The following is a 223,931-nucleotide window of genomic DNA, read 5'->3' on the forward strand; positions in this document are numbered from 1 at the left end:
ACCAATGCTGGGCATCGACAAGAAAGGCGGGTTCCAGTACATCCAGGAATACACCGGCTTTGTCTCGCCGGGCATCCTGGCCATGTTCCTGCTTGGTTTCTTCTGGAAGAAAGCGACCAACGCCGCCGCCATGTTCGCCACCGTGGGCGGGCTGGTGTTCTCCATCATCCTCAAGTTCCTGCCAACGATGATGGACCTGTCCTTCCTCGCGCCGATCGGCTTCGCCGCCGACAACGGCAGCGGCGTCTTCGAAATCCCGTTCATCGACCGCATGTTCCTGGTGTTCTGGGCAGTGGTGGCCGGCATGGTTCTGATCAGCCTGATGGGAAGGCGTGATGGCGAAGCCAAAGCCATGGTGGTCGACCGCCAGTTGTTCCGTGTAGACCGCGGCTTTGCCATCGGTTCGGCCGTGGTGTGCGTGCTGCTGGCCGTGATCTACGGGGCGCTCTGGTAATACAACAAATCACAAAAAAGACTACGGAGAAAACAAAAGCATCATGAAGCAAAAGAAAATCAGTCTGCTGGTGAAGTCGCTGTTCCTGATCCCTGCCATTCCAGCCGCCTTTGCGCAGCAGGCAGAAGAACCGTCAGTCCAGAAGGTCACCGTTTCCGGTATCCGCGCCTCGGTGCGCAGCGCCCTGAGCGTCAAGGAAAACTCCAACAGCATGGTGGAAGTCGTCGCTTCCGAAGACATCGGCAAGCTGCCGGACACCACCATCGCCGAGTCGCTGGCCCGCCTGCCTGGCCTGGCCGCAGGCCTGGATCGCGGCAACGCCAGCCAGATCGTGGCGCGCGGCATGGGCGAGCGCTTCATCGGCGCTACCCTGAACGGCCGCGAACTGGCTTCGTCCGAGCCGAATCGCGCTGTGCGCTTCGAGCAGTTCCCGTCCGAATCGCTGTCCGGCGCCATCGTCTACAAGACCCAGAATGCGGACCTGGTGGAAGGCGGCGTCGCCTCCAGCATCGACCTGCAGACCGTTTCGCCGCTCAAATACAGCGGCCGCCAGGCGTCCCTGAAGGCCGACGCGCTGTACTACTCGGAAGCACGCGACCTCGACACCAAATCGGTTCGCCCGCGCCTGGGCGGCATCTTCATCGACCAGTACGCGGACAAGAACGTTGGCGTGGCGCTGGCCTTCAGCTACCAGAAGCAGCCTTCGGTGGAGAAGCGCAAGAACCACTGGGGCTTCAACGAAGACCATTCCGCCGACATCAATGGCGACGGCAAGGTAGACAAGACGCCGTGGGGTTTTGAGACGGAACTCAAGCGCGGCACCAATGAGCGCGGCAGCGTGCTGGGTAAGGTGGAGTGGAAGGCCAGCCCGGATGCGATGATCACCGCCGACGTCTACTACGCCAAGAACAAGATCCGCGAACCGGCCATGTCGCACTGGACCGGCGACCTTGGCAACTGGGATGGCTGGCAGAGCGCCAACTACTCGAACCTCGACATCCGCAACGGCTACGTTGTCGGGGCCACCGTCAACAACGTGGGCCTGACCACCAATAGCACGCTGTGGACGCAGGATATGGACAACCTGGCCGCGGGCCTGAACGGCAAGTTCAATGTCGGCGACTGGAAAGTGGATGCCGACATCGCCACTTCCTCGGCCGGCCGCGACAGCGCCTGGCGCGACGTGCGCCAGTTCGCCCTGAACAACGGCACCATCAAGTGGTCCTTCACCGGCGACGAAATCCAGGACTTCAGCTTCAGCCACGATTCGGGCAACCCGGCCGCCTTCGGCAACCCGACCCTGTACGTGGACACCGACGGCCACGTCGACGACCGCCTGAACTCGGCGCAACTGAGCGCATGGCGTCCGCTGGATGCCGGCATGGTGAGCCGCATCAAGTTCGGTGCACGCTTCGCCGACCGCGAAAAGAAATACCACCAGACCACCTGGAACCTGGCTTGGAACAGCGCCATCCCGGCCTCGGCCTACGAAACGGTGAATGTTTCCGGCTTCGCGCCATTCATCGTGCTGAAAGACTTCAAGGGCTCCGCCACCAGCCTGTGGGGCGCAGATGCCTTCAGCCCGGACGGCCGCACCCCGACCGCGAACGACCTGCTGGCCGGCTGGAAGGTCAAGGAAAAGAACAGCAGCGTCTACGCCCAGGCCGACCTGGAAGGCGAATTGTTCGGCAAGACCTTCCGCGGCAATGCCGGCGTGCGCGTGGTGCACACCAAGCAGACCGGTACCGGCATGGAGTCGATCAACGGCGCCGCGCCGACCCCGGCTGAAGGTGGCGCTTCGTACACCCGCGTGCTCCCTAGCATGAACCTGATCTTCAACCTGGACCAGGCGCAGAAGCAGCAGATCCGCTTCAGCGTGGCGCGCGCCATGTCGCGTGCCCCGATGGATGAAATGCGCGCCTCGCGCCAGCTGGCAATCGACACCAATCCGGGTTCGCAGCAGCCGATTACCGGCAGCGCGGGCAACCCGGGCCTGCTGCCGATGATGTCGAACCAGGTGGACCTGTCGTGGCAGTACTACTTCGACAAAGGGTCGCTGGTGTCGGCCGGCGTGTTCTACAAGAAGGTGTCGGACTACATCGGCATCACCACCGACCACACCACCGTCAACGGCCGCGCTGCGACCCTGACCCGTTCCGTGAACGGCGAGGGCGGCAATGTGCGGGGCCTGGAACTGGTGGCGCAGCATGCCTTCACCAATCTGCCGGCGCCGTTCGACGGCCTGGGCGTTGCTGCGAACTTCTCGTACAACGACAGCGACATCAAGGAATACACCAACGACTACCCGATGGTGGGCCTGATGAAGCGCAACGGTGGCCTGACCCTGTGGTACGAGAAGGCGGGCTACGAAGCTCGTGTATCGGCCAACTACCACAGCGCCTTCGTGCGCATGCCGCGCTGGACCGCCGGCTACATGATCGAGAACCCGGCCGAGACCTACGTCTCCGCCAATTTCTCGAAGTGGCTGACCCCGCAGTTGCAGCTTCGCTTGGGCCTGGACAACATCACCAACCAGAAAGTGGTGGAGACCCAGTCCAACAATCCATACATGCAGAACGTGATGGAATATGGCCGCCGCTACAACCTGGGCCTGAGCTACAAGTTCTGATTGAGGCATGACGATGATCCGTAACACACTTTGCCTGGCCGCGATGGCGTTGGTTCACGCTGCCCAGGCCGCGCAGGGCCCTCAAGTGCTGGCAGTCGATGCCAGCACGCCCGCACCGGCGCCTTTGTCCGGCCATATCCAGATGGGCACTGCCGTCGCACCCGGCGGCCATGTCCTTGGCATCAACAGCCAGTACCTGACACGCGACGGCCAGCCCTGGCTGCCGGTGATGGGTGAGTTTCATTACTCGCGCAGCCCGGCGGATAGCTGGGAGGCGGAGCTGGCCAAGATGAAGTCGGCCGGCATCAACGTGGTGGCCAGCTACATCATCTGGAACCACCACGAAGAAAAGGAAGGAAAGTTCGACTGGAGCGGCAACCGCGACCTGCGGCGTTTCATTCAGCTGGCCAACAAGGCCGGGCTGGAGGTGTGGATACGCGTCGGCCCCTGGTCGCACGCGGAAGTGCGTTACGGCGGCATTCCAGACTGGGTGGTGGATGCCATGCCGACCCGCCAGGACGATCCGCAATACCTGAAATACGTGGACCGCTTCTACCGCGAGATCGCGAAACAGGTTGATGGCTTGCTGTGGAAGCAGGACGGCCCCGTGATCGGCGCCCAGATCGAGAACGAATACAACCTGGCAGGTCCGGGCCGCGGCGCCCAGCACATCGCCACGCTGAAAAGCATGGCCGTGAAGGCCGGCATCGACGTGCCGTTCTACACGGTGACCGGCTGGGACCAGACCTTGTATCCATCCGGCGAGGTGGTGCCGGTGTTCGGCGGCTACCAGGACGAGCCGTGGGCAACCAGCAAGACCGAGCTGCCGCCGAAGGAAACCTACGCCTTCCGTTTCGACACGCGCGTCAGCGGCGACCTCGGTGCCCAGACCCGCGCCACCCAGCAGGGAACGGCGGAAACCGACATGGACCGCACGCCATTCCTGGGCGCGGAGTACGGCGCCGGGCTGCCGGCCATGTACCGCCGCCGCACGCTGGTATCGCCTGACGATATCGCCTCGACCCTGCCAGTGCAGATGGGCTCCGGCGTGAACCTGATGGGCTATTACATGTTCCATGGCGGCCGCAATCCGGTCGGCATGACCACCATGGAAGAGAGCACGCGCACCGGCGGCTACAACGACACGCCTGCCATCAACTACGATTTCAATGCGCCGCTGGGCCCTGACGGCCAGCAGCGCGATGTGCTGGCTTACCTGCGCCCGTTCCACTACTTCATGAACGACTTCGGCGCGCGCCTGGCGCCGATGACGGTGCATAAGCCGTCGCTTGTGCCGGCCGACCCGGCCGACTTTTTGGCGCCGCGCTGGTCGGTGCGCAGCAAGGGCGAACAGGCCTTCCTGTTCTATAACGGTCATGTCCGGCAATATGCGCTGCCGGCGCAGAAGCAGGTGCAGTTTGCGGTGAAGCTGGACGGGCAGGCCGTTACGCTGCCGCGCCAGCCGGTCGATATCGCGGCCGGCAGCTACTTCTTCTGGCCGATCAATTTCGACATGGACGGCTACCGCCTGCAATACGCCACCGTACAGCCGGTAGCCCGGCTGGAGCGCGGCAAGGCGGGCAGCGTGTACGTGTTCGCGGCGCAGGACGGCATTGCGCCTGAATTCGCGCTGGACGCGGCGGCCGGCGCCTGCCTCAAGACGCAGGGCAAGGCAGCCAATGCGGACGGCGGCGTGCTGGTGCAAGGCATCCAGCCCGGCCTCGATGCTGCGCTGACGCTGGACTGCGCCGGCAAGCGGCCGGTGACGGTGCTGGTCCTGTCGCAGCAGCAGGCGCGCCAGATGGCAATCGGCCAACTGCAGGGCGAACGCCGCCTGGTGGTCAGCGACAGCCAGGCACACTTTGCCAATGGACGGCTGGTGCTGCGCTCCTCGGGCAAGCCAGCCTTCCGTGCGGCAGTATTCCCGGTTTTGCCGCTGCCGCTGAAGGGCAGCACGGCGCTGCAGGCGAGCGGTAGGGATGGCCTGTTCCAGGTTGTCGAGGCAACGCTGCCAAGCCAGGAGCTGGCTGTCACTGCGCGCAAGTTGCGCGCCGCACAGCCAGTCCCTCCGATTAAAATTGGCGGCAACGCCAAGGCGGCAATCCAGCCCGATGCGGAAGTCTTTGGCAATTCCGCAGCATGGGAACTGTCGCTGGGTACGACCCGTCCGAAAGGAGTCGACGGCGCCTTGCTGGAAATTGATTTTGTCGGCGACGTGGCCCGGCTGTTCGACGGCACGCGCATGGTGGACGATTGGTATTACAACGGCCAGCTTTGGCAGTACGGCTTGAGCAACCTGCCGGCGCGCGAACGTGCTGCGCTGACGCTGACCGTACTGCCGTTGCGCGCCGACGCACCGATCTACCTGCCGAAAGAACACCGTCCCGCGTTCAACGGGCAGGCGCAGGTAGCGGAACTGCGCGGCGTCAAGGTCACGCCAGTGTATCGTGTAGAAATTGGCCGCTGAACGGAGTTTGAATATGGCATTGAAAATTGGTCTCGTTGGCTTGGGCAAGATTGCAGTCGACCAGCATATCCCCGCGATTCGCGGCAACATGGGCCTCGAGCTGGTGGCGGGCTGTTCGCCTGCCAGTGCGCCGGAAGGCGTGCTGCGTTACCCGGACATGGGCAGCATGCTGGCCGCCCATCCTGAAATCGAAGCGGTGGCGATATGCACGCCGCCCCAGGTGCGGCACAAGCTCGCCTGCGAGGCAATTGCGGCAGGCAAGCACGTATTCCTGGAAAAGCCGCCAGCGGCAACGCTGGGCGAGGCCGCGTCCATTGCCGCCATGGCGGCGCAGCACGGCGTCACCGCGCTGGCAGGCTGGCATTCGCGCTTCGCACCCGGTGTGGAAAGTGCACGCAACTGGATGCTGGCGCGGCCTATCAAGTCCATCCAGATCCGCTGGAAGGAAAATGTGCGGCAATGGCACCCGGGCCAGAAATGGATCTTCGAAGCAGGCGGCATGGGTGTCTTCGATCCCGGCATTAACGCCTTGTCGATCCTGACGCACCTGCTGGGCGGCTATGCGCTGGTGCGCAAGGCGGCCCTGCACGTGCCGTCGAATTGCAGCGCGCCGATCCAGGCTGAGTTGGAGATGGCGAGTGAACGCGGCGTTCCGATCGATGCGGAGTTCGACTTCCTGCAGACGGGCCGGCAGACCTGGAGCATCTTCGTGGAGTCGGCGGCTGGCGATACCATGGCACTGCACCTGGGCGGCCGCATCATGGAGGTAAATGGCAAGGTTGTGCTGGACGAGCCGGAGCGCGAATACCATTCGATGTACGAGCATTTCCGGCGCCTGGTAGCCAGCAAGAGTTCCGACGTCGACTTCACGCCGCTGCAGGCGGTAGCGGATGCCTTCCTGGTCGGCAAACTCACGAACGCCGAACCGTATATTGAGTAGCCGAACCAGGTCAATACAGGCCGAAGATCCTGCCGGAGAGTCCCAGGATCATCGAGGTGTTGACCAGGGTTAGCCCGACCATCCAGCGCATGTTTGCGCTGGCTTCCTTGCGTTGCGCGTCAAGGCTGACCCGCAGTTCGGCGAGGCCGTTGTCGGTATGTAGCCTGAGCTCGGCGAGCCCTTTGTCCGTGTGTTGCCGAAGCTCGGACAGGCTAGTGTCAATGTGCTGCTTCAGGCGCTCCACCGCGTCGTAGAGCCGGTCAATGTCTTTCTTGATGGTATCCACAAGTGCCTCAACTTTGGCAATTCGTTCGTCATAGTCCATGGCCGCCTCCGCGATGATTAAGCTCGACTTTGCGGCCTGCCGCGTGGACTGGTATTGAGATTTGACAGGAGACTGCGAGAAAAGTTCCTAGGCTTTGTCCTACAAAACTGCTTGCTCCGCGCCGATAGTTGCGGTGCGGGCAGCGGCGCACCATGTGCCCATGATACGTTCGAAGGAGAGAACGATGAGCACGAGTAAGGAGAAAATGAACCCGATCGCGCCCGACAGCCTGAAGGCGCGTGCGCCTGGCGTCAAACCGGGCAACGAGCAGCGCGGCGAGGCGCTGCAGCGGGATACGGCCGGGGTAGGTGAGCGGGGCGGCGTGGCCAGCCAGCAGACCGGCTGGGCGGCGCGCCAGTCGGCGGAGCGGATGCGCCAGCGCAGCGGCACCGCCAATGCGGGAAGCGCCGGCGGCGGCAGCCTGCAGCAGGACCAGCATGCCGGCTCGCAGGAGTCGGCCACCGGTCCTGCCGGCAAGCGTCAGACCGACGAAGCGCGGCCCAAGCTTTCACGGGCGCGTGAGTTGGACAAGTAGATATTGTCCTTCGACAGCGCGCGGTTGGCGCTGACGGCGTCGGCCCAATCGCGCGTGGTCGTCACGGCGGCGAAGTTGGAATGGAATACCACGCTGAATATGCGATGGATCTCTTCCGCCGTGGCTCGGCCGGCTGCGTTCTCATACGGCAGCGAACCGGTGGCGTCGGACAGGTATTCCACGGCCAGCCCCCTATGCGCAGCCTCGATGATGGTTGAGGCATTGCAGTTGTGCGTCATGTAGCCCGCAATCGCCAGGGTGTCGATCTTGTTATCGGCCAGCCATTGCGCGAGGCCGGTGCCGGTGAAGCTGCTGGCCAGCTTTTTATTGACGACATAATCGGCGCCCAGCGCTGCCACTTCCGGATGCAGTTGCCAGCCGTCGGAGCCGACGGCAAACACTGGTGCGCCGGCTGGCGTGTCGTGCTGCACCACCACCACAGGTACGCCGCTTTCGCGCGCCACCTTCATGGCCTGGACAATATTCGGCAGCGATTGCTCGACCGGCGGGTATTCGATCGGCAGCTTGCCGGTGAAGTATTCGTTTTGTACGTCGATCACGATCAGGGCGCGGCGTGGCATGGTATTTCCTCCGTTTGGGTTGTTGATGGGATCCATTGTGCGGTCCGCACCGATTTCGCGACAGTGGCCCAAGAGACAACATGCGATATAATCGGGCCATGCGTAAAAAAGTGGCCATTATTGCCTTCGACGGCATCACTCCGTTCCACCTGTCCGTGCCTTGCCTGGTATTCGGCGGCCCGCATGCCGAGCATTTGTACGAGGTGACGGTATGCGCAGCAGAAAAAGGTCCGATGCGCACCACCGCTGGCTTTGAAATCTCGACCAGCAAGAGCCTGCGCGCCCTGGACAAAGCGGATATCGTCATCATGCCGACCTGGCACGACGACTGCCGGCCCTCGCCGCCAGCGCTATTGCAGGCTCTGAAGAAGGCCCACGCGCGCGGTTCAACCATCGTTGGCTTGTGCCTTGGCGCCTTTCCAGTGGCGGAAGCGGGCCTGCTTGATGGCCGCACCGTCACCACGCACTGGGCCTTTGCCGGCAAGTTGGCGGAACGCTGCCCGCTGGTGAAGGTCGATGACGAAGTGTTATATGTGGACGAGGGCGACGTGCTGACGTCGGCCGGCGCGGCGGCCAGCCTGGATTGCTCGCTCTACCTGCTGCGCAAGCTGCAGGGCGCGGACTACGCGAACATGGTGGCGCGCCGCCTGCTGGTGGCGCCGCACCGCGAAGGAGGGCAAGCGCAGTTCATCAACCGCCCGCTGCCGGTTACCGCCAGCGACAGCCGCCTGGCGCAGGTGCTGGACTGGGTGCAGCATCGCCTGGCCGAAGAACACAGCCTGGATGCGCTGGCGGAACGGGCGGCCATGAGCCGCCGCAATTTCACGCGCCATTTCCGGCAAGCCACCGGAACCTCGTTCAAGCAATGGCTGCTGACCCAGCGCCTGGCCCACGCCCAGCGCATGCTGGAAACCAGCGACGCTTCGATCGAAGCGGTGGCGCAGGCGGCAGGTTTTGGCAGCGCGCTATCGTTAAGGCAGCACTTCCGCGCTGCCTTCCATAGCTCGCCGTCGGCCTACCGCAAGCTATTTGACGCCTGACATGTCCGGCAGGGTATGCGCGATGCCCTTGTGGCAGTCGATGCAGGTCTTCTCGCCGCTGGCCAGCTGGGTCGAGTGGGCGTCCACCGCGCGCTTGCTCTGGCGGGTGAAGTCCATCGAATCGAACTGGTGGCAGTTGCGGCATTCGAGCGAGTTGTTGGCCTTCATCCGCCGCCACTCGTTGCCGGCAAGCTGGATGCGGTGCGCTTCGAATTTTTCGCGGGTGTCGATGGTGCCGAACACCTTGCCCCACACCTCCTTGGATGCCTGCATCTTGCGGGCGATCTTGCTGGTCCACTCGTGAGGCACGTGGCAGTCGGAGCATTTGGCGCGTACCCCGGTGCGGTTGGAGAAGTGAATGGTGCGCTGCAGCTCCGGATAGACGTTGTCGCGCATCTCATGGCAACCGGTACAGAATTTCTCCGTATTGGTGGCTTCCATGGCGGTGTTGAAGCCGCCCCAGAACACCACGCCAGCCACGAAGGAACCGATCACCAGGAAACCCAGGCTAAGGTGCATGCTTGGGCGGCGCAGGACGTTCCAGTAGTTTCTAATCAGCCTGAACATGGCGGCACCCTTTATTTGTGCTTGGCCGGCGTTGCCGGGGTGGCTGGGTTCAGCATCGTGTCGACGTCCTTGAACTGGTTGGGCACCAGCGGCTCAAGGTTCGCTTGCGGCACGTGGCATTGCAGGCAGAAATAGCGCCGCGGCGAAAGCTCGGCGAGGAAGTTGCCATCGCGGTTCTGGAAGTGCGTCACGCTGATCATCGGCGCCTGGCTTTCCTGGGTGCGGGTGCGGGCGTGGCACATCATGCAGCGGTTGGCGCTTTTATCGGTCTGGTAGCCCTCGATCTTGTGCGGAATGACCGGTGGCTGCATGGAGTAGTTGCGCACGCGCCGGATATCGCTGTTGTCGGGATTGACCATCGGCGCCGGCTTGGTGGTCTCGGCCAGCGGCGTCGGGCCGCGCATATTGTCGAGGGCGCGCGGCGCCGGCACCTGGGCCAGGACGGACAGCGGCAGAAGAAGAGCGAGAAGGAATGCAAATTTTTTCATGGCCATGGCTCCTAGACCTTGCGGATGCTGACTGCGCACTTCTTGTAGTCAGTCTGCAAAGAGATTGGGCAGGTAGCGTCCAGCGTCACCTTGTTCACAAGCTGGCTGGCGTCGAAGAATGGGATGAATACCAGTCCGCGCGGCGGGCGGTTGCGGCCGCGCGTCTCCACGCGGGTCTGGATCATGCCGCGCCGCGACTTGACCTCGATTAGGTCGCCGCGCCGCGCACCGAGCGCCTTGGCGTCGTCAGGATGCATGAAGCAGACTGCATTCGGCACGGCGCGATAGAGCTCCGGCACGCGGCGCGTCATGGTGCCGGTGTGCCAGTGCTCCAGCATGCGTCCGGTGGACAGCCAGAACGGGTATTCCTTGTCCGGCGATTCGGCCGGTTTCTCGTAAGGCAGCGCAAAGATCACAGCCTTGCCGTCCGGGTGGCCATAGAAGCGAACGTCTTCGCCCTTCTTGACGTAAGGGTCCAGGCCTTCGCGGTAGCGCCAGCGGGTCTCCTTGCCGTCGACCACAGGCCAGCGCAGGCCGCGTGCCTGGTGGTACATGTCGAACGGCGCCAGGTCGTGCCCGTGGCCGCGGCCGAAGCTCGCATATTCCTCGAACAGGCCTTTCTGCGGATAGAAGCCAAAGGCCTTGGCTTCATCGTTCTGGTAGCCGGCTTCGATTTGCGAGGCAGGATATTTGTCGACCTGGCCGTTGCGGTACAGGACATCGAACAGGGTCTTGCCCTTGTAGGCCGGCATGGCGGCCAGCAGCGGCGCCGGCCATACCTCTTCCATCTTGAACCGCTTGGAGAATTCCATCAGCTGCCACAGGTCGGAACGTGCTTCGCCCGGCGCGCTCACCAGCTGGTGCCAGAACTGGGTGCGGCGTTCCGCGTTGCCGTAGGCGCCTTCCTTCTCCACCCACATGGCGGTCGGCAGGATCACGTCGGCCGCGGTGGTGCTGGCGGTCGGGTAGGGGTCGGAAACGACGACAAAGGCGTCCGGATTGCGCCAGCCCGGCAGGATTTCGCCCATGATGTTCGGGCCGGCCTGCATATTGTTGTTGCACATGACCCAGTAGGCATTCAGCTTGCCGTCCTTGAGCATGCGGCTTTGCAGGACCGCGTGGAAGCCTGGCTTTTCGGGGATGGTCCCCGGCGGCAGCTTCCAGATCTTTTCTGCGATCTCGCGGTGCTTGGGATTGGCCACCAGCATGTCGGCTGGCAGGCGATGCGAGAAGGTGCCGACTTCGCGTGCCGTGCCGCAGGCGGAAGGCTGTCCGGTCAGCGAGAACGGGCTGTTGCCTGGCGAGGAGATTTTACCGGTCAGCAGGTGGATGTTGTACAGCAGGTTGCTGCACCAGGTGCCGCGCGTGTGCTGGTTGAAGCCCATGGTGAAGAAGGAGGTCACCTTGGTCTTTGGATCGGCATACAGTTCGGCCAGGCGTTCCAGGCGGTCGCGCGGCACGCCGCTCAGCTTGGAGACGGATTCAACGTCATAGGCGCTGACGAACTTGGCGTATTCTTCGAACGTGCTTGGCTTGCCGCCGCCGACATCGCCGGCGTTGGTGGCGGCCTTCTGTAGCGGGTTGTCGGGGCGCAGGCCGTAGCCGATGTCCTTGTTGCCCATCACGAAGCGCGTATGCTTGTTGACGAAGTCCTTGTTGACGCGATTATTCTTGATGATGTAGTTCGCGATGTAGTTCAGGATCGCCAGGTCGGTCTGCGGCGTGAAGACGATAGGCTGGTCGGCCAGCTCAAAGCTGCGGTGCTCGTAGGTCGACAGCACCGCCACTTTCACGTGCGGGTTCGACAGGCGGCGGTCGGTAATGCGGGTCCACAATATGGGGTGCATTTCCGCCATGTTGGAGCCCCACAGCACGAAGGCGTCGGCGGCTTCGATGTCGTCGTAGCAGCCCATCGGCTCGTCCATGCCGAAGGTGCGCATGAAGCCCGCCACGGCGGACGCCATGCAGTGGCGCGCGTTGGGGTCCAGGTTGTTGGTGCGGAAGCCGGCCTTCATCAGCTTGGAGGCCGCGTAGCCTTCCCAGATGGTCCATTGGCCGGAACCGAACATGCCTACGGCGGTCGGTCCTTTCTCGTTCAGCACTTTCTTGAACTGTTTTGCCATTTCATCGAAGGCGGCATTCCACGACACTGGCTGGAACTCGCCGTCCTTGGCGTACTTGCCGTTCTTCATGCGCATCAGGGGCTGGGTCAGGCGGTCGGCGCCGTACATGATCTTCGACAGGAAGTAGCCCTTGACGCAGTTGACGCCGCGATTGACTTCGGCGTTGATGTCGCCATGTGTCGCTACCACGCGTCCGTCCTTGACGCCGACGTTGACGCCGCAGCCCACGCCGCAGAAGCGGCAGGGCGCCTTGCTCCATTTGAGCTGCGTCTTGGCGGCGTCGGTGACGACGTTGGAGGCGGCGGCAGGCAGCTGGATGCCGGCGGTGGCGGCTGCCGTCATCGCGGCAGTCTGTGTGATGAAATCACGGCGAGTCTGTTTCATTGTAATTCCTCGTCCATTGAGTTGGCGGGTTCGGCATGCTGGTAAACCAGGGCGACGTTGAGGACGCCGGGCAGGGCCCGGATGGCATCCATTACGTCGAGTGTTCGGGGTGCGCTTTCCGCTTCCAGCGTGACGATCAGTCGACCGTCCGCTTCAGCGGCGTGCACGATGCAGCGGGGCAGGATGGCTAGCTGGGCACGCACTTCCGCCACTTGTGCGGGCGTGACGTGGACGATGACGCCGGCGATGTGGATTTCGGCGGCCATGGTCATGCACCTGGCAGGCGGCCGGTGAGCATTTGGTACATCCACACGATGAATCCATAGCCGCCTACCGTTGCTACCGCGAGGATCGGGGCCAGGACCACCGTCATGAACAGGAAGACCTTCAATTCTTGCGCCTTGCTGGCGACGGGTTCTTTGTTTTCCATTTGCTCACCATTTTACGGAGAAAGGTGCTTCATAAAATTAGCGCAGGTTAAGCGCTTTGCCTGATGTAAAACTATTTCGCTGGCGGGCGGACGGCGAGTTCAATTGCCAATCCGCTGGCGCCAGGCCTGACCGGACCGGTTTGGCCTTCAAGGTCGCCTGCCTGCGGCGTAGCGCTGCCGCTGGCGGAGATTCTTGCCCCCACGATCAACGGCCCCGCCTCGGCCAGGCGCGTCCCTGCTGCCAGCGCGTTGCTGTCGTCCAGCACAAACTGCAGCGGAAAATCTCCGGCAGGCCGCTTGATTGCCGCCAGCGGCATCGGCGATCCATTGGCGGAGCGGGCAAAGATGAACAGCACCTGGCCCGGGGCCGGCGCAGTGCTTCCGGGCGCAAGGCGAACCGTTCCGGAGAGGCGCGCCGGTAACCCTGGTGTTGGCGCGTCGATTGCGGCGGCAGGGATACCCTGGCGCGCACGCGCCTCGGCGATGCCGGCATGCGTCGAGCGGGCGAATTCGGAATCCTCTGGCACCAGGGGCAGGACGGCCTGCCATTGTTTTTCTGCGCGAGCGAAGTCGCCGCGGGCGAAGGCTGCACTGCCGGAGAGGGCAAGCGCTTTAGGTTGCTGCGGGTCGATGGCGAGCGAGCGCTCGATCAGCCGTTCAGGCTCGCCGGCCAATGCGCCGCCCTGCGCAGTAGCCAGGGCATCAGCGTAGTCGGCCAGCAGGCCTGCATCCTGCGGCAGTAGCGTGGCAAGGTGGCCATAGGCCTTGGCTGCATCCGCATAGCGGTTCATGGCGCTGTAGGAGCGCGCCAGCATGTGCCAGCCGTCGATGTCCTGTGGTTGCGTGCGAAGTCGCTCGGCAAGGCGCTCAACCATGGCCGGAATGTCTTCCTCCGACGGCCCGTGGTCGGTTGGCGTGGCGGCAGCGGCCAGCAGCTCGGGCGGCATGGTGAGCGCGTCGGGACGGCCAACCTGCATGTAAATGGCGACTGCCGCTGCCGGCAGCAGCACCGTGAGCGCCAGCGCCATGCGCGTTTGCGGTTGCTGGCCGCCCGGTGAGCCGGGAGCGTGCGCTTCGCCGGCGCTGCGGCGCATCAGCGGCGGCACGACACAGGCCAGTGCGATGGCGGACATGATGCCGACGATGGCGATGAACATGCTCATTGCTTTGCCTTCCAGAATCCACGCAGCGCCAGGAAACCGGCTGCGAGCAGCAGTAAGGGGCCGAACCAGAGCAGGGCGGTGCTTGCGTTCAGCGGCGGCTCGTACAAAACGAAGTCGCCATAGCGCTGTACCATGAAGTCCACCACCTGCTGCTCGCTGCGGCCTTGGGCCAGTTGCTGGTGGATCTGCTGGCGCAAGTCCAGCGCCAGCGGGGCGTGGGAATCGGCCAGGCTCTGGTTCTGACAAACCAGGCATCGCAGTTCGCCCGCGAGCGCCATGGTGCGCGCGTCAAGCGTGGCGGCGTTGACATCAGCCATTTGCCAGCTCCTTCACCTTGCGGGCGACGCGTTCTCGGGCTTCCGGCAACGACAGCGGACCGATATGCTTCATGCGGATGATCCCGTGGCGGTCGATCACGAAAGTCTCCGGCACGCCGTACACGCCGAAGTCGATGCCGATGCGGCCATCGTGGTCGAAGGCGATATGGCGATATGGGTTGCCGTTGTTCTGCAGCCAGCGCAGGGCGTCGTCGCGCTGGTCCTTGTAGTTCAAGCCGATCACCGGCGCGTCAACGGCGCGCGACAGGTCCAGCAGGTCCTTGTGTTCGATGCGGCAGCCTTCGCACCAGGAAGCCCAGACGTTCAGCACCCACACGCGCCCCTGCATCTTGGCGGGAGACACCGTGTCGGCAGGGTTGTCCAGCAACTGCGCCGAGAACTGCGGCACCGGCTTGCCGATCAGGGGCGACGGCAGCTCGCGTGGATTGCGCTGCAGGCCGATGCCGAGGAAGGCAAGCAGCACAGCGAACAGGCCAATGGGAAGAATGAAGCGTTTCATTGGGGCTCCGGCAGCAAGGAGGAGGCGGCCAGCGCAGGCGCGGCTGCGGTATCGGGCATGGCATCCTGCGACTGGCGCGCGCTGCGGTAGTGGCGGTCCGACGCGGCCAGCAGGCCGCCGATGGCGAACAGCACGCAGCCGCCCCAGATCCAGCCGACAAAAGGCTTGAGCTGGATGCGCAGCAGCCAGCGGCCTTCACCGGCCGAGTCGCCAAGCGATACGTACAAATCGCGCAGCAGGCCGCGGTCGATGGCGGCTTCGGTCATGGTGTCCTGCGCCACGGCATAGCGGCGCTGCTCCGGTTGAAGCAGGGCTACCGCCTGGCCCTGGTGCGCGACCGTTACGCTGGCGCGCAAGGCAGTGTAGTTCGGCCCGCGTGTGTCTTCCAGCTTTTGCAGGGTGAAGCTGTATTCGCCGAGCGATGCCTGCTGGCCCGGCGCCAGCACCACGTCCTGCACCAGTTCGTGGCCCTTGACCATGGTGACGCCGATCACGAACACGCCCAGTCCGGCATGAGCGGCCAGCATCCCCCACCATGAGCGCGGCTGGCGCGCCAGCTTGCGCCGTTGCTGGATCACTTGCCAGGCGGTGCCAAGCAAGACCCAGGCTGCCAGCAACAAGCCGAGCGAAGACATGAGCGATCCCCGTACCAGCAATGCCGCGCCGAGGCCAATGCCAAGCGCCATGGCGGCCGGCCAGCGCAGGCGGCGCGCCAACTGGGCCACCGTACCGTTGCGCCAGCCGGCGAACGGGCCAGCCGCGACAAGCAGCAGCACCGGCAACATCATCGGCACGAAGACTTTTTCAAAGTACGGCGGCCCGACGGAGATTTTGCCTGCGCCGAGGGCATCCAGCACCAGCGGGTACAGAGTGCCAAGCAACACGGTGCCGGTTGCAGCCAGCATGACGACGTTCTGCAACAGCAGCAGCGACTCGCGCGACATCGGAGAGAAAACGGTACGCTGGCGCAGGCGTGGCGCGCGCCATGCATACAGCAGCAGCGAGCCGCCGACCACTACGGCCAGGTAGGCCAGGATGAAGGCGCCGCGGCGCGGATCGGTGGCAAAGGCGTGCACCGACGTCAGCACGCCAGAGCGCACCAGGAAAGTGCCCAACAGCGACAGGGAGAAAGCCAGGATCGCCAGCAGCGCGGTCCAACTGCGGAAGGTGCCGCGCTTTTCCGTCACGATCAGCGAGTGCAGCAGCGCCGTGCCGACCAGCCATGGCATGAAGGAGGCGTTTTCCACCGCGTCCCAGAACCACCAGCCGCCCCAGCCCAATTCGTAATAGGCCCAGAAGCTGCCCATTGCGATGCCGAGAGTCAGGAAGCTCCACGCGGCCAGCGCCCACGGCCGCGACCAGCGCGCCCACGACGCATCGAGCCGGCCGCCCAGCAGAGCGGCGATGGCGAACGCGAAGGTCACCGAGAAGCCGACGTAACCCATATACAGCAAGGGCGGGTGCGCGATCATGCCTGCATCCTGCAGCAGCGGATTCAGGTCGTTGCCATCCGGCGCGGCAGGCAGCATCCGCAGGAAGGGATTGGACGTCAGGATCAGGAACAGCAGGAAGCCCACGGCCACCAGGCCAAGCACGCCCACCAGGCGCGCCTGCACCTCGCGCGGCAGCTGCCGCGACAGGCTGGCGGCGGCAAAGGTCCACGCGGAAAGCAGCCAGGTCCACAGCAGCAGCGAACCTTCGTGGCCGCCCCAGGCCGCGCTCAGGCGGTATTGCCAGGGCAGCAGGGTATTGGAATGCTGGGCCACGTAGCGCAGCGAGAAGTCGTTGGCGTACAGGGCGTAGAACAGGCAGCCGAAAGCCAGCGTGCTGAAAATGAACTGCCCCGCGGCGGCCGGACGCGCCAATGCCATCCAGCGCACATCACCGCGCCGGGCTCCGGCCAGCGGCAGGATGCCCTGAACGGCGGCCAGCAGCAAGGCAAGGACCAATGCGAAGTTGCCTGCCTCCGCGATCATGGCATGCCTTTCAGGGAAGCGGGCGCGCGGCCCTGTTCCAGCGCGTGCGCGGCTTCCTTCGGCATGTAGTTTTCATCGTGCTTGGCCAGTACTTCCTGCGCCAGGAACAGCGCGCCCTGGCCAAGGCGGCCCTGCGCCACGGCGCCTTTGCCTTCCTTGAACAGGTCGGGCAGGGTTCCCTTGTAATGCACCGGCACCTTCTGCACATTGTCGGTGATGACGAAACTGACGGTCAGGCCGTCATCCAGCCGCCGCACGCTGCCTTGTTCCACCAGGCCGCCGATGCGGAAGATGCCGTTGCGCGGCGCGGCCCCGGCTACCACCTGCGAGGGCGTGAAGAAGAACACCAGGTTGTCGCGGAAGGCGGACAGCACCAGCGTTGCCGCGATGCCGCAGGCCGCCAGGCTGGCGCCGATCAGGGCGAGGCGTTGGTGGCGCGGCTTCATGCTGCACCTTCGTCATCGTGATTGGTGACGGAGGCCCGGGCCTCGCGTTCGCGTCGGCCGAGCGCCCATATCTCCAGCATCATCAGGCCGAAAACCACGCTGAAAGAACCCCACACATAGCGGCCATAGCCGCCCATGGCGAGGAAGTCCTGCAAGCTGTTCCAGTTCATTTCGTCCTCCGGCGCAGCCAGGCAGCGCTGCCGTGCCGTTCCAGCACGATGCAGCGTGCGCGGCGCAGCGCGACTGCAATCCCGTAGCACCAGAACGCCGCCACCATCAGCAGCATGGCCGCCAGCATGGCCGGCGCCATGCTTGGTGCCTTGCCAAGGGTGACGGATGGTCCCTGGTGCAGGGTGTTCCACCAGTAAACCGAGAAATAGATGATCGGGATGTTCACTGCACCCACCAGGGCCAGCACCGCCGCAGCGCGGTCGGCGCGGCGCGGATCGGCGATCGAAGCGTGCAAGCCCATGTAGCCCAAGTAGAGAAACAGCAGGATCAGCTCCGAGGTCAGGCGCGCATCCCAAACCCACCAGGCGCCCCAGGTCGGCTTGCCCCACAGGGCGCCGGTCCATAAGGCGAGAAAAGTGAACAGGGCGCCGGTCGGCGCCAGCGCGCTGGCCATGATCGACGAGACGCCGGTGCGGTAGGCCAGGCCGAAACCGGCCCATCCCGCCATCGCCATATAAACCAGCATCGACATCCATGCCGCCGGTACGTGGACGAAGATGATGCGGTAGGCGTCGCCTTGCTGGAAGTCGGTCGGCGCAACTAGCAATCCAATAGCCAAGCCGGCCAGTGCGGTCAGCACTCCGAGTGCCGTGAACCAGGGGATGAGCCGTCCGGCCAGATCGTAGAAGTTGCGCGGGGACGCGAAAGTGAATACAGTGAGGCGACGCCGGGCGCCGTTTGCGGTGGAATAATACGGTTGATTCATATGATGAACTCCGTCCTACTCGTGTGCAATCCGCAGCGCTGCGGCAGTGGCCCAGGGAGCGGCTGCCAGCGACCCCGCCAGCAGGGCCCCCAACAACATCAGGTGGGGCGCACTGCCGGTACCGTCGCTGGCGGCTACAACCGAGGAGCTACCAAGAATTAGTAAGGGAATATACAGGGGCATCAATATCAGTGCAACCAGTACGCTGCCGCCGCGCGCGCCAAGCGCCAGGCCTGCGCCGATGCTGCCAAGGAGGCTCAGCACCGGCGTGCCAAGCAGAAGGCCGAGCCACAGCACTGCCATTGGTTCGGCGTCGAGGCCGTATTGCAGGGCGACCAGCGGCGCCAGTACCAGTAAGGGCAGGCCCGACGTCAGCCAGTGCGCCAGCACCTTCGCCAGCACCAGGATTTCAAGTGGCTGCGGCGACAGCAGCAACTGCTCCAGCGAGCCGTCCGCATGGTCGTCGGCGAACAGCCGCTGCAGGCCAAGCAGGGAGGCCAGCAAGGCCGCCACCCACACAATGCCGGGGGCGACGCTGTGCAGCAGTTTGCTGTCCGGTCCGATCGCCAGCGGGAACAGCGTGGTCGTGACAAGGAAGAAGGCCAGCGGCATCAAGGCGTCGCTACGCCGGCGCATGGCCAGCAGCAGGTCGCGTTGCATCAGCTGGCGAGCAGCTTTCAGCATGGTGCGCCCAGCTGCAATTGGCGTGCGCCCGGCAGGTCCGGGTCCTGGTGCGTGGTCAGGACCAGCATGCCGCCGCGCGCGCAATGCGCCTGCAGGACCTGCCCGACTTGTGCCGCGGAGTCCTGGTCCAGCGCCGCTAGCGGTTCATCGAGGATCCACAAGGGGCGAGCAGGCGACAGCAGCAGCCGGGCGAGGGCAACGCGCTTGCGCTGGCCTTGCGAGAGCAGGCGCACTGCGCGCTGGGCCTCGGCCCGCAGCCCGATTTCATCCAGGGCCCGCATGGCGTCTTCACGGCTGCACCGCTCGCCCGGCAGGCCGCCCAGCGCCAGGTTTTCCCACGCCAGCAGGTCAGGCTTCAAGCCGTCTGCATGCCCGATGTGGAGCAACTGGGAGTGGTATTGGGCACGCGCGGCGAGAATAGGCTTGCCCTGCCAATGCACGGCGCCGCGGTCGGGCAGGGCGAGCCCGCACAGGGAGCGCAGGAGAGTAGTCTTGCCGCTGCCATTACGGCCCTGCACCCATAGCGCTTCGCCGGCTTGCAGCGAAAAGCTGACGCCAGCGAACAGGGTGCTGCGGCCGCGACGGCATGTTAGCTGTTGACAGGTCAATCCCATGAATCCCCTCATCGAAGTGGCCATCATCCTATCACCCGTATGTTCGCTTGCCAGGGCCAAATTGGCAAATCTATAATCTAGATCATGTATGCCCGAAATTTTCTGCGCTTCCTGGTTTTTTCCCAGTTTGCTGTATCCATCCCATTGTTTGCCGCCGAAAGCGAGGAGCCCAAGCGCCGCAGCATCGCCGCGCATGTGGCGCCGCAAGCGCTTGCGCTGCAGCTTGACGGCCGCCTTGACGATGCGGCCTGGGAACTGGCGCCGGTCAATACGCGCTTCTACCAGTTCCAGCCGGAAGATGGCCGAGACGCGCCGGAACACGTGCGCACCACGGTGCGTGTACTGGTCGACCGGGATGCGCTGGTCTTCGGCATCCGCGCCTGGAATGGCGACCCGAAAACCCTGAACGGCACGCTGGCGCGGCGCGACAAGGTTGACCGCGACCAGGACTTCATCGGCATCTGGATCGACCCGAGTGGCCATGGCCGCTCGGCGCAATTCGTTCGCGTCAACGTGGCTGGCGTCATGAGCGACGGCATTTACCGCGCCGACGAAGACGAAGAAGACCTGGGCCCCGACTACCCGGTCGAAAGCGCAGTCCACCTGCTGCCCGACGGCTATACCATGGAAGTACGCTGGCCGCTATCTAGCCTGCGCTTCCCGTATGGCGAAGGCAAGCCGTGGCGCCTGATGGTGGAGCGCAGCGTGCCGCACGAAGACAATATGCTGCTGCTAAGCGCGCCGCTGAAGAAAGAGTCGCTGCATTTCATCGCCGAGATGGAGGAAATCGAAGGCATGGCTCAAGTACTGCCGACGGTGCAGGACCGGGCTTTTTGGGAGTTCCGCCCCGAACTCACGCAGCGCTTCAATCGCGGCTACGGCCAACGCAGCAGCGAGACCAGCCTGGGCATGGATATCAGCGCCCGTCCACGCGCGGACTGGGTCTTTAACGCCACCCTGAATCCCGACTTCTCGCAGGTCGAGATCGACGCGCCCACCAGCAACGGCACCAACCGCATTGCCCTGAGCCTGCCGGAGAAGCGCGGCTTCTTCCTCGAAAGCGCGGACGTGCTGGGCATGCGGCTGCCGGCGTTCTACTCGCGCACCGTGGCCGATCCCCGCTGGGGCCTGCGTGCAACCTGGCGCGGCGCCGACGCCGACGCCACAGCCCTGGCGCTGGATGACCGTGCCGGCGGCGTCGTGATGCGCGGCAGCCCTTACGAAACGCAGGAGCACGTCAGCGCCGGCGACAGCAAGGCGATGCTGCTGCGCGCACGCGGCCATGGCGGGCAGGCCGTGGCTGGCGCCTTCCTGTCCGACCGCGACTACGGTGCCGGTGCACGCAACACCGTGCTGGGTACCGACGGCCAATGGCGGGCACCGGCAAACGGCGACGGCCACATCCAGCTTGCGTGGACCGCCATGGCCTCGCGCACTACCGCGCGATTCGATAGCGAAGGCCGTGCGCTTGCCAGCGAAGCGCGCAACAGCGGCTATGGCTACGGCAGGCTGAATTACAGTTCCGACGACTGGCTGAATGTCGCACAGCTGGAAGTTATCGGCACAAACTTCGCCAACGATAACGGTTTCGTGCCGCAGGCGGGGATCATCAAAGGCGACGTTGAGATCAACCGTCGTACCGGCGCGCGCGACCTGGCGCTGTTCGAGGCTTACGAAACGGAGCTGCACCTCGGCCTGCACGAAATCCGGACGCTGTCGCATGAAACGGTGCAGCGCTGGGTGCGCCCCGGCATCTGGTTCTACGCTGGTCGCCAGACCCGCTACTGGGCCGACCTGGGCTTCGACCGCCAGCGCGGGCGCGGCGGTGCAAAGTTGCACAAGACGCCCGCGGCGCATATGGGCATCGAAAGCACGCCTTCTTCATGGTTCGTCAAGCTGAAGGGTGAACTGACGCTGGGCCGCCAGCTCGACGTGGAAGCGGACCAGGTAGGCAAGGGCGGCAGCCTGGAACTGGAAGCGAACCTGCGCTTTCCGCTGCCCGGCAACTGGAGCCTGGAGTCCGACCATCGCTGGAACCGTTCCTGGGTCAAGCACCGCAGCCTGCAGGATTTCAGCGACAACGGTTGGCGCTGGGTCGGCACCCTGCACGCCACGCCGCGCGATGCCCTGCGCATGATCGTGCAGAACACTTCGTCAGGGCGGCAGGACGTGGCGCCGCAGCTGCTGGAGCCATGGAGCGAACGATACCGCCATCGTTCGCTGCTGTACAAGCGCACCACGCGTCACGACCGCATCGTCTCCGTTGGCGCCACGACGGACGCCAATGGCGCCTTGCCGGGTTCCAGCAAGGGCCTGACGCTCAAGGTCCAGTGGGGAATTTGAGGCTTAGAAGCTGCGGGTCAGGCTGACCGACAGGGTGCGGCCGCGACCGGCGAAGTACGAGGAAGAGTCCTTGTAGCTGACCGCAGTTTGCGCGGTGTAGTTGACGTTGACCGACTGCGGGTAGTAGCCGACGTACTGGCGATCGGTCAGGTTCTCAATGCCTACGCCCAGCTTGCCCCATGGAGAATCGTAGCTGCCTGCCAGGTCCAGCAAGGTGTAGCCGTTGAAGTGCTCTTCCAGGGTGGTGGTGCCCATCTTGCGGTCGATATTGATGTCACGGTCGAACAGGGTGGTTGCCTGCAGGCGCAGGTTCGCCTTCGGCATGAATTGCCAGTTCGTGCCGGCCACCAGCTTGCCAGGGCCCTGCGAGCGCGCGCCCAGTTCCACGTCCATCGGTGCGCCGGCGGTAGTTGCGGTCTTGCCCATGGTGCGGGCGAAGGAGCCGAAAGCCGACAGTGTCTTCGATGCACGCAGTTCACCTGAGATTTCCCACCCGCGCACGGTGGTCGGCACGCGGTCCAGTTGGCCGATGCCGGCGGCGTTCACGCGCAATGCGGTGCCGAGCTTGGAACGCGAGTCATAGAACGAGGCGCCCAGGCTGCCCATGGCGCCGCGCCAGTTCACGCCGATTTCGTTGTTGCGCGTGACGACAGGCTGCATGTCGAACAACTGGTCCACCGACTGTCCCGGCTTGTTCACGGCGCGCAGCACCAGGCCCACGTCCGGCAGGCCAAAGCCTTCGGCGCTGGAGACGAAGGCGGACCAGTTCTGGTTGAAACGCCACACTGCGCCGATGTTCTTGACGTTCTTGGTGAAGGAGCGCTGGCCGCCTTGTACCAGGCGGCTGCCGTAGGCGGCCAGGGTAGTGTAGGTGTCCACGTTCAACTTCGCATCCTCATGGCGAACGCCGCCGCGCACCGTCAACGGGCCGATTTCATACTCAAGCTGGGTGAATGGGGCCAACGAGGTGAAGTCGAGCGTCGGCACCCAGGTGCGGCCGGTGCCGGCCAGCCATTGCTTGGTACGATCGCGCAGGTAATCCAGGCCGGCGGTAAATTCCATGCCTTCGACCAGGGTGTTCGGGCGCACGAAGGTCATCTTGGCGCCATATTTGTCGGCCACCACTTCGGACTGGTCGTACAGGGTGCCTTTCGGAGCAATCGCAGCGTCCTGGAAGGTGGTGGTGTTGGTGGCGCCGTACAGCGAGGCAAAGTCCTGCTTGAACAGCTGCGCGTTGAAGCTTCCCCCCAGCAGGTCGTTGTGGCGGTATTCCAGGCTGCTGGTCTTTACATCGTTGCGTGGAGGCGCCCCCGGTGGCGTGCCCGGGGTCGAGCTGGTTGGCGTGCCGGTGGCGAAGTTGGCGTTGACTGGCATGTAGTCGCCATCGCCTTCCATGCGGAAGCGGTTGACAGTCAGCTGCAAGCGCTGGTCGCCGAAGTTCTTGCCGATCTTGAAGAACAGGTCGGTGCCTTGGGAATCCATGGTATCGCCTTGCACCGCTTCGATGCCCAGCGGACGGCCCTTGCCGTCGTAGCCCAGGCCGCGCTGCTGGATGCTGCCGAAGGCAAGCAGGTCGAAATCGCCCGATTTGTGCTGCAGGGTGTAGCCGGTCTTCCAATCCAGGCTGTCGTGGCGCAGCTGGGAAGCCATGCGCACATTGATCGACTGCGTGGTGCCGTCCGCTTTCGGCGACTTGGTGATGTAGTTGATGATGCCGCCGGTAGCGCCCATGCCCTGCATGGCGGAGGCGCCGTTGATCACCTCCACGCGCTCGATGATGGCGGTATCGGCCACATAGCCTTCGCGCATGCCGCCGCGCAGCGGGTTGGTTTGCGGTACGCCGTCCAGCAGGATCAGGGCGTTGCGGCCACGCAGCGATTCGCCGGTGGAGCTCATCTTCTGGCGGCTCGGGGCGTAGCCGGGGATGTAGGTGGCCAGCGCGGCGGAGGGATCGTCGGCCAGCAGGTATTGCGTTTCCAGCTCGCGCGGCGAAATCACGGTGACCGCGCCGGGGATCTTGTCCACGCTCTTGCTGTTGCGGGTTGCCGTAACGACCACTTCCTTCATCGGCTCCCCGGCACTTTGTGCCAATGCTGCGCTCCCGGAGAGGGCGAGGCAGGCCAGTGCTACGGCACGGGTGAGGGGATTCAGCGCGGTCATACAGTGACTCCTAAACAGAAAGATACAAAAGAAAGCAGCAATGATAATCATTCTCATTTATAATTTCAAACACTTTATTGCTGACATAAAAAATGCTGACCGGTTTGCTGCGTGCGCGGCTGCGCGATATCCATCTGTATGTGTCCCTGGTTTTCGGGGCGATCTTCGTCATTGCCGGCCTGACCGGGGTGGTGATCGCCTGGACACATGAACTGGATGGGGCGCTGAATCCGGGCCTGCTGCACTCGCGCGGCGCCGAGGGCAAGGCCGATGCCGCGCCATCGCCGGCCCAGGCGCAGGCCGCGGTCGACCGCCTGGCCGAGGCGCCTGGATATGGCAAGCCGACCATGCTGATGCTGCCGTATGAGGCCGACGACGTGTACGTGGCCTGGTACCGCAAACCGAACAAGGACAAGGGCAGCTTCGATACCGATGTTTCGCGCCAGGTCATGCTGGACCGCTACACGCTGGACATTCTCGGGGAGCGCAATTACGGCGAATTCGGCCTGTCGCGCGAGCTGCTGATGCCGACCCTGTTCCTCCTGCATCGCTATATGTTTGCCGGCGACGTCGGCAAGACGGTGATCGGCATCGCCGGCTTGCTGCTGACGATTACCTCGCTGCTGGGCTTTGCTCTCTGGTGGCCGAAGCACACGCTGGCCAGCCTGCGCAAGGCGCTGGCTGTGCGCGGCGCCGTCACCTCGCGCCAGTTCAATTACAGCTTCCACCGTTCGGCAGGCTTTTTCATGACCCCGGTGCTGGCCGTGCTGGGCTTTACCGGCCTGGCGATGAATTTGCCGGACTGGGTGCGCCCGGTGGTCGGCGCAGTGGCTGCGCTGGAGCACAACGGCAAGGTGGCCAATGGCCCGGACCAGGGCCGCAAGCCGATCAATGTCGCGGCTGCGATGGAGGTTGCCCAGCAGCGCGTGCCGAAGGGCCGCCTGTCGCGCGTGTCGCTCGGTTCGGCCAAGGCGCCTTATGAAATCCGCCTGCGCCAGCCCGGCGAGATCCGCGAGGGCGACGGCAGTACCCGGGTCAGCGTGGATGCCTTCAGCGGCGCGGTGCTGCGCGTGCGCGACCCGCTGAATGCGGCATCGGGCGATACCTTCATGAACTGGCAATTCCCCCTGCATACCGGCGAGGCCTTCGGCATGGCGGGCCGGGTGCTGGTGTCCTTCAGCGGCCTGGCACCGCTAGCCTTCATGGTCACCGGCCTGGTGTTATGGCTGGGCCGCCGCGCGATGCATCGCAAAGCGCGTGCCGTCGCTGCAAAAGCTAGCATAAAAGAAGCTAAAAAAGTTGCCAAACGGTCACAAATGCATCACACTGAAAGCTGTGAAAATGTGTGAGATTTTGTGGTCGTGGCACGATGGATGCGCTGAACCTTAATCCAGCGGTATTGCTGGAGATCATCAACTTACAAACCGATATTGCACGCCGGGGCCTGGACCTTGGGGGCGTGATGCACCTGGTCTGCCAGCGTGCCGGCGCCCTGTGCGGCGCGACAGCCGCCGTGGTGGAACTGGCCGAGGGCAACGACATGGTGTACCGCGCCGCCGCCGGCGTCGCCGAAGGTGCGCTCGGCTTGCGGCTGAAACGCGAAGGCAGCCTGTCCGGCCTGTGCGTGGCGCAGGACCGGATCCTGCAATGCGACGATTCCGAAACCGACCCCCGCGTCGACCGCGCCGCCTGCCGCAAGGTCGGCCTGCGTTCGATGCTGGTGGTGCCCTTGCGCCACGAAGGCGAGAGCGTCGGCGTGCTCAAGGTCGGCGCGCCGCACGTCAATGCCTTCGATGCTTACCAGGCGCAGATCCTCGGCCTGCTGTCGGAACTGATCGGCGCCGCCATCTACCATGCCGTGCAATACGAGTCGAGCGACCTGTATTACCGCGCTACGCACGACGCGCTGACCAGCCTTGCGAACCGCGCCCTGTTTTACGACCGCCTGCGCCAGCAACTCGCCCAAGCCGGGCGCGCTGCCAGCAGCGTGGCGGTGGTCAACATCGACATGGATGGCCTGAAGGCGATCAACGACAACCTGGGCCATCGTGCCGGCGATGCCGCCATTCGCCAGGTGGCCGAACGCATTTCGCGCGAGCTGCGGCAGGAAGACCTGGCGGCGCGCCTGGGCGGCGACGAATTCGGCATCATCCTGTGCGGCGTGCGCGACCGCGATGGCGTCGGCAACAAGTGCAACAGCATCACCACCGCGATCGGCGCGCCGTTTGAATTTGAAGGCCGCGCCTTGCGCCTGGGCGCCAGCATCGGCTACGCCATCAGCCCGGAAGACGGGCAGGATATGGACCGGCTGATGGAGCTGGCCGACCAGGCCATGTACCGCGTCAAGCACGCACGCAAGGCTGTTGCAGCGTAGTATCGTTTGGAGCTACTCCGCATAGCCTGATAGTATTGTTTGCATCTCCCCAAACAATAAGAAAGCGAGGGTGTGATGAAACGCTGCTTCTGGTTGGCGGCCTTGCTGCCGCACGCGGTCATGGCGCAGGAAGCACCAGCGCCAGCGCCTACACTTACCACTACCGTTACTTTTGCCAGCCAATATGTCTCACGCGGCATCCGGCAAACGTGGGACAAGCCGGCGTTGCAAATTGGCGTCGATTATGTCCATCCCAGCGGCTTGGTCGCCGGCACCTGGGCCTCGAATGTCAGCGACAAGTTTATTGAAAATGCAAAGATCGAATGGGATCTGTACGCCGGCTATTCGGTTACCAGGGGCGATATCGGCTACAGCCTGATCCTGTATGAGTACCTGTATCCGGGCGCCAAGGTCAGCGCCACCGATACCACCTTCAACTACACCGAGTTGTCGCTGGGCCTGACGTATAAGTCTGCCTACGTCAAATACAACTACACGGTCAGCCCGCATTTCTTCGGCATCACGCACGGGCGCGGCACGCGCTACCTCGATATCGGCCTGAATCAGGACCTCGGCAACGGCTATACGCTCAACCTGCATGCGGGCGATGCGCGCGTCGGCGGAGCCGGCAACGACATCTGGGACTGGCGCGATGCCAAGGCCGGGGTGACCAAGGCGCTGGAAGGGGGCTGGTCGGTTGCTGCCGCCGTCACGCGCGGCTGGGGCGCCACCAATGTATACCGGGAATACACCAGCGGCGTGCCCGATGCCAATGGCCACCTGGCCTTTTCGAACACGGAGAAAGCCACCTTTGTCCTGACTGTCGCCAAGACCTTCTGAGGAGCGTCGCATGTTGTCGAACCTCTCACTGAATGCCAAGATCAATATCACGGCTACGGCGCTGGTGGTGCTCAGCCTGGCCATTACCGCCGCAGTGACCGGGTACGAGGCCAGCCGCACGGCCGAACGCGATGCGATGAACCTGGCGCGCACCCAGGCCGCAGCGGCTGCGTCGGCCCTGCAGTCGCGCATCGTCCGCAACCTGGCGACCGTCATCCAGCTTGGCGCTACCCAGCGTGCCACGCGCGGCGCAAACCTGCCGCTGTCGCGTGAACAAACCGGTGAGATTACCAAGACCGTGGTGCTCGGTTCGGAAGACTTGATTGGCGCCGCCGTCACCTGGGAACCGAATGCGCTGGACAGCAAGGATGCCGAATACGCCGACAAGAAGCCTGAATTCGACGCCAGCGGGCGCTACATGCCTTACTACACCAAGGCGGCGGGCGGCGGCACCAATGTGGAGCCGATCGTGTTCGATCCCAAGCCGGGGGCCAACGACTGGTACGACATACCGAAGCGTACCGGCAAGGTGTTCTTCACCGAACCGTATTCCTATCCGGTGAACGGCAAGGATGTGCTGATGGCGTCATTGGTGGCCCCGATCATGATCGGCGGCGAATTCCGCGGCACAGCCAGCGCCGACTTCATGCTGACGCGATTGGGTGAAATCCTCAAAGGCCTGAAGTCGATCGAAGGCGGGCGCCTGGCGCTGGTGTCGAACGGCGGCCTGTATGCCAGCAGTCCCAGCGAAGCCTTGATCGGCAAGGCCGCCTCCGACATCCCGAAGGAAGGCCTGGAAGCGATCCGTACCGGCCAGCCTTATGAGTACACCGACAAGGGTGACATGGTGCACCTGATTCAACCGTTGACGCTGCACCCCGATATCGCGCCGTGGGCGGTGAAGATGAGCTTCCCGCATGCGGTGGCAACTGCGCCGGCGCGCGAACTGCTGAAATACACGTTGCTGGTTTCCCTGGTCTGCGCAGTGGCAATGGGGCTTATCCTGGTGACCGTGCTGTTCCGGCTGATGCGGCCTGTGCGGGAGCTGGCCGACGCGATGACTGGCCTTGCCAGCGGCAATGCCGACCTGCGTGCGCGGCTGGAGGTGCGCGGCAACGATGAGCTGGCCGTCATTGGCACCGGCTTCAATACTTTCGTGGCCAAGATCCATTCGGTGCTGGCGCGGGTGCGAGAATCGTCGGAGAGCGTGGCCACGGCCAGCACTGAAATCCGGCAGGGCAATACCGACCTGTCCTCACGCACTGAGCAGCAAGCCAGTGCGCTGGAGGAGACTGCCGCCACGATGGAACAGTTGACCAGCACCGTGCGCCAGAACGCGGACAATGCGCACCAGGCCAACCAGCTCGCTGCGCAGGCATCCGAGGTGGCTATGCGGGGCGGCCAGGTGGTGTCGCAGGTGGTCGACACCATGGCCTCGATCAACAACTCCTCGCGCAAGGTGGTGGACATCATTTCCGTGATCGACGGCATCGCGTTCCAGACCAATATCCTGGCCCTCAACGCGGCGGTGGAGGCGGCGCGCGCCGGCGAGCAGGGGCGCGGCTTTGCAGTGGTGGCCAGCGAGGTGCGCAACCTGGCCCAGCGCAGCGCTGCCGCGGCGAAGGAGATCAAGGAACTGATCGGCAGCTCGGTGGGCGAAGTGGAGGCGGGCAGTGCGCTGGTAGCGCAAGCCGGCACCACGATGGACGAAGTGGTGGCCAGCGTGCGGCGCGTCAGCGAAATTGTGCACGAGATCAGCGCGGCCAGCGGTGAGCAGAGCACCGGCATCGGCCAGGTCAACCAGGCCATCAGCCAGATGGATGGGGTGACGCAGCAAAACGCCGCCCTGGTCGAGCAGGCTGCCGCCGCGGCGGAAAGCTTGCAGCAGCAGGCGGCAACGCTGGTGGCCCTGGTCGGCGAGTTCCGCATGGAGCAAGCTGTGCGCGCCCCAAGCCCCGTGAGTGCTAGTCTGGCCCTTTCCGAAAGGAGGCCATCATGACCCAGCAACAGTACCAGAGCTGCATCGAAGCCTGCAATGATTGCGCCGCTGCCTGCGACCACTGCGCCGCCAGCTGCCTGCAGGAGCAGGACGTGGCCAGCCTGGCCCATTGCATTGCCACCGATATCGATTGCGCACAGGTGTGCCGCGTATGCGTCGGCCTGATGCAGCGCGGCAGCAAGCTGGCGTCAAGCCTGTGCGAAGCCTGTGCCGATATATGCGACGCCTGTGCCGACGAGTGCGAACAGCACACGCACGAGCATTGCAAGGATTGCGCAATCGCCTGCCGCCGCTGCGCCAGCGAGTGCCGCAGCATGTCCGGCATGGCGCAATCGCAGGTGCGGCCGGCGTCGATCCCGTCGCCGCATTGATCAGAAGCGGCTGGACGGCCAGCTCTTCTTCTCGCCCTTGTCGGCCTTGGCAGGCGCTGCAAAATCGCGCACCGACAGGATGCGCTCGGCGCCGACAGTATTGACGGCAAAGCCGTTGCGGCCGGCGGCCTTGACGCAATACAGGGCCTGGTCGGCGGCCAGCATCACCTTGTCGACGTCGGCCGGCAGCTCGGTGGTGAGGGCGATGCCGATGCTGGCGGTGACGTTCAGCGGCCGGCCGTTGACCACGAACGGTGCCTGCATGGCCGCTACGATTTTCTGCCCCAGCAGGTTGACGTCGTGGCCGGCCTCCAGATGTTCGAACACGATCACGAATTCATCGCCGGCGATGCGCGCCACGGTATCGGTGCTGCGCACGGCATTGCGCAGGCGATCGGCAAACTGCACCAGCACGGCGTCGCCGGCCTGGTGGCCGAAGTTATCGTTGATGCCCTTGAAATAGTCGATGTCGAGCACGGCCAGGCCGATCTGCTGGCCGGCGCGAATGGCGCGCTTCAGCGCCTGCGGGAAGAATTCATCGAACATGCGGCGGTTGTGCGCGCCCGTCAGCGGATCGGTAGTGGCCAGGCGCTGCAGGTTACGCTCGGCCATCTGCTGCTGGCGCGCAACCTGGTAAAAGGCGCGGCTCAGGTGGCCGAATTCATCGGGCTTGCCGGAGTTGAATTGTTCGATATCGATGGTGCCGCGGCCGAAGGCACGCACCTGGCCATACAGCTTGTACAGGGGCGACAGCAGGGCGCGCATCAGCAGCCATGCCGCCAGACCAGCCACCAGGGCCACCACCGAGGCGGCCAGCAGGGCGCGCCAGCGCAGGCTGGCCATGGAGGCGAACGCATCGCGGACAGGAAAGGAGACGGCAATCGTCCAGTCAGCCTTCTTCAGGCGCTTGTGCGCCAGCAGCACCGGCCTGCCGTCATCGACGGCGTCCTCCCGCCAGCCATCCGCATCGGCCAGCACGACCTGGCCAAGCGTGCCCGGCCCGGCCGCCTGGGTCAGCACGCGGCTCTGGTCGGGATGGTAGAGCATTGTGCCGTCCGCGGTCAGGATGAACAGATAGCCTTCGGCCTTGCCGCGCAGGGCGTTCAACTGGCCGGCAAAGGCAGGGCGCTGCAGGTCGATGGTCCCCACCAGAACGTAGTCGATATTGCCATCGCGGCGGAACACCGGTTGCGTGATTGCCAGCACCGGCCGGCCGGACAGCACGCTGCGGAACGGCGCCGAGACGATGCCTTCCTGGGCCGCGATGGTGTCGCGGAAGTACTGGCGGTTTTTGCTATTGAGTTTGCCAATCATGCGGCGGTCCTGCAGGTTGGCCACCAGCTTGCCGTCGGGATCGTAGGCTGTGACGTTGAAGAACTCGTCGCGCAGCGCCCCGCGCAACTCGAGCTGCGCCTGAACCTTGGCCGGCGCGATTGGCTCGGCCTGCAAGCTCTCGGCCAGCACCCGCAAAACTTGCTGTTTGGAAGTTATGTCGCGGTCGAGGTAGGCAGCGGCACTCGACAGCATGGACATCTCCTGCGCGGCGATCACCTTGCGCATCTCATGCTCCGCCACCAGCAAGGAAACGCCGGCAACCAGGGCAGTGGCGACCATGACCATCAGCACCAGCAGGGCTGAAATCTTGAACTTGAACGTCTGGATTCTGGGAATTTGGCGCACAACCATCTCCTGATAGGAGAACATGCCAGGCGAGGGTTTGGCCAGTAGGAAACGTTGCGCGAGTGTAAGGCGCAGGCGAAGTATAAATCAAATACGACCGTCCCAGCTACCGCACCGCAGGCCCCGTTGTCACAAGGCAACTCAACAGTAGCAAGCCAAAAGTCGGGGTCAGGTCTGGCAATCCGCCATTCTCTGAACGCTCGTGCGCCTTTTTGTCCGATTGCCAGACCTGACCCCGACTTTCATATGTTAACATCGCGGGCTTGACAGAATGGCCGGAGATTCTTGTGCAGCATCCGATTCGCTTCTACGACAAACCCGCTGGCGGCCTTGGTTCGCTGCATGGCACCGCCAAGGCATTGCGCAGCAATAGCCCGCTGCCGGCGTTGAAAGTACTGCCGCAATTGAACCAGCCGGGCGGGGTGGATTGCCCGGGTTGCGCCTATCCGGATTCGCCCAAGGACAAGGCAGTCGATTTCTGCGAACAGGGCGCGTGGGCGATTGCGCATGAATCAACGGCACGCCGCGCCACCCCGGAATTCTTTGCGGCCAATCCTGTGGCGGCGCTGCGTACCCGCGCCGAGTGGGAGCTGGAGGGTTTTGGCCGCCTGACCGCGCCCATGCTGTACGACCGTGCCAGCGATACCTACCGCGAAATCGAATGGGATGAGGCGTTCAAGCTCGCTGCGGGCGCGCTGCGTGCACTCGATGCGCCGGGCCGCGCCGTGTTCTATGCGTCTGGCCGCAGCAGCAACGAGGCTGCGTTCCCCTATCAATTGTTCGCGCGCGCGTTCGGCACCAATAACATGCCCGACTCGTCCAACTACTGCCACGAGTCGTCCGGCATGGCGCTGGGCACGACACTGGGCGTGGGCAAGTCCACCGTCACGCGCGAGGACTTCGAGCATGCGGAGGCGATCTTCGTATTCGGCCAGAACCCTGCCACCAACCATCCGCGCATGCTGGGCGACTTGCGCGAAGCTTCGCTGCGCGGATGCCGCATTGCTGCCTTCAACCCGATGCTGGAGCCGGGCTTGCGCGGTTTCGCCGATCCGCAATCGCCGCTCGAGACCCTGACCGGCCGCGGCACCCGCATCGCCAGCGAGTATTTCCAGGTGCGCGTGGGCGGCGACCTGGCGGCCATTACCGGCATGTGCAAGGCCGTGTTGGAGGCGGAGGATGCGGGCGGCAAGGTGCTGGACCGCGATTTCATCGCGCGCCACACCAGCGGTTTCGGTGAATTCGCCGCCGCCGTGCGTGCGCAGTCGTGGCAGCAGGTGGAGCAGGATAGCGGCCTGCCGCGCGAGCAGATTGAAAAGGCGGCGGCAATCTATATCGCCTCCAGGGCCACCATCGCCACCTGGTGCATGGGCCTGACCCAGCACGAGCATGCGATCGAGACGATCCAGATGCTGGTCAACCTGATGCTCCTGCGCGGCAATGTGGGCAAGCCGGGCGCCGGCCTGATGCCGGTGCGCGGCCACTCGAACGTGCAGGGCGACCGCACTGTCGGCGTGACCAACCGGCCAAAGAAGGAATGGCTGGAGGGCCTGCAACGTGTGTTCGGCTTTACGCCGCCGGCCGAGCATGGCCTCGACGCGGTAGCGGCCATCAAGGGCATCATGGACGGCTCGGTGCATGCCTTCCTTGGCCTGGGCGGCAATTTTGCCGTGGCCGGGCCGGATACGCCGCGCGTGCTGCAGGCGATGGAGCGGTTGCAGTTGACGGTGCATATCGCGACCAAGCTGAACCGCACCCACCTGCATCCGGGACAGGTCGGCTTGCTGCTGCCTTGCCTGAGCCGTACCGAGCGCGACGAGCAGCAGGGCGGCCGCCAGTTCGTCAGCGTGGAAGACACGGCCAGCATGGTGCACGCCTCGGCTGGGCGCAGCGACCCGGCCAGCGCCAAGCTGCGTTCGGAGCCGCATATCGTCACCGAGCTGGCGCGCCATACGCTGGCGGCAGGCGCGCCGACGCCCGGCATCGACTGGCAGGCCATGGGCAGCGATTACCGCGTGACGCGGTCGCTGATCGAACAGGTCGCCAGCACCGCCGTGGCGGGCTTTGAGCAATACAACGACCGCATCGCGCAGCCGCGCGGCTTCCACCTGCCGAACAGCGCGCGCAACCGCGACTGGAAGACTGCCAGCGGCAAGGCGCAATTCACCGCTATCGCGCTGCCGCAGGACACCATCATGGGCCGTGCCCGCGCATCCTTTGGCGACGAGGTACTGTGCCTGGCCACTGTGCGCGCGCACCGGCAGTACAACACCACCGTCTATCGCGACACCACGGGCGAGGTGGACCGCTATCGCGGCGTGCACCACACGCGCAAGGTGCTGTTCATTTCCGCTGCGACGATGGCGCGCCTCGGCCTGCGCGACGGCCAACTGGTGGACGTGCACGCAGCATCCCCGGACGGCATCGCGCGCACATGCAGCGGCTACCAGCTGGTGCAGTATGACGTGCCCGATGGCGACGTGTTCGGCTATTTCCCCGAACTGACGCCGCTGATTTCCCCGGAGCTGGTGGCGCGCGGTTCGGCCACGCCGGCCTTCAAGGAAGTGCCGGTCCTGCTCAGGCCCGCGGAATAATCGGTTCTTCGTGGTGCATCGGCGCATCCAGCGGGATCGTGATGCGGAAGGTAGTGCCCACGCCGGGCATGCTGTCGACGTGGATCTTGCCGCCCAGGATGGTGGTGACGATATTGTGCACGATGTTCAGGCCCAGCCCTGAACTGCCTTCGCTCATGCGGGTGGTGAAGAAGGGATCGAAGATGCGATTGAGGTGGCCGGACGCGATGCCGGCGCCGTCGTCGCTGATGACGATCTCGGCCTGCTCGCCGGAAGGCACCGGCACGGTGATCGACAAGCGGCCGTGATCGCGATTGTAAAAGCCGTGCATGATGGCGTTGTTCACCAGGGCTGCCAGTACCTGGCCCAGCGGGCCGGGGTAGCTGTCCATCGCCACCAGGGCAGCAACGTCCACCGTGATCTGGTAGGGCGTCTTGCGCAGCACCGGCGACAAGGTGTTCATGTTCTCCTGGATGACCGCGCCAAGGTCGAACTTGCGGCGCTGGGAACTGGTGCGGTCCACAGCCACCTGCTTGAAGCTCGATACCAGGCTGGCCGCGCGCTCGATGTTGCGCGTCAGGAGCAGGCCGATGCCGTCGGCTTCGTCGAGGAACTGCTGCATGTCCGAGCGCCGCAGGCCGCCCTCGAAACGCCGGCCCAGTGCATCGATCTTGTCGTGCAGGGTGCTGGCGGCAACCAGGCTGTTGCCGATCGGCGTGTTGAGTTCATGCGCAATGCCGGCCACCATCGAACCCAGGGCCGCCAGCCGCTCGCTGCGCGCCAGTTCGTCCTGCGCATGCCGCGCCGCTTCGGTGCGTTCGGCCACGCGCCGTTCCAGCGATTCGTTGAGGACGGCCAGTTCTTCGTACAGCACGGCCCTCTCCGACAGCCCGGTCAGGATGTTCTCGCGCATTTCGTTGATCTTGTTGGCCAGCAGGTCCAGTTCCGTGTTGCCTCCATGTTGCAGCTGCAGCGGCGTGCTGCCAAGATTGTCGATGTTCAGGTGGCCGACATAGTCGCTCAGTTGCTGCAGCGGCTTGCCCAGCCAGTGCCGCACCACCAGCACGAAGATGAACCACAGCGCCAGGGTCTTGATCACTGAATTCACCAGGATCAGGAAGAAGCCGTATTCGACCTGGCCCAGGATGATGCGCCGGTTGGAATAGACTGTCCACTTGCCGATTTCCTGCGGCGTGCCGTTTTCAAGCTTGTACGAAATCGGGAATTCGCGGCTGAAGATCTGGCCGAACAGGCCGTCGTTGCCCGACGGCGGCGCCAGGCGACCGTCGGGTTGGGCCTGCATATGCCTGCCTTGGTCGTCGAGCACGGTGCCGACAGCGCGAACCAGCTTGCCCTGGTCGTCGACGACCTTGATCCCCACCACGATCGGCAGCTCTTTCATGCCGGCCAGGATGCCGCGCATGATGTCATCGTTAAAGCGCCACATGGCGTCGGCGATGCCGGGGCCGAAGGTGTGCTGCATGGCTTCGATTTCGCTCTCGACGCGGGTACGGGTATGCCTGTACTCCGCGGTGAGCTGGATAACGGTCACCACCACCGTCACGATGAAGTAGCAGCCGAAGATGATGCGCAACAGGCGAGCGGCGATCGAGCGGGTCATTTGAACCACCGGTTTTCGATCTGCTTGTAGCGCGGCGAATTGAGCAGCCTGTCGTAGCCCTGGTTGAATCGCTCCAGCATCTCGCTGCTGCCCGGCGCGGTCTTGCTGAAAGCGATGAACAGGTCGGGGGTAGCGACTGTCCCCACCAGCGTGAAACGCCCGGCGAATTCACCTGGCTTGCTGCGGAACAGGGCGTTGGCAATACGCTCTTCGGCCGCCATGTACTCGATGCGATTGGCCATCAGCATGCGGAATCCATATTCGTTCTTGTCCACCACGCGGCGGCGGATCCGCGTGTTGACGTCGAATTCCTCACCGTACTCATAGTCCCGCTGTACGCCGACGGTGTGTCCCTCCAGGTCTTTGGCGCGCAGGCCACGCTGGATCGAGCCCGAGCGCGCGTAGATATTCATACGGGTCGAAAACAGCGGCATCCGCGGCCACAGGTAATGCGGCCTGATCAGGCTATTCGGCACCGCGTCAAAGCATGCTGTCAGTTGGCCGGTACGCGTTTCAGCCATGCAGCGCGAATAGGGCAGGGCTCTGAACTCGACCTGGACTCCTACCAGGGCAAAGGCTTCGCGCACCACGTCCACTGCGAATCCCTGCGCGTGCTGCCGGGGCGCCGACGAATAGGGGGCCCAATCATCCTCGGCCCCGATGACGACTGTGGAGGTGGCGTACACCAGCCGTGCATAAATGGCAAGTGAGGCGCCGAAACAGGTGGCCAGGAAATTACGGTTCATGACGATTCACGCCGTAGGGAGACGGACTACATCCCGGCAAGTATAAACTTTGCAATCACTTGCGTTTCACTATTTGAAACCGTTGTTGTAGCAAAACCATATCGGTTTATGTCAAAAATGTAATCCAGCTTAAGGAAATTTCATCGTACAATGTGAAGTTTTTTCAATATTAGAAAGCAATCAGGATTGCCGTGTCGACAGTTGTAAGCTACTTCCAGGCCCGCCTCGGGGCCGCATTCTCCATCGCCGCTACCCCGCTGACGCTGACCCTGCCGGAAGTCGCGCCGCCGGCCAATCCGGCCGGCTGGCCGCGATGGCAGCCGTGTGCAATACCACGCCACATTTAACAATTAACCCACCAGGAGTTCTTATGGCAGAGCCATACCTGAGCGAGATCAGGCTCGTCTCATTTAACTATGCGCCCAAAGGCTGGGCGAAGTGCGATGGGCAATTATTGCCAATTAATCAAAACCAGGCCCTGTTCTCCCTGCTGGGGACCACCTATGGCGGCGACGGCCGGGTCAATTTCGCGCTGCCGGACCTGCGCGGCCGGATGCCGGTGCACGACGGCGACACCATGATGCGCGGCCAGGCGGGAGGCGAGTTTGCGCACACGCTGACCCAGGCCGAGCTGCCCGCCCACAGCCATCGCTTGAACGCCAGTACGGCCCTGGCCAGCAGCAGCGACCCGAATGGCGCGCTGTTGGCGCGCAAGGGCCGCCTGAGTGCCGATGTCTTCAACGGCAGCCCCAATGTCGGCCTGGTACCGACCCAGGTGTCGAGCATCGGCGGCTCGCAGGCGCACGAGAACACGCAACCCTATCTGGCGCTGAATTTCATCATTGCGCTGCAGGGCGTATTTCCTTCATCTACTTAATCGGAGGCGATCATGTCGGATCCCTATGTCGGCGAAATTCGCCTGTTTGCCGGTAATTTCGCGCCGGCCGGCTGGGCCTTCTGCGACGGCCAGCTGATGGCTATTTCTGAAAACGAGACGCTGTTCCAGCTGATCGGCACCACGTATGGCGGCGACGGCCAGAGTACTTTTGCCTTGCCGGACATGCAGGGGCGGGTGCCGGTGCACAACGGCACGCTGTCGGGCCGCAGCATCCAGATCGGCGAGAAGGGCGGCGCCGAGTCGGTGACCCTGACCGTGCAGCAGATCCCGAACCATACGCACACCATCGTCGGCAGCAGCGAGCGCGGAAGCGGGGCCTTCACCAACTTTACCGGCTTCCCCGCCGCGACCGTGACGAGCGCCTCGGCCATCTACGGCCGTTCCGACAACAATGTGCAGCCCATGGCCGCCAACGCCATCACCCCGGCCGGCGCTTCGCAGCCGCACGACAACATGGCGCCGTACCTGGGCCTTCATTTCATCATTTCGTTGTACGGGGTCTTCCCGAACCCTAACTGAGGAGCGTCCGATGACGTCAGCATTTGTAGCAGAAATCCGCATGTTCCCCGGCAGTGTCGTGCCGCAGGGCTGGGCCAGGTGCGACGGCCAGATCATGTCCATCGCGCAGAACACGGCGCTGTTTTCCCTGCTGGGCACCACTTACGGCGGCGACGGCAAGAGCACCTTCGCCTTGCCCGACCTGAACGGGCGCACGCCGCTGCATCCGGGCCAGGGCGCTGGCCTGTCGCCGCGCTACCTTGGCGAAAGCGGCGGCAGTGCATACGTCACCCTGCAGGAAACGGAAGTGCCGGCGCATAGCCACAATCTGCAGGCGACGACGGTGGCGGCCGACCAGATGGCTCCTGGCCCTTCCAGCGGCTTTGCCAAATCGGCGGTGTCGAACCAGGTGTACAGCAAGACCACCAGCGGCATGCAGCCGATGCGCCCGGATGTCCTGGCCATGGCCGGCGGCAGCCAGCCGCATAACAATTGCCAGCCTTACCTGGGCATGGCGTTCTGTATCGCGTTGCAGGGCGTGTTCCCGCCGCGTTCCTGATGGACGTGACGTTGCGCCCCGAGTCGGGCGGGGACCACGAGTTCCTGCGCGGGCTGTTCGGCGCAGTGCGGCTGCACGAGTTGCCCGGCCTGGCGCAGCCGATGCTGCAGTCCTTGCTCGACATGCAGTTCGTCGCGCAGCGGCACTCATACCTGCAAGACTTTCCGGACGCCCGCTTCGACATCGTTGAATGCGAAGGCGCCGCAGTCGGCCGGATGGTGCTGGCGCAGTCGGGCGGGGCGCTTTGGCTGGTCGACATTGCACTGTTGCCGGCATGGTGCGGACGCGGCATCGGCAGCGTGCTGCTGCACGGCCTGCAGCGCGAAGCCTGCGGCGCGGGACTGCCGCTGCGCCTGCACGTAGCACTGAATAATCGGGCCGGGACGCTGTATAGGCGCCTCGGCTTCAAGGAAACTGGAATGTCCGGCATGCACCGGACCATGGAATGGGAGAACAATGATGACTGATCGAGTGACTTCCCGGCGCACCCTGTTGAAGGCGGGCGGCGGATCCTTGCTGGCGGCGGGCCTTGGCCTGGGCGCCCCGGCCGTGCGCGCGCAAGAGGGCGGCAGCGGCTTTGCCTGGAGCCGCGGCGCCGCGGAAAGCCTGGTGGGCCGGCAGTTCTGGCTGAACCATCCGGAGTACCGCGCGTTGCCCATCATGGTGGAGGCGGTTGTGAGTTCCAGGCTCGCACCGGAAGGCGCGGAAGCCAGGCAATTTACGGTGGTGTTCTCTGCCGCCGCCCAGCCGGCCGTCAAGGCAGGCAGCTATGAAATCGAAAATGAAGCGACAGGCCGCCAGCTGGTGTACCTGCAGCCGGCGGCGCGCCAGGGCGCCCGCGTGACGCTGCGCGCCGACTTCAACCTGCACGTTTAAGGAAACACCATGCACAAACACGCCTCCGCCAACCGTTTTTACCGCCTCGTCTGGAGCACGCTGCACCGCTGCTGGGTCGCCGTTGCCGAAGGCTCGCGCAGCCATGGCAAGGGCGGCGTTCGCCGCCGTGCCGTCGCCGTGCTGGCGGGCAGCCTCGCGATGGCGGGAGCGGCCAATGCCGGGGCGCCGCCGGCCAACGCACTGCCGAGCGGCATGCAGCTGGTGGCCGGCCAGGCGGGCGTGATTGTGCAGGGCAACAGCATGACTGTCAGCCAGGCCACGCAACAGGCGATCATGAACTGGCAGGGTTTCAACATCGGGGCCGAGGCACTGGTGCGTTTCAACCAGCCCAACGCATCGGCCGTGGCATTGAACCGCGTGGTGGGCGGCGAGGCAAGCGCGATCTTCGGCAGGCTGTCGTCCAACGGCAAGGTGTTCCTGGTGAATCCGCAGGGCGTGCTGTTCGGCGCTGGCGCCCAGGTCAACGTGGGCGGCCTGGTTGCCACCAGCCTTGGCATTTCGGACCAGTCCTTCCTGTCGGGCAGCTACAACTTCAGCGGCAGCGGCATGGCCGCCGTGCGCAATGCGGGCAGCATCAATGCCGACGGCGGGATTGTCGCGCTGCTGGCGCCGGCAGTCTCCAATACCGGCGCCATCAAGGCGCAGGGCGGCAGCGTTGCGCTGGCGGCGGGCAATGCGATCGGCCTGGACTTCCGCGGCGATGGCTTGATTGCCGTGCGCGTGGAAAAGGGCGCGCTTGATGCGCTGGCTGAAAACAAGGGCCTACTGCAAGCCAACGGCGGCCAGGTGGTGCTGACAGCCAAAGCTGCCGATGCGCTGGCGCGCTCCACCGTCAATAACGCCGGCCTGGTACAGGCGCGAGGCTTGCTTGCCGACGGCGGAACGATCCGCCTGGTCGGCGACGGCCAGGTGCACGCAGGCCAGCTTGATGCTTCGGCCAGCCGGGGGCAAGGGGGCAGGATCCAGGTCGAAGGCGGTTTCGTCGCGCTCGATGGCGCCGTTCGCAGCGACGGCGCGCGTGGCGGCGCCATTGAAGTGAAGGCGGAGCGCGACCTGTCTGCGGCGTCGGCCTTGTCCGCTGCGGGCAGGAACGGGCTGGGCGGCAATATCAGCCTGTCCTCCGGCGCCAGCCTGGTGGAGAGCAATGCGGCGTCGGCCGACGCCAGCGGCGCAACGGACGGCGGCACCGTGTCGCTGCGCGCGGGCGGCAGCCTGTTGTCTTCCGGCCGCCAGGCGGCACGCGGCATCGCAGGCAAAGGCGGCCGCGTCGACATCAGCGGCGCCGACGTGCGCCTGATGGGCGCCACAGTCGATGCTTCGGGCGCCACCCAGGGCGGCCTGGTACGCGTAGGCGGCGCATTCCAGGGCGGCGCCAGGCGCGACGATGCGCCGGATGCGGATCGCTTTACCGCCCGCTGGGGGAGCACGGCCGGCATTGGCAATGCCGACGCCACCTTCCTCAACGACAGCACCGTGCTGGACGTCTCGGCGCGCGGCTGGGCAGGCCAGGGCGGCACCGCGATTGTCTGGTCGGACCGGCAGACCACCATGCTGGGCGCCGTCAAGGCCGGCGGCCAGTCGCGCGGCGGCGCGGTGGAGATCTCTTCGCATGAGGACCTGCGCCATGTGGGCCTGGAGCGGCTCGAGATCGGCAAAGGCGGCAGCCTGCTGCTGGACCCGAAGAATATCGTGATCGGCAGTTTCGCCAACCAGTGGACCTTCGAGGCGGCAATGGGCAAGGGCTTCAGCGGCGGCAAGAACCAGGATGTGGCCGGCCTGAACACAGGCGACACCTTCGGCTCCAGCGTGGCGCTCACTTCCGACGGCAGGGGGCTGGCCGTTGGCGCACCATTCGACGCCGGCAACGGCGGCGCTGCCGGGGTGACCTATGGCGCGGTGCGCCTGTTCACCTTCAGCGACGACAAGTTCAGCGGCGGCACGCTGGCGGGAACCATCGGCTACGGCTACACCGGGGGTAACAACTACAATATGTCGGCCAAGCTGACCGGCAACGATTCCTTCGGTACCGCGGTCGCGCTGAACGGCGCCGGCACGGTCATGGCTGTGGGCGCGTTGGGCGAAGACCTGGCGGGCAAGGTCTATACCTTCGCCTTCGGCGGCGGCTTCACGGCGCCCGCATTGAAGCAGACCATCACGGCTGTCGACCAGGGCGGCAATGCCTTCGGCGTGTCGGTCGCCCTGAACGGGGCCGGCGACAAGCTGGCAGTCGGCGCCTTGTACAACAACAAGGTTGAACTGTACAAGTCCACGGCAGGCAACTTTGCGTATGCGCAAACCCTGAGCGGCGGTACGGCGCCCGACGTTCAGTACGGTACGGCCGTGGCGCTGAACGATGCCGGCACCCAGCTGGCAGTCGGAGCCCCTGGCGAGAATAATGCCCGCGGAACGGTTTACCTGTACACCACGCCGTTCGATACACCGGTGTTGGCCGGCACGATCGGCCAGGGCGGCAGCAAGCTCGATATCGCCCTGGTCGAAGGCGAAAGTTTTGGCGCTTCCCTGGCCATGAACGATGCCGGTACGCGACTGGCAGTCGGTTCGCCGAGCAATGGCGGACTTGGCAGCGCGACCACCGGTCCGGGCGCGGTGCGCATCATCGATTACAGCGGCAACTTCGTATCCCCTGCCGTGACCGCGGTCATCGGGCGCGAATACCTGCAGGGCGCAAATGCCAGCCTGGATATCGACGAATTCGGCAACTTCGGCTTTGCCGTCGCCATGAACGGGGCCGGCGACGCCATGGCGATCGCGCAGCCGCGTGCCAGTGCGGCCGACGGCAACGATCCGTGGACCGGCGCGGTCAGCCTGTTCCGCCTGCTGCCGGCCCCGGCCGGCGGGTCCCTGGCATTCAATCAAGGCTATCCCAAGGCGGGCGTCAACGCCGCAGTGGACGCACAAAAGCTTGCAGCGGCGCTGGCCGACGGCACGGACATCACGCTGCAGGCGAACAACGACATCACCTGGGATGCGGGCAACGCGATCAATGCCGCAGGCAATGGCCGGCTGACCCTGCAGGCTGGCCGCAGCATCGACCTGAAGTCCGACATCACGATGGGCGGCGCGCTTGACGTCGTGGCCAATGCCGGTACCGCCGCCGGCGTAGTCAACGGCTACCGCAGCGCAGGCAAGGCGGCGATCACGGTGGCGGACGGCACAGCCATCAGCGCCGGCGACGTCAACATGACCATCCATACGGGCGCCGGCCAGGCCAACCATGACAGCGGCGACATCACCGTTGGCGGCGCAGTGAGCGGCCGGCGCGTTACGGTGATCAACCGCGGGACGAGCGCAGGCAGCGATATCGTGATCAACGCGGGCGGCAGCCTGGTTGGTTCTGCTGGCAGCGGCGTGACTGTCACCGTGGCTGCCCATGGTTCCTCGGGCGGCAGCTTCATCAACAACGCGGGCAGCAGCGCGCTGCAGGGCGGCGTCAACGGCTACTACCACGTGTATTCCGATACAACCCAGAATACGCTGGAGGGCATGAGCGGCTACAGCAAGCACTACAACCAGGCGTACGACACCGTCGCGCCGGCTTATACGGCCGGTGGCGGCAACTGGTTCATGTACAAGGAATCGCCAACCCTCGTCGTTACTCCGCAATCGGCATCCAGGGTGTACGACGGCACAGGTGCCTTGCCGGCGTTTGCCAATAACGTCAAGGGCTATATCGATGGCGACTCGTACGACCTTACGGGTTCTGCCGGCGCTACCGGATTTACCAGGAACGCCGGCACCTATGCCCTGAACCAGGGCGACCTGGCGAGCAAACTGGGTTATAACATCACGTTCAATGGCGGCGGCCAGCTGACAGTGACCCCGAGGCAGCTGAGCGTGACGGCGACAGGCATCAACAAGGTCTACGACGGCCTGGATTCCGCATCCGTGACGCTGGCCGATAACCGGATTGCCGGGGACCAGTTGAGTGCAAGTTACACGTCCAGCAAGTTCTTCAACAAGAACGCGGGCTACGGCAAGGGCGTGACGGTCGCTGGCCTGTCGCTGTCCGGCCCCGACGCCGGCAACTATTCGCTTGGCGCGACCACCGCAACCACCAGCGCCGACATCACGCCGCGCATGCTGCACGTGAACGCCGCAGCCGCCGACAAGGTGTACGACAGCTCGGCCAATGCCAATGCCTCGTTCAGCGACGATCGCCTGGGCAGCGACGCGCTTGCCGTGAACTACGCCGGTGCTGAATTCACGGACAAGAACGTCGGTGCCGGCAAGGGCGTGCAGGTGAGCGGCCTTTCGCTGTCCGGCGCCGATGCGGCCAATTATGTGCTGGGATCGACCTCCGCTTCGGCCACGGCCAGTATCACGGCGCGCCAGCTGGTGGTTGGCGTCAGCGCCTCCGATAAAGTGTACGACGGCGGCGTGTCGGCAACTGCAACCTTTGCCGACGACCGGCTTGGCAGCGACGTGCTGACGGTTTCGGGCAATGCCGTATTCGCCGACAAGAACGCAGGCGCCGGCAAAACCGTTACGGCCAGCGGCCTGGTACTGACCGGTGCCGACGCGGGCAACTATTCGCTGGCCGCGCCGACTGCCAGCACCACGGCCGCGATCACGGCACGCACGCTGCATGTGACGGCGACCGGCCACAACAAGGTGTACGACGGCACGCAGGCTGCTACGGTGGCATTCGGCGACGACCGCGTGGCCGGCGATGTGATATCGATCGGCGGCAATGCCGCATTCGCCGACAAGAATGCGGGCAACGCCAGGGATGTCAGCGTGACCGGCATTTCCCTGTCGGGGGGCGATGCGGGCAATTATGTGCTCTCGTCCAGCCTGGCCGCAACCAAGGCGGATATCGTGCGCCGCACGCTGAATGTCAGCATGACCGGCGGCGGCAAGACCTATGACGGGACGAGCGATGCGGCAGTCGGTCTGGCAAGCGACGCCTTGAACGGCGACATCGTGTCGCTGGGCAGCGCAGGCGCCAGTTTCGCCAACAAGGATGCCGGCACCGGCAAGACCGTCAACGTGAGCGGCATTTCCATCACGGGCGGCGCCGATGCGGGCAACTATGTGCTGGCGTCCGGCACTGTCACTGGTATCGCGGATATCGCGGCACGCACGCTGGTGGTGACGGCCACCGGCGTGAACCGCGTGTACGACGGCAGCCGCGCTGCGGCAGTGGTTTTTGGCGACGACCGCGTCGGCGGCGACGTGCTGTCGGTGAGCGGCAACGCGACATTTGCCGACAAGAACGTGGGCATCGCGAAGGATGTCGGCGTGAGCGGCATTACGCTGTCCGGCACCGATGCCGGCAACTACGTGCTGGCATCGGGCTCGCTTGCCACCAGGGCCGACATCGGCGCACGCACCCTGAACGCAACGGCCACCGGTGTCAACAAGGTGTATGACCAGGGCATGGCCGCTGCCGTGACGCTGGGCGACGACCGTGTGGCCGGCGATGCGATCTCGCTTGGCTATGGCAGCGCAAGCTTCGCCGACAAGAATGCCGGCACTGGCAAAGCGATCAGCGTCAGCGGCATTTCCATCGGCGGCGCCGATGCCGGCAACTATGTGCTGGCATCTTCCAATGCCGCTGCCACCGGTGATATCACTGCACGTTCGCTGACGGTGGGCACGCTGGTTTCGAACAAGGTGTATGACGGCAACTTGTCCGCCAGCGCAAGCTTTACCGACAACCGCCTGGCTGGCGACCAGCTGTCGGTGGGCGGCAATGCCGCTTTCGCAGGCAAGAACGCGGGCAGCGGCAAGACTGTCGTTGTCAGCGGCCTGGTGCTGTCCGGCGCCGATGCCGGGAACTATGCGCTGGCTTCGAATAGCGTCAGCGCCACGGCAGATATCACGCCCCGCACGCTCAACGTCAGCGCGCAGGGAAGCAAGGTTTACGATGGCGGCACCGCGATAGCGGCCAGCTTCGGGGACGACCGCGTGGCGGGAGACGTGCTGGCAATCGGCGGCAGCGGCAGTTTCGCCGACAAGAATGCCGGTATCGCAAAGGCGTTGACAGTGACCGGGCTAGCCTTGTCCGGCAGCGATGCCGGCAATTATCAGCTGGCTTCCACCACATTGGCCGGTACTGGCGCCATTACGCCGCGCGTCCTGACTGCCAACGTCGCAGCAACCGACAAGGTCTACGACGGCAGCACCGCCACCTCGGTGACCCTGCTGGGGGATGACCGTGTGGCAGGCGACCAGCTGGTACTGACTGGAGGCATAGGCAGCTTTGCCGACAAAAACGCCGGCAGCAGCAAGGCAGTGGTCCTGTCCGGCCTCAGCCTCGGTGGCGCAGATGCCGGCAATTACGCCGTATCCTTCGTTGCCAATTCAACGGCAAGCATTGCTCCGCGCGCATTGGTGGTCAGCGCGGCCGGCCTGGACAAGGTGTACGACGGTTCGCTGGCTGCAAGCGTGACCTTTGCCGACGACCGTCTTGCAGGCGACCGGCTGCAGGTGGGCGGCAATGCCGGTTTCGCAGACAAGAACGCGGGCAACGGCAAGGCGATTTCCGTTTCCGGCATCGCGCTGGCCGGCGCGGATGCCGGCAATTATGTAGTCAGCAACAATAGCGCAACTACCGTGGCGTCGATTACGCCGAAGGCATTGGCTGCCGTGGTCAACGGCGTTGCGGGCAAGGCGTACGACGGCGGCACCTCAGCCCTGGTGGCGGCGGGCCAGGTCGGCCTGGCTGGCTTTGCAGCCGGCGAGGGGGCCTCGGTCGGTGCGCTGCAGGGGCAATACAACAGCGCCAACGTGGCAGGCGCCAGCAGCGTCAAGGCAAATCTGGCCCCCGGAGCGGTGAACGCCAACGCCGGCACCGCCCTGTCGAACTACGTGCTGCCGGCGGATGTGACGCTGGCGGGCCGCATCGATCCACGCCAGGTGTCGATCAGTGGCGTGAGCGTGGCGAACAAGGCCTATGATGGCAGCAGTAATGCCGTCCTGTCGAACGTCGGGACCTTGTCCGGCCTGGTCGACGGCGAAAGCCTGTCGCTGCACGGGCCGGCGAGCGTGCAATTCGATAACCGCAACGCCGGCACCGGCAAGCAGGTGATTGCCAGCGGTTACCGCCTTGCCGATGGCAGCGGGCTGGCATCGAACTATGTGCTGGCAGACAGCTCGGTAATTGCCCGCGGCACGATCACCCAGGCGCAACTGATCGTGAAGGCGGACGACCAGGTGCGCGCCTATGGCGAGAGCAACCCGTCCCTGACGTGGCAGGCCAGCGGCTTCGTTGGCGGCGATACGGCCGCGTTGCTGGGTGATGTGCGCACCAGCACCGCTGCGGCCCGCGAGTCGGCTCCTGGCGGCTATGCGATCGTCATTGAGGGCAACAGCCTGGCCAACTATGCGGTCAATTACGTCAACGGCGTGATGACCGTGAAACGCGTGCCGCAACAGATCGGGAACCTCATCGGCAATACGGCAAGGCAGTCCTTGCCAGGGCAGCAAGGCTCGCTGGGGCAGGGGGCGCACGTGTGGACGCAACTGGCCAGCGACAGCGATCCCCTGGTCGAGGCGCCGGTCGCAGCCGTCAACAGCGGTGGCGGCACGGCGACCCTGGACAAGTGGGGCTGGCTGTCGGACTTGCTGCAGCGCGCGAAAGTGCGGGCCGCGAACAATGCAGCCGCCGCCACGCCGCAAAACACGGGCGAAACGCGTGAGTACACCATCGGCGGCGGCAGCCGCGTAACGGTACGCGGCGGCGGCGTGAACGGCGCCGGCGCACCTAACTGATAAGAAGCAGGGAACAAGAAGTGCAGAAACATACCAAGAACAGCCTGGCGCTCGCCATCCTCGGCGCCCCGGCCCTCGCATTGGCACAGTCGCAAGCCTTGCCGGACGCTGGCCGCATCCTCGAACAGAACCGCCCGCCGGCCCTGGTGCGCCAGCCGTCGGCGACCGGAAAAGTGGTGCCGGATGCGGCCCCCGTGCCGGGCCTTGCCCTGGAAGGTGCGCAGAAAGTGATGGTGCGGCGCTTTGCGCTGCAAGGTGCAAGTGCTTTCGATCCGTCCGAGTTGCAGCGCGTCCTTGCGCCGTTTACCGGGCGTGAACTGAGCTTCGCCGAATTGCAGCAGGCGTGCAACGCGGTGACGAGCCATTACCGCACGCACGGCTATTTCGTCGCCAGCGCAGTCCTGCCTGCGCAGGAAATCGGCGGTGGCGAGGTGACCATCCAGGTGCTGGAAGGTAGGATTTCCCAGCTGCGGCTGGTGCCGGACGGCGCTGTACGCCTGCGGCCGGAGATCGCGCGGCGCTACCTCGATGCATTGGTGCCGCCGGGCCAGCCGGTGCAGGAGCAGCGCCTCGAGCGCGCCCTGCTGCTGACGCAGGATTTGCCGGGCATGGGCGCGCGTGCCGAGTTGAGCCAGGGAGAAGGCCTTGGCGAGTCGGACCTGGCCGTGCAATTGAGCGAAGGACCGCTGGCCAGCGGCGCCCTGAGCCTGGACAATTCCAGCAATCGCTATACCGGCGCCACGCGCCTGACCGGCAACGCTGCATTGAACGACCTGGGCGGCCATGGCGGCCAGTTGTCGCTGCTCGCCTCTACCGCCGGCGACGGCTTCCGCTACGGCCGCGCAGGCTATGTGGCGCCGATGGGCTTCAAAGGCCTGAAAGCCGGCGCCGCCTTCTCGCGCATGCGCTACAAGCTGGGCGAGGACTTCAAGGCGCTGGACGCGCACGGCACGGCGTCGGTGGCGCAACTGATCGCCACCTATCCGCTGCTGCGCAGCCGCAGCACCAATGTCCAGCTGCGCACCGGCTTTGACGACAAGCGTTACGAGAACTTTGCCAATGGCGTGCAGAGCAGCGACAAGCATGTGAAAGTACTGCCGATGGCAGTGACTTTCAGCCGCCAGGAGCAGGACGCCATGACCCAGGCCAGCCTGGAACTCAGCCTGGGCCACCTGGATCTCGGCGGCAACGCCGCGTCGGCCGCCGCCGATGCCGTCGGCGCTCGCACGGAGGGCCGTTTTTCCCACCTGGCTTATTCGCTCGGCCGTTTCCAGCGCCTGGCCGGCAACTTCGGCTTGCTGCTGAACGCCAGCGGGCAGTTCGCGTCGCGCAACCTGGAATCGGGCGAGAAAATTTCGCTGGGTGGCCCGGGACGCGTGCGCGCTTACCCGGCAGGCGAGGCCAGCGGCGACGAAGGACACGTGTTGGCCACGGAGCTGCACTACGAGTTGCAGCAGCTGCGCACCGACCTGTCGGCCTTCGTGGACGTTGGCCATGTGCGCCTGAACAAGGGCCTGTATGCTGGTGCGCTGGCCGAAAACGGGCCGGGCAACAGCTACACCCTCAAAGGCGCGGGCCTGGGGGCGAACTGGCGCGGCGTGAACGGTACCGTGCTGCAGTTGCAGGTGGCGCGCAAGATCGGCCGTAACCCGGCGCCGGGGGCGAAGGGGGAAGATGCCGATGGCAAGTCATCCAACGTGCGCGCCTGGTTCACCGCTACCGTACCATTTTGAGTCCACTCTCCTAGCCATTTGATAGCTCGCCGTCCTTGCCGTTAAGGGCTTTCCTGCCAATGTTGCCTATTTTCCGGGCGACCCGGATACTGGAATGCTCCATAAACAGGCAGGGATGGCCATGAGCAAATTTCATCATATTACGCACTACGGTGAGCTCGTCATGCCGGGCACCACGGCGCGCGGCGAACTGCCGGACGACTTCACCATGAATTCCCCGGTCGGCATCGCGCGCGACCACTACGACCATGTCTGGGTGTGCGATACCGGCAACAGCCGCGTGCTGGTGTTCACCGCCGACCTGAACACGCTGCTGCACGTGATCGACACGCCGGGCGAGGGCAGCGAGCAGGCGCGCCGCCTGTTGATGCCTTTCCATCTTTGCCCGCATCCGGAACAGGACCTGATGTATTGCACCGACATGGGCAATGGCCGCATCGTGGTATTCGAATACGACGAGCACTCGGTCGACTTCCAGTTCGCTTTCGGCGACGCGGCCGATGTCATCAACGGCAAGGGCTTTGTGCCACTGAGCGATCCGAACGGCATCGCCTTCGTGAAGGAGGCCGGCGGCGAACATTTTGTCTACGTGTGCGATGAGTTCTTCCACACCGAAGGCGATGACCGCAGCCGCTGCGTCAAGTTCACGCCAGAGGGCAAATTCGTGCTGCAGTTCCGCACTATCGACGATGCCAACAGCGTGCACGACCTGCTGTGGCCACAGGGCCTGGCGTCGGACTCGCGCGGCAACCTGTACCTGGCCAACACCGGTCACTACGAAGTGCTGAAGATCGATACCGCCTGGCCGATCAAGGACGAGCGCGTGCAATGCCCCGGCGAGACGTCGCTGCTGCACAGTTTCGGCAACCCGGCCGGCATCGGCAAGTTCAACGTCATGCGCTCGGTGTGCGTGATCAATGACCGCATCTTCGTGCCGGGGCAGGTGGAGGATTCGATCACGGTCTACGATACCGACGGCAAGCTGCTGACGGTGGTCGAGGGCATGCTGCCGCTGTGGAACCACAAGCCGCAAGTGGCGCATTCGATTTCCGACCTGGTGTACGGTTCGCTGGAAGATGCCGTCTTCGTCGGGCCATACCAGATCTGCGCCGCGGCCGACGCCAACGTCTACTACGTGACCGAGCCGTTTGCATCCACGGTGCTGAAGATGCGCATCGCGCCCGATCGCGATGGCGGCGACCAGGATGCGATCCTGCTCGATGCGGTCGGCCACCGGCGCGACAACCAGGCGGCAAAGGCGGTCACCTCCCAATTCAACTGCATGACGGCGGTGATCGGGGTCGACCCCAAGCGCGAAGGCAGCGGCACCTTGCCGCAATCGAACTGGATCGACAGCTGGGCCAGCGCCACCGCCAACATCTACAAGTACTGGTACGACCAGTTGAAGCACCATGCGCGCCTCGATCCGCTGGCGGGGGCCGCCACGTCGTCCTACAACATCGATTCCGGCAACTGGTGCATGAAGACCTTCAACACCTCGGCCGACCCGATCGCGCAACTGCAGGACATGATGCGCGGCTTCTTCATGCCGGGCGGGCTGGCGATGGCGGTGTATTACCCTTCGCAGCCGCTGCTCGGGCAAATCTGTCCAGGCACGCCGCTGGTCTTTGTCACCAACTTCAACGCCTGCACGGTATCGATGTTCCAGTTCGGGCCGGGCGGGCACCTGCTGAACTACGGCCTGCCGTTCGGGCGCGAGGGCCTGGGCGGCAACGGCACGCTGAAGGCGCCGCAGGGACTGGAAGTGAACAGCCATGGCGAAATCTACATCGCCGACTCGCTGAACAACCGCATCTCGATGTGGCAGTTGCAGCCTTCCGGCCTGGTTTCCTTCGTCAGGAATTTCCAGTGGATGGAAGACGGCGAGCCGCTGGCCAGCTTCGCTCCTTGCGACGTGGCGATCGACGCCCAGGACCGCGTCTTCGTATGCGACCAGTTCAACAACTGCATCCGTGTCTTCGACCGGCAGGGCAACAGCCTGTGGAGCTATGGCCGCGCGGGCTATTGCGACGACCTGGAAAAGGATGCCGACAAGTTCTACCTGCCGGCCAGCCTGTGCGTGGACCAGGAGGGACACCTGATTGTCAACGATTTGGTAAACCGTGCGCTGAAGATCTTCCGCATTGGCGAGGACACGCTAGAATACGTAACGGGAGAGCTTGTATTTAAGAAGTATCCCGAAGTAGGCGGCGTCTGGATGCCGTTCTTCATCTACGCGCGCGACCGGCGCGTGTACGTGCCCGACACCACGTTTAACGTCGTCAACATCTACGCCTACCAGCTTGAATGACGGGGGTGCGCCATGTGGAGAGGGTTGTTGGCCGGGTTGCTGCTGGCAGGCGCCGCACAGGCGGCCGACAAGAAGATCTTTTCCGTAGGCGTTGAGGATTACAAGAACTGGCTGCCGTATTCGGAAGTGAAGAACGGCGTGTACGGCGGCTTGGGCAAGGACATCCTCGATGCCTTCGCCCGGCACATGGGCTACACCTTTACCTACGAATCCTATCCCCTGAAGCGGCGCGACCGTCTGTTCGTCGACGGCCAGGTCGACCTGTCGTTTCCGGACAACCCGAACTGGGTGGTGGAGATGAAGAAGGAACTGAAAATCAGCTACGCGCCGGTACTGGAATTTACCGACGGCGTGCTGGTCCGGCCTGAAAACCTGGGCAAGGGCGTGGGCCGCCTGAAAACCCTCGGCATTCCGCTGGGCTTCACGCCTTACCCTTACCAGCAGCTGATGTCGGCCGGTTCCCTGCGCATCGAGGAGACGGCCGATTACGATGCCCTGTACGAAAAGCTGATCATGCGGCGCGTCGACGGCGCCTACATGAACACGCGCATCGCCCGTCATTACTGGACCAAGATTCGCAAGCTGCCGCAAGTGCCGGTGCTGTACGACCCGGACTTGCCGCATGCTTCCGGCCAGTGGTACCTGTCGTCGCACAAATATCCGAAGGTGGTGGAGGAATTCCGCCGCTTCATGCAAACCAACAAGGCGGAAGTGGAGGAGTTGAAGAAGAAGTACAACTTCGTCTCCTCCGACGACCAGTAGTTACGCCGCTTTCAGGCCGAGCACCTCGATCGGCTCGATGCTGGGCGGGGTGGCGAACAACTCCGGCGCTTGCGCCATCAGGGCTTGTGCGATCGGGCCGTTCAGGTGGCCCTGGCGCGCTTCCTCGGTCTCGAATGCATCGAACACGCCGAATACGCGCTCCGACAGGCGCAGGGCGAACCAGTACCTGGTGCCTGCTTCCTGCTTGGCCAGCGCCAGGCCGGTGTGCAGGAAGTCGGCAACGGCGGATTCCTTGCCTGGCTTGGCCTCAAAACGGGCGAACAGTGCGTACTTGATCATGTCTATCTCCTTGTTGAAATCATCGCGAAACTGCGAAGGAGGTACTTTACTGGCGCTGCGCATGCGGTTAAATTGGCGCGATTGACATCTTTGGTATCAATCGCGCCATGAATATCACCGTGCTCGCGCTAGACAGCGTGTTCGACACAGGGCTTGCCGCTGTATTGGACGCCTTCACCACGGCCAATGAGCTTGCGCCCATGCTGGAGGCGCCGCAGCCGGTCTTCAATGTGACGCTGGCCGGCATCCGCCCCGCAGTGCGCAGCGCCCAGGGCATGCAATTGCCGGTGCAGCCTTTGGCATCGGCGCCTGTGCCGGACCTGCTGATCCTGCCCGCCATCGGGCACAAGATGCCTGTGCCGCTGGAGGCTGCCCTGTCGTCGGCGGAAGTGGCTGATGCCGGCGACGCGCTGCGTGAACTGGCCGGGCAGGGCGTGCGCATTGCAGCCGCCTGCATCGGCACCTTCGTTCTGGCCGAAAGCGGCCTGCTGGATGGCGAGGAAGCGACGACGACCTGGTGGCTGACGCCCATGTTCCGCCAGCGTTATCCGCTGGTGCGGCTGGATGCACAGCGCATGGTGGTGGCATCGGGACGGTTCGTCACGGCGGGGGCGGCGCTCAGCCACCTGGACATGTCGCTGGCCCTGATCCGCCAAGCGAGTCCGGAACTGGCGGCTATGGTGGCGCGTTACCTGGTGGTGGATGCACGGCCGGCGCAGTCGGCCTATGTGATTTCCGACCACCTGGCCAATGCCGATCCGCTGGTCGCGGGTTTCGACCGTTGGGTGAGGCAACACCTGGCGGAGGGATTCAAGCTGGAGGCGGCAGCAGCGGCGCTGGCAACCAGCAAGCGCACGCTGGCGCGGCGCCTGCAGGAGGTGTTGGGCAAGACGCCCGTGAATTATGTGCAGGATTTGCGCATCGAACGCGCAGTCCACCTGCTCAAGACCAGCGGCGAGAACGTCGATCGCATCGCCGAGCAGGTGGGTTATCGCGACGGCGTCACATTGCGCACGCTGTTGCGGCGCAAGCTTGGCAAGGGCTTGCGCGAGATCCGCAACTGAGCAGGATTACTGCACGTTCAGCGTGACGTCATCCACGATGAAGGAAGTGGCGACGGTGGAGCCTTCCACGCCTTCGAAGTAGACGCGCACGGTCTGGCCCTTGTACGCGCTCATGTCGAAGGTGCGCTGCACGTAGCTCGAACCCTTGTTCAGGTTGGAGTAGGTTGCCAGCGTTGCCAGCACGGTACCGCTGCTGTTGCGCACCTGAACCTTCAGCGTGTCGTAGGCCTGGGTCGTGGTGGTTTCGTCGGACGTGATCTTCAGCCAGAAGCCCAGGGTGGCGCTGGTGGCGGTCGACGGGATGCTCACTTGCTGGTACAGCGTGTCCGTGTGGGCGCTGCCGTAGCCGTTCATCCAGGCTTTCCAGGTGCCGGCGTGGGCCGAGACGGACGAATCGTTGGTAATCACGCCGCTGCTCGCGCTCCAGCTGGTGCTGCCCGATTCAAAGCCGCTGTTCAGCACCAGTTGTTGCGTGGTGGTAGTGTTGTTCACGCTGAAGTTGACCGCCGAAGACGTCGCATTGTTGCCGGCGGCGTCGAAGGCCTTGGCGGTCAGCACGTGGGTGCCGTTGCTCACGCCGGTGGAGTTGAAGGCATACGACCATGGCGAAGCGGTGTCGCTGCCTTTCAGCGCGCCGTCCACGTAGAACTCGACCTTGGTCACGCCCACGTTGTCGGTGGCCGTGGCGTTGAAGGTGATGGTGCCGCTGCTGCCGCTGCTCGACGCGCTGACGGCAGGCGCCACGGTGTCGCCGCCGGTGGAACCCTGCTGCGTCACCCAGACCGGCGCCGACCACAGGATGTTGCCGTCGTCCTGGGTGACTTTGGCGTAGTAGAAGTGGGCGCCGTCGGTCGGGGTGATGGTGGTGTTGGCGCTGGAGGCGAGCAGGGTGACGGTGCCATTGCGGCCCGGGACGCCTTCGTAGAATTCCGAGGTCGATACGGTCTTGCCGGAGCTGCTGGTGAAGTTGGCCACCAGGTTCAGCGGGCCGCTGTTGGTAAAGCGCTCGCCCATGACATGGCCGTTGGCGGTCAGCACCAGTTGCGAAGTCTTGTCCATCGTCGCAAAGACGCGGCGGGCGCGGATCGCGTCCATGAAGCTGGCCGTGCTCAGCGCGGTGCCGTTCGGGATCAGCACGCCAGTGCGGTTGGTGTAGGAAGCGCCCCAGTTGGCGCAATGGTTGTCCTGGTCGGTGCTGAAGGCGACGTGGAAGCCGGCTTCCAGCGCCTTCTTGCAGGCGCCCTCGTAATTGCTGCGGCTTGTTTCGGTTTCGGTGGTGTTGGTGGAGAAAGCGGAAGTATTCATCACTTCGCACAACGCCATCGCTTCGTCGCCGTCAGCAGTGTAGCCAAGCGGCACGCTGTTGACCAGGAACTGGCCGCTGGACGACGGGTGGTTGAACTGGCCCAGCCAGCCGCGCTGGCGCATCAGGGTGTACAGGCTGGCGTAGTCGTTCTTGGCGGTGTAGGTGTCGGCGATCAGTTGGCCGGAGCTGTTGCTCTCCCATCCCAGCAGCTCGTTCGAGTTCAGGATGTTCATGTGGCCGCCGTTGTTGATGACGCCCCATTCCATGCCGTAGATCGCCAGGAAGTTCGGGTTGGCGCTGTTGAAGCTGGCCGCTTCCGACAGGCCGGCCTGGTACAGGGCCCTGGCCTTGGCCGGGTCGGCGGAAGTATTGGTGGAGTCCGAACCGTCGTACATGTGGTTATGTTCGGAGGCCATCAGGAAGTCCAGGCCCTTGTTCTTCGCGTAGTTGAAGGCGTCGGTCGGGCCGTAGGCAGCCGATTGCGGGTTTTGTGCGCCGGTGCAGGCGGACAGGTCGCCGCCGCCGTCGCTGTGATTGGTCTGGCTGTGCATATTGCCGAAGTAGACCGTGTACGGCAGGGACGACGGTGCCGCGGCGATGGACATCAGGCTCGGCGCAGTGGAAGCCTTGGCCTGCGGCTGCTGGCCGATGGCGATTTCCCATTCCTGGTCGTGGATTTCGCCGTCATGGCCGGCGATGCGGCGCAGTACTGCGTCGGCGCCCGAGGCCAGGCCGCGCTGCGCGTCTTCGGAGATGGCGCGCAGGCGCGCCTTGTAGATGCCGTTCGGCAGGGCATTACGGCGGTTGCGGCCGGCCCATTCGACGTTGACGCTGACAGGCTTGTCCTGCAGGCGTTCGACGCCGGTCCAGCGTTCCACCACGCTGCCGTTCGGCGCGACGACTTCCAGCACCCAGCTCACGGACTGGGCGCCCTTGACGTAAGGGTAGCTGAAATCGAGCTTGAAGCTGCGCGCTTCATTGGCGCCGGCGACAGCGCGGTAAGGCGCGTGCAGCGTGGCTTCGAACTCGTGGTGGTCGGCGGTGGAGGCCTGGGCGGTGCCGATGGCTGCCAGTGCGGCGGCCATCGCAAGCTTGCAAAATGCGAAAGTCATGGTTTTCCCCGTGCTGTGATAATGCGCGAGAATATGCGGCAGCACGGGAGCGGCGACAAATACGGAAAAGCTTTGCGATTAAGACGCAGGCCTTATATACCGGTTTGAATTGTCCCACTTTGAACAATTCTGGTGATTTGTCCGGATTTGAAAGCCTTATGTGACGGGGGCGTCATAAATCTCTTGGCAACTTGTGGCGTTTTTGCCTCAGTTTACTGGGGCCGGAACACCAGAACCGGCACCGGTGTGTTAAGCAGCACGCGGTGCGTCTCGCTCCCCAGCAGCATGCCTTTCACGCCTTTGTAGCCGTGGGTCGCCATCGCGATCATGTCGCAGCCGTAGTCGATGGCGGTGGCGACAATGGTTTCGTAGGGCTGGTCGGAGCGGCGCTGCACCACGTCGCATGGCACGTTGTAGTCCCTGGCGACCTTCGATACTTCGTCCAGCACGGCGCTTGAGTGGACTTCGCTGTCCTTCAGGTAGACGCCGCGCGTGTCTTCCAGCATGTCGGGGTGGTAGGTGAAGATGTGGAATTCCGGGATCACGTGCAGCGCCGTCACGCGCGCGCCGGCTTCCTGTGCAAACTTGATGGCCGAATGCAGGGCGGCGCCGGAGGCCGGCGAACCGTCGGTAGGGAACAGAATGTGCTTGAACATGGCTTGCTCCAGTGGTGGGATTGTTGCATCCAGTCTGCACATTGGTACCGATTCCAACCATGACCTGGGTCAAGTTTCTGGCCAGTGCTAGAATGATCGAATGTCAACCTTGATTGAACATGAACACTTCTTGCGCCGCCGCCAGTTGCTGGGCGGCGCCTTGGCGCTTCCGGCGCTGGGGCTGGGCGGCGCCATGCTGCCTTCGCTGGCGCAGGCCGCGGACCTGCTGGTGGTGGGCGGCTTGCCGGTCACCTGCAACCTGACCTTGCCGATCGCCTGCAGCGCGCGCGGCGGAGCCTTCGAATTCAGCAAGTACAGCGGCTGGCCGGAGATCAAGGAGTCGCTGATGACGGGCCGGATCCAGGCTGCCTACATGCTGGCGCCGCTGGTGATGGACCTGGCCGACAGGAAGATCCCGCTGAAAGTGGTCTCGCTCGGCCATCGCTCCGGCGCCGTGATCATGGTGCGCACCGACTCGGCGCACAAGCGCTTCGCCGACCTGCGCGGCAAGCGCATCGCGATCCCCAGCCGTTTTGCGGTGGATTACCTGTTCCTGCGCAAGATGCTCGCGCGCGAGAACATGACGCCGAAAGATGTGCAGATCATCGAAATGGCGCCGCCCGACATGCCGGCGGCGCTGTACGCCAACGCGGTGGATGCCTACTGCACCGGCGAGCCATTTGGCGCGGCTGCGCAGAAGGCCGGCTATGCCCGTCCGCTGTCGATGACGCGCGATGAGTGGCGCAACTATATCTGCTGCGTGCTGACCGTGCGCGAGGAGCTGATCAAGTCCAACCGCCCGCTGGTGCAGGACCTGGTGAACCACGTGCAGGCAGCCGGCAACTGGCTCGATGCCACGCCCGTCAACCGTGCCAAGGCAGCCAGGATTGCCTCCGCCCGCAAGTTCTTCAACCAGGACCCGAAAGTGATCCAGTTCGTGATGGACAACCCGGCCGACCGCGTGACCTACGGCGACCTGCGCATGATCCGCGCCGAATTCGATGAGCTGATGAAGCTGTCCATCGAAGCCGGCACGCTGAAACGCCCGGTGGCCTTCGAGACCTATGTGGACGAGAGCTTCGTCAAGTCCATCAAGCCGGTGAGCATCGCCCTATGATCCGGCCATTCCTGTTAGCGCTGTCATTGACGGCTGCCGGTGTCGCGCACGCTGCCGGCCAGCTCAAGTCGGGGACCTTCGATCCTCCCCGCTTGGCGCCGCAGATCGCGCAGAAAGCTGCGGACGGCAAGGCCTTCGCGCTCGACAAGTATCGCGGCAAGGTGGTGGTGCTGGAATTCGGCTATACGAGCTGCGCCGACGTTTGCCCCGTTTCGCTGGCCCTGCTGAAACAGGCCCGCGAGCGCCTCGGCCCCTTGGGCGACAGGCTGCAAGTGGTGTTCGTCACCGTGGACCCTCAGCGCGACACTGCAGCGAAGCTCAAAGCCTACCTCGAGCAGTTCGACAAGAGCTTCATCGGCCTGACCGGCAGCGAGGAGCAGATGGCCGCCATCCGCAAGGCCTACGGCATCTCGGCGACGAAGAAGATGGTCGAAGGCAGCAAGTCTGAATACACGATGGGGCATTCCTCCTACCTGTATTTCATCGACCCGCAAGGCAGGCTGCGCGCGCTGATGCCGTTCGGCCGCCCGGCCGACGACATCGTGCATGACGTGACCCAGCTTGCCAGGGAGCAATGAAGCGCCGGCTGCCTGTCATTGCGCTGTTGCTGGCGGCCGCTGTTGCCGGCGCGCTTGCCTGGTCCGCGTATGCACCGATCCACCCGGCTTCGCGCGACGCCCTGTTCGACATCCCCAAAGGCACCTGGGCGCGCCGCATGGCGGGGGAGAAGGCTGAGATCCTGCCCGACACCATCACGCTGGTACTGGGCGTAAACGACGTGCTCCTGCTGCGCAACAGCGATACCGTGCCCCAGATTTTCGGTCCCGTGCTGATCATGCCGGGCCAGGATTTCCGCCTGCCGTTCGAGCAGGCAGGGGAGCATCCCTTCGCCTGCACCGCCCATGCCAGCGGCCAGATGACGGTCGTGGTCAAGCCCACGCCGCCGGCCGGTTGGCAGCGGCTGCAATGGCGCCTTCAAACCTTGTTAGCCAAAGCCCCATGGAGAGACTGAACAAGATATGGCCGCCGCTGGCGGTGCTGGTGGCGATTGTCGCCATCTGGTGGTACGTGGTTATCGCCACCGAGAGCCTGATTTTCCCGACGCCTGCGCAGGTGGTCACCGGCACCATGGAGCTGGTGGAAGACGGCAGCCTGTGGGAACACATCGGCGCCTCGCTGATGCGGGTAGGCATGGGATTCTCGCTGGCGATCCTGGTTGCGGTGCCGACGGGCTTGTGGATGGGACGCGTCGATGGCGCCTTCCGCACGCTGAATCCGGTGTTCCAGATCCTGCGGCCGATCTCGCCGATTGCCTGGATTCCGGTCGCGATCCTGTGGTTTGGCGTGGGCAATGCCTCGCCGGTCTTCCTGATCTTCATCGCCGCCGTGTTTCCGATGATCGTGCAGACGGCGGCTGGCGTGCATACGATCGAGAAGCGCTACCTGCGCGCGGCGGAAAACTTTGGCGTATCGCGCTCCAAATTGTTCAGGCAGGTGATTGTGCCAGCCGTGCTGCCGGAAATTATCGTCGGCATGCGCATTTCGCTCGGCGTGGCCTGGCTGGTGGTGGTGGCGGCGGAGATGATCGCGTTGCGTTCCGGGCTTGGCTACCTGATCATCGATTCGCGCAATGCGGGCAACCGCTATGACCTGGTCATCGCAGGCATGATCATCATCGGACTGATTGGACTGGCGCTGGATGGCATCATGCGCCTGCTGGAAAAACTCAAGGTCGTAAGGTGGCGCTATGGACGCTAAGATTTCCGTCAACAGGATCAGGAAGAAGTTCAATGCGCTGCCGGTGGTCGATGGCGTCGATTTTTCAGTTGCCGACGGCGAGTTCGTGGCGATTGTCGGGCCTTCCGGCTGCGGCAAGTCGACGCTGATGAAGATCGTGGCCGGTTTCGAGCATCCGGATGAAGGTTCGGTGGCCATCGACGGCAAGCCGATGACCAAACCCAGCCCCAAGGGAATCGTGATTTCGCAGCATGGTTCCGTTTTCCCGTGGCTGACGGTGCAGCAGAACCTGATGTTCGGCCTGAATGGCGACCACCATGGCGACAAGGCGGCCCTGGCAGATCACTATGCCGAGATGGTCGGGCTGAAAGGCTTCGAGAACGCTTATCCGCACGAGCTGTCGGGCGGCATGCTGAAGCGCGCCGAGATCGCCCGCGCACTGGTGGTGAAGCCGGAAATCCTGTACATGGACGAGCCATTCTCCGCACTGGACGCGCTGATGAACCTCAAGATGCGCAACGAGCTGCTGCGCGTGCTGTCCGAGGAGCGCCATACCGTGCTGCTGATCACGCACGACGTGGAAGAAGCCATCTACCTCGCTGACCGCATCCTCGTGCTGTCGCCGCGCCCGACCCGTATCCAGGCCAGCTTCAAGGTCGAGCAGCCGCACCCGCGCAAGCTGTCGACGCCGGAATTGCAGCAACTGAAGGAAGAAATACTTTCCCAACTGGGGTTATGACATGCTGAAGCTGATTGGAAAACCGACAAGTATCAATGTGCGCAAGGTCTTGTGGACGCTGGCGGAAATCGGCGTCGCATACGAGCGGATCGAATGGCAACCGGAACATGTCGCGCTGAATCCGAATGGCCTGGTGCCGGTGCTGGTGGATGGCGACTTTGTGCTGTGGGAGTCGAACAGTATTTGCCGCTACCTGTGCGGCAAGGCTGGCCGCCACGACTTGCTACCTGCTGATCCGCCCGCGCGCGCCCGCGTCGAGCAATGGATGGACTGGCAGGCCACCGACCTGAACGCCTCCTGGCGCTACGCCTTCATGGCCCTGGTGCGCCAAAGCCCGGCGTTTGCCGATCCGGCGCAAGTCGCGGCCAGCGCTGCCGCCTGGAACCGCAACATCGGCATCCTGGACCGCCATTTGGCCGCAGGCGGGCCTTTTGCCGCCGGCGAGCAATTTACGCTGGCCGATATTGTACTCGGCCTGTCCCTGAACCGCTGGCTGATGACGCCCATCGAGCGTCCGGATTACCCGGCAGTCGCCGCCTATGTCGAACGGCTGCTTGGCCGTCCGGCCTACCGTGAATTTGGCCGGAACGGCGTGGCCTAGTTGCGGCGGAGGATGCTGAACCGTGTTTGAGATCAGCCAGCTGCGCTGCTTTATTGCGGTCGCCGAGGAACTGCATTTCAGCCGCGCTGCCGAACGGCTGAACATGACGCAGCCGCCGTTAAGCCGGCAGGTCCAGCTCCTCGAACATAGCGTCGGCGTGCAATTGCTGGACCGCAGCAGCCGCGTCGTACGGTTGACGGCGGCCGGCAAGGCTTTCCTGCCGGAGGCGGTGCGCATCATCCGGCTGGCGGAAGAAGCTGGGCTGATGGCGCGCCGCGTGGCGAAGGGGGAGCAGGGCAGCCTTGCGATCGGCTTTACCTCGGCATCGGGATATGCGCTGCTGCCGGAGGTGGTGCGCCGCTTGCGCGAAAGGACGCCTGAACTGGCGCTCACGCTGAAGGAGCTGGTCAGCACAGCGCAGGTGGAAGCGCTGGACGCCGGCCAGCTGGATCTTGCCCTGATGCGCCCCCTGGCCCTGCATGGCGAGCTGGTAAGCCTGCCGATCGCGCAGGAAGGGCTGTTGCTGGCGCTTCCGGCCAACGAGGCCGGCCGCTGGCCGCAGGAGCCAACCCTGGCCTGCCTGCACCAGCGGCCATTCATCATGTACTCGCCGCACGAAGCACGTCCCTTCTACCAGATGCTGACCAGCCGCTTCGAACGTGAAGGCGTGGTGCCGGACGTGGTCGAGCATATCGGGCAGGTGCATACCATGCTGGCACTGGTCAGCGCCGGCATCGGGGCGGCCCTGGTATCGGAAGCCTGCGCGCGCCTGCATTTCGATGGCGTGGTGCTGCGCAGGATGAAAACCGAACCGGTAAGTACCGTCTGCACTTACCGGCGCGATAACGAGAATCCTATCCTGCAGCTGTTCATCAAGGAAATCCTGCCCGGCTTTCCGGGCGCCTGCTGAGGCGCGCCGGGCTTAGCGCAGCAGGCAAGGCCGCTTGTTGTCGAACTTCCAGCCTGGCACCAGGAACTGCATGGCGACGGCGTCGTCGCGCGCTCCCAGTCCCATGTTCCTGTAAGCCTGGTGCGCCTTTTCCAGCTCCGCTTCGTCCAGTTCGATGCCCAGGCCGGGGCGCGTCGGCAACTGCACCTTGCCGCACTGGATCTTCAGCGGTTCCCTGGTGATGCGCTGCCCATCCTGCCAGATCCAGTGGGTGTCGATGGCCGTCACCTTGCCTGGCGCAGCGGCGCCCACGTGGGTGAACATTGCCAGCGAAATGTCGAAATGGTTGTTCGAATGCGAACCCCAGGTCAGGTCGAACATCTGGCACAACTGGGCCACGCGCACCGATCCCTGCATGGTCCAGAAGTGCGGATCGGCCAAAGGGATGTCAACCGACTGCAATTGCAGCGAATGGGCCATCTGGCGGAAATCGGTGGCGACCATGTTGGTGGCGGTCGGCAAGCCGGTGGCGCGGCGGAATTCAGCCATGACTTCGCGTCCCGAGAAGCCGTCCTCGGCGCCGCATGGGTCCTCGGCATAGGCCAGGATGCCATGCTTGTCGCGGCAGACGCGTACAGCTTCCTTCAGCGACCAGGCGCCGTTCGGGTCGAGCGTGATGCGAGCATCGGGAAAACGTTCGTGCATGGCGACGATGGCCTCCATCTCTTCGTCGGCCGATAGCACGCCGCCTTTCAGCTTGAAGTCGTTGAAGCCATAACGCTCGCGCGCGGCCTCGCACAGGCGAACCACGGCCGCGGGTGTCAGGGCTTCCTCATTGCGCAAGCGGAACCAGGCGTCGCCGGCATCGGGCTCGCTGCGATAGGCCAGGTTCGTTTTGCCGCGGTCGCCGACGTAGAACAGGTAGCCCAGCATCTCGACGGACTGGCGCTGGATGCCGTCGCCCAGCAGCGCCGCGACGGGGACGTTGAGGAACTGGCCGAGCAGGTCAAACAAGGCCGATTCGACGGCGGTCACGGCATGGATGGTTGTGCGCAGGTCGAAGGTCTGGTTGCCGCGCCCGCCGCTATCGCGGTCGGCGAAGGCCCGGCGCATCGCATTGAGGACGTTGTTGAATTCCCCCAGCGTTTTCCCGACGACCAGCGGGCGCGCGTCCTCGATCGTCTGGCGGATTTTTTCGCCGCCGGGAACTTCGCCCAGTCCGGTATTGCCGGCGTTGTCGGTCAGGATGACGATATTGCGGGTGAACCAGGGGCCATGGGCGCCGCTCAGGTTCAGCAGCATGCTGTCCTGGCCGGCGACAGGCACGACGCGCAGGCTGGTGACAATCGGGGCGTTGGTGACGGTGTTGTTCATGATGTCTGGGTGCGGTTTGAATGGAACGGGTGGATCATTGGTTCAGCGAGGACACCAGCTTGACGCGCTTGATGTCACCCACGACGAACAGGTAGCAGGCAATGGCCAGCGCCGCGTTGGCGCCGACGAAGACCAGGGCGCCGGCAAAGGAGCCCGTGGCTTCGACGATGTAGCCGATGACGATGGGCGTCGTGATGCCGGCGGTATTGCCAAACGTGTTGAACAGGGCGCCGCTCAGGCCACCAGCCTCCTTCGGCGAGGTGTCCGATACCACCGCCCAGCCCAGGGCGCCGACGCCTTTGCCGAAGAAGGCCAGCGACATCACGGCAACGACCAGGGTGTCGGCCTGGAGGTAGTTGCAGGCGATCATGCTCATCGACATCAGCATGCCCAACACGATCGGTACCTTGCGCGACACCGACAGCGAATAGCCGGCCTTGGCAAGGCGGTCCGACAGCCAGCCGCCGAAGATGCCGCCGAGGAAGCCGGCAATCGCGGGCAGCGAGGCGACAAAGCCTGCCTTCAAGATGGTCATATGGCGTTCCTGCACCAGGTAGACAGGGAACCAGGTGAGGAAGAAGTAGGTAAGCGTGGTGATGCAGTACTGGCCGATGTAGACGCCCAGCAGCATGCGGTTCGACAGCAGTTCCCTGATGCAGGCGACAGTGTTCACGGCTGCTGCCTGCTTGCCGCGGTTTCCGCTTTCCAGGTCGACCAGCGCGCCGCCTTCCTGGATGTAGCGCAGTTCGTCCGCGTTGATGCCGGGATGGTCTTTCGGGCCGTGAATGGTCTTCAGCCAGACGAAGGCCATTACGATGCCCAGGCCGCCCATCACGTAGAACACGCTGTGCCAGCCGTAGCTGTGCACCAGCCAGCCCATGATCGGGGCAAACAGCACGGTTGCGAAATATTGCGCCGAGTTGAAGACCGCCGCCGCCAGTCCCCGTTCGTGCGTCGGGAACCAGGCCGACGCGATGCGGCTGTTGCCGGGGAAGGAGGGCGCCTCCGCCGCGCCGACCAGCATGCGCAGCGTGAACAGGACGGCGACCGCTGCGCCGCCGGCGAAGAAGCCGGCGGCGCCAGTGAACAGCGTAAAGGCCGACCACAGGAAGATGCTGAAGAAGTAAGTGATCTTCGAGCCGAAGCGGTCGAGCAGCCAGCCCCCGGGCAGCTGCGCCACCACGTAGGACCAGGCAAAGGCCGAGAAAATGAAGCCCATCTGGACTGCCGACAGCCCCAGTTCCTTCTTGATTTCCGGGCCGGCGATGGAGATGGTGGCGCGGTCGGCGTAGTTGATGGTCGTGATGGCGAACAGCATGGCGAGGATCGTCCAGCGCGTGCGGGTCTGGACGCGGGCGGCGCCGGCCGCCAGGGGGATGGCTGCATCATTCTTCATACGGTCTCCATGTGTGATGTGTTATGGAGTCGATCATAGGTGGGGATCAATACCGCATCAAACCAAAGAGTGTATGCATCAATTCAGGAATTGAATTGATTGCGCCTCGCATGGAAGGTCAGCTGTCGTTCCGCAGCAGCAGCCGGTATTCGCTTGGCGTCACGCCGACCGTGGCGCGGAACTGGCGCGTGAAGGCGCTGTGGTCGGCGTAGCCGCAGGCCTGGGCGATGTCGGACACGCTGGAGTTCCCCGCCAGCATGCGTGATGCGGCTTCGAGGCGGGTCTTGATGATCATCTGGCGTGGGGTCAGGTGGAAAATGCGTTCGAAGTAGCGCTCGATCTGCGCGACCGACATGTTGGCGGTGCGCGCCAACTGGGGCAGGGTCAGGGTCTCGCCATACTTGTCGTGGATCAGCCGGACCGCATCGGCAACCTTGTGGTACGCAGGGTTCTTGTGGTCGGCCATGGCCAGGTCGCGCGACACCCCGGCCAGTCCGATAATCGCCCCGTGGGCATCGCGCAGGGGACGCTTTTGTGTCAGGCACCAGCCAGGATCACGGTTGGGATAGAGGTGCAGTTCCAGCTGGTCCTCGATCTGCATCCCTTCATCCAGCACGGACTGGTCCTGGGCCTGGAAACGTTGGCCGAGCGGGGCGGCAAACACCTCGTTTGCTGTCTTGCCCAGCAGCCCGGCCTTGTCCTTCATCCCGCAGCGGCGGGCCAGGGTCTGGTTCACCACCACGTAGCGCCCGGCGCGGTCCTTGACGAAGAACACCACGTCCGGCAAGGCATCGAACAGGGGCTCGGCGAAGAAGACGTCGCCGATCCTGGCGCCGAGGTCGTTGCGCGCGGCGCTTTGCAAAATATGTACTGTCATGGTGCCCTCCTGCTGGTTTTGTCCATTTTTACACGATTGTGCGGATTTCGTCATCATCGGCGGCCGAGCAATGCAAGACGGGAGTGCAGGGAAGGCATAAGATGGCAAGCATGAAAACCATAGCCATTATCGATTCCCACACCGGCGGCGAACCGACCCGCCTGGTGATTGACGGCGGCCCTGACCTGGGCACCGGTCCCCTCAATGAACGCCTGGCCCGCTTCCGCGAAGAGCATGACGGCTTCCGTTCCGGCGTGGTGTGCGAACCACGCGGTTCGGATGTGCTGGTGGGTGCGCTGCTGTGCCAGCCGCATGCGCCGGATTGTGCAGCAGGCGTCATCTTCTTCAACAACGTCGGCTACCTTGGCATGTGCGGCCATGGCACCATCGGACTGGTGGCGTCGCTCGCCTACATGGGCCGCCTGAGCCCGGGCGTGCACCGCATCGATACGCCGGTGGGCGTGGTGGAAGCGCAGCTGCATGAAGACGGCAGCGTGACCGTGAACAATGTGCCGGCATGGCGCAAGGCGGCCGGCGTGCCGGTCGACGTGCCGGGCTACGGCGTGGTGCGTGGCGATATCGCCTGGGGCGGCAACTGGTTCTTCCTGGTGTCCGGCCATGGAAGGCGCCTGGAGCTGGGCAATGTGCGCGAATTGTCGGCCTACACCACGGCGATCAAGGATGCGCTGGAAGCGCAGGGCATCACGGGCGACAACGGCGCGCTGATCGACCACGTCGAACTGTTTGCCGATTCCCGCAGCGGCTTGGGCGACAGCCAGAACTTCGTGCTTTGCCCAGGCAATGCCTACGACCGCTCGCCCTGCGGTACCGGCACCAGCGCCAAGCTGGCTTGCCTGGCGGCGGACGGCAAGCTGGGGGAAGGCGAAGTCTGGCGCCAGGAAAGCATCGTTGGCAGCGTGTTTGAAGCGTCCTATCGCCGCGATGGCGAGCGCGTGCTGCCCAGCATTCGCGGCAAGGCCTGGGTGAACGCCACCTCGACCCTGGTGCTGGACCCGAGCGATCCATTTGTCTGGGGCATTCGTTGAGCATGACACCGGACGTCCTGATCGTCGGCGCGGGGATCATCGGCGCCGCTTGCGCCGATGCCTTGTCAGCGCGCGGCTTGCGCGTGACCGTGGTCGAACGCGATGCGGTCGGCAGCGGCGCCACGGCAGCCGGCATGGGACACCTGGTGGCGATGGACGACAACGCGGCGGAACTGGCCCTGAGCGCCCATTCGCTGGAACTCTGGAAGGAACTGGTGGAAGGCCAGCCGCAGCGTCACGAATACAGCCGCTGCGGCACCATCTGGGTCGCAGCCGACGACGAAGAGCTCGACGCAGCGCGCGCCAAGGCCGTCACCATGCGGGCCCACGGGCTGGAATGCGACGTGATCGGCGCCCAGGACTTGTACCGCATCGAGCCGAACCTGCGGCCTCACCTGGCCGGGGGCTTGCTGGTGCCGGGCGACGGGCTGGTGTATCCGCCCAAGAGCGCACGCATCCTGCTGGCCCGGGCGGTCGCGCGAGGCGCAACCCTTGTTATGGGCGAGGCGGTCGCGCTGGAAGACGACGGCGTCTTGCTGGCGAACGGCTCGCGATTGTCTGCGGGGCGGGTGGTGCTGGCGGCCGGCACGCGCTGCCTGGCGCTGGCGCCGGACCTGCCGCTGCGGCCCAAGAAGGGCCACGTCATGATTACCGACCGCTATCCGGGATTTGTACGCCACCAGCTGGTGGAGCTTGGCTATATCAAGAGCGCGCATGCGTCGGAAGGCGAATCGGTGGCGTTCAACCTGCAGCCGCGTCCTACCGGGCAGGTGCTGATCGGCTCCTCGCGGCAGTTCGATACCACCGACCTGGCGGCCGAACCGGCAATGATGGCGCGCATGCTGGCCAGGGCAGTCGAATACACGCCGGCGCTGGCAGGCTTGAACATCCTGCGCTGCTGGACCGGCTTGCGTGCAGCGACGCCGGATGGCTTGCCGCTGATCGGCCCCGACCTGTCGCGCCGCAATGTATGGCTGGCCACCGGCCACGAGGGGCTTGGCATCACGACTTCGCTGGCGACGGCGGAATTGCTGGTCGCGCAAATGACGGGCGGGCAGGCTGGGATCGATGCGCGTCCTTACATGCCGAGCCGTTTCAATCCGCAGGGGAGGGCCTATGGCTGATTCCATCAGTCTGACGATCGACGGCCATGGCGCAACCGTTGCCGCCGGCACCACCGTCGCCGCCGCCATTGCAGGCGTGACGCGGCGCTCGGTCAGCGGGCAATTGCGCGCACCCCTGTGCGGCATGGGCGTTTGCCAGGAATGCCGCGTGACGATCAACGGCCGTGCGCATGTGCTGTCCTGCCAGACGCTCTGCCGCTCGGGCATGGACGTGCAGACGGGAGCCTCGGCATGACGCAACTCTTTGACATCCTGATCGTAGGCGCCGGCCCGGCCGGCCTGGCCGCAGCCCACGCGGCGGCCAGCGCGCAAGGTGCACGCCGCATCGCCATCGTCGACGACAACCCGCTGGCGGGCGGCCAGATCTGGCGCGGCGGCCCGGCCAGGCAGCAGGACCAGCGCGCGCGCCGGCTCTGGCAGGCCCTGGAGTCCGCAAGCAAGGTGAGCTTCCTGCCCGGCACCCGCGTGCTGATGCTGACCCGCCCCGGCGAGCTGCTGTTGCAGGATGCCGAGCGTGCCGGCACGATCCGCTACAACCAGCTGATCCTCGCTACGGGGGCCCGCGAATTGCTGCTGCCGTTCCCGGGCTGGACGCTGCCCGGCGTCACCGGCGCCGGCGGCCTGCAAGCGCTGGCAAAAGGCGGCTACCCTGTGCAAGGCAAACGCGTGGTCGTTGCCGGCACCGGCCCGCTGCTGCTGGCCGTCGCTGCGACCTTGAAGGAGCGCGGGGCGCTCGTCGCCGCCATTGTTGAACAAGCGAGCTTCCCGGCCCTGGCGCGCTTTGCCGCAGGCCTGGCGCTGACGCCGTCAAAGGCGCTGCAAGCCGTCAGGCTTGGCGCGGCCCTGCGCGGCATTCCTTACTACGCCAACAGCTACGTGACGAGCGCAAGGGGCGACGTGCAAGTGACATCCGTACAAGTCCAGCGCAAGGGGGCAAGGCTCGATATCGATTGCGACTATCTCGCCTGTGGTTATGGCCTGCTGCCGAACACCGAGCTGGCGCGCGCACTCGGTTGCGCCATCGAACAAGGCGCAGTGAAGACCGACCCCTGGCAACGCACCTCCGTGCCGAATGTGCTGTGCGCGGGCGAGGGCACCGGTGTCGGCGGCGTGGACCTGGCGCTGGTCGAAGGCCGCATTGCTGGCCTGGCAGCCTGCGGCGAGGGCGTGACGCCAGAGCTCTTCACCGAGCGCACCCAATGGCAGGGCTTTGCAGCCCGGCTGGCGCGCACCTTCGCCCCGCGTGAAGAACTGCGCACGCTGGCGCAACCCGACACCATTGTCTGCCGCTGCGAAGACGTCTGCCACGACGAACTGCGCGGGCAGCCGAACTGGCGCAGCGCCAAGCTGCAAACCCGCTGCGGCATGGGCCCTTGCCAGGGCCGCATCTGCGGCAACGCAACCGATTTCCTGTATGGATGGCGTCCGGACGCCGTGCGTACACCGATCTCGCCGGCACGTGCCGGCAGCATTATCACCCTCGAACCTCACAAGGAGACTTGAAATGGCAGCAATCAAATGGGAAGGCGTATTCCCTGCAGTAACCACCAAATTCCACGCGAATGAGGAGCTGGACCACGCAGAAATGGAGAAGCACTTCTCCTTCATGATCGACAGCGGCTGCCACGGCCTGGTCACCTGCGGTTCGCTGGGCGAAGCCAGCACCCTGTCTTTCGAAGAGAAGCTGGCGGTCGCCAAGACCGCCGTCAAGGTCGCCAACGGCCGCGTGCCGGTGCTGGCCAACGTCAGCGAAACCCGCACCGCCAACGCCGAACGCTATGTGCAGGAAGCGCGCGACCTGGGCGTGGACGGCTTCATGGTGATGCCTTCCGTGCTGTACGCGGCGGACGCGTATGAAGCCAAGGCCAACCTGCGCACCATTGCCAAGGCCGCCAAGCTGCCGATCATGGTGTACAACAACCCTGTCACCTACAAGGTCGACCTGACCCCGGCCGACTTCAAGGAGCTGTCCGACTGCGAGGAACTGGAAGCGATCAAGGAATCGACCGACAATATCCGCCGCGTGACCGACCTGCGCAACGCCGTCGGCGACCGCTACGCCATCTTCATGGGCGTGGACGACCTGTCCTTCGAAGGCCTGGCAGTTGGCGCCGACGGCTTGCTGGCCGGCCTGGTGGTGGCTTTCCCGAAAGAGACCGTGGCCCTGTACAAGCTGGTCAAAGCCGGCCGCCTGGCCGAAGCCCTGAAGCTGTACCAGTGGTTCATGCCGCTGCTGCACCTCGACGTTTCGACCAAGCTGGTGCAAAATCTGAAACTGGTGGAAGCACTGGTCGGTGTCGGCAACGAAAACGTTCGCCGCCCACGCCAGCCACTGCGCGGCGCTGACCGCGAGTTCGTGGTGCAGGTGGTGCAGCAGGCACTGGCAACCCGTCCCGACGTCAGCGCTTACCTGTAAGAGGTTCGATCTTATGCCGAGGACGAATGCCGATCAATTATGTAAGAAGCCTGACCGGACGGCAGCGCGCCGCCGCTGCTAATCGCCACCTCGGCATCGCCCTGGCCTTCGTGGCCGGGGCGGCCAACGCGGGCGGCTTCCTGGCCGTCAAGCAGTACACCTCCCACATGACCGGCATCCTGTCGTCCGCCGCCGACGACCTGGCGCTGGGCGCCATCGACGCGGCTCTCGACTGCGCCGGCGCCTTGCTGGCTTTCCTGGCCGGCGCGGCCTGTTGCGCCGTCATGGTCAATTTTGCACGCCGCCGGCATCTTCACAGCGAGTTTGCCTTGCCGCTGCTGGTGGAGGCAATCCTCCTGCTGGCATTTGGCGTCATGGGAACGCGCCTGCAGGCGATCGACGTGATCGTGCTGCCGGCAACGGTGATGCTCCTGTGCTTCATGATGGGGCTGCAGAATGCCGTCATTACCAAGCTCTCGAACGCCGAAATCCGCACCACCCATATGACCGGCATCGTGACCGACCTTGGCATCGAGGCCGGCAAGGCGCTTTACTGGAACCGCGACGACCAGGCGGTGCCGCGCGTGGCCGCGGACTGGAAGCGCGTGCGTATCCTCGCTGCGCTGGTGTCGTCGTTCTTTGTCGGCGCCGTGGCCGGGGCCTTCGGCTTCAAGGCCGTTGGCTTTGGTGCCGTGCTGCCGCTGGCGTGCGTGCTGCTGGCCATGGCGGCGGTGCCGATCTACGACGACCTGGTTGCCGTGCGCCGTTAGCCCTCGCGGAACACCAGCACCGGAATCTTGCTGTGCGTGAGCACTTTCTGCGTCTGGCTGCCCAGCATCAGGCTGGCCAGCCCGCTGCGCCCGCGCGAGGCCATCGCAATCAGGTCGCAGTTGCGCTGCAAGGCGGTGGAAACGATGGCCGAATGCGGCTGGTCGGCGTGCACTTCCAGCGTGGTGCAGTCCACGTTCAAGGTGCTGGCCTGGCGCGCGATATCGGCCAGGATCGAGTTCTCGGCTGGCGCGGCGGCCACGCTGGCCAGCGCCGGTTCTTCCGGAAGCACGTGAACCGCCGTGACGCGGGCGCCGCTTTCGCGGGCCATGCGCAGGGCGGCGTTCACTGCCAGTTGCGATGCGGCGGAGCCGTCGCTTGGAATCAGAATGTGGCGAAACATCTTTTCAAGTCTCCTTCAGGTGCCGCAGTCTAAAGCGTCCCGCCACAGTCCTGCAAGCAGTCAGGCGGTGCGCAGCGCATTCGTGGTGCGGCGGGCATCGAGGCTCAGGCTGCCGGCGCCGAACGCAGCAATCTGCAGCAGGCCGCCGGCCATCGCCAGGTTCTTCATCAGGTGGATCATCTGGTTCTGGTCCGCGATCGCGCTGTGGAAGACCAGGCCGGTCACGACCGAGAACGCGGCCAGCGCCAATGCCACAGGGCGGGTGTACAGGCCGGCCACCAGCAGCAGGCCGCCGAGCACTTCGATGCCGATGGCGCCCGCCAGCGCCAGTTCAGGGAATGGCAGGCCCATGGCGTTGATGTAGCCGAGGGTGCCGGCCGGATTGGCGATCTTGCCGATCCCGCTCATGACGAAGATGGCGGCCATCAGGATGCGGCCGGCAAGTGGCAGGAAAGCGTTGTTGGTCTGTGTGTTCATGCGATGACTCCTTCAAGGAATGTGTTGTTGACGAAGTCATCTTATGCCGCAGAGACATATTCCGGAAGCCAATATATTTGGATGCAATGTATCGTTAAATCAGATGGATTGCTCTTGCAGCAAGAGCGCCAGCTGCTGCCGCAGCTTGGCGCTGGGGGGCTGGGTATGCGGGTGCCCTGCGTTCTCCACGGCGACCGCCAGCGGCAAGTCCATCGCGCTCAGGTGGCTAAGGAACCAGCGCGGCAGGCGCTCCAGCAGGGTGCGCGCTCCGGCCGGATCGGCCTGCGCAACGGGCAGGGCGTGCTGCAGTGCGGCCAAGGCCCGCCGGTGGGCGGCCCGGTGTTCGTGCTCGGTGGGATAGTAGAGCTGGTCCATCAGCGCCTCTTCCTCGGCGAAATCGAGGGCCAGGGCGCTGAGCAGTCCGGCGATACGGCTGGGCAGGGAACCATCGTCGGCGTCGATGGTTGCGTGAATGGCTTGCAATAAGGCGCGGTGGGAGGCATCCATCTCGGCCACGCCGGTTTCCAGCAGCGGACTCCATTCGAGGCGTTGCATTGCGGTCTCCTTGTCTATCCCTCAAGTCTGGCCGGACAGCCGTTCAGAATCCATGACCCAAATCAAATAGAATATGGCTATGAAAAAAATAGTGATCGTAACGGGCGCCAGCCGCGGCATTGGCGCTGCCATTGCGCGCCGGGCGGCGCAGGATGGCTGGGTGGTGGCCGTGAATTACCAGCGCGATGCCGAAGCGGCGGCGCGCGTAGTGGCGGACATCGAAGCGGCCGGCGGCCGGGCGCTGGCGGTGCAGGCGGATGTGGCGCGCGATGAAGATATCGAACGCATGTTCGCCACCGTCGAACGAGAGCTGGGGCCGGTGTCGGGGCTGGTGAACAATGCCGGCATTACCGGCGGGCTGGGGGCCTTTGGGGATACCGCGCCGGCGACCGTGGAGCAGGTGTTCCGCACCAATGTGCTGGGCCTGATGCAGGCCAGCCGCCTTGCGCTGGCGGCCTTCCGCTCACACGGCAAGGGCGGGGTGATCGTCAATATCAGCTCCACCGCGGCGACGGCGGGCAGCCCGAACGAATACGTGGCTTACGCGGCCAGCAAGGCGGCCGTCGACACCTTTACCATGGGCCTCGGCAAGGAAGTGGCGCCGGAGGGCATCCGCGTGTGCGGCGTGGCGCCTGGCACCACCCAGACCGATATCCATGCCACGTCCGGCGATGCGGGAAGGCCGGCGCGCGTGGCGGCCCGCATCCCCATGGGACGGGTGGGCGAGCCGGATGAAATCGCGGAAGCGGCGGTGTGGCTGCTGTCGCCCGCGGCGCGCTACCTTACCGGCACGACGATCCGCGTTTCCGGCGGCGCGTGATCACCACGCTATTGAAAGCAGCCGCGACGCCATGCGCGGCCAGCACAGGGAACTCAGTTCATCGCGCGCAGCCCAGCGGAAGCCGTCTGCCTCGGGCGTCGGTTCGCCGGTGCGCTGGTGCGGGAAAAAGCTGGTGCAGCGCAGGTGGTCGAGGTTGCACAACTGGTCGCCGACTTCCACCTTGAACAGGTGCAGGCGCTTGTCCGGGCGATAGCTGAATTCCCCGAGGTCTTCGAACAGGCCGGCCTCGAAATCCAGGCCGGCTTCTTCAAACAGCTCGCGCCGTGCCGATTGCAGGGGCGTTTCGCCCGCATCCTGCAAGCCCTTGGGAATGTCCCAGCTTGCCGTACCCGTGACATGGCATAGCAGCACCTGGCGAGCGCTATTCACCACCAGGGTGCCGCATGAAACCTGCTGCATTGCTTCGTTCCTTTGCTTTTATTCACAGTTAAATATTTCCCAAGAGATAGTAAAGGTACTCTAGGGAAATTTCTCGACAGTTACAGGTCGCTGTTATAAAGTGTGAGAATTCAAAAAGCGCCTTTCCCGCGCTGAGTCTTACCAGTCCAATCCCACACCTGACGCGAACGCATGCCGGTACGGCAAGCGGCGCTGTTTTATTGCCGACGTTTCTTGCCAAGAGTGCCATTATGCCAAAGCTGCACCAGACGCCTGTCCTGTTCGCCATTGCCGGAACGCTGCTCCTGCAGCCGGCTGCGCACGCCGGGCACACGGCGGCGCAAGACGGCAGCTGGACTTTTGGCGGTTTCGGCACCCTGAGCGCCGTCCATTCAAGCGAGAAGCAGGCAGATTATGCGGCCAATCCCCTGAATCCGGGCGAGGCCGGCGCCACGCGCGACTGGAGCTACGCGGTGGACAGCCGCCTCGGCGCCCAGCTTGCCTACAACTCCGGCGGCCACTGGTCGGCCGTGCTGCAGGTCGTGGCGGAACGTCATCTGACCCATTCGTGGACGCCAAAAGTCGAATGGGCCAATGTGCAATACCAGGTATCGCCGGAATTGAGCCTGCGCGTTGGCAGGATTGCATTGCCGCTGTTCCTGTCCGGCGACTACCGCAAGGCCAGCTATGCGCTGACGTCGGTGCGCACGCCGGTCGAACTGTATGCCGCGCTCCCGATCAGCAACAGCGACGGCATCGACGCCAGCTACCGCTGGACCTTCGGCGATGTGAAGAACACCACGCAGGTGCTGTACGGCGGCACCAGCGTGCCCTTGTCCGACACCACCCGCGTCAGGGCGCACAAGCTGGCGGGCATTTCCAGCACCAGCACCGCCGGCGCGCTGACGGTGCGCGCTACCGCCATCCAGGGCGAGCTGGAAACCCCGCTGCTGCAAGACCTGTTTTCCGCCATTCGCCAGTTTGGCCCGCAGGGCGAAGTGCTGGCGCGCCGCTACGAGCCTGACCGCAAGCGTGCCACGGTGCTTAGCATCGGCGCTTCCTACGACCCCGGCAACTGGTTCGTGATGGGCGAGATAGGGCGCGTCAACGCCCGTTCCATGCTGGGCGACAAGACCGCGGGCTATGTCAGCGGCGGTTATCGCCTGGGCAGCTTCACGCCGTATGGCACCTTCAGCAAGGTGGTGGCGAACACGCCGAACCGGGTCGCAGGCCTGGACCTGTCGACGTTGCCGCCGCCGTACCTGCCGGCTGCCCGGCGCCTGAACACGGAGCTGAACGGCTTGCTCAGCATGATCGCGGAACAGGACAGCAACAGCCTTGGCCTGCGCTGGGATGCCAGCGGCAATGCCGCCGTCAAGCTGCAATTCGACCATGTGCGGCCGCGCAACGGTACCAGCGGCACGCTGTCGAACATCCAGCCCGGCTATCGTTATGGCCGCAGCTTCCGCGTGTTCAGCGCGTCGGTGGACTTCGTGTTCTGAAGGGCAGGCCATGATCAGGAAATTCCTTTGCTGCCTGCTGCTGGTGACGCTTGCCGGCGCCACTGCCGCCGCCGAACTGGTCGTGGTGGTGTCGGCGCGCAGCCCCATCACGACGCTGCGCGCCGAGCAGGTGGCCGATATCTTCCTTTCCGAAGCGGCGCGCTTCCCCGATGGCGGCGAAGTGGTAGCGCTCGACTTGCCGATCGGCTCCCCGCTGCGCGACGACTTTTACCTGAAGGTGGCCAACCGCAGCCCGGCGCTGATGAAGGCCTACTGGACCAAGAAGATTTTCACCGGCCGCGGCCAGCCGCCGCGCGAACTGCCCAACAGCCAGGCAGTGCGCAAGCTGGTGGCGGATAATCCAACCCTGATCGGCTATATCGATCGCAGCGCGCTCGATGCCAGCGTGCGTCCGGTCCTGGTGGTGCATTGAACATGAAACGCTGGTTGCGCATGTGCCTTGAGACGCATGTCTCGCTGCCCCTGTTCACGCTCGTCCTTTTGGCCGTGGTGTGGGGCACCACGCTGCATTTCATCGACAGCGAAGCCGCCGCCTCGCGGGAACTGGCTGCCGAATCGGCCAGCGAATTGATCGCGACTTATGAAGCTCAGGTGGCGCGCAGCATCAACGGCATCGAGCAAACCTTGCAGGTATTGAAGTACAGCGCCGAGAGCCAGGGCGCACGCGGCGCCTTGCCCGAACTGCAGGAGCATGGCCTGCTGCCGTCCGGCCTGGTTTTCGTGGTCAGCATCGTCGACGCCCAGGGCAATACGGTCGCCAGCAACCCCGCTGCCCGCCCGATCAACGTCGCGCAGCAGGAGTATTTCAGCTTCCATCGGCAGCACCGCAGCAATTACACCTTCATCTCGCAGGCGATGCGCGACGAGGCAAACCCGGACTGGCACCTGCATTTCACGCGCCGGCTGGACGACAAGCACGGCGAATTTGCCGGCGTGGTCATCGTGGAAGTCGATCCGGCCTATTTCACCAGCGGCTATGAACGCAGCCGCCTGGGCGAGCAAGGCATGCTCGGCCTGGTCGGCGACGACGGCGTGGTGCGTGCGCGGCGCGTCGGCGACAAGCAATCGTTCGGCCAAAAGCTGGACCTGGCGGCGCTGCAGGGGCGCCGTGGCGTAGCGGTCGCCAGCAGGATCGACGGCGTCAAGCGCTATACGGCGGTGCGCCAGCTGGCCGGCCTGCGCCTGAGCGCCATGGTCGGCCTGTCGGAGCAGGAACAGATGGCCGGCTTCGCGGCCCAGCGCCGCCAGCTGCTGTGGGAGGCAGGCGTCGCCAGCGCGGTACTGATCCTGCTCGCTGCCCTGGTCTGGGCCTGCGTCTGGCAGGGCGCCAAGGCGCGCCGCCGCATCCGCCGCGCGCAGGAAACCTATGCGGCCGCGTCTGAATCGAACATGGATGCCTTTTTCGTGCTGCGCGCCATCCGGGACAAGGATGGGCTGGTGGTCGACTTCAAGTTCGCGGCGGTCAATTCGCGCGCCGAACAACTGACTGGCCGCAGCCGCAACGAGCTGCGCGCGCAAACGCTGTGCGGGTGGATGCCGGCGGCACGCCACAACGGCATGTTCGAGCGGCTGGCGCAGGTGACCCGGAATGGCGGCGTGCACCAGGAGGAAGGCCCCAACATGGTGCCGCAACTGCAGGCCGAATGGCTGCACTGGCAGGTGGTGGGCGTGGAAGGCGGCGTGGTCGCGATCGTGCGCGATATCACGGAGCGCAAGCGCGCCGAGGAGCGCATCTACCACATGGCCCACCATGATGCCCTGACCGGCCTGCCCAACCGCAGCCTGATTTGCGACCGCCTCGGGCAATCGATCGCGCACGCTGAGCGCAACAACGAATCGGTGCTGGTGGCCTTCATCGACCTCGACAGCTTCAAGCTGGTCAACGACTCGCTGGGCCACAACGCCGGCGACGAACTGTTGAAGGAAGTGGCCGGCCGCATGGTGGGCTGCGTGCGGCGCGAGGATACCGTGGGCCGTTTCGGCGGCGATGAATTCGTGCTGGTGCTGCCGCACGTGAACGACAACCCGCAGGTGCTGGTACCGCTGCTGAACAAGATTCTGGAATCGGTGGTGCAGCCGATCATGCTGGAAGGGCAGAAGATGCAGGTGAGCTGCTCGATCGGCGTCGCCGTCTACCCGCGCGACGGACGCGATGCCGACACGCTGATGATGCATGCCGACGCGGCCATGTACCGCGCCAAGGACAGCGGCAAGAACAACTGCCAGTTCTACACCCGCGAGATGAACGCCGGCCTGGAGGAAAAGCTGGCATTGACGGAAGGCTTGCGCAAGGCGCTGGAAGAGCAGCAGCTGTCGCTGGCATACCAGCCAAAGGTGAACCTGGAATCGGGGCGCATGTTCGGCGTTGAAGCCTTGCTGCGCTGGCAGCATCCGCAGCGCGGTGCAGTGTCGCCGGCCCAGTTCATCCCCCTGGCGGAAGAGCATGGCCTGATCATCGCGATCGGCGAATGGGCCTTGCGCGAAGCCTGCCGCCAGGCCTGTGCCTGGCAGGACGCGGGACTGCCGCCGCTGGTGGTATCGGTCAACGTATCGGCGCGCCAGTTCGACGATCCGCGCCTGGTCGAACGCGTGGCGGCGGCCCTGGCGTGGAGCGGCCTCGATCCGCAATGGCTGGAGCTGGAAGTCACGGAAAGCATGATCATGCGCGACACCGCGCAGTCGGTGGCCAAGATGCGCCAGCTGGAAGCGATGGGCATCGCGCTGGCGATCGATGATTTCGGCACCGGCTATTCCAGCCTGGCGGCGCTCAAGTCCTTTCCGATCAGCCGCCTGAAGATCGACCAGAGCTTCGTGCGCGACCTGGTGGCCAACCCGGATGACCAGGCCATTACCTGCGCCATCATTTCCCTGTCGCACCAGCTCGACATGCGTGTGATTGCGGAAGGGGTGGAGACCGAGCAGCAGCGCAGCTTCCTGCAGCAGCATGGCTGCGACGAAGTGCAGGGCTATCTGTTCAGCCGTCCGGTGCCGCCGCAGGAGATCACCGCCATGCTGCTCGGCGAAGATTCGGGTGCCGAGGTTACAATGCTTGCTCCCTGATTAATGAGCAAGCATGCAATGAGCGAATACAGCAACGACATTTACACCGAACCTTCCAATATCGACATGGACACGCTGGCCAACCTTGGCCCGCTGGCCGCCATGGCCGGCATCTGGGAAGGGCAGCGCGGCCTCGACATCAAGCCCAAGGCGGACGGCCCGCGCAAGCAGGCCTATGTCGAGCGCATCGAATTGCAGCCGATCGACCCGGTCACCAACGGGCCGCAACTGTTCTACGGCCTGCGCTACGTCCTGATCGTCAACAAGCCCGACAACGTCAAGACGTACCACGAGCAGGTCGGCTACTGGCTGTGGGAACCGGCCACCAATACCGTGATCCAGACCCTGGCCATTCCGCGCGGCCAGATCGCCATGGCATCGGGCATTGCGGCGCCGGATGCGAAGACCTTCGAACTGGTGGCGCAGCGCGAGCAGGATACTTATGGAATCTGCTCCAATCCCTTCCTGGAGTTCGGCTTCAAGACCACCGAGTACCGCATCAAGGTCACCATCAACGACGACGGCACCTGGGGTTACGAGGAAGATACCGTCATGCTCTTGCGCGGCAAGGAGTCGGAGCCGTTCCACCACGTTGACCGCAATGTGCTGCACAAGGTGGCCGAGCCAACCCCGAATCCGCTGGCACGCAAGTAACTAGGCCCGTTCCCTTGCCTGGTTTGCAATGGCCGGCAGTTGCCACACGCACCAGGCAGCAGCGATGCCGATCGACGCCACGACCAGTCCGACGCCGGTAACCACCTGGTCGTCCAGGCTGTAGGCATTGCACAGGCGTTGCGCCATATCCTGGTACAGCATGCCGGCGATGGCCATCATGGCGCAGAAATTGCCAAGGAAGAAGAGCTGGATGACCACCGCCGCGCGCGCAAGTGCACCCGGCAGCAGGAAGCCGAGCAGGAACAGGCTGGCGAATTTGCCCGCTTCAGACAGCGGCATCGTCAGCGACTGCTCGAGCGCCCGTGGCACCATCCAGTAGGCGCTGGCCAGCAGCAGCCAGGCCAGGCCTGCCAGCCCGTGCGCGTCCCAACGCGCCAGCGCGCCCGCCAGGCGTGCCGCATGGCGCTCGGCGGCGAGGCCGGCCAGGGCGCCGCCCACCGCGATCATTGGCAGCTGGAGCACCATATGCAGGGCCATTGACGACTCCAGCGGTGCGCGCAGCAGCAAGGCCGCCGCCAGCAACGCGGCGGACGCCAAGGCCAGGCGGCCCGCGCCGCGCGTCGCCGCGTTCATCGGGCAAGCTCCAGCGCCGCCGCCAATGCCGCTTCCGGCTGCTCGTAGTCGACCACCTGCGCCAGCCGGCCATCCGGCGTCACGATATGGAAGGCGGCGTTGTGCTGGAATTCTCCCATCTCGGCCGGCAGCACGATAATCCCGACCTGCTCCAGCAAGGCCTGGCGCTGCGCCGCATCGGGCACGGCCGCGAATTGCCAGGCTTGCGCATCGGCCCGCATGCGCGATGCATAGTGGGCCAGGTCGTCCAGCGAATCGCGTGGATCGAAGGAAATCGTCAACAGGCGCAGCTTGTCCTGCCAGCCCCGGGCAAGGATTTCACGCTGCATCTGCTGCAGTTCGGTGCCCTGGACGGAGCAAACCGCATTGCAGCGCGCATAAAAGAAGGTGACGATGGCCGGCCGCTTGTCGGCCGCCAGCAGTGCCGGCAAGTCGATGCGCCGTGTCGAAGCCATGGCGCCCGGCAGCGCAAGGTCGACACGGGGCAGTGCCAGCGGGGCCTCGGCGATGGCAAGCCGCCGTCCTGCTTCGGTGGAAACGACGCGAAATCCCATGGTGGCCTGCCACAGCGCCGCTCCCGCGACAGCAACCATCCCGGCAAGCAGCGCCAGGGTGCGCGGCAAATCCCCTTTAATTGGCTGGCCTGGCGAGTTTGGCGAGATCGTCGTCTCCATTGAACGGGTCCTTGCGCGCAGCCGTCGCGTCACGCGCCGCCTTGACTGCCTCCGGCGCCACCCTGGCTGCGCTATTGCCGAAATTGCTGCGGATATGGCTCAACACTGCAGCGATTTCCGCGTCGCTCAATTTGTCCTTGAACGATGGCATCTGTCCGTTATATGCCGAACCTTTCACGCTCAGCTTGCCCGTCACCCCGTGCAGCAGGATCGCGGCGGCAACGTTCTCCGCACCGGTCACCCATTCCGAACCGGCCAGCGGTGGAAACACGCCCGTCAAGCCGGCGCCCGTGGCCTGGTGGCAGGCCACGCACTGAGCCGCATACACCTGGGCACCATCGACTGCGCCGCCGGCGCCGGCCGCGGTGCCGGCCTTGGCCTGCAGCGTCGACATGGTGCGCCGGTCGCCCAGGGCCGGGTCGTCGTCGCGCACCGTGAGGATGTAGCTGACCGCCCACGCCAGCGCTACCCCGACGCCAAGCAAGACATACCTTGGAATCGGCCGGTCCTTCTCCGTCGGGTCGGGATGCTCGCGCTGCTGCGCGCCAAAGTCTTTTTGCGGCATTGGGCGCTCCTTCCTTCCTGGCCTGCGGCGCCGGCAACACGGGATAGGTATGGTCAAGCGACTGCAGGTACGCCACCAGGTCCAGGACTTCCGGCTACTGCACCAGCCAGTCCGGCTCATGGAGCTTGATGGAGCTGGTCAGGCCTGCCGCCGTGGCCACCAGCAGCCACACCACGGAGCAAGACAGGAAAACAAAAGTGACAAAGGCGCTCGAGCGGTCCGCCTCCACGCGCTCCGCCAGTTCCTGCTGCATGGCGGCCCGCTCGGCGTCGCTGGGCGCGCGCCGGTCCTGCCCGGCCACCGGCAGCGCCAGCCCGGCGCGCTGCTGCGGACTTGCCGCCGGTTCCTCTCCGTGGCCGATCTCGCCCGGCGAGAAGATCACATTGGCCGCGGCCGCGGTGGCGTTGAACAGTCGGTGCCGCAGCGACCAGATGAACACCAGCAGGCCGCTGACTGAAAGTATGAAGGAAGACAGGAGCAGGGTCACGGTGTCCACATTTAACCTTCCCGCCCGTCAATGCGGGCCTGGCTTAAGTAAGGCGCATATACGAACAGGTAGAGCAGGAAGGCGACCGACCAGGCCAGTGCCGAGCCCAGTAACAGGAAGTCACGCATTCCGGCAGGAAGAATATTGGCACACAAACGGCCCAGGGCGCCAGCTTGCAGTAAAAGATACATTGCGCTTTCGGCACGGCCGGCGCGCAGCATGCGGCCAGTGTGACCCAACGCGGTACGGGTGATCATGCCGAGGATCAGGCCCGACATGCCGCCCACGGCCAAGGCGTGGAAGGCGCTGCTGGCGGAGCTGATGCCCAGCGCCGCAAAGCCCAGCAAAAGAAGGCCGGCCACGATCCAGGCATAGGCCAGGTGCAGGATCCACAGCAAGGGAACGCGCACGGTCGCAAAGGGCGCCCACCCGAGCAGGCGGATGGAATTGATGGCTGCCGCCGCAAAAGCCACCGGCGCCACCACGAAGCCTGGCAAGCCCGTCACCCATGCCAGCGCCGTCGCCAGCAACAGGGCAATGCTGGCCTTTTCGCGCCACGCCACGGTCACTGGCTGGCTGCCCGGCGCGCCGTTGCGGGTGAACATCGGGATCACGCGGCCCCCGATCACTGCTTCCAGCACCGTGATCATCAGGATCGCGCCATGCACGGGAGTCAGCGCCGACAGCGGAATCCAGCCGTTGGCCGCCGCATGGAACAGCAGGTTGGCGATCGACAGCAAGGCCAGGATGCGGCAGATCGGGTAATTGCGCTTGCTTTGCGCCTGGTAAAGCACGCGGCCGAACGCGATGGCGCACAGCGGCAGGAACAGGCCGTCGACCAGCAGCGCCGGCACGCCGGGCGCCAGCAGCATGGCCAAGCGGCCGGCGATCCACAGCACGGCCAGCCCTGCGAGCTGGCCGCCGGCCGGCGTTTGCAGGTTGGTCCAGTTGCGGCCCGCTGTAAACAGGAAGCCGACGATCACAGCGCCGCCGAAGCCGAACACCATTTCATGCATATGCCACAGCATGTTGGCGGCGGGCAGGGCGGACAGCATGCCCTTGTAGGCCAGCAGCCACATTGGTATCGACAGCATCGCCAGCGCCGCAGCCAGCAGGTAGAAAGGGCGGAAGCCCAGGCGCAGCAAGGGATGCGGTTGCCCGGCTGGCGTTGGCTCGGTGGGAATATGGATGCTGCGCATGGCTGGCCTCATGTTCTTAAGATGTATAATGAATGCTACATTAGGCCTGTGGCTAAAGCAATATTTCGAATGCATCTTTATATGACGTAGATCATGAGACTGACATCCTTTACCGACTACACCCTGCGTTCGCTGATGTACCTCGGCATGAACCGCGACAAGCTGGTCACGATCCAGGAGATCGCGGACCTGCATGACATCTCGAAGAACCATCTGACCAAGGTGATCCACCAGTTGGGCGCCAGCGGCCTGGTGGAAACCGTGCGCGGCCGGCACGGCGGCCTGCGTTTGAACCGCGAACCGGAAGACATCAATATCGGCGAAGTGGTGCGCGACAGCGAATCGGATTTCTACATCGCCGAATGCTTCGAAGCCGAGCCTGGGCACTGCGCCTTCCTGCGCGATTGCGCCCTGAAGCGCAAGCTTGGCGAAGCGACGGAAGCCTTCCTGCACGTACTGGATGGCATGACGCTGGCCGACATCCTGCCGGGCCCGAAGGGCAAGGGCGGTGCGCAGCCGGTGATCCTTCAGAAAATGCGCATTTGATCTGCATCTTTATTGACGCAGTTTAAGGTAAACATGTATTATGGGCGCATGTTTATCCGAGAAGGAGCCATACTCATGCTGTCCGCAGAACACCGTGCCATCGTCACCGCCACCGTCCCAATCCTGGAGCAAGGCGGCGAAGCCCTGACCCGCCACTTCTACCAGACCCTGTTCACCGACTTCCCGCAGGTGAAACCGTTCTTCAACCAGGCCCACCAGCACAGCGGCGACCAGCAGCGCGCCCTGGCCAACGGCATCCTGATGTACGCCAGGCATATCGAGCGCCTGGAAGCACTGGGTCCGCTGGTCAATACCATCGTCACCAAGCACGTTGCGCTGCAGATCCAGCCGGAACACTACCCGATGGTGGGCGCCAGCCTGCTGAAAGCCATCCGCGAAGTGCTCGGCGCCGAAACCGCTACCGACGCGGTACTCGAGGCCTGGGGCGCGGCATACGGCCAACTGGCTGAAATCCTGATCGGCGCCGAAGGCAAGACCTATGAGGCCGCGGCGGCAGCGCCGGGCGGATGGATGGGGGCGCGCCAGTTCGTGGTGGCGGCCAAGCGTGTCGAGAGCGACGAGATCACCAGCTTTGTCTTCCGTCCTGTCGACGGCAAGCCGGTGCTCGGTTTCACGCCGGGCCAGTACATCGGCATCCGCGTGGTGGTGGATGGGGAAGAGCAGCGCCGCCAGTATTCGCTGTCGGCGGCGCCGAACGGCCAGACTTACCAGATCAGCGTCAAGCGCGAGGAAGCCGGCAAGGTTTCGGGCTTCCTGCATGGGCAATTGAATGAAGGCGATACCGTGGACCTGTTCCCGCCGACCGGCGCCTTCACGCTGGCCGAAGGCAGCCGCCCGATCGTGCTGATCTCCGGCGGCGTCGGCATTACCCCGACTTTGGCCATGCTGGACCAGGCGCTGGAAACCGGCCGCGAAATCCGCTTCATTCATGCAGCCCGCCACGGCGGTGTGCACGCTTTCCGCGACCACGTCGACGGCCTGGCCGAACGCCACCCGCAGCTGAAGCGCCACTATATCTACGCGGAAGACCGCGACGGCCAACCGCAAGCCGATGCCGTCGGCCTGCTGGGCAACAAGGAGCTGGGTGAATGGCTGCCGCAATCGCGCGACGTCGACGCCTACTTCCTCGGCCCGGTGCCGTTCATGCAGGCGGTAAAGCGCAGCCTGCGCGAACTGGGCGTGCCGGAAGCGCAGACCTACTATGAGTTCTTCGGCCCGGCCAAAGCGCTTGATTAAACCAGCAGCGCAGCGTTCATGGCGGAAGCATCGGCTTCCGCTTCTTCCAGCATCTGCTCGCGCTTTTCGGCGTCGATGAACAGGTCCATTACGGAATCCTCATGCGGCGGCTGTTGCTGCTCCGGGGCCAGCGGCGAGGTAACCGGCGCGAAGTGGTTGGCCAGCAGCAGGGTGTCGAGCAGGGTCTCGGGCGGGATCTGCAGCATGCCGCTGCGCAGGTTTTCAATGGCTTCCGCCACCTCGGCCGGGATGCCCAGCTTCTTCAGCACTTCACGCGTGATGATCTCTTCGCTCGCAGTCTGCCAGTTCTCCGGATCGGGCTCCAGCAGGCCGGGGAATTCGTCGGCGCGCGACAGCAGGTAGAAGCTGCCCACTTCATGCACGATGGCCGCAAACAGGGCGGTGTCCGGATTCACGCCGGTGACTTCACGCGCGATGATGCGCGCCAGGCAGGCGACGTGGATGGTGTGCTGCCACAGCTGCTCGGCCTTGGCGCGCAGTCCGGGATCGGTGATCTTGCTGCCGAAGGCGCGCACCACCATGGCCGCAGCCAGCGCGTACAGGTTGTGGTAACCCACGCGCATGATGGCATTGCGGACGTTGGTGATATCCGGCCCGCCGGTGCGGTTGAACATGGCGGAGTTGGACAGCGAGACGGTGCGCGCGGCCAGTTGCGGCTCGGCCAGCACCAGCTTGATGGCATCTTCCATCGGGCAGTCCGGATCGTCCAGGGCGAGCTGCACTCGCAGGGCGGCATTAACGCTGGTAGGAAACACGAGGTCTCCGCGGATCGCCAGCGCGGCGACGTGTCCGAAGGCTTCCAGTTTATTCATGCCGAAAATTATACGGCCCCAGCTGCGATACTGCCAAATGAAAGTCGGGGTCAGGTCTGGCAATCCGCCATCTTTTTCGCCATGCGAAAAAGATGGCGGATTGCCAGACCTGACCCCGACTTTTAATTTGTTAGGCGCCGGCCAGTTGCGGCTGGCGGGCTGGGCGTTCCTGGCTGTAACGTGCTACCGACAGGTCGTCGGCGAAGATGGCGGGGCGCTTGGCGGACATGATGTCGGCCAGCAGTTGCGCCGAGCCGCAGCTCATGGTCCAGCCCAGCGTGCCGTGGCCGGTGTTGGTGAACAGGTTGCGGATGGCGGTACGGCCTACCACGGGCGTGCCGTCCGGGGTCATCGGGCGCAGGCCGGTCCAGAAGGTGGCTTCGGCGGTGTTGCCGGCGCCCGGGAACAGGTCGTTCACCACCATTTCCAGGGTCTCGCGGCGACGCGGGTTGAGCCTGGTGTTGTAGCCGGCGATTTCCGCCATGCCGCCAACGCGGATGCGGTCGTCGAAGCGGGTCACGGCAATCTTGTACGTTTCGTCCAGGATGGTCGAGGTCGGGGCTTTGTCGCCGTCGACGATCGGCACGGTGATCGAGTAGCCTTTCAGCGGATACACCGGAATCTCGAACAGCTCTTTCAGGAACGGGGTCGAGTAGGCGCCCAGCGCCACCACGAAGGAGTCGCCTTCCACCAGCTCGGCGCCGCACTGCACGCCTTTGACCTTGTCGCCGTCGGTCACCAGCTTGTCGATCGATACGCCGTAGCGGAACTTGACGCCCAGTTCCTTCGCCATCGCTTCCAGGCGGGTGGTGAACATCTGGCAGTCGCCGGTTTCATCGTTCGGCAGGCGCAGGCCGCCGACCAGCTTGTGCTGCGATGCGGCCAGGCCTGGCTCGGCTTTCATCAGGTCGGCGCCGGTCAGCAGTTCGTAGGGCACGCCGGTTTCCTTCAGGACTTCGATGTCCTTGGCGGCGCCGTCCAGCTGGGCCTGGGTGCGGAACAGCTGGGTGGTGCCTTGCTGGCGGCCTTCGTATGCGATGCCGGTGGCGGCGCGCAGCACTTTGAAGCAGTCGCGGCTGTACTCTGCCAGGCGCACCATGCGTTCCTTGTTGATGGCGTAGGATTCGGCATTGCAGTTGCGCAGCATCTGCCACATCCACTTCAGCTGGAAGGTGGTGCCGTCGGGCGTGATGGACAGCGGCGCATGGCGCTGCAGCATCCATTTCATGGCTTTCAGCGGAATGCCCGGGGCCGCCCATGGCGAGGCGTAGCCCGGCGAAATCTGGCCGGCATTGGCGAAGCTGGTTTCCAGGGCAGGGCCCGGCTGGCGATCCAGTACGGTGACATCGTGGCCGGCCTGGGCCAGGTAATAGGCACTGGTGACGCCGATAACGCCGCTGCCAAGGATAACTACGCGCATGAATTGCCTCCGGAATATTTGTTGCGGATTATTTTGCTAGGATAACTAAGTTTTCCTAGTATTTGTTACTATATGAAGAGGCTAAAACAGTAAAAAATCATGCGAATTCAGAAAGAATCGGCCCGGGGGCTGGACAAGATTGACCGCAAAATACTGCGCATCCTGCAGGAGGATGCGCGTATTGCCATGAAGGACTTGAGCGAGCAGGTCGGGCTGTCGATCACGCCGACCATCGAGCGGGTTAAGCGCATGGAGCGCGACGGGGTGATTGCCGGCTATCACGCGCGGCTCAATCCGCGTGCGCTGGGCGCCAGCTTGCTGGTGTTTGTGGAGATCACGCTGAACCAGAAATCGGCCAGCCATTTCGAGCAGTTCCGCCGCGAGGTGCTGCGGATTCCGGAAGTGCAGGAGTGCCACCTGGTGTCGGGCGATTTCGATTACCTGATCAAGGCGCGCATCCATGAGATGGCAGAGTACCGCAAGCTGCTCGGCGACATGCTGTTGAACCTTCCGGGCGCGGCGCAATCGAAGTCCTATGTCGTCATGGAAGAAATCAAGGAAACCTTGATTTTGCCCACGGAGCCCGCTCCATAGCCGCGGGACAATGACGCTTTCTGACCAAGGAGCGTAACATGTCCTCAAACAAACCCGATCCGGTGGCGCATATGTCCGATCTGGTGGAACTGAAGCAGGAACTGCTGCTGGCGATGGAGCGGCAGAAGTCCGAAATCCTGCATTGGATGGTGATACAGACTGCAGCTAATGCGGCGCTGACTGCTGCAATCGTGAAACTGTTTGGGTGATGAGCTCACTTGGTCTAGAATGCCATTAGCCTGGACTGAGCGAACGGAGTATTTGTGCAAAGCACTTATGGAGCCGCGAGCGTCACCACACCAGCCGCCCCCGCGCCGGCTGCACCCGAGCACGCTGTGCTGTTGCGTGGCCTCGACGAACATCTTTCTTCCGACCAGAGCTTCACTTCCAACCTGGCCCGCACCGTCGGCGCCATCGCCGGCACCGAAGGCGCGCTGACCCTGGCTCAATTTGCCGCCGTGACCGACCTGGCCGGCGATGGCCGCGCTTCCGCCGTCTTCACCGCCATCATGCTGAACGCGATCGAATGCGGCATTGGCGTGGACTGGGCTTTGCAGGCCCTGGCCCGTTCCAGCCCGACCGTCGCGGAACAGGCGCGCCACAAGGCCTTTAACCTGATGAAGCCGTTGTTGGCGCTGCAAGGCACCGCCGCCCGGCCGCTGGCGCAAAAGGTCGCCAAGGCCCTGCACATCAAGCTGGCGCCGGAACAGTTGTTTGGCCTGCCGCCGGAAGAAGAGCGCCGCTTGCTCAGCAACCTGGGCAACCAGGCGCGCAAGCTCGTCAAGGGCCGCGGCCTGGCCGATGCCGTGGCCGACTTCGGCCGTGCGATGGGGCACGCCGAATTGCTGAACCATGCCCGCGGCTACAACGGGGGCTTGATGAGCCAGGAAGAGCTGCATACCGCCGTCGAGCGTGCGGTGACCACCATCTGCCAGGGGATCGAGAGTTACCGTGAGCACGAGAGTTCCCCGCTGGCCTGCGAGGCCAGTGCGGCCGGCTTGCTGGCCACCGCACAGCAATTGCGCCAGCAGGTGCAGCAGCGGCTGGCCCTGGTCGATGCGCGCATCGCCTACGAGCGCCGCATGCTGAACCAGGATATCGACGACGTCGTGCATGACGCCGGCAACGCGATCGAACTGGCGCTGGCCTGCCATCCGGAAGCCAATGAACGCGCCAGCGGCGAGCAATTCGGCAAGGAAATGGAATCGCGCCTCGACCGCGTGGTGCGGCGCAAGGAAGAAGTGCTGGACTTGCTGCAGCACGACCTGTCGCTGTTCCAGTCCGACATCCGCCTGACCCAGAGCACCGTCTTTGAGCGCCAGCACCACGCCACCCTGGCGCGGCTGATGCCGCGCATGCGCGTCGGCACCCGCCTGGCGCAGTCGGTCGACACGGCAGCCAATTTCACCCTGATGGGCAGCGCCGTGGCGGCCGCCGGTACCGGTACCGCGGCTTACCTGTTCGGCGTGGCCGTGGTGCTGCCGGTAGTGGCGCCGGCAGCGCCTTTCGTTGGCGGCGCCGTGCTGCTGGCCGGCGCCTTCAAGTGGTTCGCCGATGCCGGCCGCCGCAAGCGCTCCGAAATCCAGGATCGCCGCCGCGCCTTCGAGGAAGAGCTGCGCAAGCGCTTGCAGGAAGTACAGGCCGCTTTCGGCCGCCAGCTGGACCGGATCGCTTCCAGCTTCCACGAATCGGCCACCCAGCTGCTGACGCCGCTGATGCTCGAGGCCGAAGCTGCCGGCCGCGTGCAGGCAGTCCGCAAACGTATTGCCGATAAGGTCATTTCACAGGCCCAGGGCGCAATCTCGCGCTTGCGCTCCGCCATGGCGGCCCACGCCTGAAGTGTTGCGCGAAGGCAATGTATGTGCGTTACCGTACGAAAGTCACTGTCTTGCTTTGGTACAATAACCTGCGGACAACGCACTTTTTCAACTACTTATATAATCACGACCATGAAGACCCAGCTCTTAGCCGCCGCCATGCTGGCGCTCAGCACTTCTGCTTTCGCCACCGATGTTGGCGTTTCTGTCACCGTCGGCCAGCCAGGCTTCTACGGCCGCATCGACCTTGGCAATATGGCGCCGCCACCGGTGCTGTACCCGCAGCCAGTGATCATCCAGCGCCCGGCACGCGTCATCGCCGAGCCGCTCTACCTGCGCGTCCCGCCAGGCCATGCGAAAGATTGGGCAAAACATTGCGGCAAATACAATGCTTGCGGCCGCAATGTCTACTTCGTACGCGACGAGTGGTACACCAACGAATATGCACCGCGCTATCGCGATGACCACCGTGGCGGCGGCCGCGACTATGACCGCGATGATCGCGGCGATCGCGACGACGATCGCGGCCATGGGCACGGTCACGGCAATGGCCATGGCCATGGCAAAGGCCACGGCAAGCATTAATCCGGTAGCGTAACCGGGCCTGGCCCGCTCGCTACCGACATTTGGGAGAACTGTTTGCAGAGCAAATATGTGATCGTAGGTGGAGGGGCGGGCGGCCTGGAGCTGGCCTGCAAACTGGGCCGCAAGCTGGGCCCGCAACAGGTGATGCTGGTCGATAGCCGGCTTTACCACATCTGGAAGCCTTCGCTGCACGAGGTGGCGGCCGGTACCCTGGATATCCACCAGGAAGGCCTGTCCTACCAGATGCTGGCGCACGACAACGGCTTCACCTATGTCTATGGCGCCATGACGGCGCTGGACAGCAAGAGCAGGCACATCACCGTGGCGGCCATTACCAGCGAGGGCGGCGAGTCTGTCCTGCCGGAGCGCAGCATCGGCTACGAGTCGCTGACGATAGCCGTCGGCAGTACCTCCAACTATTTCGGCGTGCCTGGCGCGGCCGAAAACACCATTTCCCTTAACGCGACCGAAGATGCGGAACGCTTCCGCCTGACCCTGCTCAAGCTGCTGACGCGCGCCGCGCTGCAGAAAGGTGCGCAGCAGGGCGCTTCCGGCGTCGACGTCGTGATCATCGGCGGTGGTGCGACCGGCGTCGAGCTGGCGGCCGAATTGCGCGAAGCCAGCGGCGTCTACACCTCGTATGGCTTTGGCCACCTCGACCCGGTTCGCGACGTGCGCATCACCTTGCTGGAAGGCGCGCCGCGCATCCTGGCGCCCCTGCCTGAACGCGTGTCGAACGCTGCGCTGAAGCTGCTCAACGAACGCGGCATCAAGGTCGTCACCGATTGCCGCGTGACCGCGATTGCCGAAGACCATGTGTCGGTCGGCGAGCAGAGCTATCCATCGGATATCGTGGTGTGGGCGGCCGGCATCAAGGCGCCGGCCTTCCTGGCCTCGCTTGGCTTGCCGACTGCCAAGGGCGGCCAGATCGAAGTGACCGGCGAGCTGCAGGTCAAGGGCGTGCCCGGCGTGTATGCATTGGGCGATTGCGCGCAGTGCATCGGCGCCGATGGCAAGCCCGTGCCGCCGCGGGCCCAGGCTGCGCACCAGCAGGCGGACTACCTGCTGCAGACCTTCCTGCGCCAGGCAAAAGGCAAGGCGCCGCAAGGCAAGCCTTACGCCTACCGTGACTATGGTTCGCTGGTGTCGTTCGGCCAGTCGACCTCGGTCGGCAGCCTGATGGGATCGCTGCGCGGCTTCAGCTGGTTCGTCGAGGGCTTCTTCGCGCGCATGATGTACGTCAGCCTGCACCTCTTGCATCACCAGGCCGTGCTCGGGACCATCCGTACCGGCGTGCTGGCCGTGGCGCGTTTCCTCGTCAAACGGGCCACGCCGCTGGTCAAGCTGCATTGAGGGCGCTGCTCGCTGGCGCTGCCGCTGCGGCGTTGCTGGGCGGATGCTACAACCGCGCTAGCGAACTTGCCGAACTGACGCGCCACCATGCGACGGTGGCGGGCCGCGTGGCTGTCCTTGAATGCCATAACGATGGCCGGTGGTGGTATGACTTCGCGCTGGAAGGCAAGCGCCGCCGTGGCGCGGTGCACGAGCCGGGCGGCTGCAGCCAGCGCAAGCTGGGCGACACCATCACCGTGTACTACAACCCTGCGGCGCCGGACGTGCACCGCGCCGTCGCACCTGCGACGGCGTATCGGCAGGAACACGGCTTCCATGTGCCGGTCTGGCTCTGGTTTGGAATCGGCGCCCTGGCGCTGCCGCTCTCGGCCTGGATGGCGCTCAAGCGCGGCAGCAAGCGCTGATGCTCAGCTGGTGGGCGGCTTGGGCAGGGTGACGGTCAGCATGGCGCCCTGGTTGCCGTTGGCGGCCAGCAACAGCGAGCCGCCCAGGAAGATGGCGCGCTCGCGTATCATGCGCAAGCCGTGGTGTTCCTGCCAGTCGCCGTCCGCGACCGTGGGCGGCCGCAGGCCGATGCCGTCGTCCTTCACCACCAGGGCAATGCTGTCCTCCATATCGTCGACAATCACGTCGACCTTGCTGGCGCGTGCGTGGGTGGCCACGTTGCGCAAGCCTTCTTCCGCAGCGCGCAGCAGCACCACGCGGTGAGCGCGCGGACAGGCCGGTTCGTCGTCCGGCAGGCTGCAGTGGGCCTTCACCAGGTGTTCGGCGCCGAACTGGGCGACCAGCTCGCCCAGCGCCACCCGCAAGCCGAGAAATTCCAGCTTGTCGTTCCACAACTTGTGCTGCATGCCGCGGTTGGCTTCGATGATGTTGTGCAGCAGGTTCTTCATCTGGGCAGCGCGGTCGAGCAGGGCTGGCTCTTGCGGCAGCTTGGCCGTCAACAGGCCGAGATGCATGGTCAGGGCCGTCAGCGAAGAACCGAGGCTGTCGTGCATCTGGCGCGACAGGGCGCGCCGCTCTTCGTCCCAGCAATTGTTGACGTAACCCAGCAGCTCCCGCAGTTCGGCGGCGTCCGTGTTAGCAGACATATGTTTGGTGGTTCATGTTTATTGCCTTGATCATACATGAGGATGGTCGTGGGGTGGCGCACATACAGCTAGCAGTGCGCCTGTCAATCTGGCAGCTCACCAGAGGAGATGAAAAATGAAAGACGCCATTGCTTTGTTGAAACAGGACCATGCCAACGTCAAAGCCATGTTCAAGGAGTTCGAGGGGCTGGGCGAACGTGCCTTCACCAGCAAAAAAAAGCTGGCCGACAAGATCTGCCTGGAACTGACCAGGCACGCCACGGCGGAAGAGGAGCTCTTTTATCCGGCTGTACGCGCGGCCTCGAAGGAGGCCGAGGACCTGGTCGACGAGGCGACAGTCGAACATTCCAGCGCCAAGGACCTGATCGCGCAGATCGGCGAAATGGACCCGCATGACGAGCTGTTCGACGCCAAGGTCAAGGTGCTGGGCGAATACATCAACCACCACGTCAAGGAAGAAGAGGGTGAGATGTTCCCGCTGGCGAAGAAGGCCGGCCTTGACCTGCAAGCCCTGGCGCGCGAGATCGAAGCGCGCAAGGAGGAAATCGAGTTCGTGCCGCCGCGCATGCCGCCAGCGCGCGGCAGCCAGGCCGGACGCGTGCGTGCCTGATCAGGAGCGCATGGTGGCCGGTGCACGTGCCAGGCATTGGTCGATGGCGCGCAAGAGCTGCTCGACGTCGACCGGCTTTACCAGGTGCATGTCGAAGCCGGCATCCATCACGCGGCGCTGGTCGTCCGCCAGGCCGTAGCCGGTCAGGGCGATCAGCCGGATGTGGTGGGTTTCCGGGTTGGCGCGCATGCGGCGCGCCACTTCATAGCCATCGATGCCGGGCAGGCCGATGTCGACCAGGGCGATGTCGGGCCGATCCGCCGCTGCCTTGGCCAGGCCCTGGAAGCCGTCGGCCGCATGCTGCACCGGATAGCCGTAGCAGCCCAGCATCATGGCCATCATTTCGCGGCCGTCGTCGTTATCCTCGACCAGCAGCACGGCTGGTTTCGGCTGTTCGCTTGTGTCCATGGGGATTGCCTTTGGTTCAGTCACATGCTCGATGCAGGGCAAGTGCAGGGTGAAGGTGCTGCCTTCGCCCGGGCCGTCGCTTTCAGCATACACATTGCCGCCATGTAGTTCCACCAGCCGCCGCACCAGCGACAGCCCGATGCCGAGGCCGCCTTGCGCACGGTCCAGCGTGCTGGCCCCTTGCACGAAGACGTCAAACACCTGGGGCAGCAGTTCGGCCGAAATCCCGACGCCGCTGTCGTGCACGCTGATCGTCACCTCGCCATCGTCCACGTCGCTAAGCAGTTCAATGCGCCCGCCGGGCGGCGTGTATTTCAGCGCGTTGTCCAGCAGGTTGCTGATGACTTGTTCAAGGCGCGTCGCGTCGCCATTGACCCAGCAGGGCGCGATGTCGACGGCCACGTGATAGTCATCAAGCCGGCCGGTGGCGCGAAAGGTTTCCAGCGTGGTCCTGAGCAGGGCCGACAGATCGAGCGGCAGGCGATTGAGCAGGATCTTGCCCGACATGGCACGACTGAGGTCAAGCAAGTCGTCCACGATACGGCCCAGGTGCCGGCTCTGGCGCTGGATGATTTTTTTCGCGTGGCTCACGCTGTCCGCGTTCACGCCCGGCAAGCCGATCAGCGAAGCGGCGCTGCTGATGGCCGACAGGGGGTTGCGCAACTCATGGCCCAGCATGGCGAGGAATTCGTCCTTGGCGTGGCTGGCGCGCTCGGCGGTCTTGCGTTCCTCGATCTCGCGCAGCAGGCGCTGGTTGCTGGCGATCAGGTCGGTGGTGCGCTGGCTTAGCTGGCGCGCCTGGCGCCGCAGCTCTTCGTTCTTGGTGGCGAGCGAGACGAACACGCTGATCTTGGCATACAGGACTTGCGGGATCACCGGCGTGAACAGGAAATCGACCGCGCCTTTCTGGTAGGCCTTCAGGCGGTCCAGTTCATCGGCCACGAAGGCAGTGATGAAGATGATGGGAATGTCCGATGAACGCGGGCGCTGGTGGATCGCTTCCGCCGTTTCAAAGCCGTCCATGCCCGGCATGTTCACATCAAGCAGGATCACCGCGAAGTCGTGCGTGAGCACTTCGCGCAAGGCTTCCTCGCCAGAGCGTGCGGCGACGACTTCGTAGCTCTCTTGCGCTGCCCACTGCTCAAGCAGGTTTGTCAGCGCGAAGAGACTGTTGGCGTCGTCATTGACGACGAGGATCTTGGGCTTGTCCACCAGTCTGATCATAGCCGTGCCCCTTTACTGTGTCAAAAGAACACATGCCAATCGAACACGTCCTGTGTACGCACGCGCACAGTCAGGCGGCAGCCCTGCTGCCATAGTGAAAACTCGTCCAATGGAGGAGTGACCATGAATATCGACACCATCGTTGACAAAGAGTATGTGGACAAGAGTTTCCGTGAATTGGCCGATGCTCCCGTGAGCGCCTTGCGCGGCCTGAGCCCGAAAGATGCCAAGGCACTGCATGCCGCGTTCGGCGTGAGCACCGTACGCGAATTTGCGCAGCTCAATTTCGTGCGCTGGGCATGTGCCATTTCAATCCTGGCCGACGAAGAACAACTGGCGCCTGCCGAAAAGGCCAAGGAAGAATTGCTGGACGATGCAGTCGAAATGACTTTCCCGGCCAGCGATCCGATCTCGGTCGATGCCGGCATCACGCGCATTGAAGTGGCGCCGGAGAAAGTCGACGCACAGCAAGACCACCAGCACGCCGGCAAGGTTGAGGAGTCGACAGAGATTGGCCGCGAGGCGGAAACCACGTCGTGACGGCCTGGCGGCCTGGCCTTGCAGGCCGCCCGCATCGGCTGCCGGCATCACGCAGCCGTGACCTGCGCCTGCGCCTGCGCCTGCGGCGAAAGCGCCGCGTCGGTGTGCGCGGCCGCGCAATAGCGGTTCTTGCCGGTGCGCTTGGCTTCGTACAGCGCGGCATCGGCCACATGCATCAGGTTGTCGACCGTGCTGGCATCGTCAGGGTAGAGCGCGATGCCGAGGCTGGTCGATAGCTGCAGCGTCAGGCCATTCACCATATAAGGCTGGGCCACCACCTCGATCAGCTTGCTGGCCGGCTCTTGCGCATCGGCCAGGGTGCCGACATCGCCCAGCACGATCACGAATTCATCACCGCCGATGCGCGCCACCGTATCTTCCTTGCGCGCGGAGTTGACCAGGCGCTGCGCTACCTGTTTGAGGATTTCATCGCCATAGGCGTGGCCATGGGTATCGTTGACGGCCTTGAAGCCGTCGAGGTCGAGGTACATGACCGCGGCGCGGCGTTGCTGGCGCGCGGCGTGTTGCAGGGCGGTAGCAATGCGGTCTTCCAGCAAGCGGCGATTGGGCAGGCCGGTCAGCGGGTCGTGCAGCGCCAGTTCCTGCTGTTGCTTGCTGTAGGAGGCGAGCTCCTTGTACAGCAGGCGCACTTCCAGCATGTTGTGGATGCGCTTGTGCACTTCGAGCAGGTCAAAGGGCTTGCTGATGAAGTCGCGGGCGCCGGCCTCCAGCGCCGCGATCTTGAAGCTGGGCTGGGCCGTCAGGGCCAGCACCGGGAGGTAGCCCTCCTGCTCGATTTCCTTCAGGCCTTTCATGACCTGGAAACCATTCAGTTCCGGCATTTGCAGGTCAAGCAAGATCAGATCGTAACGATGCTGGCGGTGCAGGGGGCAAACCTGCTCCGGCAACATGGTGGCCGTCACATTGGTGTAACCGGCATCGCGCAGGATCTCCAACATCAGGTCGATGTTGTCGGCGCAATCGTCAACTACCAAGATCTTGGCATTCAGGATCTCATCAGGGCTTGGCATGGCGGTCTCGGGAACTGGACTCTCAGTGTATCTTGCGACAGTTTGCCGCGGCGCACGTGTCATTAACCAGTCTAGCAAAGATTTCGCCAGTTTCTTGTAGGACATTTTCCCGTGCTCGGGTAGTCCTCAACCACTCTTGCTGGCATGGCAGACGCGCTCAATAGTGGCTACCAGTTCAGAAGGTTCTATGGGTTTGGGCACATGGTCGAGGAAGCCTGATTCGAGCGCAGTGAGGCGGTCTTCCGGCCGGGCGAAGGCGGTGAGGGCGATGGCGGGCAGGGCGCCGCCGCGGGCGGGGCCGAGCGCGCGAATGCGTGACAACAATTCAAATCCGTCCACATCGGGCATGCCGATGTCGCTGACCAGCAAGTCATAGCGGCTGGCGCGGGCCAGGGCAACGGCTTCGGCGGCATTGGCCGCTGGCTGCACTTCGCAGTTGCAATCGCGCAATATTCGGCTGATCAACTCGCGCGCATCGGCTTCGTCGTCAACCAGCAACACTTTCAGGCCGCCCAGGTCGCGCAAGCCCAGGTCGGGCAAGGGCACGCTCTCGCTGCGCGCCGGGCTGTGCATGCGCGCGGCGCGGATCTCGCCGCTGGCCAGCGGCAGCCGCACGCTGAAGCTGGAGCCCATGCCTTCGCCTTCGCTGGCTGCCGAGACCGTGCCGCCGTGCTGTTCCACCAGGTGCTTGACGATGGACAGGCCCAGCCCGAGCCCGCCGTGCCGCCGCGTGGTCGAGGCGTCGGCCTGGCGGAAACGCTCGAAGACATAGGGCAGGAATTCGTGGCGGATGCCCAGGCCGTTGTCGGTGACCGTGATGTCGACGTGGCCTTCATGCGCCCAGATCGAAGCACGCACCGTGCCGCCGCGCGGCGTGAACTTGAGCGCGTTGGTGAGCAGGTTCCATACCACCTGCTGCAGGCGGTTGGCGTCGCCCGCCACATGGCCGGTCGGGGAGAAGTCGCGTTCCAGGCGGATGCCCTTGGCTTCGGCGGCCGGGCGCACCGCTTCCAGCGCGGCATCGACCACCACGGAAGGCAGCAGCAGCTTCATGTCCAGCAGGACTTTGCCGGAAGTGATGCGGCCCATGTCCAGCAAGTCCTCGATCAGCTGCGCCTGGGCGCGTGCGTTGCGCTCGATGGTTTCCAGGCCGCGCAACTGTTCTTCGGGCGTGCGGTTGCCGCGCCGCAGAACCTGCGCCCAGCCGAGGATGGCGGTCAGCGGCGTGCGCAGTTCGTGCGACAGCGTGGCCAGGAATTCGTCCTTCATCTGGCTGCTGCGCTCGGCTTCGGCGCGCGCGTTGCGTTCGCGGTCCAGCAGCACCTTGCGTTCTTCGGCGGCGCGCTGGGCGGCGTCGACCATGCGCGCATTGTCGATCGCGATGCCGGCCTGCGCGGCCACGCCGCTGACGATGCGCTCGGTGCGCTCGTTGAACATATTCGGTTCGGGATGGCCGAAAAACAGCGTGCCGACCACTTCGCCGGCGCGGGCCAGCACCGGCACGGCCAGGCCGCTGCGCACTTGCGGATGCGGCAGTCCCTGGAAGTCGTCCGGCGGAGCGCCCGACAGCGTGTGCATGGCCTGCTTGGCGTCGTCGCCATCGGCGCCATGGTAGAAGAAGGCGCCAAAGCGCGCGCCGGAAATGCTGGTGGCGGCATCGGTGACATCCTGCAGCAGCGAATGCAGGTCGCGGTTCTGCACCAGGGCGGTGCCGGTGCTGTTCAGCAGCTCCAGGATATTGGTTTCATCGCGCAGCTGCTCCTGCACCCGCTTGACCTGGTCGACGTCGGTGCTGGTGCCGAACCAGCGCAGGATGCGGCCGCTGGCGTCGCGCATGGGGTTGGCGCGCGTCAGGAACCAGCGGTACTGGCCATCGCGCGCGCGGATCGGGAATTCCATTTCGAAAGGGCGGCCGGTTTCCACCGAGAGGCGCCAGTGCGCCAGCATGGCGGGGATGGCTTCCGGCGCATACACCTGGCGCCAGCCATCGCCCAGCATGTGCTGGTCGTCCGTGCCGGTGTATTCCTGCCAGCGCTCGTTGTACCACATCATGGCGCCATCGCTGCTGGCGATCCAGGCCAGTTGCGGAATGCTGTTGGCCAGCGCTCGCAATTCCTCTTCGCTGTTGCGCAGGGCGTCTTCGGTGGACTTGCGCGCCGTGATGTCCTGCATCATGCCGATCACGCCGCGCAGCTGGCCATCTTCGCTGAAATCGCCATGGCCGATCACGGACAGCCAGCAGGTCGCGCCATCGCGGTGGCGGATGCGGCATTCGACATTGAAATCGCGCCGCGCCTGGACGGCATCGGTGAAGGCCTGTTCGACCACCTCGAAATCCTGCGCTGCAATGCGGTCGCGCAGCACCGGCCAGGTAATCGGGATCTCGGCTGGCAGCTCGAAGATTTCCGCCGCGCGGCGGCCCAGGCGCACCAGGTTGGTGGCGGCATTCCATTCCCAGTCGCCGAGGCGGCCGGCGGCCAGCGCCACTTGCAGGCGGTTGGTGCTTTCGCGCAGGCCGCGTTCGTGCAGCTTGCGCTGGTGGATGTCGAGCAGCAGGCAGGTCATGCCCAGCGGCGATGGCCAGGCGCGTACTTCCAGCCAGCGCTGGCTGGGCTGGTAAAGCAGTTCGCAGGTGGCGGGCAAGCCCTGTTCGAGGGTGCGGCGCAGCGGCGCCTCCAGCGCGCCGCCAGCCAGGGCAGGAAAGGCGCGCCACAAAAGCTGGCCGCGCGGATCGTGCAGCACGGGAACCTGCGGCTGCAGCATGTCGGCCGCTTTCGGGTTCAGGTATTGGACGGTCCAGTCCCTGGCAATGACGGCAAAGCCGTCACCCATGCTATCCAGTACGTTGTGCGTGCGGGGATCGGGACTCATAACGTTCGATTGTAGCCTTGACAAGCAACTTGCCGACGCACTATTGCTTAGTGCAAACCTTGCAATACCTGCTGGAGCTGCTCGATGTCATACGGCTTTTGCATCGATACGGCGGGGAAGTCAAGGTGGCTGGTCAAAGACTGGCTGTAGCCGGACGCAAAGATGATGCGCAGGCGTGGCTGGCGCTTGAGGGCGGTGCGGCCCAGTTCGACGCCGCTCATGCCGGGCAGGCTGACGTCGCTGAACAGTACGTCATACTCCCGCTCGGCCAGCAGTTCGAGCGCGGCTTCGCCGTTGGCTGCTGCGCTGACCTCATGGCCGAAGGCGCGCAGCATTTCGCACACGAGGTATTGGGCGTCCTGGTTATCTTCCACCACCAGGATGCGCAAGTGGCCGTCATTGGCAGCGGCGGCGGGCAAGGGCGCAGCGCTGGCCGGGGCCAGCGTGCACAAAATGCCGACAACCGCGCCATCGGCTTCGCGCACGGGGGTGTAATGCAGGTCGAAGCTTGCTTCGGCCATGCGGCCGTCGCGCCACAGCTTGAGCGGCTGGCGCGGAAAGACCAGGCTTTGCCCGGCCCAGGCTTGTTCGATCGCCGGCGGGTTCCAGCTCCAGGCCGAAGGTGGCACGGCAGGGACGGTGCCGCCGGGCGGCACTGCGCTGGCGGTGCCGACATTGCTGGCGTAGGCCTGGTTGTAGAGCATGACTTGCCGGCGGCTCCACATCAGCAGCATCGGCAGCGGCGTATTGAGCATGATGTCCAGCACCAGGCGCAAGGCCTGGGGCCAGGTCTCCTGCGGGCCGAGGTCGGCGCGCGACCAGTCCTGGGTTGCCATGCTTTCACCTGCGATTTGCGCCATGTTGTATCAGTGCCGGGATGTCAATATGGGCAATGCTACACCAAGGACGACAAAAAAAAAGGCCCGCTATCTGCGGGCCCGAATTCTATTTTCTTGGAGGAGAATAGAGGAGACAGGTGAATGATGCTGCATCGCGGAATAAAGATCCAATTTCGATTCATGATGAGAGAAATAAGTTTCATGAATGAAGTAATAATGTCTGGAAGGCAATAAAAGAAAATGTTTCGCGAGACTGGACAAGCTCGAAACACCCACATATAATGCTGCCTCCTTGCACAGGATACTGCGCAGGAAAGAGCCGGAAACGCTGGTTTCGCCTTGGAAAGTTGAGTAGAACGTAAGCTTTCCAAAACGAAATTCATGCGATATAATCCTGCTTCTTAAGCGGCTGTAGCTCAGCTGGATAGAGTACTTGGCTACGAACCAAGGGGTCGTGGGTTCGATTCCTGCCAGCCGCGCCAGAATTTGTTGTAGAAGTTTGTGCCCTTTGCTGTCGAGCGAAGGGAGTAGCAGGAAGTTGGTAGTATGCATAACTGACTGTTATAATTTAGTTTTTGCGGCTGTAGCTCAGCTGGATAGAGTACTTGGCTACGAACCAAGGGGTCGTGGGTTCGATTCCTGCCAGCCGCGCCAGATTTTGTAAGTGTTGTACCCGCCGCTGTCGAGTGGCGAGGAAAAAGCAGTTTTTGCGGCTGTAGCTCAGCTGGATAGAGTACTTGGCTACGAACCAAGGGGTCGTGGGTTCGATTCCTGCCAGCCGCGCCAAATTGAAAGGGTCCATACCGGGAGGTGTGGACCCTTTTTCCTTTTTGCCGTTTGCGGCATATACTTCAGGCATGAACCAGCTCACCCATGCCACCGGCGCCGCCGTCCTGCTGCTCGCTTCGGCCAGCGCCTTTGCCGCCGCCACCGTCAGTTTTGTCGATATCGGCAAGATGACCGACGTGCCGCACGACTTCCAGAAGCGCGAAGACATGCAGTTCCTGTTCCGCGAACACCTCGCGCAGCTGTCGGAAAAACTGCCGGCAGGGCAGGTGCTGAAAGTCGATTTTCTCGACATCGACCTGGCCGGCGATGAATTTCCCCGCGTCGCCGTGCGCGACATCCGGGTACTGAAAGGCCAGGCCGACTGGCCGCGCATGCACCTGCGCTACAGCATCGAGCAGGATGGCAAGGTCATCAGCAGTGGCGAAAGCAAGCTGTCCGACCCCGGCTACCTGATGGGCACAAACAGCTACGACCGCGACCTGTACGGCCACGAAAAGCAAATGCTCGACGATTGGTTCCGCAAGGAAGTCCTCAAGCAGCGCTGACCCGCGTCATGTCCGTGCCCTGAAAACCAGGCCGGCCAGCAGCTTGCACAGTTCATCAAAAAGGTTGGGTTCCTTGTTGTTCATTTGCGTTTCCTTTCTACTAAAGGTCTAAGTAAGCGCATTGTGAACTGTTTCATTGTTGGGATAAATGCTTATAATTGAATTGAGTATCCCAAAAATGGAGCAATGAATGGATAGGCTGCACCATATGCGCCTTTTTGTCGAGGTCGCCAAGCGCAAGAGTTTCCGCGCCGCGGCCGAGGCGCTGGACATGTCGAATTCCACCCTGTCGCGCAATATCGCGGAACTGGAAAAGTCCATCGGGCTGCGCCTGCTGCACCGCTCGACGCGCAAGGTGGAACTGACCGAGGCCGGCGAAGCCTATTTCAAGCGCTGCCAGGGCATCGTGGAAGAAGCCATGAGCGCCCACGAGGCGCTGCTGGACTGGTCGGAAAAGCCCGCCGGCATCCTGCGCGTGACCATGACTTCCAGTTTCGGCGTCGGCTACCTGGCGCCGGTGCTGACGGAATTCGCCGACATGTACCCCGACATCAAGATGGAGTTCGATATCTCGTCGCGCACCGTGGACCTGCAGTCGGAACCTTTTGACGTGGCGATCCGCATGGGCCAGCCGCCGACCGCGCCTTCGACGCTGGTGGTGCGGCGCATTGCGATGATGCCGCGCTACCTGTACGCTTCACCGGTCTACCTGGCCAGGATGCCGCCGCTGGAACACGCCTGCGACCTGGTGCAGCACACCATGTGCGGCCGCTCCTTCTCCAGCCGGCTGCCCGATATCTGGCGCAAGCTGTATCGCGGCGAGGAAGTGGTGGAGGTGATGGCACACTCGCGCTACGCCACCAATAGCGCGGCGCTCAGCATGTCGTTTGCGGCCAATGGCCTGTGCATTTCGGCGCTGGACCCGCTGCTGGCGAAGCAGGAAGTGCAGGCCGGCCGCCTGCAGCGCGTGCTGCCGGACTGGCATATGGAGCCGATCATGGTGCATGCGTTGACAGAAACGCGCCACCTGCCGGCGCGCACGCGGCTGTTCATCGACTTCCTGCGCCAGCGCCTGGGGGCGGGTTAGCATTCAGCCGCCGCCGATCCCTTCGATAATGCGTCCGCTGCCGCCGCAGTTGGGGCATTGCTTGCCGTCCGGCGTCTTGCCGGAGCCGCTGCAGACGGGGCAGATGCCTTCACCGCTGCCGGGTGTTCCCGGCGCCGCTTCGTCGCCGGGATTGAGGGGCTGCTGGGTGGCTGCTTGGTTCATGGCTGCGATCCTCCTCGCTGCAGACTGCCATGTGCAACAGATTTCGTCTGTTGCTTGGCTAACGGAGCGCAATCGGCATTACAATGCCTGCATCACCCGACTGGAGAATGCGCCATGGCCACGCTGATCCGACACCGAAAGACCCGCATCATCACGCTTGATGCCGGCGATGACTTGCACGAGCATTGCAAACCAAAGGACATTGCCCTGGTTCCCGACCCGGCGGGATGGTGGACCTACTTCATCGGCGAGGACGGCTCGGTCGAACGCTACGACATCCCCTTCGCTACCTACAACGAGGCGCTGTGGTCGGCCAAGGCTGCCGCAGAATTCGACGCGCAATAAGCCCGAGAACCTATGCCCGACACCTCCATCCTGGTAATCGAAGACGACGAACATATCGGCCAAATCCTGACCTTCATCCTGCAGCGGCAAGGCTACCAGACCACTCTTGCCGCCGATGGCCTGGCGGCGCGCAAGGCCATCGTCTCAAGCCCGACGCCACCTTCGCTGGTGCTGCTGGACGTAATGCTTCCCTATATCGACGGTTTCGAACTGGTGCACATCATTCGCCAGCGCGAAGGCTGGACCGAAGTGCCGATCGTGATGCTGACCGCCAAGCATACCGAAAAAGACATTGTGCGTGCGCTCGACGCGGGGGCCAACGATTATGTCGTCAAGCCCTTCCAGCCGAATGAATTGCTGGCGCGCGTGCGGCGCCACCTGAAGGATCAGCAATGAAGTTCGCCATCCTCCCTGCACTGGCTTGCGCTGCCTTGCCGGCTGCCGCCCAGACCACCATCGGAATCAGCCACGGGATTGACAACCTGAGCGGGCCGGCATCGAACTGGCATGAGACTTCGCTGGCCGTGCGCCACCAGCTTGCGCCTCGGCTGGGCTTTGGCGCAGGCGTCACCCGCATCGAGCGCTTCGGCATCAGCGAAACCCAGTTCGGCGCCGGCACCGACATGCCGCTGTCCGACAGCCTGACCGCCTCGGTTGACGGCAACGCCAGCAGCGAGCACCATATCCTGGCGCGCCACGCCCTGGGCGCGACCTTGCAGTACGAGTTTGCCAAAGGCTGGCTGGTGCATGGCGGAGGGCGCAGCAGCAGCTACAACGATGTGCACGTCAACCAGAGCCTGCTGATGCTGGAACGCTATGTCGGCAATTACAGCTTTTCCGGCGCATGGCGCGCGGCGCGCGCCTTCGGTACGACAGCGCACAGCGGCGAGCTGCGCGGCAGCTATTACTACAGCGACCGCAGCACGGTCGGATTGTCTTTTGCAGTGGGCAAGGAAGCAGCAAATATCGCCGGTACCACGCGCCTGACCAGCGTGCAGTCGGCCGCCCTGGTGGGGCGGCACTGGTTTGACCAGCGTTGGGCCGTTACTTATGCCCTGGCATCTACGCGCCAGGGCGACTTCTACGTGCGCAACGGGGTCAATCTTGGATTACAGGCTGCCTTCTGATGTCTACCTCCAGGTCGCATTCTGGACCGGTGCCGGCGCGCTGGCGTTGACCGTACTGGTCGGGCTGCAGATCATCTGGCTGCGCCTGTCGATGCGCCGCATGCAGCGCCGCGAGCAGGAGCTCACCCTGAAATGGCGCCCTTTGCTGAATGCCGCCATTGCGGGCGAACCGGTGGGCAACCTGCCCGAACTGCCCCAGCGCGACGGCCTGCTGTTCATGAAGCTGTGGCTGCATTTGCAGCAGGCGGTGCGCGGCGAAGCAAGCGAAGGCCTGAACGGCATTGCGCGCCGCCTGGGTTGCGACGAACAGGCGAGAGGGTTGCTGGCGGGCGGCAACCGAGCCGAGAGGCTGCTGGCGATCCTGGCGCTCGGGCATATGCGCGACAAGGAATCCTGGGCGGCGCTGGCCCGTACCGCGCACAGCGCCGACAGTGCTTCCTCTGTTCACGCACTGTGGGCCATGGTGCAAACCGATGCCGCGCGGGCGGCGCATGAAATGGCGCCATTGCTGTTGCGGCGCGACGACTGGCCGCTGTCCCAGTTGGCCAACATCCTGCAAAATGCGCGCGCCGAATGGCAGCCGGTGCTGGCGGAGGCCCTGGCGCGCGTGACGCCGACCGAGCTGCCGCAAGCGCTGCGCCTGGTGGCAGCCTTGCGCATGCACCTGCCGCAGGCCCAGTTGCGCGGCTACCTCGCCAGCAAAGAACAGGAAGTCGTGCTGGCCGCGTTGCGCATGGCGCATGTGCCCGGCGTGGTGGACGAAGTGCGCCGGCACCTGGCCAGCGAAGATTGGCGCGTGCGCCTGCAGGCAGTCCGTGCGCTGGGTGAAATGGGGGACCGCAGCGACGTGGCGCGTTTCCGGTCCTTGCTGTCGGATCCGCAGTGGTGGGTACGCTATCGCGCGGCGCAGGCCCTGCTGGCATTACCCTTCCTGACAAGGGAGGAGCTGGCCGAATTGCGCAATGCCGGCGACCGCTACGCAGCCGACATGATTGCGCAGGTGACGGCGGAACAGGAGGCCGCATGACGCCCAATCCGCTTTTCATCCAGATTATCTCGATCAGCGTGCTGGTGTACTTCGTGCTGCTGAACGTCGGCTACCTGATGCTGAATTTCCTGGCGATGTATGCGCTGCGCCGGCGTTCGCAGGAAGCGATCCTGGACGACCTGCCGCAGGTATATTCGGCGCTGGAGCCGCCGATCAGTATGATCGTGCCGGCCTATAACGAGGAAGCAACCATCGTCACCTCGATCCGCTCGATGCTGCAGCTTTCCTATTCGGAAATGGAAGTCGTTGTGATCAATGACGGCTCCACCGACCGCACCCTGCAGGTCATGATCGACGAATTCGGCCTGGTGCCTTTCCCGGAGGCTTATCGCATCCAGCTTGAGACCAGGCCGGTGCTTGGCATCTACCGTTCCACGCGCTTCCCGAACCTGCGCGTGGTGGACAAGGTCAATGGCGGCAAGGCCGATTCGACCAATGCCGGCATCAATGCGGCGCGCTATCCGCTGTTCTGCTGCGTCGACGCAGATTCGATCCTGCAGCGCGACAGCCTGCAGCGGCTGGTGCGCCCGTTCCTCGGCGACCCGCTCATGGTGGCGACCGGCGGCACGGTGCGCATTGCCAACGGCTGCGAAGTGCGCGGCGGCTTCCTGACCCGCGTCGGCATGCCGAAAAATCCGTGGGCGCTGTTCCAGGTGGTCGAGTATCTGCGCGCCTTCATGTTCGGCCGCATGGGCTGGTCGGTGATCAACGGCATGCTGATCATCTCCGGCGCTTTCGGCCTGTTCCGCAAGGACACGGTGGTGGCCGTCGGCGGCTACAACCCGAAGGCGATTGGCGAAGACATGGAACTGGTGGTGCGCATGCACCGCAAGCTGCGCGCCCGCGGCGTGCCGTACAAGATCGAATTCGTGCCCGACCCGGTGTGCTGGACGGAAGCGCCGGAAGACCGCAAGCAGCTGCGCAACCAGCGCATCCGCTGGTCGCGCGGCCTGTCGGAGAGCCTTACCACCAACTGGGGCCTGATGTTCAGCCGCCATGGCGGCGTGGCGGGCTGGCTGGCTTTCCCGTTCTTCGTGCTGTTCGAGTGGCTGGGGCCCTTCGTCGAGCTGTTCGGCTATATCTTCATGGCGGTCGCCTCGTGGCAGGGCTGGGTGTCCTGGGAATCGTTCGGGATCTTCCTGTTCCTCGCGATCGGGCTGGGGATCCTCGTGTCGGCCTTCGGCCTGCTGCTGGAGGAAATTTCCTTCCACCTTTATCCGCGCCCCAGCCATCTGCTGATCCTGGCGGCAGTCGTCGTCGCCGAGAACTTCGGCTACCGGCAGATCAACAGCTGGTGGCGGCTGGTCGGCTTGTACAAATGGGCGATCCGCGAGGAGGCCAGGTGGGGCGTGATGACCCGCAAGGCCGACTGGCAGCGCGACATCAGTTAAAGGGCGGGCAGGGTCACATGGAAGGTCGTGCCGCGGCCTTCTTCCGTGTCGAAGCCTATGGTGCCGCCATGCTGTTCTGCGATGGCACGGCAGATCGCCAGCCCCAGGCCGGTGCCGCCTTTCAGGCGCGAGTCGGAACTGTCGGCCTGGGCGAATTTTGCGAAGACGCGCGCCTGGAATGCTTCCGGAATCCCCGGGCCGTTGTCGCTGACCGCTAGCCTGATACCTGCCGGCACTTGACTGCAGGCCAGGGTCACGGAATTGTATTGGGGCGAATACTTGATGGCGTTGGACAGCAGGTTGACCAGCAACTGCACCAGGCGGTCATGGTCGCCGCGCACGCGCAAGCCGCGACCGCTGCCCGCACGTTCCAGCGCTACCGGGCGCTGGGCCGCGCTGCCGCGCACCGCGTCGATGGCTTCGTCCAGCAGTGTTGCGATCTCCAGTTCGTCGCTGCGAAATGCCATCTTGCCGGCTTCGATTTTCTCGATATCGAGGATGTCGTTCACCAGGCGCACCAGGCGTTCGCTGCTCTGGTAAGCGATATTGACCAGGTGCTGCACGTCCGGCGGCAGTTCGCCGGCGCCGCCGTCGACCAACATGGACAGCGAGGCGCGGATCGACGTCATCGGCGTGCGCAGCTCGTGCGAAACGGTGGCGATGAACTCGTTCTTCATCTCTTCCACCTGGCGGCGTTCCGAGATATCGTGCAGGAAGACGCAGAACAGGCCGTTGGCCGGGCGGCTGATGCTGGCCTCCACGGTCAGCTCATCGCCGTTGCGCCGGATCAGGGTGCGTTGCACATGGCGGCCGAAAGCGGGCGCCTCACTGCCGCCGGCGGCCGCCAGCGCGGCCTCCTGTTGCGCACGGAAACGCTGCGGCACCATCAGGTCGATATAGCTCTTGCCTACAGCTTCCTCGCGCGACCAGCCGAACATGTGCTGGGCGGCGGGGTTCCAGTCGGTGATATGGCCGTCCGGACCGACAGCGATGAAGGCATCCTGGGCGGTTTCGATAATGGCGGCGATGCGCTGCATGGCATCGCGCAACTGGCTGGTGCGGGCGCTGACGCGGCCTTCCAGGTTGGAGACCAGGGAATTGAGGGTGCGCGACAGCGCCTGCACCTCGGCGTAGGGGGCGAGCAGCGGCAATTCGGCGGCCGCGCCGCGGCGGATATGGTCGGCTGCGTCGGCCAGTTCGCTCAATGGACGCGCAATGCGGCGGGCAAGAGGGAAGGCGAGCAGCGGGAACAGGGCTGCCATCGCCACGCCCAGCCACAGGGCGCGTTTCTGCAAGGCCCGTACCGGCGCCCAGGCAGTGTTGACAGTCTGGCGCACCAGCACCGTCCAGCCCAGGCCCGGATAGGCAGCGTGGCCGCGCGTGCGCGCATAGCCGACCAGATATTCGACGCCATCGGACCAGCGTTCCACCAGGTAGCCGTTACCCTGGCTTGGCGGCGGCAGGCTCCTGCCCAGCAAGTCCGGTGGCCCCAGCAAGACCGTGCCCCGCCGGTCGACGATGAGGGCCTGCACTTGGCGGTGTGCGCTTGCCGGTTCAATCACCGAGCGTTCAAGTTCGCGCGCCCATTGCCATGACAGGTGGGCGCCCAGGATGCCGCTGCCGTCGGCCAGCGGGAAGGCCAGGTCGACGAAGCGCTGTGTTTGCGAATCGGGTGCCGGCAACAGCTTGGCCAGCATGACGGCATCGTGCACGTCGCCGACGAAGGTCCCGGCCTGGGCGTTGCGGTACCAGGGGCGTTCACTGACGTCGATATTTTCCAGCAGGGAGCCGGTGGCGGCCAGCACGCGGCCGCTGCGGCCGGTGACGCCGATCCAGGCATAGTGGGGGTAGCTGTGCTGGTGCTGCTCCAGGGTGGCGCGGCGCGCCGCTGGCGCCGCGGCGGCGCCCATGTCGGGACGCTGCGCCAGCAACTGCACCTCGCGGTAGCGCTCGAACATATTGCGATCCAGCTTGTCGGCGGCTTGCTGCGCCAGGTCGGACAGGGCGCTGCCAATATCGGCCTTGACCTGGTTGCCGGCCGTGCGTGCGATGACGGCGGCCAATATCGCTCCCATGGCGATTGCCAGCGCGCAGAAAGCGACGGCAAGGTAGGTGCCGATTCCCGCCTTGGCGCGCGCGCGTTTCATGCGACGCGATTGGCCGGGCGGCCCGCAATGAAGGCTTCTATATTGTCGATCAGCTGGTCGGCCAGGCCCTGCATGGCCTGGCCGCTGGCCCAGGCGGAATGGGGCGTGAGCAGGAAATTCGGCAGGCGCAGGCGCAGCAGCGGATTGTCGGGCACCGGCGGCTCTTTCGTCAGCACGTCAAACCCGGCGCCGGCGATCACGCCACGCTGCAGGGCATCGGCCAGCGCTGCTTCGTCCACCAGGCCGCCGCGCGCGGTATTGACCAGGATGGCGCTGGGCTTCATCCGTTCCAGTTCGGCCGCGCCGATGATATTGCGGGTGGCATCGGTCAGCGGCGCGTGCAGGCTCAATACGTCGGATGTCTCCAGCAGTACGTCCCAGCTCACGTTGCGCACGTTCGGGTCGTCGGCCGGGGTGCGGGTATGCACGACCACTTCCATGCCGAAGGCGCGGCCAAGGTGCGCGACTTGCTTGCCCAGGTCACCGTAGCCCAGCAAGCCCAGGCGGCTGCCGTGCAGGTCGCGGATGGGATGATGGAACAGGCAGAAGCGCGGCGATTTCTCCCACAGGCCCGCTTCGACGTCGGCGCGGTAGGCCAGCAACTGGCGGCGCAGCGCCAGGATCAGGGCGAAGGCATGTTCCGGCACCGAGGCATGGGCGTAGCCCTGAATATTCGACACCACGATGCCGCGCTCGCGCGCCGCCGCCAGGTCGATGATGTCGGTGCCGGTGGCCGCCACCGCGATCATTTTGAGGCCGGGCAGGGCGGCCAGCGCTTCGGCTCGTAGCGGCACCTTGTTGGTGATGGCGATGGTGGCGCCACGCAGGCGTTCGATCGCCTCTGCGGCCGTGGAAGCGGGATGTTCGGCCCATTCGTGGGCAAACGATGGACGCCGGATGTCGGCAATGATGCTGTCGCGGTCCAGGAAAACGAGTCGTTCGGTCATACAGTCAGCTCCACAGGGAGGGAAGCGGCCAAAGGACGCAGCCGCATTTGGGGATGGCTGGCCATCAGGTCCGCCACCCATTCAACGAACACCCGCACCTTGGCCGACAGGTGACGGTTTTGCGGGTACACCACGTGGATCGGCAGGGGATCGGTGACCCAGTCCTCCAGCACGCGCACCAGGCGGCCGTCCCTGCCGTGGCTCCCCAGTTGTACATCCGTCATCATGATGATGCCCAGGCCCGCCAGCCCGGCTTGCAGGTAGGCGTTCGAATCGTTCAGTGCCACCACGCCCGGCAGCATCATTTCAATGCGCTCGCCGTCGCGCGTGTAGTCCCAGTTGTATATTTTGCCAGTCTTGGACGAGAAATAGTTCACGCAACGGTGCCGTTCCAGGTCGCGCGGGTGGGTGGGCGTGCCGAAGCGCTCCAGGTAGGAGGGCGCCGCGCAGGTCACAAAATTGAGCAGGCCGACGCGTCGCGCAATCAGGGTGGAATCGGCCAACTGGCCACCCCGCACTGCACAATCGACGCCTTCCTCGATCAAATCGACCGGACGGTCGCTGCAACCGAGTTCCAGCTGGATATCGGGGTATTGTTCAAAGAAGGAGGGCAGGGATGGCACCAGGATTTCGTTCGCGAGCCCGGTCGGCGCGTCGACCCGCAGCCGGCCGCTCGGGCTCAGTCGGGTGCGCGACAGCGACTCCTCGGCATCCTTCACGTCGGCCAGGATGCGCAGGCATCTTTCGTAGTAGGCAGCACCGTCGGCGGTGACGGAAACGTGGCGCGTGGTCCGGTGCAGCAGCTTGACCGACAGCGCCGATTCGAGGCTGGCCACCAGGGTGGAAACGGTCGCCTTGGGCAGCTGCAGGGTTTCCGAGGCGCGCGTGAAGCCTCCGGCGTCGACCACCTGTACGAACACTTCCATTGCTTGGAGCTTATTCATGAGTCCACCTTCATTGTTCGAGATTCTGAACAATCAATTCAACATTAATGTATTTTTCTTATTCTAGTGGAAGTTTATTATTACCGTATTGCAGCATGAAAAAGCCCTTGACCCTCCCGCGGTGGGAAAGTTTAAAGTGGCTTTCGGTAACACAGGAAAGGAGCAGTCATGAGTAACCGGGATGGATTCTTTGCAATGGTATCGCTGGCGCTGGGCGCGATCGCCCTGGCAGGCGTCCTGTATACCGACGAATACTCGTACGGCGCGCAAGTCGGCTTTGGCGCGGCGCCGGCGCGCACCTTGCTGGCTTCGGCCAGCTCGGAGGCGAAAGAATGACGGCGCAGGCGCCGGCGGACCTGAAGATCCGCGAACTCGAAGTGCGCGGGGCCCAGGGGCCGCTCGCCGCACGCCTGTACCTGGCCGGGAATTCGTCCGCCAAGCGCGATGCGCTGATCGTTTTCTTCCACGGTGGCGGCTTTGTAGCCGGCGACCTGGAGGAGGCGGACGAATTCCTGCGCCACCTGGTCGCGTGCAATCCTGGCCACGTGATCCTGGCCACTAATTACACCCTGGCCACCGTCAGCCCGTTTCCGGCAGCGGTGGAAGATGCCCACGCCGTGCTGGCCTGGGCCAAGAAGAACAAGGCCAAGCTGGCCTGGAGCGGGAAGCAGCTGCTGACCGCCGGCATCGAGGCAGGCGCCAACCTGGCAGCCGTGTCGGCGCTGATGGCGCGCGACCGCGGCGGCCCGGCCCTGGCAGGGCAGATCCTGATCATGCCGATGCTCGATCCCGGCCTGTCCACCTGTTCGATGCGCGAGCTGCCGAACTGTCCGGACCAGATGAAGGTAGCAAATAACTGCGCCGCCGCCTATCGCGGCTACCTGCCGAATGCCGCCGACCGCGCCCACCCTTACGCGTCGCCGCTGCAATCGAGCCGATTGAAGAATTTGCCGCCGGCCCTGATCCTGTCGGCCGAGGACGACCCCTTACGGGATGAAGCAGAACAATACGGGGCGAAACTGATCGCCTGCGGAGTAAAGACAACAGTCAGACGCATGCCACCGGCGCCATTGCAGGAGCCGGGAGCCAGGAATGAATGCGCGTGCAGGGGCTTTGCACTGAGAGAGATGGCCAGTTTTATCGGCGCCATCGACGGGCCGGAAACACCCGCAGTGTAAGGCTGTATCAATAAAACAGAAGTTCAGAAAAAAGTGCCTGCGAGGCACATGGGCCCCTTTTTGCTCAAATTTCCCACTAATTTTCACCCCCAAGAGGTTAACAATGAAAAAGATGAATCAAATGTCCACTCTTGTGCGGCCGCTGGTTGCCGCATTGGCGATGGGCGGGCTGGCGGCGGCCATCCTGTCCGGTTGCAGCGCCAATAGCAAGCCGGCCGAAAGCCAGGGCCCTGCAGCGGGCGGTCCGCCGGTTTCGGCAGCCGTCGTGGTGCAGAAGTCCGTCGCCGAAACCCAGGAATTCTCCGGCCGCCTGGAAGCCATCGACCACGTGGAGATCCGTCCACGCGTCAGCGGCTTCATCACCGCGGTGAACTTCAAGCCTGGCAGCGAGGTGAAAAAAGGGGACGTGCTGTTCGTGATCGATCCGCGTCCATTCCAGGCTGAAGCCAGCCGCGCCGACGCCGCAGCCAATTCGGCCAAGGCCAAGGCCGACCTGGCCAAGCTGGAGCTGGCCCGTGCCGAAAAGCTGCTGGCCGATAAAGCGATCGCCCAGCGCGAATTCGACGAACGCGCTTCGGCATTGAAGGAGCTGGACGCAACCGCCCGCGCCGCCGCTTCGGCCGCCGAAGCAGCGCGCCTGAACCTGTCCTACACCCAGGTGACGTCGCCGATCAACGGCCGCGTGTCGAAGGCGGAGATCACCCTCGGCAACCTGGTAGACCAGAGCGCCGTGCTGACCAGCGTGGTTTCGCTGGACAAGATCTACGCCAGCTTCGACGGCGACGAAGACACGTTCCTGCGCGTCGGCGGCCAGGCCTACAAGGGCCAGCCGGTGACCGTGAAGGTCGGCCTGGCCAACGAAGCTGGCTTCCCGCATGAGGGCAAGCTGGAATTCGTCGACAACCAGCTCGATACCCGCACCGGCTCCGTGCGCATGCGCGCCACCTTCGACAACAAGGACCGCGCGCTGGTGCCCGGCCTGTTCGCCCGCGTCCAGCTGGACGGCGGCACCGCCACCCAGCAAACGGTGCTGATCAACGATCGCGCCGTCAGCACCGACCAGGATCGCAAGTTCGTCTACGTGGTCGGCGCCGGAAACAAGGCGGAATACCGCCCTGTGGTGCTGGGTCCGAACGTCGACGGCCTGCGCGTGGTACGCAACGGCCTGAAAGCAGGCGAAAAGATCGTCGTCAACGGCCTGCAGCGCGTGCGCCCTGGTGCGCCGATCACGCCGCAAATGGTCGACATGACCTTTGACCCGATGGCAGCAGAAAAAGTGGCCGCCGCCGATGCCAAGAAAACCAAGGAATAATCCATGAATTTTTCACGCTTCTTTGTCGATAAACCGATCTTCGCGGCGGTTCTATCGATCATTGTCTTCGTAGCGGGCTTGATCTCGATCTTCAAGCTGCCCGTCTCCGAATACCCGGAAGTGGTGCCGCCATCCGTCGTGGTGCGCGCCGTCTACCCGGGCGCGAACCCGAAAGTGATTGCGGAAACCGTCGCCGCTCCGCTCGAAGAGCAGATCAACGGTGTCGAGAACATGCTGTACATGTCCTCGCAAAACACCTCCGATGGCGCGCTGATGCTGACCGTGACCTTCAAGATCGGCACCGACGTCGACAAGGCTGAAACCGCGGTGCAGAATCGCGTGCAGCGCGCCTTGCCGCGCCTGCCGGAAGAGGTGCGCCAGATCGGCGTGACCACGGTGAAGTCTTCGCCGAACCTGACGATGGTGGTCCACCTGCTGTCGCCGAACGGCCGCTACGACGACCTGTACCTGCGCAACTACGGCGTGCTGAACGTAAAAGACCAGCTGGCCCGTATTCCAGGCATGGGCGACGTGCAGATCTTCGGCGCCGGCGACTACGCCATGCGCGTCTGGCTCGACCCGCAGAAGGTCGCTGGCCGCAACATGACCGCGTCCGACGTGGTCGATGCGATCCGCGAGCAGAACGTGCAGGTGGCTGCCGGTGTGGTGGGCGCTGCGCCTTCCAAGTCGGCCGACTTCCAGCTGACCGTCAACACCCAGGGCCGTTTGAGCTCCGTCGAGGAATTTGGCGACATCATCGTCAAGACCAATGAAGACGGCGCGCTGACCCGCCTGAAGGACGTGGCCCGTATTGAAATGGGCTCGAACAGCTACTCGCTGCGTTCGCTGCTGAACAACCATTCCGCAGTGGGCCTGGGTATCTTCGAAGCACCTAACAGCAATGCGCTGGAGTTGTCCGCCAACGTGCGCGCCAAGATGGAGGAACTGAAGAAGGACTTCCCTGAAGGCGTGGCCTACGACATCGTGTACGACCCGACCCAGTTCGTGCGCGAGTCGATCAAGTCCGTGATCCACACCCTGCTGGAAGCAGTGGCACTGGTGGTGATCGTGGTGATCATCTTCCTGCAGACCTGGCGCGCATCGATCATTCCGCTGCTGGCGGTGCCTGTATCGATCGTCGGCACCTTCGCGGTGATGATTGGCTTCGGCTTCTCGATCAATACGCTGTCGCTGTTCGGCCTTGTGCTGGCCATCGGTATCGTGGTCGACGATGCGATCGTGGTGGTGGAGAACGTCGAGCGGAATATCGCCAACGGCCTGTCGGCCCGCGATGCGACCATCCAGGCCATGAAGGAAGTGTCGGGCCCGATTATCGCTATCGCCCTGGTGCTGTGCGCCGTGTTCGTGCCGATCGCCTTCGTGTCCGGCCTGACCGGCCAGTTCTACCGCCAGTTCGCACTGACCATCGCCATTTCGACCGTCATTTCGGCACTGTGCTCGCTGACCCTGGCGCCGGCCCTGTCGGCATCGCTGCTGCGTCCTCACGATGCACCGAAAGACGCGCTGACCCGCGTGATGGACAAGATCTTCGGCCGCTTCTTCGCCTGGTTCAACCGCTTCTTCAACCGCGCTTCGCACAGCTATGAAACCGGCGTGCAAGGCGTGCTGAAGCGCAAGTCCGCATCCATCGTGGTGTATCTGGTGCTGGCTGCCGCCGCAGGCATCATGTTCAAGGTCGTGCCGAGCGGCTTCGTGCCGGGCCAGGACAAGCAATACCTGGTGGGCTTCGCCCAATTGCCTGACGCCGCATCGCTGGAACGCACCGAGCAGGTGATCCGCAAGATGTCCGACATCGCCAAGGAAATTCCTGGCGTGGACGCTTCGGTTGCCTTCCCGGGCCTGTCGATCAACGGCTTCACCAATGCGCCGAACGCCGGTATCGTGTTCACCACGCTGAAGCCATTCCACGAGCGTACCGACCCGTCCCAATCGGGTGCGGCCATCGCAGCGGAGATCAACAAGCGCATGGGCGCCGTGCAGGATGCGTTCGTGATGGTGTTCCCGCCGCCGCCAGTCAACGGCCTGGGTACCACCGGCGGCTTCAAGATGATGATCGAAGACCGCAACAACGCAGGCTACGACGCGCTTTACAAAACCGTGCAGGAAATCCAGATGAAGGCGTGGGGCGACAAGCGCCTGGCCGGTGTGTTCTCCAGCTTCCAGATCAATGTTCCGCAGCTGTTCGCGGACATCGACCGCGCCAAGGCCAAGCAACTTGGCGTGCCGCTGCAGACCATCTACCAGACCTTGCAGATCAACCTCGGTTCGCTGTACGTGAACGACTTCAACCAGTTTGGCCGTACCTACCAGGTGCGCGTGCAGGCTGATGCCCCGTTCCGTTCGCAGGCCGAGCAGATCGCGCAGCTGAAAGTCCGCAACAGCAAAGGCGAGATGATCCCTCTGTCGTCGCTGATGCGCGTGAAAGACAGCTACGGCCCTGACCGCGTGGAACGCTACAACGCCTACGTCTCGGCCGAGATCAACGGCGCTCCGGCTCCAGGCTTCTCGTCCGGCCAGGCCCAGGCTGCGCTGGAAGAAATCACCAAGGCGACCCTGCCGAAAGGCATGGGCTATGAATGGACCGAGCTGACCTACCAGGAAATCCTGGCCGGTAACACCATGATCTACGTGTTCCCGCTGTGCGTGCTGCTGGTGTTCCTGGTGCTGGCTGCCCAGTACGAAAGCTGGACCCTGCCGCTGGCCGTGATCCTGATCGTGCCGATGTCGATCCTGTGCGCCCTGATCGGCGTCAAGTTGACCGGCGGCGACAACAACGTGTTCACGCAGATTGCCTTGTTCGTGCTGGTCGGGTTGGCGTCGAAGAACGCGATCCTGATCGTGGAATTTGCGCGGGAGCTGGAAGACCACGGCCGCACCATCCTTGAAGCGGCGCTGGAAGCCTGCCGCCTGCGTCTGCGCCCGATCCTGATGACGTCGATCGCCTTCATCATGGGTGTGGTACCGCTGGTGTTCTCGGTTGGTGCAGGTGCTGAAATGCGTCATGCAATGGGTGTGGCGGTGTTCGCCGGCATGCTGGGCGTGACCTTCTTCGGCCTGTTCCTGACGCCGGTGTTCTACGTCCTGCTGCGCACCCTGGCCAAGCGCCTTGAGAAGAAATCCCCGGCAGCCGACGCTGCCCCGCAACTGGAAGGGACCCACTAATATGAAAAGTATGATTGCCAAGGGCGTCGCCCCGCTGCTGGCAGCGCTGCTGCTGACGGCATGCGCCGCGCCTGAATTCAAGCAACCGCAAGTCGACACCCCGGCCGCCTTCAAGGAGCCGCAGGTGATGACTGCCGAAGACGGCACCAGCTGGAAGCCTGCCCAGAACGCCGAGCGCCAGCCGCGCGGCGAGTGGTGGCTGGCTTTCAGCGACCCGGCCCTGAATGAGCTGATCGCCGAAGCGACCCGCAACAACGCCAACCTGGCCGTGGCGGCCGCCCGCGTCAAGCAGGCACGCGCCATCGCCGGCATCGCCGAAGCGGACCGCATTCCGCAAATCGGCGTGGGCGTTGGCGCCCAGCGTGCCCGCAATTCGGCGCTGTCGCTCGGCGTGCCGGCCAGTACCGACATTGCGCCGCAGACCACTTACAACGCGAACCTGACGGCGAGCTATGAAGTGGACCTGTTCGGCCGCGTATCGAGCAATGTGGCCGCGGCCCGTGGCGACGCCGCGCAGGTGGAAGCGAATTACCGCTCCGTCCTGCTGTCGCTGCAAGCCGACGTGGCACAGACCTATTTCCGCCTGCGCGCCACGGACGCCGAATTGGCGACTGTGGAGCAGACGGTCCGTTTGCGTGAAGAGAGTGTAAAGGTCAACCAGCGTCGTTTCGACCTGGGCGACATCGGTGAATTCGACCTCTCCCGCGCCAAGACTGAGTTGTCGACCACCCGCTCCGAAGCGATCGGCCTGCAACGCCGCCGCGCCACCACCGAGCATGCGCTGGCGGTCCTGCTGGGCAAGCCGGCGGCAGCCTACACGGCGGGCAACAGCCCGCTGCTGGATTCGACGCTGCTGCCTGCGATCCCGACCGGCGTGCCATCTGCGCTGCTGGAACGCCGTCCTGACATCGCTGCCGCACAGAAGGCGATGGAAGCGTCGAACGCCCGTATCGGCGTAGCCCGTTCCGCCATGTTCCCGGCGCTGAACATCACCGCCAATGGCGGCGGCGCTGCCGGCCATTTCAGCGACGTGTTCAAGTGGAGCAGCCGCTCGTGGGTGCTGGGCGCCTTGCTGTCGATGCCCTTGATCGACGGCGGCCGCAACAGCAACAACGTCAAGCGCAGCGAAGCAGCCCTGGAAGAATCGGTTGCGGGCTACCGGCAGACCGTGTTGGGCGCCTTCGCCGAGGTGGAAGACAACCTGGCAGGCCTGCGCATCCTGGGCGGCCAGACCGCGCAGATCGACGAAGCCCTGGTATCGGCACGCCGCTCTGCCGACCTGGCGCAGAAGCTGTATGACGCCGGCCGTTCCAGCTACCTGGACCTGCTGGATGCCCAGCGCAACCTGGCAGCCGTCGAACGCAGCGCAGTCCAGCTGCGCGGCGACCGCGCGGTGACCACCGTCGCCCTGATCCGTTCCCTGGGCGGCGACTGGAACTAAACAATATCGATCAGCCCTTAACGGCGCTCCGCATACGCGGGCGCCGTTTTTTTTATCAAAGTGGAAGGCAGGCGAGGGCGATCAGAGGTTCTTCTTAGTTCTTAATCTGAATGGTATTGATTGACTTCTGGTTCCCGAAACCACAATTTCCATTACCTTGTTGGTCATGCCAGATCAGCACAGTTTTGCCTTGGGCTTGGGCCGCCAGAAAGCCAGCGAGCAGTTCCTTGTAAAGGGGGGACTCTTTGATGATGACGAATTGAGTGCCCGACCAGTCAGCGGTGCATCCGGCAGGCGCTGGCGTGACCTCTATGTGAGCGCCATAGCCCCCGACGATGACCGATTTAATAGTGAACGGACCTTCCGTGGTGGATGCCGATGCGACTGGGGCGATAGCGGTTGCGCAGAGTGCAGAAAGAATGGCGGTGCGGCCGACGGCTTTGAATCGAGTGATATGCATTTTCGAGTCGTGTGAGGTTGACAATCAGTGCTTTTGAATAAGAAGTCTTGTTGCGCTGACAACGTGGAAGGCAAGAGGATACAGGCTTTTCTGGGCAAATTCCACCCATTGACCGAAAATCGGAAGACCTTGTCGTGTCAGCGCAAATTCCGGGTAAGGCGTCATTGGTGAGCAGCAATGCGTCGGTCTTTGCGGCCGGCGCCGGCAAAGTATAATTTGCTGCTTTGGCCTGCTATCCGTTCAAATGCCGTTACTGCATAAAGCGACAATCACGTTGTTCACCATTTTTGTCGTCATCTGGTCCTACCTCGCCTTTTTCCCCGAGCCAGCATTGAATAAACCCGCGCTTGGTCACGATGCAAAAGCCTTCGTGACGCGGTCGCTGGAGAATTTCTGTGCCGGCCTTTACACCGATGGCATCTGTCCAAAAGTCTCAATTGCCGGCAAACAGCGATGGGTGGCAAGTACGTATCTTGGCGGCTCGGATATCCCGACGCAACAGACGGATACCATCCTGCTTGGGCAAGGGTGGCAGAAGGTACCGGCCGACTACGAACGGACAGCCGTGTTCTGCAAACAGGGTTACTCGGCCCGCTATACCTATATGGAGGGCTATGTGGGCACCTTGTACTTCGCGGCCGGCAGCCACAACTGCGAAAAACTGACCCGAACTAACTAGCGCGGCGCACTGTTGAATGGCACGCTTGCAAATCGGCCCGGATCAACCTATGATTGCGACAAATGTCACACAAAGGCTAATATGGTCGCAAGTAGTCTGTTAAGCAGTATTCCTGGCATCCGGCACGGTTTCGGCAGTGCCTCCGTACTCGTTCCGCTTGAACTGCTACCCGTATGGGATTCAAGGCCGACCAAGCGCCAGGTACACGGCACCCGCATCGCAGCGATTCACGAGCCGCTGCAACAGGCCGGTGAAGCCGATGGCTTCCATACGGCGGCGCTCAGCCTCCCTGTCAGCATCATCACCGCCGATTGCATCCCGTTGCTACTGGCGCGCCGTGATGGATCGCAGATCGCGGCAGTCCATGCCGGTTGGCGAGGCCTGTACGACGGCATCATTCCCGCAGCACTCGCCGCGATAGGGGACGGCGCTCCTGTCGTAGCTGCTGTCGGTCCGACGATTTGCGCATCCTGCTACGAGATAAGTGAAGAACTGGCAGAGGATTTCGCGCAGCGCTTTGCCGCATTGCCGCGCGACGTCGTGTTGCCAGCGTACCGCCACCTTGATCTACGCGCCATCGCAGAACACCAGTTGCGCACCTCCGGCGTTGAAGAAATCGAACATGTCGGCGGGTGCACCTGCTGCGCCCGCGATGCCGCCGGCGAACACATTTACCGCAGCTACCGGCGTGGCGACCGTGGGTCGCAAATGCACTCCGGCCTGTACATCACCACCAAAGGAGAAAAATGAAGGTTATCGCATCCCTCATCCTGGCCGCTTTCGCGACCGTCGCCAATGCACAAGACCGTGACTGGAGTGCGCCGCAGAAGCCGTTCACCATCTACGGCAACACTCACTACGTTGGCACCGCTGGCATCAGCGCCATCCTGGTGACGTCGCCGCAAGGACATATCCTTGTCGATGGCACCACCGCCCAAGGCGCCGAAGTCGTCGCAGCCAATATCCGTACGCTGGGCTACAAGCTGGAGGACGTAAAGTACATCCTCAGTTCTCATTCGCATGAGGATCACGCAGGCGGCATCTCCGCGCTACAAAAGATGACTGGTGCCGCCGTGCTGGCTGGTAGCGCCAACGTCGACGCCATACGCACCGGCGTCTCGCCGAAAATTGACCCGCAGTTCGGCAGCCTGTCGAACTTCGCCGGCTCCGCAAAAGTGCGCGGCGTCGCCGATGGCGATGTAGTCAAGCTTGGCCCACTTGCCGTCACCGCCCACAGCACTCCCGGCCACACGGCAGGCGGAACCAGCTGGAGTTGGCAGTCCTGCGAAGCAGGGCAGTGCAAGAACGTGGTGTTTGCCGACAGCGTAACTGCCGTCTCGGCCGACAACTACCGCTTCACCGATCACCCTGAAGTCGTCGCCCAACTGCGCGGCAGTTTCACCACCATCGAAGGCCTGGCATGCGACATCGCTATCGCCGCGCATCCCGAAGTAAACGACTTGTGGGGGCGCCAACAGCGCGCAGCGAAAGAAGGCAACGGCGCCTACGTTGACGCAAAAGGCTGCCGCATCATCGTTGAAACGGCCCGCAAGCGCTTGGAGAATCGCCTGGCGAGCGAAATGAACTGATTGAGTCGCGGCGCGCTCGCGGTAAGGAGTGCCGCGCGTCGAGGTCATCGCCCCTAGTCGCCAACATTTAACCGTGAATGTTTAGACTCGGTCATCGTGGCGTGGGAGGTGCAATCGAAGAATTCGCGAGCTGTACGCGTTGATATAACGGCTAGAGCGCACGGGCTCAAATTTGCGTCTGTGCACGATTTCATATTAAGATTGCCACAGTTTTTGTTAACAATCAGTCCTGAGAAGGCTCATGAAGAATCTAAGAATCGCTCTAAGTGCCGTTTTCTGCATTTGTCTGTCACTTACCAGCAACAGTGCTAACGCAAGCGAATATGTTGCTGGACGTAAAGTCGTGGGTGTGGGGTGCCATAACACGGACGGCATTTGCTTTGTAACGTTGGACGGCAGCGCATTTGGGGCGACGCTTGGTTGTGCAAATGGGGCTTCGAACGAGTTTCGCTTTGATAATGGTGACACGTCAATCGGCAAGCGAGCATATGCGTCGTTTCTCGCTGCGGCCCTTGCTGGAAAGACTATTTCCGTTTCCGTGGAGGGGTGTACTGTTCAAGGCTATTCGAAGCTCGCCTACTTCTTCGTTTCGAACTAGCCTCCTGGTACCAGTCCCGCCTAACTGAACAAACGGGTAGCAAGTACTTTACACCTTTGCTGCCCGGTTCAGGTCGCCATCTTTTGTTCCGTCGAAATAAGTCTGACGCGGCAGTTCCTTCGTGCCACATGTGGATCAGGCGCTTTAGCTGTGCGTACTTTCGTGCGCCTATTTCTGAATATGAAGCCCGATGATCCGCGGGCGCCCTGCGGTGCACTCCGTGTCGCTGACGATGACGGTCAGGTTTTTTCCTGTCGAAAAGGCTAGTAGCGCGGCCGCATAGTGTGTTTTATAGCCCGGCTCTGAATTGCCGCCATATACGCGTCCGGCGCGGAGCAGTGGGCCGGGTTGACGACTGCCTGTCCAGTCTCAATGGCGAACGTATCGGAGCCCCAGCCAGTGCGAATCATGGTGATGGAGACAGCCCCTGAGTTCGACTGGGCATGGGCGTTTTCGGAAAGCGAGATCCCAGCCAGTAGCGCATAAGTCCAAAGGTGTCTAAATTTCATTTTTATCATCAACGGGAGGCTTTGAATCCTCAAAAAATAGTTGCAATTCGATCACAGTTGTTGCTTGTGTGTGGGTTGTCTTTATGGCGCGAGCTCCGCAGATCGGCGTTGATAAATATTGCTTTGACGGTCATAATGTGAGGTTTTTGAAAACGCAGATTGCACCCAGGATACTGGCGGCGGATGCGCAATGCCGGGGAAGACAGCGGGCCGGATCGACAATATGCAACCAGGTGACAGAGGGACGACTTGTTTGTTGAGTTGCTCGAGCTTGGTGGGTGAACTGTCCTGGGAAAGCTGTCAGTATTTTGGAGAAATAAATTATGGAGTTGCGGAAATTGTCGTTCCGTATTCGCCGGAAATCTGTCGCAATTGTCGGTCTCTCGGCGGTGCTTGCGTTTCCTTTGAATTCGTTTGCCTACAGTTGCAATGGCACCGTCGCACATCTAGGGATTGATGCGGAGGGCCGGATCTACGTTTCGCTCACCAATTCAACCGCGGTCCACTCGATTTGCAGCGTGGTGACCCAGGGAAGTTTTGCAATGCCAGTGCCCGTATGCAAAGCGGCGTATGCATCGTTGGTGAGCGCTCGAGTCGCGGGAAAAAGTATGATCCTTTACTACAACGACAGCGCTTTCACTTGCAGCTCTATTCCCAATTGGGGGCAAATGCCTTCGGCCTATTACGTTGAAGGACCTTATTAAGCCTTCTTCGACTTCGAGCAGATCGGCGAAGGCCGACTTGCCGCAACAGCGGCAAATTGCCAGCGACGTTCTTCGAGTTATATATGCTTCTCCCATTTCTTCGTTTTCATGGTGCGCGACTGTTCCGCGCCCAGCCGATCGTTATGCCGCTTCTTGCTGTGTCTGGCACTGCATTGGTTGCAGCGGTGCTTGCATTTGCAGACCAACGGCGCGAAGCAAGGCAGGCGTTTGTTGAATTGCAGCGATTGCAGGAATCAATAGACGGCATGAAGGCACGCGCCCCAGAAATAAAGTCGGAAAGCCCGGCGGCGGTGGAGCTCCCTGCATTCGATAACGCCAGCTTGGTCCAGTCTTTGAATGCATTTGCGGCCGAGACGCAGTTGCCTCTCGACGAAGTCGCTTATGCGCTGGATGAAAACAGCAGCGAACCCTTCATTCGGTATCGCATTACGATGAGGGTCAACGGCAGTTATCGAGCCATTCGTGGCTTCAGTGCCCGCTTCACCACCGATTTGCACAATGTGTCGCTGGATTCGATTAGCTGTGCGCGGAAGGATGTCGCTGTTGCGCCACTGAGCTGCGACTTGGCTTTTTCAGCCTTCTACCGCCGGAGCCTGCATGGATAAGGCCACCGTTGTGCGGAAAGTGATTTTGTTCTCGGCCCTGGCCGCGACCGTCTATGTTTCAATTGGAACGAGCGACGAAGCGCCCGTGCAAGTCAAAATTCCCACTTCGGAAACAATTCAAAGGCCTGCGGTCTCTGTGCCTGGAACGATGCAGGTCGCAGAAGAACTTGGCGCGGAATCCGATGGCAGCGATCCATTTGAACCGAGGAACTGGGTACCAGCACCGCCGCCTCCGGAGCCGGTAAAGGAAGTGGTAGCTCCCCCTCCGATAGCGCCGTTGACCATTCCCGAGGGACCGCCTGCGCTGCCGTTCCAGTTCATGGGGCGCTTGAAGGATGGCGCCGATGAAATTGTGTACTTGGGACGCGGCGATCAGCCGGTGGTGGCGCGGGCAGGGGAGGTCCTGGAAAGTACTTACAAGGTGATTTCGATCACCCCGACCCAGATTGAATTCGAACATTTACCGACCAAGCAGCGGCAAGTCCTGTCGATGCAGAGCAACTGAACAATGCGTATCAAACCGATGATTCTTCGATTGCGGCCGATGGCCGCGATGACTGCGGCAGCAATGTCCCTCCTATTGGCGGGATGTGACGCTACTCTCCATCACCGACGGGGGATGGTTGCGCTGGACAAGGGCGAGTACGCCAACGCCGTGCAGGAACTGGGCATGGCCGCGGAGCAGTCGCCAGGCGATGTGGAGTATCGCCGCGACTGGCTGCGTACACGCGAAACTGTCACGGCAAAATTGCTGGCAAGCGCCGCATCGGCATACGCGGACGGGAAAATGACAGAAGCAGAGAAATCCTATCGCTCTGTCCTGCAATATGACGCTACGAATGCCCGGGCCCTGGAAGGATTGGAACTGTTGTCTGCAACGGCAGTCGCGAGCACAGATGCCGTGAATGCGAGGGATTCGTTCAAGCGTGGCAATACTCAGGAAGCATCGGAACTGGTGGCTCGGGTGTTGAAAGTTGCGCCAAATCACGCAGATGCGCGCGCCTTGAAGCGGGAGATCGAGACGCTGCAGGCGCAGGAAACAATGACATCCCCTAGCCTGGGCGCCATGTACCGCAAGCCGATCAATCTGGAATTCCGGGATGCGAGCCTCAAATTCGTATTTGACGCGTTGTCGCGCACTACCGGCATCAATTTCATTTTCGACCGTGACGTAAGGTCGGATCAGCGCACGACCCTGTTCCTGAAGAACACCACGCTCGACGATGCAATTGACGTAATTCTGTCGACGGGACAGCTCGAAAAGAAGGTTCTGAACCCCAGCAGCGTGTTGATCTACCCGAATACGTCCGGCAAAAATCGAGAGTACCAGGACCTGATGGTCAAGGCGTTCTATATGTCCAACGTTGAGGCCAAGCAGGCTGCAAGCATGTTGAAAACAGTCCTCAAATTGAAGGACGTTTTTGTGGACGACAAGTACAACATGCTGATCCTGCGTGAGAATCCGGAAACGATCGCGCTGGCCACCAAGCTGCTGGCCTTGCACGACCTGGAAGAACCCGAAGTCATGCTGGAAGTGGAAGTGCTGGAAATTAACCGTTCGCGGTTGCTGAACCTCGGCGTGCAGTGGAGCAGCCAGTTCACCGTGGCTCCATTGGCCAATGGTGGTTCGGGTGGGAGTAGCACGACTGCAGCCACAATGAAATTGAGCGACCTGAAAGCGCTGACATCTGCCGGCATTGGTATCACGGTACCGTCGGCGACGATTAACCTGACGAAGTCGGATGGCGACGCCAATTTGTTGGCGAACCCTCGAATCCGCGTGCGCGACCGGGAAAAGGCGAAAATCCTGATCGGAGACAAGGTGCCAGTGGTAACGACGACCACCTCTGGCAATTTTGTCACAGAGAATATTCAATACCTCGATGTTGGTCTGAAACTCGATGTGGAGCCTGATATCCACCAACGCGACGAAATCGGTCTCAAACTGGGACTGGAAGTCAGCTCGCTCGTGTCCTCGGTCAAGACCAATAATGGCTCGCAGGCATACCAGATTGGCACCCGCAACTTTAGCAGTGCGCTACGATTGAAGGATGGCGAGACCCAAATCCTGGCGGGGTTGATCAATGACGAAGATCGCTCGGCGGCCGCTAAACTGCCACTGATTGGCGACTTGCCGCTAGTAGGCCGCTTGTTTGGCAGCCAGAGCGATAATCGCCACAAGACTGAGATCGTGCTGTCGATTACTCCGCACCTTATCCGGAACATGCAGCGCAAGGATGCCAGCGCGGAAGCATTCTGGTCGGGCACCGAAGCCACGTTGAGCAGCAAGCCGCTTCGCTTGCGTAATTTTGAGCAGGCGAATGGCGCATCGGCGCCAGGTGCTGCTCCTGGCGCAGTGCCTGCCGCGCAATCGGCGCCGCAACCGATGCAGCCACCTGCTTCGCCGCCAGATGCGCCGAAGTTCCAATGGCAAGGGCCGCCGTCTGCGAAAGTTGGTGAGGTGTTTACGCTGCAGTTGACGATGGATAGTCCGGAAGCATTGCGGGCTGCGTCGCTGCAGCTGGCGTTCAACCCTGCCGAGTTCGAGATCGTCTCCGTCAGCGATGGCGGATACTTCGGCCCGGAAGGGAAGGGAGCGTTCAGCCATACGATCGACAATGCTGGTGGGCGCGCGTCGCTGGGAGCCAGCATTCCTGGTGCTGCTGGTGTCAAGGGGCCTGGCAAGCTGATGTCCGTACAGGTCAAAGCAAAGAGTATCGCACCTGGCGCTCAAATTAGCGTCATCAGCATGACAGCAATTGGCGCGCAGCGTGCGGTATCGCGACCCGGCTTGCCATATTCGCACCAGATAACGGTTTCGCCATGATGCTTGTCTTGCGTGTGCGACGCAGTGGTGGATTTAGCCTGATCGAATTGCTGGCGGCGTCAGTGATCGTTGGAATACTGGCGTCTGTCGCGGTTCCGTTTATGGAAACAGCCTTAAAGCGCCAAAAAGAACAGGCCCTGCGCGTGGCACTGCGCGACATCCGCAATGCGATCGATGCGTACAAGCAGGCCACGTTGGATGGCCGTATCAAAATAGAAGACGGCAAAACGGGATACCCGGCGAGCCTGCTGGAGCTGACGGATGGAATTGGCGATGCCAAAGATCCGAAGAAGCCGAGGCTTGTTTTTTTGCGTCGAATTCCGCGTGATCCATTTTATGGAGACAGCAGAATCGCGGCTGCCAGTACCTGGGGACTACGCAGTTACGCTTCTTCAAGCGAGCAACCGCAGGTGGGCGACGATGTGTTTGACGTGTACTCCATGTCGGACAGGACAGGCCTGAACGGCGTGCCTTACAAGGAGTGGTAATGCGCGCGAAAAACGGATTCACCTTGATTGAACTGCTCGTCGCTTTGGCCATTGTCGGAATGATCGTAGCCATCGCTGCGCCACGCTATTTCAGCAATATCGACCGGACCAAGGAAGATGTGTTGCGCGAAGACTTGTACTTGTTGCGCGATGCGATCGACAAGTATTTCGCGGATCACAACGCGTACCCGAACGAACTGGAAGACCTGGTCAAGGATAAGTATTTGCGCGCGATCCCGAAGGATCCATTTACCAACAGCAGCAGCACCTGGATCGTAATGCCGCCGGAAACCGCGGCGCATGGTGCCGTTGCAAATGTTCGCAGCGGCGCAACTGGTACTGGTCGCGACAATACCCAGCTTGGAGACTGGTGAGGTATGGAGCGGCAGCGTGGTTACAGCTATGTGGTAGTGATGTTTCTGGTCGCGGTGATGTCACTGATATCTGTGCGTGCGTTGCGCAATACGCTGACTGAGGAGCGCCGTTCGAAGGAAGCTGAACTGCTGGCAACTGGAATCGCGTACAGGAATGCCATAAAAGCGTATTACGAAAATGCGCCGGGCACGGGAAAGATCTATCCGGAGACGCTGGATGCCCTGCTCGAAGACAGGCGAGGAACCAAGATTCGAAAGCATTTGCGCAAGCGCTTCCGCGATCCAATGAACGGTAGCAAAGAGTGGGGTCTGGTGTACCTCGATGAGGAACATAAGCAGCTTATTGGCGTGTATTCCTTGTCTGAGCAGAGACCAATCAAGCGTGACGGCTTTTCGGACGACCTGAAGACATTTGTCAACGCGGCGAGCTATCGCGACTGGAAGTTCGTATTTGCACCAGGTTAGGAAAAGTCATGAATCAAAGGGCGCGAGGCTTCACTCTGCTTGAATTACTGGTCGTGATCGTCATAGTCGGCATGCTGGCGGCATTCGTCGGCCCGAAGTACTTCTCCCAGATTGGGAAGTCGAAGGTGCAAATCGCCAAGGTGCAGATCGAGGCCTTCGATAAAGCTTTGCAGCAGTACCGCATTGACACCGGTCATTACCCACCGGCTGCGGCGGGCCTGGCCGCACTGTACGTGCAGCCGCCCAACGAACCAATGTGGCACGGCGCCTATGTGAAAAAAGGCATTCCTCTCGACCCATGGGGGAGCCCATACCAGTACAAGATTCCAGGCGTCGATGGCCGTGATTTTGAGCTGATGTCGTTTGGCAGCGATGGAAAGCAGGGCGGTGAAGGCGAGAATGCCGACATCCCGAATTACTAATTTTTTTGTATTTTGTTGATTGATGCAGTTCAAGGCAAAGGTACTGAGTGCCACACATGGCGTTCAGCAAGTTGAAGTCAGCGCGGCCAGTGAGTCCGAGGCGCACCGCGTGCTTGCATCGTCAGGCGTGCGCGTGCTTGATTTGCGTGCGGTGGGTTCGGGCCTGGCATTCGGGCATAAGCGGTCATCTTTCAATTTGACGGTATTTAACCAGCAGCTGTCTTCACTTCTTGAGGCCGGCCAAACCGTGGTGGATGCCATTGAGATACTGGGCAAGAGCGACCGCCGCGAACAGCATCGCACCGTCTACAACGCGATCCTGCAAAGCCTGCAGCAAGGTAACCAGCTATCCGAAGCAATGGCCGGCTTGCCTTCCGTTTTTCCGCCGCTCTACGTGGCGATGGTGCAGGCAAGCGAAACCACCGGCACCGTGCGCGCTGCGGTGGAACGCTATATGCGCTACCAGAAGCAGGTGGACGATATTCGAGGCAAGTTGCGTGCGGCGGCCACCTACCCGGCAGTGTTGATGAGCGTTGGTTTGCTGGTGATTGGCTTCTTGATGTTGTACGTGCTGCCGCGCTTCAGCGAGATATACGATGACGGCGCCGCAGGGCAGGCTCGTGGGGGCTTTGTGCAGATCTGGGGTAGCTTTGTCCGTGAAAACACTTTGATGGCCTGGTCCATCGCCGCCGCAGTGTTTGCGACGGTGGCTGCAATGGTTCTACATCCAGGCCTGCATGCGCTCGCCTATCGCAGGCTCATGGCCACACCGTGGATTGGCGAGCGTGTCTGGATTCTTCAGTTGGCACGCCTGTATCGCACCTTGGGCATGCTGCTGCGCAGCGGTGTAAGCGTGCTGGCCGCCATGCGCATGACGCAAGCATCGCTCCCTGAATCTATGCAAGACGACCTGGCTGCTGCTCTGCAGCACGTCAGTGAAGGCAAAGCAATGTCCCGTGCGATGACGGAGTCGCGCCTTAGTACAGAGGTGGCAGAGCGCCTGCTTGTGGCCGGTGAATCCTCCGGCAACCTTGATGAAATGATGGAGCGCATTGCAGACTTCTATGACCAGGAATCAGCCACCTGGATCGACACCGCGGGCAGGTTGATTGAACCGGCGTTGATGCTGGGTATTGGCCTTGTCGTTGGTGCCATCGTACTCATGCTATACAGCCCCATTTTCGATCTGGCGAATATCACTTGATACCTATGCTGACACCTAAGATACTCGATGAGGCGCGTCAGGCCGCGCATCCTCCTCAGCGCTGGCTGGAACTGCTGGCCGAAAAACTGGGGTTACTGCCAGCCGAAGCATTAAAGCAGGCGGCGGAAGCTCTTGGCTATGCCGCTATTGATGCGAGCGAAGTCGGACGCTTGGTACCGGCGTTTGATCGCGCACCCTACAAAGATATGCTGGAGCGCATCGTAATCATTTCCGAGCAAGACGATGGTGGCCTGGTTGCCGTTCTCGGCCTGCCGTTCGATGCAGCCGCAGGCGCGTGGCTCGCGACTCTGCCGCTGGCCGACATTTACCTTGGCGACCCGGCTGCCATACGCGAGCGCCTTGAGTCGTATGAAGGTACGTTTAGCGCCGTGGCAGATGCGGTGGGCATCGAAGAGGCTAGTGAGATCGAGCGCGACTCAAGCGCCGACTTGACCCTGACTGGCATTCAGGGCGAGGCCAGCCCCGCCGTCCGCCTGATCAACTCCACGGTGTTCGACGCCTTGCGAATGGAGGCCAGCGACATCCACTTGGAAACTTTGCCGCAAGGCTTGGTGATCAAGTTCCGTATCGACGGTGTACTGAATCACATCGCTTCGGTTAACAACCCGGCCCTTGCGGACCAGGCAATTGCACGTGTGAAGGTTTTGGCGGACCTGGACATCGGCGAAAAGCGCATACCGCAAGACGGCCGTTTCCGTGTTGCGAGCAGGGGGCGTGATATCGACATCCGCGTATCGATCATGCCAAGCATTCACGGCGAGGATGCCGTGCTGCGCGTGCTTGACAAGAAGGCGCTGATTGACAGCGTTCAGCGCTTGACGCTGGACTCGCTCAGTTTCGATAAACAGACAATCCGCTTGCTGCGCCGCCTTGCAGCAGAACCTTACGGCATGATGCTGGTGACCGGGCCGACCGGCAGCGGCAAGACCACGACGCTGTATGCCGCATTGACTGAAATTAACCGCGGCGAAGACAAAGTCATCACCATTGAGGACCCCGTCGAATATCAGTTGCCGGGCGTGCTGCAGATCCCCGTCAATGAGAAGAAAGGCCTGACCTTTGCAGTCGGCCTTCGGTCAATCCTGCGTCATGACCCCGACAAAATCCTCGTGGGCGAGATCCGCGACGCCGAGACCGCGCAGATTGCAGTGCAATCCGCGCTGACTGGCCACATGGTGTTTACTTCCGTTCACGCCAACAATACGTTCGACGTGATTGGTCGTTTCATGCACATGGGGGTTGACCCCTATAACTTCGTATCGTCGTTGACGGGTGTGGTCGCCCAGCGACTCTTGAGACAGAACTGCCCGCATTGCAGTGAGCCAGTGGCAATTGATGCGTCGTTGCTGGAGGAGTCCGGCATTCGCGATCCGGAGAATTATCTATTTCACGCGGGGCGCGGCTGCGTCCAGTGCCGAAATACCGGCTTTAAAGGGCGTCGAGCAATTGCGGAAGTACTGCGGCTAACGGATGAAATCCGCGAGATGATCGTCGCGCGGGCATCGATTCGCGCTCTGAAGGAACAGGCACGACGCGAAGGAATGCGCTTCCTGCGCGACGTTGCGCTGGACCTGGTGAAGGAAGGCCATACCACACTGCAGGAGGTGAATCGTGTCACTTTTGTGGCCTGAGCGCCTTACTATCGGCCTGTTTCCAGGCCAATCCTGGATAGTGCGCGATGCTGTCGTCACTCAGCATGGGGCGGAGGATTTGCTGGTTGCGCTCGAAGGCATGCTGAGCGCCCAAGCGAAGCCGCTACGCAGGGGCACTCGTGTACAACTAATGATCTCGGACAGCGTTGCATTTGTCATGCCATTGGCTTGGCAGGAGTTGCTGACTTCTCCGGACGAATTGCGCACCTACGCGCGTGCGGCCTTTGAGCAGCGAGGGGCACCAGTTGATGAGGGGTGGATCGTGCAGACAGGTTTCCGTCACTTCCGTTCACTGGGAATTGCTTATGCGGTACGCAGGCAGTGGATAGAGCAGGTACTTGAACTCCTGGCGGCGAAAGGCCTTAAGCTGTCATCGGTCCTGCCCGTGTCGGCTGCAGCGTACTGGCGCTTGGCGGGGGCGGCGCAAGCCAAGCAGATTGTGCTGCTGCGCGAGCCTGCCCGCTTGACGGCAATTGCTGGGCAGGGCGCGCGATTCCTCGATCTTGACGTGCAGCCTGTTGCCGGCTCGTTCGAGCAGGCTGCCACACGGCTCTTGAAGCGGGTGGCGGTTGCGCAGGGAGACGTTCAACAGGTCTCTATCTGGCACGCCGAGCCGGAAAGTTCCGTGTCGCTGGATTCCATCATCTCGGCATGTCTACCGGATGCTGCGACCGCGCGGCTGCCTTTGTGTGCATGGAGGTGAACATGGAACGAATGATGAACTACCTGAAGCCAGAGCCGCGCCACACCTCTAGATTGGTGCTGATTTGCGTCGCCCTGACCGTCGTATCGATCTGGCTGGGACTGATCGCGAGATCAGAGCATGGAAAGGCCGCCACATGGAACGCTCAGGAAAAAGCGCTGCGCACCGCAAACAGGCCGAAACCTGCGCCGCCCTTATCTAAAACACAGGTGGAAGATTTAAAGCGCTGGAACGCATTGAAGGCTGAGCGCGGTTTTAACTGGGAACCGATCTTTGTAGCAGTTGAGCGAGCCGGTAACGCCGACATAGAGCTGCTGGCATTTCAGCCCGACAAACCCGCGCGCCAGCTGGTGCTGCGAGGGGAGGCGAAAGATGGTTTGGCTGTTGTTGAATTCATCGAGCGCCTAGGGAGGCAGAGAATCCTGATGAACGTTCATCTTACGCGCCAGAAGAACATGCAGCGCGTCCGGATGTCGACGATTTCCTTTGAGATCAAGGCGACATTGACGCAATGAACGCAATGATTTTGGCCATTAATATTCTTGAGATGGCACTGTAATTTTGTATGCCCAAAACGGTTGGGGCAGCGCGGCAAATAATTCTTGCTCATCCGGCGCAGGTGTACTTGCCTTCCAAGCCACCACTGCAGGTGGGAAGGCAATGGCAAGCACCGCCTTGCGGCGCACCTCGCTCAAAAAGCCGTTATCGTCTACACGAACGATAATCATTCGGATACCCCAAAAGGAATTGTCCAATGGTCATGTGACCGCACTCAGTTTGCTCGCCGTGGCACAAGTTTAACGCTGGGTAGTCCGCAGTTGACTTACGGCGCATACCTACGAATGGTGTTTAGAGTGCAACTACTTGGCGAGCGGTCTTGGTGACAGCTGGGTGAGCCGGCACGCTTGCGGTTTTAAGGCTACTTTGGTCCGGCAAGGACGATGATTTTCGTTCACGGCCATTGCTAAGAATTAACATCTCTTGTTACAATTAACATTTTCCCATGCGCCACGCCTTGTGGTGCCAACTAGTCCAGCGATATTACGAAGAGATACAAGATGGGCAAGACGTTGCTGTCGTTAGTGCTCGCCGTGTTTGCGAGCTTATTTGGTGCATCCGCGCTTGCAGAGCCAACCGGGGCTCCCGTGAAGATTCTGAGCCTTCGCCCGTACAACACGCCCGCCGGGGGAAATATCTATGTCGAAGTAAGTCAATCTAACCAGCCGTGCGAAACGCAGGGCTACGTGATCGACCTCTCATGGATTGGCGCCAAAGAGGCGTACGCTGCTGCGTTAACCGCGTTGGTAACGGATAAATCTGTCCGCATTGAGGCGGTAAATAGTGGCTGCACCGGATGGGGCACCAAGATCCAGTCCATTATCCTGATCAAATAGCACCGTCTGCACATTTGCCTGGTCCGGCACGCCCAGAATTCGGGCTTCATTCAAACCTCGTTATACCGATTCGCCGATGTTTAAATCTAAAATTTTGTTGCTAGTTGCTGTAGCACTCAGTCTTGCGTCTGCTGGCGCATTTGCGGAGCCAACAGGCGCCGCTGTAAAAATTCGAAGCGTGCGCCCCTACATCTACGATGCTGGTCCGGTCGCTTATATCTATGTAAGCCAATCGTCTGCCCCTTGCGAAACAGACACCTACAAACTCGAACTATCGTCACCTGGTGCAAAACAAGTATACGCCGCCGCTCTTGGCGCTCTTTTGGCTGGCAAATACGTGAGAATTGAAGTCGACGGTTGCACCGGTTGGGCATCAAAAGTCCGCTCGATTTTTATCGATGAGTAAGGCGACGTCTGAAATTCACTGAAATTAAATAGAAACATTCAGCGGCGAGCTCTGCGTCGCTTCTCTTCGCTTCAAATCCTCCTTAGAAACAATGTTGAAGAAGACTTTTATTGCGTTCATGTGCGCAACGTTGATGCTGCCCGCGATCGCGGCAGACACTACGGCTCCGAACCCTGATCCAAACGCCGTGAAAGCGGCGATGAATGCGATCTTCAGCTTATTGCTGGACGATGACTCAGGAACTTCAACTACGCCACCAAGCGGTGGAACGGGTGGAAGCGGCAGTGGCGGAACGAGTACGCCGGGTCAGGTTACGCTGGCCAATTTTACGACACCGCACTTGAATGACCCGGATGCCGGCACTTTGCCGGGAGAGCTTGGTGTTTCTAACTCTGGCACTGCGACCTATAGCATTCCTCTAGTTGTGCCACCTGGCACTGCGAGTCTACAACCAAGTCTGTCGTTGAACTATAACGGTTCGACTCAGAACGGCCTGCTGGGTGTTGGTTGGACGTTGGGCGGATTGTCAAGTATTCACCGCTGTGGGAAGACCATCGCCCAGGATGGCGTTAACGAGCGCATTGGCTTTACCACTGCGGACCGGCTGTGCCTGGATGGTCAGCGCTTGATCCTGGCGAACAGGGCGCTCACAGATGAGAATTATTGGGCAGAAGGTGCCGAATACCGAACCGAATTAGAGTCGTTCAGCCGAATTACTGCACTTGGCGGCATCGCCGCACGTACCTTTAAGCTCGAATCCAAAGATGGCAGGATTATGACTTATGGCGGCGGCACAGCTACAGTCGCGGTCGTTGTTCAGCCCGTTCAAAGCGGGGCAGATGGCAAACAGCCTGACGCCGCGAGTAAGTTGGGTGCTCAATCGTGGGCGATAGGGCGGGTCCAAGACCGCGTCGGCAATTACATTCGATTCGAATACACCCAGGATATGACACGTGGTGAGCATCGTCCATCCGTGATTCGGTATGGCGGCATGGGGGCATCGGGCGTAAACGCCCCTCACGCAGCCGTACATTTTAGCTACGACAACTCGCGCATAGATAAATGGAAGCGCTATCTGGACGAGACTCGAATCGACCTGGTCAGCCGGCTGAATGGAATAATCACCTACGTCGGCGACAACCTTGATGGTGCAGTATCCAACAACTTGGTTCCATCGGGTTGGCGCGAAGTTCGCCGCTATAACCTCGCTTACGAAGCCAGCCAGAGCAGCGGTCGCAGTCTGCTGAAATCGGTCGAGGCATGCGCGCGTGGAAAGTGTCTGCCGAAGACTGAATTTGCATGGGGCCAGCCGGATCCTTCAAAAGCTGCAGGGTTCACCTACATAGGTAACTGGGCTGGCGCGCCGGTGCTGACAACCTTTAATCCAACTGCGGATAAATGGTCGACCCACCATGCCGATTATTTCGCGTTCAGCGACTTCGAAAGCGACGGCTTTACTGATGTTCTTGAGAAGCGCAAAGCATCACCGCAGGATACCGACGACGTGTCCAATTATGGTAACCCAATTCCTCCCGGGACTCTGTATAGCTCGTACGCTTATTATCATAATACCGGTCAGGCGAACTCTGGCTTTGTCAAATACAGTTATGGCCTCAACACCGGCGAGCGCTTTGTTGTGCTCGAAGTGGGCGATTTCGATGGTGATGGCGCTTTGGATCTTCTGGCACGAACTTCCAGCGAGACGAAGATTTGTTTGTCGCCTTTAGCAAATCCTGCTGCGCTACGGGCAGGGTCTTTTATTACGTTCAATTGCAATAGTGGATTGGCGGCGAAGGGAGAGAATACTTCTAACGGATCGCCGTACGTGGTTGATGTCGCAGGTGATGGTCGTTCGGCACACTACACGCAGATGGATAACTCAGGAAAAGCCTATCTGTGCTCGGGCAATTCCTGCATTCAAGATGCTGATCCGCCGTACCGTGTTCTGAGCAACTGGCAAGCGGACCGAAATTTGTGGGGTTACGCGACGCGCAATTACATGGACTTTGCTCAGATGGTTGACTATTCCGGTGTGGGCAAACCATATGACACGCGTTGGAGTAGTCCGTATTTCGTCCAGCCATATGATCCTGAGTTCGGAGCCATGGACCCTTATTGGGTAAACTCGCAACCTTGGATTGGCATTGACGGGTTCCGTAAGCCTGGTGAACGCATGACAACGGTAGCGGATTACAAATACCCGGAGATCCCGTGCACGATCACTATCACCGCCTGTACTTGGTATACGTTTGAGGGGCCGTTCCAAAGCGCCGGCTCGGCCGCTGATTTCAACGGTTCCGGTTACAACGGTCTAATCTTCGGCTATCTCGAGCACAGCCAAGCCCCAGGTCCACGTTTCAGAAAACTGGAAACTACAGTATGTCTTTCGACAGGACGCGCCCTCGACTGTGACGTGCGTAGAAAATTCAGCGGCGCGCGCTCTGATGCGGCTGGAGATACAGGCTACTCGCGGATCCAGGCAGTAGGCAACTTTATAGGAGACGGAGCGCCGTCGATCTTGGTCGAAAAGTATTCGTATGCGACATCGGTGCCTGCACTGACCGGGCAGCTTCAAATGTGCCGGATTATCGGAGACGCGACCTCGGCCGATAAATCCGATGCAGCTATGACCTGCTTGGACTGGGCGGGGCCAGCATTAAGAAGTCTGAGTTACGGATTGAGCGCTGGCGACGAGTTCTACTTTATGGACTTGCTTGGGACTGGGCGCACGCAACTGGTGAAGTATCGCTCAGGGAAATTTGTTAATGGTACTTGGGCGGAGGATGGCCGTTGGGAGGTCTACGCGCCAGTTGACGTTGCCGTATCGGGGCAAGCACTGGACCGTATACATCGCGTTACAAATGGCTTCGGGGCAGTGTCGACCGTGGAATATACGGAACAGGGGGCGGCGAGCCAATCAAACCGTGTCTATGGCTATCCACTGCAGCGTACTCCAACGGTTGGAAAAATCGTCAATCGTCTTGTTCATAGCAACGGAGCGGGGATTTCGCGTACTGCAACCTATGCTTATCAAGATGCCGCAACAAACATGCATGGCCGTGGCTCCGCTGGCTTTGGAAAAATTATATCCACGGACGTAGAAAACGACATCGTAACTACGAGGGAATATAGTCAAGTTTGGCCTTTCGTCGGCCAGTTGACCTCTGAACGTGTGGAGAATAAAGGCTGCGCTCTGAGCAATAAAACTAACTCGATTCGTGCTCAGTCAATCGTTCAAGCTAACGGTGTGTCAACCCTGTTCCCTTATTTGCTGCAGGAAGTGACCCAGCTTCGTGATTGGAACTGCGCTGACCTTGGCACGCGCACGACGACTAATACCTTTGAGGACGCACCAAGTGCGATCTATGGCAATTTGAAGCGCCAAGAGACAGTGAGGGAAGGGGCCGGCAATAGGTTCGTTACCCTGGTTGACACTGTTTTCCAAGACAACGCAACTAACTGGATGATTGGTCTACCAGTATCGGTGACCAAAACACAATACGACACCCAGTCGAGTTTGACCCGAAAGGTGGCCTTTGCCTATGACGCCAACGGACAGGTCAGCAAGGAGATCGTCGAACCCGATGCTACAGGCGAGGAACGTGACCTTTATCGCGTGGAAACGGACTACATCCGTGCTGGAAACACGTTCGGCCTGGTTAAGGAGAAGAGGCAAACCTGGAAGGACAAAGATTCGGGCCAGATGCTGACGCGTACAGTCAGCGATACGACCTACGATAGCCGTGGGCGATTCCCTTCGACTGTAAAGAACGCGCTGGGTCACCAGGAAAGCTATAGCTACGACGAAGGTACCGGGGTAAAGATCGGCCTGAATGGTCCGAATGGCGTCGCCACTACGTGGGGCGTTGATGGATTCGGCCGTGTTGAATCGGCAATTCAAGAAGTCGATGGCGTGCGGATGCAGACTTTGAATTACTTCAAACGCTGTATCGGCGACTGCCCTGGTGGGGCGAGAGTCGTACAAGTTACAGAAGTCTACAGCGGAACCTCCAGGACCGAAGTACCCGTGTTGGTATATTCGGATTCGCAAGGCCGCGTATTGACGACTGAGACGTGGGGATTTGACGCTACTCGTATTCGAGCCGATAAAGAATATGACAGCCAAGGTCGTCTGCGAGAAAGCTTCAAACCGGCATACCTGGGCCAGCCGCGCTATTCGGACGTGCTGTTTGCATACGATGGGCTTGGCCGTGTCACCTCGGTCATTTCCGGAGGCGAATCGGAAACTAAAACTGAGTACAGCGGGTACAGGACCGTAGAAACCAATGCCAAGGGTTACCAGCGGATCATTGAAAAGGATGCGGTGGGGCAGGTGCGATTCGTCATCGATGCAAATGGTAAGGCAACAACCTACAGCTACGACCCGTTCGGCAACTTGACCAGAACTACCGATCCAAATGGAAACGTGACGACAGTTTCCTACGACCGTATGGGTCGTAAGACAGACTTGCGTGATCCGGACCTGGGTTGGACCCATTTTGACAATGATCCGCTCGGTCGCGTGTGGAAGCAGGTCTCCCCGAACCAACGTGCGGCAGGTCAGTTCACTCGCAGTGAATACGATCCTTTGGGGCGCATGACTGCAAGGTATGAACCGGATTTGGAAAGCCATTGGATCTACGACACTGCGGCGAACGGGACAGGTCTGTTGGCTGAGGCCTACACTGGTACGCCGCTGAAAAAAGATTACAGCCGCGTGCACGAGTACTACAGTCTCGGCCGTCCAAAGCAAGTAACGCAGAAATTAACCGACGGCGTTTATAAGCAAACGAATGAATATGATGCTTGGAACCGTCTAAGTGCACAGGTATATCGACGCAATGATGAGGCCGCAAAACGCTTCGATCTGCGCTTCAACGCTATGGGCTACCTTGAGCGAATCGAACGAGGCAATCTCGTATTGTGGAAGGCAACCAAACAAGATGCTTCGAATCGCGTGACAGCCGCATTGCTTGGGAATGGCTTGTTGCAGACCAAAGTCTATAACGCCGGCAATGACACGCTGACCTCGATTCAAGCTAGTTCCGCAGGAGTACGCCGGGTCGAAGTCGGGTACGAGTACGACAAGCTGCGCAACGTGACTAAGCGCACCCAGTATTGGGAAACCGCTGGCTTTAGCGAGGATTTTGGTTACGACCGCCTGAATCGCGTGTCGAGCAGCAAAGTGCTCTCAGTGGAACAGGTATATGGCTATAACGATGACGGCGGCATTTCGAGTAGGACGGGTGTCGGTTCATATACATATCCAACTCCAGGATCCGGTGTGGTGCGTCCTCACGCAGTGAGGAACATCACTGGCATTGGCGATTTCAATTACGACGACAACGGTAACCTGGTGAATGGGGCTGGGCGGACTGCTGTGTGGACAAGCTTCGATATGCCAAAGAGCATTAGCAATGCTAGTGGCACGAGCGAGTTTGTTTACGGACCAGAACATCAGCGGGTGAGGCAGGATCGCGGTGATGGAACGCAGATTGTCTATGCGGGGCCACAGGAAGTCGTGACTCTGGGCAGCACAGTTTCGGTGAAGACGTATTGGCCGAATGGTATTGGTTTGGAGATTGATCGATCCGGCGGGCCAACAGAATTGCGCTGGTCTCACGTGGATCATTTGGGCAGTGTCGTCGCGCTTACTGACGAAGTTGGCAACGTGAAAGAACGTATGTCTTACGATGTCTGGGGCAAGTGGCGTCGCTTGAACGCGAGCGGACTCCCAATCGCATTGGATGGAATTCCGGACAATAGCGGTTACACCGGCCATGAAATGCTGGAGCAGTTGGATCTCGTTCACATGAACGGACGCATTTATGATCCGGTCGTGGGGCGGTTCCTTTCGGCGGACCCGTTTGTTGAAGATCCTTTGAATGGGCAGTCCTTTAACCGTTATAGCTATGTGATGAATAATCCGACCAATCGGATCGATCCGACGGGTTTCACTGGCTGCGGAGACCAGGCTAACGGCAATTCGTGTGATCCAATGCCAACGGTACACGTTCCGGCCCCGGGGAGTGAAACGACGATTTATGGACAGCCAATGGGGGCTTTCACTGACCATCTCTCGATGGGAACTGGTGAAGGAGGCATGAACGTATTCCACCATGTTGGCACTTTCGGCCCGGCAGCAAAGCGGCAGGCAAATGCAAAGCTGGGAGGTGTGAGTCTTAATGGTGTTTCAGCAGGCGGAGGCACGGAAAGCAAAGAATCGTCTTCTTATGATCGTTTCAGCAAATGGGCGCATATCGGTCTTAGCGGCGCGGGAGCAATTCCGCTCTTCGGTGTCGGAGCCGACCTAATTGACTTGGGGCTGACCGCGATTGAGTATCCGTTTGGAAAATCAGATGGTTGGGATCTTGGACTCGGTGCGGTAAGTATCCTTGCAACGTTGACGCCAGGACCGGGTGACGGAGCTGCCGCCGCCGCAAAAATGGCGCGCCGTGCTGCTAAGGTTTGCAACTGCTGCTTCGCAGCTGGTACGCCTATTATGACTGTAGATGGCGAAGTCCCTATCGAGACTGTTAAAGTTGGGCAGTTAGTATTTGCACGAAATGCAGAGAACGGTGAAACTGAGCTGAAGCCTGTGACCGAGCTGATAGTTACCGAGCAAAAACTGTTGTATGAACTGGTAACCCTTTCGAAATCTGGTGTGGAAGAACGTCTTGAGGTAACTGACAATCACCCCTTCTGGGTGGGGGGGAAGGGCTGGGTAGACGCAGCAAAGCTTGAGGCTGGCATGGAGTTGGTTGATCTAAAAGGGGAACCGCTCACTGTGCAATCGCTTCGAAGCCTAGATCGCCTCGACAAAACCTATAACTTCACGGTTGCCGATTTCCATACTTACTTTGCGGGCAAGCAACGGGCCTTCGTACATAATTGCACGTGTACGAAAGCGGTCGCATACTCTGTCGCCTTCGAGGCTCAAATTGCAATGAAAGGAGCTGGCACTCGCGGATCTCATTTCACCGATGCTAACAAGACCTTGAAAGCGGAGATGGCGAAGGATGCAAAGTTTGCCGAAATGATGGAAAAATTAGGGGTCGCGCTTCCATCACGCCTGGATCAAAGTCCGGCCGGATGGTCTTGGCATCATGTTCCCGATCAACCGGGGTTGATGCAGCTTGTGCCAAGGCCGCAGCATCAGGGGAGCTCTTGGCAGTGGTTACTTCACCCCGGACAACAAGGTGGATTCAAGCTTTGGGGTGACCTATATTAGGAGAATGAAATGAACTTGGGAGAAATCCTGGAGAATTTTGAAGAGCTCGGTGATGACGAGGTCATCTTTGCCGAAAAGCCTTGGAATCATTCAGCCCGAGCTGAGATTGGTCATTTGGATTCGGAATGTAGGGTTCCCGAATCAATTCGGTCGATCGGATTGAGTTACTTTCTAGAGGTCATTACAGCCAAGGAGGCTCTGGAAGTCTTTGGCGATAAACCGCCAACAGTAGAAGAGCGGTCTGCGCTGCTTTTGTTTTATGCAGAGAATGACGCGTTTCCTGACTGGGTATTTGAACGCTAGGGCCTGCTACTGATCTGCTTTGGTAAAGTTAGACGCTTTTGAACGCGAGTTTTTTGGTCAATAATTCCTTAGCGATGGAGGATGAGCATGAAGCGAAAACATTCTCCTGCGGAACAAATAGCCGTTCTGGGCAAGCCGACTTGGGTATGTCGGTCGGCGATATCGTCCGGAACTCGGCATTTCTGAACAGACCTTCTATCGAGGGTAGAAGCAATATGCGGTTAGACTGCTTGAACGTCCATTGGTTCAGTTCCCTGGCCGAGGTTCAAGCGGTCGTGGAGACCTGGCGCGTGGACTACAATGAGATCCGGCCTCACATGACTCTCAAGGCCGAAACTTCAAAAGACTTCGCTCGGAGACCGGTCGCTGAAGAGTTGGGAAAAGGCCGTTAGCCGACCAAATTCGCGGCCGCAAAAAGTCCATGAAATCCAAGCGGAACAGTGCCGCGTGTGCTTTGATGTCTAGCCAATTATCGACGGTAAGTTCGATTGGTTCGATGGGGACATCAGCCGAGTGTGGGTAAGCGTCCAACCAGCGTTGATTGCCGGCGGCATGGCAGCGCCGGGCCTTTTGGCGTGGGTGGCGATCAGCAAATTCGCCGATCACTTGCCGCGTAAGCGTCTTGCCAGCACCGTCTGGACGCATTAACCACGCCCGGCCATGATCCAATTTTGGCACAGCATTTGTGCCCACAAATTTGATCATGGACACAAATTTTCAACCAGTCGCTCAGCGCGGGCCACGCGGCAAATATCGCCAGCATTCCTTGGAGTTCAAGCGCGCGCTCGTCGAAATGACCTTGCAACCCGGCGTCTCGGTGGCGCGACTGGCGCGTGAGCATGGCGTCAATGCGAACCAGGTGTTCACTTGGCGGAAGCTGTACGAAGCAGGACAGCTTGTAGCAGCTGCGCCTGCGCAGTCCAGCGATTTGCTGCCGGTGGTCGTAGCGACGCAGGAACAGGTGCCGGAATCAGAAGCGGCGACTGGAACAATCACTCTTGAAATTGGACGTGTGCGGTTGCGCATCGAAGGCCAAGCCAACGCCGCCACGCTTGCTCAAGTATTGGAGCGTGTGCTGCGATGATCGGCCTGCCAGCGGGTACGAAGGTCTGGCTCGCAGCCGGCGTCACCGACATGCGCAGCGGTTTCAACGGCTTGGCGGCGAAAGTGCAGACGGCCCTGGAAGAAGACCCGTTCAGTGGCCACGTGTTTGTATTCCGTGGCCGGCGTGGCGACTTGATCAAGCTGCTTTGGTGGACCGGCGACGGCTTATGCTTACTGGCGAAGCGCCTGGAGCGCGGTCGCTTCATCTGGCCGCAAGCCAGCAGCGGCAGTGTCGCGCTGACTCAAGCCCAGTTGTCGATGCTGTTGGAAGGGATTGACTGGCGCCGGCCGGAACGTACCTGGCGGCCGCAATCGGCCTTGTAAACATGACACGATCTGCGTAAACTAGGTCGCATGCTCAACGCCGCCGAACTGCCCAACGATATCGAAGCGCTCAAAGCCATGCTGCTCGCACGCGACGCTGCGTTGCTGGCGAGCGAAGCGAAGGTGGCTCACCTGAGCGCGGAACTATCTACGCGCACCGCCGAGATTGAGCATTTGAAGTTTGTACTGGCGAAACTGAAACGCATGCAGTTCGGTCGCCGTTCGGAAAAGCTGGACGCGCAGATCGAGCAACTGGAACTGCAACTGGAAGACCTGGAAGCCGAGGCCGCCGTGGCGGAAGCACAGGCACCGGTGGAAGTGGCGCCGCGCAAGAAGGCTGAGCGTAAGCCATTACCAGCCCACTTGCCACGCGAGGAACGTGTGCAAATGCCCGCCAGCGAGGCGTGCCCAGACTGCGGCGGCAAGTTGAAGCAGTTGGGCGAAAGCGTGTCGGAGCAGCTGGAATATGTTCCTGCCAGTTTCCGCGTGATCCGTCATGTGCGCCCCAAGCTGGCATGCACCTGCTGCGACACCATTGTGCAGGCGCCGGCTGCCAGTCGTCCGATTGAGCGCGGCTTAGCCGGCCCTGGCTTGCTGGCACATGTATTGGTCGCCAAGTTTGCGGACCACATTCCGCTGTATCGCCAAAGCACTATCTACGCACGTGAAGGCCTTGATCTGGAGCGCGCCTTGTTGGCAAGCTGGGTCGGCGCCGCTGGAGCCCTGCTGCGGCCGCTGGTCGATGCGCTGCGCAGCCACGTGTTTGCCGCCACCAAGCTGCACGCCGACGACACGCCGCTGCCGGTGCTGGCGCCCGGCAACGGCAAGACTCGCACGGCGCGTCTTTGGACCTATGTGCGCGATGATCGCGCAAGCGGTGACAGTACGCCTCCGGCCGTGTGGTTTGCTTACACGCCGGACCGCAAAGGCGAGCATCCGCAGACGCACCTGGCCAACTTCTGCGGCATCCTGCAGGCGGACGCCTACGCAGGGTTTAATGCCGTGTACGAGAACGGCCAGGTACTCGAAGCAGCATGCTGGGCTCATGCCCGCCGCAAGTTCTACGATCTGCACGCAGCGCGGCCATCGCCCTTAACCACCGAAGCGCTTCGCCGGATCGGCGAACTGTATGCCATCGAAGAAAGCATACGGGGCAAACCACCTGACGAGCGGTGCAGCGCTCGTCAGCAGCATGCCAGGCCACTGCTCGACGATCTTGAGCGCTGGCTGCACGCTACGCTCGCAACACTATCGCGCAAGTCCGATACGGCGGCCGCCATCCTTTACTCACTCAAACTATGGCCGGCGCTGACGCGCTACTGCGACGATGGCCGTATCGATATCGACAACTCCGCCGCCGAGCGGGCCCTGCGCGGCGTGGCCCTGGGCCGTCGCACCTTCCTGTTTGCAGGTGCAGACAGTGGCGGCGAACGCGCTGCCACCATGTATGGGCTGATCGGAACGGCCAAGCTGAACGGTGTCGACCCCGAAGCCTGGCTGCGCTACGTGCTGGCCCATATCGCCGACCATCCCGTGAATCGGGTTGACGACTTCCTGCCCTGGAACTGCGCCGACCAACTCACCGGCGTTTAACTCCGCTTCCCAGCGGTGTTGGGAACATCATCGGTTAAAGTGGCGCGGTCCTCAAGACGGCAATGCGTTGACGCTTACCTTGCCGCTGAACCGGATGGAATAGATCGCGGCTCGCCAAGGCGTGACGTTGGCGCGCTCTGCGCTGGCTGAATGGCTTGGCAAAGTCGGCGTGGCTCTGCGGCCGCTGTGCGACCGGCTGGCGCAGTTGGTGCGGCATCGCCCGTGCCGTCATGCCGATGAAACGCCAGTGGTGCGCTAACTCGAACCCGGCCAAGGGAACACACGGCAAGCCTGCTTGTGGGCTTATCGCTTCAACTGCCTCGATGAGGGGCCGCCCATCCGCACGTGCGGAGGAAATCTTTCGACCTGCACGCTGCCAATGGGCAGCCCAGTGGCGGCCGATGCGCTGCAGCGGATCGATGCCCTGTACGCCATCGAACGACAGGCTGTCAGCTTGATGCCCGAGGAATGGCTGCAGCTTGGCCGGTTGCAGGCCCTGCCTGCACTGGCAGACCTGCATGCCTGGCTCCTGGCGATGCAACCGGCGGTAGCGCTTGGCAGTGGCACTCACAAAGCCATTGAGCATGTACTCAAGCGCTGGCCGGCACTGGTGTGCTACGTGGACTTGGGCACCTTCCCGATCGACAGTAACGCCGTCGAAAGCGCGATCCGCCCGATCGCCATTGGAAAGAAGAACTGGCTCTTCGCTGGCTCGTAGCGCGCCGGCCGGCGCGCTACGTCTCCCGACGTGCCCAAACAGCCAGTTCGATTCGTTGCTGCCATTCCCGAACTCTACGCAGTCTTAGTGATACTGCCTAGAGTGGTCGGGCTGGCCGCTTACCGTGCTTTGACGTCGAGCCAGTAGACGACGGTAGTTCGATTGGTTCGATGGGAGGCATCAGCCGTGTGTGATCCCAAAGCTTTCCGCCATCGGCCATACCGCGGTTATGAGCTGTCCGGATCAGCCAGTTCGCAGGCTCGCCTGACTGCTGCGCCCTGTGCAGTCCCGGCATCTGGTCCCGCTTTTACGGTAGGCCAGACACAACAGGCGTATAGCTCTAACCCTGCAGAATTCCTGGCGAGCACCGCTTCTGAAAGAAGATCCGTTCTGTAAGACGATGCCATTAGAAATCACGGCCACTGTGGCCCAGTTGCGATGTGTCTGCGCTAATGCTTGTTGCCCAAAATGAATATATTTTGTTACAATTAGCCATTTGTCCACATTCGTTGCTTGAAGAGCTAAAAAGCCCAGCGATCTTACAAAGAGATACAAGATGGAGAGGAAACTGTTGTCGTTAGCGCTCATGGGATTTGCGAGCATGTTTGGTGCATCCGCGCTTGCAGAGCCAACCGGGGATCCCGTGAAGATTGTGAGCCTTCGCCCGTATAACACGCCCGCCGGCGGAAATATCTATGTTGAAGTAAGCCAAGCTAACCAGCCGTGCGAAACGCAGGGCTACGTGATCGACCTCTCATGGATTGGCGCCAAAGAGGCGTACGCAGCTGCGTTAACCGCGTTGGTAACGGATAAATCTGTCCGCATTGAGGCGGTAAATAGTGGCTGCACCGGATGGGGCACCAAGATCCAGTCCATTATTTTGATCAAATAGAACAGTCTGCTCATTGCCTAGCCCAGCACGCCCAGAATTCGGGCTTCATTCAAACCTCGTTATACCGATTCGCCGATGTTTAAATCTAAAAGTTCGTTGCTAGTTGCTGTAGCACTCAGTCTTGCGTCTGCTGGTGCATTTGCGGAGCCAACAGGCGCCGCTGTGAAAATTCGAAGCCTGCGTCCTTACATCTACGATGCTGGTCCGGTCGTATACATCTATGTGAGCCAATTGTCTGCCCCTTGCGAAACAGACACCTACAAGCTCGAACTCTCGTCACCTGGCGGAAAGGAAGTGTACGCCGCTGCTCTTGGCGCTCTTTTGGCTGGCAAATACGTGAGGATTGAAGCCGATGGTTGCACCGGTTGGGGTTCGAGAGTTCGTTCGCTATTTGTCGACGAATGACAGTCGACTTGAACAATACTGAGCCATAACTTGCCACTACGGTTATAACTTATATCGCCCCTAGCGACCGCTTCACAAAACCTAAAACCCAATGTTGAAGAAAACCTTTGTTGCGCTTATTTGTGCGACGTTAATGCTGCCTGTGATCGCGGCGGATACGACAATTCCGAGCTCCGATCCAACTGCCGTGAAAGCGGCGATGAATGCCATTTTTAGCCTATTGCTAGACGATGATTCGGGGACTTCAACAACGCCACCAAGTGGCGGGACAGGAGGCAGCAGTGGGAGTGGGGGAGCCGGCACTCCGGGACAAATCACGCTTGCGAACCTTTCGGTACCGCATCTGAATGATCCAGACGGTGGAACTCTGCCGGGTGAATTAGGAGTCTCTAACGGGGGCGCTGCAACGTACAGCATCCCGCTTGTTGTGCCCCCTGGTTCGGCAGGTCTTCAGCCAAGTCTATCGCTGAACTATGGTGGATCTACTCAGAATGGCCTTCTCGGGGTAGGTTGGTCTATCGGCGGGCTGTCAAGTATCACGCGCTGCGCGAAAACTATCGCTCAAGATGGCGTTAATGATCGGGTCAGCTTCACGACCTCTGATCGTCTTTGCTTGGACGGTCAGCGTCTGGTCCTCGTAAACAAGGCGGTAACTGACGACAACTACTGGTCGGAGGGTGCTGAATACCGGACAGAGATCGAAACTTTCAGTCGGGTGACTGCATTCGGCAGCATTGGCGCTCGCACTTTTAAGGTTGAAACGAAAGACGGGCGAATCATGACGTACGGTGGCAGTACAGCTACCGTCGCAGTTGTCGTGCAGCCTGTGCAAAGCGGCGTGAACGGCAAACAGCCCGATGCAGCAAGTAAGCTGGGGGCGCAGTCTTGGGCGATTGGCCGCATTGAAGACAGAATCGGCAATTACATCAAATTCGAATATAGCCAGAACATGACGCGCGGTGAGCACCGCCCGTCCGTCATTCGTTACGGCGGCATGGGCGCTTCGGGCCCCAACACACCACACGCGGCCGTTCACTTCAGCTACGACGACACACGTACAGATAAGTGGAAGCGCTATCTGGATGAGACTCGCATTGACCTCGTTAGTCGCCTTAGCGGGATTGTTACCTATGTTGGTGACAACCTTGATGGTCCTGTCTCAAATGGGCTGGTGCCGGCTGGATGGAATGAAGTACGCCGGTATAACTTGGAATATATCGCCAGCAAGAGTAGTGGTCGTAGCCTGTTGAAGTCGGTTCAGGGATGCGCGCGTGAGACCTGTCTGCCCAAAACTGAATTCGATTGGGGACAACCTGATCCATCCAAAACACCTGGTTTTGAGTTCATTGGCAATTGGGCCGGGGCGCCGATCCTGACAACAAACCAGAGGCTCAATTATCCTGCCTCACTTAACCATGCCGACTATTTTGCCTTCGCGGACTTTGGCAACGACGGTGCGACGGACGTTCTTGAGAAACGCAAAGCCTCGCCGTTGCCAAGTGGGACGGGATTTGACATGGCAACGGTCGCAAATCCCATCGCCCCCGGTACATTGTTTAAGGAGTACGCGTACTACCACAATAGTGGCTCCCTAAATGGCGGCTTTGTAAAGTATATGTATGGCCTGAGCACGGATGAACCATTTGCTGTGCTTGAAGTTGGCGATTTTGACGGCAATGGCGCGCCCGATATTCTGGTCGCAACGCCAAGCGGGACCAAGATTTGTATTTCTCCGCTCGCTCGGCTTGAGACGCTTTCGGTGGGAGTCTCAAAGTTTGTTTTCAACTGCGATGGCAGTTTGGCCGCCAAAGGCGAAAACGTAATCGGCGCAATGCCCTACGTAGTGGACGTTATCGGCGATGGTCGCCCCTCACACTACACGCCAATCAATGCAAATGGCAAAGCTTACCTTTGCACTGGCAGTTCTTGTGTGGAAGACTCGGCCCCCCCTAAACGGGTACTTAATAGTACATTTAGTGATCCAAACTCGGCGAGCTTCACTCAGCGAGACTATGTTGCCTTCACGCAGATGGTCGATTACGCAGGCGTGGGTAAGCCTTATGATACCCGGTGGACCGCGCCAATGTATGTTGAGCGCGATCAGAATGGGAATCCTATCCAACAGCCGTATTGGGCTAATCTTGCTCCGCGCGTTGCAATTACCGGGTTCCGCAAGCCAGGGGAGAGTCTCGCCCAGGTCGCCGACTACGTATATCCTGAGATCTCCTGCACAGTGCAAGGAGCATGGTGCCCGTCGTATTACCAGTTTGATTGGCCATATCAGGGGGGCGGTCTGTCCGCTGACTTTAACGGTTCGGGGTACAACAGCCTCATATTTGGATATATCGAGACCAAGGACTGGATAAAGTACAACCGAATTGAAACTACGGTTTGTTTGTCCACTGGCCGCTCACTGGATTGCGACGTGCGCAGAAAATTCAGCGGCGCACGCACCGAGACTCCGGGCGATACGGGCTATTCCGTGATTCACTCCGTTGGCAACTTTGTCGGCGATGGCATGCCAGGAATACTGGTCGAAAAACAGTCAATGGTGGACGGGATCGCGACGCGATCGGGGCAGCTTCAAATGTGCCGGCTTACCGGCGATGTGACCGCAGCCGATAAGTCTGACACGTCCATGGTTTGCACGGATTGGGCGGGTCCTGGCCTTCCTTTAGGCAAGTACATCGATCCCGAAGTGACGGCTGAAGATAAGTTCTATTTCATGGATCTGCTGGGAACAGGACGTCCGCAGTTGGTGAAGTATCGTTCAGGCAAACATGTTAACAATGTCTGGGTGGAAGATGGGCGATGGGAAGTGTATGCGCCTGTCGATGTTGCGCCCGCAGGTCAGGCGCTTGACCGAATTCATCGCGTCACGAACGGTCTAGGGGCCGTAGACTCTGTGGTGTATGAAGAGCAGGGTTACGATAACCGGTCGACGAGCAACAGATCCTATCCGCAACCACAGTCGCCTTTCAGTGGAAAGCTTGTCAAGCGCTCGACGCATGGCAATGGAGCGTCCGTTTCGCGAAGCTACACTTATCAGTACGTTGCCCCAGCTATCAACCTTCAAGGTCGTGGGGCTCTGGGTTTTGGCAGGGTGTACACAACGGACGTCGAAAATGGCATCCAAACCGACAGCCTTTACTCGCAAATTTGGCCGCATATTGGGCAGCTTGAAACGAAATGGGTATCCAGTCGCGTTACCAATGCATTGGCGGAAGAAAAGAATACGTTAAAGACGCAGACAATCACGTATGCAAACGGCGCTCGCACCGTGTTTCCGTATGTAGGCGAAAGCTCCATAACGCGAAGAGATTGGTACGGCCAAGAGCTTGGGACAGTCACGACAACGAACACCTATGAGGAAACATCGGCAGCTAGCTATGGCAATCTTAAACTCCAAAAAATTGTGAGTAGTGGAGGTGGCAACGAGTTCGTTACGACGATCGCTACCACGTACCAAGACAATGCAACGAAGTGGCTGATCGGATTGCCAGATTCGGTTACTCGGACACAATCAAGTACAGTCGCGGGTGTGAAAACTAGCGAGGCGCGTAAAGTTGCTTATGCCTTTGATCCTAACGGCCTGCTTAGCAAAGTGACCACCGAACCCGATGCTACGGGGGATGACGGCGACCGCTACCGTGTTGTGACGGATTACATCCGGACGGGCAATACGTTCGGTCTGGTGAAGCAGACCAAACAGACTTGGAAGCATTCGAACCAGACGCTAACGCGTGTGGTTAGCGACATCGATTACGAGAGCAAAGGACGTTTCCCTTTGACCGTCAAGAACCGGCGCGTGTCAAGGTAGTTGTCGCCCGATTCAAGCAGCAATTTGCTGAGTATGGCTCTCCTTTGCACTGGTGGAAACGACGTGATCGCGCTCTGGGTTCAAGGTAACGGCGCCACAAGGTGCCCAGTTGCGCGTATTGCCCGACCAGCGGGCCGGATGGCGCGCCTGGGCAGCCAGATAGAGCTGATGCCGCGCTGCCAGAATAGCCTTGTCTTGCCCAGCATGGCGCTGTGCGGGGCTGACATAGCGAATGCCGCTGTGTCGATGTTCGACGTTGTACCACTGCACAAAGCGGGCGGCCCAGTCGCGCGTGGCGGCCAGATCGGCGAAGCCACCCGATGGGAATTCCGGGCGATACTTTGCGGTGCGGAACAGTGCCTCGGCGAACGCGTTGTCGTCGCTCACACGCGGGCGCGAGTAAGAAGGCTTGATGCCCAGCCAATGCAGCATGGCCAACACCGTGGTCGCCTTCAGTGTGGCACCGTTATCGCCATGCAGCACTGGCTTGTTGCGGTTCATAGCGACGCCTTCGGCCAATGCGGTGCGGCGCACCAAGTGACTGGCATGGTCGGCATCATCCTCGGCATGCACCTCCCAGCCAATGATCTTGCGGCTGTAGAGATCCAGGATCAAGTAGAGGTAAAACCAGCGGCCCGCCACCCGAGCCGGCAAATAGGTCATATCCCAGCACCAGACCTGGCCGGGCGCAGTGGCGATATGTGTGGTCGGCGGCCGCTGCCGACGCGGCGCTTTGGCCCGACCGCGATGGCGAATCTGACCATGGGCGCGCAGGATACGACTGAATGTCGATTCGCTGGCCAAGTAGACGCCCTCGTCGGCCAGCATGGGGACGATGCGAGCCGGCGGCATGTCAGCAAAACGCGGTTCGTTCGCGGCGGCCAAAACGGCAGCGCGTTCGTTCTCCGTCAGCGCATGCGAAGGCAGAGGGCGTATTGCCGTCGGCCGGCGGTCGCCGTTTTCCAAGCCGCCGTGCGCTTGCCAGCGTTGCAGGGTGCGCGCATTCAAGCCGACTGTGGCACATGCCTCACTCAGGCGTGCACCGGCCTGGCAAGCGTCGGCGATATCTCGGGCCATGACTTGGCGATCTTCGAGTCCGATCATTCGTCCTCGGCCTTGTACTTGCTGAAGATCGCCTCGGCTTTTTTTGATAGCACGAGCAAAGCTGCAGTCTCCGCTAACGCCTTGTCCTTGCGGCGGATCTCGCGTTCCAGTTCCTTGATGCGGCGCCTGTCTTGCTTGGCCTCTGCCGCAGTCACGCGCTTCTCTCCAGGTTCGGCTAAAGCATTGATTGCATGCTCGCGCCACACTGCCAGCTCGTGCGGATAGACGCCATTACTGCGGCACCAAGCGCCTTTGTTTGCCTCGTCCATCATGGACGTCGCCAGCACCGCTTCAAACCGCGCGGCGGGCGTCCATTCGCGGCGTTGCGTCGGATTGGCCAGCGCTTCACTGCGCCAGCGTTCCAATGTCGATTCGCTCACGCCAATCGACAAGGCGACATCCTTGATCGACGCGCTCTCTGGCGGCAACAAACGCGCTACCGCCTTATCCTTAAATTCCTGTCCGTACCGTGCCACTTCACACTCCTGTTATCGCCCCCATTTTCTCAGATCTATCGGAGCGACAACTATTTTGACACTGGGGGGAACGCGCTCGGCCAGCAGAAGACCATTGGATTTGATGGCGGAACTGGCGCCATCATCAGCCTGAAAGGCCCAAACGGTCTATCGATTAGCGCTGTGCCGGATGGGTTTGGTCGTATTAAAACGACAATCAACGACCAGAACGGCTCTCGTGTTCAGAGCTACTTTAAACGTTGCTTGGGCGACTGCCCTGGCGGCGCAAAAGTTGTTCAGATAACGGATGCTTTCAACGGTGCCAATAGAACTGATGCGCCTTTATTGGCCTATGCAGATGCTCAAGGTCGTGTACTTACCGCTGAAACTTGGGGCTTTGATGGTACGCGTATCCGCGCCGATAAAGAATATGACTCTCAAGGTCGCCTGGAAAGAACGTATCAACCGACCTACCTCAATCAGCAGCGTTATTTGGATAAACGTTTTGCTTACGATGGATTGGGACGCGTGGAGTTTGTTTACGGCCAGGACGAGGCTGGAGCAGAAACCGTCAACAAGACGCAATACGTTGGCTATAAAACGATTCAGACCAATCCGATGACGTATTCGCGCACCGTCGAGAGGGATGTGGTTGGTCAAATACGGTCGGTTAAGGACGCGAACGGAAAGTCAACCACCTACACCTATAGTCCATTTGGTGACTTGGCCAGCGTGACTGATCCGCTTGGCAACGTAACGACGATCTCGTATGACCGCTTGGGCCGTAAGACGGATTTGAATGACCCCGATCTGGGTTGGATCCACTACGATGTCGATGCACTGGGACGAGTGTGGCAAGAAGTATCGCCAAACCAACGAGGGAAGGGACGTTCCACACGTACTGAGTACGACATGTTGGACCGTGTGACAGGGCGCTATTCATTTGATTTGGAAAGTCATTGGATTTATGACACGGCACCAAACGGCATCGGCCAATTGGCTGAAGCATATGTCGGCGCGAACAAGGATGGTTACAGGCGCACGTATGAATATGACGAATTGGCGCGGCCAAAACAAGTGACGCAATGGCTCACTGACGGCACCTATGTGCAGAAAACAGAATACGACGATTGGAGCCGACCAAAGGCCCAGGTGTATCAGCGCAATGCAGACACGTCCAAGCGATTCGATTTGCTTTACAACGGCTGGGGTTACCTCGAGCGCGTAATGCGTGGGGATCTCGAGCTTTGGAAGGTAAACAAGCAAGATGCTGCGAATCGCCTAAGGGAGGCCAAGCTCGGCAATGGTTTGATCGAAACCAAAGCGTTCAATGACTATACCGGCACGCTGACTTCCATTCAGACGACTGCAGGTGTGGCGCGTCGTATTGAAGTCTCGTACTTATACGACAAGCTGAGTAACGTTAAGACACGTGTTCAGTACTGGGAGAATGCTGGCTTCATCGAAGACTTCACTTACGACAATTTGAACCGAGTTAAGTCCAGTAAAATACTTTCGCAAGAACAGACGTATACCTACAACGACGATGGGAACATTGCAAGTAAAACTGGCGTGGGCACATACAGCTATCCTCTCGCAGGCCAAGGTGTTAAGCGACCGCACGCAGTGTCAAACATCACCGGCTTAGGTGAATTCAATTACGACGATAACGGCAATATGTTGGTTGGGGCTGGTCGAACGATCGAATGGAACGACTTTGACATGCCGACGAAGATTTCGGACGTGGCGGGGCACTGGAGCAAGTTTGCTTATGGCCCGGAGCGCCAACGTACACGACAGGATCGCGGTGAAAGTGGAAATATCATTTATGCAGGACCACAGGAAGTTGTCGTGTCAGTGAGTGGCAACTCGGTAAAAACTTATTGGCCTGGTGGCATCGGCCTGGAGATCGATCGCCCGAACACGGCAACTGAGCTACTTTGGTCACATGTCGACCATCTCGGAAGCACGGTCGCGTTGACCGACGACAAGGGCGCTGTGAAAGAACGTATATCTTATGACGTGTGGGGTAAATGGCGTCGCTTGAATGAATCCGGCGTTCCTATTTCTCTTAATGGAATGCCCGATAACAGCGGATATACCGGCCATGAAATGCTGGAGCAGCTCGATTTGGTGCACATGAATGGGCGGGTGTTCGACCCGAACACTGCACGTTTCCTAAGTGCTGACCCGCATGTGACGGATGCATTCAATGTCCAATCGCTTAACCGATACAGTTATGTGATTAACAATCCGCTTGCCTATACTGACCCAACTGGTTTCGACATATATGGTCAAATGCCAGCGATCAAAGATGGCAATCCATATAGCGGAAGTAACGGCTCGAATTATGCGAATTGTGTGCTTTGCTTGAACATTACTATTACTGGCGGGCAAAACAATCCCAAGCCGAATCAAGGTCCTAATGTAGGCAATATTTCAGCAACTCCAGCTTGCCCGCCGGTTCCATACACTTGCTCAGCATATACGCCTGATCCATCTTCTGCAGGAAAAGAGCCAAAGTCTGGAACGACCGTGAGTTCAGGGGCAAAATACTCGGCAACCAGCAATCCGTCTTATTTAAATCGAGTCGGGATTAGTGGTCGCGGAATAATGGTCGGTTTGTTTGGTGCGACTACGGGGCTTATAGGAGCTCAACCTGATCATAAGATGTTCTATAATTTCGGCACTGAACTCTATGATAACGCCACTCTTGCTGAGGATTTTCAGAACGGACACAACTTCGGTTATGCGCTCGGCTTTTGGACGTTAGTTACAGCGCCCGCTGCAACGCGAAATGTAGAGCCGTACAAGCTTCCATCTGCTGAGGCGGCGGCAGATGCTGCACGCAATGCAGGACGTACGTCAGGTGCTGCTGCTGAGATCCAAATTGGTGATAAAGTTTATACAGATGTTAGTACTGGAGGCGCTAATCGTACGTTGCATCCAAAAGTTCAGGACGCATTGGACAGGACCCCGCCTGAGCATCGAGCACCGTGGCATGGGCATTGCGCAGAACCTGGTTGCTTGAGTCAAGTACTTAAAGCGGGGGAGAACCCAGCACAAGGCAAAGGACGCGCCGTCAACATTGGCCAGTCCGGCAAAGGTCATGGCACCCCTAAAAATACCTGTAAAAGTTGCAGGTGGCTATATAAGGATTTCGGAGTGAAATATGATCGATAGGAACGCTATAGCCAAATTCCTCAACTGCTCCGTATTGGGAAAAGATTACGATAGCAGTCACGCCACCGTCGCGAGGTTAATGTGTAGATGTATGCAGCTAGTTTCGGAATACTTACCGCCAGTTGGAGGGGATGCTCTTCAACAAGCGACGCGATTTTGGTTAGATCAGTCATTGGACGGTACGAGCCTTGAAGACGCCAGGATTTCGTGCTGGCGTTATCTCAACAGCAAACATGGAAATAGCACCAGTATTGATGACAAAGAGGATGCGGCGATGCGAGCCTTACTATGTGTTCTCTACGAGAAACCTCAGTCAGATGAGTTTACCGAAGAGTCACTCTATTGGTTTGTTGATATGTTTGATCGTATAGATGACTATTCGCACGAGTTTGAAAAGTTAATTCAACTTTGATTTGGCAAACAGCAAAGGCAGAGCGCATCGGAGACATCGTTCCAATTTTCACAGAGCTACTTCTCTCGATGCATATCTCTTATTGGCATTCCCCCGTTTAGAGGGATGTAATGACCCAGTGAATTCCTGCTCAGGTGATAATAGAGAGAGGAAATCACATGAGCATGGTTATGGAAGAGGAAGTCAAACGCTGGACCGCCAAGCGCAAAGCTGCGCTGGTCACCGAAATCATTCAGGGAAAAACGACGGTGGCCGAGGCCAGCAGGGCCTTCGATATGCCGCCGTCTGAGATCGACGAATGGGTCGATGAAGCGAAACGGGGCATGGAGAACGCCTTGCGGGCCAAGCCTTTGGACGTGCGCGAGCGTATGAGCGCCAGATCAAAGAGCTGCAGGAAGCATACGGTGAAGCGATGCTTGAACTGCGTGCCCGAAAAAAGTTGGCGTCCCTGCTGGGCGAGGAAGAGAAGTGATCGAAACGATCCGCCAGGGACTAGCAGAAGACGGGTTCAAAGTTTCGATCAATAAACTGTGCCAGTGGTTCGACATGCCGCGCCGGACGGTGTACTACAAGTCCGTCAAGGCAGCACCCAAGGTGCAGCCGCGTTTTGCCGAACCAATCAAGGCCATGATCAACGAGGAGCCATCGTTCGGCTATCGCACCGTTGCGGCCCTGCTGGGCTTCAACAACACCGTGCAGCGCATCTTCCAGCTGCGAGGCTGGCAAGTGAAGAAGCGACCGATTGGATTCGGTTCGCGCGTGCAGGCTTTGCCTTCCGTGGCCACGGCGCCGAATCAGCGCTGGGCGACGGATCTATGCCGCGTTTGGGGCGGCCGCGACGGCTGGCTGGTACTGGCTCTGGTAATCGATTGCCACACGCGCGAGCTGCTTGGCTGGCACCTGTCTCGGTCAGGGAAAGCCAAGACAGCGGAAGCGGCCTTGGAGCAGGCGCTCATTGCCCGTTAACGCACGCCGGGTCGAGTGTCTGCGCCGTTTTTGCTACGCTCGGATAACGGTTTGGTTTTCACCAGCCGCAGCTACACCGCGCTGGTACGCAGCTACCTGCGCCAGGAATTCATCACGCCGCATTGCCCTGAGCAGAACGGCATGGTGGAACGCGTAATTCGCACGTTGAAGGAGCAATGCGTGCATCGCCATCGGTTTGAGACTTTGCAGCATGCCAGCCGGGCTATTGGCGACTGGATCGGGTTCTACAACAATCAGCGCCCACACCAGGCACTGGGCATGAAAACACCCGCAGAGACGTTTAGATTAGCGGCCTAAGTTGAGCAGGAACAGCTAGGTCATTACAGGATTCACGGGATCATTACAGGGCCGCCCATTATCGTGTTCGATTTCGGCGGCAGCTTCGCTGGTCGCAGGACTTGCGTAAGCGTCAAAGCAGCGCCGTCTTGAGCGCCACGCTACTTTAAACGATGATGTTCCCAACACCGCTGGGAAGCGTAGTTAAGCGCCGGAGAGTTTGTCGGCGCAGTTCCAGGGCAAGAAGTCGTCCACCCGGTTCACGGGATGGTCGGCGATATGGGTCAGCACGTAGCGCAGCCAAGCCTCGGGGTCGACACCGTTAAGTTTGGCCGTTCCGATCAGCCCATACATGGCGGCAGCGCGTTCGCCGCCACTGCCTGCACCTGCAAACAGGAAGTTGCGACGGCCCAGGGCCACGCCGCGCAGGGCCCGTTCGGCGGCGGAGTTGTCGATCTCGATACGGCCGTCATCGCAGTAGCGCGTTAGCGCCGGCCACAATTTGAGCGAGTAAAGGATGGCGGCTGCCGTATCGGATTTGCGCGACAGCGTGGCGAGCGTAGCCTGCAGCCATCGCTCAAGCTCGGCGAGCAGTGGTTTGGCATGCTGCTGGCGAGCGGTGCACCGCTCGTCTGGTGGTTTGCCCCGTATGCCTTCTTCGATGGCATACAGTTCGCTAATCCGGCGCAGTGCCTCAGTAGTTATGGCCGATGGATGCGCTGCGTGCAGGTCGTAAAATTTGCGGCGGGCGTGAGCCCAGCAGGCCGCCTCGTGCACATGGCCGCTTTCGTACACGGCGTTAAAGCCCGCATACGCGTCGGCCTGCAGAATCCCGCGGAAGTTGGCCAAATGAGCTTGCGGGTGTTCGCCCTTACGGTCGGGCGTGTAAGCAAACCCTATGGCAGGTGGCGTGTTGTCGCCGCTTGCTCGGTCGTCACGCACATAGGTCCAAAGACGCGCGGTGCGCGTCTTGCCGTTGCCAGGTGCCAGCACCGGCAGCGGCGTGTCGTCGGCGTGCAGCTTGGCGGCGGCAAACACGTGGCGGTTCAGTGCATCGACCAAGGGCCGCAGCAGTGCCCCAGCGGCACCGACCCAGCTTGCCAGCAAGGCGCGCTCCAGCTCCACGCCTTCCCGAGCGTAGATTGTGCTTTGGCGATACAGCGGAGTGTGGTCCGCAAACTTGGCGACCAACACGTGCGCCAGCAAGCCAGGGCCCGCCAAGCCACGCTCAATCGGCCGGCTGGCTGCCGGTGCCTGCACGATGGTGTCGCAGCAGGCGCAGGCCAGCCTGGGGCGCACATGACGGATCACTCGGAAGCTGGCTGGCACATATTCCAGCTGCTCTGACACGCTTTCGCCCAGCAGCTTTAATTTGCCACCGCAGTCCGGGCACACTTCGCCGGCGGGCAGGTGCACCTGTTCCTCGCGCGGCAGGTGAGCCGGTAATGGCTTACGCTCAGCCTTCTGCGTGGTGCCACTTCCACCGGCGCCTGCGCTTCCGCCACGGCGGCTTCGGCTTCCAGGTCTTCCAGTTGCAGTTCCAGTTGCTCGATCTGCTGGTCCAGCTTTTCTGAACGGCGACCAAACTGCATGCGTTTCAGTTTTGCCAGTACTAGCTTCAGATGCTCGATCTCGGCGGTGCGCGTAGACAGTTCCGCGCTCAGGTGAGCCACCTTCGCTTCGCTCGCCAGCAACGCAGCGTCACGCGCCAGCAGCATGGCTTTGAGCGCTTCGATATCGTTGGGCAGTTCGGCGGCGTTGAGCATGCGGCCTAGTTTACGCAGATCGTGTCATGTTTACAAGGCCGATTGCGGCCGCCAGGTACGTTCCGGCCGGCGCCAGTCAATCCCTTCCAACAGCATCGACAACTGGGCTTGGGTCAGCGCGACACTGCCGCTGCTGGCCTGCGGCCAGATGAAGCGGCCGCGCTCCAGGCGTTTGGCCAGCAAGCAAAGGCCATCGCCGGTCCACCATAGCAGCTTGATCAAGTCGCCCCGTCGGCCACGGAACACAAACACGTGGCCGCTAAACGGGTCCTCGTCCAGCGCAGTCTGCACTTTCGCTGCCAAGCCGTTGAAACCGCTGCGCATGTCGGTGACGCCAGCGGCCAGCCATACTTTTGTACCCGGCCGTCGTTCGAGGTTGTCTAGTAGAGCTCTTGCTTGTCGTAGGCGTGGCGCATCGCTCGTCAGGTGTTTGCAGCGTAGGTCTTCTTCGGTACCTCATAACTGCCCAACGCGAAGTGGCGCCTCCGTCGCTAAGGTGGAATGACTCGCGGCATAAAAACTCATCGTGCCCTGTCGTGTTTAGCGAGGAATCCAAAAGGGCTCCAATCTCCAAGCTTGGGCGGTGGATGCTTGGACCATTTAAAGGAAGTCCAAGAGCGCAGATAGTTAGATAGCCACGCAGAGACTTTTAAAGGCGTTAATCCCGTGACGCTTTCGGCAGTGCGTTGACGTTTTGAGGCGGCAGGGCCAGTTCGCACTTCCCGACTGAGTGCATTTTGTTCGCAGCCGTCAAGGTCAAGAACTGTAGAGACTGAATATTTACAAGCGTTTCAGTTGTAACGAAAAGCCAATGATATGGCGCATTGCTCGCGAACGAAAAAAAGCCCGCCTGGTCAGCGGAGAACCCTGCCAGGCCGGGAAGAAAGATGCCACGATTGGTCCCCGCTCGGCCAGCGCGCCATTCCGGTTTGGAGGCGGATTCGGGAGGCGCGCTGGCGGCTGGGGAATCGGCAGTCTGGATTACTTAGCCGGTGCGGCTTCCTTTGCAGCGGCTACTTCTTTGGATGCAGCGGTTTTTTTGGAGTGCTTGGTCTTTTTCACTTCCTTGGTGGCGCTGGAGTGCTCGTGCGATGCGGCCGGGGCAGCAGCGGTGGCCGAGGAGGCTGGGGTCGCAGCTACGGCTGGGGTAGCAGGAGTTGCAGGAGTCGCCTTGCTGCCTTTTTCAGCAGGAACCGCCGGGGTAGCTGGAACAGCTGGAGTTGCTGGCGTTGCCGGAGCAGCTGCGGTAGCAGCAGGCATCGGGGCAGCGGCAGGCTTGGCTGCGTGGCCGCCGGCAGCCGGGGCTTGGGCGAAGGCAGCGGTTGCGAACAGGCCGGCGATCAGGGTGGCGATGGTCTTCTTCATGGTCAAGCTCCTCGGAGAGAATGGGGTAAATCGTTTGGGGTGTCGTGCATTATTGCCGTGTCACTGAGCCTAAAAACGATGCCAAAGACGCGCTAGTTGACGGCCTTTACACATGGTTACATCTGCCAAAACTGCTTACAAAGTGCGGCAGGTAACCGTGCCGGCGCGGCGCTGCCCGTACAGTGCTTACATGAAGGACGCACTCAAGACTTACAAGGCGAAGCGGGACTTCAGCATCACGCCGGAACCCGCAGGGGGAGGCCAGCCGGGACGGGGGCGGCTGGCCTTCGTTATCCAGAAACACTGGGCGCGTCGCCTGCACTACGATTTCCGCCTGGAGCTCGACGGCACGATGAAAAGCTGGGCCGTGCCGAAAGGCCCCAGCTACGACACCCATGACAAGCGCATGGCGGTGCACGTTGAGGACCATCCGATTTCGTATAACGAGTTCGAGGGCACCATTCCCGAAAAACAGTACGGCGCTGGCAAGGTGATCATCTGGGACCGCGGCACCTGGGAGCCGGTCGAGGATCCGCGCAAGGGCTACCGGGCGGGCAAGCTGGTGTTCAACCTGCACGGCCACAAGATGCACGGCCGCTGGGCCCTGGTTCGCATGCGCGGCAAAGGCGAGGACAAGGAGCCGTGGCTTCTGATCAAGGAGAAGGATGAATACGTGCGTCCTGCCGCTGAGTTCAGCGTCGTCGATGAAATGCCTGATAGCGTCAAATCGCTTGGCGCAGCGGCTGCGGCGCCGGTCGCCGAGCGCGTGGCTGCGCCGCGCATCAAACGCCTGCCCGCGGAGCTTGAACCGGAGTTGGCGACATTGGTCGACGGTCCGCCTTCGACACCCGAAGACTGGCTGTTCGAAGTCAAATACGACGGTTACCGCCTGCTGGCCCGCATCGAAGACGGCGACATCACCCTGCATACCCGCAACCGCAACGACTGGACGCACAAGCTCGAACCGTTGCGGGCGGCGCTGGCCAAGGCCAGGCTGCCGGACGGCTGGTACGACGGCGAAATCGTAATCCACAACGAAGAAGGGCGCCCTGATTTCGGCCTGTTGCAGCAGGCCTTCGATGGCCAGCGTACCAAGGATATCGTCTACTTCCTGTTCGATGCGCCTTACCTTGGCGGTGAGGACTTGCGCGGCCTGCCGCTCGATGAGCGCCGCGCCAGGCTGGAGGCGGCAATGGCCAAGGTCAAGGGCGACACGGTGCGCCTGAGCGCCGTCCTGCAGGCTTCTCCCGACGAAATGCTGGCCGCTGCCTGCAAGATGGGGCTTGAAGGCGTCATCGGCAAACGCCGCGACTCTACCTACACGGAGCGCCGTTCGCGTGACTGGATCAAGCTCAAATGCGCCCAGCGCCAGGAGTTTGTCATCGGCGGCTACACTGACCCGCAGGGCAGCCGTACCGGGATCGGTTCGCTGCTGCTCGGCGTCTATGGCAAGGATGGCGAGCTGCATTACGCCGGTAATGTCGGCACGGGTTTCAATGACAAGACCCTGCGCGATCTTGCGGATAAACTGAAGCACCTGAAAGCAGACGAAAGCCCGTTTGCCACCAGCAAGGCCATTGCCCGCAAGGCGCACTGGGTCAAGCCGCAGCTCGTGGCGGAAGTCAGCTTCGGCGAATGGACGCGCGGCGGCTCGATCCGCCATTCCGTATTCCAGGGCCTGCGCAAGGATAAAAAGGCCGGTGAAATCAGCCGCGAAGTGCCAGCCCACGTGGAGGAGGAAACCGTGCAAAGCAAACTGCCCGCCTCACTCAAAGTCACCAATCCGGACCGGCTGGTCGACCCGGCCAGCGGAATCAAGAAGATCGACATGGTGCGCTATTACGCCCTGGTCGCCGACTTGATGCTGGAGCACACCAAGGGGCGCCCCGTGGCTCTGCTGCGCGCACCGGAAGGTGTTGGCTCCGAGCTGTTTTTCCAGAAGCACGCCGATGTCAGCAAGCTGCGTGGACTGAAGGAGTTTCCCCGGGAGCTTGACCCCGACCACCCGCCGATGCTGGAAGTGGCCACCACCCAGGCCCTGCTGGCGGCCGCCCAGTTCAATGTGATCGAATTCCATACGCAGAACGCGTTCGGCCGCACTTACGAGAAACCAAACCGCATCTTGTTCGACCTCGACCCCGGCAGCGGCGTCGAATGGTCGCAGATGCAGGAGGCGGCGCAACTGGTGCATGCCTTCCTGGATGAACTGGGGCTGCCGTGCTTCCTCAAGACCAGCGGCGGCAAGGGGCTGCACGTGGTGGTGCCGATCAAGCCGTACTACGACTGGGATACGGTGAAAGCCTTCAGCAAGCAGGTGGTGGAGCACATGGCGACGACGCTGCCGGACAGGTTCGCCTTCAAGAGCGGGCCGAAGAACCGGGTTGGCAAAATCTTCATTGACTACCTGCGAAATGGGCGTGGCGCGACCACCGTGGCCGCGTGGTCGGCCCGCGCGCGGCCCGGGCTTGGGATTTCGGTGCCTGTGGCCTGGGATGAACTAGCCTCGTTGCGCGGCGGCGATCACTGGACGGTTGCCACGGCGCATACGCGGCTGGATGTCGGCAATGCGCCGTGGGCGGATTATGCGAAGGCCGCCGTTGGCCTGGCGCCAGCGATGAAGGCGATCGGGGCTGTCGAGTAACTGGGGAGCCTGTTACGGCACGCGGCAACGTGCGATCGGGGTCTGACCCAAGGGTCAGACCCGATTTTTGTTGGCCGCTGACTTGCGAACTGTGTTCAGGCGGCTTTTCGACGGGGGCTGCTTGTTTTGGCGGCGGACTTGGCTGCGCTGGTGCGCTTGGCGGCGGGTTTCGCCGATGACGTGGAGCGCGAGGAACTTGTGCTGCGGGTCTTGCTTGCGCCTGTGCTGGTACTGCGACGCGCGCGCGGTGCGCGTGGCGCTGCTTCCTCGCCTTCCTCCTCTTCAGCAGCGGCTGCCGTGCGGCCTTTCGACCCAAGGCTTTGCTTCAGCAGGGCGACCAGGTCGACCACATTGCTGGCTTTCGGCACCGGCGCTTCGCCAGTCGGCTCGGTCAGCGTGTGGGTCTGTCCGGCCTTGACCTTTTTCTCGACCAGCTTGAGCACGTCTTCGCGGTAAGTGTCGTGGTATCCCTTGGGATTCCACTTTTCGCTCATTTCCTCGACCAGCGACAGGGCCATTTTCAGCTCCTTGTCGGTGATGCCGGAATCGCCCGGCAGCTTGAGGTCTTCGGGATTGCGGATTTCGGTCGCGTAGCGCAGCGTGTTCATGATGATGCCGTCGCCGACGGAGACCAGCGCGCACAGGTGTTGCCGCGTGCGGATCACGACGGTCGCAATCGCAATCCTGCCCGCCTTGCTCAGTGTCTGGCGCAGCAGGGCGTAGACCTTGTCGCCGCCGCGTCCGGGCGAGAGGTAGTAGGGCGTTTCATAGAACGTCAGCGGCACTGAATCGGCGTCGACGAAGGCCATGATGTCGATGGTCTGCGTCGCCTTCGGGTTCGCCAGCCGCAAGTCTTCGTCGCTGAGCACCACGTACTCGCCATCCGAATATTCGTAGCCTTTGACGATATTGTCCCAGGTGACTTCCTTGCCGGTGCCCTTGTTGTAGCGCTTGAATCCGATCGGCGAGAAGTCGCGCTTGTCCAGCATGGTCAGGTCAAGGTCGTGCGACTCCACCGCCTTGTGCAGCTCCACAGGGATGTGCACCAGGCCGAAACTGATCGCGCCTTTCCAGAGTGCTCGTGCCATCTTTACTCTCCGATACTGCCGGTGATCGGCAAGACGATACCGGTGATATAGCTGGCGCACGAAGGCGCTGCCAGGAAGACGAAGGCCGGCGAAATCTCTTCCGGCTGTGCAGGGCGATGCATATCGGTCTGCGCGCCGAATTCCTTGATCTTGTCGGGCGACTGGTCGGCCGGGTTCAGGGGCGTCCACACCGGACCGGGCGCCACCGCGTTGACGCGGATGCCTTTCTCGAGCAGGTTGGATGCCAGCGACATCGTGAAGGCGTGGATCGCGCCCTTGGTGGTCGAGTAGTCCAGCAGTTTTTTCGAGCCGCGCAGGCCTACCACCGAGCCGGTATTCAGGATCGAACTGCCGCTTTTCATATGCGGCAGCGCCGCCTTTGCCATGTGGAAGTAGCCGTAGATATTGGTCTTCATGGTCAGATCGAAGCGCTCTTCCGACAAGTCCTCGAGCGAGCCGGCATGCTCCTGGAAGGCGGCGTTGTTGACCAGGATGTCGACCTTGCCGAAGCCCCGCAGGACTTCGTCGATGGCATGGCGGCAGAAGGCAGGGTCGCGTACATCGCCTGGAATCAGGAGGCAGCGCTGCCCTTCGGCCTCGATGTATTTCCTGGTTTCGTCCGCATCCTGCTGTTCCTCGGCCAGGTAGACCAGCGCGACATCCGCGCCTTCGCGGGCATACAGCACTGCGACCGCGCGTCCGATGCCGGAGTCGCCGCCCGTAATCACGGCAGCCATGCCGGCGAGCTTGCCGCTGCCGCAATAGCCGGGCGCCATGAATTGCGGCTTCAATTGCATCTGGTGTTCAAGGCCGGGCTTTTCCAGGTGCTGCCCGGGCAGCGGCGGCGCCGGGAATTCGTGCGTCCCGGCCTGTGCCGGCTGTTTCTGCTCCTCGGCCTTTGGCTTGGCCGCGTCGCGCTGGTCCTGTTCTTGCTGGACGGTGCGCTGTTCGCTGCCCGCGCCAGTCTTTTGTTGCGAATTGCCCATGACTTCCTCCTGTGCTCGGAAGTCCAGTATTCGCCGCAGCAACGTTGCTAACCGTGCGCTCCCACACATAAATAGGGATGTTGTCTGCAGTGAACTTGTGGCAAACTAACCCAATGCCTACTGCTGCGGGCCGACGTCACCGTACCGGCCTTTTCCTCCATCCCGATCCTGCGCGACGCCAGGAATTCATGACCGCTTGCGCTGAGTCGTTCGATCGCTTGCTGACTGCGGACAGCATTGCCAGCGCACGCCATGCGATGGCGCATAACAAGATTTCCCTGCTCATCATCGACCTCGATGGCCCTGCGATGGCGGCCGGCAATGAGCTGGCGGCGCTGGTGCGTAGCCGCGCCGGCGCGCCGGTGCTGGTGCTGTGCCCCTACACCCGCTCCTCGACCATGGCTGAGCTGATGGCGCAAGGACCGCTGGCTTATCGCATCACACCCATCGCACCGGACGACCTCAGCGAAGCCGTGGCCGCGCTGCTGGCGCCTGCCGCCAACACCAAGGCGTCGGCCCAGCAGCATTTGCTGGACCTGGAAGCGGACCTGAATGACTTGCTGGCGATCCAGCGCAGCTTGCAGCGTGCACTCTACGGTTCGGAAGAAATGGAACGGATGGGCGCCCGCATCTGCAATGCGTTGTGCAGCTATCCCGGTATTTGCCATGCATCCTTGCTGCAGGCGGTCGACGAGGGCGCGCTGCGGCTGGTGGCCCAGGATGGGCGCGTCGACCTCGATATCAAGGAAGTGCTGGGGGGCCGCGATGAACTGCTGGAAGCGCCTGTGCGGCGCGGCGAAATGGTGCTGCTCGATGCGCCGTCCAAAACGGGGGACACGGAGCTGACGGAAATGCTGGAAGAGCAGGGCGTGCACATGCTGCTGGCCTTCCCCTTGCGCGGCGAACCCGGCGGTCCGTTGCTGGGCGCCGTCTGCATGCTGTTCGACCGGCCGCTGGTCATGAGCCGCGAGCATTTCAGCTGCTTCGGTTCAGCCGCACAACTGATCAGCTTTGGCATGGTGATGAGCGACCTGCGCCAACAGAACAATGCGCTGGGCCTGGAAATCACCCAGATCACCCCGTTCGATGGCTTGACAGGCGTATCCAACCGGCGCCAGGGCGAACAGGTGCTGGACGGGGAAATCCGGCGTGCGCGCCGCTACGCCGTGCCGCTGGCGGTGATCGCTTTCGACCTCGATGGCTTCCGCACCATCAATGAACTGCATGGCTATACGACGGGCGACCGTGCGCTGGCCGTGCTGTCCGCCACCGTGCAGTCGCGCCTGCGCAATTCGGACACGATAGCGCGCATGCGCGGCGAACAATTCATGATCATCGCCACGCACACCGTGGCAATCGATGCCTACAAGCTGGCTGAAGAATTGCGCGAGACGATCGCCGCCACCGAACTGCCCGGCGGCGATACCGTCACGGCCAGCTTCAGCGTGGCCCAACTGGCTCCCGACGAAGGCGCTTCCGAGCTGGTGACGCGGCTGGAGGCCGCGCTGCACCGCGCCAAGCGGGCAGGGCGCAATTGCGTCGAACTGGCCATGGCACGCTAAAAAGCCGGCGGCTCGCCCTGGCAAGCCGCCGCAAAGCACGATAGATAGATGATGATCGTCATCCACGTGTGATATATTACATCCATAATAAAAATAATCAAGGAGAAGATCATGCGTGTCAGTAGGGAACAGGCGGCGCAGAACCGCGAGCGCATTGTTGAAACGGCATCCCGCTTATTCCGGGAAAAGGGCTACGACGGCATCGGCGTGGCGGACCTGATGAAAAGCGCCGGCCTGACGCACGGCGGCTTTTACGGCCATTTCGCCTCGAAGGAAGACCTGCTGGCCGAAGCCTTCGGCAAGGCGATGGAGAATTCCGCCAAGCGCTGGAGCGAATTGCTGGCCGAGCAGCCGGCCAATCCGCGCGCTGCACTGGCCCATATGTACCTGACTTCCAAACACCGCGACAACCCCGGCAAGGGCTGCGCACTGGCGTCGCTCGGTCCCGACGTTTCGCGCGTCGGCCCGGACGTGCGGCATGCGATGGACGAGAGCTTCCAGGCGCAGCTAGAGGCGCTGGCGCAGGCGCTGCCCGGCGAACCGGCGCAGGCGCGGCGCGATGCCATTGCCACCTATGCCGCCATGGTCGGCGGCCTGGTCCTGGCCCGTTCGGTGGCGGATAAAAAGCAGTCGGACGAAATCCTGGCAGCCGTGCTGTCCTCGCTGGAACAGGAACGCTAATGCTGGCCTGGCTGCGACACTACCGGCGCGCAATGCTGCCGGGCGATATCAGTGCGGGCATCGTGGTGGCAATGATGATGATCCCGCAAGGCATGGCCTATGCGCTGGTGGCCGGCCTGCCGCCGGTGACGGGCATTTACGCCAGCATCCTGCCGCCCGTTGTCTACGCAATATTCGGCACCAGCATGACGCAATCGGTCGGGCCGATGGCCATTGTGTCGCTGATGACGGCGGCGATCATCGGCCCGATGGCGGCTGCCGGTTCCGGCCTGTATTCGGTGCTGGCGGCGCAACTGGCGCTGGTGGCGGGCGCGGTGTTGCTGTTGTGCGGCCTGCTGCGGCTTGGCTTCCTCGCCAATTTCTTCTCGCGTCCTGTGATGAGCGGCTTTACCGTCGGTTCCGCGCTGGTGATCGCCTGGGGCCAGCTCAAGCCTTTGCTGGGCGCTGAACTGCCGCACTGGCACGGCCCGAGCGCGGCCATGGGCATAGGCTCCGTGCTGCTGCTGGTGCTGTCGCGCAGCCATCTGGCGCGGCTGCTGCGCTCCCTCGGCATGAAAGCGGCGGGCGCCGACATGGCAACGCGCCTGGCGCCGATGCTGGTCGTGATGCTTGGCCTGGTGCTGGTGCAGCTGCTGGGACTGGAAGCGATGGGCGTGCAAACCACGGGCGAGGTGCCGAGCGGCCTGCCGCAACTGAATCTGGCCATGTCGCAGGCGCACTGGCAGCAGCTTGCGAAACCGGGCCTGCTGGTCGGCTTCGTGGTCTTCATCATGAGCATGTCGGCGGCGCAGTCGCTGGCCTTGAAGCGCAATGAAAAACTGGTCAGCAACCGTGAGCTGATTGGCCTGGGCGCTGCCAATGTGGCCAGCATGGTATCGGGCGCTTTTCCCGTCACCGGCAGCATGTCGCGCTCCGCGGTGAATTTTGCGGCCGGCGCGCAAACGCCTTTGGCCAGCATCATCACCGCCGGCTTGCTGTCCCTGGCGCTGGTGGCCCCAACCGGCTGGCTGGCCCTGCTGCCGATGCCGGTGCTGGCCGCAACCATCATCGTCGCTGTGCTGGGCATGCTGGAACTGGGTACCCTGCGCACGGCCTGGCGCTATGACCGCGGCGATGCATTGGCGTGGTTTGCCAGCGCGGCAGGCGTGGTGGCGCTGGGCGTGGAGGCTGGCGTGCTGGTGGGCGTGGCGCTATCGATGGGGACCCTGATCTGGCGCGCCAGCCGGCCGCATATCGCGGTGCTGGGCCGCATCGCCGGAAGCGAGCATTTCCGCAATATCGAGCGCTATCCTGCCGAGACCCGGCCGGAGCTGCTGGCATTGCGCATCGATGCCAACCTGTTTTTCGGGAATGTGGAAGCGGTGCAGGAGCGCATCGAGGACGAGTTGCGCAGCCATCCGGCCGCGCGCCACCTGGTGCTGGTGATGACGGCGGTCAGCTCGATCGATACGTCGGCGCTGTTCGCGCTGTCGGAGTTGAACCAGAGCCTGGCGCGGCGCGGCATCGGCTTCCACCTGGCCGAGGTCAAAGGTCCGGTGATGGACCGGCTGCGCCAGTCCGACCTGCTGCAAACGCTGAATGGCCAGGTCTTTCTCAGTATCGACATCGCCGACAAGCATCTGCAGTAGCCTGCGGATCGGGCATGGGCGCCGCCTCGGTTGATTCCATCCGCGGCCTGATACGTTCCGGCACAATCCCGCCATTGACGCCGCCAGTCCTTTGGCCGTAAGGTACACTCCCGGAACCGTTACCAACCTGAGCTTCGGGAGCACCATGAAACAGATTGTCGCAGCACTCGCCATCGCAGCAGCCTTCAGTTCTCCATCCTTTGCAGCAGCCAAACCCGGTAGTGCCGACGCCCGTTTCACCGCCATCCACCAGGCGGAGTGGAAGTGGCGCCTGCAGCAAAGGCTGGAAGACGATGAGGACGATGTGCGCGGCGTCGAGAGCAGGCTGCCGAACGTCAGCCTGGCGGTGCAACTGGAGCGCCAGAAGAAATGGGAAGAGACGCTGCGCCAACTCGAAAGCATCAAGCCCGAACAGCTTTCGAACAAGGAGCGCATCAACTACCAGGTGTACCGCGCACAGGTCGCGGCGCTGCTGGATAACCAGCGCTTCCGCGAATACGAAAAACCGCTGAACGCCGATTCTTCGTTCTGGGGCAACCTGGCGGGCGAGGCGCGCAAGTCCTTCCGCACCGCCGAAGACTATCGCAACTACGTGGCGCAGCTGAACGACGTGCCGCGCTACTTCAGCGAGGAGATCGCCAATATGCGCGCTGGCCTGGCGCGCGGCTTCACGCCGCCGAAGATCACGCTGGAAGGCCGCGACAAGTCGATCACCTCGGTCACCGAAGCCAAGCTGGAGGACGTGGTGTTCTTCAAGCCGTTCAAGGAAATGCCGAACGTGATCCCGGCCGCCGAACAGGAAGCGCTGAAGGCGCAGGGCTTGCAGGCGATCCGCGAAAAAGTCATCCCGGCCCACGCGGCGCTGCTGAAATTCATGCGCGAGGAATACGTCCCGAAAGCCAAGGAAACCCTGGCTGCCGAGAGCTACCCTGACGGCAAGGCGTATTACCAATCCAAGATTGTCGAATTCACGACGACCAACCTGACGGCCGAACAGATCCACCAGATCGGCCTGGACGAGATGGCGAAGATCCGCGCCGAAATGCAGGAGGTGATGAAACAGGTCGGCTTCAAGGGCGACCTGCCGGCCTTCCTGCAGTTCCTGCGCACCGATCCGCAGTTCTACGCCAAGACGCCGGAAGAACTGCTGATGCGCGCGGCCTGGATCGCCAAGAAGTTCGACGGCAAGGTGGCCGACTACTTCGGCCGCCTGCCGCGCAGCCGCTTCGCCATCATCCCGGTGGCGCCGGAAATCGCGCCGTTCTATACCTCGGGACGCGGCGGACCTGGCGGCTACTGGGTCAACACCTACAACCTGCCGGCCCGCCCGCTGTATTCGCTGCCGGCGCTGACGCTGCATGAATCGGCGCCGGGCCACGCCTTCCAGATGCCTATCGCGCTGGAGCAGAAGGGGCGTCCGCCGTTCCGCAACGCCTATATCTCCGCTTATGGCGAGGGCTGGGCGCTGTATTCCGAGCGCCTGGGCACCGAGATGGGCATCTACGAGACGCCATATGAAGTGTTCGGCATGCTGAGCTACCAGGCCTGGCGCGCCTCGCGCCTGGTGGTGGACACCGGCGTGCACGCCAAAGGCTGGACGCGCGAGCAGGCGCAGAAGTACCTGATGGAGAATACCGCGCTGTCCTCGCACGAAATCATGACCGAGGTCGATCGCTATATCTCGTGGCCGGGCCAGGCGCTGTCCTACTACCTGGGCGAAATGGCGATCTTCGAAGCGCGCAGGAAGGCGGAGCAGGCCCTGGGCAGCAAATTCGACATCCGCGCCTTCCACGACACCATCCTGGAACTGGGCTCGGTACCGCTGCCGGTGCTGCAGGCGCGCATCGATGAATTCATCGCCGGCGGCGGCAAGAGCCCTTATCCGAAAGAATAAGCGCACCTGCGTGGTGCATTGCCTTATGCTGGTGCAAAAAAAGTGAGAAAATCACTTGAAATTACTGGCATGAGTCTTGCAGATATAGGTCACATGACTGATCGCACTACGCTTACCGTAACAAACCAGGGGAACCGTCCTATCCAGGTCGGCTCCCATTTCCACTTTTTTGAAGTCGATTCGGCGCTGCAGTTCGAGCGCTGGAAGGCCTATGGCATGCGGCTCGATATCGCGCCGGGAACGGCGCTGCGTTTCGAACCGGGCAAGGCGCACACCATCACGCTGGTGCGCCTCGAGGGGGATGTGGAGGTGGCCGGCTTCAGCGCTGGCGCAAGACGATAGGCGCCATCAGCTCGGGATGCTTGCCGAGGTGGCCTTCGAAACCGGCGCGAATGGCCGCCATGTCCTGTTCTTCATCGCCGGTCAGCCAGACGTGCTCGACCAGCCCCAGGGTCTTGTTCGGATAATCCATATAGACCAGCACCAGCGGCACCTTGGCGGCCAGCGCCAACTGGTAGAAGCCGCTTTTCCAGTAAGGCTTGTAGCCGCGCGTGCCTTCCGGCGTGATGCCGACCCAATACCAGTCTTCCTTCATCATCGCATCGGCCTGGGCCTGGATCAGGCCTTGCGGCGCGCTGCGGTCGACCGGCGCACCGCCAAGGTAGTAGAACCAGCGGCCCAGCAGTGGAATCTTGAACAGGCTGTCCTTGGCCAGCCAGCGGAACGGCAGGTCCAGCGCCCATTTGCCGAGCACGCCGATGATGAAGTCCCAGTTCGACGTGTGCGGGTAGACCACGGCGATGCCGCGCGGCCCGGGGAGCGGCCTGAACTTCATCTGCCATCCGAAAGCATGCAACATGCGTAAGGCGACGCGCTGCTTTAGTGTTGGCAGTTTGTCCGCCTCTAGCTTATATTGATCCATGCCTTCCCCATTGTTTTAATTGCACCATTAAGAGTTTGTAACTTCTGGTGCTGAAAATTTGTGCGGCGGTATTCTATCCTGCCGGTCCTCGGGGCAGCAAGGTGAAATTATGACAAGGCAAGTGTTGTGCGTCGCCGCTACAACGGCAGCGCTGCCGGCGGCTTTGCTTGCCGCTGGCCAAACGTTCGACGTCTGCCACGTGTGCGGCCTGGCCGAGGCAGCGGCGGCCTTGCGCGAACAGCATTTCCCGGTGGGCTTGCTGGTGCTGGACGACTGGACCGCCTCGCTCGCCGAACTCGACCATTTTTTGCGCCGCCACAGCCGGCCGCGCTGGGTTGCGGTCTTCCTGCCCCAGGCATTGGAAGAGGCCGCTTTCCGCCAGCTGGTGCATGACCATTGCGTCGATTTCCACACTTGGCCGCTCGATGCCGAGCGACTCAGCCATACTCTGGGCCACGCGCTCGGACTGGCTGCGCTTTCCGGCCTAGGCCATTTGCCGGAAGCGTGCCAAGCGATGCGCCTGACCGGCACCAGCACCGCCATTACGCTGCTGCGCCAGCAGATACTGAAAGTAGCGAGCGCCGATGCGCCTGTGCTGATCTGGGGCGAAAGCGGCACCGGCAAGGAGCTTGTGGCGCGTGCCATCCATGAGCATTCGGGGCGCCGCGACGGGCCGTTCGTGCCCATCAATTGCGGCGCGATCCCGGCCTCGCTGGTGCAATCGGAATTGTTCGGTTACGAGAAGGGCGCTTTTACCGGCGCCGGTCCCGGCAAGTGCGGCCTGATCGAATCGGCCAGCGGCGGTTCGATTTTCCTTGACGAGATCGGCGACCTGCCGCTCGAGCTGCAGGCCAACCTGCTGCGTTTCCTGCAGGAGAAAACCATTTACCGGGTGGGCGGGACGCGCAGCGTACCGGTCGATGCGCGCGTGATCGCCGCTTCGCACGTCAAGCTGGACGATGCGGTGAAACGCGGATTGTTCCGGGAAGACTTGTTCTACCGGCTCAACGTCCTGACCTTGCAAGTGCCGGCCTTGCGCGATCGGCGCGATGACGTGGTGGCGTTGGCGCAGGAAGTGTTCCACAGTTATGCCACGGAACGTGCACGCCGCGTGCGCGGCTTCAGCAATAGTGCGCTGCGGGCGCTGCGCGCGCATGACTGGCCGGGCAATGTGCGCGAGCTGTTGAATCGCGTGCGGCGCGCGGCCGTGATGGCCGACGGCGCCCTGATCCAGCCGCACGACCTCGAGCTGGACGGCAGCGACAGCGCGGCCGCTGCCGAAGACCTCGGCGCCGCGCGCGCCAGCGCCGAACGGACGGCACTGCAAGGCCGTCTCGATGCCGGCCACAGTATCACTGCCGTGGCGCGCGAGCTTGGCGTATCGCGCATGACGCTGTATCGCCTGATGGCGAAACACGGTATCCAGCGGCCCTCGCGCCGCGGCGAAGACTGAGCTGGCGTACAGCCGCGTAACACCGATGTGACATTGTCCTGCAAGCCTTGTCTCCCATGGAGAAAGGCACTGCGTGGCCACGCTTGTGTCACAGATGCGTGACAAACTTGCCTCAATCATGCACGCCACTTGCTGCACCGCCGCACCAAAGTCGAGCAATTTCAACAGCTTAGGACAGGTGGCATCAAGCTTGCGATATGGGTTCTGGCCCCAGCATTGCGGGCACTTGAAGAACACGACATCAGCGAGGACGAGATGAAGAAAACTTTGCTAGCAGCAGCCATTGCACTGGCGATGGGTAGTGCATTCGCGCAGGAGACACCGCCGCCCAATGTGAGCCAGACCGGGCCGGGCGCCCAGGCCAATGACAATTCCACGGCGACACAGGACAGCAGCCAGGCCAACGCCAACAACAACAGTACCGGCGCCGCCGATGCGGCCGCAGCCGGCGCCGCGGCAGCCAACAACGGTGCGACAGCGACATCGTCGATGACCAACGCCTTCAATACGTCGACAGCGACCGCGGTCAGCACGCTGACCGGCACTGTCACCAACAATACGATCAACAATATCGGCAACGTGGCCAGCAACGGCGGCAATGCCAATGGCGGTGCGGGGGCGGCTGCCCTTGCCGGCGGGGCCGCGGGCGGTAATGCCAACGGTACCGGCGGCGCTGGCGGCGCCTCGAACGGCGGCGCCGGCGCGGCAGGTGCGACCGGCGGCGTGGCGTTCAATGGCAGCGCGGTCGGCGGCAATGGCAGCGGCGGCGGCGGCTCGGGTGGTGCAGCCATGGCCGGGGCGGGAACCGGTGGTACCACCGGTGCTGGCGGCCTGGCTGCCGGTGCGGCAAGCGGCCGCGGCGGCGATGGTGCGCGCGGCGGTGAAGGCGGCGCCGGTGGCGCAGGCGGCATTGTGGTCGCCGGCGCTGGCGGGGCCGGTGGCGCAGGCGGCGCGGCAGCAGGCGGCGCGGGCGGCCTGGTTGGCACTGCAGGCAGCGGTGCTGGCGGCGCCAGTGGCGCGGCGACCGGCGCCCGCGGCGGCGACGGCGGTGCGACTGGTGCAGCCGCCGGCGGTGCGGGCGGCATGGGCGGCGCTGGCGGAGCGGCGGGCGCCGGCGGCATGGCAGGGGCTACCGGCAGTGTCGCAACCGGTGCTTCGACGTCGAGCCAGACTTCGACCGGCGGCGCTGCATCGAGCGGCAGCGCGGGCTCGAGCAATACTGCGTCGAACGGCACCAGCGGCACCGAACCGCTGACCATCCCCGGCATGGGCGACCAGAACAGCACTGGCGGCACCACCGGCACGGCTGATGGCCGTTCGGCCAATACCGGCAACGCATCGACTTCCGGTGCCGGCACCAGCGGCGCGGGCGGCACCGGCGGCGCCGGCGGCGGCGGCGGTGCCGGCGCGGCGGGCGGTAGCGGCGCGGCAGCGAGCAATACGGCAGGCAACGGCGCTGCCGGCGGCGCCAACAGTTCCGGTGCCGGCGGCGGCAGCGGCGCAGTGGCTGCCACCGGCGGTGCGGGGGCTGCCGGTACTGGCGGCGCTGGCGGCGGCGGTGCGGCTGGCGGCAATGGCACCAGCACCGGCGGCGCAGGTGCGGCTGGCGGCAACGGCGGCAACGGCGGTTCCAGCGGCCTGGCCAGCAATACTGCCGGCTCGAGCGGCGCTGCCGGCGGCGGCACCGGCGGCGCGGCGACCGGCGGCAGCGGCAGCGGTGCGGCGGGCACTGGCGGCGCGGCGACCAACGGCAGCGCCACGGCTGGTGACGGCGGTGCTGGCGGCGCCGGCGGCGGCGGCAACGTGGCCGGTGCGGGCGGCGACGGCGGCACCAATACTGCCGGCAACGCGACCGGCGGCAATGCCACGGGCGGCAACGGCGGGGCTGGCGGCACCAATAGCGTGACTGCGGGCACCTTCGACATGTCGAACACCATGAGCGGGGTCGGCCAGTCGGCTGCGGGCATCATGGTGATCAGCCAGAACAACGGCATGTCCTCGCTGGTGCAGCAGAGCGTGAACGTGCAGGCCAACCTGGCTGTGGGCAAATAGCCGGCACAGCATCATGCGAAGCTTAGGCAGGCCAGTGCAAGTCCTGGCCCTGTGCGCCGCCTTGGTGCCGGGCCTGGCGGTGGCGTCCCCGTGGGTGGGGGCGCTGCCGCTTGGCCCGCTGGCTGCGGCGGCGGGCCCGTCCCCGCCGGAATCGCCGCCTGCGCCGCGGCCTGCGCTGGCCGGCAACGAGCGCCCCGCGCAGGATGAGCGCCTTGAACAGATGCGCGGCGGCAGCGATGCGCCGTGGAGCGATATGAAGCTGGCCGGCACCGTGGCCAACAACAGCGCGGTGAACGTCGTTACCGGCGCCAATATCGTGACTGACGGTGCGTTCAGCAACGCGTCGGGCATGCCGATGGTGATCCAGAATTCCGGCGCCAACGTGCTGATCCAGAATGCAACCATCGTCAACGTGCAGATCAAATGAGAGGCCTCTTCAGCGTTCTGGCATTGCTGCCGGCATTTGCCGCGCAGGCCGCCGACTTTTCAGCCGGCGGCGCCAGTTTTGTGCTGCCGGTGACCAGCCTGAAGGAGGCGCGCTTCCGCACGACGGTAAGACAGCAATACGATTTCAGTTGTGGTTCGGCCGCGCTGGCGACTTTGCTCAGCCACCACTACGATTTCCAGGTCTCGGAGCAGGAAATCTTCCGTGACATGTTCGTGCGCGGCGACCAGGCGCGCATCCGGCGCGAGGGCTTCTCGCTGCTGGACATGAAGCGCTACCTGGCCACGCGCGGCTTCACTGCGGACGGCTTCGAACAGCCGCTGGACAAGCTGGCGCAGGCCGGCTTGCCGGCGATCGTGCTGGTGGCCGACAACGGCTATCGCCACTTCGTCGTGGTCAAGGGCGTGCAGGGCGAGCGTGTGCTGCTGGGCGATCCGGCCGGCGGCACGCGCGCCTTGTCACGCCAAGGGTTCGAGGCGATCTGGCAGAACCGCCTGCTGTTCGTGATTCATGGCCGGCCCGGCAAGCCGCGCTTCAATGAAACCGCGGACTGGCGTGTGGCGCCGCAGGCGATGCTGTCGGAAGGGATCATGCGCGACAGCCTGCGCGACGTGACGGTGCCGAAGCTGGGCGCCGGGGATTTTTGAAGGGAGGGCGGCATGAAGCGAAGAATCGGCGTCAGCGGCTTGTTGCTGTTGCTGGCGATGCCTGCCATGGCGCAGGGACAGGGGCCGCCTGAAGGCTGGGCGCCGGCGCCGGAGGCGCGTCTCGACGAGGCCCGTGGCGGCTTTGAGAACGGCAACGGCCTGCTGGTCGCGCTGGGCGTGGAGCGCATGGTCGAAGTCAATGGCGTGGTGGTGGCGCGCAATCGCGTGGAACTGGCCGATGTGGCGCGGCTGGCGAATTCGCCGCAGGCCGGGGCTGCGCTGGCGCCGATGCTGGTGCAGAACAATACGAACGGGCAGTTGATCCGCAGCCTGACCACGATCGACCTCACCGTCAACGCGCTGTCGACCTTGAAGAGCCTGAACCTGGAGGGCAACCTGCGCCAGGCCTTGTCGAACGTCATTGTGCCCCGCTAGGGAGGGAGCGATGCTTTCAAAGAAATTCGCGGCCGGGATGCTGATTGTCGCCAGCCAGGCGACGCTGGCCCAGATGCCGGTGCAGCAGCGCAGCAATGCCGAGCTTGCAGCCGAGTTGACCGAGTTGAAAAAGGCGCTGGCCGAGCAAAGGGCGCTGCTGGAGGATTTGCGGCGCCAGGTGGCTGAGGAGCGCCTGGCGTCCGCGCGCGGCACAGGGGCTGCGCAAAGCCAGCCGCAACCCAACGTCCCGCCACCCGGACAGGCGCCGGCGCCGTCCGGCCCGGCGCAGCCGGCATTGGCGGTGGGCCAGCCGCCAAAGCGCGACAGCAAGCCGCCTGAAGTGGCGCCTATCTTTGAAAGCCCCGGCGTCCTGACCGGGCGCGGCAAGCTCGTGCTCGAACCGGCCTTCCAGTTCGGCTATTCGTCGAGCAACCGCGTCGCCCTGGTGGGCTACACCATCATCCCCGCCTTGCTGATCGGCCTGATCGACGTGCGCGAAGTCAAGCGCAATACCAGCACCGCCACGCTGAGCGGGCGCTATGGACTGAGCAACCGCACTGAGCTCGAACTGCGCCTGCCTTACATTTACCGCTCGGACTCGACCGTGAGCCGCGAAGTGTTCACCGGCTCGGCGGTGGAAAAGGTATTTGATGTGAGCGGCCGCGCGCTGGGCGACGTCGAACTCTCGCTGCGCCACCAGCTCAACGATGGCGGCGCCGAAAAGCCCTATTACGTCGCCGGCCTGCGCTTCAAGACGCGCACCGGCCGCGATCCCTTTGAGGTCGTGACCGACTGCGTGCGGCGCTGCATTGGCGAAAACGCCACCGGCACCGGCTTGCCACTGGAGCTGCCAACCGGTTCCGGCTTTTATGCCTTGCAACCCAGCCTGACCTGGCTGTATCCGACTGACCCCGCCGTGCTGTTCGGCAGCGTCAGCTACCTGCACAACTTCCAGCGCAAGAACCTGAGCCGGCTGGTGCTCGATGGGGAACGCGAGCCGCTCGGCACGGTCAAGCCGGGGGCGGTCATCGGCTTCAATTTCGGTGTCGGGCTGGCGCTGAATGAAAAGGCCTCCCTCAGCTTTGGCTACGACCACAGTTCCATTGCCCGCACCAGGCAGAATGGCGTGCCGGCGCCGGGCTCAGTGCGCACGCAACTGGGTACCTTGCTGGTCGGCTTTTCTTACCGGCTGAACCCGAAGCAGACGGTCAATGTCTCGGTGGGGGCAGGGCTGACGCGGGATACGCCGGATGTCTCCGTCATGCTGCGGGTACCGACAAGCATGTAGTTGCCGTTTACGCTAATCTAGCGTTTTGGCAACTAACAAGAAGGAGATCGAATGATCCTGAAAAAGCTCGCCGTACCGTTCGCAATTGCCGCCATTGCAGGCGCCGCCCACGCTGCAGCGCCGATGGCCAAGACCCAGGCGCCCGGCTTCTATCGCATGAATGTGGGCGACTTCGAAGTCACCGTACTGAACGACGGCACGATCGACCTGCCGATGGACCAGCTGCTGAACCAGAAGCCTGAGAAAACGACCAAATCCCTGGAGCACAGTTTCCTGAAGTCGCCGGTTGAGACTTCGGTCAACGCTTTCCTGGTCAATACCGGCTCGAAGCTGGTGCTGATCGATACCGGCGCCGGCAGCCTGTTCGGGCCGACCCTGGGCAATATCCTGACCAGCCTGAAAGCAGCCGGTTACCAGCCGGAGCAGGTTGACGAGATCTACATCACCCACCTGCATGGCGACCACGTCGGCGGCCTGGGCGGGCAGGACAAGCCGGCGTTTCCGAATGCCGTGGTGCGCATGGACAAGCGCGATGCCGACTTCTTCCTGAGCAAAGCGAACCTCGATAATGCCAGTGCCGAGGCGAAGGGCAATTTCCAGGGGCCGATGAGCGCGGTGTCCGGCTATGCGGGCAAGGTGAAACCGTTTGAGGGCAATACCGAACTGGTGCCGGGCGTGCGTTCGACTTCAAGCTATGGCCATACGCCGGGCCACACCACCTATGTGGTGGAAAGCAAGGGGCAGAAGCTGGTGCTGATTGGCGACTTGATGCACAACGCGGCGGTGCAGTTCCCTGATCCGGGCGTGACGATCCAGTTCGACAGCGATTCGAAAGCGGCCCTGGCGCAGCGCAAGGCGGCGTTTGCCGAGGCGGCGAAGCAGGGGTATTGGATGGGGGCGGCGCACTTGCCGTTCCCGGGGGTGGGGCATTTGCGTAGTGAGGGGAAGGGGTATAAGTTCTTCCCGGTGAACTATTCGGCGAACCGTTGAACCGGTAAACCTGTGTCTGACCCGCAGGGTCAGACACTTGTACGCGACGGCCGCGAGTCAAGTGTCTGACCCTGTGGGTCAGACACTGGTTTACCAGGTTCAGGCCAGCGCTGGATAATCGGTATACCCTTCCGCCGACGGGCCGTAGAACAACTCAGGGCGCTGCGCATTCAGCGCGGCACCGGTCTGCAGGCGGCGCGGCAGGTCCGGATTCGCGATGAAGTCCTTGCCCCAGGCAATCGCATCGGCGCGGCCTTCTGCCAGCGCAGCCTGCGCCCCCGCCACATCAAACTTCTCGTTGGCGATATAGACCCCGCCAAACTCACGCTTCAGCAACGGACCCAGCGAATCATCGCCAACCGCCTCGCGTGCCGCGATGAAGGCAATACCGCGCTTGCCCAGTTCGCGCGCCACATAGCCGAAGGTCTCGGCCGGGGTCGAATCGCCCATGTCATGCGCATCGCGGCGCGGCGCCAGGTGCATGCCGACGCGGTCCGCACCCCAGACGCCGATCACGGCATCGGTCACTTCCAGCATCAGGCGGGCACGGTTCTCAACGCTGCCGCCGTATTGGTCGGTGCGCTGGTTGGTTGAATCCTGCAGGAACTGGTCGAGCAGGTAGCCATTGGCGCCGTGGATTTCCACGCCGTCGAAGCCGGCCTTTTTGGCATTCTCGGCACCCTTGCGGTATGCCTCGACGACGCCCGCAATCTCCTCGGTATCCAGCGCGCGCGGCACGGAATAGGGGCGCGGAGGGCGCAGCAGGCTTACATTGCCCTTGGCCGCGATTGCGCTTGGCGCGACAGGCGCCTGGCCATCGAGCAGGCTAGGGTCGGAGATACGGCCCACATGCCACAGTTGCAGCACGATCTTGCCGCCCTTGGCATGCACGGCTTCGGTCACCAGCTTCCAGCCTTCGACCTGCTCATCGGACCAGATGCCGGGGGTGTTTTCATAGCCCACGCCCTGCGGAGTCACCGAAGTGGCTTCGCTGATGATCAGGCCCGCGGAGGAGCGCTGCGCGTAATACTCGGCCATCAAAGCATTTGGCACGCGCTTGCCGCCGGTGGCGCGCGAGCGGGTCAGGGGAGCCATGACGACGCGGTTCTTCAGGGTCAGCGCGCCGATAGTGATGGGGTCGAACAGGGTGCTCATAAGGTATTCCTCTCATACTCAATAAATTGCAGGATGACCTCCTCATTGCGCTTGAAGAAATTCCACTGGCCGACCCGCTGCACCGTCACCAGTCCCGCCTTCTGCAAGATGGCGAGGTGGCCGGAAACGGTCGATTGCGAGAGGCCGGCCTGCTTGTCGATCATGCCGGCGCAGACGCCCAGCGACAGCGGTGCGAGCTGCTCGCTGAACCAGGCCTCCGGCTCTTTCAGCCAGGACAGTATCTGGCGCCGGACCGGGTTGGCCAGGGCCTTGTGGATTGCATCAATGTCAATGGAGTCAGTCATATTTCGGTGTTTCACGATAAGTATATCGGAAAAAGCCGATACGTATATCGGAGCATGTCGATGGATTTCAAGCCTTGTTTTTATGCTAATCGGTAGAGCACCAGCGCCACGACGGCCGGCACGGTCTGCACGAAGAGAATGCGTTTGCTGACGGTCAGCCCGCCCCAGATGCCCGCCACGGCCACGCACAGCAGGCCGTATGTGATGAAGGCGGAACGCACTGCCGGCTCGCCATGCAGCAAACCCACCGCCAGCGCCGCCACCAGGAAGCCGTTATAGCAGCCCTGGTTCGACATGGCCGGCTTGACGATGGCCGCCTTTTCCGACGACAGGCCGAACGCGCGGCGGCCGCGGGTATCGAAGAGGACGGTTTCCAGCAGCACGATATAGACGTGGATCAGCAGGACGATGGCAACGGCGATCTGTGCGAACAGCAGCATTGGGGGGCTCCCTGAAAGTTTGGACCCCCAATGATATACTGTCGGCCTTCTCCCGCGGGGACGACCTCGCCGCAAGACCAGGGAGCCAGGCGGGGACGACCCCGTCATGACTTGGGAGAACATCATGCACTGGATCGTCCTGTTACTCGCCGGCCTGCTGGAAGTCGTCTGGGCCGTCGGACTCAAATACACCGAAGGTTTCACCAGGCTGGTGCCGAGCGCCGTGACGCTGGCCGCCATGGCCGGCAGCGTGATCCTGCTTGGGCTGGCGCTGCGTTCACTGCCGCTGGGAACCGCCTACGCCATCTGGACCGGCATCGGTACCGTGGGCACCGTCATCTGGGGCATCATGATGCTGGACGAGCCGGCCAGCTTGGTGCGGCTGGTGTGCATCGCCATGATCGTGCTGGGCATTGCCGGGCTGAAAATCCTGTCGCCGCATTAATCGTTGCGCGGGCCGACGCCCGACTCATCCGACCAGCGCGCATAAATGCGTGCCAGTTCGCCGCTGTCGCTGAGCTTTTTGACTGCCGCCGCCAGCAGCGGCGCCGCCTGTGGGGGCGCCTTCTTGCTCAACCACAAGAACATAGAGTCCTCTTTCAGCACGGCTGGCATCAGCTTGATCCTGTCCTGCAGTTTTTGCTCGCGTATCAGCCAGTGCAAGGTCAACTCGTTCATATAGAAATAGCGCCCATGGCCGGCCAGGATCTTGCGCAGGTTGGTCACGTTGCTGCCGGTGCTGTCGTCGACCGTGATGCCGAGCGCGCGCAACTGGTCGATATAGGCCGCGCCGCGCGAAGTGGTGACCAGCGGCTTCAGGCGAGCAAGGTCGTCCAGCGAATTGATTTCGGCTGTGTCGTCGGCGGCAGCGGCCAGGCGCTGGCGCGAAACGTACAAGGGTTGCGGAATGGCGATGGCGATATGGCGGCGCAATGGGGTGGAGACCAGGGCGCAGGCAATTTCGGCGTTGCCGAGGCGCAGGTTCTGTTCGATCACCAGGACCGAACGGATGTCGTCCAGTCCCGTGAAACGAAGGCGCGGTTCAACGCGGGAGATGGCGGCAAGGATGTCGGGGCAGACCCCGGTCGAAGCGCGCCCGTCCTGCTGGATCCATTTTGGCGGCAGGCTTTCCTGGCCGGTGACGCGCAGTACAAATTCAGTGGCGACTGCCGCTATGGGGAGGGTCGCGAACAGGAGCGTGCCAAGCGCGGTAAGCGGGAATATATTCATCTTGTTACCCCCTTACCGCGATTTTAAAGCTAATGGCTATCAGACAAAAGAGTCACTCACTTTGGCGAGGTAGAACCATTCGGCATTCGGCTTGGCATTGACGTCCGGGAACAACATATAGGCGTCAAACGGCGCCAGCACGGCGCTGCCATCGGCGCGGCGGCCGATTTCGTCACCGGCTTGCAGGCGGTCGAAGCTGGACCAGGTGCGGCTGAAGGCATCGCCGGTGTCCAGCTTGTCGTGCACCTCCACCATCGACAGGTATTCCATGTCTTCCAGTGCGATCGGCTGCGGCTTTGGCGCCTCGATCAGGCCAAAGTGGGCCAGCACGTTCATGATGGCGCGGTAGGCGACATCCGGCGCTTGCGGGTCGAAGTGTTGGCCGCATTCCAGGGTCAGGGCCATGCCGCCGGTGCTGCGCATGTACTCGGTGGTGCCGACACCGTATTTCAGGACGGTCTGCACTTCACTGTCGTCGCGCAGGCGGCGCTGCACGCCGGCGCCGTAGGTGGCCATCCAGCCGTCGACGAAGCGCTTGACGCCGAGGATGCGGGCCATGGCGCGTTCTTCGGCTTCGTGTCCGAACGGTTGCAGGGTGCCGTCGTTGTTGCGCGGGCCGACCATGACGAAAGGCTGGCTCTGGGCGTTGAAGGAATGCAAGTCCAGCAGGATTTCGTGCTGGCCGAGCAGGGGGCACAGCCAGTTGGCGATATGGTCCTCGAAGTCTTGCGGATTTTCGGTCGGGAACAGGTTCCGGTTCAGGTTACGGTCGCCGGAACGCTGGCCTTTCTGGTACGCCAGCGGATTGGTGACCGGCACGAAGGTCACGCTGCCGTTCAGGATGTGAAGTTCGCCTTTGTCCAGTTGATCCATCACGCGCAGGATGCCTTTGGTGCCGCAGGTTTCGTTGCCGTGCACGGCGCCAGTGATGATCAGGCGGCGGCCCTTGCCCTGGCCGGTGTAATTGACAGATTTAAAATGCATTTTGCTGGCGTCGGTCATGCTGTTCCTTTAAGGCTTGGCGAATAAGTGGCCAATATTCTAGCTCAGGTAGAATTCGCGCATGAATCGACTCTCCCGCGTCCATGGCCTGGACACTCTGCGCGCGCTGGCCATCATGCTGGTGTTTGCCAACCACTATATGGGCTTCGTCAGTCACGAGCCGACCTTTGGCTGGTTCAGCGAAATCGGCTGGGCCGGCGTGGACTTGTTCTTTGCGCTTTCCGGTTACCTGATTGGACACCAGGTGTTTTCCGCCTTGCGCGGGCCTGCCCTGTCGCTGCCGCATTTTTATGCGCGCCGCTTGTTGCGCACCTTGCCGGCCTACCTGGCAGTGCTGGCGCTGTATGCCTGGTGGCCGTATTGGGCCGGCAACCTGCCGCATGCGCCGTGGTGGAAGTACCTGACCTTTACCCTGAATATCAATCTCAAGCCGGGGACGCTGTTCTCGCACGCGTGGTCCTTGTGCGTGGAGGAGCAGTTCTACCTGTTGCTGCCGCCTGTCGTGCTGGCCATTGCCGCCATCACGCGAGTACGCCGCGCAGGCGGCCTCGCGCTGGTGCTGGGCTGGGCGGCGCTGCTGTCCGCCATTGCAGCCGGCATGTGGCTGCGCGACAGCTGGTGGCAGCCGGCGATGGACCTCGGTGAGCGTGGCAGCCGCAGCTACTACACCCTGATCTACTACTCCACGCTGGCGCGTTTCGATGAACTGCTGGCCGGCGTCGCCCTGGCCATGCTGCGCAACTTCCATCCGAAGGCATGGCAGCGCCTGACCAGTCATGGGAACTGGATGCTGGCTGCTGGCGCATTTTTGACAGCACTGGCGTTCTGGCTGTTCCTTGAGCACCATTTCAGCTGGGGCATGTCGGTCTTCGGCTATCCTCTGTTGGGCGTGGCGTTCGCCGCTTTGCTGCTGGCCGCACTCAGCGAGGGCTCGCTGCTGCACCGCACCCGGATTCCCGGCATGGGCGTGATCGCGCTGTGGTCTTACTCGATCTACCTGACGCACAAACAGGTTTGCATCCTGCTGGCCGACCACTGGGAACCGGTTGACCTGGACTCGATCGCCGTCATGATCGCCGCCAGCATTTTTGCCGGATGGCTGCTATATTTTGCGGTCGAAGCGCCATTCATGAGCCTGCGCGAGCGCTTCATTCCGAACAACTTCAGACGGAGAACGATTGACGTCCCCTCCGCCCTAAAGGACGGGGATTCCTGCTTCCAGCGTCGCACGTCCGCGACGGAGAATGTTTAACGCAGCATTACGATCACGATCATGTACTACACCGCATTCGCTGCATTCCCACTCTCTTATTCCAAGGCCTGCGATACCCTTCGGCCTCGAATCGGGCAGTGCACCACAATTCGAGCAGGTCTGGGTGGTAAAGCGTTCGTCCACTTCCACGTACCGCGCGCCATGCCTCATGGCCTTGTACGCCAGCATCCTGCGGAAGGACGACCAGCCTGCATCAAGCACGGACTTCGCCAGGCTGGTTTGGGCGAGTCCGCTGGCATTGACATTGCCAACAGCGATATGGTCGAAAGCGCGAGCAAGCTCCGCCGACCTGTTATGCAAGAAGTCCAGCCGACGCCGCGCAGTACGCGCCTGGATGGCTTTGATGCGGCGCCGCTTGTGGGCTCGCTGCGCAACCGCCAGCGCCGCTTCAGCATTGCGGTAAAAGCCCGGCGCCGGAATTTTTTCTCCCTCGGACGGGGTGGCGAGATCCTTCAAGCCAAGATCGATACCGACACCGTGGTCAAGTGGACGAACCGGCGGCTCGGCCACCTCGATCACGATATTGAGGAACCAGTTGCCGCGGCTGGCAAAGCTTTTCACGGGGCCCGAATTGCTGCGCAATTCGTCTTGCGCAAAGCAACTGCCGTCCTTGATCTTCCCTTCAGGAAGGGGGCGAGAGTAAAACACGCGGAAAGTATTACCTGCAAAGCGAAACGCGTTGCCTTCCCGGTGCAGGTCACGTCCTTTGAGCGGAACCCAGCCCAAGGACCTTCGGCCGCGGTAACGCAAATACGGCCGGCGGTGTTGGGCACGCGAATTGGCAAATTGTTCGCATACGGCATTGATCACACCAGAATGCAGCTCCAATTCTTTGCTGCTGCCGGTAGTCAGCTTGTTCAAGTCGAAGCCGGTCAGCCAAGGGCGCTCAAATCGCAAGGCATCTTTCTGCCGATCATTGCAGTAGTTCCAGACGAAATTCACCTTACGGGCTTGCAGATCAAGCAGCCCGTTTTTCGATTTCACACGGAAACGGTAGACGAGAAGTATGCTGTAAGTTTATACAGTATTTCAAAAATCTCAAGGAGAACGGCAGCTTTGCGGCCAGCTCCTTTCACTCCCCGCCCTGAAGGACGGGGTTTCTCGGAGCAAATCTGATGAAGCACCTGTTGGCAACGTCCCTGTTACTCCTTAGCGCAAGCGCGTTCGCACAACCCGCCGCCGGGCCATTCGCCCGTATGGTAGTGATCCAGCCGAAGCCGGGCCAAAGCGCGGCCTTCGAGCAGGGCTACCAGCGCCATCTCGAATGGCACAAGGGCGCCAACGACCGCTGGACCTGGTACGGCTGGTCGTTCGTGCTGGGCGACCGGCTCGGCATGTTCATGGATGGCACTTTCGGCCATGCCGCCGCCAACTTCGACGCCGCCGTGCAGCCGGCAGGCGACGCGGCCGACAACGCGGCCAACGTCGTGCCGCACGCCGATTTCCTGAGTCATGGCGTGTTCCGCCGGCTGGAGTCGGCCAGTGTAGGCCAGCCCTTGCCCGATGCATCGCCGTTTCTCGCGATGGCGACCTACACTATCGCGCCGGGTGAGGAGACGGCGTTCGAACGCCAGCTGGTGGCCGGCGCCTCGGCGCCCGCAAACACCGGCCGCGCGGCGCCCAGGTTCACCTGGTACCGCCTGCAAGTCGGCGGCGCCGGCGGCCAGTATGTCCTGATGCGCGCCGTGCCAAGCTTTGGCGCAGCCGCAGAGCTGCCGGAGGTATTGCCGGCAGGGGCGAAGGCGCTGGTGCGAGGCGTCCGAACCGAATTGCTGCGCTACCGCGCCGACATGAGCTATATCCCTAAAGACTAAGCTAGCTGCGCATCTCGATGACGTTGTCGTTCTGGGCGTCCGTCAGGAAGGCAAACAGCGCACGGACGCGGGCAGGGGCTTCGTAGCCTTCGGTCGCTTCGATGGCGCGGCGCATGCCCGGCACCGCTTCGCTGATATGGGGGCTGCCGTAAGCGCATATCAACAGCGCGGCGAGTTGCGCCGCTTCGCGCTCGTGGTTCTGGCGCAGGCGGCGCTCGATCACCTCGACCAGCACGCGCTGCATGCGTGGCGTCGGGTTTTCGATATGGGCAAACACCAGGGGCGTATTGGCGATCGCTTCGCATATGCGGCGTTCGATGTCGTCGGCCTTGGTGTCGGAGGGGATGTCGAAATACGCGCCCGCCCACCGTGTACGGGCGTACTGGTGGCCGGGCGGGAAGGAGTCGGCGGTGTCGAAGCCGAGCGCGTGGCCCAGCTTCTTCAACCAATCAAGGATGGCGGAGCTCATGGCGGCCATTGTACCGCCACTGCTTACACTGCGTGCGCTTCCTCGCCGAGACGGCCGGCGCGGAAATCTTCGACGGCCTGGAAAATCTCCGCCTGCGAGTTCATCACGAAGGGGCCGTACTGCACGATCGGCTCATTCAGCGGCTTGCCCGACAACAGGATGAAGCGACTGTCCGGGCCAGCCGTGATGGTCACGCCATCGGCGCCTGCATTATTGGCCAGGATCGCCATGCTCTGCGCAGGAACCGCCTTGCCATCCACCGTCACCTCGCCGCGGTAGGTGTAGATAAAGGCGTTATGGCCTGCGCGGATCGCCTGGCTGAATGCTTCGCCGGCCGGCAATTCCACGTCGATATACAGCGGTTCCGTCACTTCGCGTTGCACGGCGCCTTTCACGCCCTGGCTTTCGCCGGCGATGATGCGCACCGTGGCGCCGTTTTCAGTCTTCGCCACCGGGATTTCACCGGCTTCGAAGTCCTTGTACCAGGGCTGCTGCATCTTGTCCTTGGCAGGCAGGTTAAGCCACAGCTGGAATCCTTCCATCAAGCCTTCGGCCTGTTCCGGCATTTCGGAGTGGATCACGCCACGCCCGGCGGTCATCCACTGGACGCCGCCACTGGCCAGCAAACCTTCATTGCCGGCGCTGTCGCGGTGCCGCATGCGGCCGGTCAGCATATAGGTGACCGTTTCAAAGCCGCGGTGGGGGTGGTCGGGGAAGCCGGCGATGTAATCGTTGGCTTGCTCCGAACCGAAATTGTCCAGCATCAGGAACGGGTCCAGGCGACGCTGCAGTGGCTGGGTCAACACGCGGTTGATTTTCACGCCAGCGCCATCCATCACGGCCTGGCCGCGGATAATCCGTTCCACTGTGCGGGTTTGTGCGATGTTGTCCATTTTCTTTTCCTTTGTTGGTTAAGCCAGCAGTTCTGCAACGCGGGCATCGGCAGCGGCTTGCTGTTGGCCGGCCACTTCCGCGCCGTAGGCCTGGCCTTCGATGAACACATATTCCACGTCAGTCAGGCCGATAAAAGCCAGGAACATCTTCAGGTGCGGGAACTGGGTGTCAGTCGGCGCATCTTTGTGCATGCCGCCGCGCGAGGTGGCGACATAGACTTTTTTACCTTGCAGCAGGCCGACCGGGCCGTTCTCGCTGTACTTGAAGGTAACGCCGGCACGGGCAATCGCGTCGAACCACGATTTGAGCTGCACGGTGATGCCAAAGTTGTACATCGGAGCGCCGATCACGATAGCGTCGGCACGTTGCACCTGGGCGATCAGGGCGTCATCCAGGGCGACGCGGGCGGCTTGTTCCGGAGTGCGTTTGTCGGCTGGGGTGAACAGGGCCTGCAGGGTTGGCTCGTCCAGCACAGGGTGCGGGTTGGCTGCCAGGTCGCGCACTTCCACGGTGGCGCCAGGGTTGGTCGCCAGCAGTTTGTTGACGATATTGGTCGCTACGCGGGTGGATTCGGAACCGGAGCTTTTTGCGCTGGAGTTGATTTGCAGGATGTTCATGGTTTGCTTCCTTTCGAGTATTTGGTTTGTTGCTGCGATGGAGTAACTATAGTGGTTCCAAATATGATCCAGAAGCCGTTAAAATGGATAACATCGTGCCATCAGTGGAACAATCATGAGCGATATCGACCCCAGCGACCTGCTGTTATTTGCCCGAATCGTGGAATTTGGCAGCCTGAGCCAGGTTTCCGAACGGCTGCAATTGCCCAAATCGACGGTTTCCCGCCGCCTGACCCAGCTCGAGGCCACGCTGGGCGAACGGCTGTTGACGCGGACCACCCGCAAGCTGGTGTTGACCGAATTCGGCGCCAGCCTGCTGGAACACGCGCGCCGGGTCGCGGAGGAGACCGAAGCCGCCGGCGCCCTGGCCCAGCATCGCCAGCAGGCGCCCAGCGGCTTGCTGCGGGTGTCAATGCCGGCGGACTTTGCCAACGTCCACCTAGCGCGGATGCTGCCGGCCTTCATGGCCAAGCACCCGGCAATTACCCTGGAACTGGACCTGTCGCCGCGCCGCGTGGACCTGGTGGCGGAAAATTTCGACATCGCGATCCGCATGGGCGCCTTGCCTGACGATGCCACGCTGGCGGCACGCAAGGTGCTGATATCGACCTGGGGCCTGTACGCTGCGCCTTCCTATACGGTGGTGCACGGCCTGCCGGAGCATCCGGACGACCTGTTCAAGCACGAATTGCTAAGCCTGCGGCGCATGCCAAATGGCCTGGTGCGCTGGCCGCTCTCGCGCGGCAAGACCACCTGGGAGCGCGACCTGCCGGTGCGGCTGATGGCAAACTCGCCGGAGCTGCTGACACGCATGGCTGCCACCGGCATGGGCATTGCCACCTGCACCACGCAATTCGCAGCCCCGCTGGTGGCGCGCGGCGAACTGGTGCGCGTGCTGCCCGACTGGTGCTTTGCGCCCGTCACAGGCTGGGCGGTATTCCCCGGCCGCCGCCTGATGCCCGCCAAGACTCGCGCATTCCTTGATATGCTCGAGACCAACTTTAAGGAGAGTTAAGTGTAGAAATCGTGGCCTCAAGTGCTCAGATGCGATGAATTGTTTTCTCTCGGGATCAGGGAGTATCCATGAATGAACTAAAGAATCTATTGGAGCTGTTTGCCGGCGATTGGGTAGGTGAGGAAGACATTGCACCGTCCAGATGGGGGGCAGGGGGCACGGCAAACGCGTCGATTTCGGCGCGGCTGGATTTTGATGGCCGTATGCTGATCCAAGATTACAGCGCCGAGCGTGATGGCAAACCATGGTTCAAGGCGCATGCCGTGATCGCGTACGACCAGCAATCTTCTGCCTTGAGTCTCCACTGGTTCGACAGCATGGGATTCATTCCTGCTGCGCCCGCGCCAGGCCAATGGGATGGCGAGGCATTGCGATTCGAGCGTAGCTCGTCGCGTGGGCAGACGCGCCACACCTACCGACCTTCCGGCCCCGTTTCGTATGAGTTGGTACTGGAAAGCTCGTTTGACGGGGGCGCCAACTGGGTCGCTGTAATGACGGGGCGCTACTCGCGGACCAGCGGCTAAGGTAAGTTGGCGCGCGCTTTTGATGTGGATCAAGTCGTCCCGTAGACCAGGTGCCACCATGCCAGTTCATCTTCTTTACACAGGAGGCCAAGATGAAGCTGGCGATGATTCCCGTAACCTTGCCTGGCGGTGCGCGCGATACGGCGCTCACCAGTGCCTGGCTGCAGCGCGCCTGCGCGCCGGTCATCGAGTATTTTGATGACCATTCCGGTGGCAAGCAGAACCTGGAATTCACGGTATTCGATTGGCTGCCCCTCACTTTCCAGCAGTGGAGCGAGCTCCAGGAATTCCGCAACGGCGCCGTCAACGGACTGCTTGCTGCAGTCCGGCACGTGGACTTGAGCGGATACCAGCATTTTATCTATGTGGTCGACGATGGTGACGTGCGCGGCGGCTCAACTGTCGTTGAATTACAGACCTCAATTATTGGCGCACGCGACGTCTGCCCATCCCTTGTCGCGCGCGAGGTTGCGATACTGTTCGGCGCCACTGGCACCTCTCTTGAAAGACCGGAAGGTCCGGATGCCAACGGTGACCGCTTCTGCGTCATGGGAGGCGACGATTCAAAGTTCTCCTTCCATGACGCCAGCCTGGAAGATCCTGGGCAAGGAGCTGACGCTCCCCATACCCGATGCGGGCCCGGCATGTGCCTGCCGACGTTGTTGGCGACGGGTTGGATTACCCTGGAGCAGAACGGGGTCCAGGCATCGGGAAGTGTTACAGGATTGACTGGCAGTGTTGCTACTATTCGCGTCCTGGATGGAGTGACGCATACCGAAGGCGGGATAGCTGTGTGTTGCTACCTGGATGACGGCGACCGCTACCTGGTCGAATACCGTAGTCATCACTCCAAATGGGACCGCGGCACTCCTCCCTTGCCCTTGGGGTGGTTGCTCGTGCATCGGACGCCGCTTGACGGTCCCCTTGAAAGCCTATTGGTGGGGCAATTGCCTGTGACGCCTGGGCTTGCCCAAACTTTTGGAGGCCCGGAAAGCCTTTACCTGTTTGGCGCCAGCCCGCTGCGCCTTACCATCCTGGGCGCTGACGCTCAAGCCGGAACCGTTCAGATTCAGTTTGCGCGCCACAAGGCAGAGGTGCCCCAATATATTGATCCGGATCGGCAGTTCCGCCAGGAGCTGCGTTATGTGCTCTGGTCCCCAGAGTCCGGGCTGCATGTGTTTCCGGCGAGTTCGGACCTGGCAAAGGTCTTGAAGGGTGTCGCGGACTTGAAGGTGCTGCGCAGCACTTTACGTGCATCTCCGCGTCGCTACCAGGCCGGACTGTCAACGGCTTTCGAGAGCCAACAAAAGAAGGTGCAACATGCGGTTGCAGAAGTCAGCTTGCGCGACGAGTCTCCCGAGGACAGGTTGTTGTCTCGACTGGAGCGGCTCAAGGAGCGTCTCGCGCGGCATAAGGACTTCGCAGAATTCGAGCGCGACCTGGAGACACTGGAATCTCTGGCACGTTCGATCAGGCAAGCCGCTGCTATGCGGCCGTAAATTTGTGGCGCATCAAGCGCCACTTGGATTACTTGAGATTGGCCATCAGCTCGCCCAGGCGAACCGGGCCGGCAGGCTGCCAGTGCTGGTTGAAGTGCAGGGTGTCTTTCGGGAACAGCATGACAACAGTGGAGCCCAGCAGGAAGCGGCCCATTTCTTCGCCTTTTTTCAGCACGATGTCCTGGTCGGCATAAGTCCATTCGGTGACCTTGGGCAGGCGCGGCGGATTGACCAGGCCGTGCCAGACAGTGGCCATGCTGCCGACGATGGTCGCGCCCACCAGCACCATCACGAACGGGCCGAAGGCCGTTTCGAACTCGCACACCACGCGTTCATTGCGCGCGAACAGCCCCGGCACGCCGCGGGCGGTGGTCGGGTTGACCGAGAACAGTTCGCCCGGCACATAGATCATGCGTTTCAGCTTGCCGTCGCACGGCATGTGGATGCGGTGGTAGTCGCGCGGGCTGAGGTAGAGGTTGGCAAAGCTGCCGTGCTCGAAATGCTTGGCGAGCGAGGCATCGCCGCCGACCAGGGCCGTGGTGCTGAACTTGTGACCCTTGGCCTGGAAAATCTGGTCGCCTTCAATGGCGCCGAACTGGGAGATGCGGCCGTCGACCGGGCAGACGAAATCGGCCTTGGCCAGCGGGCGCACGCCCGGCTTCAGCGCGCGGGTGAAGAATTCATTGAAGCTGTGGTAGCTGGCGATATCCGGATTGGCCGCTTCGTCCATGTTGACGTCGTACTTGCCCACGAACCAGCGAATCAGTCGGGTGGTTTTGTCGCCGCCTTTGGCGCCTGCTACGCGGCCGGCGAAGTTGGTCAGGGCGCTTTTCGGGAGCAGGTATTGCGGCAATACGGCAAGTCGGGACACGGTCGGCATTCCAATGATTTGAAGATCCCGAATTATATCCTTGCTACCGCCTGCACCATAGGGTACAGTTTCGGCCAAGAATTATTTACCTTTTTTGCAATAATGAGTCGCCTGTCACTCGCAGCAGCCGCCATTCTCGCCGCTACCCAGGCCATGGCGGAGGAACAGAAGCAGGAACCTGTCCAGAAAGTCGAAATCAAGGGCGCGGCCGAAGCCTACAATCCGCGCAAGGACGACACAGCCAGCAAGATCATCGTCAGCAGCGATGAGCTGAAACGCTATGGCGACACCTCGATCGGGGATGCGCTGAAGCGGGTGCCGGGCGTGTCGGTCGGCGCCGGCGGACGCGATATTCGCATGCGCGGCCTTGGCAGCGGCTATACGCAAATCCTGCTGAATGGCGAGCGCGTGCCGCCTGGCTTCAATATCGAGACGCTGGCGCCGGACAGCATCGAGCGCATCGAAGTGATTCGCGCCGCCAGCGCGGAGTTCAGCACCCAGTCGATCGCGGGCACCATCAATATCGTACTGAAGAAGGCGGTCAAATCGGCGCAGCGTGAGTTCAAGTTCGGCGTCAGCCGCAGCAAGGAAGCGACCAACCCGAACGGAAACCTGGTCCTGTCGGACAAGGACGGCAATTTTTCCTATTCAATCAACCTGGGCGGCGGCCGCTACGAATTCGACCGCAATGGCCTTAGCCATGAAGAACTGATCGACCTGGCGGGCACGCCGCTGCTGGATCGCCGCATGCTGACGCATGACCGCGGCCATGCGCGCGGCCTGGAACTGTCGCCGCGCCTGAACTGGAACCTGGAGAATGGCGACACGCTGACTTCACAGTCCTTCATCAACCGTAATGTCTTCAAGAGCGCGATTGACCGCGACTACGACGTCGATGCGGGCGCGGCGCCATTCTTCGACGCCGTGCGGATCAAGAATGAAAACAAGAGCCTGTTCGCGCGCACGGACCTGAACTGGGTGCACAAGTTCGGCGAGGGGGCCAAGCTGGACGCCAAGATCGGGGGCCACCGCATGCGCAGCAACGGCAGCTGGTTCGAGTCCGATGCACATGGCGGTGCGCCCAAGCTGCAGCATGACGTCTTCAGCGGCGTGCGCGAATGGGGCATCAGCAGTACCGGCAAATATTCCACGCCGATCGGGGCCGAACATGCCTTGGCCGCAGGCTGGGAGGTGGGCTACACCGACCGCGACGACTGGCGCAACCAGCGCGACCTGTTCAGCCCCGATGGCCTGCGCGACGACAAGGACGAGGGCTATCAGGCTTCTCTGCGCCGCGCTGCCGCCTATGTGCAGGACGAGTGGAACATCAGCAAGGCCTGGTCGGTCTATGCCGGCTTGCGCTGGGAAGGCATACATACGCAAAGCTCTGGCGCCGGCTTCGACCCGGTCAGCAATCGCAGCAGCGTATGGAGCCCGCTGGCGCAAACCTTGTACAAGCTCCCCAACGGCAAGGACCAGTTGCGCGCCGCGCTGACCCGCACGTACAAGGCGCCGCAAGCGTCGAACCTTTCCGGGCGCCGCTTTACCTCCACGAACAACAGCCAGATCGATACCGATTGGATCGGCAATCCGAACCTGAAACCGGAGCTGGCGACGGGCATCGATGCCTCTTACGAGCATTACTGGAGCGAGGGGGCGTTGTTCAGCGTGGCCGCTGCCGCCCGCCGCATCAACAATTTCACCCGCCGCCGCGTCTTGCTCGATGAGACGGGCCGCTGGGTTTCCGCGATGACGAATAACGGCCGTGCCGACGTGCGCAGCGTGGACGTGGAACTGAAATTCCCGATGAAGGCAGTCATGGACAAGGCGCCCGCGCTCGACGTTCGCGCCAGCGTCAGCCGCAACTGGTCGCGCGTCGATTCGGTGCCGGGGCCGCACAACACGCTGGACCAGCAAGTGCCGCTGACAGCCATTTTCGGCCTCGATTACAAGACGCCCGACGGCGCCTGGAGCATGGGCGGCAGTTTCAACCTGCGTACCAATGGCGCCGTGCGCATTGAAGAAAACCGATATAGCTGGGCAACAGTAACGCGCCAACTGGATGCTTACCTGGCGTGGAAACTCGATAGCAAGACGCAGTTGCGTTTCTCTGCCTGGAATCTGCTGAAGCAGGATTACCGGTCGAAGAATATCTACATTACCGATAATGGATCGCTATCCTCGGAGCAGACCAGTTTCGGCGTGCGTAATATACGCCTGCAGCTGGAGACTCGCTTCTGAAAGTAAATGCCTGGCTTATACCGGAATTTAATAGAAATGAAATAAAGGAGCGCCGCATGTCAAATGTGTGGCGCTTTTTTTTTAATATGGTTAAATTATGTGGATAAAATCATCGTAACTATGGTACATTGCAGGGAAGAAATCTCACACATTGTCACACTTTGATTTTTCATACACTTAGGGTAAAGAAAGATGACCACTTACCAAGAATACCAAGCAAAAATTGCCGAACTGCAAAACCTGGCCGCTGATGCGCGCAAAGCAGAAGTGCAAAAGGCGAAAGAACAGATCTGGTCCATCATGCGGGAATATGACCTGTCTCCGGCTGATCTCGGTCCAGCGGCCAAGAGCAATAAGCCTGTCAAGCCGCGTGCACGCGTGCCAATGAAATACCAGGACCCGGTATCGGGTTCCCAGTGGACCGGCCGCGGCCGTGCGCCGAAATGGCTGGAAGGCAAGAAGAAGGAAGACTTCCTGATTAAATAAGCCGATCGCGGCGAGAGGGGCGGATTAATATCCGCCCCTTTTCTTTTTATACGGAGAGAATATGTCGAGCTTAGCTTTGCGGCCGCTGCTGGCCGCTTTCCTGCTTTCCTTTGCCTCATCCGTGATGGCGGCAGGGCCCGTGCTGCTGACGCCCGAGCGCGTCTGGACGGGCGAGGGAGCGGCTCGCAGCGGCTGGTCGGTGCTGGTGGCCGATGGCAAGGTGGCGGCAGCCGGCCCGACGGCCGGCATGACGATTCCCGCCGGCGCCGAGCGCGTCGACTTGCCGGGCAAGACCCTGCTGCCAGGCCTGATGGACCTGCATTCGCATGTGCTGCTGCATCCGTATAACGAGACCAGCTGGGACGACCAGGTGCTGAAGGAGCCGGAAGCGTATCGCGTGCTGCTGGCTGCGCGCCACGTGCAAGCGCAGCTCCAATCCGGTTTCACCACCTTGCGCGATCTCGGTTCGGAAGGCGCGGGCTATGCCGACGTGTCGCTCAAGCGGGCGATCGAGGAGGGCATGCTGCCCGGCCCGCGGCTATTCGTGGCCACGCTGGCGATCGTGGCCAGCAGCAGCTATGGCCCGAACGCCAGGTCCTACCGGCCCGACATGGTGCTGCCGGTCGGCGCGCAGGAGGCAACCGGCGTTGATGAAGTGGTGAAGGCGGTGCGCGAGCAATCCGCACGCGGCGCCGACTGGATCAAGGTGTACGCCGATTACCGCACCGGTCCGGATGGCTCGGCGCACGCCACTTTCAGCCAGCAGGAACTGGATGCGCTGGTGGCGGCGGCCCATGGTTCGGGGCGGCGCGTGGCGGCCCATGCGGCCACGGATGAGGGAATGCGCCGTGCAGTGCTGGCCGGCGTGGACACTATCGAGCATGGCTATGGCGGCAGTGAGGCCACCTTCAGGCTGATGGCGGAACGCAAGGTTGCCTATTTCCCGACCCTGGCTGCGCCGGAAGCGACCAGCGAGTACTTCCAGAAGCATGTGCGGGGCGGAACGCCTACGCCTTCCATGCAGGCCGCCGCGCGGGCGTTCCAGCTGGCGCGCAAGGCGGGCGTGACGGTTGGCCTGGGGAGCGACGTGGGCGTATTTGCCCACGGCGGCAGCGCGCGCGAGGCCGAATGGCTGGTCAGGCTGGGCATGACGCCGACCGAAGCGTTGCGGGCAGCGACCGTGGTCAATGCCGGGGTGCTGGACCGTGCTGGCTCGCTGGGCCAGGTAAAGCCGGGCTACCTGGCGGACCTGGTGGCAGTGGAGGGCGATCCGACCGCCGATATCACGGCCCTGTACCGTGTTGCCTTTGTGATGAAAGGCGGCATTGTCTATCGAAACGTGCGATGATGAAGTATGTCCGCGATTCCCTTATTCCCCTTGCATACGGTGCTTTATCCGGATGGGTACCTGCCGTTGCAAATCTTCGAGGTGCGCTACCTCGACATGGTGAAGCGTTGCATCGAACATAAGGAAGATTTCGGCGTCGTGGCGCTGGTGCAGGGCGATGAGGTGCGCAAGCCGGACCAGCACGAGACCCTGTGCGCGGTGGGCACCATGGCGCATATCGGGGAATGGAAGGCGATCTTGCCGGGCCTGATGCAGTTGCGCTGCAGCGGGCGGCAGCGCTTCCGCATTGTCGCCGCGGAACAGCTGAAGCACGGCCTGTGGATGGCGGATGTGGCGCCGATCGACGATGACATGTCGGTGCCGGTGCCTTCCGAGCAGCAGGATGTGGCCGACAGCCTCGGCATCCTGATCCAGACCTTGCAGGAGCGGGGCATTCCGGCCGGGCAGATGCCGATGCAGGCGCCTTATCGCCTGCAGGAAGCGGGCTGGGTGGCTAACCGCTGGTGCGAGTTGCTGCGCCTGTCGCTGGCGCAGAAGCAGCTCTTGCTGGCGCAGGAGAACCCGGTCCTGCGGCTGGAGCTGGTGCAGGATGTGATGGTTGAACATGGCCTGCTGAATTAGGCCATCGCTGGCTCTATGCGCGTTCCGGCGCCCCGCGCTACACTGGGCGCATGTACCTTCCTGCTGCTTTCGCTGAAGACCGACTTGAGGTCAAACATGGGCTGATCCGGGCGTATCCGCTTGGGATGCTGCTTATCCCTGGCGCTGTGCCGACGGCCGACCTGGTGCCGTTTGCGCTTTATCCCGATGAGGGAGAGGCGGGGCTGGGCGTGCTGCGGGCGCATATTGCGCGCGCCAATCCTGCATGGAAGGCGCTGGCTGCAGGCGGCGAGTGCCTGGTCGTGTTCCAGGGGCCAGAGGCTTATATCAGCCCTACCTGGTACGCCTCCAAGGCGACGTCGCACAAGGTGGTGCCGACCTGGAATTACGCGATGGTGCAGGTGCGGGGAAGGGCTCGGGTCGTAGAAGATCCTGCGTGGCTCGGCCAGCAGTTGCGTGCCTTGACTGCCCTGCAGGAGGGCGCCCTGCCGGAGCCCTGGGAAGTGGACGATGCGCCGCTTGATTTCATCGAAGGCTTGCTGAAGGCGATTATCGGTATCGAGATTCCCATTGCGTCCATCGAAGGGAAATGGAAAGTCAGCCAGAACCGTGGCAAGGCGGATGCCGAAGGCGTCGTCGCGGGCCTGAATTCGCGCGCCGCAGCGGCCGGCGAGGGGGCGGCGGCGATGGCCGCGCTGGTGGCGGAGCGCATCGCGCCTGGCTTCAGGCAGGACTGAGTTCTTCTTCCCGGGCGTGGACGTGCATCGACCACGTCACGCCGGCAATCAGCAGCACAATGGCGGCGACTTCCAATGGGCGCGGGAACTGCTGCTTGTAGATAAAGCCATACATCAGCGCAAACAGGGTCTCGAACAGGATCAACTGGCCGGACAGGGTAATCGGCACCCGGCGGCTGGCGACGTTCCACAAATGGTTGCCGATCACCGAGGCGCCGAGGGCCAGCAGGCTATTGCAGATCCAGAACAGCGTCCAATCGCGTCCCGAGGCCGCACCTGCGGCGCCAGTGACGTCGCCATGGAAGACCGCGAACGCCATCGCGCCCACCACCAGTGCAATCAGCCCGGTCGACAGGCCGTACAGTGCCGACCACTCCGCGCTGCTGTAATGCGGATTGCGTTTCAGGTAGCGTGCGTTATCCAGCGTGTACCAGCTCCAGCACAGCAAAGCGCCGGTCGCACAGGCGACGCCGATCACCGTATTCAGCATGGAGGCGCCGGCAGCGGCGGCGTGCTGGAACACGTCGACATTGATGCAGGCAATGCCGGCCGCCGTCACCAGCAACGGCATGGCCAGCTGGCGCAACGGCACCGCGCCATGGTCGTTGCGCCCCATCAATGTCACGGCGATCGGCAGAACGCCAATGATCAGGGAAGTCGGCGCCACCCCCGCCAGTTTGACGCCCAGCGCAAGGAACATGTAATACACCAGGTTGCCGGCCAAGGCGTGCCGCAGCAGTGCGAAATAATCATCGCGCTCCAGGCGGCCGACCAGGTTGCGCAGGCGTGGCAGCATCAGGACCAGGGCGATGGCGCCATAAGCGAGGTAGCGGCCGACCGCCATCTCGAGCGGCGTAAAGGCCGCCAGCAACTCCGGCACGATGAACACCATGCCCCACATCGCGCCTGCCAGCAGGCCGCACACCACACCAGTCCACATGCAATATTTCCCAATTTAAACCTGCGACAGTGTCGCACAGCTTGCGATATCTTGCTGAATCATGGACAAGACGTTGATCGCCGCGTTGCAGCGCGAGGCGCGGCCATTGGAAACAGCGGAGGACCTGGACTACCTGCTCGACTGCATCGGCGACGCTTCGCTGGTGCTGCTGGGCGAAGCCACCCACGGCACCCAGGAGTTCTACCGCCTGCGCGCCGACATCAGCAAACGTCTGATCGTCGACAAGGGTTTCGACGCCATCGCGGTCGAAGCCGACTGGCCGGACGCCTTGCGCGTCAGCCGCTACGTGCAGCATGGCGGCGACGACATGAGCGCCGACCAGGCGCTGTCAGGATTCAAGCGCTTTCCGCAATGGATGTGGCGCAACCATGAAATCGTGGAGCTGGTGAACTGGCTGCGGGTGCACAACCACCACGTCGCCAGTCCGGCGCGCCGTTGCGGTTTCTATGGCCTGGACTTGTACAGCCTGCAGCAGTCGATGCATGCGGTGATCGACTACCTCGACCAGGCCGACCCGGAAGCGGCGGCCCGCGCGCGCCAGCGTTACGGCTGCATCGACCACTTCGCGGAAGACCCGCAGCGCTACGGCTACGCCACCAGCTTTGGCATGAAGCCCGATTGCGAGGCCGAAGTGCTGCGCCAGCTGGTCGACATGAACCGCACGGCCAACGAACACCTGCGCACCGGCACGGTGCCGGATGAATTCTTCTACGCCCAGCAGAACGCGCGCGTGACCCGCAATGCGGAGGTGTATTACCGCGCCATGTTCAAGGGCCGCGACGAATCGTGGAATGTGCGCGATTCGCACATGGCGGAAACCCTGCAGGCACTGCGCGAGCACCTGGGCCAGAGCATCGGCCGGCCGGCACGCGTCGTGGTGTGGGCGCATAACTCGCACCTGGGCGACGCGCGCCACACCGAAATGGGCAGGCATGGCCAGTTGAACCTGGGGCAACTGGTGCGCGAGCGTTACCGGCCGCAGGACAGCTTCCTGCTTGGCTTCACCACGCATGCGGGCAGCGTGACGGCAGCCAGCGACTGGGATGGCCCGGCCGAGCTGAAATCCATCGTGCCGTCCAGGCCCGACAGCGTGGAACGCGTGCTGCACGAGGTGGGCATGCCGGCCTTCCTGTTGCCGCTGCGCGGGCGCAACAGCGCCTTGGCGCGGGCAGGCGGCCGCTTGCTGGAAAGGGCGATCGGAGTGATCTACCGGCCGGATACCGAGCGCATGAGCCACTACTTCCTGGCGGACGCGGAGCATCAGTTCGATGCGTTGATCCACATCGACCGTACCACGGCACTCAGGCCGCTGGAGCGTTCAGCTCTGTGGCGCCACGAGGAACCGGCCGAGACTTACCCATCCGGCTTGTAGCGCGACCAGGGTTGCCAGGTTCGCGATGACCGTGAGCCAGAACTTGAGCAGGAATGAGGTTTTGGAAGACTTGTGGCGCAGCAGCTGCTGCGCCGCGAGAGCGCCGGGCCAGCCGCCGGCCAGGCCAAGCAAGAGCAGCGTGCGCTCGGGCGTGCGCCGGCGGCCACGGCGGGCGGCCGACTTGTCGAGCGCATAGGCGATGAAGCAGGCCGCGCTGGCGATGGCATACAGCGCGGCGATGCACAGCATCAGAAGTAGTTCAGGCCCAGTGCGGCCTTGACTTCATCGGTGGTGCGGGCGGCAACTTCGCGCGCGCGCATGGTGCCTTCCTTCAACACCTGCATGATGTAGCCCTTGTCCTTGGCCAGTTCTTCGCGGCGGGCGCGGATCGGGGCCAGCATGTCCTGCAGCACGGCTTCCAGGCGCTTCTTGACGACGGAGTCGCCCAGGCCGCCGCGCACGTAGTGGTCCTTCATCTCCTGCAGGCTGGCCTTGTCGGTGTCGAAGGCGTCGAGGTAGATGAAGGCGACGTTGCCCTCCAGGTGGCCAGGGTCCGACACTTTCAGGTGCAGCGGGTCGGTGTAGACCATTTTCACTGCGGCGGTGATTTCGGCGGCGCTCGCACCCAGGTTGATCACGTTGCCCAGCGACTTGGACATTTTTGCCTTGCCGTCGATGCCAGGCAGGCGGCCCACTTCCGGCACCACGGCCTTGCACTCGACCAGGATGTCCTTGTTGGCCAAGCGGTTGAACTTGCGCACGATCTCGTTGGTCTGCTCGATCATCGGGATCTGGTCTTCGCCGACCGGCACGATGGTTGCCTTGAAGGCGGAGATGTCGGCAGCTTGCGAAGCAGGGTAGGTCAGGAAGCCGGCCGGAATGTCGCGTTCAAAGCCGCGCAGCACGATTTCCTGCTTTACGGTCGGGTTGCGCTCCAGGCGCGCGACGGTGACCATGTTCAGGTAATAGAAAGTCAGTTCGGCCAGCTCCGGGATTTGCGACTGGATCAGGATGGTCGACTTGGCCGGGTCGATGCCGCAAGCCATGTAGTCCAGCGCCACTTCCACCACATTACGGTGCACCTTGTTGGTGTCTTCCATATTGTCGGTCAGCGCCTGCGAGTCGGCCAGCATGATGAACTGCTGGTAGTCGTCCTGGTAGGAAACGCGGTTGCGCAGGCTGCCGACAAAGTGGCCGAGGTGCAAGGGCCCGGTCGGACGGTCGCCGGTCAGGATGATTGGTTTGGAATTGGATGCTGGCTGGCTCATAGGGTTCTTTCTCTTGCCCCTACCGATTGCGCCAAGAAAAACGCCACCTGGTCAGAGGCGGCGCTGATATTAAAATCACATCACTTTACAGTGGCCGCGCTATGTCAGCGGCGCCACCAATTGCGGGAAAACAGATGTGATTGGATAAATTTCATCCCGCAATGGTTACAGTTCAGCGCGGCCCTGTCAAGCCCGCTTAATAGCGGTTGGGGTTGTTGGGGCGCTCGTCAACCCGGTTAGGGACGCCGTCGTTGTCGCGATCGCGGTCGTAGCGGTTGGGGATGCCGTCACGGTCACGGTCGCCGCGCTCCCAGCGGCCGCGCTCCATGCGCCAGCGACCATTGTCCATCTGGGCCCAGGCCGGTTCGCGCCAGTAATAGCCGTGGCGGGCGCGCACGTATTTGCCGTTGACCCAGACGTGGCGGTGGCCGTTCCAGCGCCAATAGCCGGGCGTCCAGACAAAGCCGGCGCGGGCCGGGGGAACGACTTCATCGCGTGGTGGCGGCGGAGCAACACGTACCACGACCACATCGGCGCTGGCAGTTGGCGCCAGGGCCAGGCCGCCGCCCAGGGAACTTGCCAGAAGGGTGGCAATGAGCAATTTTTTCATGATTGGCTCCTTCCATTTCATCATAGTGGCCATTGTTGCTGGGACTGCCGCGGCCGTATGTGCGCGCACTAGCTTTCATATCAGCATTGATTTTCTAGTAATATTGCGAAGTTCATGCCCCACCGGAGTTCCCATGCGTTCTTGCCTCACCCTTATTTCCTTGCTGCTGGCCTCCCATGCAGGCGCGCAAACCTCGCCAATGGCGCCGGATATCGTGTCCGGCTTCGAGGCGCCGCAAGAGCAGGCGGATTACGTCAAACGCGTGGTGATGATCCCGATGCGCGATGGCGTGCGCCTGCATACCGTGATCGTGGTGCCGAAGGGCGCCAGCAAGGCGCCGATCATCCTGACCCGTACGCCCTACAACGCTGATGGCCGCGCGCGTCGTAATGTCAGCCCCTATATGCAGTCCTCGCTGCCGCAGGGCGACGAAGTATTCGGGCGCGATTTCATCCGCGTGTTCCAGGACGTGCGCGGCAAATACGGCTCCGAGGGCGATTACGTGATGAACCGCCCCGTGCGCGGCCCGTTGAATACCAGCCAGACCGATCATGGCACCGATGCCTGGGACACCATCGACTGGCTGGTGAAAAACGTGCCGGAAACGAACGGCAAGGTAGGCATGATCGGTTCTTCGTATGAAGGCTTTACCGTCCTGATGGCGCTGACCGAGCCGCATCCGGCGCTGAAAGCGGCGGTGCCAATGAGCGCGATGGTGGACGGCTGGCGCGGCGACGACTGGTTCCACAATGGCGCCTTCCGCGTCAATACGCTGGACTACATCGCCAGCCAGAATACGGTGAAGGGCCGCGGCGAGCCGCTGGCGACCGGGGCTTATGACGATTACGACGTGGTGCTGCGCGGCGGTTCGGTGGCTGGCCTGGCGCGCAAATATGGGCTGGACCAGCTCAATTTCACCAGGAAGCTGTTCGAGCATCCCGCTTACGACAGCTTCTGGCAGGAGCAGGCGCTGGACCGCATCCTGGCCAAGCGTCCTTTATCCGTGCCGACCATGCATGTAGTAGGGCAGTGGGACCAGGAAGATATCTACGGCACTTACGCGACTTATGCAGCGCTGGAAAAGCAGGACAAGGACAATAAGCTGAATTTCCTCGCGGTCGGGCCATGGCGTCACAGCGGCGTCAATTACGACGGCTCCTCGCTGGGCGCCTTGCAGTTCACCGGCGATACGGCGCTGGAATTCCGGCGCGATGTGATGGTGCCGTTCCTGAAGCAATACCTGGTTGACGGCGCGCCAGCCGCGGACACGCCACCGGTACTGAGCTACCAGACCGGCAGCAACAAGTGGCAGCGACTGGCGCAATGGCCGGCGTCGTGCGCGTCGGGCTGCGCGTCGGCGGCAAAGGCGCTCTATCTGCAGGATGGCTTCAAGCTGTCTTGGTCGCTGGCGGGCAATGCCAAGGGCTTCGACGAGTATGTGGCCGATCCGGCCAAGCCGGTGCCTTTCGTGCCGCGTCCTGTACGCATGGGCGATGAAAACGTGTGGAAGCCCTGGCTGGTGCAGGACCAGCGCTTCGTCAGCGACCGTACCGACGTGTTGAGCTATGTGTCGGAACCCTTGAAAGAGCCGCTGGTGCTGTCCGGCGCGCCTCAGGTGCACTTGCTGGCGTCGACCTCGGGCAGCGACGCGGACTGGGTGGTCAAGGTGATCGACGTATACCCCGACGAGGTGCCGTCGCAGCCCAAACTGGGGGGCTACCAGCTGCCGCTGTCGATGGATATCCTGCGCGGGCGCTATCGCGACAGTTTCGAGAAGCCGTCGGCTATTCCGTCGAACAAGCCGGTGCAGTTCAACTTTGCGCTGCCGCCGGTGAACCACGTCGTGCAGCCGGGACATCGCTTGATGATCCAGGTGCAGTCAAGCTGGTTCCCGCTATATGACCGTAATCCGCAGACCTTCGTGCCGAACATCTTCCTCGCTGCGCCGGGCGACTACAAGAAGGCGACGCAGCGCGTGTTCCATGGCAGCTCGGTAGAGTTGCCGCTGGTAGGTAAGCAATGAATCTCGTACATGCCCGCTAGGAGCGTTGATGGAATTTCGCTGGACTGACTCGACCGAAAAGCTCGACTGGGAAGAAATGTCGGAGCTGTATCGCATCGCACCTCTTGGCATCAAGAGCGGCGAGTGGCTGAAGACCGGTTATTCGAACAGCATGTTCAAGTGCATTGCGTTCGACGGCGAACGAATCGTCGCCGCGGGGCGCGCTGTTGCCGACGGCGTCGATTGCTCCTATCTTTGCGACATTGTGGTTCACCCGGCTTACCAGGGGGCGGGGCTCGGGAAGGAGCTCATACAAAGACTGGTCGACTTGTCCCGGGGCCACCGAAAGATAATCCTTTATGCCGTTCCTGGGAAAGAGCCATTCTATGAAAAGTTCGGATTTCGCCGCATGAACACGGCCATGGCGATATTTGCGGACCCTCAGAAGGCGGCCGCAGACGGCTATACAGAGTGAGATGTACTCATATTTTATGAACTCTAGAAAGGAGGTTCGTTCAAATGCTGCACACAGCTAACTGCCGAATCACACAAAATGGAGCAACATATGCAAGTACATATCTTCAGAGGTCCCGGCCGCATCTTCGGCTTTACCGCACAACCATCGGGTGAAAACCTGCCACGGAAGTATGCGCCATGGTCGGAATTCAGGACCATCGAGCTTCGCAAGGGCGAGCATACACCGGGTGTTGATGCGAACGAATGCCTGGATGACATCGAGACTTATGGAGTGCACGTCACCGATGCGCACTCCCGAATCACTGAGGAAGCAATTCGTTAAGCGGTTCCCGCTACATGCGTCTGAATTGCGGCCGGGAAGGCCTGCGCTGGTGGCCTAACCCCACCGTTTACCGGTCTGTTGCGACGTATTGCGGCTGACCGGCACTTTGGGTCGCTTCGAAGGAGAAGAAGTTGCAGACCGTCCCATGCGTACTTTCAGGTCAAGTCTTAGCTACTATAGTTGAATGATTATGCGACGTCTCACGAAGGTCGAGGACCGGTTTCAAGTTGCCGGACTAGGTCTGATCGTCGTCCCAGGTCCATCGAGAACAGAAGTGGCGGGCGGGGCCAATATTCCTGTCGAACTCCGCCTACCAGATGGATCAGTCCTGCACGCGCATGCGACACTACGACACGTTTTCCAGTCGCCTCCGCCACCACCGGCTGTGGCAGCGCAGTGGGTTTGCATTCTATCGGGAGTATTAAAAGAAAATGTTCCTATCGGTACCGAAGTCTGGAGCTGCAATGTTGCATGACCCATCGCTCCGGCGGTTCGCCCATGTCATCGCTGGAAATCACAAAAATGAGTTACAGATTTCATTTCACCTTTGAAGCGGATTGGCGCAGTGCTCCGGGAGCATACTGGGTGCACGTGCCGGCCGCTGATGACCCTGGAACATTTATTCCTTCGGCACCGAGGGAGGTGCCGCATAAGGGCTTCGCCATGCTGCATGTGGAGTTCGATGTATTCGATCTGTGGTGTAGTTCCCGAGCCCAAATCGACCATTACATAGAGGTTCTTTCGATGACCGCTTTGCCAACTACTCGCCAGCTTTCGAGGTCCCGCGGTGTCGGAGCAGGACCTAATCAACATTGGTTAAGCCGCCTTCCCGGTAGGCTAAAATCTTCGCGGGTACGCCCGGCGCTGGTAAAGGCGCTTCGCGAAGCGAGGGAGTTTGCGACCGCAAACTCGCCCAGTAATGCTTTCCATCTGTACTCGAAAGAGGGGACCGCATAATGCCTCGCGGGCAGCTCTTGGCCGCGTTTATTGTCGGCGGGCAAGCCAAACGACGACACTGATATGCACATAGGGACCTTTTAATTGCTACGCATACTGCCATTTCTCGTACTGCTTCTCTGGTCTTCGATTGCGCTTGCCAAGGATATCTTCATTCATTCGCATCATCCGGTCTCGAAGAGGTTCGCGATCTTCGAAGATAATGAGACGGTTGCCTATCTTTACTTAACAAAACCAGGTACGCAGCGGCCGGAGAAAGATGCCGTTGCTTACTCCCGCGTCCCGCCAGCTCCAGAAGTGGATTGGAACGTCATTGGGCAGACCGGCGAAGTGCCTCCGCTTCCAAGAGACGTCGCGAGCTCTCAAGCGCTCATTCGAAATCCGCGTGAACAGGAGTTCACATTTAAATGGTCCTCTAGCGGCGAGGCAGTAGCGTTGCTACGCAGCGGAGTTCCCATTGCCTTCGCAGCTGCGTCAGAAAAATTTGGATACTCAAAGGCGGTTTCAAAATCCAGCCACCTTGCCAATGCATGGGACCAGAAACGTTACGACGCCATCTTCGGGAAATAGCTTGTCGAGGGAGAAGAACCAAACTGTTCGCTGTCGCTAACTGCCGCTTAAGTCATAACTCTTATCGACGACCGGGAGAAATACAATTGAAGTCTTCACTGCTCTTTCTTACGGCGTTTGCGTATGCTGCCGTTAGCGCGGCCGAGCCGCCTTACACCTTCATCGAAGGCAAGGTGCCCGAAGATGTGCAGCCGGATGGGAATTCGATTGTGTTCGAGGGCCCAAAGGAGATCCTGGTGATCGATACCGGCCGTCATCCAGAGCACACCGACAAGATCATCGCCGTTGCAAAGGCGCGAAATAAACCCATCACGGCCATCATCAACACGCACTGGCACCTCGATCATGCGACCGGCAATGCTCGCATCCGTTCTGCCTATCCTGGCGCGAAGCTTCACGCAAGTACGGCCGTCGAGGGGGCGTTGCAAGGCTTCTTGATCCGGAATGTCGAAAAGGCGAAAGCGAGGCTGGAAGATCCATCGGTGCCCGAACCGCGCAAGGCCGATACGCGGCTGTACCTGAACGCGATCAACGATCCTGCCAACCTGGTCCCCGACCAGCCAGTCAAGGGAGCGATGTCGATAAATGTTGGCGACCGCGAACTGCAACTGCATCTGGCCAAATACGCGGCAACCGAAGGCGACGTCTGGGTCCATGATCCGGCCAGCAAGACCGTGTTCGTTGGTGACCTGGTGGTGGTGCCGTTGCCATTCTTTGATACGGGCTGTGCGGAAGGCTGGCGGCAGGCGCTTGCTGAGATCGACAAAGTTGATTTCCAGACCTTGGTGCCGGGACATGGCTTGCCGATGGATCACGCCGCGTTCTCCAATTACCGTCGCGCGTTTGATGCATTCACCGCTTGCGCCGAAAGCAGTCAGCCTACGGCTAGCTGCGTCGCAATCTGGATGCAGAAGGGGGCGGCCTTCGTGGCCATGCATCCGGACCCCAAGTATTCGGAAGCTGCGCTTGCGTACTATGTTGACCAGGTATTGCGCATACCCGCCAAGCGCGCTGATTACTGCGGAAATCCGAATGAAGCCGCTCGATGAGCCCATCATGGGTACTCTCGGTGTGTGAGCTCACCGGCCAGTGGCGCAGGCTTTCCGGGCGAAATTAGTCGGGCGGAGCGTCCTCCTGACGGCGGTATCGTTGGCGCCGGTCTGGTGTGGGGATATCCCTGGCGGCCGCCGTCGAGGCAGTGGAAGCTGGCTGGTGGCGGGCTTGTGTGGGGATGGGCGGTACTCGGGGAAGGCGTGAATGCCTGGCCGGTGCGGGCGCAGTGGTTGGCGGCAGTACGGTCGAAAATCCAGCCGGTGTCTGCGCGGGCAGCGGCGGTGCAAGCGTTTGCGCAGGCGCGGTTCGCAAGACGGGCATCCTTTCCAGTTCGCGGCGATAGGCATCGGCGCGCTTCCAGTTGTTTTCGTGAGGAAATAGCAGTGCCACTTCTGCCCAGGCACTGCGCGAAATGCCTTTGCAGCGGCAGATGAAAGCATGCGGCGAAACCCGTTCGCCTTGATACATGATGGAATCGCCAAGGACCTCGGCATATGCGAAGCCTGTACGGTTCCATGCACGCAACTGAGTGCCTTCTGGCAGGAAAACGGTTTTCCACTGGTAGCCGCGATGGCGGATGGCCGGTCCTTTGCCCAGCTCGCCACGGGTAAGCCACTCCTCGATCGCTAATGCCGCCAGTTCGCCGGCGCTCGCCTCGCCGGGACTGGCTTCAACATATTGCAATAGCCGGCACAAGGTACCGGCGGGTAACGCCAGAGTCGCTATGTCTTTCATGCTGTTTTCCTCCGCTGTTTTGCGCTGAAACGCGCTGTTTTCCGCTGCTCTTGTCTTGGACCGGGTCGTGCAGAGAGAGTTCCAGAAAAAGCAGCGGAAAACAGCAGAAAACAGCGCGTCATTTCAGCGGAAACGCCATAGGCAGCCAGGTCGATTTACCTGTACCAGTGCCGGATGCCGCAGTCTAGGCCAGGCGCATCAGGACGGCGCCGGCGGCGATGGCTGCAATGGCGAAGGCGCGCTTGCTGCCTATGCGTTCGGACAGGAAGAATTTGGCGATCAGTGCGGCAAACAGGATCGAAGTCTCGCGCAGGGCTGCGACGGCGGCGAGCGGGGCGACCGTCATTGCCCACAAGGCCAGGCCGTATGCGCCAAGTGTGCCGGCGCCGCCGAGGATGGCGACATGCCAGAATTGTCTGGCATAGGCGCGCAGTTCACGCGGACAGCGGAACAGGCACCAGGCCAGCAGCCCGATGGCGCTCAGAACGTGCAGCCACATCACATAAGCTGCGGGAGCGGCGGAGGCGCGGGCGCCGAGGCCGTCGAGCAGCGTATAAGCGGCGATGACCAGGGCATTCAGCAAGGCGTAGGCGCTTGAGCGGCGGCGAGAACCTGCATCTGCGCCGTCGCCGTCAGCGGGACGTGTAGCGAACCAAAGGCCGAAGATGCCGCCGCTGATGCACGCTACGGCGGCGCATTGGGGCGTGCTAAGGTGCTCGCCCAGCAGGGGCACGCTGGCGATGGCGACCAGCAGCGGGGCGCTGCCGCGCATCAGCGGATACGCGTGGCTCATGTCGCCGTGGCGGTAGGCTGCCGCGAGCAAGCCGTAGTAAGCGTAGTGGATGACCGTGGAGGCCAGCGCGTAAGGCCAGCTAGCGGCGGCGGGTTGTGCGAGGAAGGGCAGCAGCGGCAGCGAGATCAGTGCGGCGCCGCTGGCCACCAGCACGCTGCTCAGGAAGGGATCGCGGCCTTTCTTGACCAGCGCATTCCAGCCGGCGTGCAGCAGCGCGCCGCACAGGACGATGGCGACTACCGAGGGCGCCATCAGCGGGGCCGCACGCTTTCGGCGAGGATTTCCGGGCGGTGGTAGCGCTGGAAGCCTTCCATTACCACGTTCGATTTGGCGGCGCGTTCCAGCAGCTCGAGCAGCAGGGCGCGGTCATCCGGGTCCAGCGAAGACCGGGAAACGTAGACGCCGGTCTGCTGCCATGGCAGTTCGGGAATCGGCTCCATGCGCAGCCGGTCCAGCATGCCGTTCACGCGTGCTTCCCGGTTGATGGCGCCGGCCAGGATGGTCGGCCCCATGATCGTGAGGTCCACCGCGCCAACGTATAGCAGGCGAGCGACTGCGCTCGGCTCCACTTCGGTGAACAGGCGGCCCTGGCGCGCCAGCTCGCGCACGATGGCCTGGTAGGCGTCGCCATAGTCGTAGCCGCGGACAATTGCCACGCGCAGGTCGCGCCGGTCCAGCAAGTCCTGGGCATTGGCAATTTGCGGCCGCGGGCTTTGCAGGGAAATCAGTACGGCGCGGTGCCCCACCATCGGCACGAAGATGCCGCTGACGTCGCGCGCCGGTGTGCGGGTGGCCGGCACCAGCAGGTCGGCCTTGCCGGACTCGAACAGCAGTTCCTGCCGGGCGCGCGGGACCGAGCTGAAAACGAAGTGGCAGCCTGCGCGCGGGCCAAGGCTGCGGAATATCTCCGGATAGATTCCGCTGTATGTCCCGTTGTTGACGATGACGCTGACACCGGTGGTCGATACCGGCACCACGATGTCGCGCGAGCAGTCGGCATGGGACGGCAAAGCCGCCGCCGCCAGCGGCAGGGCGGCGAGCAACTGGCGGAAGAAGCTGTGCGCGCGTCCGGTCATGGGCTGATTATGCGCCTGTTTCCGAAGTCGCCGTCGTGGCCATATGGTGTTGGCGGAAGTAGCGCCGGGCGACGTAGATGCCGACCGCCTGCATCGCCGCGCACAGGAAGAAGGTGCTGCCGATGCGCCAGTCGCTCGGGGGCAGGTGGCTGACCGTGCCGAGGATGGCGCCGCCCAGCAAAGGCATGATCACCGTACCAAGGCTGCTGATCGACTGCAGGGAGCCCATCAGTTCGCCCTGTTCGTTGGCCGGCGTCGCCTTGGACACGATGCCTTGCAGCGCCGGGCCGGCGGCGAAGGCCAGCAGGTTGCACAGGATGAAGACATACATCATCCAGCCGTGCGTGGCCAGGCCATACAGCATGTAGGTGATGGCGCCCGAGGTCAGGCCCAGCAGCGACAGGCGTACCTCGCCGAACTTGCGGATCAAGACGCCGAGCAGGCCGGCCTGCACCACGGCTGCCGTCAGGCCAACGCAGAACAGCGCAGCGCCGTTCTCCGCCGGGCTCCAGCCGAAGCGGAAGTGGGTGTACAGCACCCAGGTCGACTGCAGCATCATTTGCGCGCCGGTCACCAGGGCGAACGTGATGACCAGGCCGCGGATATCCTGGCGCCGGGCCAGCTTGGCCAGCGAGTTGAACGGGTTGACCGACACCAGCTTGAATTTGGTGCGCTGTGCTTCCGGCAGCGATTCGGGCACGAAGAAGTAGCCGTAGATGAAGTTGGCGAACGATAGCGCCGCTGCGACGTAGAAAGGCAGGTGCAGGTTGACGTCGCCCAGCAAGCCGCCCAGCATCGGCCCGCAGATGAAGCCCAGGCCGAAAGTGGCGCCGATTTTGCCGAAGCTCTTGGCGCGGTCTTCATGGCTGGAGATGTCGGAAGCATACGCGGAGGCGACCGACATGCTGGCCGAGGACATGCCCCCGATCACGCGGCCGATGAAAAGGCAGGCCAGGTTGGGCGCCCAGGCGGTGGTCAGGAAGTTGATGCCCATGCCGGCCATGGAATACAGCAGCACGGGACGGCGGCCGACCCGGTCGCTGATCGCCCCCAGCATCGGCATGAAGATGAACTGCAGCAGGCCGAAGGTGGCGCCCAGGATGCCGTACCACAGCGCGTGCAGTTCACGGTCCTGCACATACTGGCCGACCAGGATCGGCAGCACCGGCACGATGATCCCGATGCCCAGCATGTCGATGAAGATGCTGACGAGGACGAAGTTCAGGTTGCCTTTCGATCTGGTGTCTGGCGCAAGTTCGCTCATGCTGCCACCGCCCATTCTGCGACGAAGCTGTCGCGAAAGGCCAGCAGCTCCTGCAGGCGCCGTTCGCCCAGCGCGCGGCCGGCGGCGGTCTGCATGGTGCCGGGCAGGGTGGCCAGCTTTACCTCAATGTGGTCCAGCGAATAGGCCTTGTCATTGCGCTCGCGGTTCAGCGCGAGCGGATCGTCCGGGTGCGCCAGCGCGGTGCCCATGCGGCCTGCAATGTAGAACATGCGTGCGAGGCCGACGGCGCCCAGCGCATCCAGCCGGTCGGCATCCTGCACGATGCGCGCTTCCAGCGTGGTCGGCTGCAGCGCGGCGGAAAAGCTGTGGGTTTCGATGGCGTGGGCGACCGCGTCCAGGCGGTCGGCCGGGAAGCCGGCTTCGGCCAGTTGGGCGCGCGCCAGCACGGCAGCCTGGCGCGAGGCGAGGTGGCGTTCCGGGTGGTTTTTCGGCAGGTTGACCAGGTCGTGCAGGTAGCAGGCGGCCATCACGACCAGGCGGTCGGCGCCGGGATGCTGTTCCAACAACAGGCTGGCGTTGCGCCACACCCGGTGCAAATGGTTGGTGTCGTGGGCGCCGTCGTCGCCCGCCGCTGCGCAGGCCAGCGCGACCAGGCGCGGCTGCCAAGTGCTCAGAGAGATATCCATAAAACCTTGTTTCGTTTTTAGCTGCGCAATTGTGCCATGTATTTATCGCAAGCTTGTATGTTTCTCTAGAGCAAAATTCTTGGTGATTATTTTATTGGTCTACGGTAACATTATGCTGTCATCGTTCATAAGTGAAAAATTATCATGACTACAACCACCAGCCAAGCTGCCGAGTTCCTGGCCTTTACCCTGGGCCAGGAAGAATACGGCATCGACATCCAGAAGGTCAGCGAGATTCGCAGCTACGAGAACCCGACCCGCATTGCCAGCGCGCCGGACTACGTGAAAGGCGTGATCAACCTGCGCGGCCTGATCGTGCCGATCATCGACATGCGCGTGCGCTTCCAGCTTGGCGAGCCGACCTACGGCCCGTTCACCGTGGTCATCATCCTGCACATCGGCAGCCGCACCGTGGGCATCGTGGTGGACGCCGTTTCCGACGTGACGACCCTGCAGCCGGAGCAGATCAAGGCGGCGCCCGACATCAGCGGATCGATGGATACTGAATACATCACCGGCCTGGGCACCATCGATGACCGCATGCTGATCCTGGTTGATATTGAACGCCTGATGTCTTCGGCTGACATGGGCCTGATCGAGAAGATGGCGGCATGAACTTCCTGAACAACCTGAGCATCGGCAAGCGCCTGGCGTTCGGCTTTGCGGTGACGCTTGCATTGTCGATCGTGATTGCCGCCCTCGGCGTCTGGCGCCTGCAGCAAGTGGCCGGGGCCACGCGCCATATGATGGAGACGCCGCTGGCGAAAGAGCGCATGATCTCCGACTGGTATTCGAAGATCGACAGCGCGATCCGCCGCACCACGGCAATTGCCCGCAGCAGCGACGCCTCGCTGGGCTCCTTCTTTGCCGAGGAATCGAAAGTATCGAGCGCCACCTCGGCCGAGCTGCAAAAGAAAATCGAACCGTTGATCAGCGACGCCGACGAGAAGGCCTTGTGGGAGCGCGTGATGGAGCAGCGCAAGGCGTATATCGCTTCGCGCGACAAGGTGGCCAAGCTGAAGACAGACGGTGAGCTGGAACAGGCAAACGACGTCTTCGAGAAGACCTACCGCCCGGCTGCCGCGCAGTACCAGGAGCTGGTGCAGGACCTGCTGTCGATGCAGCGCGGGAAGATCGACGCCATCGGCAAGGAAATCGACAGTATTTCTTCCACCAGCCGCAAGCTGTTGACGGTATTGGCGGTGCTGGCCGTGGCCTTCGGCGCGGCGTGCGCCTTCATGCTCACCAAGGGCATCACCACGCCGCTGTCGCGCGCAGTCGAGGCGGCGCGCCGCGTTGCGGCGGGCGACCTGACCGGCGACATCCGCGTGCACGGCAGCGATGAAACCGGCCAGCTGCTGGGCGCCTTGCGCGACATGAACCAGGCCTTGCTGAACATCGTCAGCGAAGTGCGCAACGGCACCCATTCGATCACGATTGCATCCAGCGAGATTGCGGCCGGCAACCAGGACCTGTCGGCGCGTACCGAGCAGCAGGCCGCGTCGCTGGAAGAAACCGCCTCGTCGATGGAAGAGCTGACGTCGACCGTCAAGCAGAATGCCGACAATGCGCGCCAGGCCAACCAGTTGGCCGGAGCCGCTGCTTCGGTGGCGCGCAAGGGCGGCAGCGTGGTGTCGGAAGTGGTGGGCACCATGGAGTCGATCGATGCCTCTTCGCGCAAGATCGTGGACATCATCGCCGTGATCGACGGCATCGCGTTCCAGACCAACATCCTGGCGCTGAATGCCGCGGTGGAAGCGGCACGCGCCGGCGAGCAGGGCCGCGGCTTCGCGGTCGTGGCATCGGAAGTGCGCAACCTGGCGCAGCGCTCGGCAGCGGCGGCGAAAGAGATCAAGGAATTGATCGGCGACTCGGTCGAGAAGGTCAATGCCGGGACGCGCCTGGTGTCGGACGCGGGTAACACGATGGAAGAAATCGTCTCCAGCGTGCAGCGCGTGTCGGACATCATCAGCGAGATCACTGCCGCCAGCGCCGAGCAGAGCTCCGGCATCGATGAAGTCTACAAGGCTGTCGGCCAGATGGACCAGGTCACGCAGCAGAATGCCGCCCTGGTGGAAGAAGCGGCAGCTGCCGCCGAATCCATGCAGCACCAGGCCAGCAACCTGGCTGACGTGGTCAGCGTGTTCAAGGTGCGCTAAGCGGCGCCTGCGCGGATCGCCTGTTGCGACAGGCGGTCCGCATCGCCATTCCTGTGGCGCGGCACCCAGCGCACGTTCACCAGCGTCAGTGCCGCCATCAAATGCCCCACGCGGGCGCGATGTTCTTCCAATGCTTTGGCGCCAGCCTGCGGCGACAGCAGCACATCCTGCACCACCACCTGGCTGTCGCCGTACACCAGCAGTTCCGCCACGCCCAGTTCCACCGCCTTTTCCAGGGCGGCGATCAGGGCCAGGTATTCGGCGTCGCCGCTGCTGCCGTGGCCTGCGCGGCGGCATATTTCCACGCGTTCGCCGGCCGGGCCGGACAACAGCACGCCGATGCCGATGCGGCCCGGATTGGGATGGGCGGAGCCGTCGAACCAGGCGCGCCATGCTGCGGGAGAGGCGGCGACGGGCTGGCGCGCGAGTTTTTCAGCGCGCGCACGTTCTTGTCTTATCTGCATAGGTGAAGGGGCATGAAAAGGCCGCCTGGACCGCGCAACAGGCTGTTGCGGGCCAGGCGGCCATTTTCACACGCCGTTAGCGGCGGCGAGGATTGTCCGGGCGGTGGTCGTAGCGGTTGGGCACGCCGTCGCCATCGCGGTCGCGGTCATATCGGTTTGGCACGCCGTCGTTGTCGCGGTCGCGGTCATAGCGGTCCGGCACGCCGTCGTGGTCGCGGTCCCGGTAGCGGTCGCGATGGTGGTCGCGATAGTAGTAATTGTCGCGGTGGACATCGCGGTAGCCGTAGCCGGGGCCCTGGACGTAGCTTGGGCGGCTATCGTAGACGGTCCAGCCGCCTTCACGCCATCCCCAGCCGTTGTCGACACGGACCCATTGCGAAGGGGCGTAGCGGTAGCCCGGACGTTCCTGCAGCCAGTGGCCGGCGACCCAGACGTGGCGGTAGCCGTCCCAGCGCCATACGCCAGGGGCCCATACATAGCCGTAACGCGGCGGCGGCACGCTTTCAAAACGCAGTGGTGGAGGAGCGTTGCCGATCACGACGCTGAAATCAACCTGCGCCAGCGCGGCGGTCGGTGCTAATGCAACCGTGCCAAGTGCCAGGGCGGCTGCAGCGATGAGTTTCGATTTGAACATGGCTTTTCTCCTGTTTGGTGATGCGCTGAGTTCAATATACCAAGCGCTGCGAAGAGGCGAAAAGCCTGATTCAGTTTTTTACAAATCCCGCAGGGAAGTAACAATTGCTCAGATCTTGTCGCCCGGGGCAGCTTTGCGTTCTGCCGCCAGCGAGGCCTGCTTTTCCGCTTCGCTCATGCGCTTGGCAGCGACCACCACCACCGGCACCGCAGGCGCTGCCCGGGACGCGCTGGCGGCGGCAGCCGGCGCCGTCGTTTCATCGGCGCGGTTTTCAAGCACCAGGCTGGCGGCGCAGGCCAGGCCGATCATGGCGATGAACAGGGCTTCGAAATTTCGCAGGGCTTTCATGATGTTCTCCGCTTGAGGACTATCCATGTGCACACTGTATCCATGCCGCCTGCCGCCAGCCACCGGCGTGCGACAAGCGGTCCAAAACGTGGTGCGAAATGCAAAAAAGCCGGGCTTTTGCGGCCGAATCGCGAACAGAAGGGAAATCGTCCCTCATACGGAGCGAATGGATGGGCTGCCCATGTGCCAAGATAGGGAGGTGCGTAATGGGCAAATGGGCCCATGGCGCCCTGATACAATCGACAGGCGCAGGGTCAGACAAGGAGTGGGAAATGTTCAAGATGTTTGGTTTTGGCGGCGTGAAGTGCCCGCGATGCGGGCACCGCAACGGCGACAGCTCCGACTACTGCAGCCATTGCGGCCTGTCGCTCGGCGCGCCGCGCGGCGAGCCCGTGGTGCGCGACAACCGCTGGATCCCGGCCAGCGATGAGCTGGCGGTGTTCTTTGGCGTGCGCCAGCTCTCCGGCCTCTTCACCAAGACCCTGCACGTGCCGGCCGCGACACGCGCTTTCATCCTGCAGGGCGAACAGGTCAGCGAGGTGCCGCAGGGCGACTACGAGCTGGACGGCCTGTTCGCGCGCCTGGGCAAGCTGCGGCGCGACGAGCCGGGCGAAATCCTGGTCACCCGCAGCTCGCCGCTGCCTGTCGAGTTCAATTTCACCGACTTGCTGAGCGCCGAATTCCTGAAGCTGGCCGCGCATTTCACGGTCGGCCTGGTGGTGCAGGACGTGCCCGCCTTTGCGCGCCATTTCATGACAGCGCCGGGTACCGTCACCACGCTGCAGCTGCACGACCTGCTGGCGCCGTCCATGCGCCAGCTTGCGGCCGAATTCCTGGGCAGCCGTTCTGTGCGCGACATGGCCAGTACCAGCGTGCTGCGCGAGCAGCTCAACGAACGCCTGCACAGCGCGCTGGGCCAGCGCCTGGCCGAATTCGGCCTGGCGGCGGCGCAGGTGGAAACCTTGTCACTTCGACACGATAAATACGATGACAACCGCGAGCGGGAGGGGAGCCTGTTCCTGGTGGCGGACGAGCGCCAGCGGCAGCTGGAGCACGTCAAGCAGCTCGACCAGCTGTACAACGAGGAAGAATGGCAGGCCATCAGCCGCCAGGAGCAGAAAATGCGCAGCGATTTCCGGCGCGCCGAGCTGAAGGCCGAAGCCGAGGAGCAGATGCAAGCCATCCGCGCCCGCGAAATCGACCTGTATGGCCGCATCGTGGCGGCCAAATCGCGCAAGCAGGCCTTCGAACACGGCGCCGGGCTGGCCTTGGCCGACCTGGAACATGAACTGGCGCGCCACAAGTCGCTGCATGCCGGCGAGGCGGCCCAGTGGGACCAGGTGCGCCGCCTGGCGCAGATCAAGATGCGCACCGAGATGGAACTGGCGCAGCAGGCGGGCCTTGAGGAAAAGGCACTGGCCAGGCAGCGCTTCTCGCACCAGTTGTACCAGCAGCAGCTGCAGTACCGCGTCCAGCAGGCGCTGGCCATCGAGGACGAAGAGCACCGCCGCAAGCAGCTCCAGCTGCTGCGCAAGGCCGAAACCGACGCCACGCAGCGCGAGCAGGAGATCGAGGCCGAGCACCACCGGGCGAAATTCCAGGGCCTGGCCCTGGCCAACGCCGCCCGCCATCGGGAGGCGGAGCGCATCGTCGAGTGGGAGGAAGAACAGCACCTGGCCCGCAAGCGCGAGCTGGCGCGCGGCGAGCAAGCCAAGGACGCCAGCGCGCATGTCCATGTGGCCGAAATCAGCGCCAAGCTGGAAGAATTGAAGCGCAGCGGCGCAGCCGCCGAATCGGTGGCCCAGTATGAAAAGCTGCTGCGCACCATCGAGGCCGACGGCGTGCAGCAGCGCCAGGGGCAAAGCCTGGCGCGCCAGGCAATGCTCGACCAGGTGGCCGTGGAAGAACAGCGCCTGCAGCTGAAACTGCGCGACCAGGAAGCGCAGTGGCAGCAGTCGCTGAAAAAGATGGAAGCGGAGCGAGAAGAGCGCTTCAACCGCTGGAAGGTCGAATACGACAGCATGGTGGCGCAGCAGCAGCACGCCGCCGACCTGGCGCGCATCGACATCGACCGGCTGGAGGCAATCGGCCGCATGAGCGATACGGCCAAGATTGCGCTGGCAGCGACGCCGAACGCCGAAGCGCTGTCGCGCCTGATGCGCCAGCAGGCCCAGGCCGCGATGTCGCCCGAGCAGCTGCAGGCGCTGGCCGGCGTGGTCGCCGCCGAGAACAGCATCACCACGGCCGAGGCGCTGCGCCTGGCGCGCGAGGAAGTGCGGGATGAACGCTCTTATCGCGACACGGTGGGCGACAAGGAACGCCAGCACCAGCTCGACCTGCTGCGGGCGCAAGCGAGCGTCGGCGCGTCGGCGGCGCGCCGTTGCCGGAATGGCCATATGGTGCCGACCGATTGCGGCGACGCGAAATTCTGTCCAGAATGCGGGGCGCCGCTGGCGAGGTAAAGCACGAGAGAGATGCAGACAGCCCGAGACAAGATTCGCGAACTGCGTGCCCTGCACGAAGATGGCCTGTTAAGCCTGCAAGAGTTCGACCGCCGCAAGAATGCCATCCTGGACGCCGAATACGCGCCGCCGGGAGGGGCGGCAGCGCCCATCGCCATCCCGCGCCAGGGTACCGAGCTTGGCCTGATGGCCGGCCAGGAAATCGGCCCGCACAACCGGCGCTACCGGCTGGAGCGCCTGATCGGCATGGGCGGCATGGGCCAGGTATGGCAAGCCACCGACCTGGCGACCCATGCTGAACTGGGCCACAGCGCCGTGGTTGCGCTGAAGATCCTGCCGCCGCAGCTTACCCAAAGCCCGGCCCACGCCAAGCTGCTGATCGAAGAAGCGACCCAGGCGCGCCGCCTGGCGCATGACAATATCGTGCGCGTCTACGAATGGGCGCAGGACCCCGCTACTTCCAGCTATTTCATCATCATGGAATGCCTCGAGGGGCAGGATCTCGAGGCTTGGCTGGCGGAGCATGGCAAGGCTACGCCGGCACAGGTCGAGCAGATGCTGCGGCCGGTGGCCAATGCGCTGCAATACGCCTGGGGCAAGCACCGCCTGGTGCACCGCGACCTCAAGCCGGGCAATGTGTTCCTGACCGCGGCCGGCGAAATCAAGCTGCTCGATTTCGGCATCGCCTCGCGCGCGCGGTCGACCGGCACCGACCTTGGCATGGCGACGCCCAATGCCGGCACTGCCGGCTACCGGGCGCCGGAGGCCGGCACCGGGCAGGGCGCGCCGCGGCCGCAGCTGGACGTCTATGCGGTAGCGGTGATGATCTACCAGCTGCTGGAAGGGCGCCTGCCGTTCGACCAGCCCACCGCCCTGCTCGAGCCGCCCAAGCCGGCGGCGCTCAACGCGCAGCAATGGGAAGTATTGAAGCACGGCTTCGCCAACCGCGCCGGCGAGCGGCCGGAATCGGTGGCCGCGCTGCTTGACGCATTAAGGGATGCCGCCGGGCCGAACGCCGAAGAAGCGGCGCAGCGCGAAGCAGCCAGCAAGGCCGAACGGGCCGCTGCGGAACAGCAGGAACGCGAAGCGCGAGCCGCGCGTGAACAACGGGCCCGCAACGATGCCATCGCCCGCGCCGAGGAGGAAGAGCAGCGGCGCCAGAAGGAAGTTGAACTGGCCGCCCGGCGCAAGGCGGAAGCGCAGGCCGCGGCGCAGGAAAAGGCGCGCCAGGAGCAGCTTCGCCGCGAACAGGAAAAGCAGCGCAAGGCGCAGGCCGAGCAGGAAGCGAAGGAGCGCAAGGAGCGCCTGCGGCAGCAACTGATTGCGCGCCGCGATGCCGATGCGTTGAAAGCGCGCCAGGCCGAGGAAGAATACCAGCGCAAGATGGCGCAGCTGAAGGCGGAAGCAGCCTACCGCGCAGAGCAGGAGCGCCACCGCAAGGAGCAGGCGGCGCGCAAGGCCGCCGAACTGGCGGCGCTGCTGCCGAGCGCCAGCAGCCCGGTAGCCGATGCGGAAGGCGTGCTGCGCGACCGCTTCACCGATGGCAGCGGCGTCGGGCCGGACCTGGTGCTGATCCCGACCGGCCGCTTCCAGATGGGCTCCAACGAACATGAGCACAAGGCTGCCGTGAAGGCCGGGGCGCAGAAAACTTCGCTGGACAAGGAATTGCCGGCGCACTGGGTCGGCATCGAGCACTCCTTTGCACTGGGCCGCTATCCGGTGACCGTGGGCGAGTGGCGCGTCTTCGTGAAGGCGACGGGCTGGCAGTCGAAGCTGGACGTCGACTGGCAGCACCCAGGCTTTGCGCAGGATGAGCGCCACCCCGTGGTATGCGTCAGCTGGCACGACGCGCAGCTGTACCTGCAGTGGCTTGGCGAGAAAACCGGCCAGCAATACCGCCTGCCGAGCGAAGCGGAATGGGAATACGCCTGCCGCGCCGGCAGCCACACGGCGTTCAGCTTCGGCGACCAGATCACGCCGGAACACGCCAACTACGACGGCCATTTCACCTACAACGACGGCCCCAAAGGCAACAGCCATGGCGGCACGACCCGCGTGGGCAGCTACCAGCCCAATCCATGGGGCCTGTTCGACATGCACGGCAATGTATGGGAGTGGACGCAGGACACGGTGCACGATAACTACCTTGGCGCACCCATCGACGGCAGTGCATGGGAGCAGGGCGGCGACAAGGCGCGCCGCATCCTGCGCGGCGGAGCATGGCTGTACCAGCCGCGCTACCTGCGTTCGGCCATGCGCAATGGCTATTCGGCACTGCTGGCAAACGATGTGGTGGGCTTCCGCGTAGCGCGCAAGTTGGTGTAAATTGCTGGCTAAATCAACAAGCAGGAAACCAATATGACCGTTAAAGTAGCCCGCGACCAGTCGCTTCCAATGCGCAGCATCCTGCATGTGCGCAACCACATCGTCTCCGTCGACGGCACGATCGAAGAAGGCGGCAACGATGCCGGCCCGTCGCCGCACGACCTGTACGACGCCGCCGTCAGCGCCTGCAAAGCGCTGACCGTCATCTGGTACGCTCGCCGCAAGGGCATTCCGGTCGAAGATGTGCAAGTGACCACCGAGCGCGATGCCAGCGAAGAGCGCAAGGGCGTGTACCGCCTGGCCGCTACGCTGCACCTGACCGGAGAGCTGAGCGCGGAGCAGCGGGAAGAGCTGCTGGCCATCTCGCAGAAATGCCCGGTGCATAAGCTGATGACGGCCGTGACCACCGAAATCTCCACCAAGCTGGGGCCATTGCCATGAACATTGCGCAACTCCTGAAAGGCCATGAGAAGGACCTGGGCGGCGGCTTTGTGGTGCGCCGCTATTTGCCGGCTGCCATGAAGCAGGCGGTTGGTCCATTCATATTCTTCGACCATTTCGGCCCGGTCGACGTGCCTGCCGATGCCGACCATGACGTGCGGCCGCACCCGCATATCGGCCTGGCCACCGTTACCTACCTGTTCGAAGGGGCGATGGAACACCGAGACAGCCTGGGCACCTTGCAGCGCATCGAGCCGGGCGCCATCAACTGGATGACCGCAGGGCGCGGCATCGTGCATTCGGAGCGCACTCCGCAGGACCTGGTGGGCGTGCCGCACCGCACGCACGGCCTGCAGTTGTGGGCCGCCTTGCCCAAGGCGCATGAGGAGGACGAACCTTCGTTCGCCCATACGCCTGCGGCGGCCATTCCGGAAATGCTGGTCGACGGCGCCAGGGTGCGCGTGCTGATCGGTTCCGCCTTTGGCCACGTTTCGCCGGTGAAGACCTTCAGCCAGACGCTGTACCTGGACGTGAGCCTGAAGGCGGGCCAGCAACTGGAACTGAGCGGCTTGCCGGCGGAAGCTGCCGTCTATCCGGTAAGCGGTTCGGTCGACGTCGATGGTGCTCCGGTGCCGCAAAACACGATGGCGCTGCTCGACACATCGAATTCGCAGCGGGTCAGCGCAAACACGGATGCGCAATTCGTGATCATCGGCGGCGAGCCGCTGGACGGCCAGCGTTTCCTGTTCTGGAATTTTGTTTCGTCGAGCAAGGAGCGCCTCCTCAAGGCGGCCGACGACTGGGAAGCGCAGCGCTTTGCCAAGGTGCCCGGCGAGACGGAATTCATTCCGCTGCCGAAAAGGCCTTCTGCCGCGACTTAAGCGGCAGCTTCGGCTGGCGGGATGTGCGCGGCGGCGCTGCGCACAATCCAGTGCTCCGGATAAGGATCGCTGGCGAAACGGGTATGGGCCGGAATGCGGCTCAGTTTTTCCTGCTTCGGTGTTGGCGCCAGCGCGGTTTCCTTGCCGGTGAGCTGGTCGACATGCCAGAAGCCGCCCTGGTGGTGCATCAGCAGCGGCAGGCTGGAGGCCTTCGGCAGCGCGTTATGGCGCGGCAGCGGATAGCCGGGATGGGTGTCCGCCGCCAGCAGCACGAAGCATTCGGCGCGCGCGCCTTCGTCGATACGGTGCAGTATCACGCCGTGCGGCATCACGGCGCTCACTTCCAGCAGCACGATGCCCTTGATGCTGGCGCTCATTTCAATCTTCATGCCGGTGCGCAGCGGCACCGGCTTGTTCTTGCCCGGCCAGACCCCGTCCAGCAGCAGCCCGTAGCGCGACACGTCTTCGATCTCGAAACCATTGCGGGTGCGGCGGATCACGGCATGGCGGCCGGACAGGCGGCGCGTCAGGCCGGCGCAATCGGGTCCTTCGGCGCTGAAGTGGTGCAGCAGCACATCGGCTTCGGGATCGGCCAGTTCGAAGCGGCCGAACGACACTTCTTCCATCGCGAACAGGCGGATGTGGCGGCAGGCGCCATTTTCCGGGGCGGCATTGATGAAGCTTGCGGCCAGGGTAGGGTGGGGATGCGAAGGACCGCTGCGCGGCTGCTCGATCTCGATCAGGTCTTCATCCCAGGCGATGGTCGAATAGCCAACATCCACCTTGCCCGGCGGCGCCCCGAGGTCGAGGTGGGCGATGCCGGCATTGCGGGCGGTGACGTCGATGTCCATGGTATTGCCGCCTTGCGCGGACACGCGGGCAATCGCGGCATCGTCGGCCATGACGCGCACATTCTTGTGGGTGCTGAGGAAGGTGCGGTGAATTTCGTTCAGGCTGGCGTCGACCCGCGGCACCAGGATGACAAAAGTGCATTCCCATTGGCGCTGCGAGCTCTCGTCCTTGCTGACGATTTCGGCGTGGATCTGGTACTGCCCATGTTCCTTGCCGCGCGAGGAGAATTCCACGAATACAGGGCGCCAGTCGCCATGGACAGAGCGGATGAACTGCTGCAGCAGGACGCCATTCGGAATCAATTCGGAGCGCAGCCGGATCGACAGCTGCGGCGCGCAATCCTGCGGCATGCCGCGCAATTCCATTTTCAGCGACTGGCGGCCGCCGGCGGCGCGCGGGTCGAAGCCGCTGATGTGCAGCTGGGGATAGACGCGTGCCGGCGCGGAATAGCCGGCGACCGGGACGACCGGCGGGCCGCTGCGGGCGTTGCGCATGGTGCTCAGCAGCTCGAAGCTGCCGCCTTCCGCATCGGCTGCCGGCTGCGCGTGGCCGCCGGCGCAAGTGCTTTCCCCTGGCATGACCCAGTAGGTGCAATGCGGATGGTCTGGGTTACAGCACTTGTTCATGGGAGGACGTTCGTAGGGATACCGCAACTTTACGCGTTTACACCGTTGCTTGGCAACACGCCTTTCCTTCGATAAAGGGTGTTTTTACCCCTGTATTCCCGATGAAGCAAAAGCGCAACGGTTTGCCGCCCAACGCTTTGCCAAGCCATTGCCAATGGGTAAGATAAACTTCACCAGAGAAGGAGTTGATGGAATGGCATTATTGAAGAAACTGTTGGCGCTGCGCGATCCCCGCCGTGCGGTGCGCGAAAGCCTGCATCGCCAAGCCATTGAACGTGCCCGACTGGACCCGATGCAAAATGCCAAAGCCGGCAGCCGCGAACTGGCAGGCATGGTCGCCGAACAGTTGCAGGCGCGCGGCGACAATCGTCCTGCATCACTGCTGAGTGCCTTGGGCGCCCTGGCCGGGTTTGCCTGCCAGGTCAGCGCACGCAACAATGCCTTCGCGCATGGGATGCCGCAGCGTGACAGCCTGTCGGAAGACCTGGGCCTGCTGCTGTTCGGGATGGAATTTTCGGTATGGTCACTGGTGGCCGGCGCCGCCCGCCACAACGGCTGCACGCAATTCGTGGAGCCGGCGGAGATCTGGGCGCATGTCGGCAAGTCGATCGGCACACCGGAATTCGGGGTGCCGCGCCTGCCTCCCGAGCATGCAGCAGGAGAGCTGCCTGCCGAATACCTGCAGCTGTTCTGGCCCATGGTGAAGCCGGTGATTGCGCGTTATTGCAGCAATCCGGCGCACTGGCCGGTGATGTGCGCGCTGGCGCTGCAGCAGGCGATTGAACTGGGACCGGGAAAACTGGAGGCAGGGATGGCGATGCGAGTGGCGCTGGAATCAGCGCTGCCGATGGCAAGAATACACGCTGACTTCAGCTGAGAGCGGCGGACAAAAATAGGGACGCCCCCATTTTCTGCTTTCGCGGAAAATGGGGCGTCCCCATTTTTTATGGTTACCAGCGGCCGTGGTGGTGGCCGTGTCCGTGGCCGCGGTAGTAGCGGTCACCGTAGTAGTACACCGGGCGCGGTTCCACGTAGACAGGCGCTGGCTGGTAGTACACGCGTGGCGCCGGTTCGTAATATACGCGAGGAGGCGGGTTGTAGTAGACCGGAGCTGGCTCGTAATACACAGGGGCCGGCTGCGAGTACACGCGGGTCTCGACGTAGCCGCGGCTGTGACGGCCGGTCGGCAGGGAGTTACCAACTGCGGCGCCTACCAGGCCGCCCACCACTGCACCGCCGCTGCCGTTCTGGCTGCCGATCGCGGCGCCGATCACGGCACCTGCTGCGGTGTTGAAGTCACGGTCGCCCGCGGCAAAGGCGGCGGAGGATGCGGTCAGGGCTGCGCCCATCAGAACCAGCCCGGCAAAACGTTTGTTGAACATGGTAAGTTCCCTTTCAATCTCTGTTGGAGTGTAGATTAGCCAGCCGCAAAAAATTGCGCCAGTGCATATACACATTCTTACAAACTCCACAGAGGGGAGAGATTTGTATCGTTAAGTTGCCCTCCATGCAGGAACTTATTAAATACGCTATTGTGTCAAGTTCCGAGCGAAACTTAACCTTCTCACAGGAAACGCATGAACCTCCGCAAGCCCGCACTTTCCGCCCTGTTTGTCTGCCTGCTGGGCGCAGGCTTCTCCGGCATCGCCAGTGCCGCCAGCCCGAACGACGCCGCGACGCTGGGCAAGATCCGCGATGCCGCGATGCAGAGCGACTACGCCTACCAGCGCCTGGAAGACCTGACCGACCTGGTCGGCCCGCGCCTGTCCGGTTCCGTCGGCGGCGCGGCCGCGGTGGAGCAGGTGGCTGCCGCCATGCGTGCGATGGGCGCCAAAGTCACCCTGCAGCCGGTCAAGGTGCCGCATTGGGTGCGTGGCGAAGAGACGGCTGAGCTGGTCGATTACAAAGGCCGGCCAGCCAATATCACCCAGCGCGTGGTGCTGACCGCCCTCGGCGGCTCCGGCGCCACCCCGGCTGCCGGCCTGACCGCGCCGATCGTCGTGGTGCGCGACTTCGATGAACTGAAAGCGCGCGCGGCGGAAGTGAAGGGGGCGATCGTGCTGTTCGACGTGGCCTTCGACCAGGGCATGGCGGACCGCGGCCTGGCGGGCAACGCCTATGGCCAGGGTTCGCGCTACCGCACCAACGGCCCGCGCATGGCTGCGGAGCTGGGTGCTGTGGCCGCACTGGTGCGTTCCGTTGGCGGCGCCGATTACCGCCTGCCGCACACCGGCGCCACCATCCTGAAAGACGAGCAGCGCATCCCGGCCGCAGCGGTGACGGCGGAAGACGCGATGCTGATCAGCCGCCTGATGAGGCGCGGCCCTGTCAAGATGAAGCTGACCCTGACCCCGCAGATACTGCCGGATGCCGACACCTTCAACGTGATCGCCGACCTGCCGGGCAGCGACAAGGCGGATGAAGTCGTGATCGTTTCCGGCCACCTCGATTCCTGGGACCTGGCCACCGGTGCGCACGACGACGGCACGGGCGTGACCACTTCGATGGGTGTGCTTGAAACCATCAAGCGCCTGGGCCTGCAGCCGCGCCGCACCATCCGCATGGTGGCGTGGGCGAACGAAGAGAACGGCCTGAAGGGCGGGAACACCTATTACGAAGCGAACAAGGGCAAGCTGGAAAAGCAGTTCGCAGCCATCGAGACTGACGGCGGCGTAGGCCGTACCTTCGGCATCATGGGCAGCGTGCGCCGCGAAGCGGAGAAGTACTTCGCACCGGTGAGCAACGCCTTGCTGCCGATTGGCGCCGGTGTGTTCAACCGCCGCGATTCGGCATCGGGCTCCGACGTGCACCAGCTGGAAGCAGGCGGCGTACCGGCCTTCATGCCCTACGTCGACACCAGCGCCTACTTCAACTACCACCACACGCCGGCCGACACCTTCGACAAGGTCGACCCGGTGAACATGAAGAAGCACGTGGCGGTCATGTCGGCACTGGCCTGGTACCTGGCCAACACCGACGACCCGATCGGCCGCGCCCCCGAGCAGCTCAAATAAGCCGAGCCCGTGTCACACCTTGGGGTCTGACCCCATGGTGTGACACGGGCTGAGCTGTAGTTGTGCTTACAGGGCGTTGAGGGGGATCTTCAGGTAGCGCACGCCGTTGTCTTCGGCCTCGGGGAGGTGGCCTGCGCTCAGGTTGACCTGGATGGCCGGCAGGATCAGCACCGGCATCTGCAGCGTGGCGTCGCGCTTGGTGCGCATGGCAACGAATTCTTCTTCGCTGACGCCATCGCGGATGTGAATGTTGGCAGCGCGCTGCTCCGCCACCGTGACTTCCCAGCGCGGCTCGCGGCCGGCTGGGGGGTAGTCGTGGCACATGAACAGGCGGGTTTCCGGCGGCAGCGACAGCAAGCGGTGCACCGACTTGTACAAGTCGCCTGCGCAGCCGCCAGGGAAGTCGCAACGCGCGCTGCCCACGTCGGGCATGAACATCGTATCGCCGACAAATACCGCATCGCCGACCTGGTAGGCCATGTCGGCCGGCGTGTGGCCCGGCACATGCAGGGCGCGCGCTTTCAGGCTCCCAATCATGAATTCTTCGTCGGCCTGGAACAGGTGGCCGAACTGCGATCCATCTTCTTTCTCGCCCTTGCGGTTGAAGATCGCGGAGAAGGAATGCTGTACCTTGCAGATGCCGGCGCCGATGCCGATGCGGCCGCCCAGCTTCTCCTGCAGGTAAGGCGCGGCGGACAGATGGTCGGCGTGGGCATGAGTCTCCAGCAGCCAGTTCACCGTCAGCCGATGCTCGCGCACAAAAGCGATGATCTTGTCGGCGGCGGTGGTCGAGGTGCGCCCGGCCTTCGGGTCGTAATCAAGCACCGAATCGACGATGGCGCATGCACTGCCGTCGGTCTCGTAAATCACGTAGCTGACAGTGGAAGTTACGGGGTCGAAGAACCCCTGGATCTCAGGCTTCATATCAAGATAGTAGGATGATTCAAGCCCAACTATTATAAAGAATCCTGATATGGCGGGCGAGGC

At 62.4% G+C, this 223,931-nt stretch carries 214 protein-coding genes, 3 tRNA genes and 3 pseudogenes (1 of these 220 only partly in view); 139 read left to right on the forward strand and 81 right to left on the reverse strand.

The genetic code is table 11. The features are described from left to right. The 4 genes in view from ACN9MU_RS14530 to ACN9MU_RS14545 are tightly spaced (at most 43 nt apart) and all read left to right on the forward strand, a layout consistent with a single transcriptional unit that may run on beyond the window. Window positions 1-454 carry the final stretch of a sodium:solute symporter family transporter gene (locus ACN9MU_RS14530; protein WP_426344778.1) on the forward strand. It extends 1,214 nt beyond the left edge of the window, so 454 of the gene's 1,668 nt are visible here — the last part of the coding sequence; its start codon lies beyond the left edge, outside the window; the stop codon is at window positions 452-454. A 43-nt stretch (window positions 455-497) separates the two neighbouring features. Beyond that, window positions 498-3,083: a TonB-dependent receptor gene (locus ACN9MU_RS14535; RefSeq protein WP_426323227.1), complete on the forward strand. Its 2,586-nt coding sequence runs from the start codon at window positions 498-500 to the stop codon at window positions 3,081-3,083. A 7-nt stretch (window positions 3,084-3,090) separates the two neighbouring features. Further along, complete coding sequence (locus ACN9MU_RS14540; protein ID WP_426344779.1) at window positions 3,091-5,550, forward strand: beta-galactosidase; 2,460 nt, start codon at window positions 3,091-3,093, stop codon at window positions 5,548-5,550. Window positions 5,551-5,563: 13 nt separating this feature from the next. Then, window positions 5,564-6,490, forward strand: a complete 927-nt coding sequence (locus tag ACN9MU_RS14545) for a Gfo/Idh/MocA family protein (RefSeq protein WP_426344780.1) — start codon at window positions 5,564-5,566, stop codon at window positions 6,488-6,490. A 10-nt stretch (window positions 6,491-6,500) separates the two neighbouring features. Here ACN9MU_RS14545 and ACN9MU_RS14550 read toward each other — a convergent pair whose 3' ends face one another. Further along, a complete protein-coding gene (locus tag ACN9MU_RS14550) occupies window positions 6,501-6,815 on the reverse strand; it encodes a hypothetical protein (protein WP_426344781.1) in 315 nt (104 codons plus the stop codon). A 184-nt stretch (window positions 6,816-6,999) separates the two neighbouring features. Between ACN9MU_RS14550 and ACN9MU_RS14555 the strand changes: the two genes are divergently transcribed. Next, entirely contained in the window at window positions 7,000-7,350 is a 351-nt protein-coding gene (locus tag ACN9MU_RS14555) for a hypothetical protein (RefSeq protein WP_426323234.1), read from the forward strand. Here ACN9MU_RS14555 and ACN9MU_RS14560 read toward each other — a convergent pair. Further along, window positions 7,296-7,931, reverse strand: coding sequence for a cysteine hydrolase family protein (locus ACN9MU_RS14560; RefSeq protein ID WP_426171610.1), 636 nt, complete (start codon window positions 7,929-7,931; stop codon window positions 7,296-7,298). The two genes, ACN9MU_RS14555 and ACN9MU_RS14560, sit on opposite strands and share 55 nt — an antisense overlap. A gap of 80 nt (window positions 7,932-8,011) precedes the next feature. Here ACN9MU_RS14560 and ACN9MU_RS14565 point away from each other — a divergent pair, with 80 nt between their 5' ends. Beyond that, window positions 8,012-8,971 (forward strand): GlxA family transcriptional regulator, encoded by a 960-nt coding sequence (locus ACN9MU_RS14565; protein WP_426171612.1) that lies wholly within the window; start codon window positions 8,012-8,014, stop codon window positions 8,969-8,971. Here the strand turns inward: ACN9MU_RS14565 and ACN9MU_RS14570 are convergent. The 14 genes from ACN9MU_RS14570 to ccmA form a co-directional block, all read right to left on the reverse strand. Next, a complete protein-coding gene (locus tag ACN9MU_RS14570) occupies window positions 8,957-9,538 on the reverse strand; it encodes a cytochrome c3 family protein (RefSeq protein ID WP_426171614.1) in 582 nt (193 codons plus the stop codon). The genes ACN9MU_RS14565 and ACN9MU_RS14570 overlap by 15 nt on opposite strands. A gap of 11 nt (window positions 9,539-9,549) precedes the next feature. Beyond that, complete coding sequence (locus ACN9MU_RS14575) at window positions 9,550-10,032, reverse strand: nitrate reductase cytochrome c-type subunit (protein ID WP_426171616.1); 483 nt, start codon at window positions 10,030-10,032, stop codon at window positions 9,550-9,552. 5 nt (window positions 10,033-10,037) lie between these two features. Beyond that, window positions 10,038-12,533, reverse strand: a complete 2,496-nt coding sequence (gene napA / locus ACN9MU_RS14580) for a nitrate reductase catalytic subunit NapA (RefSeq protein ID WP_426323238.1) — start codon at window positions 12,531-12,533, stop codon at window positions 10,038-10,040. Further along, the gene (locus tag ACN9MU_RS14585; protein ID WP_426323240.1) at window positions 12,530-12,799 is read right to left on the reverse strand and encodes a chaperone NapD; all 270 of its coding nucleotides are present in this window, start codon (window positions 12,797-12,799) and stop codon (window positions 12,530-12,532) included. The genes napA and ACN9MU_RS14585 overlap by 4 nt, the downstream gene beginning before the upstream one ends. Window positions 12,800-12,801: 2 nt before the next feature. Next, window positions 12,802-12,963, reverse strand: a complete 162-nt coding sequence (gene napE, locus ACN9MU_RS14590; RefSeq protein ID WP_426171621.1) for a periplasmic nitrate reductase, NapE protein — start codon at window positions 12,961-12,963, stop codon at window positions 12,802-12,804. A 71-nt stretch (window positions 12,964-13,034) separates the two neighbouring features. Then, a complete protein-coding gene (locus ACN9MU_RS14595; RefSeq protein ID WP_426323242.1) occupies window positions 13,035-14,126 on the reverse strand; it encodes a tetratricopeptide repeat protein in 1,092 nt (363 codons plus the stop codon). Further along, the gene (locus ACN9MU_RS14600) at window positions 14,123-14,443 is read right to left on the reverse strand and encodes a cytochrome c-type biogenesis protein (protein ID WP_426171625.1); all 321 of its coding nucleotides are present in this window, start codon (window positions 14,441-14,443) and stop codon (window positions 14,123-14,125) included. Before ACN9MU_RS14600 ends, ACN9MU_RS14595 begins: the two co-directional genes overlap by 4 nt. Further along, window positions 14,436-14,963, reverse strand: coding sequence for a DsbE family thiol:disulfide interchange protein (locus tag ACN9MU_RS14605; protein WP_426344782.1), 528 nt, complete (start codon window positions 14,961-14,963; stop codon window positions 14,436-14,438). The genes ACN9MU_RS14600 and ACN9MU_RS14605 overlap by 8 nt, the downstream gene beginning before the upstream one ends. Beyond that, the gene (locus ACN9MU_RS14610; RefSeq protein WP_426344783.1) at window positions 14,960-16,939 is read right to left on the reverse strand and encodes a heme lyase CcmF/NrfE family subunit; all 1,980 of its coding nucleotides are present in this window, start codon (window positions 16,937-16,939) and stop codon (window positions 14,960-14,962) included. The genes ACN9MU_RS14605 and ACN9MU_RS14610 overlap by 4 nt, the downstream gene beginning before the upstream one ends. Continuing rightward, window positions 16,936-17,385: a cytochrome c maturation protein CcmE gene (gene ccmE / locus ACN9MU_RS14615; RefSeq protein WP_426171630.1), complete on the reverse strand. Its 450-nt coding sequence runs from the start codon at window positions 17,383-17,385 to the stop codon at window positions 16,936-16,938. The genes ACN9MU_RS14610 and ccmE overlap by 4 nt, the downstream gene beginning before the upstream one ends. Further along, window positions 17,382-17,555 carry a heme exporter protein CcmD gene (gene ccmD / locus ACN9MU_RS14620; RefSeq protein WP_426171632.1) on the reverse strand — a complete coding sequence of 58 codons (174 nt, stop codon included), beginning with the start codon at window positions 17,553-17,555 and terminating at the stop codon, window positions 17,382-17,384. The genes ccmE and ccmD overlap by 4 nt, the downstream gene beginning before the upstream one ends. Beyond that, window positions 17,552-18,322, reverse strand: a complete 771-nt coding sequence (gene ccmC / locus ACN9MU_RS14625; RefSeq protein ID WP_426171634.1) for a heme ABC transporter permease CcmC — start codon at window positions 18,320-18,322, stop codon at window positions 17,552-17,554. The genes ccmD and ccmC overlap by 4 nt, the downstream gene beginning before the upstream one ends. 15 nt (window positions 18,323-18,337) lie before the next feature. Then, a complete protein-coding gene (gene ccmB / locus ACN9MU_RS14630) occupies window positions 18,338-19,006 on the reverse strand; it encodes a heme exporter protein CcmB (RefSeq protein ID WP_426171636.1) in 669 nt (222 codons plus the stop codon). Then, on the reverse strand, window positions 19,000-19,620 hold the full coding sequence (gene ccmA, locus ACN9MU_RS14635; RefSeq protein WP_426171638.1) for a cytochrome c biogenesis heme-transporting ATPase CcmA: 621 nt from the start codon (window positions 19,618-19,620) through the stop codon (window positions 19,000-19,002). Before ccmA ends, ccmB begins: the two co-directional genes overlap by 7 nt. Window positions 19,621-19,764: 144 nt before the next feature. Between ccmA and ACN9MU_RS14640 the strand changes: the two genes are divergently transcribed. Continuing rightward, window positions 19,765-21,963 carry a carbohydrate binding family 9 domain-containing protein gene (locus ACN9MU_RS14640; RefSeq protein WP_426344784.1) on the forward strand — a complete coding sequence of 733 codons (2,199 nt, stop codon included), beginning with the start codon at window positions 19,765-19,767 and terminating at the stop codon, window positions 21,961-21,963. 3 nt (window positions 21,964-21,966) lie between these two features. Here the strand turns inward: ACN9MU_RS14640 and ACN9MU_RS14645 are convergent, their stop codons facing one another. Then, window positions 21,967-24,123, reverse strand: a complete 2,157-nt coding sequence (locus tag ACN9MU_RS14645) for a TonB-dependent receptor (RefSeq protein ID WP_426344785.1) — start codon at window positions 24,121-24,123, stop codon at window positions 21,967-21,969. 92 nt (window positions 24,124-24,215) lie between these two features. Between ACN9MU_RS14645 and ACN9MU_RS14650 the strand changes: the two genes are divergently transcribed. The 5 genes from ACN9MU_RS14650 to ACN9MU_RS14670 all read left to right on the forward strand — a co-directional run bounded on the left by ACN9MU_RS14650 (window position 24,216) and on the right by ACN9MU_RS14670 (window position 29,707). After that, complete coding sequence (locus tag ACN9MU_RS14650) at window positions 24,216-25,472, forward strand: PepSY-associated TM helix domain-containing protein (protein ID WP_426344786.1); 1,257 nt, start codon at window positions 24,216-24,218, stop codon at window positions 25,470-25,472. Window positions 25,473-25,492: 20 nt separating this feature from the next. Next, window positions 25,493-26,497, forward strand: a complete 1,005-nt coding sequence (locus ACN9MU_RS14655; RefSeq protein WP_426171646.1) for a diguanylate cyclase domain-containing protein — start codon at window positions 25,493-25,495, stop codon at window positions 26,495-26,497. Window positions 26,498-26,572: 75 nt separating this feature from the next. After that, a complete protein-coding gene (locus tag ACN9MU_RS14660) occupies window positions 26,573-27,337 on the forward strand; it encodes a TorF family putative porin (protein WP_426171648.1) in 765 nt (254 codons plus the stop codon). Window positions 27,338-27,347: 10 nt separating this feature from the next. Next, a complete protein-coding gene (locus tag ACN9MU_RS14665) occupies window positions 27,348-29,336 on the forward strand; it encodes a methyl-accepting chemotaxis protein (protein WP_426323261.1) in 1,989 nt (662 codons plus the stop codon). Next, window positions 29,333-29,707, forward strand: coding sequence for a four-helix bundle copper-binding protein (locus tag ACN9MU_RS14670; protein ID WP_426171651.1), 375 nt, complete (start codon window positions 29,333-29,335; stop codon window positions 29,705-29,707). Before ACN9MU_RS14665 ends, ACN9MU_RS14670 begins: the two co-directional genes overlap by 4 nt. Here ACN9MU_RS14670 and ACN9MU_RS14675 read toward each other — a convergent pair whose 3' ends face one another. After that, entirely contained in the window at window positions 29,708-31,387 is a 1,680-nt protein-coding gene (locus ACN9MU_RS14675) for a diguanylate cyclase domain-containing protein (protein WP_426171653.1), read from the reverse strand. Window positions 31,388-31,674: 287 nt separating this feature from the next. Between ACN9MU_RS14675 and ACN9MU_RS14680 the strand changes: the two genes are divergently transcribed. Continuing rightward, on the forward strand, window positions 31,675-33,981 hold the full coding sequence (locus ACN9MU_RS14680) for an FdhF/YdeP family oxidoreductase (protein WP_426344787.1): 2,307 nt from the start codon (window positions 31,675-31,677) through the stop codon (window positions 33,979-33,981). Here ACN9MU_RS14680 and ACN9MU_RS14685 read toward each other — a convergent pair. Together ACN9MU_RS14685 and ACN9MU_RS14690 are read right to left on the reverse strand one after the other, a co-directional pair. Beyond that, the gene (locus ACN9MU_RS14685; protein ID WP_426171657.1) at window positions 33,965-35,581 is read right to left on the reverse strand and encodes a sensor histidine kinase; all 1,617 of its coding nucleotides are present in this window, start codon (window positions 35,579-35,581) and stop codon (window positions 33,965-33,967) included. The two genes, ACN9MU_RS14680 and ACN9MU_RS14685, sit on opposite strands and share 17 nt — an antisense overlap. Then, a complete protein-coding gene (locus tag ACN9MU_RS14690; RefSeq protein WP_426323266.1) occupies window positions 35,578-36,327 on the reverse strand; it encodes a substrate-binding periplasmic protein in 750 nt (249 codons plus the stop codon). The genes ACN9MU_RS14685 and ACN9MU_RS14690 overlap by 4 nt, the downstream gene beginning before the upstream one ends. 191 nt (window positions 36,328-36,518) lie before the next feature. Between ACN9MU_RS14690 and ACN9MU_RS14695 the strand changes: the two genes are divergently transcribed. The 10 genes from ACN9MU_RS14695 to ACN9MU_RS14740 all read left to right on the forward strand — a co-directional run bounded on the left by ACN9MU_RS14695 (window position 36,519) and on the right by ACN9MU_RS14740 (window position 51,722). Next, window positions 36,519-36,674, forward strand: coding sequence for a hypothetical protein (locus ACN9MU_RS14695; RefSeq protein ID WP_426171660.1), 156 nt, complete (start codon window positions 36,519-36,521; stop codon window positions 36,672-36,674). A 23-nt stretch (window positions 36,675-36,697) separates the two neighbouring features. Beyond that, entirely contained in the window at window positions 36,698-37,204 is a 507-nt protein-coding gene (locus ACN9MU_RS14700) for a phage tail protein (protein WP_426171661.1), read from the forward strand. Window positions 37,205-37,216: 12 nt separating this feature from the next. After that, window positions 37,217-37,744, forward strand: coding sequence for a phage tail protein (locus ACN9MU_RS14705; RefSeq protein WP_426171663.1), 528 nt, complete (start codon window positions 37,217-37,219; stop codon window positions 37,742-37,744). 10 nt (window positions 37,745-37,754) lie between these two features. Then, the gene (locus ACN9MU_RS14710) at window positions 37,755-38,282 is read left to right on the forward strand and encodes a phage tail protein (RefSeq protein WP_426344788.1); all 528 of its coding nucleotides are present in this window, start codon (window positions 37,755-37,757) and stop codon (window positions 38,280-38,282) included. Then, window positions 38,282-38,749 carry a GNAT family N-acetyltransferase gene (locus ACN9MU_RS14715; RefSeq protein WP_426171665.1) on the forward strand — a complete coding sequence of 156 codons (468 nt, stop codon included), beginning with the start codon at window positions 38,282-38,284 and terminating at the stop codon, window positions 38,747-38,749. The genes ACN9MU_RS14710 and ACN9MU_RS14715 overlap by 1 nt, the downstream gene beginning before the upstream one ends. Continuing rightward, complete coding sequence (locus tag ACN9MU_RS14720) at window positions 38,739-39,158, forward strand: DUF6916 family protein (protein ID WP_426171667.1); 420 nt, start codon at window positions 38,739-38,741, stop codon at window positions 39,156-39,158. The genes ACN9MU_RS14715 and ACN9MU_RS14720 overlap by 11 nt, the downstream gene beginning before the upstream one ends. 9 nt (window positions 39,159-39,167) lie before the next feature. After that, the gene (locus ACN9MU_RS14725; RefSeq protein WP_426344789.1) at window positions 39,168-46,916 is read left to right on the forward strand and encodes a YDG domain-containing protein; all 7,749 of its coding nucleotides are present in this window, start codon (window positions 39,168-39,170) and stop codon (window positions 46,914-46,916) included. 20 nt (window positions 46,917-46,936) lie between these two features. Continuing rightward, on the forward strand, window positions 46,937-48,649 hold the full coding sequence (locus ACN9MU_RS14730) for a ShlB/FhaC/HecB family hemolysin secretion/activation protein (protein WP_426323272.1): 1,713 nt from the start codon (window positions 46,937-46,939) through the stop codon (window positions 48,647-48,649). A 121-nt stretch (window positions 48,650-48,770) separates the two neighbouring features. Continuing rightward, window positions 48,771-50,960, forward strand: a complete 2,190-nt coding sequence (locus tag ACN9MU_RS14735; protein ID WP_426344790.1) for an NHL repeat-containing protein — start codon at window positions 48,771-48,773, stop codon at window positions 50,958-50,960. 27 nt (window positions 50,961-50,987) lie between these two features. Further along, window positions 50,988-51,722 carry a substrate-binding periplasmic protein gene (locus ACN9MU_RS14740; RefSeq protein ID WP_426171675.1) on the forward strand — a complete coding sequence of 245 codons (735 nt, stop codon included), beginning with the start codon at window positions 50,988-50,990 and terminating at the stop codon, window positions 51,720-51,722. Here ACN9MU_RS14740 and ACN9MU_RS14745 read toward each other — a convergent pair whose 3' ends face one another. Further along, window positions 51,723-52,022, reverse strand: a complete 300-nt coding sequence (locus ACN9MU_RS14745; RefSeq protein WP_426171677.1) for a putative quinol monooxygenase — start codon at window positions 52,020-52,022, stop codon at window positions 51,723-51,725. 107 nt (window positions 52,023-52,129) lie between these two features. Between ACN9MU_RS14745 and ACN9MU_RS14750 the strand changes: the two genes are divergently transcribed. Next, the gene (locus tag ACN9MU_RS14750) at window positions 52,130-53,086 is read left to right on the forward strand and encodes a GlxA family transcriptional regulator (protein ID WP_426171678.1); all 957 of its coding nucleotides are present in this window, start codon (window positions 52,130-52,132) and stop codon (window positions 53,084-53,086) included. 6 nt (window positions 53,087-53,092) lie between these two features. Here ACN9MU_RS14750 and ACN9MU_RS14755 read toward each other — a convergent pair whose 3' ends face one another. Together ACN9MU_RS14755 and ACN9MU_RS14760 are read right to left on the reverse strand one after the other, a co-directional pair. Further along, on the reverse strand, window positions 53,093-55,504 hold the full coding sequence (locus ACN9MU_RS14755) for a CehA/McbA family metallohydrolase (protein ID WP_426344791.1): 2,412 nt from the start codon (window positions 55,502-55,504) through the stop codon (window positions 53,093-53,095). 212 nt (window positions 55,505-55,716) lie between these two features. After that, entirely contained in the window at window positions 55,717-56,160 is a 444-nt protein-coding gene (locus tag ACN9MU_RS14760; protein WP_426171681.1) for a universal stress protein, read from the reverse strand. A 100-nt stretch (window positions 56,161-56,260) separates the two neighbouring features. Between ACN9MU_RS14760 and ACN9MU_RS14765 the strand changes: the two genes are divergently transcribed. Genes ACN9MU_RS14765 through ACN9MU_RS14795 form a run of 7 tightly spaced genes read left to right on the forward strand, consistent with a single transcriptional unit; the run spans window position 56,261 to window position 61,264 of the window. Next, window positions 56,261-57,277, forward strand: coding sequence for an ABC transporter substrate-binding protein (locus tag ACN9MU_RS14765; protein WP_426344792.1), 1,017 nt, complete (start codon window positions 56,261-56,263; stop codon window positions 57,275-57,277). Then, entirely contained in the window at window positions 57,274-57,855 is a 582-nt protein-coding gene (locus ACN9MU_RS14770; protein ID WP_426344793.1) for an SCO family protein, read from the forward strand. The genes ACN9MU_RS14765 and ACN9MU_RS14770 overlap by 4 nt, the downstream gene beginning before the upstream one ends. Continuing rightward, on the forward strand, window positions 57,852-58,289 hold the full coding sequence (locus ACN9MU_RS14775) for a cupredoxin domain-containing protein (protein ID WP_426344794.1): 438 nt from the start codon (window positions 57,852-57,854) through the stop codon (window positions 58,287-58,289). The genes ACN9MU_RS14770 and ACN9MU_RS14775 overlap by 4 nt, the downstream gene beginning before the upstream one ends. Further along, window positions 58,277-59,035, forward strand: coding sequence for an ABC transporter permease (locus tag ACN9MU_RS14780; RefSeq protein ID WP_426344795.1), 759 nt, complete (start codon window positions 58,277-58,279; stop codon window positions 59,033-59,035). The genes ACN9MU_RS14775 and ACN9MU_RS14780 overlap by 13 nt, the downstream gene beginning before the upstream one ends. Then, window positions 59,025-59,753, forward strand: coding sequence for an ABC transporter ATP-binding protein (locus ACN9MU_RS14785; RefSeq protein ID WP_426171691.1), 729 nt, complete (start codon window positions 59,025-59,027; stop codon window positions 59,751-59,753). Before ACN9MU_RS14780 ends, ACN9MU_RS14785 begins: the two co-directional genes overlap by 11 nt. 1 nt (window position 59,754) lies before the next feature. Continuing rightward, window positions 59,755-60,354, forward strand: coding sequence for a glutathione S-transferase family protein (locus ACN9MU_RS14790; protein ID WP_426344796.1), 600 nt, complete (start codon window positions 59,755-59,757; stop codon window positions 60,352-60,354). A 22-nt stretch (window positions 60,355-60,376) separates the two neighbouring features. Beyond that, complete coding sequence (locus tag ACN9MU_RS14795; RefSeq protein ID WP_426344797.1) at window positions 60,377-61,264, forward strand: LysR family transcriptional regulator; 888 nt, start codon at window positions 60,377-60,379, stop codon at window positions 61,262-61,264. Window positions 61,265-61,276: 12 nt separating this feature from the next. Here ACN9MU_RS14795 and gudD read toward each other — a convergent pair whose 3' ends face one another. The 3 genes from gudD to ACN9MU_RS14810 form a co-directional block, all read right to left on the reverse strand. Next, complete coding sequence (gene gudD / locus ACN9MU_RS14800; protein WP_426344798.1) at window positions 61,277-62,617, reverse strand: glucarate dehydratase; 1,341 nt, start codon at window positions 62,615-62,617, stop codon at window positions 61,277-61,279. A 34-nt stretch (window positions 62,618-62,651) separates the two neighbouring features. Beyond that, window positions 62,652-64,013: an MFS transporter gene (locus ACN9MU_RS14805; protein ID WP_426171699.1), complete on the reverse strand. Its 1,362-nt coding sequence runs from the start codon at window positions 64,011-64,013 to the stop codon at window positions 62,652-62,654. 118 nt (window positions 64,014-64,131) lie between these two features. Next, window positions 64,132-64,890 carry a helix-turn-helix domain-containing protein gene (locus ACN9MU_RS14810; RefSeq protein WP_426171701.1) on the reverse strand — a complete coding sequence of 253 codons (759 nt, stop codon included), beginning with the start codon at window positions 64,888-64,890 and terminating at the stop codon, window positions 64,132-64,134. Window positions 64,891-64,991: 101 nt separating this feature from the next. On the opposite strand from ACN9MU_RS14810, the gene ACN9MU_RS14815 reads away from it, so the two are divergent. From ACN9MU_RS14815 to ACN9MU_RS14840, 6 genes are read left to right on the forward strand one after another with little or no spacing between them, the layout of a single operon-like run. Beyond that, window positions 64,992-65,936, forward strand: a complete 945-nt coding sequence (locus ACN9MU_RS14815; protein ID WP_426171702.1) for a 4-hydroxyproline epimerase — start codon at window positions 64,992-64,994, stop codon at window positions 65,934-65,936. Between the two features lie 2 nt (window positions 65,937-65,938). Continuing rightward, window positions 65,939-67,060 (forward strand): NAD(P)/FAD-dependent oxidoreductase, encoded by a 1,122-nt coding sequence (locus ACN9MU_RS14820; protein ID WP_426323290.1) that lies wholly within the window; start codon window positions 65,939-65,941, stop codon window positions 67,058-67,060. Beyond that, window positions 67,053-67,295 (forward strand): 2Fe-2S iron-sulfur cluster-binding protein, encoded by a 243-nt coding sequence (locus tag ACN9MU_RS14825; RefSeq protein WP_426171706.1) that lies wholly within the window; start codon window positions 67,053-67,055, stop codon window positions 67,293-67,295. The genes ACN9MU_RS14820 and ACN9MU_RS14825 overlap by 8 nt, the downstream gene beginning before the upstream one ends. Beyond that, on the forward strand, window positions 67,292-68,563 hold the full coding sequence (locus ACN9MU_RS14830) for an FAD-dependent oxidoreductase (protein WP_426323293.1): 1,272 nt from the start codon (window positions 67,292-67,294) through the stop codon (window positions 68,561-68,563). The genes ACN9MU_RS14825 and ACN9MU_RS14830 overlap by 4 nt, the downstream gene beginning before the upstream one ends. Before the next feature lies 1 nt (window position 68,564). Continuing rightward, a complete protein-coding gene (locus tag ACN9MU_RS14835; RefSeq protein WP_426171709.1) occupies window positions 68,565-69,476 on the forward strand; it encodes a dihydrodipicolinate synthase family protein in 912 nt (303 codons plus the stop codon). A gap of 26 nt (window positions 69,477-69,502) precedes the next feature. Next, a complete protein-coding gene (locus ACN9MU_RS14840; RefSeq protein ID WP_426171711.1) occupies window positions 69,503-70,246 on the forward strand; it encodes a YoaK family protein in 744 nt (247 codons plus the stop codon). On the opposite strand, the gene ACN9MU_RS14845 is transcribed toward ACN9MU_RS14840, so the two are convergent. The 3 genes from ACN9MU_RS14845 to ACN9MU_RS14855 all read right to left on the reverse strand — a co-directional run bounded on the left by ACN9MU_RS14845 (window position 70,243) and on the right by ACN9MU_RS14855 (window position 71,679). Continuing rightward, complete coding sequence (locus ACN9MU_RS14845) at window positions 70,243-70,647, reverse strand: universal stress protein (protein WP_426171712.1); 405 nt, start codon at window positions 70,645-70,647, stop codon at window positions 70,243-70,245. The two genes, ACN9MU_RS14840 and ACN9MU_RS14845, sit on opposite strands and share 4 nt — an antisense overlap. Before the next feature lie 60 nt (window positions 70,648-70,707). Continuing rightward, complete coding sequence (locus ACN9MU_RS14850) at window positions 70,708-71,124, reverse strand: DoxX family protein (protein ID WP_426171714.1); 417 nt, start codon at window positions 71,122-71,124, stop codon at window positions 70,708-70,710. A 99-nt stretch (window positions 71,125-71,223) separates the two neighbouring features. Continuing rightward, window positions 71,224-71,679 (reverse strand): hemerythrin domain-containing protein, encoded by a 456-nt coding sequence (locus ACN9MU_RS14855; protein ID WP_426171716.1) that lies wholly within the window; start codon window positions 71,677-71,679, stop codon window positions 71,224-71,226. 79 nt (window positions 71,680-71,758) lie between these two features. On the opposite strand from ACN9MU_RS14855, the gene ACN9MU_RS14860 reads away from it, so the two are divergent. Next, the gene (locus ACN9MU_RS14860; RefSeq protein WP_426171717.1) at window positions 71,759-72,499 is read left to right on the forward strand and encodes an SDR family oxidoreductase; all 741 of its coding nucleotides are present in this window, start codon (window positions 71,759-71,761) and stop codon (window positions 72,497-72,499) included. Here the strand turns inward: ACN9MU_RS14860 and ACN9MU_RS14865 are convergent, their stop codons facing one another. Further along, on the reverse strand, window positions 72,500-72,919 hold the full coding sequence (locus ACN9MU_RS14865) for an NUDIX hydrolase (RefSeq protein WP_426171719.1): 420 nt from the start codon (window positions 72,917-72,919) through the stop codon (window positions 72,500-72,502). A gap of 230 nt (window positions 72,920-73,149) precedes the next feature. On the opposite strand from ACN9MU_RS14865, the gene ACN9MU_RS14870 reads away from it, so the two are divergent. From ACN9MU_RS14870 to ACN9MU_RS14885, 4 genes are read left to right on the forward strand one after another with little or no spacing between them, the layout of a single operon-like run. After that, window positions 73,150-74,400, forward strand: a complete 1,251-nt coding sequence (locus ACN9MU_RS14870) for a hypothetical protein (RefSeq protein WP_426171721.1) — start codon at window positions 73,150-73,152, stop codon at window positions 74,398-74,400. 10 nt (window positions 74,401-74,410) lie between these two features. Then, window positions 74,411-74,833, forward strand: coding sequence for a phosphate ABC transporter substrate-binding protein (locus tag ACN9MU_RS14875; RefSeq protein WP_426344799.1), 423 nt, complete (start codon window positions 74,411-74,413; stop codon window positions 74,831-74,833). Between the two features lie 2 nt (window positions 74,834-74,835). Then, entirely contained in the window at window positions 74,836-77,481 is a 2,646-nt protein-coding gene (locus ACN9MU_RS14880; RefSeq protein ID WP_426171723.1) for a bifunctional diguanylate cyclase/phosphodiesterase, read from the forward strand. Window positions 77,482-77,499: 18 nt separating this feature from the next. Then, window positions 77,500-78,135 carry an FABP family protein gene (locus ACN9MU_RS14885; RefSeq protein WP_426171725.1) on the forward strand — a complete coding sequence of 212 codons (636 nt, stop codon included), beginning with the start codon at window positions 77,500-77,502 and terminating at the stop codon, window positions 78,133-78,135. Here ACN9MU_RS14885 and ACN9MU_RS14890 read toward each other — a convergent pair whose 3' ends face one another. The 5 genes from ACN9MU_RS14890 to ACN9MU_RS14910 form a co-directional block, all read right to left on the reverse strand. Beyond that, window positions 78,136-78,729 carry a hypothetical protein gene (locus tag ACN9MU_RS14890; protein WP_426344800.1) on the reverse strand — a complete coding sequence of 198 codons (594 nt, stop codon included), beginning with the start codon at window positions 78,727-78,729 and terminating at the stop codon, window positions 78,136-78,138. Continuing rightward, window positions 78,726-79,403, reverse strand: coding sequence for an SCO family protein (locus tag ACN9MU_RS14895; RefSeq protein ID WP_426171728.1), 678 nt, complete (start codon window positions 79,401-79,403; stop codon window positions 78,726-78,728). The genes ACN9MU_RS14890 and ACN9MU_RS14895 overlap by 4 nt, the downstream gene beginning before the upstream one ends. Further along, a complete protein-coding gene (locus ACN9MU_RS14900) occupies window positions 79,360-79,968 on the reverse strand; it encodes a c-type cytochrome (protein WP_426337552.1) in 609 nt (202 codons plus the stop codon). Before ACN9MU_RS14900 ends, ACN9MU_RS14895 begins: the two co-directional genes overlap by 44 nt. Window positions 79,969-80,062: 94 nt before the next feature. Further along, the gene (locus ACN9MU_RS14905) at window positions 80,063-80,455 is read right to left on the reverse strand and encodes a hypothetical protein (RefSeq protein WP_426344801.1); all 393 of its coding nucleotides are present in this window, start codon (window positions 80,453-80,455) and stop codon (window positions 80,063-80,065) included. Between the two features lie 11 nt (window positions 80,456-80,466). Beyond that, window positions 80,467-81,654 (reverse strand): NnrS family protein, encoded by a 1,188-nt coding sequence (locus ACN9MU_RS14910; protein ID WP_426344802.1) that lies wholly within the window; start codon window positions 81,652-81,654, stop codon window positions 80,467-80,469. Between the two features lie 93 nt (window positions 81,655-81,747). Between ACN9MU_RS14910 and ACN9MU_RS14915 the strand changes: the two genes are divergently transcribed. Then, window positions 81,748-82,200, forward strand: coding sequence for an RrF2 family transcriptional regulator (locus tag ACN9MU_RS14915; protein WP_426344803.1), 453 nt, complete (start codon window positions 81,748-81,750; stop codon window positions 82,198-82,200). Between the two features lie 75 nt (window positions 82,201-82,275). Beyond that, a complete protein-coding gene (hmpA, locus tag ACN9MU_RS14920; RefSeq protein WP_426344804.1) occupies window positions 82,276-83,457 on the forward strand; it encodes an NO-inducible flavohemoprotein in 1,182 nt (393 codons plus the stop codon). Here hmpA and ACN9MU_RS14925 read toward each other — a convergent pair. Together ACN9MU_RS14925 and ACN9MU_RS14930 are read right to left on the reverse strand one after the other, a co-directional pair. Continuing rightward, window positions 83,454-84,290, reverse strand: coding sequence for an HDOD domain-containing protein (locus ACN9MU_RS14925; protein WP_426171740.1), 837 nt, complete (start codon window positions 84,288-84,290; stop codon window positions 83,454-83,456). The two genes, hmpA and ACN9MU_RS14925, sit on opposite strands and share 4 nt — an antisense overlap. 130 nt (window positions 84,291-84,420) lie before the next feature. Then, a complete protein-coding gene (locus ACN9MU_RS14930) occupies window positions 84,421-85,710 on the reverse strand; it encodes a D-amino acid dehydrogenase (protein ID WP_426323315.1) in 1,290 nt (429 codons plus the stop codon). A 99-nt stretch (window positions 85,711-85,809) separates the two neighbouring features. On the opposite strand from ACN9MU_RS14930, the gene ACN9MU_RS14935 reads away from it, so the two are divergent. The 6 genes from ACN9MU_RS14935 (at window position 85,810) to ACN9MU_RS14960 (ending at window position 90,463) form a co-directional block, all read left to right on the forward strand. Beyond that, window positions 85,810-86,304 (forward strand): Lrp/AsnC ligand binding domain-containing protein, encoded by a 495-nt coding sequence (locus tag ACN9MU_RS14935; RefSeq protein ID WP_055926035.1) that lies wholly within the window; start codon window positions 85,810-85,812, stop codon window positions 86,302-86,304. Window positions 86,305-86,342: 38 nt separating this feature from the next. Further along, complete coding sequence (locus tag ACN9MU_RS14940) at window positions 86,343-86,513, forward strand: hypothetical protein (protein ID WP_426171745.1); 171 nt, start codon at window positions 86,343-86,345, stop codon at window positions 86,511-86,513. A 54-nt stretch (window positions 86,514-86,567) separates the two neighbouring features. After that, entirely contained in the window at window positions 86,568-88,142 is a 1,575-nt protein-coding gene (locus tag ACN9MU_RS14945; RefSeq protein ID WP_426171747.1) for a hypothetical protein, read from the forward strand. 111 nt (window positions 88,143-88,253) lie between these two features. Next, window positions 88,254-88,706 carry a hypothetical protein gene (locus ACN9MU_RS14950; protein WP_426171749.1) on the forward strand — a complete coding sequence of 151 codons (453 nt, stop codon included), beginning with the start codon at window positions 88,254-88,256 and terminating at the stop codon, window positions 88,704-88,706. 54 nt (window positions 88,707-88,760) lie between these two features. Further along, window positions 88,761-90,059 carry an NAD(P)/FAD-dependent oxidoreductase gene (locus ACN9MU_RS14955; RefSeq protein ID WP_426337557.1) on the forward strand — a complete coding sequence of 433 codons (1,299 nt, stop codon included), beginning with the start codon at window positions 88,761-88,763 and terminating at the stop codon, window positions 90,057-90,059. Next, entirely contained in the window at window positions 90,056-90,463 is a 408-nt protein-coding gene (locus ACN9MU_RS14960; protein WP_426171751.1) for a hypothetical protein, read from the forward strand. The genes ACN9MU_RS14955 and ACN9MU_RS14960 overlap by 4 nt, the downstream gene beginning before the upstream one ends. Window positions 90,464-90,466: 3 nt before the next feature. Here ACN9MU_RS14960 and ACN9MU_RS14965 read toward each other — a convergent pair whose 3' ends face one another. Next, on the reverse strand, window positions 90,467-91,150 hold the full coding sequence (locus ACN9MU_RS14965) for a sensor histidine kinase (protein WP_426344805.1): 684 nt from the start codon (window positions 91,148-91,150) through the stop codon (window positions 90,467-90,469). 115 nt (window positions 91,151-91,265) lie between these two features. On the opposite strand from ACN9MU_RS14965, the gene ACN9MU_RS14970 reads away from it, so the two are divergent. Continuing rightward, the gene (locus ACN9MU_RS14970) at window positions 91,266-91,760 is read left to right on the forward strand and encodes a hemerythrin domain-containing protein (protein ID WP_426344806.1); all 495 of its coding nucleotides are present in this window, start codon (window positions 91,266-91,268) and stop codon (window positions 91,758-91,760) included. Here the strand turns inward: ACN9MU_RS14970 and ACN9MU_RS14975 are convergent, their stop codons facing one another. Continuing rightward, entirely contained in the window at window positions 91,761-93,392 is a 1,632-nt protein-coding gene (locus tag ACN9MU_RS14975; protein WP_426323323.1) for a response regulator, read from the reverse strand. Window positions 93,393-93,515: 123 nt separating this feature from the next. On the opposite strand from ACN9MU_RS14975, the gene ACN9MU_RS14980 reads away from it, so the two are divergent. Beyond that, window positions 93,516-93,932 carry a hypothetical protein gene (locus ACN9MU_RS14980; RefSeq protein WP_426171757.1) on the forward strand — a complete coding sequence of 139 codons (417 nt, stop codon included), beginning with the start codon at window positions 93,516-93,518 and terminating at the stop codon, window positions 93,930-93,932. A 47-nt stretch (window positions 93,933-93,979) separates the two neighbouring features. Here the strand turns inward: ACN9MU_RS14980 and ACN9MU_RS14985 are convergent, their stop codons facing one another. From ACN9MU_RS14985 to ACN9MU_RS14995, 3 genes are all read right to left on the reverse strand, one after another. Further along, complete coding sequence (locus ACN9MU_RS14985) at window positions 93,980-94,963, reverse strand: diguanylate cyclase domain-containing protein (RefSeq protein ID WP_426171758.1); 984 nt, start codon at window positions 94,961-94,963, stop codon at window positions 93,980-93,982. 126 nt (window positions 94,964-95,089) lie between these two features. Next, the gene (locus tag ACN9MU_RS14990; RefSeq protein WP_426344807.1) at window positions 95,090-97,834 is read right to left on the reverse strand and encodes an ATP-binding protein; all 2,745 of its coding nucleotides are present in this window, start codon (window positions 97,832-97,834) and stop codon (window positions 95,090-95,092) included. A gap of 47 nt (window positions 97,835-97,881) precedes the next feature. Continuing rightward, the gene (locus ACN9MU_RS14995; RefSeq protein ID WP_426171762.1) at window positions 97,882-98,670 is read right to left on the reverse strand and encodes a response regulator; all 789 of its coding nucleotides are present in this window, start codon (window positions 98,668-98,670) and stop codon (window positions 97,882-97,884) included. A gap of 408 nt (window positions 98,671-99,078) precedes the next feature. Between ACN9MU_RS14995 and ACN9MU_RS15000 the strand changes: the two genes are divergently transcribed. The 5 genes from ACN9MU_RS15000 (at window position 99,079) to ACN9MU_RS15020 (ending at window position 101,094) form a co-directional block, all read left to right on the forward strand. Further along, window positions 99,079-99,155, forward strand: a tRNA-Arg gene (locus tag ACN9MU_RS15000). A 95-nt stretch (window positions 99,156-99,250) separates the two neighbouring features. Further along, window positions 99,251-99,327 (forward strand) — tRNA-Arg (locus ACN9MU_RS15005). Window positions 99,328-99,382: 55 nt separating this feature from the next. After that, window positions 99,383-99,459 (forward strand) — tRNA-Arg (locus ACN9MU_RS15010). Window positions 99,460-99,530: 71 nt separating this feature from the next. Continuing rightward, entirely contained in the window at window positions 99,531-100,007 is a 477-nt protein-coding gene (locus ACN9MU_RS15015; protein ID WP_426337559.1) for a DUF3016 domain-containing protein, read from the forward strand. Window positions 100,008-100,197: 190 nt separating this feature from the next. Continuing rightward, complete coding sequence (locus ACN9MU_RS15020; RefSeq protein ID WP_426171768.1) at window positions 100,198-101,094, forward strand: LysR family transcriptional regulator; 897 nt, start codon at window positions 100,198-100,200, stop codon at window positions 101,092-101,094. Between the two features lie 3 nt (window positions 101,095-101,097). On the opposite strand, the gene ACN9MU_RS15025 is transcribed toward ACN9MU_RS15020, so the two are convergent. After that, window positions 101,098-101,277, reverse strand: coding sequence for a hypothetical protein (locus ACN9MU_RS15025; RefSeq protein ID WP_426171769.1), 180 nt, complete (start codon window positions 101,275-101,277; stop codon window positions 101,098-101,100). 114 nt (window positions 101,278-101,391) lie between these two features. Between ACN9MU_RS15025 and ACN9MU_RS15030 the strand changes: the two genes are divergently transcribed. From ACN9MU_RS15030 to ACN9MU_RS15050, 5 genes are read left to right on the forward strand one after another with little or no spacing between them, the layout of a single operon-like run. Next, a complete protein-coding gene (locus ACN9MU_RS15030) occupies window positions 101,392-101,622 on the forward strand; it encodes a hypothetical protein (protein WP_426171771.1) in 231 nt (76 codons plus the stop codon). A gap of 12 nt (window positions 101,623-101,634) precedes the next feature. Continuing rightward, window positions 101,635-102,018, forward strand: a complete 384-nt coding sequence (locus ACN9MU_RS15035) for a response regulator transcription factor (RefSeq protein ID WP_426171772.1) — start codon at window positions 101,635-101,637, stop codon at window positions 102,016-102,018. After that, on the forward strand, window positions 102,015-102,749 hold the full coding sequence (locus ACN9MU_RS15040) for a YaiO family outer membrane beta-barrel protein (RefSeq protein WP_426337560.1): 735 nt from the start codon (window positions 102,015-102,017) through the stop codon (window positions 102,747-102,749). Before ACN9MU_RS15035 ends, ACN9MU_RS15040 begins: the two co-directional genes overlap by 4 nt. Beyond that, window positions 102,727-103,776, forward strand: a complete 1,050-nt coding sequence (locus ACN9MU_RS15045; RefSeq protein WP_426171775.1) for a HEAT repeat domain-containing protein — start codon at window positions 102,727-102,729, stop codon at window positions 103,774-103,776. Before ACN9MU_RS15040 ends, ACN9MU_RS15045 begins: the two co-directional genes overlap by 23 nt. Continuing rightward, the gene (locus ACN9MU_RS15050; protein WP_426337561.1) at window positions 103,773-105,188 is read left to right on the forward strand and encodes a glycosyltransferase family 2 protein; all 1,416 of its coding nucleotides are present in this window, start codon (window positions 103,773-103,775) and stop codon (window positions 105,186-105,188) included. The genes ACN9MU_RS15045 and ACN9MU_RS15050 overlap by 4 nt, the downstream gene beginning before the upstream one ends. Here ACN9MU_RS15050 and ACN9MU_RS15055 read toward each other — a convergent pair. From ACN9MU_RS15055 to ACN9MU_RS15065, 3 genes are read right to left on the reverse strand one after another with little or no spacing between them, the layout of a single operon-like run. Then, a complete protein-coding gene (locus tag ACN9MU_RS15055; protein WP_426323338.1) occupies window positions 105,185-107,335 on the reverse strand; it encodes an ATP-binding protein in 2,151 nt (716 codons plus the stop codon). The two genes, ACN9MU_RS15050 and ACN9MU_RS15055, sit on opposite strands and share 4 nt — an antisense overlap. Next, window positions 107,332-108,282 (reverse strand): D-2-hydroxyacid dehydrogenase, encoded by a 951-nt coding sequence (locus tag ACN9MU_RS15060; protein WP_426337562.1) that lies wholly within the window; start codon window positions 108,280-108,282, stop codon window positions 107,332-107,334. Before ACN9MU_RS15060 ends, ACN9MU_RS15055 begins: the two co-directional genes overlap by 4 nt. Beyond that, window positions 108,279-109,226 (reverse strand): LysR substrate-binding domain-containing protein, encoded by a 948-nt coding sequence (locus ACN9MU_RS15065; RefSeq protein ID WP_426171781.1) that lies wholly within the window; start codon window positions 109,224-109,226, stop codon window positions 108,279-108,281. The genes ACN9MU_RS15060 and ACN9MU_RS15065 overlap by 4 nt, the downstream gene beginning before the upstream one ends. Window positions 109,227-109,394: 168 nt before the next feature. On the opposite strand from ACN9MU_RS15065, the gene ACN9MU_RS15070 reads away from it, so the two are divergent. From ACN9MU_RS15070 to ACN9MU_RS15090, 5 genes are all read left to right on the forward strand, one after another. Continuing rightward, window positions 109,395-109,562 carry a hypothetical protein gene (locus ACN9MU_RS15070; RefSeq protein WP_426171783.1) on the forward strand — a complete coding sequence of 56 codons (168 nt, stop codon included), beginning with the start codon at window positions 109,395-109,397 and terminating at the stop codon, window positions 109,560-109,562. Continuing rightward, window positions 109,559-110,404 (forward strand): alpha/beta hydrolase, encoded by an 846-nt coding sequence (locus ACN9MU_RS15075; RefSeq protein WP_426171784.1) that lies wholly within the window; start codon window positions 109,559-109,561, stop codon window positions 110,402-110,404. The genes ACN9MU_RS15070 and ACN9MU_RS15075 overlap by 4 nt, the downstream gene beginning before the upstream one ends. A gap of 103 nt (window positions 110,405-110,507) precedes the next feature. Beyond that, window positions 110,508-111,716, forward strand: a complete 1,209-nt coding sequence (locus tag ACN9MU_RS15080) for an efflux RND transporter periplasmic adaptor subunit (protein WP_426171786.1) — start codon at window positions 110,508-110,510, stop codon at window positions 111,714-111,716. Window positions 111,717-111,719: 3 nt separating this feature from the next. Further along, window positions 111,720-114,899, forward strand: coding sequence for an efflux RND transporter permease subunit (locus tag ACN9MU_RS15085; RefSeq protein WP_426171788.1), 3,180 nt, complete (start codon window positions 111,720-111,722; stop codon window positions 114,897-114,899). A 1-nt stretch (window position 114,900) separates the two neighbouring features. Continuing rightward, window positions 114,901-116,340 carry an efflux transporter outer membrane subunit gene (locus ACN9MU_RS15090; protein ID WP_426344808.1) on the forward strand — a complete coding sequence of 480 codons (1,440 nt, stop codon included), beginning with the start codon at window positions 114,901-114,903 and terminating at the stop codon, window positions 116,338-116,340. Window positions 116,341-116,434: 94 nt separating this feature from the next. Here the strand turns inward: ACN9MU_RS15090 and ACN9MU_RS15095 are convergent, their stop codons facing one another. Continuing rightward, entirely contained in the window at window positions 116,435-116,800 is a 366-nt protein-coding gene (locus ACN9MU_RS15095; RefSeq protein ID WP_426337565.1) for a hypothetical protein, read from the reverse strand. Between the two features lie 244 nt (window positions 116,801-117,044). Here ACN9MU_RS15095 and ACN9MU_RS15100 point away from each other — a divergent pair, with 244 nt between their 5' ends. The 15 genes from ACN9MU_RS15100 to ACN9MU_RS15170 all read left to right on the forward strand — a co-directional run bounded on the left by ACN9MU_RS15100 (window position 117,045) and on the right by ACN9MU_RS15170 (window position 130,176). After that, window positions 117,045-117,479 (forward strand): hypothetical protein, encoded by a 435-nt coding sequence (locus tag ACN9MU_RS15100; protein ID WP_426323349.1) that lies wholly within the window; start codon window positions 117,045-117,047, stop codon window positions 117,477-117,479. A gap of 81 nt (window positions 117,480-117,560) precedes the next feature. Next, window positions 117,561-118,229, forward strand: coding sequence for a polyphenol oxidase family protein (locus tag ACN9MU_RS15105; RefSeq protein WP_426337566.1), 669 nt, complete (start codon window positions 117,561-117,563; stop codon window positions 118,227-118,229). After that, window positions 118,226-119,068, forward strand: a complete 843-nt coding sequence (gene blaSMB, locus ACN9MU_RS15110) for an SMB-1 family subclass B3 metallo-beta-lactamase (RefSeq protein ID WP_426344809.1) — start codon at window positions 118,226-118,228, stop codon at window positions 119,066-119,068. Before ACN9MU_RS15105 ends, blaSMB begins: the two co-directional genes overlap by 4 nt. Window positions 119,069-119,309: 241 nt before the next feature. Beyond that, complete coding sequence (locus tag ACN9MU_RS15115) at window positions 119,310-119,666, forward strand: hypothetical protein (protein WP_426323355.1); 357 nt, start codon at window positions 119,310-119,312, stop codon at window positions 119,664-119,666. Window positions 119,667-120,962: 1,296 nt separating this feature from the next. Next, window positions 120,963-121,505, forward strand: coding sequence for a type 4a pilus biogenesis protein PilO (pilO, locus tag ACN9MU_RS15120; RefSeq protein WP_426337567.1), 543 nt, complete (start codon window positions 120,963-120,965; stop codon window positions 121,503-121,505). Then, complete coding sequence (locus ACN9MU_RS15125) at window positions 121,498-122,010, forward strand: hypothetical protein (protein ID WP_426344810.1); 513 nt, start codon at window positions 121,498-121,500, stop codon at window positions 122,008-122,010. The genes pilO and ACN9MU_RS15125 overlap by 8 nt, the downstream gene beginning before the upstream one ends. A 3-nt stretch (window positions 122,011-122,013) precedes the next feature. Continuing rightward, window positions 122,014-124,332: a cohesin domain-containing protein gene (locus ACN9MU_RS15130; protein ID WP_426337569.1), complete on the forward strand. Its 2,319-nt coding sequence runs from the start codon at window positions 122,014-122,016 to the stop codon at window positions 124,330-124,332. Next, a complete protein-coding gene (locus ACN9MU_RS15135) occupies window positions 124,329-124,820 on the forward strand; it encodes a type II secretion system protein (protein ID WP_426344811.1) in 492 nt (163 codons plus the stop codon). The genes ACN9MU_RS15130 and ACN9MU_RS15135 overlap by 4 nt, the downstream gene beginning before the upstream one ends. After that, a complete protein-coding gene (locus ACN9MU_RS15140; protein WP_426323365.1) occupies window positions 124,820-125,194 on the forward strand; it encodes a type II secretion system protein in 375 nt (124 codons plus the stop codon). The genes ACN9MU_RS15135 and ACN9MU_RS15140 overlap by 1 nt, the downstream gene beginning before the upstream one ends. A 3-nt stretch (window positions 125,195-125,197) precedes the next feature. Next, window positions 125,198-125,659 carry a type II secretion system protein gene (locus ACN9MU_RS15145; RefSeq protein ID WP_426323367.1) on the forward strand — a complete coding sequence of 154 codons (462 nt, stop codon included), beginning with the start codon at window positions 125,198-125,200 and terminating at the stop codon, window positions 125,657-125,659. Window positions 125,660-125,667: 8 nt separating this feature from the next. Then, window positions 125,668-126,081 (forward strand): type II secretion system major pseudopilin GspG, encoded by a 414-nt coding sequence (gspG, locus tag ACN9MU_RS15150; RefSeq protein WP_426323369.1) that lies wholly within the window; start codon window positions 125,668-125,670, stop codon window positions 126,079-126,081. Between the two features lie 22 nt (window positions 126,082-126,103). Beyond that, a complete protein-coding gene (locus ACN9MU_RS15155) occupies window positions 126,104-127,285 on the forward strand; it encodes a type II secretion system F family protein (RefSeq protein WP_426323371.1) in 1,182 nt (393 codons plus the stop codon). A gap of 5 nt (window positions 127,286-127,290) precedes the next feature. Continuing rightward, window positions 127,291-128,937 (forward strand): GspE/PulE family protein, encoded by a 1,647-nt coding sequence (locus tag ACN9MU_RS15160; protein WP_426323373.1) that lies wholly within the window; start codon window positions 127,291-127,293, stop codon window positions 128,935-128,937. Next, the gene (locus ACN9MU_RS15165) at window positions 128,918-129,661 is read left to right on the forward strand and encodes a hypothetical protein (RefSeq protein WP_426323375.1); all 744 of its coding nucleotides are present in this window, start codon (window positions 128,918-128,920) and stop codon (window positions 129,659-129,661) included. Before ACN9MU_RS15160 ends, ACN9MU_RS15165 begins: the two co-directional genes overlap by 20 nt. A 2-nt stretch (window positions 129,662-129,663) precedes the next feature. Continuing rightward, window positions 129,664-130,176: a hypothetical protein gene (locus ACN9MU_RS15170; protein ID WP_426323377.1), complete on the forward strand. Its 513-nt coding sequence runs from the start codon at window positions 129,664-129,666 to the stop codon at window positions 130,174-130,176. An 18-nt stretch (window positions 130,177-130,194) separates the two neighbouring features. Here ACN9MU_RS15170 and ACN9MU_RS15175 read toward each other — a convergent pair whose 3' ends face one another. Continuing rightward, window positions 130,195-130,389 carry a hypothetical protein gene (locus ACN9MU_RS15175; protein WP_426323379.1) on the reverse strand — a complete coding sequence of 65 codons (195 nt, stop codon included), beginning with the start codon at window positions 130,387-130,389 and terminating at the stop codon, window positions 130,195-130,197. A 330-nt stretch (window positions 130,390-130,719) separates the two neighbouring features. Here ACN9MU_RS15175 and ACN9MU_RS15180 point away from each other — a divergent pair, with 330 nt between their 5' ends. From ACN9MU_RS15180 to ACN9MU_RS15205, 6 genes and pseudogenes are all read left to right on the forward strand, one after another. Continuing rightward, window positions 130,720-131,055 (forward strand): hypothetical protein, encoded by a 336-nt coding sequence (locus ACN9MU_RS15180; RefSeq protein ID WP_426323381.1) that lies wholly within the window; start codon window positions 130,720-130,722, stop codon window positions 131,053-131,055. 76 nt (window positions 131,056-131,131) lie between these two features. Continuing rightward, window positions 131,132-131,461 carry a hypothetical protein gene (locus tag ACN9MU_RS15185; protein WP_426323383.1) on the forward strand — a complete coding sequence of 110 codons (330 nt, stop codon included), beginning with the start codon at window positions 131,132-131,134 and terminating at the stop codon, window positions 131,459-131,461. A gap of 91 nt (window positions 131,462-131,552) precedes the next feature. Then, window positions 131,553-138,692 (forward strand): polymorphic toxin-type HINT domain-containing protein, encoded by a 7,140-nt coding sequence (locus ACN9MU_RS15190; RefSeq protein ID WP_426344812.1) that lies wholly within the window; start codon window positions 131,553-131,555, stop codon window positions 138,690-138,692. Window positions 138,693-138,701: 9 nt separating this feature from the next. Beyond that, window positions 138,702-138,995 (forward strand): hypothetical protein, encoded by a 294-nt coding sequence (locus tag ACN9MU_RS15195; RefSeq protein ID WP_426323387.1) that lies wholly within the window; start codon window positions 138,702-138,704, stop codon window positions 138,993-138,995. An 87-nt stretch (window positions 138,996-139,082) separates the two neighbouring features. Further along, a pseudogene (locus ACN9MU_RS15200) lies at window positions 139,083-139,197 on the forward strand (IS3-like element ISBcen22 family transposase); the annotation flags it as partial. Window positions 139,198-139,210: 13 nt separating this feature from the next. After that, window positions 139,211-139,387 (forward strand): integrase core domain-containing protein, encoded by a 177-nt coding sequence (locus ACN9MU_RS15205; RefSeq protein ID WP_426323389.1) that lies wholly within the window; start codon window positions 139,211-139,213, stop codon window positions 139,385-139,387. On the opposite strand, the gene ACN9MU_RS15210 is transcribed toward ACN9MU_RS15205, so the two are convergent. Continuing rightward, complete coding sequence (locus ACN9MU_RS15210; protein WP_426344915.1) at window positions 139,320-139,700, reverse strand: hypothetical protein; 381 nt, start codon at window positions 139,698-139,700, stop codon at window positions 139,320-139,322. The two genes, ACN9MU_RS15205 and ACN9MU_RS15210, sit on opposite strands and share 68 nt — an antisense overlap. On the opposite strand from ACN9MU_RS15210, the gene tnpA reads away from it, so the two are divergent. The 8 genes from tnpA to ACN9MU_RS15250 all read left to right on the forward strand — a co-directional run bounded on the left by tnpA (window position 139,699) and on the right by ACN9MU_RS15250 (window position 147,851). Further along, entirely contained in the window at window positions 139,699-140,079 is a 381-nt protein-coding gene (tnpA, locus tag ACN9MU_RS15215; RefSeq protein WP_426344813.1) for an IS66-like element accessory protein TnpA, read from the forward strand. The genes ACN9MU_RS15210 and tnpA overlap by 2 nt on opposite strands. Then, window positions 140,076-140,423: an IS66 family insertion sequence element accessory protein TnpB gene (gene tnpB, locus ACN9MU_RS15220; protein ID WP_426344185.1), complete on the forward strand. Its 348-nt coding sequence runs from the start codon at window positions 140,076-140,078 to the stop codon at window positions 140,421-140,423. Before tnpA ends, tnpB (ACN9MU_RS15220) begins: the two co-directional genes overlap by 4 nt. 30 nt (window positions 140,424-140,453) lie before the next feature. Then, window positions 140,454-142,016 (forward strand): IS66 family transposase, encoded by a 1,563-nt coding sequence (tnpC, locus tag ACN9MU_RS15225; protein ID WP_426344814.1) that lies wholly within the window; start codon window positions 140,454-140,456, stop codon window positions 142,014-142,016. Window positions 142,017-142,137: 121 nt separating this feature from the next. Continuing rightward, entirely contained in the window at window positions 142,138-142,275 is a 138-nt protein-coding gene (locus ACN9MU_RS15230; protein ID WP_426344815.1) for an IS66 family transposase, read from the forward strand. 120 nt (window positions 142,276-142,395) lie between these two features. Next, window positions 142,396-142,734: an IS66 family transposase gene (locus tag ACN9MU_RS15235; protein WP_426323391.1), complete on the forward strand. Its 339-nt coding sequence runs from the start codon at window positions 142,396-142,398 to the stop codon at window positions 142,732-142,734. A gap of 556 nt (window positions 142,735-143,290) precedes the next feature. Further along, window positions 143,291-143,626 (forward strand): hypothetical protein, encoded by a 336-nt coding sequence (locus ACN9MU_RS15240; RefSeq protein WP_426323393.1) that lies wholly within the window; start codon window positions 143,291-143,293, stop codon window positions 143,624-143,626. A gap of 75 nt (window positions 143,627-143,701) precedes the next feature. Continuing rightward, on the forward strand, window positions 143,702-144,031 hold the full coding sequence (locus tag ACN9MU_RS15245; protein ID WP_426344816.1) for a hypothetical protein: 330 nt from the start codon (window positions 143,702-143,704) through the stop codon (window positions 144,029-144,031). Between the two features lie 91 nt (window positions 144,032-144,122). Then, a complete protein-coding gene (locus tag ACN9MU_RS15250; RefSeq protein ID WP_426344817.1) occupies window positions 144,123-147,851 on the forward strand; it encodes a toxin TcdB middle/N-terminal domain-containing protein in 3,729 nt (1,242 codons plus the stop codon). Between the two features lie 12 nt (window positions 147,852-147,863). Here ACN9MU_RS15250 and ACN9MU_RS15255 read toward each other — a convergent pair. Next, window positions 147,864-149,431 (reverse strand): IS3 family transposase gene (locus tag ACN9MU_RS15255; RefSeq protein ID WP_426343943.1). Its coding sequence is split into 2 segments (ribosomal slippage): window positions 147,864-148,993 and window positions 148,993-149,431, totalling 1,569 coding nucleotides; the frame shifts between segments, so codons are not numbered across the junction. 162 nt (window positions 149,432-149,593) lie between these two features. Between ACN9MU_RS15255 and ACN9MU_RS15260 the strand changes: the two genes are divergently transcribed. The 5 genes and pseudogenes from ACN9MU_RS15260 (at window position 149,594) to ACN9MU_RS15280 (ending at window position 154,289) form a co-directional block, all read left to right on the forward strand. Further along, the gene (locus ACN9MU_RS15260; RefSeq protein ID WP_426344818.1) at window positions 149,594-152,593 is read left to right on the forward strand and encodes an RHS repeat-associated core domain-containing protein; all 3,000 of its coding nucleotides are present in this window, start codon (window positions 149,594-149,596) and stop codon (window positions 152,591-152,593) included. Beyond that, window positions 152,583-153,005, forward strand: a complete 423-nt coding sequence (locus ACN9MU_RS15265) for a hypothetical protein (RefSeq protein ID WP_426344819.1) — start codon at window positions 152,583-152,585, stop codon at window positions 153,003-153,005. Before ACN9MU_RS15260 ends, ACN9MU_RS15265 begins: the two co-directional genes overlap by 11 nt. A 158-nt stretch (window positions 153,006-153,163) precedes the next feature. Then, window positions 153,164-153,477 (forward strand): annotated as a pseudogene (locus tag ACN9MU_RS15270) (transposase). Further along, complete coding sequence (locus ACN9MU_RS15275) at window positions 153,474-153,971, forward strand: DDE-type integrase/transposase/recombinase (protein ID WP_426344820.1); 498 nt, start codon at window positions 153,474-153,476, stop codon at window positions 153,969-153,971. Before ACN9MU_RS15270 ends, ACN9MU_RS15275 begins: the two are co-directional and overlap by 4 nt. Before the next feature lie 51 nt (window positions 153,972-154,022). Next, a complete protein-coding gene (locus ACN9MU_RS15280) occupies window positions 154,023-154,289 on the forward strand; it encodes an integrase core domain-containing protein (protein WP_426344821.1) in 267 nt (88 codons plus the stop codon). A 183-nt stretch (window positions 154,290-154,472) separates the two neighbouring features. Here ACN9MU_RS15280 and tnpC (ACN9MU_RS15285) read toward each other — a convergent pair. The 3 genes and pseudogenes from tnpC (ACN9MU_RS15285) to ACN9MU_RS15295 form a co-directional block, all read right to left on the reverse strand. Continuing rightward, window positions 154,473-156,034: pseudogene (tnpC, locus tag ACN9MU_RS15285) on the reverse strand (IS66 family transposase). 30 nt (window positions 156,035-156,064) lie between these two features. Further along, window positions 156,065-156,460: an IS66 family insertion sequence element accessory protein TnpB gene (gene tnpB / locus ACN9MU_RS15290; RefSeq protein WP_426344887.1), complete on the reverse strand. Its 396-nt coding sequence runs from the start codon at window positions 156,458-156,460 to the stop codon at window positions 156,065-156,067. Window positions 156,461-157,015: 555 nt separating this feature from the next. Further along, window positions 157,016-157,399 (reverse strand): hypothetical protein, encoded by a 384-nt coding sequence (locus tag ACN9MU_RS15295; protein ID WP_426171798.1) that lies wholly within the window; start codon window positions 157,397-157,399, stop codon window positions 157,016-157,018. A gap of 190 nt (window positions 157,400-157,589) precedes the next feature. On the opposite strand from ACN9MU_RS15295, the gene ligD reads away from it, so the two are divergent. Then, window positions 157,590-160,040, forward strand: coding sequence for a DNA ligase D (gene ligD / locus ACN9MU_RS15300; RefSeq protein WP_426344822.1), 2,451 nt, complete (start codon window positions 157,590-157,592; stop codon window positions 160,038-160,040). A 95-nt stretch (window positions 160,041-160,135) separates the two neighbouring features. Here ligD and ACN9MU_RS15305 read toward each other — a convergent pair whose 3' ends face one another. After that, window positions 160,136-161,128, reverse strand: coding sequence for a Ku protein (locus ACN9MU_RS15305; RefSeq protein ID WP_426337582.1), 993 nt, complete (start codon window positions 161,126-161,128; stop codon window positions 160,136-160,138). 2 nt (window positions 161,129-161,130) lie between these two features. After that, on the reverse strand, window positions 161,131-162,114 hold the full coding sequence (locus tag ACN9MU_RS15310; protein ID WP_426323411.1) for an SDR family oxidoreductase: 984 nt from the start codon (window positions 162,112-162,114) through the stop codon (window positions 161,131-161,133). Between the two features lie 188 nt (window positions 162,115-162,302). Between ACN9MU_RS15310 and ACN9MU_RS15315 the strand changes: the two genes are divergently transcribed. The 5 genes from ACN9MU_RS15315 to ureB all read left to right on the forward strand — a co-directional run bounded on the left by ACN9MU_RS15315 (window position 162,303) and on the right by ureB (window position 168,221). After that, window positions 162,303-163,676: a diguanylate cyclase gene (locus tag ACN9MU_RS15315; protein ID WP_426344823.1), complete on the forward strand. Its 1,374-nt coding sequence runs from the start codon at window positions 162,303-162,305 to the stop codon at window positions 163,674-163,676. A gap of 111 nt (window positions 163,677-163,787) precedes the next feature. Next, window positions 163,788-164,357 carry a TetR/AcrR family transcriptional regulator gene (locus ACN9MU_RS15320; RefSeq protein ID WP_426344824.1) on the forward strand — a complete coding sequence of 190 codons (570 nt, stop codon included), beginning with the start codon at window positions 163,788-163,790 and terminating at the stop codon, window positions 164,355-164,357. Further along, on the forward strand, window positions 164,357-165,985 hold the full coding sequence (locus ACN9MU_RS15325; RefSeq protein ID WP_426337584.1) for a SulP family inorganic anion transporter: 1,629 nt from the start codon (window positions 164,357-164,359) through the stop codon (window positions 165,983-165,985). The genes ACN9MU_RS15320 and ACN9MU_RS15325 overlap by 1 nt, the downstream gene beginning before the upstream one ends. A 145-nt stretch (window positions 165,986-166,130) precedes the next feature. Further along, entirely contained in the window at window positions 166,131-167,879 is a 1,749-nt protein-coding gene (locus ACN9MU_RS15330; RefSeq protein ID WP_426344825.1) for a DUF885 domain-containing protein, read from the forward strand. A 69-nt stretch (window positions 167,880-167,948) separates the two neighbouring features. Next, a complete protein-coding gene (gene ureB, locus ACN9MU_RS15335; protein WP_426344826.1) occupies window positions 167,949-168,221 on the forward strand; it encodes an urease subunit beta in 273 nt (90 codons plus the stop codon). Here the strand turns inward: ureB and ACN9MU_RS15340 are convergent. Further along, window positions 168,199-168,714 (reverse strand): 1-acyl-sn-glycerol-3-phosphate acyltransferase, encoded by a 516-nt coding sequence (locus ACN9MU_RS15340; RefSeq protein ID WP_426344827.1) that lies wholly within the window; start codon window positions 168,712-168,714, stop codon window positions 168,199-168,201. The genes ureB and ACN9MU_RS15340 overlap by 23 nt on opposite strands. A gap of 196 nt (window positions 168,715-168,910) precedes the next feature. Here ACN9MU_RS15340 and ACN9MU_RS15345 point away from each other — a divergent pair, with 196 nt between their 5' ends. The 7 genes from ACN9MU_RS15345 to ACN9MU_RS15375 all read left to right on the forward strand — a co-directional run bounded on the left by ACN9MU_RS15345 (window position 168,911) and on the right by ACN9MU_RS15375 (window position 176,111). Continuing rightward, window positions 168,911-170,254, forward strand: coding sequence for a sigma 54-interacting transcriptional regulator (locus ACN9MU_RS15345; RefSeq protein WP_426344828.1), 1,344 nt, complete (start codon window positions 168,911-168,913; stop codon window positions 170,252-170,254). 255 nt (window positions 170,255-170,509) lie between these two features. Further along, a complete protein-coding gene (locus ACN9MU_RS15350) occupies window positions 170,510-172,306 on the forward strand; it encodes a hypothetical protein (protein ID WP_426344829.1) in 1,797 nt (598 codons plus the stop codon). Window positions 172,307-172,340: 34 nt separating this feature from the next. After that, complete coding sequence (locus tag ACN9MU_RS15355) at window positions 172,341-172,733, forward strand: hypothetical protein (protein ID WP_426323426.1); 393 nt, start codon at window positions 172,341-172,343, stop codon at window positions 172,731-172,733. Continuing rightward, the gene (locus ACN9MU_RS15360) at window positions 172,730-173,398 is read left to right on the forward strand and encodes a C39 family peptidase (protein ID WP_426323428.1); all 669 of its coding nucleotides are present in this window, start codon (window positions 172,730-172,732) and stop codon (window positions 173,396-173,398) included. Before ACN9MU_RS15355 ends, ACN9MU_RS15360 begins: the two co-directional genes overlap by 4 nt. Before the next feature lie 12 nt (window positions 173,399-173,410). Beyond that, a complete protein-coding gene (locus tag ACN9MU_RS15365; protein ID WP_426344830.1) occupies window positions 173,411-173,833 on the forward strand; it encodes a hypothetical protein in 423 nt (140 codons plus the stop codon). 37 nt (window positions 173,834-173,870) lie between these two features. After that, on the forward strand, window positions 173,871-175,121 hold the full coding sequence (locus ACN9MU_RS15370; protein ID WP_426323760.1) for an acetate kinase: 1,251 nt from the start codon (window positions 173,871-173,873) through the stop codon (window positions 175,119-175,121). A 51-nt stretch (window positions 175,122-175,172) separates the two neighbouring features. Next, window positions 175,173-176,111 (forward strand): MBL fold metallo-hydrolase, encoded by a 939-nt coding sequence (locus ACN9MU_RS15375; protein ID WP_426323432.1) that lies wholly within the window; start codon window positions 175,173-175,175, stop codon window positions 176,109-176,111. Window positions 176,112-176,210: 99 nt separating this feature from the next. Here the strand turns inward: ACN9MU_RS15375 and ACN9MU_RS15380 are convergent, their stop codons facing one another. From ACN9MU_RS15380 to ACN9MU_RS15390, 3 genes are all read right to left on the reverse strand, one after another. Next, window positions 176,211-177,266, reverse strand: a complete 1,056-nt coding sequence (locus ACN9MU_RS15380; RefSeq protein WP_426323434.1) for an alkene reductase — start codon at window positions 177,264-177,266, stop codon at window positions 176,211-176,213. Further along, on the reverse strand, window positions 177,263-177,571 hold the full coding sequence (locus ACN9MU_RS15385; protein ID WP_426344831.1) for an ArsR/SmtB family transcription factor: 309 nt from the start codon (window positions 177,569-177,571) through the stop codon (window positions 177,263-177,265). Before ACN9MU_RS15385 ends, ACN9MU_RS15380 begins: the two co-directional genes overlap by 4 nt. A gap of 80 nt (window positions 177,572-177,651) precedes the next feature. Further along, entirely contained in the window at window positions 177,652-178,011 is a 360-nt protein-coding gene (locus ACN9MU_RS15390; RefSeq protein WP_426337587.1) for a DUF1304 domain-containing protein, read from the reverse strand. Window positions 178,012-178,135: 124 nt separating this feature from the next. Between ACN9MU_RS15390 and sugE the strand changes: the two genes are divergently transcribed. Then, on the forward strand, window positions 178,136-178,456 hold the full coding sequence (sugE, locus tag ACN9MU_RS15395; RefSeq protein ID WP_426337588.1) for a quaternary ammonium compound efflux SMR transporter SugE: 321 nt from the start codon (window positions 178,136-178,138) through the stop codon (window positions 178,454-178,456). Here the strand turns inward: sugE and ACN9MU_RS15400 are convergent. Beyond that, on the reverse strand, window positions 178,453-179,241 hold the full coding sequence (locus tag ACN9MU_RS15400) for a substrate-binding periplasmic protein (protein WP_426337589.1): 789 nt from the start codon (window positions 179,239-179,241) through the stop codon (window positions 178,453-178,455). The two genes, sugE and ACN9MU_RS15400, sit on opposite strands and share 4 nt — an antisense overlap. A 39-nt stretch (window positions 179,242-179,280) precedes the next feature. Further along, window positions 179,281-180,225, reverse strand: a complete 945-nt coding sequence (locus ACN9MU_RS15405) for a succinylglutamate desuccinylase (RefSeq protein WP_426171832.1) — start codon at window positions 180,223-180,225, stop codon at window positions 179,281-179,283. Window positions 180,226-180,304: 79 nt separating this feature from the next. Between ACN9MU_RS15405 and ACN9MU_RS15410 the strand changes: the two genes are divergently transcribed. After that, window positions 180,305-181,495 carry an acyltransferase family protein gene (locus tag ACN9MU_RS15410; RefSeq protein ID WP_426344832.1) on the forward strand — a complete coding sequence of 397 codons (1,191 nt, stop codon included), beginning with the start codon at window positions 180,305-180,307 and terminating at the stop codon, window positions 181,493-181,495. On the opposite strand, the gene ACN9MU_RS15415 is transcribed toward ACN9MU_RS15410, so the two are convergent. After that, entirely contained in the window at window positions 181,439-182,524 is a 1,086-nt protein-coding gene (locus ACN9MU_RS15415; RefSeq protein ID WP_426344888.1) for an RNA-guided endonuclease InsQ/TnpB family protein, read from the reverse strand. The two genes, ACN9MU_RS15410 and ACN9MU_RS15415, sit on opposite strands and share 57 nt — an antisense overlap. 107 nt (window positions 182,525-182,631) lie before the next feature. Between ACN9MU_RS15415 and ACN9MU_RS15420 the strand changes: the two genes are divergently transcribed. Next, window positions 182,632-183,330, forward strand: a complete 699-nt coding sequence (locus ACN9MU_RS15420; protein WP_426323448.1) for a hypothetical protein — start codon at window positions 182,632-182,634, stop codon at window positions 183,328-183,330. A 1-nt stretch (window position 183,331) separates the two neighbouring features. On the opposite strand, the gene ACN9MU_RS15425 is transcribed toward ACN9MU_RS15420, so the two are convergent. The 3 genes from ACN9MU_RS15425 to ACN9MU_RS15435 are packed head-to-tail and all read right to left on the reverse strand — an operon-like array spanning window position 183,332 to window position 185,310. After that, the gene (locus ACN9MU_RS15425; RefSeq protein WP_426344833.1) at window positions 183,332-183,808 is read right to left on the reverse strand and encodes a hypothetical protein; all 477 of its coding nucleotides are present in this window, start codon (window positions 183,806-183,808) and stop codon (window positions 183,332-183,334) included. Window positions 183,809-183,822: 14 nt separating this feature from the next. Next, window positions 183,823-184,692, reverse strand: a complete 870-nt coding sequence (locus tag ACN9MU_RS15430) for a pirin family protein (RefSeq protein WP_426323452.1) — start codon at window positions 184,690-184,692, stop codon at window positions 183,823-183,825. Between the two features lie 18 nt (window positions 184,693-184,710). Further along, window positions 184,711-185,310, reverse strand: coding sequence for an FMN-dependent NADH-azoreductase (locus tag ACN9MU_RS15435; RefSeq protein ID WP_426323454.1), 600 nt, complete (start codon window positions 185,308-185,310; stop codon window positions 184,711-184,713). Window positions 185,311-185,425: 115 nt separating this feature from the next. Between ACN9MU_RS15435 and ACN9MU_RS15440 the strand changes: the two genes are divergently transcribed. The 3 genes from ACN9MU_RS15440 (at window position 185,426) to ACN9MU_RS15450 (ending at window position 188,348) form a co-directional block, all read left to right on the forward strand. Further along, window positions 185,426-186,325 (forward strand): LysR family transcriptional regulator, encoded by a 900-nt coding sequence (locus ACN9MU_RS15440; RefSeq protein ID WP_426323456.1) that lies wholly within the window; start codon window positions 185,426-185,428, stop codon window positions 186,323-186,325. Window positions 186,326-186,393: 68 nt separating this feature from the next. Further along, window positions 186,394-186,849, forward strand: a complete 456-nt coding sequence (locus ACN9MU_RS15445; protein ID WP_426323458.1) for a DUF1579 family protein — start codon at window positions 186,394-186,396, stop codon at window positions 186,847-186,849. A gap of 92 nt (window positions 186,850-186,941) precedes the next feature. Next, window positions 186,942-188,348, forward strand: a complete 1,407-nt coding sequence (locus tag ACN9MU_RS15450) for a hypothetical protein (RefSeq protein WP_426323460.1) — start codon at window positions 186,942-186,944, stop codon at window positions 188,346-188,348. A gap of 28 nt (window positions 188,349-188,376) precedes the next feature. On the opposite strand, the gene asd is transcribed toward ACN9MU_RS15450, so the two are convergent. After that, entirely contained in the window at window positions 188,377-189,228 is an 852-nt protein-coding gene (gene asd, locus ACN9MU_RS15455) for an archaetidylserine decarboxylase (RefSeq protein ID WP_426344834.1), read from the reverse strand. A gap of 93 nt (window positions 189,229-189,321) precedes the next feature. Between asd and ACN9MU_RS15460 the strand changes: the two genes are divergently transcribed. The 5 genes from ACN9MU_RS15460 to ACN9MU_RS15480 all read left to right on the forward strand — a co-directional run bounded on the left by ACN9MU_RS15460 (window position 189,322) and on the right by ACN9MU_RS15480 (window position 194,631). Then, entirely contained in the window at window positions 189,322-191,460 is a 2,139-nt protein-coding gene (locus tag ACN9MU_RS15460) for a TonB-dependent receptor plug domain-containing protein (protein WP_426323464.1), read from the forward strand. A gap of 192 nt (window positions 191,461-191,652) precedes the next feature. Continuing rightward, a complete protein-coding gene (locus tag ACN9MU_RS15465) occupies window positions 191,653-191,946 on the forward strand; it encodes an H-NS family nucleoid-associated regulatory protein (protein ID WP_426171848.1) in 294 nt (97 codons plus the stop codon). A 61-nt stretch (window positions 191,947-192,007) separates the two neighbouring features. Continuing rightward, window positions 192,008-193,294, forward strand: a complete 1,287-nt coding sequence (locus ACN9MU_RS15470) for an amidohydrolase family protein (RefSeq protein WP_426337595.1) — start codon at window positions 192,008-192,010, stop codon at window positions 193,292-193,294. A 6-nt stretch (window positions 193,295-193,300) separates the two neighbouring features. Next, window positions 193,301-193,915 (forward strand): LON peptidase substrate-binding domain-containing protein, encoded by a 615-nt coding sequence (locus ACN9MU_RS15475; RefSeq protein WP_426171852.1) that lies wholly within the window; start codon window positions 193,301-193,303, stop codon window positions 193,913-193,915. Window positions 193,916-193,965: 50 nt separating this feature from the next. Next, window positions 193,966-194,631 carry an FMN-binding negative transcriptional regulator gene (locus tag ACN9MU_RS15480; RefSeq protein ID WP_426171854.1) on the forward strand — a complete coding sequence of 222 codons (666 nt, stop codon included), beginning with the start codon at window positions 193,966-193,968 and terminating at the stop codon, window positions 194,629-194,631. On the opposite strand, the gene ACN9MU_RS15485 is transcribed toward ACN9MU_RS15480, so the two are convergent. Then, window positions 194,618-195,571 carry a DMT family transporter gene (locus tag ACN9MU_RS15485; RefSeq protein WP_426337596.1) on the reverse strand — a complete coding sequence of 318 codons (954 nt, stop codon included), beginning with the start codon at window positions 195,569-195,571 and terminating at the stop codon, window positions 194,618-194,620. The genes ACN9MU_RS15480 and ACN9MU_RS15485 overlap by 14 nt on opposite strands. 61 nt (window positions 195,572-195,632) lie before the next feature. On the opposite strand from ACN9MU_RS15485, the gene ACN9MU_RS15490 reads away from it, so the two are divergent. Continuing rightward, window positions 195,633-196,964: an erythromycin esterase family protein gene (locus ACN9MU_RS15490; protein WP_426344835.1), complete on the forward strand. Its 1,332-nt coding sequence runs from the start codon at window positions 195,633-195,635 to the stop codon at window positions 196,962-196,964. Here ACN9MU_RS15490 and ACN9MU_RS15495 read toward each other — a convergent pair. From ACN9MU_RS15495 to ACN9MU_RS15505, 3 genes are all read right to left on the reverse strand, one after another. Beyond that, entirely contained in the window at window positions 196,911-197,213 is a 303-nt protein-coding gene (locus ACN9MU_RS15495) for a DUF1294 domain-containing protein (RefSeq protein ID WP_426344836.1), read from the reverse strand. The genes ACN9MU_RS15490 and ACN9MU_RS15495 overlap by 54 nt on opposite strands. Continuing rightward, window positions 197,213-198,232 carry a tryptophan--tRNA ligase gene (gene trpS, locus ACN9MU_RS15500; RefSeq protein WP_426323478.1) on the reverse strand — a complete coding sequence of 340 codons (1,020 nt, stop codon included), beginning with the start codon at window positions 198,230-198,232 and terminating at the stop codon, window positions 197,213-197,215. The genes ACN9MU_RS15495 and trpS overlap by 1 nt, the downstream gene beginning before the upstream one ends. 196 nt (window positions 198,233-198,428) lie before the next feature. Next, entirely contained in the window at window positions 198,429-198,842 is a 414-nt protein-coding gene (locus tag ACN9MU_RS15505) for a YXWGXW repeat-containing protein (RefSeq protein ID WP_426323480.1), read from the reverse strand. 133 nt (window positions 198,843-198,975) lie between these two features. Between ACN9MU_RS15505 and ACN9MU_RS15510 the strand changes: the two genes are divergently transcribed. The 5 genes from ACN9MU_RS15510 to ACN9MU_RS15530 all read left to right on the forward strand — a co-directional run bounded on the left by ACN9MU_RS15510 (window position 198,976) and on the right by ACN9MU_RS15530 (window position 204,219). Then, complete coding sequence (locus ACN9MU_RS15510; RefSeq protein ID WP_426344837.1) at window positions 198,976-200,865, forward strand: CocE/NonD family hydrolase; 1,890 nt, start codon at window positions 198,976-198,978, stop codon at window positions 200,863-200,865. Between the two features lie 28 nt (window positions 200,866-200,893). Further along, window positions 200,894-201,319, forward strand: a complete 426-nt coding sequence (locus ACN9MU_RS15515) for a GNAT family N-acetyltransferase (protein ID WP_426344838.1) — start codon at window positions 200,894-200,896, stop codon at window positions 201,317-201,319. Between the two features lie 90 nt (window positions 201,320-201,409). Beyond that, window positions 201,410-201,643: a hypothetical protein gene (locus tag ACN9MU_RS15520; RefSeq protein WP_426171867.1), complete on the forward strand. Its 234-nt coding sequence runs from the start codon at window positions 201,410-201,412 to the stop codon at window positions 201,641-201,643. Window positions 201,644-202,684: 1,041 nt separating this feature from the next. Then, window positions 202,685-203,170 carry a hypothetical protein gene (locus ACN9MU_RS15525; RefSeq protein WP_426323486.1) on the forward strand — a complete coding sequence of 162 codons (486 nt, stop codon included), beginning with the start codon at window positions 202,685-202,687 and terminating at the stop codon, window positions 203,168-203,170. Between the two features lie 86 nt (window positions 203,171-203,256). After that, entirely contained in the window at window positions 203,257-204,219 is a 963-nt protein-coding gene (locus ACN9MU_RS15530) for an MBL fold metallo-hydrolase (protein WP_426344839.1), read from the forward strand. Between the two features lie 64 nt (window positions 204,220-204,283). Here the strand turns inward: ACN9MU_RS15530 and ACN9MU_RS15535 are convergent, their stop codons facing one another. From ACN9MU_RS15535 to ACN9MU_RS15555, 5 genes are all read right to left on the reverse strand, one after another. Then, complete coding sequence (locus ACN9MU_RS15535; RefSeq protein ID WP_426344840.1) at window positions 204,284-204,958, reverse strand: hypothetical protein; 675 nt, start codon at window positions 204,956-204,958, stop codon at window positions 204,284-204,286. Window positions 204,959-205,142: 184 nt separating this feature from the next. Further along, on the reverse strand, window positions 205,143-206,003 hold the full coding sequence (locus ACN9MU_RS15540; protein ID WP_426344841.1) for an EamA family transporter: 861 nt from the start codon (window positions 206,001-206,003) through the stop codon (window positions 205,143-205,145). Continuing rightward, window positions 206,003-206,827 (reverse strand): substrate-binding periplasmic protein, encoded by an 825-nt coding sequence (locus ACN9MU_RS15545; protein ID WP_426323494.1) that lies wholly within the window; start codon window positions 206,825-206,827, stop codon window positions 206,003-206,005. The genes ACN9MU_RS15540 and ACN9MU_RS15545 overlap by 1 nt, the downstream gene beginning before the upstream one ends. 7 nt (window positions 206,828-206,834) lie before the next feature. Beyond that, entirely contained in the window at window positions 206,835-208,091 is a 1,257-nt protein-coding gene (locus tag ACN9MU_RS15550) for a TCR/Tet family MFS transporter (protein WP_426171877.1), read from the reverse strand. Further along, window positions 208,088-208,738 carry an HD domain-containing protein gene (locus ACN9MU_RS15555; protein ID WP_426344842.1) on the reverse strand — a complete coding sequence of 217 codons (651 nt, stop codon included), beginning with the start codon at window positions 208,736-208,738 and terminating at the stop codon, window positions 208,088-208,090. Before ACN9MU_RS15555 ends, ACN9MU_RS15550 begins: the two co-directional genes overlap by 4 nt. 144 nt (window positions 208,739-208,882) lie before the next feature. On the opposite strand from ACN9MU_RS15555, the gene ACN9MU_RS15560 reads away from it, so the two are divergent. Both ACN9MU_RS15560 and ACN9MU_RS15565 read left to right on the forward strand, forming a co-directional pair. Continuing rightward, on the forward strand, window positions 208,883-209,353 hold the full coding sequence (locus ACN9MU_RS15560) for a chemotaxis protein CheW (protein WP_426323498.1): 471 nt from the start codon (window positions 208,883-208,885) through the stop codon (window positions 209,351-209,353). Next, window positions 209,350-210,897 (forward strand): methyl-accepting chemotaxis protein, encoded by a 1,548-nt coding sequence (locus ACN9MU_RS15565; protein ID WP_426344843.1) that lies wholly within the window; start codon window positions 209,350-209,352, stop codon window positions 210,895-210,897. The genes ACN9MU_RS15560 and ACN9MU_RS15565 overlap by 4 nt, the downstream gene beginning before the upstream one ends. Here ACN9MU_RS15565 and ACN9MU_RS15570 read toward each other — a convergent pair. The 3 genes from ACN9MU_RS15570 to ACN9MU_RS15580 form a co-directional block, all read right to left on the reverse strand. Then, entirely contained in the window at window positions 210,894-211,361 is a 468-nt protein-coding gene (locus ACN9MU_RS15570; protein ID WP_426171884.1) for a ribonuclease HI family protein, read from the reverse strand. The genes ACN9MU_RS15565 and ACN9MU_RS15570 overlap by 4 nt on opposite strands. Window positions 211,362-211,437: 76 nt before the next feature. Beyond that, on the reverse strand, window positions 211,438-211,995 hold the full coding sequence (locus ACN9MU_RS15575; RefSeq protein WP_426171886.1) for a YXWGXW repeat-containing protein: 558 nt from the start codon (window positions 211,993-211,995) through the stop codon (window positions 211,438-211,440). A 108-nt stretch (window positions 211,996-212,103) separates the two neighbouring features. Beyond that, window positions 212,104-212,343 carry a hypothetical protein gene (locus ACN9MU_RS15580; protein ID WP_426171888.1) on the reverse strand — a complete coding sequence of 80 codons (240 nt, stop codon included), beginning with the start codon at window positions 212,341-212,343 and terminating at the stop codon, window positions 212,104-212,106. Window positions 212,344-212,615: 272 nt separating this feature from the next. Here ACN9MU_RS15580 and ACN9MU_RS15585 point away from each other — a divergent pair, with 272 nt between their 5' ends. The 4 genes from ACN9MU_RS15585 to ACN9MU_RS15600 are packed head-to-tail and all read left to right on the forward strand — an operon-like array spanning window position 212,616 to window position 218,452. Further along, a complete protein-coding gene (locus ACN9MU_RS15585) occupies window positions 212,616-214,805 on the forward strand; it encodes a zinc-ribbon domain-containing protein (protein WP_426344844.1) in 2,190 nt (729 codons plus the stop codon). A gap of 12 nt (window positions 214,806-214,817) precedes the next feature. Further along, a complete protein-coding gene (locus tag ACN9MU_RS15590) occupies window positions 214,818-217,130 on the forward strand; it encodes an SUMF1/EgtB/PvdO family nonheme iron enzyme (RefSeq protein ID WP_426344845.1) in 2,313 nt (770 codons plus the stop codon). Between the two features lie 33 nt (window positions 217,131-217,163). Then, the gene (locus tag ACN9MU_RS15595; RefSeq protein ID WP_426171892.1) at window positions 217,164-217,571 is read left to right on the forward strand and encodes an OsmC family protein; all 408 of its coding nucleotides are present in this window, start codon (window positions 217,164-217,166) and stop codon (window positions 217,569-217,571) included. Further along, complete coding sequence (locus tag ACN9MU_RS15600) at window positions 217,568-218,452, forward strand: pirin family protein (RefSeq protein WP_426171894.1); 885 nt, start codon at window positions 217,568-217,570, stop codon at window positions 218,450-218,452. The genes ACN9MU_RS15595 and ACN9MU_RS15600 overlap by 4 nt, the downstream gene beginning before the upstream one ends. On the opposite strand, the gene ACN9MU_RS15605 is transcribed toward ACN9MU_RS15600, so the two are convergent. Beyond that, complete coding sequence (locus tag ACN9MU_RS15605; protein ID WP_426171896.1) at window positions 218,449-219,930, reverse strand: FHA domain-containing protein; 1,482 nt, start codon at window positions 219,928-219,930, stop codon at window positions 218,449-218,451. The genes ACN9MU_RS15600 and ACN9MU_RS15605 overlap by 4 nt on opposite strands. 193 nt (window positions 219,931-220,123) lie before the next feature. Here ACN9MU_RS15605 and ACN9MU_RS15610 point away from each other — a divergent pair, with 193 nt between their 5' ends. Beyond that, window positions 220,124-220,807 carry a hypothetical protein gene (locus ACN9MU_RS15610; RefSeq protein ID WP_426171897.1) on the forward strand — a complete coding sequence of 228 codons (684 nt, stop codon included), beginning with the start codon at window positions 220,124-220,126 and terminating at the stop codon, window positions 220,805-220,807. Window positions 220,808-220,880: 73 nt separating this feature from the next. Here the strand turns inward: ACN9MU_RS15610 and ACN9MU_RS15615 are convergent, their stop codons facing one another. Then, window positions 220,881-221,312, reverse strand: coding sequence for a hypothetical protein (locus tag ACN9MU_RS15615; protein WP_426171899.1), 432 nt, complete (start codon window positions 221,310-221,312; stop codon window positions 220,881-220,883). A gap of 195 nt (window positions 221,313-221,507) precedes the next feature. On the opposite strand from ACN9MU_RS15615, the gene ACN9MU_RS15620 reads away from it, so the two are divergent. After that, window positions 221,508-222,944: a M20/M25/M40 family metallo-hydrolase gene (locus tag ACN9MU_RS15620; protein WP_426171901.1), complete on the forward strand. Its 1,437-nt coding sequence runs from the start codon at window positions 221,508-221,510 to the stop codon at window positions 222,942-222,944. Window positions 222,945-223,010: 66 nt separating this feature from the next. On the opposite strand, the gene ACN9MU_RS15625 is transcribed toward ACN9MU_RS15620, so the two are convergent. Next, window positions 223,011-223,868, reverse strand: a complete 858-nt coding sequence (locus ACN9MU_RS15625; protein WP_426171902.1) for an MBL fold metallo-hydrolase — start codon at window positions 223,866-223,868, stop codon at window positions 223,011-223,013. Window positions 223,869-223,931 lie beyond the last annotated feature (63 nt).

This window comes from Pseudoduganella sp. R-32 (assembly GCF_049913245.1).
Classification (GTDB): Bacteria; Pseudomonadota; Gammaproteobacteria; order Burkholderiales; family Burkholderiaceae_D; genus Rugamonas.

Excerpts from the sequence above, each read along its gene's own strand:
- tnpB (WP_426344185.1), top strand. The coding sequence starts at position 140,076 with ATGATCGGCCTGCCAGCGGGTACGAAGGTCTGGCTCGCAGCCGGCGTC.
- ACN9MU_RS15030 (WP_426171771.1), top strand. The coding sequence starts at position 101,392 with ATGGCCACGCTGATCCGACACCGAAAGACCCGCATCATCACGCTTGAT.
- ACN9MU_RS14670 (WP_426171651.1), top strand. The coding sequence starts at position 29,333 with ATGACCCAGCAACAGTACCAGAGCTGCATCGAAGCCTGCAATGATTGC.
- ACN9MU_RS15015 (WP_426337559.1), top strand. The coding sequence starts at position 99,531 with ATGAACCAGCTCACCCATGCCACCGGCGCCGCCGTCCTGCTGCTCGCT.
- ACN9MU_RS15380 (WP_426323434.1), bottom strand. The coding sequence starts at position 177,266 with ATGAGCACCCTGTTCGACCCCATCACTATCGGCGCGCTGACCCTGAAG.
- hmpA (WP_426344804.1), top strand. The coding sequence starts at position 82,276 with ATGCTGTCCGCAGAACACCGTGCCATCGTCACCGCCACCGTCCCAATC.
- ACN9MU_RS15495 (WP_426344836.1), bottom strand. The coding sequence starts at position 197,213 with ATGCTGTGCATCGCCGCGCTGTATGCCATCGCCAGCGCGGCCTGCTTC.
- ACN9MU_RS15445 (WP_426323458.1), top strand. The coding sequence starts at position 186,394 with ATGAATGAACTAAAGAATCTATTGGAGCTGTTTGCCGGCGATTGGGTA.
- ACN9MU_RS15390 (WP_426337587.1), bottom strand. The coding sequence starts at position 178,011 with ATGCTGCTGTTCGCACAGATCGCCGTTGCCATCGTCCTGCTGATCCAC.
- ACN9MU_RS14970 (WP_426344806.1), top strand. The coding sequence starts at position 91,266 with ATGAAAGACGCCATTGCTTTGTTGAAACAGGACCATGCCAACGTCAAA.
- ACN9MU_RS14660 (WP_426171648.1), top strand. The coding sequence starts at position 26,573 with ATGAAACGCTGCTTCTGGTTGGCGGCCTTGCTGCCGCACGCGGTCATG.
- ACN9MU_RS14775 (WP_426344794.1), top strand. The coding sequence starts at position 57,852 with ATGAAGCGCCGGCTGCCTGTCATTGCGCTGTTGCTGGCGGCCGCTGTT.
- ACN9MU_RS15075 (WP_426171784.1), top strand. The coding sequence starts at position 109,559 with ATGACGGCGCAGGCGCCGGCGGACCTGAAGATCCGCGAACTCGAAGTG.
- ACN9MU_RS14915 (WP_426344803.1), top strand. The coding sequence starts at position 81,748 with ATGAGACTGACATCCTTTACCGACTACACCCTGCGTTCGCTGATGTAC.
- ACN9MU_RS14835 (WP_426171709.1), top strand. The coding sequence starts at position 68,565 with ATGGCAGCAATCAAATGGGAAGGCGTATTCCCTGCAGTAACCACCAAA.
- ACN9MU_RS15170 (WP_426323377.1), top strand. The coding sequence starts at position 129,664 with ATGGAACGAATGATGAACTACCTGAAGCCAGAGCCGCGCCACACCTCT.
- ACN9MU_RS15480 (WP_426171854.1), top strand. The coding sequence starts at position 193,966 with ATGTACCTTCCTGCTGCTTTCGCTGAAGACCGACTTGAGGTCAAACAT.
- ACN9MU_RS15450 (WP_426323460.1), top strand. The coding sequence starts at position 186,942 with ATGAAGCTGGCGATGATTCCCGTAACCTTGCCTGGCGGTGCGCGCGAT.
- ACN9MU_RS14755 (WP_426344791.1), bottom strand. The coding sequence starts at position 55,504 with ATGACTTTCGCATTTTGCAAGCTTGCGATGGCCGCCGCACTGGCAGCC.
- ACN9MU_RS14925 (WP_426171740.1), bottom strand. The coding sequence starts at position 84,290 with ATGAATAAACTGGAAGCCTTCGGACACGTCGCCGCGCTGGCGATCCGC.
- ACN9MU_RS15175 (WP_426323379.1), bottom strand. The coding sequence starts at position 130,389 with ATGATTATCGTTCGTGTAGACGATAACGGCTTTTTGAGCGAGGTGCGC.
- ACN9MU_RS15155 (WP_426323371.1), top strand. The coding sequence starts at position 126,104 with ATGCAGTTCAAGGCAAAGGTACTGAGTGCCACACATGGCGTTCAGCAA.
- ACN9MU_RS15245 (WP_426344816.1), top strand. The coding sequence starts at position 143,702 with ATGTTTAAATCTAAAAGTTCGTTGCTAGTTGCTGTAGCACTCAGTCTT.
- ACN9MU_RS14770 (WP_426344793.1), top strand. The coding sequence starts at position 57,274 with ATGATCCGGCCATTCCTGTTAGCGCTGTCATTGACGGCTGCCGGTGTC.
- ACN9MU_RS14850 (WP_426171714.1), bottom strand. The coding sequence starts at position 71,124 with ATGAACACACAGACCAACAACGCTTTCCTGCCACTTGCCGGCCGCATC.
- ACN9MU_RS15410 (WP_426344832.1), top strand. The coding sequence starts at position 180,305 with ATGAATCGACTCTCCCGCGTCCATGGCCTGGACACTCTGCGCGCGCTG.
- ACN9MU_RS15520 (WP_426171867.1), top strand. The coding sequence starts at position 201,410 with ATGCAAGTACATATCTTCAGAGGTCCCGGCCGCATCTTCGGCTTTACC.
- ACN9MU_RS14595 (WP_426323242.1), bottom strand. The coding sequence starts at position 14,126 with ATGAGCATGTTCATCGCCATCGTCGGCATCATGTCCGCCATCGCACTG.
- ACN9MU_RS15470 (WP_426337595.1), top strand. The coding sequence starts at position 192,008 with ATGTCGAGCTTAGCTTTGCGGCCGCTGCTGGCCGCTTTCCTGCTTTCC.
- ACN9MU_RS15385 (WP_426344831.1), bottom strand. The coding sequence starts at position 177,571 with ATGACTGACTCCATTGACATTGATGCAATCCACAAGGCCCTGGCCAAC.
- ACN9MU_RS14705 (WP_426171663.1), top strand. The coding sequence starts at position 37,217 with ATGTCGGATCCCTATGTCGGCGAAATTCGCCTGTTTGCCGGTAATTTC.
- ACN9MU_RS14880 (WP_426171723.1), top strand. The coding sequence starts at position 74,836 with ATGAAACGCTGGTTGCGCATGTGCCTTGAGACGCATGTCTCGCTGCCC.
- ACN9MU_RS14870 (WP_426171721.1), top strand. The coding sequence starts at position 73,150 with ATGCCAAAGCTGCACCAGACGCCTGTCCTGTTCGCCATTGCCGGAACG.
- ACN9MU_RS14895 (WP_426171728.1), bottom strand. The coding sequence starts at position 79,403 with ATGGAGACGACGATCTCGCCAAACTCGCCAGGCCAGCCAATTAAAGGG.
- ACN9MU_RS14830 (WP_426323293.1), top strand. The coding sequence starts at position 67,292 with ATGACGCAACTCTTTGACATCCTGATCGTAGGCGCCGGCCCGGCCGGC.
- ccmB (WP_426171636.1), bottom strand. The coding sequence starts at position 19,006 with ATGCTGAAAGCTGCTCGCCAGCTGATGCAACGCGACCTGCTGCTGGCC.
- ACN9MU_RS14875 (WP_426344799.1), top strand. The coding sequence starts at position 74,411 with ATGATCAGGAAATTCCTTTGCTGCCTGCTGCTGGTGACGCTTGCCGGC.
- ACN9MU_RS14985 (WP_426171758.1), bottom strand. The coding sequence starts at position 94,963 with ATGCCAAGCCCTGATGAGATCCTGAATGCCAAGATCTTGGTAGTTGAC.
- ACN9MU_RS15060 (WP_426337562.1), bottom strand. The coding sequence starts at position 108,282 with ATGACCGAACGACTCGTTTTCCTGGACCGCGACAGCATCATTGCCGAC.
- ACN9MU_RS14550 (WP_426344781.1), bottom strand. The coding sequence starts at position 6,815 with ATGGACTATGACGAACGAATTGCCAAAGTTGAGGCACTTGTGGATACC.
- ACN9MU_RS15085 (WP_426171788.1), top strand. The coding sequence starts at position 111,720 with ATGAATTTTTCACGCTTCTTTGTCGATAAACCGATCTTCGCGGCGGTT.
- ACN9MU_RS15115 (WP_426323355.1), top strand. The coding sequence starts at position 119,310 with ATGAAGAATCTAAGAATCGCTCTAAGTGCCGTTTTCTGCATTTGTCTG.
- ACN9MU_RS14665 (WP_426323261.1), top strand. The coding sequence starts at position 27,348 with ATGTTGTCGAACCTCTCACTGAATGCCAAGATCAATATCACGGCTACG.
- ACN9MU_RS15105 (WP_426337566.1), top strand. The coding sequence starts at position 117,561 with ATGGTCGCAAGTAGTCTGTTAAGCAGTATTCCTGGCATCCGGCACGGT.
- ACN9MU_RS14715 (WP_426171665.1), top strand. The coding sequence starts at position 38,282 with ATGGACGTGACGTTGCGCCCCGAGTCGGGCGGGGACCACGAGTTCCTG.
- ACN9MU_RS15505 (WP_426323480.1), bottom strand. The coding sequence starts at position 198,842 with ATGAAAAAATTGCTCATTGCCACCCTTCTGGCAAGTTCCCTGGGCGGC.
- ACN9MU_RS14845 (WP_426171712.1), bottom strand. The coding sequence starts at position 70,647 with ATGTTTCGCCACATTCTGATTCCAAGCGACGGCTCCGCCGCATCGCAA.
- ACN9MU_RS14935 (WP_055926035.1), top strand. The coding sequence starts at position 85,810 with ATGCGAATTCAGAAAGAATCGGCCCGGGGGCTGGACAAGATTGACCGC.
- ACN9MU_RS14940 (WP_426171745.1), top strand. The coding sequence starts at position 86,343 with ATGTCCTCAAACAAACCCGATCCGGTGGCGCATATGTCCGATCTGGTG.
- ACN9MU_RS15490 (WP_426344835.1), top strand. The coding sequence starts at position 195,633 with ATGGACAAGACGTTGATCGCCGCGTTGCAGCGCGAGGCGCGGCCATTG.
- ACN9MU_RS14560 (WP_426171610.1), bottom strand. The coding sequence starts at position 7,931 with ATGCCACGCCGCGCCCTGATCGTGATCGACGTACAAAACGAATACTTC.
- ACN9MU_RS15550 (WP_426171877.1), bottom strand. The coding sequence starts at position 208,091 with ATGAGCGAACTTGCGCCAGACACCAGATCGAAAGGCAACCTGAACTTC.
- ACN9MU_RS14990 (WP_426344807.1), bottom strand. The coding sequence starts at position 97,834 with ATGAGTCCCGATCCCCGCACGCACAACGTACTGGATAGCATGGGTGAC.
- ACN9MU_RS15370 (WP_426323760.1), top strand. The coding sequence starts at position 173,871 with ATGCTGATTGTCGCCAGCCAGGCGACGCTGGCCCAGATGCCGGTGCAG.
- ACN9MU_RS15050 (WP_426337561.1), top strand. The coding sequence starts at position 103,773 with ATGACGCCCAATCCGCTTTTCATCCAGATTATCTCGATCAGCGTGCTG.
- ACN9MU_RS15340 (WP_426344827.1), bottom strand. The coding sequence starts at position 168,714 with ATGAAGTTCAGGCCGCTCCCCGGGCCGCGCGGCATCGCCGTGGTCTAC.
- ACN9MU_RS15475 (WP_426171852.1), top strand. The coding sequence starts at position 193,301 with ATGTCCGCGATTCCCTTATTCCCCTTGCATACGGTGCTTTATCCGGAT.
- ACN9MU_RS14855 (WP_426171716.1), bottom strand. The coding sequence starts at position 71,679 with ATGCAACGCCTCGAATGGAGTCCGCTGCTGGAAACCGGCGTGGCCGAG.
- ACN9MU_RS15425 (WP_426344833.1), bottom strand. The coding sequence starts at position 183,808 with ATGGCCGCCATGAGCTCCGCCATCCTTGATTGGTTGAAGAAGCTGGGC.
- ACN9MU_RS14765 (WP_426344792.1), top strand. The coding sequence starts at position 56,261 with ATGTCAACCTTGATTGAACATGAACACTTCTTGCGCCGCCGCCAGTTG.
- ACN9MU_RS14745 (WP_426171677.1), bottom strand. The coding sequence starts at position 52,022 with ATGATCAAGTACGCACTGTTCGCCCGTTTTGAGGCCAAGCCAGGCAAG.
- ACN9MU_RS14760 (WP_426171681.1), bottom strand. The coding sequence starts at position 56,160 with ATGTTCAAGCACATTCTGTTCCCTACCGACGGTTCGCCGGCCTCCGGC.
- ACN9MU_RS14975 (WP_426323323.1), bottom strand. The coding sequence starts at position 93,392 with ATGATCAGACTGGTGGACAAGCCCAAGATCCTCGTCGTCAATGACGAC.
- ACN9MU_RS14545 (WP_426344780.1), top strand. The coding sequence starts at position 5,564 with ATGGCATTGAAAATTGGTCTCGTTGGCTTGGGCAAGATTGCAGTCGAC.
- ACN9MU_RS15035 (WP_426171772.1), top strand. The coding sequence starts at position 101,635 with ATGCCCGACACCTCCATCCTGGTAATCGAAGACGACGAACATATCGGC.
- ACN9MU_RS14860 (WP_426171717.1), top strand. The coding sequence starts at position 71,759 with ATGAAAAAAATAGTGATCGTAACGGGCGCCAGCCGCGGCATTGGCGCT.
- ACN9MU_RS15590 (WP_426344845.1), top strand. The coding sequence starts at position 214,818 with ATGCAGACAGCCCGAGACAAGATTCGCGAACTGCGTGCCCTGCACGAA.
- ACN9MU_RS15600 (WP_426171894.1), top strand. The coding sequence starts at position 217,568 with ATGAACATTGCGCAACTCCTGAAAGGCCATGAGAAGGACCTGGGCGGC.
- ACN9MU_RS15265 (WP_426344819.1), top strand. The coding sequence starts at position 152,583 with ATGATCGATAGGAACGCTATAGCCAAATTCCTCAACTGCTCCGTATTG.
- ureB (WP_426344826.1), top strand. The coding sequence starts at position 167,949 with ATGAGTCTTGCAGATATAGGTCACATGACTGATCGCACTACGCTTACC.
- asd (WP_426344834.1), bottom strand. The coding sequence starts at position 189,228 with ATGCCGACCGTGTCCCGACTTGCCGTATTGCCGCAATACCTGCTCCCG.
- ACN9MU_RS15180 (WP_426323381.1), top strand. The coding sequence starts at position 130,720 with ATGGGCAAGACGTTGCTGTCGTTAGTGCTCGCCGTGTTTGCGAGCTTA.
- ACN9MU_RS15095 (WP_426337565.1), bottom strand. The coding sequence starts at position 116,800 with ATGCATATCACTCGATTCAAAGCCGTCGGCCGCACCGCCATTCTTTCT.
- ACN9MU_RS15585 (WP_426344844.1), top strand. The coding sequence starts at position 212,616 with ATGTTCAAGATGTTTGGTTTTGGCGGCGTGAAGTGCCCGCGATGCGGG.
- ACN9MU_RS15560 (WP_426323498.1), top strand. The coding sequence starts at position 208,883 with ATGACTACAACCACCAGCCAAGCTGCCGAGTTCCTGGCCTTTACCCTG.
- ACN9MU_RS14645 (WP_426344785.1), bottom strand. The coding sequence starts at position 24,123 with ATGACCGCGCTGAATCCCCTCACCCGTGCCGTAGCACTGGCCTGCCTC.
- ACN9MU_RS14980 (WP_426171757.1), top strand. The coding sequence starts at position 93,516 with ATGAATATCGACACCATCGTTGACAAAGAGTATGTGGACAAGAGTTTC.
- ACN9MU_RS14725 (WP_426344789.1), top strand. The coding sequence starts at position 39,168 with ATGCACAAACACGCCTCCGCCAACCGTTTTTACCGCCTCGTCTGGAGC.
- gudD (WP_426344798.1), bottom strand. The coding sequence starts at position 62,617 with ATGAACAACACCGTCACCAACGCCCCGATTGTCACCAGCCTGCGCGTC.
- ACN9MU_RS14995 (WP_426171762.1), bottom strand. The coding sequence starts at position 98,670 with ATGGCAACCCAGGACTGGTCGCGCGCCGACCTCGGCCCGCAGGAGACC.
- ACN9MU_RS15570 (WP_426171884.1), bottom strand. The coding sequence starts at position 211,361 with ATGCAGATAAGACAAGAACGTGCGCGCGCTGAAAAACTCGCGCGCCAG.
- ACN9MU_RS14910 (WP_426344802.1), bottom strand. The coding sequence starts at position 81,654 with ATGCGCAGCATCCATATTCCCACCGAGCCAACGCCAGCCGGGCAACCG.
- ACN9MU_RS14810 (WP_426171701.1), bottom strand. The coding sequence starts at position 64,890 with ATGACAGTACATATTTTGCAAAGCGCCGCGCGCAACGACCTCGGCGCC.
- ACN9MU_RS15615 (WP_426171899.1), bottom strand. The coding sequence starts at position 221,312 with ATGTTCAACAAACGTTTTGCCGGGCTGGTTCTGATGGGCGCAGCCCTG.
- blaSMB (WP_426344809.1), top strand. The coding sequence starts at position 118,226 with ATGAAGGTTATCGCATCCCTCATCCTGGCCGCTTTCGCGACCGTCGCC.
- ACN9MU_RS15405 (WP_426171832.1), bottom strand. The coding sequence starts at position 180,225 with ATGCATTTTAAATCTGTCAATTACACCGGCCAGGGCAAGGGCCGCCGC.
- ACN9MU_RS15610 (WP_426171897.1), top strand. The coding sequence starts at position 220,124 with ATGGCATTATTGAAGAAACTGTTGGCGCTGCGCGATCCCCGCCGTGCG.
- ACN9MU_RS15090 (WP_426344808.1), top strand. The coding sequence starts at position 114,901 with ATGAAAAGTATGATTGCCAAGGGCGTCGCCCCGCTGCTGGCAGCGCTG.
- ACN9MU_RS15620 (WP_426171901.1), top strand. The coding sequence starts at position 221,508 with ATGAACCTCCGCAAGCCCGCACTTTCCGCCCTGTTTGTCTGCCTGCTG.
- ACN9MU_RS15465 (WP_426171848.1), top strand. The coding sequence starts at position 191,653 with ATGACCACTTACCAAGAATACCAAGCAAAAATTGCCGAACTGCAAAAC.
- ACN9MU_RS14575 (WP_426171616.1), bottom strand. The coding sequence starts at position 10,032 with ATGGCCATGAAAAAATTTGCATTCCTTCTCGCTCTTCTTCTGCCGCTG.
- ACN9MU_RS15605 (WP_426171896.1), bottom strand. The coding sequence starts at position 219,930 with ATGAACAAGTGCTGTAACCCAGACCATCCGCATTGCACCTACTGGGTC.
- ACN9MU_RS15375 (WP_426323432.1), top strand. The coding sequence starts at position 175,173 with ATGATCCTGAAAAAGCTCGCCGTACCGTTCGCAATTGCCGCCATTGCA.
- ACN9MU_RS15545 (WP_426323494.1), bottom strand. The coding sequence starts at position 206,827 with ATGACCGGACGCGCGCACAGCTTCTTCCGCCAGTTGCTCGCCGCCCTG.
- ACN9MU_RS14535 (WP_426323227.1), top strand. The coding sequence starts at position 498 with ATGAAGCAAAAGAAAATCAGTCTGCTGGTGAAGTCGCTGTTCCTGATC.
- ACN9MU_RS14610 (WP_426344783.1), bottom strand. The coding sequence starts at position 16,939 with ATGATCGCGGAGGCAGGCAACTTCGCATTGGTCCTTGCCTTGCTGCTG.
- ACN9MU_RS15295 (WP_426171798.1), bottom strand. The coding sequence starts at position 157,399 with ATGAAGAAGACCATCGCCACCCTGATCGCCGGCCTGTTCGCAACCGCT.
- tnpC (WP_426344814.1), top strand. The coding sequence starts at position 140,454 with ATGCTCAACGCCGCCGAACTGCCCAACGATATCGAAGCGCTCAAAGCC.
- ACN9MU_RS14885 (WP_426171725.1), top strand. The coding sequence starts at position 77,500 with ATGAGCGAATACAGCAACGACATTTACACCGAACCTTCCAATATCGAC.
- ACN9MU_RS15055 (WP_426323338.1), bottom strand. The coding sequence starts at position 107,335 with ATGAAACGCGCGCGCGCCAAGGCGGGAATCGGCACCTACCTTGCCGTC.
- sugE (WP_426337588.1), top strand. The coding sequence starts at position 178,136 with ATGCACTGGATCGTCCTGTTACTCGCCGGCCTGCTGGAAGTCGTCTGG.
- ccmA (WP_426171638.1), bottom strand. The coding sequence starts at position 19,620 with ATGGGATTGACCTGTCAACAGCTAACATGCCGTCGCGGCCGCAGCACC.
- ACN9MU_RS14900 (WP_426337552.1), bottom strand. The coding sequence starts at position 79,968 with ATGCCGCAAAAAGACTTTGGCGCGCAGCAGCGCGAGCATCCCGACCCG.
- ACN9MU_RS15135 (WP_426344811.1), top strand. The coding sequence starts at position 124,329 with ATGATGCTTGTCTTGCGTGTGCGACGCAGTGGTGGATTTAGCCTGATC.
- ACN9MU_RS15400 (WP_426337589.1), bottom strand. The coding sequence starts at position 179,241 with ATGAATATATTCCCGCTTACCGCGCTTGGCACGCTCCTGTTCGCGACC.
- gspG (WP_426323369.1), top strand. The coding sequence starts at position 125,668 with ATGAATCAAAGGGCGCGAGGCTTCACTCTGCTTGAATTACTGGTCGTG.
- ACN9MU_RS15595 (WP_426171892.1), top strand. The coding sequence starts at position 217,164 with ATGACCGTTAAAGTAGCCCGCGACCAGTCGCTTCCAATGCGCAGCATC.
- ACN9MU_RS15020 (WP_426171768.1), top strand. The coding sequence starts at position 100,198 with ATGGATAGGCTGCACCATATGCGCCTTTTTGTCGAGGTCGCCAAGCGC.
- ACN9MU_RS14735 (WP_426344790.1), top strand. The coding sequence starts at position 48,771 with ATGAGCAAATTTCATCATATTACGCACTACGGTGAGCTCGTCATGCCG.
- pilO (WP_426337567.1), top strand. The coding sequence starts at position 120,963 with ATGCTTCTCCCATTTCTTCGTTTTCATGGTGCGCGACTGTTCCGCGCC.
- ACN9MU_RS15420 (WP_426323448.1), top strand. The coding sequence starts at position 182,632 with ATGAAGCACCTGTTGGCAACGTCCCTGTTACTCCTTAGCGCAAGCGCG.
- ACN9MU_RS14790 (WP_426344796.1), top strand. The coding sequence starts at position 59,755 with ATGCTGAAGCTGATTGGAAAACCGACAAGTATCAATGTGCGCAAGGTC.
- ACN9MU_RS14950 (WP_426171749.1), top strand. The coding sequence starts at position 88,254 with ATGAAGACCCAGCTCTTAGCCGCCGCCATGCTGGCGCTCAGCACTTCT.
- ACN9MU_RS14785 (WP_426171691.1), top strand. The coding sequence starts at position 59,025 with ATGGACGCTAAGATTTCCGTCAACAGGATCAGGAAGAAGTTCAATGCG.
- ACN9MU_RS15195 (WP_426323387.1), top strand. The coding sequence starts at position 138,702 with ATGAACTTGGGAGAAATCCTGGAGAATTTTGAAGAGCTCGGTGATGAC.
- ACN9MU_RS14965 (WP_426344805.1), bottom strand. The coding sequence starts at position 91,150 with ATGTCTGCTAACACGGACGCCGCCGAACTGCGGGAGCTGCTGGGTTAC.
- ACN9MU_RS15330 (WP_426344825.1), top strand. The coding sequence starts at position 166,131 with ATGAAACAGATTGTCGCAGCACTCGCCATCGCAGCAGCCTTCAGTTCT.
- ACN9MU_RS15310 (WP_426323411.1), bottom strand. The coding sequence starts at position 162,114 with ATGGGCAATTCGCAACAAAAGACTGGCGCGGGCAGCGAACAGCGCACC.
- ACN9MU_RS14930 (WP_426323315.1), bottom strand. The coding sequence starts at position 85,710 with ATGCGCGTAGTTATCCTTGGCAGCGGCGTTATCGGCGTCACCAGTGCC.
- ACN9MU_RS15345 (WP_426344828.1), top strand. The coding sequence starts at position 168,911 with ATGACAAGGCAAGTGTTGTGCGTCGCCGCTACAACGGCAGCGCTGCCG.
- ACN9MU_RS14700 (WP_426171661.1), top strand. The coding sequence starts at position 36,698 with ATGGCAGAGCCATACCTGAGCGAGATCAGGCTCGTCTCATTTAACTAT.
- ACN9MU_RS15080 (WP_426171786.1), top strand. The coding sequence starts at position 110,508 with ATGAAAAAGATGAATCAAATGTCCACTCTTGTGCGGCCGCTGGTTGCC.
- ACN9MU_RS14650 (WP_426344786.1), top strand. The coding sequence starts at position 24,216 with ATGCTGACCGGTTTGCTGCGTGCGCGGCTGCGCGATATCCATCTGTAT.
- ACN9MU_RS15485 (WP_426337596.1), bottom strand. The coding sequence starts at position 195,571 with ATGTGGACTGGTGTGGTGTGCGGCCTGCTGGCAGGCGCGATGTGGGGC.
- ACN9MU_RS15185 (WP_426323383.1), top strand. The coding sequence starts at position 131,132 with ATGTTTAAATCTAAAATTTTGTTGCTAGTTGCTGTAGCACTCAGTCTT.
- ACN9MU_RS15305 (WP_426337582.1), bottom strand. The coding sequence starts at position 161,128 with ATGGCACGAGCACTCTGGAAAGGCGCGATCAGTTTCGGCCTGGTGCAC.
- ACN9MU_RS15625 (WP_426171902.1), bottom strand. The coding sequence starts at position 223,868 with ATGAAGCCTGAGATCCAGGGGTTCTTCGACCCCGTAACTTCCACTGTC.
- ACN9MU_RS15070 (WP_426171783.1), top strand. The coding sequence starts at position 109,395 with ATGAGTAACCGGGATGGATTCTTTGCAATGGTATCGCTGGCGCTGGGC.
- ACN9MU_RS14820 (WP_426323290.1), top strand. The coding sequence starts at position 65,939 with ATGACACCGGACGTCCTGATCGTCGGCGCGGGGATCATCGGCGCCGCT.
- ACN9MU_RS14825 (WP_426171706.1), top strand. The coding sequence starts at position 67,053 with ATGGCTGATTCCATCAGTCTGACGATCGACGGCCATGGCGCAACCGTT.
- ACN9MU_RS15535 (WP_426344840.1), bottom strand. The coding sequence starts at position 204,958 with ATGAAAGACATAGCGACTCTGGCGTTACCCGCCGGTACCTTGTGCCGG.
- ACN9MU_RS15580 (WP_426171888.1), bottom strand. The coding sequence starts at position 212,343 with ATGAAAGCCCTGCGAAATTTCGAAGCCCTGTTCATCGCCATGATCGGC.
- ACN9MU_RS15190 (WP_426344812.1), top strand. The coding sequence starts at position 131,553 with ATGTTGAAGAAGACTTTTATTGCGTTCATGTGCGCAACGTTGATGCTG.
- ACN9MU_RS15460 (WP_426323464.1), top strand. The coding sequence starts at position 189,322 with ATGAGTCGCCTGTCACTCGCAGCAGCCGCCATTCTCGCCGCTACCCAG.
- napE (WP_426171621.1), bottom strand. The coding sequence starts at position 12,963 with ATGGAAAACAAAGAACCCGTCGCCAGCAAGGCGCAAGAATTGAAGGTC.
- ACN9MU_RS14750 (WP_426171678.1), top strand. The coding sequence starts at position 52,130 with ATGAATATCACCGTGCTCGCGCTAGACAGCGTGTTCGACACAGGGCTT.
- ACN9MU_RS14555 (WP_426323234.1), top strand. The coding sequence starts at position 7,000 with ATGAGCACGAGTAAGGAGAAAATGAACCCGATCGCGCCCGACAGCCTG.
- ACN9MU_RS14570 (WP_426171614.1), bottom strand. The coding sequence starts at position 9,538 with ATGTTCAGGCTGATTAGAAACTACTGGAACGTCCTGCGCCGCCCAAGC.
- ACN9MU_RS15565 (WP_426344843.1), top strand. The coding sequence starts at position 209,350 with ATGAACTTCCTGAACAACCTGAGCATCGGCAAGCGCCTGGCGTTCGGC.
- ACN9MU_RS14815 (WP_426171702.1), top strand. The coding sequence starts at position 64,992 with ATGGCAAGCATGAAAACCATAGCCATTATCGATTCCCACACCGGCGGC.
- ACN9MU_RS15145 (WP_426323367.1), top strand. The coding sequence starts at position 125,198 with ATGGAGCGGCAGCGTGGTTACAGCTATGTGGTAGTGATGTTTCTGGTC.
- tnpA (WP_426344813.1), top strand. The coding sequence starts at position 139,699 with ATGGACACAAATTTTCAACCAGTCGCTCAGCGCGGGCCACGCGGCAAA.
- ligD (WP_426344822.1), top strand. The coding sequence starts at position 157,590 with ATGAAGGACGCACTCAAGACTTACAAGGCGAAGCGGGACTTCAGCATC.
- ACN9MU_RS15555 (WP_426344842.1), bottom strand. The coding sequence starts at position 208,738 with ATGGATATCTCTCTGAGCACTTGGCAGCCGCGCCTGGTCGCGCTGGCC.
- ACN9MU_RS15320 (WP_426344824.1), top strand. The coding sequence starts at position 163,788 with ATGCGTGTCAGTAGGGAACAGGCGGCGCAGAACCGCGAGCGCATTGTT.
- ACN9MU_RS15435 (WP_426323454.1), bottom strand. The coding sequence starts at position 185,310 with ATGAACATCCTGCAAATCAACTCCAGCGCAAAAAGCTCCGGTTCCGAA.
- ACN9MU_RS15575 (WP_426171886.1), bottom strand. The coding sequence starts at position 211,995 with ATGTTCAAATCGAAACTCATCGCTGCAGCCGCCCTGGCACTTGGCACG.
- ACN9MU_RS15210 (WP_426344915.1), bottom strand. The coding sequence starts at position 139,700 with ATGATCAAATTTGTGGGCACAAATGCTGTGCCAAAATTGGATCATGGC.
- ACN9MU_RS15315 (WP_426344823.1), top strand. The coding sequence starts at position 162,303 with ATGACCGCTTGCGCTGAGTCGTTCGATCGCTTGCTGACTGCGGACAGC.
- ACN9MU_RS15100 (WP_426323349.1), top strand. The coding sequence starts at position 117,045 with ATGCCGTTACTGCATAAAGCGACAATCACGTTGTTCACCATTTTTGTC.
- ACN9MU_RS15130 (WP_426337569.1), top strand. The coding sequence starts at position 122,014 with ATGCGTATCAAACCGATGATTCTTCGATTGCGGCCGATGGCCGCGATG.
- ACN9MU_RS14780 (WP_426344795.1), top strand. The coding sequence starts at position 58,277 with ATGGAGAGACTGAACAAGATATGGCCGCCGCTGGCGGTGCTGGTGGCG.
- ACN9MU_RS14690 (WP_426323266.1), bottom strand. The coding sequence starts at position 36,327 with ATGAACCGTAATTTCCTGGCCACCTGTTTCGGCGCCTCACTTGCCATT.
- ccmD (WP_426171632.1), bottom strand. The coding sequence starts at position 17,555 with ATGAACTGGAACAGCTTGCAGGACTTCCTCGCCATGGGCGGCTATGGC.
- ACN9MU_RS15510 (WP_426344837.1), top strand. The coding sequence starts at position 198,976 with ATGCGTTCTTGCCTCACCCTTATTTCCTTGCTGCTGGCCTCCCATGCA.
- ACN9MU_RS15540 (WP_426344841.1), bottom strand. The coding sequence starts at position 206,003 with ATGGCGCCCTCGGTAGTCGCCATCGTCCTGTGCGGCGCGCTGCTGCAC.
- ACN9MU_RS15360 (WP_426323428.1), top strand. The coding sequence starts at position 172,730 with ATGAGAGGCCTCTTCAGCGTTCTGGCATTGCTGCCGGCATTTGCCGCG.
- napA (WP_426323238.1), bottom strand. The coding sequence starts at position 12,533 with ATGAAACAGACTCGCCGTGATTTCATCACACAGACTGCCGCGATGACG.
- ACN9MU_RS14605 (WP_426344782.1), bottom strand. The coding sequence starts at position 14,963 with ATGAAACGCTTCATTCTTCCCATTGGCCTGTTCGCTGTGCTGCTTGCC.
- ACN9MU_RS15160 (WP_426323373.1), top strand. The coding sequence starts at position 127,291 with ATGCTGACACCTAAGATACTCGATGAGGCGCGTCAGGCCGCGCATCCT.
- ACN9MU_RS15430 (WP_426323452.1), bottom strand. The coding sequence starts at position 184,692 with ATGGACAACATCGCACAAACCCGCACAGTGGAACGGATTATCCGCGGC.
- ACN9MU_RS15350 (WP_426344829.1), top strand. The coding sequence starts at position 170,510 with ATGAAGAAAACTTTGCTAGCAGCAGCCATTGCACTGGCGATGGGTAGT.
- ACN9MU_RS15235 (WP_426323391.1), top strand. The coding sequence starts at position 142,396 with ATGGGCAGCCCAGTGGCGGCCGATGCGCTGCAGCGGATCGATGCCCTG.
- ACN9MU_RS14710 (WP_426344788.1), top strand. The coding sequence starts at position 37,755 with ATGACGTCAGCATTTGTAGCAGAAATCCGCATGTTCCCCGGCAGTGTC.
- ACN9MU_RS14840 (WP_426171711.1), top strand. The coding sequence starts at position 69,503 with ATGCCGATCAATTATGTAAGAAGCCTGACCGGACGGCAGCGCGCCGCC.
- ACN9MU_RS14585 (WP_426323240.1), bottom strand. The coding sequence starts at position 12,799 with ATGGCCGCCGAAATCCACATCGCCGGCGTCATCGTCCACGTCACGCCC.
- ACN9MU_RS14805 (WP_426171699.1), bottom strand. The coding sequence starts at position 64,013 with ATGAAGAATGATGCAGCCATCCCCCTGGCGGCCGGCGCCGCCCGCGTC.
- ACN9MU_RS15040 (WP_426337560.1), top strand. The coding sequence starts at position 102,015 with ATGAAGTTCGCCATCCTCCCTGCACTGGCTTGCGCTGCCTTGCCGGCT.
- trpS (WP_426323478.1), bottom strand. The coding sequence starts at position 198,232 with ATGAGCCAGCCAGCATCCAATTCCAAACCAATCATCCTGACCGGCGAC.
- ACN9MU_RS15065 (WP_426171781.1), bottom strand. The coding sequence starts at position 109,226 with ATGAATAAGCTCCAAGCAATGGAAGTGTTCGTACAGGTGGTCGACGCC.
- ACN9MU_RS14600 (WP_426171625.1), bottom strand. The coding sequence starts at position 14,443 with ATGGCTGATGTCAACGCCGCCACGCTTGACGCGCGCACCATGGCGCTC.
- ACN9MU_RS15125 (WP_426344810.1), top strand. The coding sequence starts at position 121,498 with ATGGATAAGGCCACCGTTGTGCGGAAAGTGATTTTGTTCTCGGCCCTG.
- ACN9MU_RS15440 (WP_426323456.1), top strand. The coding sequence starts at position 185,426 with ATGAGCGATATCGACCCCAGCGACCTGCTGTTATTTGCCCGAATCGTG.
- ACN9MU_RS15365 (WP_426344830.1), top strand. The coding sequence starts at position 173,411 with ATGAAGCGAAGAATCGGCGTCAGCGGCTTGTTGCTGTTGCTGGCGATG.
- ACN9MU_RS15205 (WP_426323389.1), top strand. The coding sequence starts at position 139,211 with ATGCGGTTAGACTGCTTGAACGTCCATTGGTTCAGTTCCCTGGCCGAG.
- ccmE (WP_426171630.1), bottom strand. The coding sequence starts at position 17,385 with ATGAAGCCGCGCCACCAACGCCTCGCCCTGATCGGCGCCAGCCTGGCG.
- ACN9MU_RS14865 (WP_426171719.1), bottom strand. The coding sequence starts at position 72,919 with ATGCAGCAGGTTTCATGCGGCACCCTGGTGGTGAATAGCGCTCGCCAG.
- ACN9MU_RS14890 (WP_426344800.1), bottom strand. The coding sequence starts at position 78,729 with ATGAACGCGGCGACGCGCGGCGCGGGCCGCCTGGCCTTGGCGTCCGCC.
- ACN9MU_RS14685 (WP_426171657.1), bottom strand. The coding sequence starts at position 35,581 with ATGACCCGCTCGATCGCCGCTCGCCTGTTGCGCATCATCTTCGGCTGC.
- ACN9MU_RS14720 (WP_426171667.1), top strand. The coding sequence starts at position 38,739 with ATGATGACTGATCGAGTGACTTCCCGGCGCACCCTGTTGAAGGCGGGC.
- ACN9MU_RS14540 (WP_426344779.1), top strand. The coding sequence starts at position 3,091 with ATGACGATGATCCGTAACACACTTTGCCTGGCCGCGATGGCGTTGGTT.
- ACN9MU_RS15025 (WP_426171769.1), bottom strand. The coding sequence starts at position 101,277 with ATGAACCAAGCAGCCACCCAGCAGCCCCTCAATCCCGGCGACGAAGCG.
- ccmC (WP_426171634.1), bottom strand. The coding sequence starts at position 18,322 with ATGAATCAACCGTATTATTCCACCGCAAACGGCGCCCGGCGTCGCCTC.
- ACN9MU_RS14565 (WP_426171612.1), top strand. The coding sequence starts at position 8,012 with ATGCGATATAATCGGGCCATGCGTAAAAAAGTGGCCATTATTGCCTTC.
- ACN9MU_RS15140 (WP_426323365.1), top strand. The coding sequence starts at position 124,820 with ATGCGCGCGAAAAACGGATTCACCTTGATTGAACTGCTCGTCGCTTTG.
- ACN9MU_RS15515 (WP_426344838.1), top strand. The coding sequence starts at position 200,894 with ATGGAATTTCGCTGGACTGACTCGACCGAAAAGCTCGACTGGGAAGAA.
- ACN9MU_RS14655 (WP_426171646.1), top strand. The coding sequence starts at position 25,493 with ATGGATGCGCTGAACCTTAATCCAGCGGTATTGCTGGAGATCATCAAC.
- ACN9MU_RS15325 (WP_426337584.1), top strand. The coding sequence starts at position 164,357 with ATGCTGGCCTGGCTGCGACACTACCGGCGCGCAATGCTGCCGGGCGAT.
- ACN9MU_RS15240 (WP_426323393.1), top strand. The coding sequence starts at position 143,291 with ATGGAGAGGAAACTGTTGTCGTTAGCGCTCATGGGATTTGCGAGCATG.
- ACN9MU_RS15250 (WP_426344817.1), top strand. The coding sequence starts at position 144,123 with ATGTTGAAGAAAACCTTTGTTGCGCTTATTTGTGCGACGTTAATGCTG.